The sequence below is a fragment of the Curtobacterium sp. MCPF17_001 genome (assembly GCF_003234615.1).
GTDB lineage: Bacteria > Actinomycetota > Actinomycetes > Actinomycetales > Microbacteriaceae > Curtobacterium.
In genome coordinates this window covers 1-185240 of sequence record NZ_QKSL01000006.1, presented here as the reverse complement: position 1 = coordinate 185240, position 185240 = coordinate 1, and the positions used below count along the sequence as shown (strand labels likewise).

Genomic DNA, 185240 nt, shown 5'->3' with positions numbered 1-185240 from the left:
GACCGTGACGACCTGGGTGTCGGCCGCTCCGGTGCCCTCGCCGACGCCCACCACCCCGGCACCGACAGCGCCCGCTGGCACGCCCGCCGGCACGACCCCGACCGACAGCCCGACCACCGCAGGCGTGGTCTCCGGCAACGGCCGGACCCCGACCGGAACGCTGGCCTTCACCGGAAGTGACCCGACGGTTCCGCTCGGCATCGCCGGCGTGCTGCTGGCCGCGGGCATCAGTCTGACCGTCGTCGCCCGTCGTCGTCGCGCAGCCCGCGTCTGAGCCACACCACCCGCACCACACACGGCACCGCTCGTCTCCGGGCGGGCGGTGCCGTGTGCTGTCCGCCGTGGTCGTGGGTGCCGCCCGGCGGCACGCGCCCGTGAACCGGTCCAGCGCCTCCCGGCTAGTGTCCGGGCCATGGCCGTCACCGAGATCTGGCTCGTCCGTCACGGCGAGTCCACCGCGAACGTCGCAGCAGCCGAGGCCGAGGCCGCGGGCGCCGACGTCATCGAGGTCGACCACCGGGACGCCGACGTCCCGCTGAGCCCCCTCGGCGAGGAGCAGTCCCGGGCGCTCGGTGCCGAACTCGCCGATCGCGGGGTCGACGACGTGCCCGTCGTGCTCTGGGTCTCGCCCTACCGTCGAGCGCAGCAGACGATCGGCATCGCGCTCGAGGCCGGCGGCCTCACCGAACCCCCGCGCCGCGTCGACGAACGGCTGCGTGACCGGGAACTCGGCGTCCTCGACCGGCTGACCCGCACCGGGTCCGCGAACCTGCACCCCGACGAGGAGCAGCGTCGCCAGTGGCTCGGCAAGTACTACCACCGGCCGGCCGGTGGCGAGTCCTGGGTCGACGTGATGCTCCGACTGCGCACGCTCTTCGCCGACGTCGACCGCATCGAGCACGCCGAGCGTCTCGTGATCGCCGCCCACGACGCCGTCGTCATGCTCGCCATCGCCGTCGGCCTGGACCTCGACGAACCCGAACTGATGGCCTTCGCGGAGGACCACACCGTCGCGAACGCCTCGCTCACCCGACTCCGCCGCGACGCACTCGGTGCCCCGTGGACGCTCGAGGAGTTCTCCGGCACCGGACACCTCGACGAGGACCCGGACGCGGCCGTCACCGAACACGAAGGCCGGAAGGACGACGCCCGTGTCTGAGCCCATCCCCGTCACCCCGAACCTGCTCCGTGAGTGGTCCCTGCCGGAGGTCGGCGGCAGCAAGTACGGCCGCGGCCAGGTGCTCGTCGTCGGTGGCGCCGCGAAGACCCCCGGCGCGGCGATGCTGTCCGCGACCGCAGCCCTCCGTGTCGGCGGTGGACGCCTGACGCTCGCCGTCGCGGGCAGCGTCGCACCACACGTCGCCGTCGCCCTGCCCGAGTCGGGCGTGCAGCCCCTCGCCGAGGACGAGGGCGGCCACGTGGCCGTCGGCGCGATCCAGAGCCTGACGGACGACCTGGCAGCCGCCGACGCGGTGCTCGTCGGCCCGGGGCTCGACGAACCCGAGGGGAGCCGCGACCTCGTCGCCGGACTCGCCGCGGCCGTCGGCGACGAGACGGTCGTCGTGCTCGACGCCTTCGCGCTCGGGGTCGCCGCAGACCTGGTGGACGAACTCGCCCCGCTGCGCGGCCGACTCGTGATGACGCCGAACTCCGGCGAGGCCGAACGACTGCTCGGCCGGGACTGCTCCGACGACCACACCGACGCGGCGGAGATCGCCGAGCGCTTCGGGGCGGTCGTCTCCCTCGGCGGGATCATCGCCGCCCCGGACGGTCGGGCCTGGGCGAAGGGCACCGGCGCCGGGGGTCTGGGGACCAGTGGCAGCGGGGACGTCCTCTCCGGTGCGATCACCGGTCTGCTCGCTCGCGGCGCCGACGTCGCGCAGGCCACGGTCTGGGCGACGCAGGTGCACGCCGCCGCGGGGGACCGACTGGCGGTGCAGGTCGGACCGATGGGCTACCTGGCGAGCGAACTGCTCGGCGAGATCCCACGCGTCCTGGTCGAGTTCGGCGCCTGAGGCGGCGTCCACCGCGTTGGCAGGTGGCGACGATGCTGGTACCGTTCCAAGCAGGAGATCGGTGCAGGCCGCTTCCGGATCACGACCGGAATCCCCACAGAAACGCGGAGACCCAGGTGCAAGTCCTGGCACGTAGCTCAACGAGTAGAGCCCCGTTTTGCCTTCAGCCGTCGCGGCGACGAGCGAGTTCGGACTCGACCTCGGCGCGGGCGAGCCTGAGCGGCCCGTAGTGATGACGGGCGAACCCATGGCACTTCCGTAGCACCGTGGCAGCATGCCCCGCTTGCGGGTGCTCGGTCAGGGCGTCCTCGACCGCCTCACGGATCCAATGGTCTCGTGGAAGCCCGAGCTGCAGCAGACCGTTGCACGCTCGATCGATCGCCTTGGTGACGGCGAGCGCCAGCAGCATCTCCCCGTGGCCCAGTCGGAGTACGTCGCCCTTCGCCAGCCGTGTGGGATCGCTCCCCGAGGCCTTCGTCCAGGCCAGCACCGCGGCCGGGGAGAGGGCGGACACGGCGTCCACGAGACCCTGGTCCACCCGACCGCCGTCGTGGATGACCGCGTTCCGCATCCTGCGCAGGACCGCCAACTGTTCGAGAGGGAGGCCGTCGATGCGCGACCCGCACGCCTGCTGCAGTGCCTCGTGCTGCCCGGCCGACGGCGTCTCTCGAGCGCGTCGGCGTGAGACGAGCCCGGCGTCTGCAGCCATGCCCAGACAGGTCTTCAGGGAGTCCTCGTGGAGCGCAAGGACGTAGGCGATGCTCATCGCGCCGAGGTGGACGTCGGCCTCGGCGAGGATGTCGCTCGCTGCCTCGGCCGTGAGGTTGAAGCGGCGGATGTGCGGCACGTTCGGGTACACCTCGGGCAGGAGCCGGTCAGAACCGCGGTTCAGCTGGAGGAGGTGGTTCGAGAGCTGTGCGCCTGCGAGGAGCCCCATGAGGGCGTTGCTGGCTTCGACTCGGAGGGCTTCGTAGCGGCGGTAGGCGCGGAAACGGACCACCCCGAGCGGTACTGGCATGTGGTACATCATGCCAGTCGACCCAGTCACCCGCGGAGCGACTCCACGGCCTTCGCGACCCGCCGCGCGCGGGTCTCCGGCGCCTTCGCCTGCGTCACCGGGTCGACGAGCGCCCGCTGCCGTGACGCCGACAGCGTGTCGAACGCGGCGCGGACCCCGGCGGCTGTGAGCGCCTGGTCCAGGTCGTCCGCCACGTCCACGGTCCGCGGCAGGGTGTCCACCTCGAGCGACACCGCCACGGTCTGCCCAGCGACGATGCCCGAGGCCGTCCGGTGCTCCGCGGACAGCGGGACGAGGGCCTGTCCGCCCATCACGCCGACCGTCGAGCGGTAGGTGTAGCCACCGTCGATGGTGACCACGACGGCCGGGCGCCCGCCGGAGCCCAGCGCCTCGATCACCTCGGGCGGGACGGGCAGGCCGGTGGCGTTGACCCGCGCCTGCAGGACGGTCGTCGTGAACTCCATGCGGGCCTCCCGGCTGCTCGATCACCGGCGGACCGAGATCACGCAGAACCGTACAGGCGCACGCGCTGTTCTGCCACCGTTCACCGTTCGAGCACGGACCGGAAACCGGCCGCGTCCACGATCGTCCCGACCGGCGCTCCCAGCCGGACCGGCCCGACGGGTCGGACCCGAACACGGAAGGCTTCCCCGTGCAGTACAAGCGCACCCTCACCGGCCTGGCATTCGCCGCAGCGGCCGTCGTCACCCTCGCCGGTTGCTCGGCCACGAGCTCCGCCTCGACGAGCAGCGGCGACGCGAGCTGGAAGACCGCCACGAGCGCCGAGGGCGCCGGCGGCATGGACGCCCTGGTGAAGGCCGCGAAGGCGGAGGGGCAGCTCAACGTCATCGCGCTGCCGCCGAGCTGGGCGAACTACGGCAAGATCATCGACGGCTTCACGGAGAAGTACGGCATCAAGATCAACTCCGCGAACCCGAACGGGTCGAGCGCTGACGAGGTCGCCGCCGTGAAGTCGCAAAAGGGCCAGTCGACGGCTCCGGACGTCCTCGACCTCGGCAACGCGGTCCTGCAGCAGAACCTCGGCCTGCTGACGGACTACAAGGTCGCGAACTGGAGCGACATCCCCACGGACCTCAAGGACAAGGACGGCGCCTGGACCCGTGACTACACGGGCCTGATGTCGATCGGGTACGACTCGTCGAAGATCGAGGACGCCCCGAAGGACCTGAGCGACCTGCTCGGCGCCGAGTACAAGGGCAAGGTCTCGATCGCCGGCGACCCCACCCAGGCGAACCAGGCCGCCAGCGCGGTGTACCTCGCGGCGCTCGAGAACGGCGGATCGGCCGACGACATCACGAAGGGCGTCGACTTCTTCGGCAAGCTCAAGCAGGCCGGCAACTTCCAGAACGTGTTGCCGTCGCAGGCCACGGTCGCCTCGGGTGAGACCCCCGTCGTCGTCCAGTGGTCCTACAACAACCTGGCCTGGGGCCCGGCAGCCGGCGCGAGCGGCAACGAGCACTGGAAGACCGTCGTCCCCGAGGGGCAGGCGCTCAGCTCGTACTACTCGCAGGCGATCAACAAGGACGCCCCGCACCCCGCGGCCGCCCGCCTGTGGCAGGAGTACATCGCCAGCCCCGACGCCCAGAACCTGTACCTGCAGGCCGGAGCGTTCCCGTCCACCCTCGCCGCGCTCCAGGAGTCGGGCAAGGTCGACGAGGACGCGCTGCAGGCCGCCGGTGGCGCACCGAAGAACTCGGTCGAGCTGACCGACGCGCAGGTGACCGCGGCCGCGAAGGTCCTGGCGGCCGAGTGGTCGTCCACGATGGGCTCCTGAGCAGCATGACCACCGCATCGGCCCCCGGCACCGCGGGGGTGCCCGCCGCCGGGGTCCCGGCCGCGACGCTCGTCACGAGCGAGCAGGCGACCGCGACCCGCGCGGGCACGCAGGCCGATGCCGCCGCCCGCCGCGGCGCCGGACCCCGTGTCCGGCGCCGCGGCGGCGTCGCGTGGCTCGGCCTCACCCCGTTCGCGGCGTACGTGCTGCTCTTCCTCGCCGTGCCGGCGCTGATCGCCGTCGGTTCCGGGTTCTTCGACGCGTCGGGCCACCCGACGCTCGCGAACCTGGCCGCGCTCGGCGACCCCAGCGTGCTGCGGGCCTTCGGTGGCTCGTTCGGGCTGTCCGCGGCCTCGGCCGTGATCGGGGCGGTGGTCGGGGCGCTCGTGTGCTGGGCGCTCGCCGCGCTCCGGCCGGACGGCATCGTCCGGTCGATGATCGACTCCGCCGCCAGCGTGCTGGCCCAGTTCGGCGGTGTGATGCTCGCCTTCGCGTTCATCGCGACGATCGGCACGCAGGGACTGGTTACGGCGTGGCTGGTGTCCACCTTCCACTGGGACCTCAACGCCGACGGCGCCTTCCTCTACACGGTGCCCGGCCTGGTGATCCCCTACGTGTACTTCCAGGTACCGCTCATGGTCCTCACCTTCATGCCCGCACTCGAGGGCGTCAAGACGCAGTGGGGCGAGGCCGCGGCGACGCTCGGAGCATCGCGCGCCACCTACTGGCGTCGCGTGGCGCTGCCCGTGCTCGCGCCGGCGTTCTGGGGATCGCTGCTGCTGCTGTTCGCGAACGGGTTCTCGTCGTTCGCGACGGCGGCTGCGCTCATCTCGCAGGGCGGCATCGTCCCGCTGACGATCCGCGCGCAGCTCACCAGCGAGACGATCATCGGCCTGCAGAACGTCGCGGGGGTCCTGGCCCTCGGCATGGTCGTCGTGATGGCGGTCGTGATGACGGCGTACTCGCTGCTGCAGCGTCGCGCCGCCCGGTGGCAGCGGTGAGCGCGGGAGCGCCGGCCCGTCCGGCAGGCCCGGCCCGTCCGGCAGGCCCGGCCCGTCCGGCACGTCCGGCACGTTCCGCTCGGACGGGAGGCCCGTCCCGCGTCCCACAGTTCGGTGCAGCCCCGTCACGGGGCACCGCCGCGATCGTCCTGGTCGTCGTCGGACTCATCTTCGCGGTGCCGCTGGTCGCGCTGCTGCAGTTCACGTTCCGGCAGGGCACCGACGGCAGCCTGACCACGGCGCACTACACGGCCCTCGCCGACCCGGCGAACGCGGGCACCTACCAGCCGGTGTTCGACGGCCTCGGCGCCTCGCTCCTGATCGCGGTCATCGCGGTCGCGATCGTCCTGCTCGTGCTGCTGCCCGCGCAGGTCATCACCGCCCTGCACCACCCGCGGCTCCGACGCATCCTCGAGTTCGTCTGCCTGGTGCCGATCACCGTGCCGGTCGTCGTGCTCGTCGTCGGGTTCGTGCCCGTCTACCAGGTCGTCGCCCAGGTGTTCGGGTCCGGCGCCTGGACGCTGTCCTTCGCCATCGGCATCATCGCGCTGCCGTTCGCCTTCCGTCCGATCTCCGCCGCGATCACGTCGATGGACCTGATCACCCTGACCGAGGCCGCCCGCTCCCTCGGGGCGTCGTGGTGGACGGTGACGTGGCGGGTGCTCCTGCCGAACCTGCGGCGGGGGATCCTCGCCGCGTGCTTCCTCACGATCACGGTCGTCCTGGGCGAGTACACCCTGGCGTCGTTCCTCTCCCGCACCACCTTCCAGACGGCACTGCTCCTCGTGCAGGGGACCGACCCGTACGTCGCGGCGATCTTCTCGCTCGGCGCGCTGGTGTTCGGCTTCCTGCTGCTCGTCGCCATCGGCCGGATCGGTCGGCGCCGCACGCGTGTCCGTCGTCCCCACCGCAAGGACCCCGCATGACCACCACTGCACCCGCCGCCCTCGCGTCCCTGTCGGGCACCGGCGCCGTCGTCGAACTCGAGGCGGTCGAGAAGCGCTACGGCGCCCACCGGGCACTCGCCGGGTTGTCGCTGCGCGTCGAGCCGGGGGAGTTCGTGTCGCTCCTCGGCCCCTCCGGCTGCGGCAAGACGACCGCGTTGCGCGCGCTCGCCGGGCTCGAGGCGATCGACGCCGGTGCCATCCGCATCGACGGCGAGGACGTGGCGAACACCCCCGCGAACAAGCGCGACATGGGGATGGTCTTCCAGCAGTACTCGCTGTTCCCGCACATGACCGTGCGGCAGAACGTGGCGTTCGGCCTCGAGATGCGCAGGGTGCCGTCGTCCGAGCGGAAGTCCCGGGTCGTCGACGCGCTCGACATGGTGCACCTCGCCGACTTCGCCGATCGGTTCCCGCACCAGCTCTCCGGTGGGCAGCAGCAGCGCGTGGCACTCGCCCGCGCGCTCGTCACCCGCCCCCGCGTGCTGCTCCTCGACGAGCCGCTGTCCGCCCTCGACGCCAAGGTGCGGGTGTCCCTCCGCGAGGAAATCCGCCGTATCCAGTCCGACCTCGGCATCACCACGGTCTTCGTCACGCACGACCAAGAGGAGGCGCTCGCCGTGTCCGACCGGATCGCGGTGATGAACGCGGGCGACATCGAGCAGATCGGGACGCCCGAGGAGCTCTACCGCTCCCCGTCGTCGGCGTTCACGGCGGACTTCGTCGGGCAGTCGAACCGACTCGGCGGTGACCTGCGCGGCGGCGACGTGTTCGTCTACGGTTTCCGGGTCCCCGCACTCGACCTCACCGTGGCGGACGGTCCCGTGCTCGCCTACGTCCGACCGGAGGACATCGCGTTCGCTCCCGAGGGCGTCACCGGCACCGTCGTCTCCTCGAGCTTCCTCGGCTCGATCCGGCGCACCACGGTCCGGCTCGACGACGACACCATCGTCACGGTCCAGCACGAGGTCGGCGACCGACGCGCGTCCGGTGACCCCGTGGCGGTCCGGCTGCTCGGCGCTCCGGTGGCGGTGGCACCCGTCTCCTGATCGCAGCCGTCTCCTGACTGCAGGGGACGCGGCGCGGGTGGGGCGTGCCTCCCGTCCGGTCAGCGCTCGAAGCGCGCCGCGACCTCGTCCGCCAGGACCGCGTCGACCCGTCGGCGCATGTTCTCGGGCATGTCCGGGAGGCTCGTGACCGGTGCCCAGAACGCCTCGGTGTTCTCGCCGTCGGCCGGGTACGGGTCCCCCGACACCCAGCGGCAGGCGAAGACGAGGTCCATGTACTGCGCCCGGTCGCCGTTCGGGTAGGTCATCGGTTCGAGCGTCTGCACCCACGCGAGGCGCTCGGCGACGGCGACGACGTCGGCCTCCTCGAGGACCTCGCGCTCGGCGGCCACGGCGGGTTCCTCACCGGGATCCACGATGCCGGTGACCGGGGTGAGCGCGCCGTTGTCGGCGCGGCGGACGACGAGGAGTTCGCGGTCGTCGCCGTCGCCGCGGGTGACGACCGCGGTGACGCCGGTGAGCCAGAGCAGCTCGGTGCCGACCTTCTCGCGCAGGGACAGGACGAAGTCGGGGGTGGGCATGCCGCCACGCTACCGGGGTCGCCCGGAGCGTCCGACCCCTGTCGCGCACTGGTCATGACCAGTAGGCTGACGGCGTGGAGATCATCATCCTGCCCACTCCGGCGGAGGTCGGTCGCGTCGCCGCGGCCAAGATCGCGTCGGTCGTCACGGAGAAGCCGTCCGCGGTCGTCGGACTCGCCACGGGGTCGAGCCCCGAGGGCATCTACGCCGACCTGCGTCGTCGTGTCGAGGCCGGCGAGCTGTCGTTCGCGCAGGCCCGCGGGTTCGCGCTCGACGAGTACGTCGGCATCCCGCTCGAACACCCGGAGTCGTACGCCAGCGTCATCGCCCGCGACGTCGTCGGGCCACTCGGCTTCGACCCGACCCGGGTCCGGGTGCCGGACGGCCGTGCCGGGGACCTGGCGTTCGCCGCGAAGGAGTACGACGCCGCGATCCGGGCCGCCGGTGGGGTCGACGTGCAGATCCTCGGCATCGGCGCGAACGGGCACATCGGGTTCAACGAGCCGACGTCCTCGTTCGCGTCCCGGACCCGCATCAAGACCCTCGCGCCGTCCACACGCGAGGCGAACGCCCGGTTCTTCGACTCGCCCGACCAGGTGCCGACGCACTGCATGACGCAGGGGCTCGGCACGATCCTCGAGGCCCGCGAGCTCGTCCTCGTCGCGCAGGGTGCGGCGAAGGCGGATGCGGTCGCCGCCGCGGTCGAGGGGCCGCTGAGCTCCTTCGTCCCGGGCTCCGCGCTGCAGCTGCACGAGCACGCCACGGTCGTCGTCGACGAAGAGGCCGCCGCGGGCCTCCGTCTCGCCGACTACTACCGCTACACGTACGCGAACAAGCCGTCCTGGCAGCGCTTCGAGTAGCCCCCCCCCCCCGCAAAACGCAACGTCGGCGGTTCCTCGCAGCGGTGTTCCGTTGCGTGCAGCCGCCGACGTTGCGTTCCGCGGGGGTCAGACGGCGGCAGCCAGGCGGGACAGCCCCTCGCGCAGGCTCTCCTCGGAGCAGCCGAAGTTCAGCCGGGCGTGCCCGATGCCCTGCCGTCCGAAGTCGCGACCGTTCGACAGCGCCACCTTCGCCTCGTCCACCAGCCGGAGGGCCGGGTCGTCGCCCCACGGCAGCGCCCGGAGGTCGAGCCACGCCAGGTACGACGCCTGCGGCTGTCGGTAGCCGGCACCGGGCAGCGCTGTCCCGAGCTCCTCGGCCAGGATCCGCCGGTTCGCCTGCAGTTCCGCCAGCAGTGACGCCAGCCAGGGACCGCCCTCGGAGAACGCGGCGACGCTCGCGGTGTAGCCGAGGATCCCGGTGCGCTCGACGACCTCGGTCGGCATCCCGTCGAACCACGTCCGGGCCCGGTCGGAGCCCCCGATCATGAGCGCGCACTTGGTGCCGGCCAGGTTCCACGCCTTGCTCGCACTGGTCAGGGCGACGCCGACGGCCGCGGCCTCGAGGCAGGAGTCGAGGAACGGCGTGAAGGTCGCATCGGCGTGGACGAGCGGCGCGTGGATCTCGTCGGAGACCACCACCGCGTCCCACTCCGTGGCGAGCCGTGCCAGTGCGGCGAGGGACTCGCGGTCGTGCACGAGCCCGAGGGGGTTGTGCGGGTTGCAGAGCAGCACCGTGCGGGCACCCTCGGCGAACGCCTGCCGCACCCCGTCCAGGTCCATCCGCCAGCCCGCCGTGGTGCTGTAGGGGTCAGCGGTGCCCGACGGTGCCAGGAGCGGGACCTCGGTCACCGAGCCGCCGGCCTCGGTGACGTACTCCCAGAACGGCGCGTAGACCGGGGGCATCACGACGACCTGGTCGCCCGGCTCGATGACCCGCCGCAGGGTCTCGACCGCGGCGACCGACACGTCCGTGGTCGTCCGGACGAGGTCCGGGTCGACCTGCCAGTCCCACCGGTCGGCCGCGAAGTCCGCGAACGCCTCCGGGAGCGCGCGGCCGTGCCCCACGTAGCCGGTGTCGCCGTCGGTGACGGCTCGGACCAGGGCGTCCCGCACCGGTTCGGCGAGGGCGCAGTCCATCTCGGCGACGAACATCGGCAGCACCTCCGGCGGGTAGGCCGTGTACTTCTCGCTCGTGCGGGTTCGGGAGGCATCGAACACGGAGACCATGACGCTCATGCTGGTCATCCTCGCAGGGGACGCAGCCCGGTGAGCAGGATCTCGACGTACCGGTCCGGATCCGCGACGGTGACCCCGCCCGCGGTGGCTGCCTCCCGCATCCCGCAGACCAGGCGGCGGACGTCGTCCGGTCCGACGTCGCCGCGGACGACACCGGCGGCGGCACCTCGTTCGAGCAGTTCCCCGACAGCGGCGACGAGGTCCCCGGCCAGCGCCATCGTGTCCGCGCACGAGAACCGCCCGCTCGTCAGCAGGTCCCCGAGCGCTGCGTCGTCGACCAGTCCCCGGAAGGCCTCGGTCACGACCCCGCGGACGGCCGCGTCGACGTCCGGGAGCACGACCGCGTCGCGCACCCGGTCGAGCATCGCCTCGAAGGCGTCGATCGCGAGCGCCTCCAGCAGGTGCTGCTGGGTGGGGAAGTGCCGGTAGGCGGTGCCCACGCCGACACCGGCCTCCCGCGCGACCGCGTTGAGCTGCGTGGACTCGCCCCGCTCGAGGTGCTCCCGCGCGACTGAGAGCAGGGCCGCGCGGTTGCGCAAGGCGTCCGCGCGCAGGGAGTCCGGACGAGCGAGGTCGGTCATGTGGACAGTGTATCCGCTTGTGCTACCGTTCCGGATAGATCATCCGTTTTGACCGAGCAAGCGACCGACCAGGAGCCCCCCCCATGCAGTCCTTCGACTGGGAACCCGACCAGATGCCGGACCAACACGGCAGGACCGTCGTCGTCACCGGCGCGACCGGTGGCCTCGGCCTCGCCGTCGCCACCCGGCTCGCCGCCGCAGGAGCGCGCGTCGTCGCCGGGGTCCGCGACCTCGACAAGGCGGCCCGCGTCCTGCCCTCCGGCCTGGAGGCCCGGCTCGTCGACACCGCGTCCGTCGCGTCCGTCACGGCGTTCGCCCGGCACCTCGCCGAGGACGGCATCGTCGTCGATGCCCTGGTCAACAACGCGGGGGTCTCCGCGCCCGCCTTCGCGCTCGGCGTAGACGGGGTCGAGCGGACCTGGGCCACGAACGTCGTGGGACCGGCGGCGCTCGCCGACGCGATGTTGCCCGTGCTCGGCGGTCCGTCGCCGCGCGTGGTCCTGGTCGGCTCGAACTTCTCGCAGCGGACCTCCCGCGTGCCGGACCTCGATGCCGTGGGGGATGCGGCCGCCTACCGCCAGCTCCCGGTGTACGTCGCCTCGAAGACCGCGGCGGCCGCCCTCGCGGTGGACCTCGGGGAGCGGCTGCGGGCATCGGGCTCCCCGGTCCGGTCGGTGATCGCGCACCCGGGCGTCGCCGCCACGGGCATGAACGGCCAGACGGAGACCCTCCGCGCGCGGCTCGGGGGAGCGGTGGCACGGCTGTTCGCCCGCACGCCCGACGACGGCGCGCGCTCGATCCTCTGGGCCGCGACGGCTCCCGACGTCGAGGAGGGCTCCTTCGTCGGCCCCGGCCTCAGCCGTTCCGACCGCCGACTGCACGTCGTCCCGGTCCGTGGCGCCGCCGCCGACCCGGCCTTCCGGTCACGCGTGCGCACATCGGTCGAACAGGCCGTCGACCGCACCCGCGCCTGACAGCGGATCGACGTGAGCGCGGAGCGGACCCTGCCTGGACGTGAACACCGGGCGACCGCTCGGTGACCCGGCGCACGTCCCTCGTCCGAGGGGGCTAGCGTCGCGGACGTGACCAGTCCTCGCGTGCACCGTCGCCCGCTCCTCCGTCCGTTCCCGCTCGCCGCGGCCGCCACGATCGCCGCGCTGCTCGGCACGGGGGTGGTCGCCTCCCCGGCTACGGCGGCCCCCGCGACCAGCCCGGCGGGGGCGACCACGGCCTCCCGGCCGGTCACCGACCCCGCAGCATCGGTCGACCCGTTCATCGGGACCAGCCACGACGGCAACACCTGGCCGGGCGCGACCGCCCCGTTCGGGATGCTGCAGTGGAGCCCGACCGGAACGAAGGGCGACCAGACCTCGACCCCGGTCGCGAACGGCTACTCCTACGACGTCAACCGCCTGCGCGGCTTCAGCCTGACGCACCTCAACGGCGCCGGCTGTGCACCCGGCGCCGCCGGCGACGTGCCGATCATGCCGATCACCACGGCGGTCACGACCTCGCCCTCGGCGGACTCGACCGACGCCGTCTACGCCGCGGGCTACTCCCACGACCAGGAGTCCGCGAGCCCCGGCCGCTACGGCGTCCAGCTCGACAACGGCGTCCGCACCGACCTCGCGGTCACCACGCGTGCCGGCATCGGCGAGTTCGCCTTCCCCGCCGGCAAGGACGCGAACCTGCTGTTCCGCACCTCGAACTCGATCAACGGCAGCGAAGCCGCCGACACCCGCGTCGACGCCCGGACCCGCACGGTGAGCGGCAGCGTCCTGACCGGCGGCTTCTGCAGCCGTCGCGGCAACGGCGGCGGCGCGACCAACCCGGACCGTCGCAGCTACTACCGCCTCTACTTCACCGCCACCTTCGACCGCGACTTCACGAGCACCGGCACCTGGAAGGACGGCACCGTCCAGCCGGGAGGCACGCGCGCCTCCGGCGGGGAGGGCTACCTGACCGGGGCCGACCGTGCCGGACGCGGCTCCGGTGCATGGGTCGGGTTCGACGCGCGTCGCGGTGCCACCGTGCACGCGAAGATCGGCATCTCGTACGTCAGCGCCGCGGGTGCGGTCGCGAACCGCGATGCCGAGGTGCAGCGGCACGCGACGGTCGCCAGTGTGGCGGCGGGGACACGGGCCTCCTGGAACCGCGAACTGTCCCGCATCCGGGTCGGCGGCGGCACGGCTGACCGGACCACGCAGCTGTACACGTCGGTGTACCACGCGCTCATGCAGCCGAACACGCTGAACGACCGCGACGGTCGGTACCTCGGGCCGGACATGCGCGTGCACCGCATCGACCGTGGGCACGCGGCGGTCTACGGCACGTACTCCGGGTGGGACCAGTACCGGGCGCAGATCCAGCTGCTCGCCCTGCTCCGACCGGACGTCGCCGGGGACATGGCCCAGTCGATGCTGCGGTTCGCCCAGCAGAACGGCGGCATCTGGGACCGGTGGCTGCACCTCGGTGCCCCGACCCACGTGATGACCGGTGACCCCTCGGCCGCGACGCTCGCCACCTGGTACGCGATGGGCGTCCGGAACTTCGACGTCCAAGCCGCGTACCAGTCGCTCAAACGGCAGGCGACGGTGGAGAACGCGGACGCCGAGAGCGACATCGGCTGCCCGGGGCAGTGCCTCGCGCAACGACCGGCACTCGACGAGTACCTGCAGCGGCAGTACGCCGCGAACGACGACTGCTCGTGCTGGGGCGGGGCCGCCGAGACGCTCGAGGACTCGATCTCGGACAGCGCACTCGGCTCCTGGGCGGGATCCATGGGGCTGCGCTCCGACGCCCGGATGTTCGCAGAACGCGGGACGTACTGGAAGAACACGTTCAACGCGGCCGTCGGGTACCAGGCGGCACGCCAGGCCGACGGGACGTGGACGCCCGGGTGGTCACCGTCCACCGGGACCGGCTTCGCGCAGGGGACCAGCGCGCAGTACACGTGGCTCGTGCCGCAGGACGTCAGCGGGCTGTCCGCTGCGCTCGGTGGCGACGCTGCCGCGGTGGCCCGACTCGACGCGTTCTTCCACGACGCCGCGGGGAACTTCGCGGTGACCGGCGGCGACGCGACGAAGTTCGACCCGACGAACGAGCCCGACATCCACACACCGTGGATGTACAACGCGCTCGGACAGCCGTGGAAGACGCAGGAGACCGTGCGCCGTGTCGTCGACGACGCCTACAGCACCGGGCCCGGCGGGCTGCCGGGGAACGACGACCTCGGGACGATGAGCGCCTGGTACGTCTTCGCCTCGATCGGACTCTTCCCGCAGACGCCGGGCCGTGCCGAGATGCTCATCGGCAGCCCGACGTTCAGCACGGTCGACATCCGGCGGTCGAGCGGCCAGCGGATCGTCATCCGGTCCTCGGGCACCGAGCAGTACGTGCAGGGCGCACGGCTCGACGGTCGGACCCTGACGAAGTCGTGGGTGCCGTCGTCCTTCGTGAACCGGGGTGGCAGGCTGTCGCTCCGGGTCGGGAGCACTCCGGACACGGAGTGGGCGACCGCGCCGCGGGACCGGCCGCAGGACCGGTAGGCGCCTCCGGGAGTCGAGGCGCGTCGTTCCTCCGCCCGCCACTAGTGTTCGTGGCATGCAGCGTCGTCGTCCCATCGCCCTCGTCGGCATGATCCTGCTCGCCTGCGGGCTCGTGATGGTCGTGGTCGGCGGGTTCAGCAACGCGGCCGGTCCGGCGGGCGACGCGGACATCGGTGCGGGCGCGCTGATGCTGGGCGGGACGGTCGTCGGCGCGGTCGGACTCGTCGTGTGGGCAGTGCAGGGTGTCCTCGCGCAGCGCCGCGGGACCCGCGACCAGGGCCGCTAGCACGGAGCCCCCGGTGGCGACTGGTCGCTCGTCGTCGCCCTCGCGGACCGGCCGGTCCGGAGCCCCGTCGAGCTACGGGACGACCACGAGCTTCCCGACCGTGTGACCGCCCTCCGCTGCCCGGTGCGCGGCAGCAGCCTCGTCCAGTGCGTACCGGCGCTCGATCTGCAGTGTGGACCCGGGGAGCGCCGCGGCTCCCGGCTCGACGCCTCGCTGGCAGCTGCGCCCGCGCACCTGGCCGCCGGGCACTGACGTCCGGGCGGACGGGCGGACGGGCGGATGGGCGGACGGTCGGATGTCGGACTATCGGACGGTGGGCCGGTCGACTCAGGCGTCCATTGCGGGCGACGAGGGCATGTCGGCGAGCAACTCGCGGACGCGCGGGACGACCGTGCTGCCGTACAGCTCGACGGACCGCAGGCGCGACCGCATCGACTGGGCACCCGAGGTGTAGATCATGTCGAAGCGCCCGACGCCCATCGTGTGCACGCTGCGTGCGATCCGCTGGGCGACGGTCTCGGCGGACCCGACGTACATCGACCCGGACTCGACCTCGCGGTCGAACTCGGCGCGGGTCACCGGCGGCCAGCCACGGAGCGCGCCGATGCGGTCCCGCACCACCTTGTAGTGCGGGAACCACGCTTCCCGGGCCTCGTCGTCGGTGTCCGCGACGAATCCGGGGGAGTGCATCCCGACCGGGTGCCGCGGTGTCCCGAACTGCTCGGTCGCGCGGCGGTAGAGGTCGAGGAACGGCGCGAAGCGCTCGGGCTGGCCGCCGATGATCGCGAGCATGAGCGGGAAGCCGTACCGCGCGGTCCGCACGACCGACTCCGGGGATCCGCCCACGCCGACCCAGGTCGTCAGGCCGTGCTCGGTCTTCGGGAACACGTCGGCGTCGACGAGCGGCGCTCGGGTCGTCCCGGACCAGGTGACGGGCGTCTCCCGCAGCAGTCGCGCGAACAGCTCGATCTTCTCCTCGAACAGCACGTCGTAGTCGGCCATGTCGTAGCCGAAGAGCGGGAACGACTCGGTGAAGGAGCCGCGCCCGAGGATCACCTCGGCCCGCCCGTTCGACAGGGCGTCGACGGTCGCGAACCGCTGGAACACCCGTACGGGGTCATCCGAGCTGAGGACCGTGACGCCGGAGCTGAGGCGGATGCGCTCCGTCGCCGTGGCCAGCCCCGCGAGCACCGTCTCCGGCGACGAGACCGAGTACTCCGGGCGGTGGTGCTCGCCCACGGTGAAGACGTCGACGCCGAGTTCGTCGGCCAGGACGGCTTCGTCGACGAGTTGCCGGATCGAACGGGCGTGACTGACCTGCACGCCGGTGTCGTCAGAGGGGACGTCACCGAACGTGTCGAGGCCGAAGATGATGTCGGGCATGGTCCCTCACGTGATTGACACATCAACCAAATGGTTGACGCGTCAATCATGTGACGGTACCGTCGCGTTGTCAACAGGAGGACGCACATGGGTGAACCGCAGGAGCAACGTGCCGGCAAGCGGTCGATGCGTGCGTCCGAGCTGGCGGTCTGGCGGGACTACGTCGAGACCTCCGAGCGCGTCAAGCGCACCCTGGCGGCCGCGTTCCAGGAGACCTCCGGGATCTCGCCCGGCGACTACTCGGTGATGCTGGCGCTGAGCGAGGCTCCCGACCGGACCCTGCGGTCGTCGGACCTCGCCGTGGTCGTGGGCTGGGAGCGGAGTCGGCTCTCGCACCACCTCCGGCGCATGGAGGCACGGCAGCTCGTGCTCCGGGGCGCGGTCGGTGGCGACGCTCGCGGTGCGGCCATCACGCTCAGCCCGACCGGGGCGGGGGTGTTCCGCAGTTCCTCCGCCGCGCACCTCCGTGTCGTCCGCGACGTCTTCATCGACGCGTTCACCGCCGAGCAACTCGAGGACATGCGGGTGCTCACGGCGGCCCTGCACCGCCACCTCGACGCCGGGCGACCGGCACCCGAAGGCTGACGGGCCGCGTCCGTCGTCAGCGCAGCTCCCGCCCGCCACCCCACACGCGCTCGACCTCGAGCGACGGCGACAGCGCGACGAGGTCCGCAGCGAACCCGGGCGCGAGACGCCCGAACCGGTCGCCGAGCCCGAGGGCCCCCGCCGGGATGCTCGTCAGCGCGGCGACGGCCTCCGGCAGTGACTGCCCTGCGAGCCGCACGGCGTTCCGGAGCGCGACGTCCTGCGTCAGGGTCGAGCCGGCGATCGTGTCCGTCCCGGTGACGTGCGCGACGCCGTCCGTGACGGTGACGTCGAGCGAGCCGAGTCGGTAGGGGCCATCGGCAGCCCCCGCGGCACCCATCGCGTCGGTGATGAGCGCGATCCGACCGGGAGCAGCGCGGAACAGCGTGCGCGCTGCGGCCGGGTGCACGTGCACACCGTCGAGGATGAGTTCGAGGGTGACCCGGTCGTCCTCCACCGCGGCGCCGATCGGCCCCGGACGGCGGTGGTGCAGCCCCGGCATCGCGTTGAACGCGTGCGTCAGGACGGTCGCACCGGCGTCGAACGCGGCACGCGCCTGCTCGTACGTCCCGACCGTGTGCCCGACGGCGACGGTGACCCCGGCGGCGACGAACCGACGGACGGCGTCGAGCGCGCCGGGCAGCTCGGGCGCGATCGTGATCTGGCGGAGGACGCCGTCGCCCGCTGCGAGCAACGCGTCGACGGCCCCGGGCGTCGGCGCGACGAGGTGGTCCTCGTTGTGTGCCCCCTTGTTGTGCGGGGAGAGGAACGGCCCCTCGAGATGCGCTCCGAGCACGAGGGGATCGGTCGCCGTCACCGTGCGGATCCGGTCGAGCGACCGGGCGAGTTCCGGCACCGGGTTCGCGACCAGGCTCACCACCGAGCGGGTGGTGCCGTGTGTGTGGTGCGCTGCCAGGGCTGCGCTGAAGTCGTCGTCCTCGTACGCCTGGGTCGCGCCGCCGTGTCCGTGCAGGTCGAGGAAGCCGGGCACCAGGGTCGCGTCGCCGAGGTCCTCGACCTCGTCGGCGTCCGGTGCGACTCCCGTCCCGGCCTGGAGGATCGTGTCCCCTCCGACGAGCACCCATCCGTCCGTCACGGGGCCGGCCACGTCGACCAGGTGGGCGGCGCGGACCAGCGTGCGGCGGGCCTCCCGTCCGGCGGTGCTCACGCGGTCTCCCGCCGGGCCGCGACGATCCCGCTCACGGCGGCCACGACGACGAAGACGAGTCCGACGGCCGGGTGGCCCAGCGAGATCCAGGTCGCTCCGGCCGCGACGACGAGGGCGACCTCGACGATGGTCTTGCCGACGACGTCGGTCTCGATCGGCGAGTTCGGTGAGCGGAAGAAGAACCACACCAGGGCGGCGAACAGCGGGGCGCCGACGATGAAGAACAGTGCGGGGAACGGGTACGGCCAGGTCAGGTACCCCCAGTACGCCAGAGACAGCAGACCGAAGGCGCAGACCAGGAAGCGGAGGGCACTCCAGACGTCGAACCGTCGCCCTGCTGCGGCAGGCGTCGCCGGTACGTGGTCGTCGCCGGGGTCGATCGGGCTGCGGGGTGCGTCGTGCATCGCCGGGCCTACTTGAAGATGATCGTGCGGGCGCCGTCGAGGAGCACGCGGTCCTCGGCGATCCAGCGCACGGCCTGGGTCAGGGTGCGGGACTCCTCGTCCTGCCCGATCGAGACGAGTTCGGCCGGTTCCTTCGTGTGGTCGACCCGGACGACGTTCTGCTCGATGATCGGGCCCTCGTCCAGGTCGCTCGTGACGAAGTGCGCGGTGGCGCCGATGAGCTTCACACCACGGGCGTGCGCCTGCCGGTACGGGTTCGCACCCTTGAATCCGGGCAGGAACGAATGGTGGATGTTCACGGCACGACCGGCGAGGGCCGCGCACAGCTCGGGGGAGAGGATCTGCATGTAGCGGGCGAGGACGACGAGCTCGATGTCGTGCTCCTCGACCGCTTCGAGGATGCGGCGCTCCATCGCGGCCTTCGAGTCGGCGTCGGTGACGGGACGGTGCTCGAACGGCACCGAGTAGAACGACGCCAGTCCGGCCAGGTCCGGGTGGTTCGCCAGCACGAGCGGCACGTCGATCGGCAGCTGCCCGCCGCGCTGCCGGTAGAGCAGGTCGTTGAGGCAGTGTCCGGCCTTCGACACCAGGACCAGCGTGCGCATCGGCCGGCCGACGACGTCGAGCTGGACGCGCATGCGGTACCGCTCGACGACGGGTGCCAGGGCCTCCTGGAAGGTCTGGCGGTCGACGGGGGCCATCACCTGCAGGCGCATGAAGAACGTGTTCGTGTCCGCGCTCGAGAACTGCTGCGACTCGGTGATGTTGCCCTCGGCCGCGACCACGGCTCCGGAGACGGCGTGCACGATGCCCGGCCGGTCGTCGCAGACCAGCGTGAGGGTCCAGTGCGTGGGGTTCGCGGAGCTCGGGTCGGTCACCGGTTCAGGGTACCGGGGCGTCGACCGGGTCGCCGGCGTCGCCGAGCAGGGGCCGCAGCGTCGTGACCAGTGCGGCGCTGTCCTCCGGGGAGTCGCCGAACCACCGGTTGCTCGCGTGCACGACCGGGTACGCCCGGCCCAGCAGCTCGCGGCCCGCCGGTGTCAGTCGGATGCGGGAGAGTCGGCCGCGGCCCCGTTCGGCACCCCGGTCGAGCAGCCCGCGTCCGCCGAGCCCCGTCACGAGCGGCGTCATGCTCTGCGGGCGGACGCCCACGGCACGGGCGAGGTCGGCCTGGCTGAGGCCGTCGGCCGCGGCGAGCTGGACGAGGACACCGAACTCGACCGGGGTGAGGTCGAGCGGGTCGAGCTCGGTGGCCAGGCGTCGGGCGAGTTCGCGCGCCGCCCGGATCACCGTCCATGCAGCGATGGCGTCGACGTCGTCTCGCGTCGCTGAGAACTCCCGAGGCACGGACCGATCGTACGGCGTACCGTTCAGTATCAGAAGGCTGATACTCACTCCGAACGTCAGCCTCGCCCACCAGGAGGAACCATGAGCGACACCATCGCGGTCACCGGTGCGACCGGCGACGTCGGCGGCAAGACCATCGAGATGCTGCACGCGGCCGGAGCGGACGTCCGCGCCGTCGTCCGACGCACCGAGCAGGTCAGGGCCTTCCGCGACCGAGGGATCGACGCCCGCCTCGCCGACATGGACGACGGCGAAGCCCTCACCGCCGCACTCGAGGGCGTCGACCAGCTCTTCCTCGTCACCGCTGCCACCGAACGCCAGGCGGAGCACGGCATCACCGCCGTCCATGCAGCCCGAGCCGCCGGGGTCCGCGCGATCGTCCAGCTCTCCGGCGGCGACGCGGCCGAACACTCGCCGATGCCCTGGGCCAGTGCCATCTGGCGGATCGACCGTGCCGTCCGGGCGAGCGGACTGGAACGGACGATCCTGCACCCGTCGGGCTTCATGACGAACCTGGAGTCCTCCGGGCCGGCGATCCGACGCGGGCTGTTCCCGCAGACCATGGGCGACGGCGTCATCGGCTGGATCGACACGCTCGACATCGCCCGCGTCGCCAGCACCGTGCTGCAGGCCGGCGTCCACCACGGCGACGAACCCGTCCTGACCGGGCCGGAGCTGCTCGACGGTCGCGGCGTCGCCCGTGAGCTCGCCACCGGACTCGGCCGGCCAGTGCGCTACCTGCACCTGCCCAGCCGCGTCTTCGGCGGCATGCTGCGCCTGACCGGCATGCCCGGGTGGCAGGCCGAGGGACTCCGGCAGCAGTTCGGCGTGGTCGCGCGGCGGGGCCTCGACGGGGTCGACGTGCTCACGGACGAGGTCGAGCGCATCGCCGGGGACCCGGCGACGCCGCTCTCCGACTGGGCGCGGGCACACCGGCGGGAGCTGCTGGGGCACTGACACGTGGTGCGAGTCCGGAAGGCATCGGGCGGGAGGCCCGTGTCGGCCGTGTGGCGCGCCTCCCGTCCGGCAGACGCACCGGCGAGCGGCCCGTCAGCGCGACGAGATCGTGACCACCAGGTGCTCCTGCACGTACCCGAGCCAGTCGTAGACGTCCCGCAGTCCGACGCTGCCGTCGTCCCCGTCCAGCCCGTTGTCGGCCGTCGCGCGGTCCACGATGCCCAGGCGGTCCGCGATCGTCAGGCGCAGGTCGGTGAGGGACCGGAGCCACGCCTGCTCGTCGGCCCGGGTGAACGCGCCGTCGCGAGCACCCGTCAGCCACTCGTGGACCACGGCGGCGTTCGCGGACTTGGCGGTGCGCAGGTCCTCCTGCGTGTAGCGGCGGAACTCGGCGCTGGCCTCGTCGTCCTCCGGGTACGCGTCCGGGAACATCCGGACGGCCACCGGGTCCGTCGCCAGGTCGTGGTCGATGACCTGGCGCAGCTGCTCGACCAGCGAGGTGAGGACGGCGCGCTCGCCGGAGGCCAGGCCGAGGTGCACGCCGTCGGCGCGGCGGACGAAGGGGATCACGCGGCGGGGGCCCGGTCGACGGTCGCCTGCAGGCCGTAGCCGTGCATGGCCTCCACGTGGCGCTCCATCTCCTCGCGGTGCCCGGTCGCGACGATCGCCCGACCGTCGGAGTCGACCTGGTGCATCAGGCGCTCGGCCTTCGCCCGGGGGAAGCCGAAGTAGGACTCGAAGACGTAGGTGACGTACGACATCAGGTTGACCGGGTCGTCCCACACCACCGTCGTCCACGGGACGTCGGCGCGCACCGAGGTCCGCTCGTCGACGTCCGGACTCAGCATGGTCATGGAGTCAAGGGTGACACGAACCGGTGGCCTCGGTACGATCGGGGGGTCGCGACTGGCGTTGGATGGGTCACCATCGGGGAGCGACACCTGACACGGTGCGCGGCCGTACGCCTGGGCCGCAACCAATCGTCCACCCCGTCGCGCGTCTGCTCGGCGGTGTCGCGCTCCGGCGCGCCAGACAACGAGGAGTCCCGTGTCCATCACCGACCTGTCGCCCGCCGCGACCCAGTCGTCCTTCAACGCCCCCCTCTCCGAGGTCGACCCGGAGATCGCCGCCGTCCTGCAGCAGGAGCTCGGCCGTCAGCGCGACTTCCTCGAGATGATCGCGTCCGAGAACTTCGTGCCCCGCGCGATCCTGGAGTCCCAGGGCTCCGTCCTCACGAACAAGTACGCCGAGGGCTACCCGGGCAAGCGCTACTACGGCGGCTGCGAGTACGTCGACGTCGCCGAGCAGCTCGCGATCGACCGTGCGAAGGCCCTCTTCGGCGCCGCGTACGCCAACGTCCAGCCGCACTCCGGCGCCACGGCCAACGCCGCGGTCCTGCACGCGATCGCGTCGGCCGGTGACACCATCCTCGGCCTCGAGCTCGCGCACGGCGGGCACCTGACGCACGGCATGAAGCTCAACTTCTCCGGCCGGATCTACAACGCCGTCTCGTACGGCGTCGACCCCGAGACCTTCGAGGTCGACTACGACGACATCCGCGCGAAGGCCATCGAGCACCAGCCGAAGGTCCTCATCGCCGGCTGGTCTGCCTACCCCCGTCAGCTCGACTTCGCGAAGTTCCGCGAGATCGCGGACGAGGTGGGCGCGAAGCTCTGGGTCGACATGGCGCACTTCGCCGGTCTCGTCGCCGCGGGACTGCACCCGTCGCCCGTCCCGCACGCCCACGTCGTGTCGTCGACCGTGCACAAGACCCTCGCCGGACCCCGCTCGGGCATCATCCTGTCCAACGACGAGACGCTGTTCAAGAAGCTGAACTCCGCCGTGTTCCCGGGGCAGCAGGGTGGCCCGCTGATGCACGTCATCGCGGCGAAGGCCACCGCGTTCCTGCTCGCCGGCACCCCCGAGTTCAAGGACCGCCAGGAGCGCACCATCCGCGGCGCCCAGGCCCTCGCGGCGCGCCTGACCCAGCCGGACGCCAAGGCCGCCGGCATCGACGTCCTCACCGGTGGCACCGACGTGCACCTGGTGCTGGTCGACCTGCGCGAGTCCGAGGTCGACGGCAAGCAGGCCGAGGACCTCCTGCACGACGTCGGCATCACCGTGAACCGCAACTCCGTGCCGTTCGACCCGCGTCCGCCGATGGTCACCTCGGGTGTCCGCATCGGGACGTCGGCACTCGCCACCCGCGGGTTCGGCGACGCCGAGTTCACCGAGGTCGCGGACATCATCGCGCTGACGCTGATGCCGGACCCCGACGTGGCAGCACTCTCGGCCCGGGTGAAGACCCTGACCGACGCGTTCCCGCTCTACGCGTGAGCGGCGCCGTGGCTCCCCTGCCCACTGCTCGGTGGGCGGGGGAGGACTCGGCCGTGCGCATCGACGGCACCGCCCTCGCTGCCCGCACGCTCGAGGAACTCCGTGTCCGTGTCGACCGTCTGCACGAGCGGGGCATCCACCCTGGCCTCGGCACGATCCTCGTCGGCGAGAACGCCGGCTCGCTGTCCTACGTCGCCGGCAAGCACCGTGACTCGGCGCAGATCGGCATCGAGTCGATCCGCCTGGACCTGCCCACGACCGCTTCGGCCGCTGACATCCGTGCCGCGATCCTGCAGATGAACGACGACCCCCGAGTCACCGCGTTCATCGTGCAGCTCCCGCTGCCGGAGGGCATCGACCCGACGCCGATGCTCGAGCTGATGGACCCCTCGAAGGACGCCGACGGCCTGCACCCGACGAACCTCGGGGAGCTCGTGCTCGCCGTCCCCGGTGGAGCCGGCACGATCGACGCGCCCCTGCCGTGCACCCCGCGCGGCATCGTCGAGATGCTCCGTGCCTACGACATCCCGATCCGCGGGAAGCACGTGACGATCATCGGCCAGGGGCTCACCGTCGGCCGGCCGCTCGGGCTGCTCCTGACCCGTCTCGAGGCCACTGCCACGCTGACGCACTCCCTGACGGCGGACGTCGCGGCCGAGTGCCGCCGCGCGGACATCGTCATCGCGGCCGCCGGGGTCGCCGGACTCGTCAAGCCGGACTGGGTGCAGCCCGGCGCGGCCGTGATCGACGTCGGCATCACGCGGGTCGTCAACGAGGAGACCGGCAAGGCGCGCCTGTGCGGTGACGTGGACCCTGCCGTCGCGGCGGTCGCCGGGTTCATGTCGCCGGTCCCCGGCGGCGTCGGCCCGATGACGCGCGCGATGCTCATGAAGAACGTGGTCGAGGCGGCCGAGCGCCGCCTGCGCTAGCCGCGGCCGCGGTCCGGAACGCGAAAGCGACAGATGTGCGCGGAAGACGCGCGCACATCCGTCGCTTTCGCGTCTCCGACGGCGCGCGCGGCACCGCGTGGCCCCGCGCGGCCCGGCCCGGCGTGAGCGCGCGGTGGCCCCGCCCGCGAGGCGCGGTGGCGGCCTGGTACGCGAAAGCGACAGATGCGCGCCGTTCAAGCGCGCACATCTGTCGCTTTCGCGTCGGGGACGGCGCGGCCGGGAGGCGCGGTGCCGCCCCGACACGCGCCTCCCGGCCGGAGGAAGCCGCGTGGGCTACGCGTCGCGGCGCGCGCCCTGCGCCGCGTGCACCGTGAACACGTTCGGCTCGCGGTACCCGGCCGAGGCGAAGGCGGCGGTGACGGCCGCGGCGATGCGTTCACGAGCCTCCCGGTCGACGAGCGCGATGGCCGCACCACCGAAGCCGCCGCCGGTCATGCGTGCGCCGACCGCGCCGTTCGCCACGGCGGTCTCGACCGCGAGGTCGAGTTCCGGCACCGAGATCTCGAAGTCGTCGCGCATCGACGCGTGCGATGCGACCAGCAGCGAACCGATCGCCCGGGGTCCCTGCTCACGCAGGGTGCGGACGGTGTCGAGGACGCGCTGGTCCTCGGTCACGATGTGGCGCACCCGGCGGAAGGTCTCGTCGTCGAGGAGCTCCTGCGCGCGCGGCAGGTCCTCGACCGCGACGTCGCGCAGGGCCGGGACACCGAGCACCTGCGCGCCCTTCTCGCACGAGTCGCGACGGGCCTTGTAACCGCCGGTGGCGTGAGCGTGCTCGACGCGGGTGTCGATGACGAGGACCTCGAGACCGTTCGCCTCGAGCGCCAGGTCCACCACGGCGGTGTCGAGCGTGCGGCAGTCGAGGAACACGACGGCGTCCTGCTCGCCGAGGAGCGAGGCGGACTGGTCCATGATCCCCGTCGGAGCGCCGACCGCGTGGTTCTCGGAGTACTGGCCGACGCGGGCCAGGGTCTTGCGGTCGAGGCCGAGCTCCCACAGGTCGTTGAACGCGAGGGCCACGCCGCACTCGATCGCCGCACTCGACGACAGACCCGCACCGACCGGCACGTCCGAGTCGATGAAGACGTCGAACCCGGTCCGACTGTCGAGCGAGGCGCCGGCCTGCTCCCGGAGCGCCCAGGCGATGCCGAAGACGTAGGCCGACCAGCCGTCCATGCGGGACGGGTCGAGGTCGTCGAGGGAGAGCGTCACGGCACCGCCGGACTCGTCGAACGACGACGCGACGCGGATGACCCGGTCCTCACGGGGAGCGATGTCAGCCGTGGTCCGCCGGTCGATCGCGAAGGGCAGCACGTACCCGTCGTTGTAGTCGGTGTGCTCGCCGATCAGGTTGACGCGGCCGGGCGCGGAGTACCGCACCGTCGGCTCGTACCCGAACACCTGTTGGAACGTCATGCTCGTTCGATCCCTCCTCGGATGAACTCGGCCGCCTTCTCGGGGACCAGGTCCCCGATCCAGGCGCCCATCGCGGCTTCGCTGCCGGCCAGGAACTTCAACTTGTCCGCCGATCGACGCGGCGACGTGATCTGCAGCATCAGCCGGACGGTGTCGCGTCCGGTGTGCACCGGCGCCTGGTGCCAGGCGGCGATGTACGGGGTCGGGTCGCCGTAGAGGGCGTCGAGACCGCGGGTCAGGCGCAGGTGCATGTGCGCGAGCTCGTCCTTCTCGGCGTCGGTGAGGCCCGCGAAGTCCGGCACGTGACGGTGCGGCAGCATGTGGATCTCGATGGGCCAGCGTGCGGCGAACGGCACGAAGGCGGTGAAGTGCTCACCGGCGAGGACGACCCGCTCGGAACCGCGCTCGTTGGCCAGGTGCTGCTCGAACAGGTCCGGCCCGAAGCGCTCGATCGACGACAGCAGTCGCTGCGTGCGCGGGGTGACGTACGGGTAGGCGTAGATCTGTCCGTGCGGGTGGTGCAGGGTGACGCCGATCGCCTCGCCGCGGTTCTCGAACGGGAACACCTGCTGGATGCCGGGCATCGCGGACAGCGCGGCGGTCCGGTCGGCCCACGCCTCGACCACGGTGCGGGCACGCGACTCGGAGATGGACGCGAACGAGCCGCTGGTCTCCGGGGAGAAGCAGACCACCTCGCAGCGCCCGACCGACCGGAGCTGCCGGTTCAGCCCGACGTCCGACAGCGACTCGAGCGACGACGGTGCATCGTCGCCCGCGAGGTCCGGGCCGAACGACGGCGAGCGGTTCTCGAACACGGCGACGTCGTACCGGCTCGGGATCTCGGACGGGTTCGCAGCGGTCTGCGGCGCGAGCGGGTCCTGGTCGGCGGGCGGCAGGAACACACGGTTCTGCCGAGCGCTCGCGATCGACACCCACTCACCGGTCAGGACGTCCTGCCGCATCCGGGCCGTCACCGGCCGAGGGTCCAGGACGCGCTCGTCGATGCTGCGCTCCGCGGGCAGCGTCGAGTCGGCGTCGTCGAAGTAGAAGAGGTCGCGGCCGTCCGCGAGCGTCGTCGCACGTTTCGTGATCACCGCTGCACTCTACCCTCGCGCGAAGGGTTGCGAAAGCAAGTGGAAGCAGACGAAACTCGTGTTGTGACGTCTGAGGAGCCTCCCGTCCTGCCGGCGCTGCTGCGCAAGGACCGCATCGTCGCGCTCCTGGACGGCGCCCCGGGCATGGTGCGGACCGCGGCCCTGGCGGCGGCGGTCGGGACGAGCGAGGTGACGGTCCGCCAGGACCTGGCCGCCCTCGACCGGGAGGCCCGGATCCGTCGGGTGCACGGCGGTGCCGTCCGCCTCGGGGCCGGGTCGCGCGAACGACCGCTCGAGGAGACGGCCGTCGAGAACAGCACCGCGAAGGCCGCGATCGGCCGGGCGGCGGCAGACCTGGTGCGCTCCGGGCAGTGCATCGTCCTCGACGTCGGCACCACACCCGCAGCGGTCGCCGAGGCCCTGGTCGCCCGCGAGGACCTGGTCGACGTCACCGTCGTCACGAACTCACTCACCACCGCACTCGCGCTCGAACGTGCGATCCCGCGCTTCACCGTCGTGGTCACCGGCGGGACGCTCCGACCGTTGCAGCACTCGCTCGTCGCGCCGTTCAACGCGACCGTGCTGCCGATGTTGTCCGCCGACCTCGTGTTCCTCGGCGGGACCGGTCTGGACGTCGCCCACGGGCTGACCAACGTCAACCTGCCCGAGACCGAGGCGAAGCGGGTCCTCGCGGCGGCGGGCAGGCGTACGGTCGTGGTCGCGGACGGGTCGAAGTTCGGCCGGGCCGACATCGGCGTGGTGAGCACGCTGCAGGACGTCGACGTCGTCGTCACCGCGGGCGTCAGCGCGGAGGCGGTCTCCCCGATCCGGGCGGCCGGTGTCCACGTGGTCGTCGCGGATGCACCAGCGGGCAGGACCCGCACATCGGAGAGGAAGCAGAGACCATGAGCACAGCGGCCCCCACCGGCGGTCAGTACCACCTGCGGCACGCCGGCCCGGACGGTGTCGTCGAGGCCGTCGTCACCGAGGTCGCCGCCGGCCTCCGTGAACTCCGCGTCGCGGGCTTCGACCTGACCGAGCCGTTCCCCGCGAGCGACGCTCCGGCCGGCGCCAACGGCATCGTCCTCGCGCCGTGGCCGAACCGGGTCGCCGGTGGTGCCTGGCAGCTCGACGGGAAGACGCAGCAGCTCGACATCTCGGAGCCGAAGTACGGCAACGCCTCGCACGGGCTGCTCCGGTTCGCGCCGTACCGGGTGGTGGACCAGACCGAGTCGTCGATCGAGCAGCAGGCCACGATCCACCCCCAGCACGGATGGCCGTTCACCCTGGAGACACGGGTGCACCACGAACTCGTCGAGGACGGCATCCGGATCACCCACACGGTGACGAACCGCTCGGGTCGTCCGGCGCCGTTCGCCATCGGGTCCCACCCGTACCTGCGCGCCGGCGACACCCCGGCCGAGGACCTGGTCATCCGGCTCGACGCCGCGACGGCCTTCACCGTCGACGAGCGCAAGATCCCGAACGGCACCCGGCCGGTCGAGGGCACGGACGTGGACCTGCGGCAGGGGCGTCGCGCCGGCGACTCGGACCTGGACACGGCGTACACCGACGTGACGCCCGACGCCGAGGGCATCCGTCGCACGACGCTGCACGGCCCCGAGGGCGACGGCGTCGAGCTGTGGCAGGACGCGTCGTTCCCATACGTGCAGGTCTTCACGTCCCGCGAGTTCCCTCGCGGTGACGGCAAAGGACTGGCGGTCGCCGTCGAACCGATGACCGCGCCCGCCGACGCGCTCAACTCCGGTGAAGGGCTGCGATGGCTGGACGCCGACGAGTCCTGGACGGGCTCGTGGGGGATCCGCCGCGTCTGGTCCTGACGTCCGTCGCTGCGGCAGCCGGTCCGGCGGCCGGTCCGGTCAGGCCCGCCGCATCCGCAGGGCCTCGACCGCCAGCGATTCGCTGGGGTAGCGGCCGATCTCCTGCGCCCACGCCGGGTCGTCGCCGCGCAGCGCGAGGAAGTCCTTGCGCTGGCGGACGACGTACCCGAGGACGGCCGTGGCGGTCGCGACCTCGGTGAAGTCCTTGCGGATGTGGCGGACGCTGACCTTGGCTCCGCGGCGGAGCGCGTCGAGCAGGAGGTCGTCGCTCATGGTCGTCCCGGTGGCCGCGGCGAGCTCCACGAGGCGGCGCGCGTCACCGGTGGAGCTGGTCTGCGTGGCGTCGATGGGCTCGATCACGATGTACCCCGTTCGGTGTGGTTCGTTCGGTGCTGGCGTCCCGCGGTGAGCGGAACCAAGAACGACCATATCGATGAGAATCCAACAGTCGGCTGAGCGGTGCACTGATGTGGACAGAGCGCCGGCCATGGATCGTCTGGGGACGACTTGTACCCCGAGGGGTCAGCTGGCGCGACCCAGGTCCCACACCGGCGGCACGTACTCGCGGGACCACCCCTCGCGCAGACGCGTCACCGCGCGGTCGAACGACTCGAGCAGGTCCATCTCCGGGCGGACCATCGACTGCAGCTGCAGGCCCTCGTACGTGGCCAGGAGCTGCTCCGCGCCACGGGACGGCTCCATCGTGTGCGGCTCTCGACCGGCGGCGATGTCCTGCACGAGGCTCTGCTGCACGAACCCGTGGAACCGGCGCCAGCGGGCGTGCAGCATCGGCGCGAGCGGGTGCTTCGGGGCGGCGGCGATGTTCAGCATCGAGGTGAGGAAGCGCATCAACGACGGGTCCTCGATGTTGGCGGTGACGATCGCGCGGAGGAACCGGATCGTCCCCAGATCGGCGGCGATCGACGTCAGCGGGGTCGTCCGGCGGTCGTTCCACCGGTCGATGGCCGCCAGGAGCAGGCCGTCCCAGCTGGGGAACGACGCCTCGAGGGTCGCGATGGTGGCGTCCGCCTCGTCGGCGACGCGGGCGGGGGTGACTTCGTGCAGGGGCAGTTCGTGGAGCACCCGGATCATCGCGTCGACGATCTGCGTACGGGTGAAGACGTCGTCGTGCGGTGCGGAGTCCATGTCGGGGCTGGGCATGTCAGCACCACATCACATCGGCAGCGCGACGGGGTACCCCCACAACGAGCATGCTGTCCGGTGTGCGAAACGGGTGCACCCCCGCCCACTCCGGGCTGACGAGAGAGTGGGCCCCGTGGGGCTCGAACCCACGACCCTCGGATTAAAAGTCCGGTGCTCTACCAACTGAGCTAGAGGCCCTCGCACACAAGGGTATCGGGCGAGCAGCGCCTACACTGTCGCGGTGCCTCGCGAACACCACCGTCCCGTCCAGTTCACCGATGCCGAGTTCGCCGCCATCAAGGGCGGTGAGGACCCGGCCCTGGTGAACCGCGTCGCGCACGACACCGCGAACGCGCTGCTGCATCGGGTGCGTGAGGACCCGGACCCGGCCGTCGTCGAGCGCCTGGTCACCTACACGGACGTGCACGGTATCGACGCGATCGCGGAACTCTGGGCACGCGTGGGGCCGCACACCCTGCCGGGGGCCCTCTGGCGCATCTACCTGGTCCGCACGGTGATCCGGCAGAACCCGGAGGAGATCGCGTACCTCTTCGAGCGGGGGACGCAGCTCATCGGCACGATCGACCAGGCGGTCGCGGGTGCCGAGGAACCGACGGGCCCGGCGGAGATCCTGACGCTGTCGGACCGGATCCTGCACGGGCTGTACACGGGCGACTTCGCGGTGGCGCTCGAGCGCGGTGCGGCCTTCGCGCGGTTGACCGCGGCGGGGGCGACCTCGGTGGCGGACGACTCGGACGTCTCGGCGGAGGAGCGCGCCTCGGCGCTGACGACCCGCGCCTTCCGACTCGCGGAACTCGCCGAGGACCTGTCGGCCGCAGCAGCGCTCTGGCGCCGCGAGAGTCTCGACTGACGCCGACGGGCTGACGCCGACGGGCTGACGCCGACGGGCTGACGCCGACGGGCTGACACCGACGGACCGACGCCGACGGACTGACACGGGCGGCTGACACCGGCAGGCTGACACCAGCGTCACCGTGCCGCTCGCAGTCGACGGCGGTGACCGGACCGTCGGACCGCTGACGCGCCTCCCGGCCGTGGCCCGCAGCGCCGTCCGCATCCGGACATGGAAAGACCGGGCCGCAGAAGCGCCTCTCGGCGCGAGGCCGCTCGGAGCGGCGAATATTGGAGCCCGGGGCTTGCTGCGGCCCGGCACGTCCAAGTGTACGAGACGTCTGCCGCGTCGTACCCAGGTGTTCACTCTCGGTGGACAGATCCGGCACCGGGCGCGCCGCCGCCCGGGGACGACGCCGAACGGGAGGCGCGTCCCGGCTCCGCCCGTCGGCCCGCCCGGGCAGGAGCGATCGTCATGGATTTCCGCCCTGACCCAATCCGACCGGGCGACGGTGCCGAACCATCAGCGTGACCGTCGCAAGACGTCTCACACGAGGTCCCCGGACGACCCGGGCCCGCTCGCGGGTCAATTCCCTGTGGGTCGTCCGGGGCCTCGCCACACGTACCCACGCCACCCGCGCAGCGATCGCTGCCGGGACCCGATCCGAACGGGACTCCAGCTGATGACCACCGCGACCGCAGTCGCCGAGCGCTCTGTCCAGAGCGCGCGGTGGACGCCGCACACCCGGGAAGGAGGAAAACCTGCAATGCTCACTCTCGTGGAAGGCGACATGGATGGTTGGACTCCCGCCGCCCCGGAACCGGTGTCGGCGGACGACCTGCTCAGTCGGGTCGCGACTGGTGACCAGGCTGCCTTCGCCGACCTCTACGACGAGCTGTCCGGCCGGGTCCTCGGGCTCGTGACGCGGCTCCTCCGTGACCGCGCCCAGTCCGAAGAGGTCACGCAGGAGGTCTTCCTCGAGGTCTGGCAGCAGGCCACCCGCTTCGACCAGGCCCGCGGCAGCGCCGCGAGCTGGGTCCTCACCATGGCGCACCGCCGAGCGGTCGACCGGGTGCGGGCATCGCAGTCGTCCCGCGACCGCGACACGAAGATCGGCATCCGCGACTTCGAGACGGACTTCGACTCCGTCTCCGAGTCCGTCGAGATCCGGCTCGAACACGAACGCGTCAGCCGGGCACTGTCCCGACTCACCGAGTTCCAGCGTCAGGCCGTGCAGCTCGCCTACTACGGCGGCTTCTCGCACAGCGAGATGGCCGACAAGCTCGGGGTGCCGATCGGCACCGTCAAGACCCGTCTCCGCGACGGGATGATCCGACTCCGCGACGAGATGGGGGTGACGTCATGACCGACCGTCACGACGACCCCGAGCTGATGACCGGCTCGCACGCGCTGAACGCGCTGACCGACGACGAGCGCGCCGCGGTCGAGCGGGCGCTGTCCGACTCCCCGGAGCTGCAGCGCGAGTCCGACTCCCTCCGTGAGACCGCACTGGCCCTCGCCTTCGCCGTGTCGCCCGTCGAACCCTCCGCGTCCCTCAAGACCTCGCTGATGGCGAAGATCCAGGCGACCCCGCAGCTGCCCGCCCTGGACGACGCCGGTGTCACACCGGAGCCCGTCCGGGAGGCCCGCCCCGCGTCCGCCCCGCTCGTCACGCCGGCAGCGTCGGTCACCGACCTGCAGTCCGCTCCCGGCCGTGCCGCGTCGACCGCCCGGGCCCGGTGGTTCCAGCGTCCGGCCGCGATGCTCAGCGTCGCCGCAGCGGGTGCCGTGGTGCTCCTCAGCGTCGGCTTCGGGGTCGGCGGCTCGCTGCTCCAGGACGACGGCGGAGCGCCGGCGACCACGCAGGCCGCCTCCGGCCTCGACCAGATCTACGCGGCCCCGGACTTCCAGCGGAGCACCGCGAAGGTCAAGGGCGGCGGCACGGCCACGGTCGTGTGGTCCGGCCAGCTGCAGCGGTCCGCGGTCATCCTCGACGGGGTCGACGCGGCACCGAAGGACAAGACGTACGAGCTCTGGTACATCGGGTCGCAGGAGTCCGGCGGCACGATCACCGCGGCCGGCCTGATGGACGACGTCGACGGTGGTGTCCGTTCGGCGGTCCTCCGCGGCACGATGGGCGCCGGTGACACGATCGGCATCACGGTCGAGCCGACTGGTGGCTCGGACCAGCCGACCTCCGACCCGGTCGTCGCCGTCCCCACGTCCGAGGCGTGACCAGCCCCTGACGGTTCAGGACGACGCCCCCCGTGACCACGTCGGTCACGGGGGGCGTCGTCGTGTGCGGCGTTCGTCCGGCACACCGAGACGCCTCCGTCTGTCTCTGGCACCGCCGACCTCACGGGACGCCCCGTGCTCCGGCGGCGTCTCGTGGAGCACGGGGCGTCGCGGACAAACGGGGGCGTGTCGACGGCAGACAGAGCGTGTCGACGGCAGACAGAGCCTGTCGACGGTACGACGGAGGCCCGGTGCCGTCCGTGGCGGACGTGCACCGGGCCTCCAGTCCGGATCGGCGGAGCCGTCAGGCGACCGCGCGAGCGCCGATCACCCGAAGCGACCCGAGACGTAGTCCTCGGTCGACTTGACCGACGGGTTCGAGAAGATCGTGGCGGTGTCGTCGTACTCGATGAGGTGACCCGGCTGACCGGTGCCGGCGATGTTGAAGAACGCCGTCTTGTCGCTGACCCGCGAGGCCTGCTGCATGTTGTGGGTCACGATGACGATCGTGAACTCCTTCTTCAGGTCCTCGATCAGGTCCTCGATGGCCAGGGTCGAGATCGGGTCGAGCGCGGAGCACGGCTCGTCCATCAGCAGCACATCGGGCTGCACCGCGATGGCGCGGGCGATGCACAGACGCTGCTGCTGACCGCCGGACAGACCCATGCCGGGCTTCTCGAGGCGGTCCTTGACCTCGTTCCAGAGGTTCGCGCCCTGCAGCGAACGCTCGACGATGTCATCGGCCTCCGACCGTGAGATGCGCTTGTTGTTGAGCTTCACGCCGGCCAACACGTTGTCCTTGATGGACATCGTCGGGAACGGGTTCGGGCGCTGGAAGACCATGCCGACCTGGCGGCGGACGATGACCGGGTCGACGCCGGGAGCGTACAGGTCGTCGCCGTCGATCTTGACGGAACCTTCGACGTACGCGCCGGGGATGACCTCGTGCATGCGGTTCAGTGTGCGGAGGAACGTCGACTTGCCGCAGCCGGACGGGCCGATGAAGGCGGTGACGGTGCGGGGCTCGATCGTCATGTCGACGCCCTCGACGGCCTTGAACTTCGAGTAGTAGACGTTGAGGCCGTCGACCTCGATGCGCTTGGACACGTGGATCCTTCTGGGTTGGGTGGTCGTCGGGTTGCTGGTCGTCCGCGCGCTGGCGGGGGAGGCACTGCCTCTCCCTGGCGGGGGAGGCAGTGCCTCTCCCTAGCGGGGGAGCTTGGGCGCGAACAGGCGGGTGATGAAGCGGGCCAGCAGGTTGAGCAGCATCACGATGAGGATGAGGAGCAGTGCCGCGGTCCAGGCCCGGTCGACGAACGGCACCGGGTTGGCGCCCTGCTGCGAGTACTGCGTGTACGCGAACACCGGCAGCGTCATCATCGGGTCCTTGAACAGGTCGTAGTTCATGCTCGACGTGAACCCGGCGGTGACGAGCAGCGGCGCGGTCTCACCGATCACTCGGGCGATCGAGAGCATGACGCCCGTCGTGATGCCCGCGAGGCTGGTCGGCAGGACGACCTTCATGATCGTCAGCCACTTCGGCACACCCAGGGCGTACGAGGCCTCGCGGAGCTCCATCGGCACGATCTTCAGGACCTCTTCGGTGGAACGCACGACGATCGGGATCATCAGCACCGCGAGGGCGACCGAACCGACCAGGCCGAAGCGGGCACCCGGGCCGAGGAACAGCGCGAACAGCGAGTAGGCGAACAGACCGGCGACGATCGAGGGGATGCCCGTCATCACGTCGACGAAGAAGGTGATGCCGCGGGCCAGCACGCCCTTGCCGTACTCCACCAGGTAGATCGAGGTGAGCAGACCGATCGGGACGCTGATCAGCGCCGCGAACAGGGTGATCTCGAGCGTGCCGATCAGCGCGTGCACCGCGCCACCGCCCTCGGAGATGACCCCGCGCATCGAGTACGAGAAGAACTGCGCATCGAAGCGCGCGAGCCCGTCCGCCAGGACCGTCCAGAGGAGCGACACCAGCGGCAGGACCGCGATCACGAAGGCGGTGATGACCAGCGAGGTGATCAGGCGGTCGACGGCCTTGCGGCCACCCTCCACGATGCGGGAGACCACGACGATGAGGACGTCGAACAGGACCGTGCCGAGGAAGACCGCGGCGACGACGTTGAAGTCCTTGGTGGCGCCGCCGGCGTTGAGCAGGGCGAAGACCAGGCCGAGGGCGACCCAGCTGCCGACGAGCAGCAACCACGGGACGGACTTGTGGAGCTTGCCGTTGGCGAAGACGTTGCCGGCGGTGGCGGGCTGACGGAGTGCGAGGGACATCGGGGTGCGACCTTTCCCGTCAGGAGACTCGCTTGCGGACGATGTACCGCGCGAGCATGTTGATGACCAGGGTGATGACGAAGAGGATCAGGCCTGACGCGACGAGCGCGTTCAGGGCCGTCCCGGAGGCCTCGGCGAACTGCAGGGCGATGTTCGCTGCGATCGTCGACGGGTTCAGCGGGGTGAGGAGCTGGAAGGTGATGTTCGTCGACACCGAGAGCACCAGGGCGATCGCCATCGTCTCGCCGAGCGCCCGACCGAGGCCGAGCATGATCGCGGACACGATGCCCGACTTGGCGAACGGCAGGACCGACATCCGGATCATCTCCCAACGCGTCGCACCCAGGGCCAGGGCCGCTTCCTCGTTCAGCGTCGGCGCCTGCAGGAAGATCTCACGCATCACGGCGGTCATGATCGGGATGGCCATCACCGCGAGGACGATCGACGCGGTGAGGATCGTGCGCCCGGTCCCGGACAGCGGGCCGGAGAAGAGTGGAATCCATCCGAAGTGGTCGTTGAGGAACGCGTAGAACGGCTTCACCAGGCGGGCCAGGACCACGATGCCCCAGAGGCCGTAGACGACCGACGGCACCGCGGCGAGCAGGTCGATGACGTAGCCGAGGACCGGAGCCAGCCGGCGCGGTGCGTAGTGCGAGATGAAGAGCGCGATGCCGATCGCCAACGGCACCGCCATGATCAGCGCGAGGAAGGCCGACCACACCGTTCCGAAGACGAGCGGGCCGACGTAGGTCCAGAAGTTCGCGGCGCTGTTCGGCAGGGTGCCGGCTTCGGCGTTGAAGGCCGGGATGCTCTGCCAGACGAGGAACGCGGCCACGAGGACGAGGACGAAGAGGATCAGGCTGCCGGCTGTGACGGAGGCGGCGGAGAACACCCGGTCGCCGATGCGGACGACGGCCTTCGGCTTGGACGGGGTGGCGATGTCCTGGTCTCGGACCGGTGCGGTCGTCATGGGGCTCCTGTCGGAGGATCGCGCCGGGTGAGCGCGAGGGGTTCGGGGGAGAGGTGGAGCGTCAGGGTCGTGACGGGCGCGGGACGCAGCAGGCGTCGGCAGCTCGCGTCACGACGGGCGAGAGCCCGGACGCCGGTCGAGTGGGTGGGACCGGCGTCCGGGCGCTGAGCGGACTTACTTGATGGACTCGACCGCCGCGGCGGCCTTCTCGCCCAGGTCGGACGACAGGGCGGCCGACTTGGCCTCCGTCGCTGCGGCCTTCTGCGCGTCGGCCGAGACGACGTACCCGAGGTACGCCTTCACGAGGTCGGCCTTGTCGCTGTCCTTGTACTCCTGGCAGGCGATGGCGTAGGAGACGAGCACCAGCGGCCACGCGTTCTCCGCGGTGTCCTTGCGGTCGATCTCGATGGCGAGGTCGTTGTCCTCGCGGCCCGAGGCGACGTCGGAGTCGGCGACGACCTTCGCAGCACCCTCGGCCGAGATCTCGGTGGCCTTGTCGCCGACCATGAGCTTGGCCTTGTCGAGGTCACCGGCGCCGGAGTCGTCGATGTAGGTGATGGCGTTCGAGGCGCCCTGCATGGCCGAGGCCACACCGGAGGTCTTCGCCGCCGCGTCACCGACCTGGAACGGGAAGGTCTGGCTCGGCTCCTTGCCCCAGGCGTCGCCCGCGTTCTCCGACAGGTACTCGGAGAAGTTCTCGGTCGTGCCGGAGTCGTCGGAGCGGTGCACGACGGTGATGTTCGCGTCCGGCAGCTTCACGCCGTCGTTGAGCGACGCGATCTCGGAGTCGTTCCACTTCGTGATCTTGCCGGAGAAGATGCCCGCGATGGACTTCGCGTCGAGCGTCAGGTCCGAGACGCCGTCGATCTTGTAGGCGATCGCGATCGGGGAGATGTAGACCGGGATGTCGATGGCCTTCGAGTCCGCGGCGCACGCGGCGAACGTGCCGCCGAGCTCCTCCTCGGACAGGGCGGCGTCGGAGCCGGCGAAGTCCGCGGCACCCGAGATGAAGTTCTTGCGGCCCGCGCCCGAACCGTCGGGCGAGTAGTTCACGGTGACGCCGGAAGCCTGACCCTGGAAGCCGGCGGCCCAGGTCGCTTCGGCGGTCTGCTGTGCGGAGGAGCCGGAACCGGTGAGCGTGCCGGAGAGGCTCGAGTAGTCGACACCCGAGGAGGCGGCGGGCGACGACGAGTTGCCGCCGTTGCCAGCATCCTCGTTCGCCGCGCAGGAGGAGAGCACGACGGCGCCGGCGATCGCGATTGCCGCGACCGAGCCGATTCGCTTGATGTTCACAGGGGTCCCTTCGGGAATGTAAGTGCAGTGGGACCGCTGTGTGGTCCCCGGGCCGGTGCTGACCCGGGAGTGACTGTAGGGACGAGAGGTGACCGGGATGACGCTCTCCGGTGAACGGGAGGTGAACGCGGGGTTCACCCGGTGCGGGTCGCCGGACACCGGGCAGGGTCAGGAGCAGGATCGGGGCACGCTGCCCACCGAGCGGTGCTGTCGACCGCTGGCGCTGCTGCGCTGCTTACGCTCTTGCGCTGCTGCGCTGGCTGCGCTGGCGCTGGCTCCCGCGTCGGCTCGGGTCAGGCGCTGACGGTGTTGCGGTGCGTCTCGACGGCGATGAGCTTCCGGCCGGCGATGTGCATCACGGCGAACTCACCGACCGAGAGCATGGCGGCGCGACGCAGGTCGAACTTCGCCGCGTCGTCCGCGGTGTCCGTCGCGATCCGCGCGACGATGTCGGGCAGGACCGGGCCGTGCGAGCAGAGCACCGCGGTCTTCGCCTTGTCCAGGCGCTTCCGGACGACGCCCTTGACGTCGGCAGTCCCACGCTCGTGGGCATCCTGGCTGATGTCCGGGGTGTCGGACACCCCGACCTTCGTCCGCGCCGACAGGGGTTCCACGGTCGCCAGGCACCGGGCGGCCGTGCTGCTGACGATCTTCTTCGGCCCGAACGCCGCGACCGGAGCCGCAGCCGCCTTCGCCTGCGCGCGGCCGAGGGGGAGGAGCGGACGCGTGGCGTCAGGGCCGTCCCAGTCTGACCCGGGGACCGTCTTGGCGTGCCGCAGGGCGATCAGGGCGAACGTGTCGTGCTCGTCCGCGGCGGCACGTTCGGCGAACCGGTCGAGGATCGCGACGTCACGTTCGTAGGTGAGCCGGGCGCGGGCGTCGTCGATGGACACCCACTCGACGGCGGCGACCTCGTCGTTCGGGCGGAACTGACCCGCACGCTCGGCCTCCTTGCGGGAGACCCGGGCCGACCAGTAGTGCACGACCTTGTCGCGACCGCTCGGTAGGACGTACTCCGCTCGGCCGAGGGGAGCGCCGAGGTGCACGCGGTACCCGGTCTCCTCGTCGATCTCGCGCACGGCGGCCTCGGGGATGCTCTCGCCCGGGTCCACCTTGCCCTTGGGGAAGGAGACGTCCTTGTGGTGCTCGCGGTGGATCAGGAGGACGAGCGGCTCGCCGTCCTGTTCGCGCCACACCACGGCGCCGGCCGCGATGACCGGGCCCGACTGCCCACCGCTCACCGAGTGGAACGCTTCCGTGCCGAGATGGTCCGCATGAGGACATTCTGCACGTCGTCGAGTGGGCGTCCGTCGTCGTCCGTCGAGTGGCGGCTCCACTCGCCGTCGGACTCGAGGTGCCAGGAACTGGTCGTCTCGGCCATCGCCAGGTCGAACATCTCCTGCACCTCGGTGATGTGCGCCGGGGTGGTGAGGCGGACGAGGGCCTCGACGCGACGATCGAGGTTGCGGTGCATCATGTCGGCGCTGCCGATGAACACCGCCGGGTCGCCGTCGTTGTGGAACGCGAACGCCCGCGAGTGCTCGAGGTACCGTCCGACCACACTGCGGACCCGGATCGTCTCGCTCACGCCTTCGAGGCCCGGCTTCAAGGAGCAGATCCCCCGGACCCAGATGTCGACCGGAACCCCGGCCTGGCTCGCCAGGTAGAGCGCGTCGATGATCTGCTCGTCCACCATCGAGTTGACCTTGATGCGGATGCCCGAGGGCTTCCCGGCGAGGGCGTTCTCCGCCTCGGCCTGGATGCGCTTCACCAGGCCCTTGCGCAGGTGCAGCGGAGCGACGAGGAGACGCTTGAACTTCTTCTCGATCGCGTACCCGGACAGCTCGTTGAACAGCCGCGTCAGGTCCTTGCCGACGGTGTCGTCCGCGGTGAACAACCCCATGTCCTCGTAGATGCGCGAGGTCTTCGGGTTGTAGTTGCCCGTGCCGATGTGGCTGTAGTGCTTGAGCGTCCCGCCCTCCTGCCGGATGACGAGCACCAGCTTCGAGTGCGTCTTCAGCCCGACCAGGCCGTACACGACGTGCACGCCGGCCTTCTCGAGTTTGCGCGCCCACGTGATGTTGTTCTGCTCGTCGAACCGCGCCTTGATCTCGACGAGGGCGAGCACCTGCTTGCCGGCCGCGGCGGCGTCGATCAGGGCCTCCACGATGGGGGAGTCACCCGAGGTGCGGTACAGCGTCTGCTTGATCGCCAGCACGTTCGGGTCTGCGGCGGCCTGCTCGAGGAACGCCTGCACGCTGGTGGCGAAGGACTCGTACGGGTGGTGGACCAGGACGTCCCGAGTGGCGATCGCGCGGAACAGGTCGGGCTTCGTGTTCGGCTCGCCCGGCTGGAACTGCACCGGGGTCGTCGGCACGTGGCGCGGGTAGTGCAGGTCCGGGCGCGGGAGCTTCGCCAGTTCGAACAGTCCGCCGAGGTCGAGCGGCGACGGCAGGCGGTAGACCTCTTGCTCGGTGATGTCGAGTTCGCGGACCAGCAGGTCGAGCGTCACCGCGTCCATGTCCTCGGTGATCTCGAGACGGATCGGCGGACCGAAGCGACGACGGAGGAGTTCACGCTCCAGCGCCTGGATGAGGTTCTCTGCCTCGTCCTCTTCGATCTCGACGTCTTCGTTGCGGGTGATGCGGAACACGTGGTGCTCGAGCACCTCCATCCCCGGGAACAGATCGGGGAGGTGGTTCGCGATCAGGTCCTCGAGCGGGATGAAGCGCAGCCGCCCGGAGTTGTCGTCCGGCAGCTTGATGAAGCGCGGGTAGTTCTGCGGCACCTTGAGGCGCGCGAACTCCTGACGCTGCGACTTCGGGTTCCGCACCCGGACCGCCAAGTTGAGTGACAGGCCGGAGATGTAGGGGAACGGGTGCGCCGGGTCGACCGCGAGCGGCATGAGCACCGGGAAGATCTGCTCGCTGAAGTACTCGCGCATGCGGAGGCGGTCGTCCTCGCCCAGGTCGGACCAGTGCTCGACGTGGATGCCGGCGGCGTCGAGGTCCGGCTTGAGCGACCCGATGAAGGCGTTCGCGTGCCGCTCCTGCAGCTCGTGCGCCTTCATCGCGATGTCGCGCAGGACGTCACTCGGCGCCCGACCGACGTTGGTGGGGACCGCGATGCCGGTGTCGATGCGGCGCTTCAGGCCCGCGACCCGCACCATGAAGAACTCATCGAGGTTCGAGGCGAAGATCGCGAGGAAGTTCGCCCGCTCGAGCAGCGGCTGCGTCCGGTCCTCACCGAGCTCGAGCACGCGCTGGTTGAAGCGGAGCCAGCTGAGCTCGCGGTCGAAGTACCGGTCGGAGGGCAGCGACTCGTGCTCGATCTCCACGACCTCGTCGAAGTCGTCGAGGTCGTTCGCGACGGAGTCGCCGTCGAGCTGCGGTTCGGTGTCCATGACCACATCCTGCCACCAGCACCCTGCGCCGGGGGCTGCCCGGGTGGCGCCTGTGGAGACGGGCGGTGAACGGGCGGGGAGTGGAGGACGGTGCGGGTGTCCACAGGCAGCACCGAGCGGGTGGACGAATCGGTATGTTGGTCGGGGTCACAGCCTCCAGGGGGATCCGCTGCGGAGGCTCGTCGACCATCACGACCAGCACCACTTCTCAGGGGGACGAGCCACCATGGCTGACCAGTTGCACGCCAACACCGATCCGATCGAGTTCGACGACGCGACCGCTGATGCGCTCGGCAGTGCCATGCGCAGCGCAGCCAGTGCGATCGACGGGCAGATCGGAAGCCGTCAGTCGTACGTGTCGACGGCATCGCAGGAGTTCCGCGGCCACTTCTCGGAGCTGTTCACCGAGAACGCGAGCGTCGCGAAGAGCGACGGCACGACCATCTCCGACATGATGCGCACGGTTGCCGGCTGGGTCGACCAGATGAAGACGGCTGCCGCGGAAGAACGCGAACGCCGTCGCCAGGCCCGTGAGTGGCAGGAGCAGTAGGCCGACCGCAACGGGTTCGAGAAGTGGCGGGACGACTTCTTCGGCTGGGGGAACCCTCCGGACATCGAGAACAAGCCCGCGCCTCCCCGGCCCCTCGATCATCAAACTCAGGGACTCTTTCCTGGGTGGTGTGACGCAGGGAGCGGAAGGGCCCAACCGCTGAACAGGGGAAAGAAGTAAGGGAGCAGATATGGATTCCTTCGGACAACCAGCGAAAAGTCCCCGGAATCTGTCAAGACCTGTCAAGTGGGTGATCTCTCTGCTGGTGCTGGCGCTCTTCGCGCTCGTGCTCTTCGTATTCCTGATCGGTCCCACGATGCTCGAGAAGTACGACAGTGCGCACAGAACGACGATCAGTTGCGAGATGACGGCCGCCTACGCCGGGTCGGCTTCAAGTCGATCTTTGAGGGGAGTCGGCACGTCGTCCAACCAGGTCGAGTACCGATCAACCGACTGCGGAACGCTTGTGATGAGCGGAGGGCTCACCACCGAGGCAGCCGAGGAGAAGGCAGCCGAGATCGTGCGCGGTGGGCGTTACGAAGTCAAGATCGGTGCGGGATCTGCGCGTCTTCGGGGCTTGTTCCAGGGCATCGGAGTTGCTCCGAACGTCTTTGATGTGCGGGCTGAGACTGACAGATGAGGCCTGTTCGAGAGCGGTACAGCGCGCTCGCTGCAGGGCGGGCATAGGAACAGACGCCATCCACGACGTTTTCGAGTATCGCTGGGGAGCTTGTGCGGCGCCTGACGTCGGCGCGTGTCAGCAGCCGATTCCGCTCGTATTCGTCTTTTTTGCAGCACCGGCAGCGCTGTTCCGGTCTGATCCGGCGGCGACCGTGTCTACGGCAGCTTTCCCGTGGCGTCGATCGGTGCCGCTGGCGGACTGATCTGCATCGTGAGGGTCTTCCACATCTGCCGCGCACGAACCGGCTACTTGAATGGAGTGACATCCGACAATGCTGAAAAGCCTGGGCGTCGTATCGAATGCGATCCTGTTCGATCGCTCTCGATGGGCAAGGGCTCGATCGTACCGCGGGGGCTCTTCGACTTCTTCAATCTGCTGCCCAGGGTCCACAGGACTGATGGCTGGTAGCGATGACGTGCGCCCGAACACGGCTGTCCCGGACGGGTCGAGTGTCAGCACGGAACGCGCGGCGCTTCGTGACGATCCGGACCCTGGCGCTCGCGGATCTCGTTTGTCACTCGTCACCGCGAACAGGATGAGTTGAGTCGGTGAGTCACAGCCTCGCGCACGGTGATTGGCCCCGGATGTCGGAACGCAAAGTCGCAGTGATGACCTTGGGCTGGCTGCTGTCGCTTGCCGTCATTTTCTTGATGTTCGTGATCTGCCCGCTCGCGCTGAGGGCGTACGACCATTCACACCCAAAGACGGTCACCTGTGAAGGTTCCACTGCTGAAGCGACCTCGGTCAGGGTGTCGTCGACCAACCTGTCGAGTACGAGCATCCCGCAGGTCGAAGTCACGACGAAGAGTTGCGGCGTCCTCAACATCCAACGTGGAATCACTGATGAGAACCGCGGTCGTATCGCTGCCTCACTGAAGCCAGGCGACTGGGAACTCGTCGTCGGTGCGAGATCCTTCAACTTCCGTGAGGTGCTGGGACTTCTGCGGGTACAACCGGAGATCGTGAGCTACCGAATGGATCAGTGAGTTGGGGAAGAGGACGCTCTCGAGGCCGGTGGTGGCTCCCTCGAGGTGAGGGCCCTGTTGCGGGTGTTCGGTGCCTCGCCGGAACTCCTCGGATATCGTCGTTCTTGAGTTCGCCGCATGGTCCGCGCAGGCGCGACCGGAGGGACGACATGAGCTTGCTTGACCTGATCGACACCCTGGACCAGCGCGGCGCTGAGGACGCAGCCTCCGACGAACAAATCCACGCGGTTCGGTCCGTCCTCACCCGTGCTCTGGCGCAGGAGCACGAGAGCCCCGTGTCCCGGTCGTTGGTGCGGGAGGCCGGACGGCTGGTCGCGGATTCTTGGCCCGTTCGAAGCGAACTCGGCGCGCTGGTGCTGACCTTCTCGCAATCGGCGTAGCTCGGGTCATGGTGATCACTGCACCGAGGGCCGAACGGCCCGCGAGTCATCGCCGTTGGTCTGTCGCCCGAACGGGGGACCCGGGCGCCTGTGGACAGTCGTCCCTGCGCGACGCAGCCCCGTTAGGATCGAGTTGCTTGTCGGTTCTTGAGGGGGACGGTCGTCAATGTCGTTGCGCATGCTGCATCCAGGGGTACGAACGAGGAACGGCCGCGCGCTCGCCGTGGTCGCGGTGGCAGGTGCTGCTGCGCTGATGCTCTCGGGGTGCACCTCGTCGGACCGGACGGTCGACAAGCCGTCGCGTGTGCTGCAGACGGTCGACACGAAGCTGGCGGCAGACGGGTCGATCACCGCGATCTCCGACACCGCGATCTCGGTCGGCACGGACGGGTCCTCGTCGGCGGTCACCGAGCACGACACGGCGAAGGCGGCGGCCGACCTGCCCCTCCGCGTGACGACGCAGTACACGACGGCGAAGAAGAGCGGCACTGACCTCGCGGACCTGGCGGGCTACTCCGGCCGGGTCGAGATCGACCTGACCGTCGAGAACCTGACCGTACGGTCCCGCAACCTCACGTACGACGTGGCGGGCGCCTCCCGGACGACTCCGGCTCTCGTCGGTGCGCCCTTCAGCATCGCGGCGTCCACCGTGCTGCCCGGGACGAAGCCCAGCAACATCGTCACCGACACGTCCGACGACGCCACCGCGACGGACGGTGTCGTCAGCGCCAACGGCGACGGCGACGCGGTCGTGCAGTGGGGACGACTCCTCGCGCCGCCGACGTCCGGCGCCAGCACGACCCTGCACCTCGTCGCGAACGTCGACGACTTCGCGGCGCCCTCGTTCGACATGGCTGCGCAGCCGGGCATCTCGACGGACCTCTCCTCGACCGGTGTGGTGGACGCGGCCTTCGGGTCCGACACCGACTCCGAGCTGGCGCTGCAGCGACGGACCATCGACCTCATCTCCCAGGTCAACGAGGTCCTCGCGCGCGCCGGCGGCACGATCACCGAGGTCCGTTCGAACCTCGAGACGACCTCCGCGACCCTCGGTGTCCGCACGGCCGAGCGGCTCAAGGAGAGCAGTTCGTCGCTGGCCAGCACGATGAAGTCGCTCTCGGGTCAGCTCGGCTCGCTCAAGGGCGACCTCGGGTCGACGGTGAGCGCGACGCAGTCCACGGTATTGCAGCAGTTGCAGGAGACCACCGGCAGCCTCGACGCGCTCCTCGGTGACACCTCTGCGACCGCGCGGACGCCGGCGATCGACGGCAACGGCTGCGCTGCCGAACCGCAGCAGGCTGCCGGTGGCGCCAGTGTCTACGGCAACCTGCTGCGCGTGTCCGCTCAGCTCGCCGGGTACGCGGATGCGAGCGAGGCCTGCAAGCAGCAGGTCAGTGCTCAGCTGGCGTCGTCGGTCGGGCCGAGCGACCCGACGCCGGAGAAGTGTGCTGCCGATGACGCAAAGGGCTCGTTGACGTGCGCGCTGTTCGCGTCGTCGACCACGATCACGAAGGCACTCACCGGCCTCGTCGACACTGGCGCCAAACTGGCCGCAGCTCTGCAACCAGAGCAGGCTCAGGCCGCACTCGACAGTTACGGGAAGCTTGACGCAAGCCTGGCTGACATCGATGGAGTACTTGCGCATCTCACTTCGGGGGAGTCTGGCGGAGTGGCTGATCGAGAGGCTGCGTTGGCCACGTTGCGGGACAGCATCCAGGCCGCGAAGACATCAGTAGGTCCGCTGGTCGAGGCGATCAACGAAGTCCACGGCCGTGCTGTCGGGGCGAGAGGTGTCGTCGGCGACCTCGGAGATTCGGCCGGCGACACATCTGTGCAAGGCCAAAATGCTGCCCTCGCAAGACGCCTCTGCCAGATGATCGCTCCAACCGACCCGACGGGTCTGATCCCCACGTTGCCAGGTCTCACCGAGAAGCAGGCTGACGAGCTCCGCTCTTACCTGACGAACAAGCCGTGCGTAGACAGAGGTGACGGAGCCGCTCTGGACCCACCGCTCGGTTACACCCGCCCTCTGGACGAACGACTCAACGAGCAGGCGAGTGCTTGGGACAGCGTGATCGAAAGCACGGATCTCAAGAAGTCCAACAGCGGAATCAGCGCGGTCATTGCCGGGCTGCAGGAATCGCTTCAGGCCGCGGAAGACGCTCGACAGGCGGCGATCAAGACGATCGGTGCCACGGACAGCAGCACGAGCGTCACCCTCGACCAGCTGCGCGCAGCATCGGCTGCCGCGAACAAAGCGGGCGATGACATCAAGGCGGAGCTCGACAAACTCAAGGTCGAGCAAGATGCTCTGGGTCAAGACGTCAAAGACGCCTTCAAGAAGGCCGACCAGGAGACGTCGAAGAAGATCGACGCCCTCATCGACCAGCAGGTCCGCGACGTCTCGGCGCAGGCCACCACGAGCAACGCGGCGGTCATCAAGGCGTTCGACCAGTCCGTCGCCGGCCTCCGCTCCACCTCGAAGGACGTGACGGCGGGCGCCAAGGGCACGATCGACGGCCAGAAGAGCAAGCTCGAGCGTGAGAACGCCGCCCTGGCGAGCGCCGTCGACGAGCAGACGAAGCAGAGCCTCGCTCGGATCGACGCGAGCACGACGGCGTCGACGCGTGACGTCGAGGGCGCGAGCACGCTGCTGACCGGCGACCTCAACCGCGTGATGCTCGACCTGGGAGACCGCAAGGTCAACGGCTCCGGCATCCTCGGCGCGATGGCGACGAGCGCGGCGAAGTCCGACTCCGCCGACTACCAGCTGGCCCTCGCATCGCAGAACGCTGCCGGTTACGCCAACGTCCGGGCCGAGGACGTGGCGGGGATCCTGCTGCAGCAGGAGCAGTTCCGGGCCTCGCTCGATGCCGCGACCGCCCTGCCCGCGTTCCGGATGGACGTGCCGAAGGGTGCGACCTCCACCACGCTGTACGCCTTCACCATCGGAGCGGCACGATGACGCACCAGGCCGTCGAGGACTCGCAGGACGCTCGCGGGCCGCGGCAGCCCCTCGTCATCGTTGCCCTGGCGGTCCTCGTCATCGCCGTGGTGCTGGCCGTGGTGGTCTTCGTGATCGACCGCAACACCCCGGCTGCCGAAGCCGTCCCGGCGACGGTCCCGGTGCCGATCCGGGTGGCGCACGTGCCCGACGGCACGAAGATCGGCGTCGTCGTGACGCTCGGCGACGGCGAAGGGTCCGAGTGGGACGAAGCCGCGCAGGGAGCCCTCGTGGCGGCGAAGCGTCTGACCCTCGGTGGGACCGACGTGGAACTCGTCACCCGGAACGACGGCGGCAGCGCGAGCGGAGCGAAGCGCGCCGTCGAGCAGCTCGTCGACAGCGGCGTGGCCGGCATCGTCGTCGCCTCCTCCGGAGCGCACGTCTCGGGCGCGCTCGACGCGGCATCCGACGCTGGCGTCCCCGTGGTGCTCCCGTACGCCGACGGCGGGGACGGGTCCTGGTCGACCGCACCTTCCCGGGCCTCGGTCAGCGCGGCGATGCAACGTGCGATCCGCGGCGCTGACTCCCCGCTGCTCGTGGACCTGGGCGGCGGTGCTCCGTCCGGTATCCGGTTCGCCCACGTGATGGACGCCGACGACGCGGCAAACGACGCTGCGCTCGCGACGACCGTGGCCCGGCGGACCGGTGCTGCCCCGATGACCACCGCAACGTCGGATGCGCCCGCCGACACGACGGACACCGAGGCCACGAAGCCCGACTCCGACGCGGTCGTGGTGAGCGGTCCGGCGGCACGGCAGGGGGCGTTCGTCGCGGCGCTGCAGTCCGCGGACGTCACCGTCCCGGTCGTGCTCACCCCCGATGCGACGAGCCCGGCGTTCGGCACCGCCCTCGCCGCGGCGAACGGCAGCCTGTCGGGCACCTTCGTCTCGACGGGGGTCGCGACGGACGATGCACGCGCGTTGACCTCCGACGCCCAGGGCCGTTCGATGTCCGCGTTCCTCGGCGGGGTCCGGGTCCTGTCCGATGACGCGGAAGCGCAGAACCTCACGGCCGACCAGCCGTTCAGTGCGGTCGCATGGGCGGCCGACTCACGGAGCCACGACGCGGTCGTCGCGCTCGTCCGCGCCGTCGGTGCCGCACGCAGCGACGAGCCGTCGGCAGTCGCTGACGCACTCTCGACGCTGCGCCTCGATGCGTCGGACGGCCTCGCCGGTCCGGCACTCGACTTCCGGCAGCAGCAGGCCCTCCGCGCCGACGCGACCGTGCTCGCGGCCTCTTCGCAGACGCTCGGGCTGCGTCCGGCGACGACCGAGCAGACCGCGTCGCTCGTCTGGTTCCAGGACTCGACGGCCCGCTGACCCACCGGGCCAGCGGGACCGACGCGGACGAGCAACACCCCACCACCCCACGGACGAGGAGGAGCGCGCATGCGTCTGCTGATCGAGCTCGACGACCGACGTGAAGCGGTGGAGGTCGACGGCTGGGCGAACGCCAGCTGCCTGGGTGAGCTGGTCGAGTCGGCGACGGGCCTGGCGCTGGAACCCGGCACGACCCTCGCGGTCGACGGGCACCGAACGAGCGTCGACACGCCCCTCCGTGACCTGGTCCTGCTCGAAGGCTCACGCATCGCCCGCACCCCCGAGGAGCGCCCGCAGCTGGTCGACGGGTGGACGGTCACCCTGGCTGGAGGCCTCGTCACCGGCGCGGTGGTGTCCGTCCCGCGGTCCCGGAGGCTCGTGGTCGGCCGCGCCCCGCAGGCCGACCTGGTCCTGCCCACCGAGAGCGCCTCGTGGGAGCACTGCACGCTCGAGCTCGAGGAGGACGGCGTCCGGATCCGTGATGCCGGTTCGACGAACGGCACCGTGGTGGCGGGGGAGCGCATCGACGAGGACGGCGTCCTGGTCGAGGTCGGCACGAGTGTCATCGTCGGCGGGGCGGTCCTGCTCGTCCGCCCGGACCTGCACGAGACGCCGGTGCCTGCGCCCGGGTCCCTGCCGAACCTGACCCCGGCGGCGACGGCTCCCTTCAACCGTCCGCCGCGCCCCGGACGCAACACCGCGGTCGAGCCGGTGTCCCCGCCGACGAAGCGCGACGTGCCGCCCGCCTCGAAGTTCAGCTGGATCACGGTCGCGGCTCCGCTGGTCCTGGCCGGGGCGATGGTGCTCCTGCTCGGAGACGCCCGGTTCGCGCTCTTCGCCCTCCTCAGCCCGGTGACGGCGATCGGCATGTGGTTCGAGCAGAAGCACCGGCGGGCGCGGAACCTCAAGGAAGAAGACGAGCGCTTCGCCGAGGCGGTCCGCGGCTTCAGCGGCGAGATCACTGCGGCCGCCGCCATCGAGGCAGCGCGCCGGCAGGAACTCGTGCCGGACCCGGCGAGCGTCGTGCGGCGTGCGCTCCTGCCGGCCACGACGCTCTGGCAGCGTCGGGCCGACGACGTGGACTTCCTCAGCCTGCACGCCGGCACGGGCGACGCACCGTGGCGGCCGGAACTGGACTCGCGCGCGACGCAGACGAAGCTCGAGGACGACGCCAAGGCCGCGATCGAGTCGAGCAAGCTCACCGCGGCGCCCGTCGTCGCCGACCTGAGCGACGCCGGGGTGGTCGGGATCGTGGGTGACCGTGAGGGCGCTCTCGCCCTGGCCCGTAGCCTCCTGGTCCAGGCGACCGTGCACTGCGGACCCGCCGACCTGACCGTCGGCGTCTTCTGCGACCGGGGCCGCGAGGACGACTGGTCCTGGGCCTCCTGGCTGCCGCACGCCCGCGTGGCGGGCAGCAGCACCGGTCAGCGGTGGATGTCGGCGCAGCGTGACCAGGGCGCCGCGGTGCTCCGCGGCCTGCGCGAGTCCATCGACGAGCTGCCGACGCCGGAGCTCCTCGTCCTCATCGACTCCGAGGTCCTCACCGAGGGCCGTGACGCCCCGGCCCGCAGCCTGCTGGGCCACGGCAGGAGCGCGCTCGGGCAGGTCCGTCGTCCTGGTGAGCGCCCGCGCCGGGTGAGCGGGATCATCATCGCGACGAACGAGCAGCAGCTCCCCGCGGCCTGCACCACGATCATCACGGTCAGCGCGGACGCCGCCGCGACCGTCTACCGCCCCGAGGACCGGACCCGCGTCGAGGACGTCGTGCTCGCCGGGCTGTCGCCCGAGGCCGCCGAGCTCTGCGCCCGCCACGTCGCCCACTTCGACGACCCCGAGCTCCTGGTTCCGGGAGCGTCGCTGCCAGCGCTCGTCCGGCTCCCCGACCTGCTCACCGGCGCCGACACCACCGAAGCGCTCTCCGGCGCAGCCGCGATCCGGGCCGCCTGGGAGGCCCGCACCGGCTTCTCGACGCCCATCGGCTCGTCCGAGAGCGGCGTCCTCGAGATCGACCTGGTCCGCGACGGCCCACACGGCCTGGTGGGTGGCACGACGGGTTCCGGCAAGAGCGAGTTCCTGCGGTCCTTCGTGGCCGGCCTCGCCGCCCGCAACGACCCGACGCGCCTGAACTTCCTGCTCGTCGACTTCAAGGGCGGTGCCGCCTTCGCCGCCTGTGAGCGACTGCCGCACACGATCGGCACGATCAGCAACCTCGACGAGCAGCTCGCCGACCGGGCGATCCGTGCCCTCGAAGCCGAACTCGGTCGTCGCCAGCGGGTGTTCGCCGCCGCGGGTGCGGACATCGACAACCTCGACGCGTACCTGGCGACGAAGCCGGCGGAGCCGATGCCCCGACTGCTCTTCGTGGTGGACGAGTTCGCGATGCTGGCGAAGGACTTCCCGGACGTCCTCACCTCGCTCGTGGCGATCGCCGCGGTCGGTCGCACCCTCGGCGTCCACATGCTCCTCGCGACCCAGCGACCGGCCGGCGTCGTCAGCGAGGACATCCTCGCCAACACCAACATGCGTGTCGCACTCCGTGTGCAGAGCCGTGAGGACTCGACCAACGTCATCGGCGTCCCCTCCGCAGCCGGCATCGGTCGCCAGCAGACCGGTCGCGCCTACGTGAAGCTCGGGCAGGACGACATCACGCCCGTGCAGACCGCGCTCGTCACCGGCCGCGCGCGGGACCTCCGCGCCGAGCAGCCGGTCACCGTGCGCCCGACCGACGTGTTCGGCGTGCCGGCTCCGGTGGCCTTCGCCGCTCCGGCCGCCTCCGACCTGACGGACCTCGACGTCCTCATCGACGCCATCTCGGCTGCGAACGACGAGGCCGGGTACGCCCCGCCCCGTCCGATCTGGCCGGAGGCCCTGGGCACGTCCGTCCCGCTCGACACGCTGGTCCCCGCCGACAGCCCTGCAGGCACGCCGAGCACGGTCCCGGTCGCCCTCGCCGACGACCCGGACAACCAGCGGCAGGTCACCACCGGCTGGGACCGGACCGAGGGCAACCTCATGCTCATGGGCATCCCCGGCAGTGGGACGAGCACCGCGCTGGCGTCAATCGCACTGCAGCTCGCACGGGCCACGAGCCCTGAGGACCTCGACCTCCTGGTGCTCGACATGGGCGCCGGCGACCTGGCTCCGCTCGCCGACCTGCCGCACACCAGCGCGTACGTCGGCTCCGGCGCGGGCGCGGGTGAGCTGCAGGCCCGGATGCTCCGCTACCTGCGGACCGAACTCGATCGTCGCCGGGCTGCCCCGGGCGGCCGCCGCGCGGTCGTCCTGCTCGACGGCCTCGCCGCGCTCCGTGACGAGTACCAGGACTTCGAGGGCCAGCAACTCCTCGACGCCCTCTACCGCGTGTACGCCGAGGGGCCCGCGCTCGGTATCTCGTTCGCGGTCTCGACCACCCGTGCGAAGGCCGTCCCGTCCGCCATGGACGAGGTCACCACACAGAAGTGGCTCTTCCGCCTCGCCGACCCGTACGACTACGCGACGATCGGCGTCCGCCCGAAGGACGTCCCGCCGCCGGTCCCGGGTCGCTTCATCGACTCGATCAGCAAGCTGCAATCCCACGTCGGAACCCCGGGCGGGACCCTGGCGGAGGCTGTCCGTGCGGTCGCCGAGCGCTGGCCCGGTACGGCGCCGAAGGCCAGCGCCGTCGGTCGCCTTCCCGGAGCGGTGTCGGTCGCAGACCTCGGTGTCCCCGCTCGCTTCGACACCGATCCGTGGCAGATGCCGATCGGGATCGCGGAGGACGACCTCGGAACCGCCGTCCTCGAGGTGTACGACGGCGAGCACGTCCTGGTCGCCGGCCCGGCGCGTTCCGGCAAGTCGTCGGTCCTCCTCGCCCTGGCTGAGTCGGCGCGCAACACGGAGGGCGTCCGACCGTCGGTGTGGGCGATCTGCGACCGTCGCTCACCCCTGGCGACCGGCTCGTTCGACCGCATCGCCGTCGGGGCGGACGAGGTCCCGGCGCTCCTCGCGGGCATCCGCCTCGAGCGCGGCCCGGTACTGCTGCTCATCGACGACGCCGAACGGTTCGACGACGGCGACCAGAGCATCGCGTCGCTGCTGTCGACCGAGCGTCCCGGCCTCTGCGTCGTGGCATCCGGCCGGTCCGCCGACCTCCGTTCGATGTACAGCCACTGGACGCGGGCGGTCCGGAAGTCCCGGTGCGGGGTCCTCCTGCAGCCGGACGTCGACTACGACGGCGAGCTCCTCGGCGTGACCCTGCCGCGCCGGTCGCCGGTGGCACTGACCGTCGGGCGTGGGTACGCCGCCTCTGGAGGCGCGGTCCGCCTCGTACAGACCGCCTCCGCCGCCCGCTGACCGCCGGTCCGCGGCTCGCCTGCGCCTGCCCAGGGGTGCCGGTTCGGTACGCGAAAGCGACAGATCTGCGCTGAAACTCCGCGCTGATCTGTCGCTTTCGCGGGGCGGACCGCCGGCCGGCGGCGGCTCACCCGCGCGCGCCCACGGGTGCCGGTTCAGTGTGCGAAAGCGACAGTTCTCTGCCGACAGTCCGCGCTGATCTGTCGCTTTCGCGGGGCAGACCGTCGGCCGGGAGGCGCGTGGCGGCACGGCCACGCGCCTCCCGGCCACCGGACCCGCCGCCGGACCCGCCGCCGGACCCGCCGCCGGACCCGCCGCCGGACCCGCCGCCGGACCCGCCGCCGACGTCAGTCGCGCGTGGTGATCCCGAACGGGTCGCTCTCGAGGTTCGTGAAGTTCCCCACCGTTGCCCGCACCGTGCAGGTGGGCGCCACGGAGAGCGCGGTCACGACGAGCCCGTCGGACGACACCGCCAACGCTCCCGAGCAGCCGTCAGCGAACCGGACGCCGGACTCTCCGCCGGCGACGTCGACGAGCATCTCGGACGGTCGACCGGTGCTCGGGCTGCGGTACAGCGGGTTGAGGTCGTCCGCACCGCCCGGCCACACCGGGACGAGCGTGACGGGCAAGGCGGTCTGGCTGACCGTGCGGTCCGGGGTGCGGACGTCGATGCCCTGCAACCGCTGAACGGGGTACGCGGTGCCGCTCACCGACTGGTCGGTCACGGCGGCGGTGGTCGCGGCGCCCACGCCGTCGAGCCACTCCTGCAGCGCCGAGCCACCCGACCCGGAACCGGTGGCCGCCGAAGAACCGGAGCCAGAGGACCCGGACCCGGACCCGGACCCGGACCCGGACCCGGACGAGCCGGACCGTGCCCCCGGCTCGATCGCGTCCACGGGCACCGCCGCCTGCACGGTCACGGACCCACCGGCCTCGACGTCGACGCCCGACAGGCTCCACGCACAGGCGGTGTCGACGCCGGTCAGCGACGGCTGGTTCCGCTTCGCCGTGACGCCCTCGCCACTCCAGGTGACGGCGGGGCAGTCAGCGCCCTTCGCCGCGGCCGGCAGCACCTCGAGCAGGGGCCCGGTCAGCGGCGCGGTCTGCGCGGCGTAGGTGATCGAGAGCTCGACGGTGCCGGCCGAGGCGTCGACCACGGCCTTGCGCGTGGTGGTCAACCCGGTCGGCAGCGGTCGGTCCTGCTGGTAGGCACTGGCACTCTGCGCTCCGGTCGCGCTGCCACCGGGGCGTTTCTTCCCTGCGCCGGGCAGCCAGACGACGGCCGCGATGACGAGCACGACGACCAGCACGATCCCGACGACCCCGAGCAGCAGCATCCGGTTCGTCAACCAGTCGGGTCGGGCGAAACGGCGTCGGGTGCTCTCGACCTCGGCCGGTGCGGCGGGCAGGACCGGGCGAGCCAACGGTCGGATGACGGTCTGGGAGCCGGCGGGTCCGAGGTCGGGACCCGGTTCGACCGCCCCGTCCTCGGCAGCCACGAGCGCAGGACCACCGGAACCGCCGGAGCCGGTCTCGGCGACAGCGGTCCCGGTGCTCGCAGCACCGACCCCACCACGCACGACCGTCGCGGGGCGCTCGACCTCGTCGAACGCGTCCGGGTCGTCGACCCGCTCCAGGGCCGGGGTGTCCCGCAGTGACCGGGCCAGGCGGCGGAGGGACGCGGCGGCGTCGACCGCGGACGGGCGGGCAGCGGGCTCCTTCGCCAGCAGGGACGACAGCGCGGCCCAGAGCGCGTCGGGCACGTCGAGTCGCGGTGGGGTGGAGGTCACGTGCCGGTACGCGACCGCGAAGTCCGTGCCCGGGCCGGCGAACGGCGTCCGGCCGGAGAGCAGTTCGTAGAGCATGACACCGGCGCCGTACACGTCCGCGGCGGGACCGGAGCGCCCCTGGCTGATCGACTCGGGCGCCATGTACTGCGGCGTGCCGAGGAGTCCGGTGGTCTTCCGGTCCCGCTCGGCCACGACCGAGGCGATCCCGAAGTCGGACACCCGCACGTCGCCCGTGCTGCCGGCCGTCCACTCGTGGTCGAGCAGGACGTTGTCGGGCTTGACGTCCCGGTGGCTGACGTCACGCTCGTGCGCGACGGCCAGGGCGTCGAGCGTCTCGGCGGTGATGGTCAGGGCGTCGCTCGCCGGCAGCGTCCCGACGGCGAGCAGCAGGTCACGGGCCGAGCCGCCACCGACCAGGTCCATGACGATGGCGAGCCGGTCGCCCTCGACGACGAGGTCCCGGACCCGGACGATCGAGGGGTGGTCGAGTGCCAACAGCACCGAGCGTTCGCGGACGAACCGTTCGACGACGTCCGGTTCGGCAGCGAGTTCCGCCCGCAGCAGTTTCGCCGCGAACTGCTCACCGGTCGCGGTGTGCTCGGTCCGCCAGACCTCGCCGGACGCGCCGGTGCCGAGGAGGTCGACCAGCCGGTAGGACGCGCCAAGCGGCTCCCCCTTGCCGTACTGGGAGCGCTGCGCGTGCTGCCCGTACTCCGTCACAGATCCCCCGAACCCACGAACGTCGGTGCGTCACCGACGCTCCATGTTACCGGCCGGTCGTCGGCGCCGCGTACTGGACGTCGACGGTGTGGTCGACGAACCCCTGTCGGCGGTAGAGCGCCAGCGCGGGTCCGTTGTCGCCCTCGACGTAGAGCGCGACGGCGTGCAGGTCACGGTCGACGAGTCGCGCGGCGCCGGCGCGCATGAGGACCCCGCCGAGCCCCCTGCCCTGCAGGTCCGGCCGGACCGCGACGGCGTAGTACTCGCCGACCCCGTCCTCGACCTTGAGCCAGCAGGAGCCGGCCAGCTCGCCGTCGGCGTCACGCAACAGGACCAGGTCGTCCCCGGAGAACCACGCGTCGGACTCGCGGGCGCGCAGGTCGTCGAGCGTCATCCGCCCCTGCTCGGGGTGCGACGCGAAGGCCGCGGCGTTCAGCGCCAGCCAGTCGGCCTCGTCCCGCGGGGAGCCGGCCCGGAACGCGTCGAGTCGGTAGCCGTCCGGGAGGCCCGGGTCGGCCGCCGTCGTCGGCACGGGTGCGCGCAGCTGCAGCAACGTGCGCTCCGCGGACCATCCCGATCGGGCCGCGAGGGCACGGGCGGCGGGGTGGTCACCGTGTGCCCAGGCCCGCGTCGGCGGGTCCGCCAGGGCGAGCACCTGCTCGACGAGACGGGTGCCGATGCCGCGACCCCGGGCCTCCCGGCGGACGAAGACCTCGACCTCACCGTCCCGGACGACCGCGATACCGGTGTCGTCACCGAGGACGTGGGCGCGGCCGGCGCGCAGGTCGACGAGGGTCTGGTCGGAGAGGGGGGGAGCCTCGCCGTCCGCGATCGCGGCGTCGGCGAGCTGTTCGACGATCGCGAGCACTACTGGCCCTGCGAGCGGTCGTCGTCGTCGTGCACGTTGAAGCGGTACCCGACGTTGCGGACCGTGCCGATGAGGGACTCCAGGTCCCCGAGCTTCGCGCGCAGTCGTCGGACGTGGACGTCGACCGTGCGGGTGCCGCCGAAGTAGTCGTAGCCCCAGACCTCGCTGAGCAGCTGCTCACGGGTGAACACCCGGGCCGGGTGGGTGGCGAAGAAGCGGAGGAGCTCGAACTCCTTGAAGGTGAGGTCGAGCGGCCGGCCGCGGACCTTCGCGGAGTAGCTCGCCTCGTCGATGACGACGCCGGAGGCCTGGATCTTCGACCCGGTCTGGTTCTTCGAGGCGCGTCCGGCGTTGAGGCGGATGCGGGCGTCGACCTCGGCGGGGCCCGCGGACTCGAGCACGACGTCGTCGATGCTCCACTCGGTGGTCACCGCGGTGAGGCCGCCCTCGGTCACCACGAGCACGACGGGTGTCGTCGAGCCGCTCGTCGCGAGGATCTTGCAGAGGGCCTTCGCGCTGACCAGGTCGGTCCGGGCGTCCACGAACATCAGGTCGCTCTGCGGTGCGTTGACGAGCTGTGCGGCCTCGGCGGGCACGTGCCGGATCCGGTGGCTCAGCAGGCCGAGGCTCGGCAGGACGTCGCCGGGCGCGGCCGAGGTGAGTACCAGGAGCTGTGCCACAGGACCTCCAGAGGCAGATGACGTCGTTGCGCCATCCTAGTGAGCCCGCGGAACCGACCCGGACGGACGGTGCAGCACGCGGCTGTCATGATGGGGACGTGAGTGAGACGACGGACCCCGTGGGCCCCGACCCGGTGGTCGTGCCGAGCCAGCGACGGCTGCGGCTGACGTCGGTGGTGCCGGTGTGGTTGCTCGCGGTCGCCGGAGCGGTCCTCGTCCTGACCCTGACGCAGAAGGACTCGTTCGCCTGGCTGCTGCTCGTGTTCGTCGCGGCGGTGTTCGTCAGCTTCGTCCTGCAGCTCGCGACGCAGACGAAGGACGGCCTGGTGGAGCGGATCAGCATCGCGTCGTCGGGGTCCTTCGTGGTCGTGCTCGTGACGGCGCTGATCCTGCTCGTGCGCTGAGGTCCCTGGCTTCTCGGTCCGGGCCGCGTAGACTTCCGGCATGGATTCGCTGCTTGCGCTCGAGCTCTTCTACGTGGGCCTGCTGGGCCTGGCGTCGCTCGCGATCGCCTTCATCTCGGTGACCGTCGTCGTCAAGCTCTTCAAGGGCCAGCGGTGATCGAACTCCCCGAGGGCCTCTCCGCCGAACTCGTCCCGCTGTCGTGGCTGGTCGGCGTCTGGGAAGGCACCGGCGTCGTCGAGTACCCCGTGGGTGAGGACGACGACGTCCGGACGTACGAGTTCGGGCAGCGCGTGAGCTTCAGCCACGACGGTCTGCCGTACCTCAACTACTCGTCGACGACGTGGCTGCTCGACGACGACCACACGCCGCTCGCTGCCGAGATGGGCTACTGGCGGCTCGACCGTCCGTCCGAACCGGGTGACCGCGGTCCCGCGTTGCTGCTCGGGGACGGCCCGGTGCCGTTCTCGACCACGCAGAGTGTCGAGACCCTGCGCAACCAGACGAACGGCTTCGACGTCGAAGCGGCGATCATCCACCCGACGGGCGTCAACGAGCTCTACGTCGGCCGCGTCAAGCAGGGACGCATCGACCTGGCGACCGACGCGGTGATGCGCTCCGCCAACGCCAAGGAGTACTCGGCCGCCACCCGGATGTACGGCCTGGTCGAGGGCAAGCTCTTCTGGGCGTGGGACATCGCCGCCCTCGGACGTGAACTCACCTCGCACGCCTCGGGGCAGCTCGCGAAGGTCGACTGATGGCCTCGCCGTTCGCTGTGCGTGACGGGTTCGTCGCCTCCGCTGCCGGGCCCGCGGCGCACTTCGGCAACCCGCTCGGGGAGCAGCGTCTGCTCGCCCGCGGTCGCGCGGTCGTGGAACTCGGACTCGGTGTCGTCACGGTGTCGGGTCCGGACCGCCTGTCCTGGCTGAACTCGATCACGTCCCAGCTGCTGCTCGGCCTGGCACCGGGGGTGAGCACCGAGACGCTGGTGCTCGACGCCTCCGGTCGGGTGGAGCACGCCGCGCGGGTGGTCGACGACGGCGAGACCGCCTGGCTCCTCACCGAGCCGGAGGACGCCGGGCCGCTCGCCGCCTGGCTGTCCTCGATGCGGTTCATGCTGCGGGTGGAGGTCACCGACCGTTCGGCCGAGTTCACGACGCTCGGGTGGTTCGACGGCGCCGACCCGCTGCACGGTACTTCGCCGCTGGTCACCTGGGTCGACCCGTGGTCGTCCGTCACGCCCGGTGGGTGGGGCTACGCCGACCTGGAGGCCCACCCCGGCACCGACTGGACCCTCCGCATCGCCGTGGTCATCCCCGACACCGCTGCACAGGTGGCCGCGTCGGACGTGCCCGCCGCGGGTCTCCTGGCGCTGGAGGCCCTGCGGATCGCCGCCTGGCGTCCGTCGCTGTCCGACGTGGACGAGCGGACGATCCCGCACGAACTCGACTGGCTCCGTTCCGCCGTGCACCTGTCGAAGGGCTGCTACCGCGGACAGGAGACGGTCGCGAAGGTGCACAACCTCGGACGTCCGCCGCGGCGCCTGGTGATGTTGGACCTCGACGGCTCCGACGGCGTCGTCCCCGCACCGGGCACGCCCGTGACGCTGGACGACACCGAGGTCGGGCGGCTCGTGGCGTCGGCCACGCACCACGAGCTCGGGCCGATCGGGCTGGCGGTCGTCAAGCGGTCCCTGGACCCGTCGGCCGTGCTGTCCCTGACCACCGACGACGTCGTCGTGACCGCGGCGCAGCAGGTCATCGTCCCGCCGGGTGCCGGCGCGACGGCCGACGTCCCGCGCCTGCCACGCCTCGGGGCCGTCCGCCGCGGCTGACTCCCGTGGCCGTGGCGCTCGCTGCGTCCCGCACGGCTGGTGATCGCTGCACGGCACCGGTGTTCGTCCGTCGCGTCGCGACCGTCCGCGGTGCTTCGACGAACACCGGTGTCCAGCCGTGCCTCCCGGCCGGCCGGGATGTGGACCGCCGGAGCGGGCGCGTCAGGCGGGAGCGACCGCCGACCAGGGGACGCTGAGTTCGCCGAGTCGCCAGCGGCTCGTGCCGTGCAGGACCGGCCAGCCGCGGTCGCGCATCCCGCGGACCGCTGCGATCCAGCGCTGCCGCGGGCCGTACGTGCCGAGCGGTGCCGCGACCGCCCAGGCCAGGTCGAGGTCGCGGAGGAACCCGTGCACCCGCTCGCCGGGGACGTTGCGGTGGATGAGCGCCTTCGGCAGCCGCTCCGCGACGATGCTCGGGACGTCGAGTCCGGCCAACCGCAGCGCGACGGTGAAGGTGTGCGGGGCCTCCCGGTCGAGCGTGACCCACGAGGCGACCCGACCGACCTCGTTGCAGGTGCCCTCGACGAGCTGCCCGCCGGGTTGCAGCCGGTCCTGCATGATCCGCCAGGACCCGACGACGGCGGACTCGTCGTACTGCCGCAGGACGTTGAAGGCCCGGATGACCGCGGGTCGTCGGCCGCCCGGGGTCGGGGTCTCGAAGCCGCCGAGCCGGAACGTCACCCCGTCGCGGGTGCCGGCGTTCGCGAGGGCGACCCGCGACGGCTCGATCTCGATCCCGGTGACCTCGACGTCGGGTCGGAGCCGTGCCAACCGGTCGCGGAGCTCCAGCGTCGTGGTCGGGCTCGCGCCGTAGCCGACGTCCGCGACGAGGGGGTCGTCGGTGCGCCGGAGGACCGGGAGGGCCGCGATCCACCGGTCCACCCTGCGGAGCCGGTTGTGCCCGGTCGTCCCGCGGGTGACGGCGCCGATCGGCGAGGAGTTCCCGGGCATGGGACCAGGGTACGGGTGGAGCACTGCTCGGTAGACTCGGGCGCATGACCTCCACGCTCGTCCTGCTCCGTCACGGCAACAGTGACTGGAACCAGAAGAACCTGTTCACCGGTTGGGTCGACGTCCGGCTCTCCGAGCTGGGTGAGAAGGAGGCGAAGCGGGCCGGCAGTCTCATCGCCGAGTCCGGCATCGTCCCCGACGTCCTGTACACCTCGCTGCTGACCCGGGCGATCCAGACGGCCGACATCGCCCTGCTCGAGGCCGACCTGGCCTGGCTGCCGGTCAAGCGCGACTGGCGCCTCAACGAGCGGCACTACGGCGACCTGCAGGGCAAGGACAAGGCCCAGACGCTCGAACAGTACGGCGAGCAGCAGTTCATGGAGTGGCGCCGCTCGTTCGACGTCCCGCCGCCCCCCATCGCGGACGACGCCGAGTGGTCGCAGCACGGTGACCGTCGCTACGCGGACCTCGGCGACGAGCTGCCCCGGACCGAGTCGCTGAAGCTCGTCATCGACCGGTTGCTGCCCTACTGGGAGTCGGACATCACGAAGGACCTCGGCGCGGGCAAGACCGTCCTGGTCACGGCGCACGGCAACTCGCTGCGGGCACTCGTGAAGCACCTCGACGGCATCTCGGACGACGACATCGCCGGGCTCAACATCCCCACGGGCATCCCACTCGTCTACGAGCTCGACGACGAGTTCCGTCCGACGAAGCCCGCGTACTACCTCGACCCCGAGGCCGCTGCCGCCGGTGCCGCGGCGGTCGCCGCCCAGGGCGCGAAGAAGTAGTCCGGACGTACCTGCGGGAGCGGAGACGCGCGTGGCGCGGGGTGTCGAGACGCCCCGCGCCACAGCTGTCTCGGGCGTCGGCCGTCTCGGGCGTCAGCCGTCTCGGGCGTCAGCCGAAGTGCGCGGCGATCTCCTGCACGAGGGCTCCGACGTCGTAGGGCTGCGCGGTCTGCACCCGGACGACCGGCCCCACGCCGACCGGTCCGGCTGCGGTTGCGTGCTCGTCCCAGAACGCCAGCACGTCGGCGAGGTCACCGTGCACCTCGTGGCGGATCGGCATCGTGCCCGGCTCGTAGCGGTCCCGCAGTCGGGCCTCCGCGGTCTCCCGGTCGACGTCGCACCACACCTCGACGACGCGCGGCGAACCGGCGGTGGTGAGCCCGGCCTCCAGGAAGTCCCGGTCGCGTGACGGCAGCAGGACGGCGTCGACGACGACCCCGTTCTCGACCGCTCCGGCCATGGACCACAGCGTGTCCATCGCGATCCCGCCGAGCGTGCGCGAGGGGATCGTCGGGCCGGCGATGTCGGCGAGTGGCTCCTTCACCCGGTCCTTCGACAGGAAGGGGCAGCCGAGCACCTCGGCGAGGGCGGCACCCACCGTGCTCTTGCCGGAGCCGGGCATGCCGTTGACGATGATCGCGACCTGGGCCATGCCTCGATCCTCCCACCTCCGCGAAACGCAAGGTGGGCGGCTCCCCGCAACGGAGTACCGCTGCGAGCAACCGCCCACCTTGCGTTTTGCGGACTCACCCTGGGGGCAGCCCGCCGGCCTCAGGCCGGGGACGTCGTGACGTTGGCAGCGCCGGCCCAGTCGCCGGTGGCCAGGTACTCGACCTTCTTCGCGATCGAGACCGCGTGGTCGGCGAATCGCTCGTGGTACCGGGAGGCCAGGGTGGCGTCGACCGTGTCGACCGGCCCGCCCTTCCACGCCTCGCCGAGCACGAAGTCGAAGACGCTGGCGTGCAGCTCGTCGACGGCGTCGTCCTCGTCACGGATCTCGGCGGCCAGGGCGATGTCCTCGGTCGCGAGCAGGCGCGTGAGCTTCTGCGACATCGCGACGTCATGTGCGCCCATCTGCTTGAAGGTGCCGCGCAGGCCCTTCGGGACGACCTTCTCGGGGAAGCGCTGACGTGCGAGCTGCGCGATGTGCTCGGCCATGTCGCCCATCCGCTCGAGCGACGAGCTGACCCGCAGGGCGGTGACGACGACCCGGAGGTCGCGGGCGACGGGAGCCTGGCGGGCGAGGATGTCGATGGCGACCTCGTCCAGGGCGGACGCGGCGGCGTCGATCTTCGCGTCGTCGGCGATGACCTCCTCGGCGAGGGCCACGTCCGACTCGCTGAACGCCTCGGTGGCTCGGGTGATGGCGGACTCGACGAGCCCGGCGATCTCGGTCAGACGCTCTTGGACGTCCTGGAGCTCCTGCTGGAACACTTCGCGCATGGGGGAGGGCCTCTCTCTGCGTACCGGACGAGTGTCGTCAGCCCAGGTGAACGGTCGGTGACCTGCGGCTGAACGGTTCGCGATCCGGCCTGCTCCGGGGCGTGAACGGCGTCCGAACCGCGTGTGACCACTCCTACACTGGCGGCATGGACAACGCGTGGCTCGTGCCACTGTCGATGCTCCTCGGCGGTGTGTTCGGCGCGGGCGTCGTGGTGCTGATCATCACCGCCGAGCGCACGGCACGTGCAGCCGACGTGGCGGAGCGGAGCCTGCCGGACGGGGTCGCCGCCGTGATCGCCACCATGCACAACCCGGCCGTCGTGGTGGACCCCTCGAACACCGTCGTCGCCGCGTCGCCGCAGGCGCTGGCGGTCGGTCTGGTGGTGCGTCGGAAGCTCGTGCACGACGAGCTGGCGGCCCTGGTCGACCGGGTCCGGCGCAGCGGGGAGATGGGCGCCGAGGACCTCGAACTGCCCCGCGGCGGTCGGGGTGACGTGATGGGCTACCTCAGCTTCCGCGCGGCGCAGCTCGGCAACCGGTACGTGCTCGTCACGGCGGACGACCTGACCGAGAGCCGGCGCATCGACGAGGTCAGGCGTGACTTCGTCGCCAACATCTCGCACGAGCTCAAGACCCCGATCGGTGCCATCGGCCTGCTGTCCGAGACCCTCGTCATCGCCGCCGACGACCCGGCGCACGTCCGGAAGTTCGCCGCACAGCTCGTCACCGAGTCGGAACGACTGGGTGCGCTGACGAAGGACATCATCGAGCTGTCCCGACTGCAGTCCGTCGACGCGCTCGAGGCGAGCGAGGAGACCGGGATCGACAAGGTCGTGCAGGCCGCGATCGACGGCAACGAGGTCGTCGCCCGCGCCCGGGGCATCGAGTTGATCCGTGCCAAGAAGTCGAAGCTCCGCGTGATGGGGGACCCGGGCCTGCTCCAGGTGGCGGTGTCGAACCTCATCGCGAACGCCGTGAAGTACTCCCCGGACAACACCCGCGTCGGCGTCGGCGTCCGCGGCACCAAGGGCTTCGTGGAGATCGCGATCACCGACCAGGGCGTCGGCATCCCGGAGGCCGACCTCGACCGCGTGTTCGAACGGTTCTACCGCGTCGACCCGGCCCGCTCCCGTGCCACCGGCGGCACGGGACTCGGTCTGGCGATCGTGAAGCACATCGTCAGCAACCACGGCGGCGACGTCCGCGTCTGGTCGCAGCCCGGCAAGGGTTCGACCTTCACGATCCGCATCCCCGAAGCCGACCCCGAACTGACCACAGCACTCGAAGAGCAAATGGAAGAGCAGCCATCGTGACCAAGATCCTCATCGTCGACGACGAGCCGGCACTGAGCGAGCCCCTGGAGTTCCTGCTGCAGCGGGAGGGGTACGAGACCGCCGTCGCGGCCGACGGCGTCACCGCCCTGTCGAAGTTCGACTCCGAGAACCCGGACCTCGTCCTGCTGGACCTGATGCTGCCGGGTCTGTCCGGCACCGAGGTCTGCCGGCAGATCCGCACCCGTTCGAACGTCCCGATCATCATGCTCACCGCGAAGGACTCCGAGGTGGACATCGTCGTCGGGCTGGAGCTCGGCGCCGACGACTACGTGACGAAGCCGTACTCGACGCGTGAGCTGCTCGCGCGCATCCGTGCGGTGCTCCGCCGCCGGACCGAGGATGACCCGGGGGACATGGGCATCCTGCAGGTCGGCGGGATCCGGATGGACGTCGAGCGGCACACGGTCTCGGTCGACGGGTCCGAGACGCCGATGCCGCTCAAGGAGTTCGAGCTCCTCGAGCTGCTGCTCCGCAACGCCGGTCGCGTGCTCACCCGTGGGCAGCTCATCGACCGGGTCTGGGGCTCGGACTACTTCGGCGACACGAAGACGCTGGACGTGCACATCAAGCGGATCCGCTCGAAGATCGAGCGCGTCCCGAGCACGCCGGAGGTCCTCGTCACCGTCCGCGGGCTCGGGTACCGCATCGAGGCGTAGCCGCCACCGGCGGGCAGACGGACGGGAGGCCCGGGGCCGGTTCATCGGAACCGGCCCCGGGCCTCCCGTCGGGCGCTGCTGCACCGTGCCGTCGTGCACGGCGCGCCGCGGTCAGTTCGTGCCGTTGTCGCCTTCGGAGGAGTCCGTCTGCGAGCCGCTCTGCGTGCCCGGAGCCGAGGCGCCGCCGGTCGGCTCGCTACCGCTGTTCGACGGCGAGGTCGGCGTCGACGTCGGGGTGGGGCTCGGCGCGAGCGTCTGGTACTGCTCCTGCCCGCTCGTCAGGACCGGCACCGTGGCCGAGGCGCCCTCGGCACCGTCGTAGGAGAAGTACATCTTCACGAGCGAGCCGGGCTTCACGCTGACGTCGTCGAAGTCGACCGTGTCGTGCTCGCCGTCGTCCGCGAGGACGGTCGTCGAGTTGCCGGCGACCTCGACGGTCTGGTCGTCGCCGTCCACCTCGAGCGTGACGGTGCGGTCGTCGTCGCCGGTGTTGACCAGCGTCCCGACGAACCGGGCGTCCTTCCCGCTGTCGGAGATGAGCAGGGCGTTCCGCACGTCGATCGTGCCGGTGGACACATCGACACCGTCGGTGATCTGACGGATCTCCTGGGTGCGGGACGGCGACAAGAACTCGCAGCCGCTCGCACCGAACGCGATGGTCGCAGCGACGGCGACGGACACGAGTACCCGAGCTCGCAAGAGGTTCCTCCGGAAGTTCACGATGGTGGACCGAGCGGTCCTGGCGATCATCCTACCCAGGCCCCGGTCGGGTCGGAGGTCAGGGTGGGCAGCGCCCGGGCGGGTCCCGCGCAGGCCGTCGGGGTCAGGCCCCCCTTACCCGAACGTCCCCTGTGGTAAACTGGATGCCTGGGAACGGAGCCTGATACATGCAATTCGAGGTCGGCGAGACCGTCGTCTACCCCCATCACGGGGCGGCAACCATCTCTGAAGTCAAGACTCGCGTCATCAAGGGCGAGGAAAAGGTCTACCTGAAGCTTCGGGTGACGCAGGGTGACCTGACGATCGAGGTCCCGGCGGACAACGTCGACCTGGTCGGCGTCCGCGACGTGATCGGCAAGGAAGGGCTCGACAAGGTGTTCGAGGTCCTCCGGGCACCGTTCACCGAAGAGCCCACCAACTGGTCGCGTCGCTACAAGGCGAACCTCGAGAAGCTCGCTTCGGGTGACGTCATCAAGGTGTCCGAGGTCGTCCGCGACCTGTGGCGCCGCGATCAGGACCGCGGCCTCTCCGCGGGTGAGAAGCGGATGCTGGCCAAGGCGCGCCAGATCCTCATCTCCGAGCTGGCCCTGGCCGAGAAGACCGACGAGGACAAGGCTTCGACCGTCCTCGACGAGGTCCTCGCGTCCTGACGCCCGCTTGAGCACCACCACGAACGACACGACGACCGCACCGGCGCAGAGCCAAGCTCTGGCAGCCCGTGCGGTCGTCGTCGTTGCGGCAGGGTCCGGCACCCGTCTCGGCATCGGCACCGCAAAGGCGTTCGTCCCCGTCGCCGGGGAGCGCATGCTGGTCCGCGCGTTGCGGACCGTCCTGACCCTCGGAGAGCCGACCCTCGTGGTCGTCGTCGCACCGTCCGACCGGATGGACGAGTGCCGTGCCCTCGTCGCCGACGTGGCCGGTGCGGCTGCGGCGTTCACGTCGGTCGTGCCGGGAGGCGCGGATCGCCACGCCTCGGTCCAGGCCGGGCTGGCCGTGCTGCCGGACTCCGTCGAGACCGTGCTCGTGCACGACGCCGCGCGGTGCCTCACCCCGGCGTCGCAGTTCGAGCGGGTCTTCGCCGCGGTCGCCGGCGGCTCGGCGGACGGGCCGGCGCAGGGTGGTGTCGGCGTGGTGCCGGCGCTGCCGGTCACCGACACCGTGAAGCGCGTCGCCGGCGACGTCGTCGTCGAGACCGTCGACCGTTCGGCACTGGTCGGGGTGCAGACGCCGCAGGGCTTCCCGCTCGCGGCACTCCGTCGGGCGTACGCCGTCGCGGAGCGCGCAGAGACCGACGACGCCGGGGTGTTCCAGGCAGCCGGCGGTGTCGTCCGCACCGTGCCGGGCGACGCGGACGCGTTCAAGATCACCACGCGGTGGGACCTCGGTCGGGCCGAGGCCGTCGTCGCCGAACGAGCGGCTGCCCGCACGCTCGACGGGCGGGCGGGGTCGGACGTCCCGGTCGGGTCCGACGTACGTGTCGGGTTGGGTGTCGACGTGCACGCCTTCGACCCCGCCGTGCCGTGCCGTGTGGGCATGCTCGACTTCCCCGGCGAGCCCGGCCTCTCCGGGCACAGCGACGGGGACGCCGTCGCCCATGCGGTGTGCGACGCCCTGCTCTCGGCCGGTGGCCTCGGGGACATCGGCAGCCGGTTCGGCACCGCCGACCCGGTCTTCGCCGGCGCCGCCGGGAACGTCTTCGTGCGCGGTGCCGTCGCACTCCTGCAGGGTGCCGGACTCGAGCCCGTCCGCGTCACCGTCCAGGTGATCGGCAACCGCCCGCGCATCGGTGCCCGTCGTGACGAGATGCAGGACGCCCTGGCCGCCGCGGTCGGCGCTCCCGTGGCGGTGTCCGGGACGACGACCGACGGCCTGGGCTTCACCGGGCGGGGTGAGGGGCTCTGCGCGATCGCGACGGCAGTCGTCCGGTCTGCCGGCGCCGTCGCGCCCGCGCTCTGAGACCCGTCGGCCCGTTCTCCACAGGCTCCGAGTGGCCCCGTGTCACCGCGGGTGTGGCCCTCTAGGCTTGTCGCGTGACTGTTCGCCTGTACGACTCCCGCGCCGCCGACGTCGTCGACCTCGTGCCCCTGGTCGACGGACAGGTCAGCATCTACGTCTGCGGCCCGACGGTGCAGTCGTCGCCGCACATCGGGCACCTCCGGTCCGCGCTGGTCTACGACATCTGGCGTCGCTGGCTGAGCCACCGCGGGTACCGCGTGACCCTGGTGCGGAACGTCACGGACATCGACGACAAGGTCCTCGACCTGGCCGCGGGCACCGACGAACCGTGGTGGGCGCGGGCGTACCGCGTCGAGCTCGAGTTCACCGCCGCGTACACGGCACTCGGCATCCTGCCGCCGACGTACGAGCCCCGCGCGACCGCGAGCATCCCGCAGATGCAGGACATCATCACGCGGCTGATCGAGCGCGGGCACGCCTACCCGGCCGCCGACGACAGTGGTGACGTGTACTTCGACACTGCGAGCTGGCCGGAGTACGGCGCGTTCACCCGACAGCGACGTGACGACATGGTCGACGCCACCGACGCCGATCCCCGGGGCAAGCGTGATGCCCGGGACTTCGCACTCTGGAAGGGCAGCAAGGCGGGGGAGCCCTCGACCGCGAGCTGGGACTCCCCGTGGGGTGCGGGTCGTCCCGGGTGGCACATCGAGTGCTCCGCGATGTCCCGGCGCTACCTCGGGCCCGCGTTCGACATCCACGGCGGTGGCCTCGACCTCCGCTTCCCGCACCACGAGAACGAACTGGCGCAGTCGACCGCTGCCGGGGACGCCTTCGCGTCGCACTGGTTGCACAACGGGCTCGTGACCGTCGGGGGGCAGAAGATGTCGAAGTCGCTCGGCAACTCGATCTTCGCCGCCGACTTCCTCGAGTCCGCACGTCCGGTCGTCGTCCGCTACTTCCTCGGTGCCGCGCACTACCGATCGACGATCGACCACCACGACGGGTCCCTGGCCGAGGCCGAAGCCGCACTCGACCGCATCGACGGCTTCCTGTCACGGGCCGCCACGCGCCTCGAAGGCGTCCGGCTGAGCGACGCTCCGGCCGTTCCGCAGGGGTTCGCCGACGCCATGGACGACGACCTCGCGGTACCCCAGGCGCTGGCGGTGCTGCACGAGACCGTCCGGTCCGGCAACGCCGCTCTCGACGCCGACGATGCGGAAGCGCTCGGGGTCGCGTACCATCAGGTGGCTGCGATGGTCGAGGTGCTCGGCATCGACCCGCGTGCACCGCACTGGTCGGGTGGTGCGCACGACACCTCCGCAGCACCGCTCGCCGCCCTCGTCGAACGCCTCGTACAGGAGCGCGCCGACGCCAGGGCCGCACGGGACTTCGCCACGGCCGACCGCGTCCGGGACGATCTCGCAGGCGCGGGCATCACGATCGAGGACACACCGTCCGGAACACGCTGGAGCATCGCCTGAACACGGCAGTGCCGAACAGGAGAACTGCATGAAGAACGTCTCGGGGAGCAAGAAGGGTCGTCCGGGCGCTGTCCGTGCCGGCCGCAAGGGCAACAAGCAGGTCGGCTCCGGCGGCCAGGGTGCCCAGGCGCTCGAGGGTCGCAAGCCGACCCCGAAGGCCGAGGACCGCCCGTACCACCCGGCCGGCAAGCGCAAGGCCGCCAAGGAGCGGTTCGAAGCGGCCCGCACGCGTCGCGGTGGCAGCAGTGCGTCGGCACCGCAGACCCGCACCGGCGGTCGTCCGCCGGCGCGGAAGACCGACGACAGCGAGCTCGTGACCGGACGCAACTCCGTGCTCGAGGCGCTCCGCACGAAGACGCCGTCGACGACGCTCTACGTCGCCGCCCGCATCGAGGTCGACGACCGCGTCAAGGAGATCCTGACGCTCGCCAACCACCGGGGTGTGCCGATCATGGAGATCATGCGCCCGGAGCTCGACCGCATCACCGGGCACGACAGCGTGCACCAGGGCGTCGCGCTCAAGGTGCCGGCGTACGAGTACGCCGTGTCCGAGGACCTGGTCGAGCGAGCGTTCTCCCGCGACCAGGTGCCGCTCCTCGTGGCCCTCGACGGCATCACCGACCCGCGCAACCTCGGAGCGATCATCCGCTCCACGGCGGCGTTCGGCGGGCACGGTGTCATCGTGCCGCAGCGTCGCTCGGTCGGTGTGACCGCGTCGGCGTGGAAGACCTCGGCCGGTGCCGCTGCGCGCACGCCCGTCGCGATGGCCCCGAACCTGACGCAGACGCTCAAGTCGCTGAAGTCGATGGGCCTGTTCGTGCTCGGACTCGACGGGGACGGCGACGTCGAGCTCGACGCCCTGGCACTTGCCGACCGGCCGATCGTCATCGTCGTCGGTTCCGAGGGCAAGGGCCTGTCCCGCCTGGTCACCGAGACGTGCGACGCGATCGTGTCGATCCCGATCTCCAGCGCGACGGAGTCGCTCAACGCCGGCATCGCCGCGAGCGTCACCCTGTGGGAGGTCGCGCGGCGCCGTCGCTCCGCGTAGCGCGCACCAGACGACACCCGGGAGGCCCGGTGCCGGTCCACGAGACCGGCACCGGGCCTCCCGTCCGTCTGCCCGCCGGCCGGCGCCGTCGCCCGCGAACCCGTCGCCGAAGTCGCACGTCCTGCCGCCCGGCGGGCCGGGAGGCGGCAGGTTCTGCGACCTCGGCAGCGAGCGCTCGCCATGTCTCGCGACCTCGGGCTCGCCCGGGACGGCCGCGTGCCGACGTCGCACGTTCTGTCGTCTCTCCGGTCGGCAGGCGGCACGTTCTGCGACCTCGGCGCTGCACCGGCGGCACGTCGTGCGACCGCGACTCAGACCGACGCGCGCCAGTCGTCGACGTCGTCCTCGTCGTCGTCCAGGGGCAGCGCGATCGACGACGTCGGCGGGTTGATCAGGGTGCGCTCGTCCCGGCGGTGCCGCAGCACGTCGTTGATGTACGCGGTGGTGGCCTCGGGCAGGGAGACCGAACGCTCCTCCTGCTGGGACATGAACCACCGGTGCTCGAGCAGCTCGTGGAACACCTCGGCCGGTTCGAGTCGCCCGCGCAGGTCCCGGGGGATCGCACGGACGACGGGCTCGAACACGCGCGAGACCCACTCGTGCGCGACCATCTCCTCGTCGAGCTCCTCGCGGCCGTTCCGCGCCCGGTAGGCGTCCAGGTCGTTGAGCAGTCGTCGGGCCTGGTTCTCCTCGGCGTCGAGCCCGGTCAGGCGCAGCAGTCGGCGCTGGTGGTGCCCGGCGTCGACGACCTTCGGCTGGATGCGGACCTGGGCGCCGGCCTCGGCCGTGCGGATCGACAACTCCTCGATGTCGAAGCCGAGCGCGTTCAAGCGTTCGACCCGGTCGTTGATCCGCCAGCGCTCGCCGGCGTCGAACTGCTCGGGGCCGGTGAGCTCGGTCCAGAGGGTGCGGTACTGGGCCACGATCCGGTTCGACACGTCGACCGGATCGGCGTTCTCGTCGAGCCGTCCGCCGGCCTCGAGGTCCAGCAGCTCCCCGGCGATGTTGACGCGGGCGACCTCGAGGTCGTTCTCACGCTGCCCGTTCGACAGGCCGCCCGGGTAGAGCTTGCCGGTCTCGGCGTCGACCAGGTAGGCCGCGAACGAGCCGGCGTCCCGCCGGAACAGCGTGTTCGACAGCGAGACGTCACCCCAGTAGAAGCCGATGACGTGCAGGCGGACGAGCAGGAGCGCGAGCGCGTCGACGAGCCGCGTGGCGGTGTCGGGTCGCAGCGTCTGCGAGTACAGGGCGCGGTAGGGGAGCGAGAAACGCAGGTGCCGGGTGACGAGGACGGGCTGGAGGGCCTCACCCTCACGACCGACGCGGTTCGTGATGACCGCGACCGGGTCGACGCAGGGCACGTCCATCCGCTGCAGGGTGCGGAGCATGTCGTACTCGGACCGGGCCAGTTCGGCGCTGGTCTCCTTGACCGCGACGACGTACCCGCTCAGGTGCACGAACCGCACCAGGTGCCGTGAGATGCCCTTCGGCAGCGCGACGATCGTCTCGTCCGGCCAGGCCTCGAGGGGCAGGTCCCACGGCAGGTCGAGCAGGCCGGGGTCGACGGTGGCGGCGGTGATGGTCATGGAGTCGGGCACGACGGGTCCTCAGGTGCTCGGCGGTGGGTCTGCGGGACGGGAGGCGCGGTGCGGGCCCGCACCCGCGCCTCCCGTCCCGCAGGGGGAACGGCGGGAGCCCGCCACCCGCCTGGTGCGGCGGCTGGCGGGCTCCCGGTGGTGTGGATCAGGCGCTGATGACGGCCTTGTCGTCGAGGCGCTCGCCCGACTCGGCGTCGAACACGTGCACGTGACCCTGCTTCGGGCTCACGACGATCGTGTCACCGATCGAGGGGTGGTTGCGACCGTCGACGCGCGTGACGATGTCGGTGCGCGTGCCGTTCACGTCGGCGTGGCCGTAGAGGTAGCCGTCGGCGCCGAGCTCTTCGACGACGTCGACCGTGACGGGCAGGCCCTCACCGGACTGGGACACGATGATGTCCTCGGGGCGGACACCCACCGTGACGGCACCCGAGCGGGCGTTCGACAGGGTGTCGCGGTCGATCGGGTGGTTGAGCGACCCGAAGGTGATGCCACCCTCGACCACGGAGGCCGGCAGCAGGTTCATCGCGGGCGAACCGATGAAGCCGGCGACGAACACGTTGTTCGGCTTCTCGTACAGGTCGCGCGGGGTGCCGACCTGCTGCAGGATGCCGTCCTTGAGGACCGCGATGCGGTCGCCCATGGTGAGCGCCTCGGTCTGGTCGTGCGTGACGTAGACGGTCGTGACGCCGAGACGACGCTGGAGCGACGCGATCTGGGTACGGGTCTGGACGCGGAGCTTGGCGTCGAGGTTCGACAGCGGCTCGTCCATGAGGAACACCTGCGGCTGACGGACGATCGCGCGGCCCATCGCGACGCGCTGACGCTGACCACCGGAGAGCGCCTTCGGCTTGCGGCCGAGGTACTGCTCGAGGTCGAGCAGCTTGGCTGCCTCCTGCACGCGGGTGGCGCGCTCTTCCTTGCCGATGCCGGCGATCTTGAGCGCGAAGCCCATGTTCTCGGCGACGGTCATGTGCGGGTACAGCGCGTAGTTCTGGAACACCATCGCGATGTCGCGGTCCTTCGGCGGGACGTCGGTGACGTCGCGGTCGCCGATGCGGATGGCGCCGGAGTTGACCTCTTCGAGGCCGGCGAGCATGCGCAGGGACGTGGACTTGCCACAGCCCGAGGGGCCGACGAGGACGAGGAACTCGCCGTCGGCGACGTCCAGGTCGAGGGAGTCCACCGCGGGGCGGTTGCCTCCGGGGTACAGACGGGTTGCCTTGTCATAGGTGACGGACGCCATGAGCGTTCGGTCCTCTCCACCGGCAGGTACGTGCCGGACGATCCGTAGTGAAGCGACGACCCGCGAGGGCCGGCGGATGGTCGCCGTCGACCATCGCTGCTCATACAACACGAGTTCGCGGACCGGCGCCAGTGCGCAGCTGCCGGTCACCGGGGCGTTCCCTGCTGGTTGGCTGGTTCCCATCGGCCGCCACTACAATCGGCGGGTCCGTCCGCCGACCGGGGGGAGGCCGAGCGGACACCGACCAGGAGGACAGCCGCACGATGACCAACCGCCCTGAAGGTGACGACCGCGCTCGTGACGACGATGCTCGCGGTGACCGTGCTCGCGATGACCGTGCTCGTGACGACGGCGCTCGCGAGGACCGCGCCGGTGCCGCTCGTGCCGAACGGAACGCGCGTCGTGCCGCTGCCCGCGAGCGAGCCCAGCGCACCCGAGCCCAGCAGAAGCGCCGCCAGCGTGGTGCTCGACTGGGGCTGCAGATCGGACTCGGCGTGGTGCTCGTCGCCGCCGCCACCATCGTGACGCTCGTCCTCGTGAACTCCTCGCGTCCCGCCGGCCCCGGCCCGGACACGATGGCCGACGGCGGCATCACCATCAGCACCGGTCTGAAGGCCGTCGAGCCGGGCGCCGCGTCGAGCGGGCCGTCCGCGGGGGAGACCGCTTCGGCGGACCCCGTGCGGATCACCCTGTACGTCGACTACCTCTGCCCGATCTGCGGCGCGTTCGAGTCGACGAACAGCGAGTACATCGAGGGCCTGGTCGACTCGGGGGCCGCGACGATCGACATCCACCCCGTCGCGATCCTGTCGAACCGTTCGCAGGGCACGAAGTACTCGCTCCGTGCGGCGAACGCGGCGGCCTGCGTGGCGCAGGAGTCCCCCGACTCGTTCTTCGCCGTGAACAAGGCCCTGTTCGCGAAGCAGCCGGAAGAGGGCACGCCGGGCCTGACGGACGAGCAGCTCGCCTCGGTGATCACGAGCGTCCCGGGTGTCCGGCACGGCTCCACGATCGAGTCCTGCATCGACGACCAGCGCTACGGCAAGTGGGTCGACGAGCGCACCACCGCGGTGACCGGTGGGGACATCCCCGGCTCCGACCTGACGACCTTCCCGGGGACCCCGCTGGTGCTCGTCAACGGTCAGCAGTACCAGTACACGACCGCGTCGACGAACGACGAGTTCCGCACGTTCGTGGTCGGGGCCGCCGGCAGCACCGAGTCCACCCCGACCCCGACCCCGACGCCGAGCAGCTCGTCGTCGGAGACCCCGTCCGCGTCCGCCACCTCGGACTGACCGACCGACCGACCGGCCGGCCGCTCGGCCGCCCGACCTAGAGCGACGAGCCGGGAACGCTCAGGGTGTCGCAGCTCGTCGCACCGCGCTCGTAGCCGCGCTCGAACCACCGCTGTCGCTGCGCGCTGGACCCGTGCGTGAACGAGTCGGGGTCGACCTGACCGGTCGCCTTCTCCTGGATGCTGTCGTCACCCACGGCGCTCGCGGCGGACAGGGCATCGGCGATCTGGGCGCGGGTCACCGGCTCGAAGAACGTCGAACCGTCGGCCGCCTTCGTGGTCGCCGCGTCCCCCACCCACGCCCCGGCGTAGCAGTCCGCCTGCAGCTCGACGCGGACGCTGCCGGACGAGGCGCCGGTGCCGCTCCGGTCGGTGTCGGCGAAGGTGCCCTGGAGCTGCTGCACGTGGTGGCCCCACTCGTGCGCGACGACGTACATCTGCGCGAGTGGACCGCCCGAGGACCCGTAGGTCGACTTCAGGTCGTCGTAGAACGCGGTGTCCAGGAAGATCGCCCGGTCCGGCGGGCAGTAGAACGGCCCGGTCGCCGCCGACGCGGTGCCGCACCCGGTGTCGGTCGACCCGTCGAACAGGAAGAAGTCGGGCGTCGAGTAGGACGTCCCGAGCTGTTGCGACTCGGCGCTCCAGTAGGCGTCGAGTGACTCGGCGGCGCCCTCCATCCGGCACTCGACGTCGGCGTTGGCGTCACGGCCGGTCTGGCACTCGGCGATCGGTGTGGCCTCGACGCCGCCCTGTTGGATCGGGGTGAGACCGCTCCCGCCGCCGACCAACCCGCCGATGTCGACGCCGGTGAACTGCGCGATGAGGAACACCACGATCGCGGTGACGCCGACCGCGCCGCCGCCGATGGCCGTGTTGCGCCCGCGGCGCTTGACCTTGCCGCCCTGCAGCCGGGTGTCGTCGTTGAACGTCATGCTCCGAACGTACGGACGATCGGCCGACGCCGCCCGGAACCACGACGCCGCCCGGAACCACGACGCCGCCCGGAACCACGGCGCCGCCCGGAACCGTCCGGACCCGAACCGACGGGGAGAGCCGACGGAGTAGACCGGGGCACATGCCGATCCTCGACGAGACCCACCCCCTGTTCCTCCTCGCGATGGACCAGCGGTCCTCGCTCCTCAAGCACACGTACGACGAGGACTCGGGTGAGCCCGCGGACGAGGCCGAGGCCGAACGGGTCCGCGCCGGCAAGCAGCTCGTCTACCGCGGGGTCCTCACCGCTCTCGCCGCAGGAGCCTCCCGGGAGCGCACCGGCGTGCTGGTCGACGAGCTGTACGGCGCCGACGTCGCCCGACTGGTCAAGGAAGCCGGGCTGCAGCTCGCCATGCCGATCGAACGATCCGGCCGCGAGTGGTTCGAACTGGAGTACGGCGACGACTGGGTCGCGCACGTCGACGCGTTCGACCCGGACTGGGTGAAGGTGCTGGTCCGGGACAACCCCGCGTTCGACGCCGACTCCCGTGAGCAGCAGGCTCGCGCGCTCGCCGACGTCGCGGCCACCCTGCACGACGCCGGTCGCCCGTTCCTCGTGGAACTCCTCGTGCCGGGCACCGACGAGCAGACGGCATCGGTGGACGACTACGACCGGGACCTCCGCCCGGACCTCGTCGTCCAGGTGCTCGAGTTCCTGCAGGACCACGGGGTCGAGGCGGACGTCTGGAAGCTCGAGGGCCTGGACCGTCGAGAGGACGCCGAACGCGTCGTCGCGACCGCCCGCCGCGGTGGCCGCGACAGCGTGCAGTGCATCGTCCTCGGCCGGGACGCCCCCGAGGAGCAGCTCGACGCGTGGTTGCGCACGGCTGCACCGGTCGACGGCTTCGTCGGGTTCGCGATCGGCCGGAGCAACTGGGAGGAGCCGCTCGAGGACGTGGTCCGCGAGCACCTGGACACCGAGGCGGCCGAGCAGCTCATCGCCGCCAACTACCGGCACTTCGTCGACACCTGGCTGGAGGCCCGTGGCGGCGTCGAGCACGGGGTCGACGCCGGCGCGTTCTGACGCGGGACGGGTCAGGTGCGGATCAGCGGCTCCACCGCCGCCAGGTCCGCACCGATCCCGACGTCGACGAGTTCGATCCGTCCGGCGAGCGTCGCCGCGGGGCCCCGGAGCAGCCCGGCCTTCACCCCGCCGAACGTCACGGTGACGTCCGCGTGCAGCACGTGGTCGTCCGCGATGCCGCCGGTGTCGACGTCGATCCCACTCGGCACGTCCACCGCCACCACGAACGGCGCCCGCTGTTCCCGCGCCAACTCGCGGAGGCCCGCCACGACCTCCCGTGCCGGCGACCGCAGGGGGCCGCCACCGCCGATGCCCAGGACGCCGTCGAGGACCAGGTCCGCCTCGAGCGCGGCCTCGCGGGCGATCTGCGCCAGCCGCTCACCGACCGGGGGCGTCGCCGCGTGCAGGATGTCCGCAGCACCCGCTGCGGAACCAGACGACCCGTCAGCGACCGGGTCCTCCAGGAGGTGCGCCCCGGCCTCGCGAGCCGCTGCCAGGCCCGCCTCGTGGACACGTGAGCCGACGCGCAGGACCGTGACGCGCCTCCCGGCCGCCGCCAGGCGCGCACCCGCGAACAGGGCGTCACCGCCGTTGTCGCCGCTGCCGGCGAGGACCAGCACCGACCCGGGACCGTCACCCGGACGCACCGCCGGGTCGTCGAGCAGATCGCCGACGATCGTCGCCAACCCGTCCGCGGCCCGCTGCATCAGAGGCTCGCCCGCCTCCAGGTGCGGTCGTTCCGCCGCACGGATCTGATCGCCGCCGTAGCCGTCCATGCCAGCCACTGTGCCCCCGGTACCCTGGGCAGGCCATGTCACTCGTCCCCGAAGCGCCCCGCCCCCGGGTGGTCATGTCCCCGGACGGCCTGCCGCTCGCCACCTACGACTTCGGTGACCCGGACGCGCCAGCGGTCGTCGCCGTGCACGGGTTCGCCTCCGGAGCGCTGCTCAACTGGCACGCCTCCGGGTGGACCCGCGACCTGGTCCGCGCCGGACGCCGGGTGATCGCGTTCGACCAGCGCGGCCACGGCGCCAGCGGGAAACCACACGAGCCGCACAGCTACTCGATGGACCTGCTGGTCGACGACGTCACCGCCGTCATCGACACGTACCTGCTCGACGACGTCGCGTTCCTCGGGTACTCGCTCGGCGCCCGCGTCGGCTGGCACACCGCCGAACGGATGAGCGACCGGATCTCCCGCGCCGTGCTCGGCGGGATCCCGGACGCCGACCCGATGCGGCGCGTGCGCGTCGACCAGGCCCGGGCGTTCATCACGGACAGCACGCCGGTGACGGACCGCGTCACCGACGGGTACCTGACCATGGCGGCCGGGATCGAGGGCAACGACCTCCGTGCGCTCGTCGCGATGGTCGAGGGGATGCGGGACAGCATCGAGCCGACGCCCGAGAACGCGCCGACACAGCCGCTGCTGCTCGCCGCGGGCAGTGCGGACGGCATCAAGGACAGTGCGCTGCGGCTCGCCGACACGGCGCCGCACGCGACCTTCTTCGAGATCCCGGGGCGGAACCACTTCAATGCCCCGACGTCGCGGCACTTCCGGGAGGCGGCGATCGCGTTCCTGGGGGACGGCCTGTCCGGCGGTCGCTGACGTCGGGGCGGAACCACACGGTGACATCGGTTCGGTGCCCCGACGTCGCGGCACTTCCGGGAGGCGGCGATCGCGTTCCTGGGGGACGGCCTGTCCGGCGGTCGCTGACGTCGGCGCGGAACCACACGGTGACATCGGTTCCGTGCCCCGACGTCGCGGCACTTCCGGGAGGCGGCGATCGCGTTCCCGGGGGACGGCCTGTCCGGCGGTCGCTGACGGGTACTCGTGGGCCCTCCCGCTGCGGAGGCCGCGCGGCGTAGCGTCCGCCGCATGGAACACAGACTCCTCGGCAACAGCGGGACAGTGGTGTCATCGCTGACCCTCGGCACCATGACGTTCGGCAGCGAAGCCGACGAACCCACCTCCCACGCCATCATCGACGCCTTCGTGGCCGGCGGCGGCACCTTCATCGACACCGCGGACGTGTACTCGGGCAACGAGTCCGAGCGCATCATCGGCCGCTGGCTCCAGGCACACCCCACCGAGGCGCAGCAGGTCGTCCTCGCCACCAAGGGCCGCTTCCCGCAGGGCGACGGTCCGAACGACCTCGGCCTCTCGCGCCGACACTTGCGCGTCGCGCTCGACGCCTCGTTGGAGCGGCTCGGCGTCGACCACATCGACCTCTACCAGATGCACGCGTGGGACGCCCTGACCCCGATCGAGGAGACCCTGCGCTTCCTCGACGACGCCGTCTCGGCCGGCAAGATCGGGTCCTACGGGTTCTCGAACTACCTCGGCTACCAGGTCACGAAGGCCGTCTACGAGGCGAAGGCGCACGGCTGGGCGCCCCCCGTCACCCTGCAGCCGCAGTACAACCTGCTCGTCCGCGACATCGAGCACGAGGTCGTGCCCGCGTGCCTCGACGCCGGCATCGGCCTGCTGCCGTGGTCGCCGCTCGCCGGTGGCTGGCTGTCCGGCAAGTACCAGCGTGACGAGGCCCCGACCGGCTCGACGCGTCTGGGGGAGGACCCGAAGCGCGGCATGGAGGCGTGGGAGGCCCGCAACGCCGACGAGCGTACCTGGCAGGTTCTCGACGTGGTGTCCGGAGTCGCCGAGGCGCACGGTGCCTCGCGATCCCAGGTGTCCCTCGCCTGGCTGCTCGCCCGCCCGGCCGTGACCAGCGTCATCCTCGGTGCCCGGACGGTTGAGCAGCTGCAGGACAACCTCGGTGCGGCGGACCTGGTGCTCGAGGACGCCGAGCTCCGGGCCCTCACCGACGCCAGTGCACCCCGGGTGGACGACTACCCGTACGGCACGGCCGGCGTCGCGCAGCGCGAGCGGAAGATCAGCGGCGGCCGCTGAACCGGCGCCACCGGGCACCGCGGACCGGCGGTGCTGCCCGCTGGATGATGCGGGAAACCGCTGATGTCGTCCGGCGGCGTGGACCCGGTGGTCCTGCGGATGTCAGGATCGACGCACGGCCGGCTGGTTACCGCGCCGAGCGCCGGGAACGCCCCTGATCCGTGTTCCACCCGCGCCGGAGCCCCGAGCGACCTGGTCGCTCGGGGCTCTGCTCATGCCCCGGTGCTGCTCGTGCCCGGGGGCTCCTCGCGTCCGGGCGGCTGCTAGCGTCCTGAGGTGCTCGAAACGACCCCCGTCCCGGTCGACGCCCGTCGTCGGCGCGCCCTGACGCACCCGATCCTGACGTGGGTCGTCGCCGCCGTGCTCGCTGTCGCCTCGAGCCTGTGGATGTGGCACCGGCTCGGCTGGCCGACCCGGGGGATCGCCTGGGCCGAGGACTCCGGCGTCTTCCTCAACGAACGGCTGGAGCTCGGCGCCGTGCCGTCGCTGCTCCACCCGTACAGCGGCTACCTGCACCTGGTCCCGCGGATCGTGGTGGACGCGGCCGTCGCGCTCTGGCCGATCCAGGACTACGCGATGGTCGTCACGGCGCTGTCCTGCTGCGTGATCGGCATCGTCAGCGCGACCGTGTTCGTCCTGGCGCGTGACGTCGTCCGGTCGGCACCGCTCCGGGCGCTCCTGGCGGTCGTGCCCGCGATCGCGCCGATGGGTGTCGTCGAGATCGCCGGCAACACCGCGAACCTGCACTGGTACCTGCTCTTCCTGGCGCCCTGGGTCTTCGCGTTCCGGCCGCGGTCCTGGTGGAGCAGCGCGAGCCTGGCCGTCGCCGCGCTCGCCATCACCCTGACCGAGATACAGGCGGCCCTCTTCGTGCCGCTCTTCCTGTTCGGGTTCCGGAGCCGCCGGGGTGTCCCGGTCGTGGCCGCCGCGTTCCTGGGGCTCGTCGCGCAGGCCGCCACGACCCTCCAGGCGCCGCGTCCGCGGACCCCGAGCGACGCGAGTCCGCTCGACATCGCCGCCGGGTTCCTCGCGCAACCCGTCGCCGGCTCGTGGAACGGGGACGTGCGGGAGGTCGGGGTCACGATCGTGCAACTCGGGTGGTGGGTCGTCGTCGTGCCGGCGGTCGTGGTGCTGGCGGTGCTCGTCCTCGGACTGGTGCGACGACGAGGAGCGAGCCGGTGGATGATCGTCGCGCTCGGTGCCGCGCCCGCCGTGCTCTGGGTCGCTGCCCTGCGGGTGAACGCCGTCCCGAGCATGTTCGCGGAGTGGAACGAGGCCTCGTTCCAGCGGTTCGGCCCCTACCGGTACGCCGCCGCGGCGTCGATGTTCCTGCTGGCCGCGGTCGTCGTCGCCGCGGACGTCTGCATCGGCCGCGGCCGTGTGGTGCTGCCGGTGCTCGGCTGGGTCCTCGTCGCGAGCGTCGTCGCCGCCGGGGTCCTCAACGTCGACGCCGAGACCCGACGGGCCGACGGGCCGGTCTGGTCCACCCAGGTGCAGCGACAGGGCGCGGCCGTCTGCTCAGCCGACCCGGACGGGACGGTGCGCATCGAGGCGTCGCCGCGCCCGCGCCTGTGGACGGCAGAGGTGCCCTGTGCTCGGCTCGAGCACTAGCCCGTCCCGGGCCGACCGCCCGTCCCCAGCCGACCGCCCGATCCGAGCCGCGCTCGTCGCACTGGTCGTGCTGGTGCTCGCGACGGCCACCGCCTGGTTCCGCCTGGACCCGGTGCAACGGGCGACGCTGTGGGCAGAGGACGGCCGGGACTTCGTCTCCGCGGACATGGTCGACGGGTTCGGTGCCACCCTCTTCCGACCGTTCGGCGGTTACCTGCAGGTCGTCCCGCGCCTCGTCGCCGCGATCAGCAGCACGATCGCCCGCCCGGAGCACCTCGCCCAGACGGTCACGCTGCTCTCGTGCGCGGTGGTCGGTGCCGTGAGCGCGCTGCTGTACCTGTACGGGCGCACGATGCTGCGGAGCCCGGTGGCACCGTTCCTGCTCGCGGCCGTGCCCCCGCTGATCCCGACCGCGCCACGTGAGGCACTCGGGACGATGAACAACCTGCACTCGTTCCTGCTGCTCCTGGTCCCCGTCGTCCTCCTGGTCGTGCCGCGGTCCTGGTGGACCTCGGCCGCGACCGCCGTCCTGGTCGCCGTCGTCGTGCTCAGCGAGACGCAGGCGCTGCTCTTCGCCCCGTTGCTCCTCGCCGGGATCCGCCGACGCGAGAAGTGGCCGGTCGCCGCCGCGTTCCTCCTGGCCGGCGCCGCGCAGGTCGTCACGGCGGTGCAGTACCCCCGTCCGTCGATCAGCTACGGGTCGGCGACACCCGTGACGTTCGCGGACGTCGTCGTCGGCTTCGTCACCGTCCCGCTGACCACGGTGTGGACCACCCGCCTCGGGTCGGTGGGCGACCTGATCAGCGCCTCGGGGATGACCCCGATCGTCGTGCTCACCGCCGTCTGCGTCGCGGTGGCCGTGGCGGGCATCGTCTGCGGCGGTGTGGTGCACCGGTGGCTCGTCCCCGCGACGGTCCTCGGGGCTGCGGCGCTCTGGTCGGCCGCGCTCCTGGTCACCCCGGCCGGCGCGTTCGCGTTCACCGAGGGTGTGGCGGACCACGTCGCGCACTCCGGGACGATCCGCTACGCGACGGTGAGTTCCGGGTTCCTGCTGCTCGCACTGGTGGTCACCGCCGACGCGCTGTCGGGCCCGCGCCGTGCTCGTGTGCCGGATCGGGGCCGGCGCCGAGGACGGGCCCGTCGCGGCGCGGCCGTCGTGGTCGCCCTGGCGGTCGCGGTCCCGCTCGTGGTCAACGTCCACGACACCGGCCACGCCACCCGGTCCGACGGCCCGACGATCACGTCGCAGGTGCCCGCCGCGCGTGCGACGTGTGCGAGCCGCGGCGCCGACGGGCGGGGGACCGCGCTGCTCCGACAGTCGCCGGACCGATCGCCGTGGACCGTCACGCTGACGTGCGAGTACCTGCAGCGTCGGTGACCGTGGGACGGGGGACCGCGCGTGTGGACCTGAGGGCCGGCAGCGGGACTTGAACCCGCAACCCCCGTTCACGAGTTGACCGATCACGGGTGACTTGCCACTTAGCAAGATCCCAGATTGTGAATCACTTGGAACGGTCCGATCGATGCTGCTCCCCATGGTTCTGCGGGGACGGTTTCGATGCAATTCGGTGAGTAACCGTGCCCCCGTCGGCGGGTCCTGCGACCATGGGCCCGTGACCTTTCGAAGGACGCCGACGCCGCCCCGTAGACTGCCGCACGTGAGCGCGAAGAGCACCTGGAACGACGGCTGGGAAGCTGGTCACACAGACACGCTAAAAGCCTTCGAGGCCACGGCATCCGATCCACGAGACTTGAACTACGAGCCTGCCGACCAGCGGGTGCCGGACGCGGATCCTGGCTTCGACCGTGCCGCCTGGGAAGACGGGTACATGATCGGCTCGCACTATGCGAATGAGGCAATCCCTGCATTCGCTCGCACAGCGAATCCCCACGCATAGCTGCCCGGGTGCGCGGCGTGTTCCGAGGCCGGCTGCTCACCTTCGGCAGTTCGAAGGTGAGATAGCCTCCTGAGCATGGCTACAGCGGGCGTCCTCAACCCTGTCAATTGGCTGCGTCGGCCCAGCGAGATTGAGCGCTTCATCGCTGAGCATGCCGAAAGCATGCGCGCGATCGGCGGACCGATCGTCCTCTTCGCGGGCCCCCGCACGCCCCAGACGCTCGCCTACTGGCGCGACGCCTTCTATGGACGACTGCACGTGATCACTGAAAACGACGTCCTTCCTCATGTCGACGGTGCGGAGTACCAAGGCCTCACGAACCCCGACGCGATCCTCGCGCACCTTACCTCTCTCCCACCGCTCGCGGCGATCATCGACGAGGCCGCCACGAACCTGCTTGACCGAATGAACCGGTGGCAGAAGTTCTTCCTCACGCTGAGCCGCGGGGGCTACTACGTCAGTCCGAAGGACTTCGTCGAGACCGCCTGGGAAGTGGGCATCGCTACCTTGACCGCCGATCGGAAGCCCCCGGCTGAGGCGCGCGCGCTACAGGCTGCCGCCGGCATCTCGATCGAGGCCTACGGCTACACGATCACCGGCAAGGGCAACGACCATTGGCTGAAGCTCAAGGAGGAGAGCGTGGACAGCGTCCTTCCGACGCGGATCCCCGATCTCTCGATCGAGATCCTTGAGCAGATCGACGGCGGCGTCTACGAGTCACGCCTCATGACGCACCAGCACGGTGCGCAGATGCGCATGTTCAACCCGTCAATCAAGTACAACCCGATCAGCAACCGCGTCTACCACGGCCCCGTCGTCGCCGCTTCCCACATGCTCGCCTACGCCGACAAGACGATCCTTCCCCCGTCGTTTCGTCATCCCCGCGTCAGCAATGTGCCGAACGAGAAGATGGAGAGCATTAACCACGAGTACGCCGTCATCGACGGCACCGAACGGCGCTCGTACCCCCTTGAGGGTCAGTACTACGACCTGTCGTCGTCGATCCCAGGTCACTTCGGCCACGTTATGACCGAGACCGTCCCGAAGCTCTGGGGCTGGGACGCAGCCAAGGCCGCCTACCCCGACTTGAAGGTCCTCTACCGCGTCCCAAACGAGGAGTACGAACCCCGCTACGAGCGAGACTTGTTCCACGCTTACGGCATCGCCGAGGAAGACATCCGGTGGGAGACCCGCAACGTCCGGGTCGGCATGTTCGCGTCGCCCTCACTGCTCTGGCAGAACGCGGCGTGGTACCACTTCCACCCGCGCGTGCTCGAGGTCTGGGAACGGCTGCGCGATGGGCTCGTCATCTACGACGACTCCCGTCCGAAGAACGTGTTCATTTCACGCAAGCACGTCCCCGGCAATCGCTCATGCCGGAACGTCGAGGACGTGGAGCTCACCTTCGCAGCGCACGGCTTCGAGATCGTCTACCCGGAGACGCTGCCCTTCCGGGAGCAGGTCAACGTTTTCGCCAACGCCGAGAATATTGGCGGCTTCTCCGGTTCGGGCATGTTCAACATGCTCTTCAACGACAAAATCAAGAACGTCATTCTGCTCACTCACGAGTCGTACACGGCGCGCAACGAGCAGCTTTTTGCATCCTCGACGGCTGACGAGATCCACTACTTCTGGTCACCTTCCGACGTCAAGCACCCGAAGGGCGGCTTCTCGAACAAGGCATTCCAGTCCCCGTGGGAGTTCGACTATGGCCGGAACGGTGAAGCGCTCGAGGCGCTTCTCGACGGGATCTCGCGCACCGAGAAGTAGCCGCACGCACGAATAGGGGGCCTCGCAACCAGGATCGGTGTGAGGCCCCCTATTCGAGATCAACGGGAGACGTTCGCCTCGCCGGGGGCACTCGGCTCGTGCAACTGGACGGGAGCCGGCACCGGCTTGCTGTCGACGAAGTACATCGCTTCGACAACACGCTCGGCTGCCGAGCCGTGTCCTCTGTCCGGGAACGCTTCAGCGCTCCGCTGCCGGTACGTCTCCTCCGAGATATAGCCACGATCACCCATCGTGGCGAGCTGATCGACGACGGCGTCAGCGTTGGACTCGACCGGGCCGTAGCCGTCGCGCTGGTAGTCGAAGTAGCCCCGACGGCGAAGGTGCGTGCCCTCGAAGAACGACTCCGCGTCGAACTGGAAGTAGACCATCGGGATGTCGAGGAACCCGACGTCGAACGCGAGTGACGAATAGTCCGTGACGAACGCGCTCGTCCTCGCGAGGATGTCCTGGATTGGGTGCGTGTCGAAACTCCACACCTGCACGTAGTCGGGCAGGTTGAAGTCCCCGAGATACGGCCGCATGTTTGGGTGCGGCATGAACGCCAGCTTTTGGCCGGTGCGGTTCGCCAGTTCGCGTAACCGCGGCGACGACAGCAGCGCGGTCAGCTGCTGCGCGTACTCCGTCTGCGCGAAGTTCGCGATCTTCCCGCGCTCGTTGGAGTTGCCGATGCGCTTGCTCAGCAGTGTCTCGCGCCACGTGGGCATCACCAGGATCGTGTCATGCTCGCAAGCAGGGACCGCCTGCCGCTTCTCCCACAACCGGTCGTAGCGGGGCATCGACGTGCGGAACACCTCGTGCTCCGAGAACGCGTACGGCCCGTGCCCCGCGATCGACTCGTGCTCCGCTGGCGTCGTCGTCACGAAGACGTCGATCCGCTTCCAGTTCAGCCACCGCGAGATGTCGTCCTGCGTAACGCCGTGCTGCAGGAACGTGTACTTAAACCGCGGTCGGCCGTAGCGCCGCTGGTTTACCGGCTGATTTACGTACGCGTCCGCGTGCGAGGAAGCGAGGTGGTCGGCATGACGGATTAGGAGGTTCCAGTCCCACGAGCCGTACTCGACGAGGCGGAAACCCTCCGCCTCCAACCGTGGCCAGTCCTTCGACTCCTTGCGCAGCACGAACCACGCGTTGATTTCGGGGTGGTGCTTGGCGACGTGCCGGTACAGGTGCTCGGCGTTGTCGTTCGCGTCGGTGTCCCGATCCATGAAGACCCACGCATGAGCGAAGCGTTCCTGTACTGACTTGCTCCGAAGCGTCAGCTCGAGCCGCTGGTCGTAGAGGCTCACGCGACTCAGCTTCCGAGACTGTCTCTGGCGCCAGTTCCCGAGCTGCTTCCGAACACGCTGCTGCAGCGTGTCTCCGCGAGGATCGAAGCGCTCCCGGACCTCCCGCCGCTGGCCCGCGATGCGCGGATCGATCTGCTTCGCGGTCAAGCCTTCCGGATGCCCCTGCTGCTCCCACCGGGCCACCTGCTGCGGCACACCGTCGAGCCGGATTGTGAGCCGCTTGCCACGCTTCAGCCATAGGTGACGCTGACGGATGGTCACCCGACCGTAGAAGGTGTAGTCCTGCACCGTCTCGTGCACCGGTGCGACGTCGGCACCGTCCAGCCGGATCTGCTCGTCCGGGATCTCACCCGAGAACCAGTACGAGATCTTCACCAGCTGCCGCGACTCGTCTACGTGCCGCAGAATCACGTAGTTGTGGCGAATTCGGTTCTCGGTGTACGCCCGGAGGATCGTCTCCCGAACCGAGAACGACAGGCCCATCATGTCGAAGCTGCGGATCGCATCCTCGTCGATGTGAGACCTGATCTCACGGACGAGCTCGTGGAACTCATCGAAGACGTCCGCCGGCGCCGAAGCCGTCAGCGAGTGGATCGCCTGCTGCTCTTTGAAGTACCAGAACAGGTCGTACAGGACCGTGTTCTCGAGCCACCGTGGGACGCCCCCGTGGGTTTCAGCGGTCTCGAGCAGGTCGAGGTAGCCGTAGCGGAGGACGGACACGTACTTCTCGCGCGACCGGAAGCTGCTCTCAAGCAGCGACGACCCGTCGCCGCGCACCCGGTAGAGGTACTTCGCAGACGCCATGACCGCGAGGTGCTCCGTACCTGTCAAAAGCATATATCGGGCGAGGAAGTGGCCATCCTCAAAGTTCGGACGCACACGATCGTCGAACCGCAGCCCATGCTGCTCGACGAGCTCGCGGCGTACGAACGACGAGTTCACGCTGAGCTGGATGACGGGCTCCGCGTCGAGATTCACGACGCGGGTCCCAAGGGCGAACTTGTACCGCTGAGGGTGGTTGTCGAGCACCTCACCAGACTCGAGCAGGCGCATCTGGTGAGCAGCGAGGATTTTCACCTCCCGACGGTGGCCGTGGTAGCGGATGAACTTCTCGACTTCGAAGAAGTAGCCCGGGTCCAGAACGTCGTCGGGGTCCGTGAACGTCACCCACTCGCCGGTAGCTACCGCGAGACCAGTATTCCGAGCCTCAGCTACCCACGCGTTCGGCTGCGTCAGGACGATGACGTGGTCCTCGCGACCCTTCGCCCACTCCTGCAGGATCCCCAGGCTGTCGTCGGTCGACCCGTCGTCTACGAACACGAACTGCACGTTTCGAGACCCGTAGGTCTGCTCCTCGATCGATGCGAGGAGCGGCGGAAGGTAGCGCGCGACGTTGTATGTCGCAATGACAGCGGATATCAGGAATGGGGCAGCCGTGTCGGCGCGGGAGTCGGTCACGTCGGTCCTTTCATGAGCGGCGCTCGGGCGCGCCGCCGAGACAGTCTATGAGTCCGCACAAACGACGAAAGCCCCCGAGCCGCGAAGAACGCGCCTCGGGGGCTGGGCGATCAGAAGATCGTGTCGGCGCCGTACTTCACTTCGTCGAGCGTGATGTAGGTGGGGGTGTTCGAGTTGCCGAACACCGTGACGGAGAAGTCCGAGTTGATCGAGACTTTCCGAGTGTTCCCGCCGTTGCCGGCACCGGTGAAGCCCTTTGAAGGGCCGTTGAACCGGAACTGAGGTGGCAGATCGGCGACGATCGCGTCGGTCGTCGGGAAGTTGCCCGACGCGGGTTTCACGATCCCACGGAACTCGATGGAGCCATTCACCTGCCGGATGAGAGGGATGCTGTTCGCGTCGTACGCGACGTACCCCGAGCGCAGGGGCAGCGTCCTCCACCCCGTGTCTACGGCCGCGGTGGCGAGCACGCCGTTCACGAGGAAGCAGTCGCCCACCTTCCGTCGACCGACCGTGCCGTCGTAACCGGCCGCGTCGTCTGACGACGGGATTGCGTAGAACCCGCCGACGTACATCTGAGACGAACCGCCGCCGTCAAACGTAGAGGCGTTGTAGCAGCCCCCAGCGACGGCGAGGGCCACCGTGTCATTATGGCAACCCCGGTGCCCGGACGTGCGGACAACTTTCCAAAACTGATAGGTTCCTACTCATGCCAGCAATTGCGCGCCCCGAGCCCAGTGACCTGACCAAGGAAACCGCGGCCATCATCAAGGGCCTCATGGTCCGACGAGGCGTGGAGCAGCAGGTGCTCGCAAACGCCATGGGCGTTTCTGCCTCGCAGCTCTCCCGGATGCTCGCCGGTGCCAAGCACTGGGACATCGACCAGATCTTCCGCGCCTCCGCATTCCTCGGCGCCGACGTCCGCGAGATCCTCCTCGACGCCGAGCAGACCGTCGCCGCTCGCGTGAATGTCACCGCCGCCTCGCAGGATGACGAAGCTGAGGACTTCGACGTCGACCTCGACACGGAGCACCTCGCACAGACCAACTTCGACCTCGCCGCCAAGCGGGGCCAGAAGAAGTCGGACCAGCCGCACGCGGAGTAACCGCCCGCGCGCTCTACGTGGGGGCCACGATTGAGAGAACTGATGGAGCGCGCCGCCGGTCTGGGGGTGCGCGTCGTGCTCACGCACATGCCCGACGGGCTCCTCGGCGGGTATAGCCCCCTCGAGGGGCGCGTCTACCTTGACCTCGGGCTCACTCCCTCCGAGCGTCGCTCCGTACTCGCCCGCGAGCTCGGGCACGTCTACTACGGGCACACCTGCGACCAGGGCCCGACCAGCCTGCTCGAGCGCCAGGCGGACACCTACGCGGCCACCCTGCTCGTGCATCCCGAGGACTACGCGGCGCTCGAGCGGATCAGCGCCGACGCCCACTACATCGCCGAGGAGCTCAACGTGACACCCGACGTCGTCTACGCCTTCCGCCGGCACGTCCTGCAGCGGCTAGGTGAACGCACCTACGCCGGGCGCCGTCCGTTCCTCGCCTGATGGCCCGCCCGCCGCTCGTCCTCGGCACCTGGGGAAGCATCAGCGCCACCGGCAAGGCCGGGAACTGGTCGGCGTCTGCCCGGTTCCGCGACTTCGACGGCGTCACCCGGCAGGTCCGCCGTACCGGGACGACCCGGCAGAAGGCAAAAGACGCCCTCGTCGAGCACCTCCGCGACCGCGTCCGCCTCCACGGCGCCGACCTCAGCGCCGAAGCGCGTGTATCGATCCTCGCGGACCGCTGGTACGACACCTTGCTCGGGAAGAAGGCCACCGGCACCCTCGACGTCTACCGGCGCACGATCAAGAACCACGTCCGGCCGGCGCTCGGGGAGCTCCGCATCCGCGAGGTCACTGTGCCCGTCGTCGACCGGCACCTCGTCGCCGACGAGGAGAACATCGGCAAGGCCACCGCCGCCCTCTGCCGCGTCGTGCTGATGGGGATGTTCTCGCTCGCCGTCCGCCACGGCGCCGCCGCCATGAACCCCGTCCGAGAGACCGAGAACGTTGCAACCGTACGCGGCGTCATCCACACGATCAGCCGGGAAGACGTCATCATCCTCCGCGCGCAGCTCCGCGCTTGGGATGCCAGCAAGGACCGCGGCGGCCGACAGTGGACGACAGAGCTCGCGGACGTGGTCGACATGCTGCTCGCCACCGGCGTCCGGACCGGTGAGCTCATGTCGTTGCAGTGGGGCGACATAGACCTCGCCGCCGACGTGCCGACCGTCACCATCGCCTCTACCGCCGTGCACGTCCGCGGCGAGGGGCTGCGTCGCCAGCCGAAGACGAAGACCGCGGCCGGCTTCCGCACGCTCTCACTCCCGCCCTTCGCGGTCCGCATGCTGCTGCGCCGCCACGTTGAGGCGCAGACGGAGTGGGTGTTCCCCTCGACCGTCGGGACGCTGCGGTCGCCGAACAACATGCGCACGCAGTGGCGGGCGTTCCGAGAGGCGCACGACTACCCGGACTCGCTCGTGCCGTACACCTGCCGGAAGACGGTGGCAACGATGATCCGGGACGGCCAAGACCTCGATGCTGCCGCGCAGCAGCTCGGGCACGTCGAAACCCGCTGGACGCGCGACCACTACACGGGACACGTGCACAAGGGCCCGACGTCCGTGACCTGCTCGACCGGTTGGGCGACGGATAGCGGTACGTTTCCGTGCCCGGAACGACGAAGAGGCCCCGGACTGCTCGCGCAATCCGGGGCCTCATCTGGGTTATATGGGCCGACACCGAGACTCGAACTCGGAACCCCCGTATTACAAGTACGGTGCGCTACCAATTGCGCCATGCCGGCTGACCCGCCCATCGTACCGGGCAGGACACGACGACGGCGCCCGAGCCGCAGCCCGGGCGCCGTCGCCTGTTCGCTACTCCTCCGCCGAGAAGTTGAGCGAGATCGAGTTCATGCAGTAGCGGTCGCCCGTGGGGGTCCCGAAGCCGTCCGGGAACACGTGGCCGAGGTGCCCGCCGCAGTTCGCACACCGGACCTCGGTGCGCGCCATCCCGAGGGACTTGTCCTCGATGAGCTGCACCGCCGCCGGGTCGACCGACTCGTAGAACGAGGGCCAGCCGCAGCCGGAGTCGAACTTCGTGCCGCTCTTGAACAGTTCCGCGCCACACGCCGCACACGTGTAGACCCCGGCACGCTCCTCGTCGAGGAGCTCACCCGTCCACGGGCGCTCCGTTCCGGCCTGGCGGAGCACGGCGTACTGGTCCGGCGAGAGCTCCTCGCGCCACTGGGCGTCGGACTTGTCGACGTTGTATGCCATGTGCGTACCTCCTGGTTCCGACCGGGACTCGTGTCCGCCGGTCATCGTGCGTCACATCAGTAAACTCCGGGGGATGTCCGGTCATTCCGTCCACCACGCTCGCTGGGAACACCTGACGACCGACGAACTGTACGACATCGTCCGGCTGCGGAACCGGGTGTTCGCCCTCGAACAACGGGTCACCGCCGAGGACTTCGACGGCCGCGACCGCGAGCCCGACACCGAGCACTGGTGGTCCGGTACCCCGGACGCGCCGGCCACCGGCTACCTCCGCCTGGTCCGCCCGGCAGCGGACGAGCCGCACCCCGACGCCACCGTCGCCCCGACCCGGGTGATCGGCCGGGTCGCCACCCACCCGGACCACCGCGGCCAGGGCATCGCCGGCCGGTTGGTCGCCGCAGCGCTCGCCGAACACGGGCACGAGGCGTTCGTGCTGCACGCCCAGCAGTACATCGCCGCGCTCTACGAACGCCACGGCTTCGTCCGCTTCGGCGTCCCCTACGACGAGGCCGGCATCACCCACGTCGGCATGTACCGCCCGGCGTCCTGATGGACACCCGCGAGCGCTACCGCACCTACGCGGACCGGATCGCGTCCGTCTCGCCCGCCTACGCCAGCTGGGCCGACTCCCTGGACGACGACCTCGTCGCGCTGCTGGACGCGGTCCCCGAGACACAGCGTCAGCCGGAACTGCTGTTCGCGGTCGCACGACGGTTCGGCGCCGACCCGATGGACGCCGGTTCGCTCCGCGCACTCGGCCGGGAGGCCCGCCCCGCCCTGGTCGCGGCCCTCACCACCGCCACCGTGCAGGCCAACGACCCGCGTCGGCTCGCCCCCGTCGTCCCGGTGCTCGCTGCGCTCGCCGCGGCGTCCGACCGGCCGCTCGGGCTGGTCGACGTCGGAGCCGCCGCCGGGCTCTGCTCGATCCCGGACCGGGTGACGCTGGACCACCGGCAACGCGCCCCGGAACGGACGTCGCGCCCCCTCGCGACGGAGCGCGACGCCCGTACCGGAGCGCTCGACCCACTCGTCCGGATGCACACCGCCGTGCCCGGGCCGGCGGTGCACCTCGTCGCGGACGTCACCGGGACGCCGCCGGACCCCGCCGCGACGTCGATCCGGATCGGTGCGCGCATCGCCCTCGACCCGAACCCGATCGACCCGGCGGCACCGGGAGCCCTCGAGCGACTCGTCGAGGCCGTCCCACCCGAGGCGACGGACCGGACCGCCCTGATGCGCGAGGCGTTGCGCGCGACGGTGGTCGAGCCTCCCGTCCGGGTCCGCGGTAGCGTGCCGGAGGACCTGGACCGGGCGCTCGACGCGGTGCCGGACGACTGCGAGCCGGTCGTCCTCACGACGGGGACGCTCGTCTACGTGCCCGGCGCCGGACGGCAGCGCCTGGTCGACCGGCTGCGCGAACGGGACGTGCGGTGGGTGGCGCTGGAGCGGACTGGCATCCTCGCCGAGGTCGCCGCGACGCTGCCGGAGGACGTGGACCCCGCGGACCCGGACGCGTTCGCGACGCTGTCCCTCGACGGCCGGGCGCTCGCCGTGTCCGACGCCTTCGGGACCCGGGTCCGGTGGTTCGGCCGCACGCTCCGCTGAGCGGGTTCCGCGACAGTCCAGCGCCGTGCCAGGGTCGACCTGCCGAGCGCCCCTACGATGTGCGAGACCTGCAACCCGTCCGCGATCGGAACCACAGTGACCGCCCTCCCCACCGACGAGCTCACCGAGCTCGCCAAGCACGTGCTCGCGTTCGAGCACGAGCGGGCACGGCACGACCGGACGAAGGAAGCGGAGATCCGCGTCGAGTTCGACATGTCGCCGACGCGGTACTACCAGGTGTTGAACCGGGTGATCGACTCTCCGGCGGCCCTGGCGTACGACCCGCAGCTGGTCACCCGGCTGCAGCGTCTCCGCCGGGCCCGGACGAGTGCCCGTGCTGCCCGCAGCTTCGTCGCGCCCCCGGCCGACCACGAAGGACGTGAAGAGGAACGATGACGAGATTCCCGCGAGACCGGTTCGACGACGTCACCGACGGCCCCCGGGTCGGGGCGCACCGCGGTGCTGCCCGTCGGGGTGGTGGATGGATCGTGTTCGCGTGGGCGGCCCTCGCGACGGGTGTCCTCGTGGGCGTCGGTGTGCTCGTGCTCGCACTCGCCAACGGCAGTTTCCAGTTCACCGAGGGCAGTGGCGGAGCGACGTCGGCTCCGTCGTCGTCTGCGTCGGCGTCCTCGACCCCGACCGGCGGTGCGTCGACCAGTCCGGAGCCGTCGGGCGAGGCGTCCAGCTCCGCGCCGGCTGCCGCCGCGTCCCCGTCCGACCAGGGCGCGACGACCCTCGTGGTGCTGAACGGGACCTCGACCACAGGCCTCGCCGCGAACGCCTCCACGAAGCTCACCGGCGCCGGGTGGAAGGTGACCTCCACGGGCGACGCCGGGACCACGGGGTCGACGCAGACCATCGTCTACTACCAGCAGGAGTCGCAGGCAGCGCTCGCGGAGGGCATCGCGCAGTCGCTCGGGACCTCCGCGGTGCAGCAGTCGGCGGCCTTCCCGAACGCCGACGTGTCGGTCGTCCTCGGAGCCGACTACACCGGCTGAGCGTGCTGTTCCGGGGCTCTGTGTTTCCGGCACGTTGCGGATGGTGGATCGCTCCGTGAAATACGTGTCACACCCCTTGCCGAAATCGTGACTCTCGGTCAGAGTCACGAGTGGTCATCCCGTGGTCGCGACAGGTCCTCACTTCAGAGGGGATGTCGCGCGATCGGGAGAGGCGACACGGCCTCGGACCCGACGGCACCATTTGCGATGGCGGCGTCGTTCGCACCAGCAGTACCGCAGGGAGCAAGGAACATGGCCAACGGAACCGTGAAGTGGTTCAACGCCGAGAAGGGCTTCGGCTTCATCACCGTGGATGGAGGGGGCCAGGACGTGTTCGTGCACTACTCGGCCATCGACATGAACGGCTACAAGGTCCTCGAGGAGGGCCAGGCAGTGACGTTCGACGTCGGGACCGGGTCGAAGGGCCCGCAGGCCGAGTCGGTCCGTCCCGCCTGAGTCGCAGAAGCGCTCACGAACGCGTCGTCCCTCCGGGGGCGGCGCGTTCGTCGTCTGGCGGCCGTCGTCCCGGTCGCCGCGCGGGTGGGCGTCGGGTGGGCCGACCTGTGGAAGCGGGGCGAGCCTCCCGACTGTGTTGCACTCTCGGGTGGCGAGTGCCAGAATCGGGCTTGGCACTCGGTCACACTGAGTGCCAGAACGACCCCGATGACGACGTCCGGGAGGGACGAAGAACTCACATGGCAAAGATCATTGCTTTCAACGAAGAGGCCCGACGCGGCCTCGAGCGCGGCCTCAACCAGCTGGCCGACGCCGTGAAGGTGACGCTCGGCCCGCGCGGCCGCAACGTCGTCCTCGAGAAGAAGTGGGGCGCCCCCACGATCACGAACGACGGTGTCTCCATCGCCAAGGAGATCGAGCTCGACGACCCGTACGAGAAGATCGGTGCGGAGCTCGTCAAGGAGGTCGCCAAGAAGACCGACGACGTCGCCGGTGACGGTACGACCACCGCAACGGTGCTCGCCCAGGCGCTCGTCCGCGAAGGCCTCCGCAACGTGGCCGCCGGTGCCGACCCCATCTCCCTGAAGCGCGGCATCGAGAAGGCCGTCGAGGCCGTCTCGGCCCAGCTGCTCGCCGACGCCAAGGAGATCGAGACCAAGGACCAGATCGCCGCCACCGCGTCGATCTCGGCCGCTGACCCGACCATCGGCGCGCTCATCGCCGAGGCCATCGACAAGGTCGGCAAGGAAGGTGTCGTCACCGTCGAGGAGTCGAACACCTTCGGCACCGAGCTCGAGTTGACCGAGGGCATGCGCTTCGACAAGGGCTACCTGTCGCAGTACTTCGTCACCGACCCCGAGCGTCAGGAAGCCGTCTTCGAGGACGCCTACATCCTGATCGTCAACTCGAAGATCTCGAACATCAAGGACCTCCTGCCGGTCGTCGACAAGGTGATCCAGGCGGGCAAGCAGCTCCTGATCATCGCCGAGGACGTCGACGGCGAAGCCCTCGCGACCCTCGTCGTGAACAAGATCCGCGGCATCTTCAAGTCCGTTGCCGTCAAGGCCCCGGGCTTCGGCGACCGCCGCAAGGCCATGCTGCAGGACATCGCGATCCTCACCGGCGGCCAGGTCATCTCGGAAGAGGTCGGCCTCAAGCTCGAGAACGCGACGCTCGACCTCCTCGGTCGTGCCCGCAAGGTCGTCATCACCAAGGACGAGACCACGATCGTCGAGGGTGCCGGCGACGCCGAGCAGATCGCCGGCCGCGTGCGTCAGATCCGTTCCGAGATCGAGGCGACCGACTCCGACTACGACCGCGAGAAGCTCCAGGAGCGCCTCGCGAAGCTCGCCGGTGGCGTCGCCGTCATCAAGGCGGGTGCCGCGACCGAGGTCGAGCTCAAGGAGCGCAAGCACCGCATCGAGGACGCCGTCCGCAACGCGAAGGCAGCCGTCGAAGAGGGCATCGTCGCCGGTGGTGGCGTCGCCCTCATCCAGGCCGGCAAGGTCGCGCTCGACTCGCTCACCCTCGAGGGTGACGAGGCGACCGGTGCGAACATCGTCCGCGTCGCCATCGACGCCCCGCTCAAGCAGATCGCGCTGAACGCCGGTCTCGAGCCGGGTGTCGTGGCCGCCAAGGTCCGCGAGCTCGAGTCCGGTTGGGGCCTCAACGCCGCGACCGGCGAGTACGTCGACCTGATCGCCACGGGCATCATCGACCCCGCCAAGGTCACGCGTTCGGCGCTGCAGAACGCTGCGTCGATCGCCGGTCTGTTCCTCACGACCGAGGCCGTCGTCGCCGACAAGCCGGAGAAGAACCCGGCCATGCCGGCCGGCGACCCCACGGGTGGCATGGACTTCTAGTCCGGACCTGCTCGGCAAGGGCCCTCGTACGCTTCGCGTGCGGGGGCCCTTCCGCGTGCGCGGGTGCGGGCGGCCGGCGCGGGCGGCGGCCGAGGTCGCACGAACTGCCGCCCGCCGGGGGCCGAGGCGGCACTTCGTGCGACCTCGGCGAGTAGTCCGTGGCGTGTTGTGCGGCTGGAAGGCTGCGCCGCCGGCCGGGGGGGGCGGGCCGGCGTCTACACCGTCCGATCGTCGAGGTCGCTCGAACTGCCGGCAGGCCGAGCGGCGTGCGGCACAAATCGCGACCTGGGTGCTCGGGCTGCGGCGCGTCTCGCGACCTCGGGAACCCTCGATCGCGCGGCTCGCGAGTGCGCGACTTGCAGGCTCCTGCACTGGAGGCTCGCGTCACCTCGTTCTCCACAGGGAACGGGAGTCGTCGGCTCGGTCCGCCGCCGCGTTCCCGAGACTGTCGAGATGGCGCAGCCACGACCCCTTCCGAGCCCGTTCCACGCGCAGCCCTTCCGGGTTCGCGACGCGCTGTCGTCGGGCCTCGACCCAGGACGACTTCGCCGCCGCGATCTGCAACGACCCGTCCACGGGGTCCGCGTCGGGCACGGGTACGAGGGGACGCTGGTGGACGCGCTCTCTCTCGTCCTGGGAACCGACCAGTTCTTCAGTCACACCACGGCGGCGCGCCTCTGGGGAGCACCGCTGCCCGGGCGGGAACAGGATCGGAACCACGTCTCCACGGCTGGCCGCGGTCCGCTGATGCGCCGCCCGGGCGTGACCGGCCACCGGGCCCGAGCGGACGCCCCGATGACCACGGTCCGAGGAGTCCGGTGCAGCACCCCTGAACAGGCCTGGTGGGAGTGTGCTTCCGTGCTCGGGCTCCGTGACCTGGTCGCGGTCGGTGACCACCTCGTCGGGAGGAGCGCTCTGACCACCATCGATGGGCTTGCCGCATCGATCCGTCCGGGGCACCGTCACGTCCGCGTGGCCCGAGCCGCCATCGAACTCGTCCGCGTCGGGTCGGAGTCAGCGATGGAGACGTGGTTCCGGCTCGCCTTGGTCGACGCCGGATTCCCGGAGCCGGTGCTCAACATCGACGTCGAGGACCCTTCTGGGACGTTCCTCGGTCGTGTGGACATGGCTTGGCCCGAGTACCGGATCGCCTTCGAGTACGACGGTGACCACCATCGTGACCGCGAAGTGTTCCAGCACGATCAACGGCGAGACAACGGTTTCGTCGTCAACGGATGGCTCGTCGTGCATGCCACTGCCCTCGACGCGTCTCGTCCGGCGCTGGTCTTCGAGCGACTCCGCCAGGCGTTCGCGATCCGGCGAAGCAGTCCCGCGCGCAGCTCCGCGTCGGCTCGGTGAGTCGACTTCCCTGCGACGCGGGGGCGGTCCGGCTCGCCGAGGTCCCACGACGTGCTGACCGAGACGGGCGACGGCGGCAGTTCCGGCGACCTGGACGGCGGGCGCAGGGAGAGCCTCCCGGCCGGGGAGCAGTCGCGCTCCCCGCGAGGTCGCTCGACATGCCGTCAGGCCGACGTCGGGTTGCACGAAGTGCTGCCCTGGACGGGGCGGGCGGCAGTTCAAGCGACCTCGGACCGCGTGCCGCCTCAGGTCAGGAGAGCGTGGCGGGAGCGCCCTCGCGCGGCAGCAGCGGCAGCCACACGCGGAAGGTGGCGCCGCCGCCCGGGGTGTCGAACACCTCGACGGACCCGTGGTGCGCGTGCACGATGCCCGACACGATCGCGAGCCCGAGGCCCGATCCGCCGGTGTCCCGTGCGCGGCTGGTGTCGGCTCGCCAGAAGCGCTGGAAGATCTTCTCCCGCAGCTGCGGCGGGATGCCCTCGCCGTGGTCGATCACGTCGATGTGCGCCATCTCGCGCTCGTCGTCCACGCCGATGCCGATCTCGATCGGGTCGTCGTGCTCGGTGAACCGCATGGCGTTGCCCATCAGGTTCGTCACGATCTGCCGGACCTTGTTCTCCTCCGCCAGGACGATCGGCGGCCGCTTGGGGAGCACGATCGTCGGCAGGGGCGTCGTCTCGTCGGTCGGGTTCTTCGTGTCGAGGCTCATCGCCCGGGTGCGACGAGCGCGGAGACGCGCGATCGTCTGCCGCGAGAACGCGATCGGACCGGTGGTGTTGAGCGACGGGGACGCGGGGGCGGCCGGGCTGCCGGAACCGTCGGCCGCGGCACCGAAGGAACTCATCGGCCGCACGGCCTGCGGCACGTTCTCCCCGGTCAGTGCGTCCTCGACCAGGACCTGGATCTCGCGGTCCGGGTTGGAGGCCATCGTGTCGAGCGCGGAGTCACGGGCGATGGTGACGAGGTCGACCGGTCCGAGTTCGAGCGGCTTCGACTCGTCGATGCGGGCCAGCTGCAGCAGGTCCTGCACCAGGAGGCCCATGCGCTTGGCCTCTTTCTCGATGCGGTCCATCGCCTGCGCGACGTCCTCTTCCTTGCGCAGCGCACCCATGCGGTAGAGCTCGGCGTACCCGCGGAGGGACACCAGCGGCGTCCGGAGTTCGTGTGAGGCGTCGCCGACGAACCGGCGCATCTGGTCGATCGTGCGCTCACGGTCCTCGAAGGCGTCGTCGATCCGCTCGAGCATCGCGTTGAGGGATCGGTTGAGCCGGCCGACCTCGGTGTTCGGGGTGTCCGCGTCGAGGCGCTGGTTGAAGTCACCGGCTGCGAAGCGAGCCGCGGTGTCCTCGACGTTGCGCAGTGGGTCGAACGTGGCGGTGACGAGGAGGCGCGTGAGCATCGCCCCGAGCAGGATCACCGAGATGCCGAACAGCAGGAAGATGACGGTGAACTGCCCGATGGTCTGGTCGGTGCCGGCGCTGGAGACCGCGACGAGGACGTAGCCGGTCTCGGTGGCCCCGGTGGAGAGGTTCTGCAGGTTCGCGGGGATGACCTGGGCACGCCACTCGTGGTTGTGCTGCTTGTCGTACAGGCTGAAGGGGGCCGCGGTGGAGGCCGCCGCCGAGAAGCGGACGTGTGAGACGTCCGGCTGCGACGGCGACTGCGTGTCGCAGATCTGTTCGCCGCCGCCGTCGTACGCGGCGACGTAGGAGCTCTTCTCGAGCACCATCGACAGCTTGCAGTACTGCTCGCCGTCGCTGACGTTCTGGCCTTCGAGCTGCGAGCTGGTGGTCGTCACCTGGGTGTCGAGTTGCCGCATCAGGTACGTGCTCAGCACCGTCATCGTGCCGAGCCCGGCGACGAGCAGGCCGAGCGCGACCAGGAGGACGGTGATCCCGGTGATCTTGGTGCGGAGGGAGATCGCGTCCCACCAGTGAGTCATTCGCGCGTGCATGCTTCCCCAACACTAAGCGGCGGCCGCCGGGGAGAACCCGACGACCGCCGACAGTCAGCTGTGACTCAGGAGGCCTTGGACGCCTTGAGCATGTAGCCGAAGCCACGCTTCGTCTGGATGATCGGCTCGGCCGAGTACTGGTCGAGCTTCCGACGGAGGTAGGAGATGTAGGACTCCACGATGCCCGCGTCGCCGTTGAAGTCGTACTCCCACACGTGGTCGAGGATCTGCGCCTTCGACAGCACACGGTTCGGGTTGAGCATGAGGTAGCGCAGCAGCTTGAACTCGGTGGGGGAGAGTTCGATCTGCGCCTCGCCGATGGTGACCTCGTGCGTGTCCTGGTCCATCGTGAGCTCGCCGGCGCGGATGATCGCGTCTTCCTCGTCGTTCATCGTGCGACGCAGGATCGCCTTGATGCGGGCGACGATCTCGTCGAGGGAGAACGGCTTCGTCACGTAGTCGTCGCCGCCGACCGTGAGGCCGGTGATCTTGTCCTCGGTGTCGTCCTTCGCCGTGAGGAAGAGGATCGGCGAGGTGTAGCCCGAGGAACGGAGGCGCTTGGTGACGCCGAAGCCGTTCATGTCGGGGAGCATGACGTCGAGGATGATGAGGTCCGGCTCCTCTTCGAGCACGGCGGAGATCGCCTGTGCCCCGTTCCCGACCGCCCGCACCGCGAAACCGGCGAAGCGAAGCGAGGTCGTGAGGAGATCGCGGATGTTCGGCTCGTCGTCGACGATGAGGATCTTGGGTCCGTCGGTCATGTGACCATCATCTGGCTGTTCCCTGGCCGATTCCTGGGAGCCGTTCGTGTGTCGGCTAGGCGTCGTCAGGCGACGGGCGCCGCGAGCTGGTCAGCGTCGAGGATCGTGTACGAGTACCCCTGCTCGGCGAGGAACCGCTGTCGGTTCTGCGCGAAGTCCTGGTCCACGGTGTCGCGGGTGACGAGCGTGTAGAACGACGCCGGGACGCCGTCCTTGTTCGGCCGCAGCAGCCGCCCGAGTCGCTGGGCTTCCTCCTGGCGGGACCCGAACGAGCCCGACACCTGGATCGCCACCGTCGCGTCGGGCAGGTCGACCGAGAAGTTCGCGACCTTCGAGACGACGAGCACGTCGATGCTGCCTTCGCGGAACGACTGGTAGAGCCGTTCACGTTCGTCGACCGGCGTCGCGCCGGTGATCTCGGCAGCGTCGAGCGACGCCGCGAGCTCATCGAGCTGGTCGATGTACTGCCCGATCACCAGGATCTGCTCACCGCGGTGCTTCTCGATGAGGTCGCGGACGACGGGGGTCTTCGCCGGCGAGGTGGCCGCCAGCCGGTACCGTTCGTCGTCGCTCGATGCCGCGTACTCCAGACGGTCCTCGTGCGACAGGTCGATCCGGACCTCGTAGCACTCCGCGGGGGAGATGTAGCCCTGCGCCTCGATCTCCTTCCACGGGGCGTCGTAGCGCTTCGGCCCGATCAGCGAGAACACGTCGCCTTCGCGCCCGTCCTCGCGCACGAGCGTCGCCGTCAGTCCGAGACGACGTCGGGCCTGGAGGTCCGCGGTCAGCTTGAAGACCGGCGCGGGCAGCAGGTGGACCTCGTCGTAGACCACGAGACCCCAGTCGAGCGCGTCGAGGAGCGAGAGGTGGGTGTAGACGCCCTTCCGGCGGGCCGTGAGGATCTGGTAGGTCGCGATCGTGACCGGCCGGATCTCCTTGACGCTGCCGGAGTACTCGCCGATCTCGTCCTCGGTCAGGGTCGTGCGGCGGAGGAGCTCGGTCCGCCACTGCCGTGCCGACACGGTGTTCGTGACGAGGATGAGCGTGGTCGCCTTGACGGTCGCCATCGCGCCGGCACCGACCAGCGTCTTGCCGGCACCACACGGCAGCACGACGACGCCGGAGCCCTGCTGGAAGAAGCTGTCGACCGCCTCGTGCTGGTACGGCCGCAGGTCCCACTCGGTGGTGTCCAGGTCGATCTGGTGCGGCTGCCCGGGCGTGTACCCGGCGAGGTCCTCGGCCGGCCACCCGATCTTCACGAGCTCCTGCTTCACCTGGCCGCGGGCCCACGCCTGCAGCTCGACGGCGTTCTCGGAGCGTCGTTCGCCGAGGAGGGGCTGGATCCGCTTCGACCGCACGACCTCGGCGAGGACCGCCGGGTCGGATGCGGTGAGCACGAGCGCGGGCTGCTGCTCGAGCTCCTCGGTCGGGGAGTTCGCGATCACGGGGGCGTCCTCGCGCTCTTCCCGCCGGATGACGAGCCGCCCGTAGCGCGAGACGGTGTCCTCGATGTCGACCGTCACGCTCTGCGGCACCGGGAACTTCGCGAATCGTTCGAGCGTGTCGATCATCGACGCCGCGTCGTGCCCGGCAGCGCGCGCGTTCCACAACCCGAGCCGCGTGATGCGGTAGGTGTGCACGTGTTCCGGCGCCCGTTCGAGCTCGGCGAACACCGCCAGCGCGTGTCGGGCGTCCTCTGCCTGAGGGTGCGCGACCTCGAGCAGCACGGTGCGGTCACTCTGCACGATCAGCGGTCCGTTCATGACGGATCAGCCTAGGCGGCGCAGCTGGTGCATGACCCGGTTGTCCACAGCACGACCGTCAGGCGTCGCTCTCGATGCCGACGACGAGCGACAGCGGCAGGGTCCGTTCGACATCGACCGCGGTGTCCTTGCCGCGGACCCGACCGGCCGCGACCGAGGTCGGCACGATCGAGAACGGCCGCTCCGATCCGTCCGGCATCCGCACGGTGATGCGGATCGGCGTCCGACCGCGCACCGCCATGTCGATCTGCCGTGCCATCCACTCCTGCTCCGGTTCCGCGTCGCCGCGTTCCGTCGTCAGTCGCAGGCGCTCCACGAGCGCACGTGCCGCCTGCTCCGGAGACCGGCTCGGTGCGCGTCGCCGGACGGGAGGCCCGGATCGCGTCTCCGGGCGCGCCCCCGCTGCGAGCACGGCCGGGTACCGCTGGTCCTCGAGCGCGCTGGCCACGACGTGCGGCGGGTACTTCGTGACGAGGGTGGTCAGGTCGGGCCGCTCCCACGCCAGCTGGCGGAGTTCGGCGTCCACCCCGATGAGGTCGAGCTGCTCCGGTGTGCCGTGCAGCACGGACCCGAGGTCGCCTTCGCCGCGGTCCACCACGACGCTGCCGTCACGGGTCGCGACCTGGTCGATCAGGTAGGTGAGGGGCTGGGGGACCTCGGTCGCACCGATGCGGGTGAACAGCGCCACCACGTCGTCACGGGTGCGGCCGTCGCGGAGTGCCCGGCGGATCGAGTCCTCGGAGACGCGGTACCGCGCCGCCAGGCCCGGGGCCTCGAGATCGGCGACGGCCCGGAGGTCGTCGTCGTCGGCAGGTGTGAGGGGCCCGGGTGCGATGACCGTGAGGTCCGGCTGCAGGTACACCCCGTCGACGGTGCCGGGCAGGTCGGCCGCGGCGGCGGAGCGTGCTGCCTCCGGGTCGTCGCCGAGCAGTACCCGGCCGGTGGAGGTCAGGCGGCCGTCGACCGCGAGCCCGAGGATCCGTGCCGTGCCGGCCGCGTCGAGCAGTGCGGCGTCGAGCCAGCGTGAACCGGCGGGGTAGGCCCATCGCCCCAGCGACACCAGGTCGCCGAGGTCGTCGTCGGCCAGGTCCAGGACCTCGGCGACGGCGGGGTCGAGCGCGGCACGCCAGTCGTGCACGACCGTCGCCCAGCGGTCCGGCCACGAGGACCGGAGCCAGGCGTGTCCGGCGTCCGAGACCTTCCACGACCCGTCCTCGGGATGCGCGGCCCCGACGCGGTCGAGCAGTGCGAGTCGGTCCGACACCACGGCGGCGTCAGCCCCGGTCCGCTCGCCGAGCTGTCGGGCGAGGGGGGCACCGATGCCGCCCTTCGCGAGTTCCCGCACGGAACCGGCATCGGCGGCGCGGAGGAGCTCGGCCAGCACCGTGAGGGTCTCGAAGGCGTGCTCGGCACCGGCAGCGCGGGACCGGTCGTCGTCGGCGACCGACTGGCGGCCGGAGGTGTCGGGGCGGGCGGGGGCCGAGCCTCCCGGAGCGTCCGTGACGAGTTCCGGGCGTGCGGCGAGTCGGGCGGCGACCGCGTCATCCACCGCGCCCGTCCCGTCGGCCAGGCCGAGTGCGACCGCCGGTGCGAGGTCGTCCGGCGAGCCGCCGTCGCGGAGGGCGACGAGGGCCCGGCGAGGGAGCCGCTCGATCGCGGCGTCCACCGCGTCGTCGGTGCGGAGTGCTTCGGCCAGGTCGAAGAAGTCCGCGATGTGCTGCGGACCGGACTCGCCGAGTGCGGCGGTCGGGAGGGCGCGTGCCAGAACGAGTCGTTCGAGCGCGTCGTCCGGGAGCTCGCGCAGTCGTGCGGCGAGGTCCGTCGTGGTCGTCATCGTCCTTCGCCGGCGTCCGGGGCGGACGTCAGCGCGCCTCTGCGCGGTGCTGCCGGGCCTTGCGCGTCCAGGTGATGACCAGGAGCGTGAGCATGAGCACGAACGCGATCGGCGGACCGAAGTAGACGACCCCGAGCGCGACCGGCCAGATGCCGTCGCCGGGGATCTGCTGCATCGTCAACCACCCGACGATCATGACGATGAAGCACGCCAGGATGAGGCAGACGATCCCACCGACCATGAACGCGAGCGTGCGTTCGGTACGATTGAACGTCGCCGGGGGTTCCGCAGCAGTGCGGGGGTCCCCGGTGGATCGGGTCGGCTTGGCCATCGGCCCAGGATATCCGACGCACCGCGGCCGTCCATGTAACGAGGAGTCCCAGCATGCCCACCGGCAAGGTCAAGTTCTACGACGACCAGAAGGGCTTCGGCTTCATCTCCGGAGACGACGGCGACCAGGTCTTCCTGCACGCCTCCTCCCTGCCCGACGGTGTGACCACGGTGAAGGCCGGCACCAAGCTCGAGTACGGGGTCGTGCAGGGCAAGAAGGGGACCCAGGCACTGACCGTCCGGATCCTCGAAGCCCCGCAGTCCCTCGCCAAGATGACCCGGCGCTCCGCGGACGACATGGCCGTGATCGTCGAGGACCTCGTGAAGGAACTCGACCGGATCAGCGGCGACCTGAAGCGCGGCCGCTACCCGAAGAACGGTGAGCGCATCGCCACCATCCTGCGACACGTCGCCGACCAGTTGGACGCGTGAACATGACCACCGACCTCACCGAGCTCGCCCGCGGCGCACTGCTCGAGATCACCCCCGAAGCAACCGTCGGCAGCGCCGTCGGCACCGTCGACGAGGGGGACGGCGTCGTCTCCGTCCTCTTCGCGAACCGCATGCCCGGCTACCCGGGGTGGCGCTGGACCGTCAGCATCGCCCAGGTCGACGGTGACGAGCCCACCGTCCTCGAGGTCGAGCTGATGCCCGGCGACGGGTCGCTCCTCGCGCCGGAGTGGGTGCCGTGGTCCGAGCGGCTGGCGGACTACCGCGCGGCGCAGGACGACGAGGAGTCGGACGAGGACGAAGACGATGACCAGTCGGACGAGGACGACGACTTCGACGACGAGTCGGACGAGGACGAGTCCGACGACGACGACAATGACGACGAGGACGAGGACGAGGACGAGGACGAGGACGAGGACGAGGACGACGACGAAGACGACGTCCCGCCCCCGCCCGCCCGTGGCCGTCGCCGCACCCGACGCGTCCGCCCGGTCGACCCCGACGACGACCTGGACCTCGAGCAACTCGACGTCGGCGAGGTCGACCCCGGCTTCCACCGGTCCTGACCTCCGCGCCACGCAACGTGGGCGGCATCGCGCAACGGAGTACCGCTGCGAGATGCCGCCCACGTTGCGTTTTGCGGAGGGGCTAGGCCGCGAGGGCCGCCACCACGTGGTCGATCGCCCGCGTCAGCTGCCGCACGTCGTCCGGGTCGATGGCGGTGAACGTCGCGACGCGGAGCTGGTTGCGGCCGAGCTTCCGGTACGGCTCGGTGTCGACGATGCCGTTCTGGCGGAGCGTCGCGGCCACGGCCTTGGCGTCGATCGAGTCGTCGAGGTCGATCGTCACGACGACCTGTGAGCGGTGCGCCGGGTCGGAGACGAACGGCGTCGCGTACTCGGACGCCTCGGCCCAGTCGTAGAGCGTCGCGGACGAGGTCTTCGTGCGGAGGTCGGCCCACGCGAGACCGCCGGACTGGTTCATCCACCGCACCTGGTCGTCGAGGAGCAGCAGGGTGGTGATCGCCGGGGTGTTCAGCGTCTGGTCCAACCGGCTGTTGTCCACGGCGTTCTGGAGCGACAGGAACTCCGGGATGTACCGGCCCGAGGCGGCGATCCGCTCGACCCGCTCGATCGCTGCGGGGGAGAACAGTGCGAGCCAGAGTCCGCCGTCCGAGGCGAAGTTCTTCTGTGGGGCGAAGTAGTAGACGTCGGTCTGGTCCACGTCGAACGCGGCGCCACCGGCAGCGCTCGTGGCGTCGACGACGGTCAGTGCGCCCGGGTCCCCGGCGGCGCGGATGACCGGGGCCATGACGCCCGTCGAGGTCTCGTTGTGCGGGTAGGCGTAGACGTCCACGCCCTCGACGATCTCGAGCTCGGCGCGGGAGCCACCCGGTGCCTCGACGACGTGCGGGGCCTCGAGCCAGGGGGCCGCAGCGGCCTTGGCGAACTTCGACCCGAACTCACCGAAGGACAGGTTCTCGGCCCGGCGCTCGATGAGGCCGAAGGCGGCGGCGTCCCAGAACGCGGTCGACCCACCGTTGCCGAGCACGACCTCGTAGCCGTCCGGCACCTGGAACAGGTCGGCGAGACCCTGTCGGACGGATCCGACCAGGTCCTTGACGGGCTTCTGGCGGTGCGAGGTCCCGAGGACCGTGGCGCCGCGGGTGACGAGGGTCTCGAGCTGTGCTCCGCGGATCTTCGACGGACCACATCCGAAGCGGCCGTCGGTGGGGAGGAGGTCGGCTGGGATGACGATGTCTGCCATGGACCGATCCTAGCGACGGCGGGGGTGCCGCCTGGCGTGGACCGACCGGACGGGACGGCGCCAGCGGCGGCTGCGTGTCGGGGTCGGGGCGGGCCTGGCGGCCGGCGTCCGCGCACAGCGCACGGTGTCGGTGCCGTCTGGCCGGTCCCAGCAAGTAGGGTTGGTCGGGCTGGGCCAGGACCATGAGAGGCGGACCGTGACCGATCTCGTCGACACCACGGAGATGTACCTCCGCACCATCCTCGACCTCGAAGAAGAGGGGATCGTGCCGCTGCGCGCCCGGATCTCGGAGCGCCTCGGGCACTCCGGTCCGACGGTGTCGCAGACGATCGCCCGGATGGAGCGCGACGGTCTCGTCGTCGTCTCGGGGGACCGGCACCTCGAACTCACCGACACCGGTCGTTCCCGTGCCACCCACGTGATGCGCAAGCACCGGCTGGCCGAGCGTCTGCTGGCCGACGTGATCGGTCTGGACTGGGCGTTCGTCCACGACGAGGCCTGCCGGTGGGAGCACGTGATGAGCGAGCAGGTGGAAGTGCGTCTGCTCGAGATGCTCGGCAACCCGACCGAGTCGCCCTACGGCAACCCGATCCCGGGACTGGCCGAGATCGGCGGTCCGACGGCTGCCGGCTTCCTCGACGGCGTGCGCAACATCGTCGCCGCGACCGACGACACCGACGCCGTGGCGACCGGGGTCATCCGTCGCCTGGGCGAGCCGGTGCAGTTCGAGCCGGAGCTGCTGCACCAGCTGCGGTCGGCCGGTGTGATGCCGGGGCGGACGGCGAGTGTGCAGCGTGCCGGGGCGTACGTGTCAGTCCGCGTCGAGGGCGAGGACTCGGGCATCGAGTTGCCGACCGAGGTCGCGCAGCACGTCTACATCAGCGTCGACTGACCGGCCAACGCGAACCCTAAGGGGTACGCGCCGGGGGTACAAGACCCTTTGCGGACCCACAGGCTCGCCGGCGAGCACGGCAGGGCGCGTTGGTCGGCTCTGATCAGGGGTTCTTCACCGAATCGTTACCGGATCACGGTTTCATCTCGACATGGTGACGACGCACCCGTACACTCGACGAGTCCCCGGGAGCAGCGATCGCGGGGGCCCGTGGCAGGACGTCTCGAAACCCGTCTCCTGCCTGAGTCGGAAACGATGACGAACGGATGGGGTTGCACACGCCGGGTTCGCGCCTGGCGGGTGATGACGAGGCGCCGGAGACTCCCCCTTGACCCACACCGGAACCGCCGCGGACGACTCGACGACCGCGAACCCGACGAACACCGGTGACGCCACCCCGGCTCCCCTGACCCGCAGGGCAGCACGCGAAGCAGCGGAGCGCGCGACCCGCCGCCCCCTCACCCGCTCGGCGTCCACCCCGGCCCGCACGCAGGCCACCCCCGTCCGTGCCGGCAGCGCCCTCGGTGTCGCCCGCACCGCCACGACGACGGCTGCGAAGCCGACCGCCGCCTCGCGCAAGCGCCGGTTCATGGCCCCCGTGGTCCTGGCCGTCGCCGCCGGCATGTTCGGCACCATGGCCGTCCCCGCCGCGTTCGCGAGCACACAGCCGAGCACGACCGCCGAGACCGCTCGGCAGTCGCTTGTCGCGGCCCAGTCGCAGGAGTTCGACGTGTCGGCAGCCGCCGGCGCGGCCGACACCTCGCGCGACGGTTTCGGTGCCACCTCGACCGCGACGCTCACCGCAGAGAAGGCCGCCGAGCACGCGAAGGAGGTCGAGGCCGCTCGCGCCGCGGCCGCCGCCCAGTACGCCTACGACGGCAAGACCGCGGAGGACTACCTCGCCACCGCGAAGACCGGCACCGCGAACGCCGCCCCCACGGCGACCTCGGCTGCGGCGACGGCTGCCACCCCGGTCGCCGCCGGTACCCCGTTCTCACTGCCGGCGGTCGTCGCCACGGCCAAGCAGTACATCGGGACGCCCTACGTCTTCGGCGGTGCCACCCCGGCCGGCTTCGACTGCTCCGGGTACGTCATGTACGTGTACGCCCAGTACGGCATCAACCTGGCGCACTCGGTCCCTCTGCAGGACCAGGCCGGCACGACGATCCCCGAGTCCGAGGCGCAGCCCGGCGACGTCGTCATCTTCAACAACGAAGCGCACGACGGTTTCTACATGGGCAACGGCATGATCATGGACGCCCCCAAGCCCGGTGGAGCCGTGTCGATCCGCCCGATCTGGACGAGCGACTACCACATCGTCCGCTTCGGCATCTGACGATCCGACACCGCTCCGGTGTCCGGCCTGACGCTCCGGCGTCAACCGTGTGAACACCATCAGAACCGGCCCCGCACCTCTCGTGCGGGGCCGGTTTCTGGGTTAGCCTGCACGCATCGGTTCGACTCGACCCGAACGGGAGACCACATGCCGACGTCACGCACGACCCGCACCATGGGTCGGCGCGCGCACGTCGACATACGGACGACCACAGCCCGCATGCCCCGGCAAGCGCGCGACTGACCAGAGCACTGCCCTGACGGGTGGTGCTCTTCGTGTTTTGCGGACCTCTCTGCCTCCGGGCAGAGCGGTCCGGCCGACGCCCGACCACGGGAGTCGGTGGCCGTGATCACCTGTTCGACGCCGCATGAACCGGTACCCGTACCGCCTGGAAGCCGTCCAGGCACGTCGGAAGGGAACCCATGCGCACTCTCGTCCTCAACGCCGGTTACGAGCCCCTCGCGGTGATCTCGTTCCGTCGAGCCCTGGTCCTCGTCATGAACCAGAAGGCCTCCGTCGTGGCCGCCGACACCCTGCACCCCGTCACGGGCTCAGCCGTCAGCTTCGACCGTCCGTCCGTGATCATCCTCACCCGGTACGTGCGGATCCCGCAGTCCCGGCTCATCCCGGTGTCCCGACGCGGGGTCCTCCGTCGCGACGCCAACCGGTGCGCCTACTGCGGCCGGAACGCCACCACGATCGACCACGTGCAGCCCAAGTCGCGCGGTGGCCGGGACTCGTGGGAGAACCTGGTCGCCTGCTGCCTGGCGTGCAACAACGTCAAGGGGGACCGCACCCCGCGGGAGATGGGGTGGACGCTGCGCTTCCCGCCGAAGGCGCCGCACGGGTCGGCGTGGGTGGTGCGCGGCATCGAGCGTCCGCAGCCGGACTGGGACGAGTACCTGGTGGCCGCGTAGGCGGCTGCGTCGCCGACCGTCGGACGGGAGGCCCGTGATCACCGCACCACGGGCCTCACGTCCGACGCGTCAGCCGTCGGCGGTAGCGTGCCGGCATGAGCGAGAGCGCGCGGTTCGACGACGCCACCATCGACGACCTCCGAGCCCGCCTCCGGGCGACCCGGTGGCCGGACGCGCCCGTCGGTACCGGCTGGTCCCTCGGGGTCGACGTCGACGAGCTGCGGGCGCTCGTCACCTCGTGGGCCGAGGACTTCGACTTCGCCGCGCACCGTGCGGCGATCGAGGCGCTGCCGAGCCGGCGGGCGACCGTCGGGGGCATCGACGTGCACCTGCTGCACCAGCGGGCGGACCGTGACGACGCCCTGCCGATCCTGCTGGCACACGGCTGGCCGGACTCCGGGTGGCGGTACCGGCGCGTGCTGCCTGCCCTGGTCGACGCGGGACTCCACGTCGTCGTGCCGGACATGCCCGGGTACGGGTTCTCGGCGATGCCCCCGCAGCCCCTGAGCTCGCGGGACGTCGCCGGGCTGTGGGCCGAGCTCATGACGCAGCTCGGGTACGACCGCTTCGCCGTCGCCGGCGGTGACATCGGCAGCGGTGTCGCTCGGTGGCTCGCGATCGACCACGCCGACCGTGTCATCGCGGTGCACCGGGTCGACGCCGGCATGCCGGTGTTCGCGGGCGACCCGGCGGAGCTCTCCGCCGCCGAGCGGACGTTCCTGAGCACTGCCGGCGAGTGGCGGGACGCCGAGGGCGCCTACGGGGCGATGCACCGGACGAAGCCGCAGACCGCCGCTGTGGGACTGACCGACTCGCCGGCCGGACTCGCCGCGTGGATCGTCGAGAAGCTGCGCTCGTGGAGCGACTGCGATGGCGACCTGTGGTCGGTGTACTCCCGTGACGACGTGCTCGGGCTCCTCACCGAGTACTGGGTCACCGGCACGATCGGCTCCTCGATGCGGATGTACCACGCGAACGCCGCGGTGCCGCCGAGCGAGCAGGCCCGGCGGGTGGAGGTGCCGTCGGGCTTCACGCTGTTCCCGGTCGACCTGGTGCGACCCCCGCGGGAGTGGCTGGAGCGGACGACGAACCTCGTCTGGTACTCGGAAGCGCCACGCGGCGGGCACTTCGCCCCGGTCGAGCAGCCGGGTCTGTTCGTGTCGGAGCTGCTCCGGTTCCTCGAGGCCTTCCGGGGCGCCACCCCGGGCTGACCGGCAGGGTGCGCGGCGCACGACGCCGGCCGAGACGGACGGGAGGCCCGTGGCGGGGTCGCCACGAGCCTCCCGTCCGTCAGGGGTGACGGTGTCGGTCAGGGCAGGTAGTACGTCGGGTTCGGCAGCTTCACGGACCGGTCGGCGGAGCCGCCGATGAGGTCGCTGTACTGGTCGCCGACGTTCGCGACGACGTCGTAGCCGCCACCGCTCCGCGACTCGATGTGTGCGCGGGTCTGCGACTTGTACTCGATGGTCGTGCACTTGGCGGTCGCGCAGTGCACGTACGACGGCTGCTGGGACGTCCCGGTGCCGGTCCACTTCGTGTAGTAGGTGCGGTTGCCGTCCTGCTCGGCGGCGAACTGCGGGAAGCCGACCCGGTGCAGGTTGTCGATCGTGGCGGCCTGCTGCGCCTCGTTGCGGCCGGTGAGGCCGATGACGGTGCAACCGGAGCGCTCGGCGACGGACACCAGGTCCGTCATCGACGGCGTGGCCGGGAAGCGCTCGTCCTGCACCCAGACGTCCTGTTCGGTCGGGTCGAAGACGAAGTGCATGTCCGCGACCTCCATGTCGTACGTCCACAGGGTGGTGTCGTCGGCGTCGAGCACGATCGCGGGATTGCGGTGTCGTCGGTCGGCGGCGGCGCACTGTGCCGCGATGACGGGGACCTGCCGGGCGACGAGCGACCGCATCTCGCGGATGTACGGGCTGTCGGTCTTGTCCGCGATGCCGGTCCCGGGGTCGCCGTAGTACGTGGCGATGGTCGCCTTGACCGAGTCGATGTTCGGGATGCCCTCGCCGCCCTGCGTCCGGCCGGATGAACCGTCGGCCGCCATGCGGAAGCGCGTCTGGGGGGTGAGCTTCGGCTCACGGACGCCGGGGAGGTCCGCCGAGGGCAGGTAGTACGTCGGGTTCGGCAGTTTCAGGGTCTCGTCGGCGAAGCCACCCTGCAGGTCGGACCACTGGTCGCCGACGTTGAGGGTGATGTCGTAGCCGAGGTCCTGCTCGATGTGCCTGCGGGTGAGGGCCTTGTACTCGACCGTCGTGCACTTCGCCGTGGCGCAGGTGACGTAGCTCGGCTGCTGCGAGGCACCCTTGCCGGTCCACTTCGTGAAGAACCGGTCGTCGGTGAAGCCCGAGTACCCGACCTTCGCCAGGTTGGCGAGCGTCGCGGCCTTCTGGTCGTCGTTCCGACCGGTCAGTCCGAAGACGGTGAAGCCGACCTTCTGTGCCGCGGCGACGAAGCCCACCATCGACGGCGTCGCGGGGAAGCGCTGCCCCTGGACCCAGACGTCCTGCTCGGCCGGGTCGAAGACGAAGTGCATGTCCGCGACCTCCATGTCGTAGGTCTCGAGCGTGGTGTCGTCGGCGTCGAAGACGATCGCCGGCTTCTCGCCGTGCCGGACCGCCTTGTCGTAGGTGCGCTGCAGACTCCGGGTCTGCTTCTCGATGATCGAGCGCATCTCGCGGATGTAGGGGCTGTCGACCTTGTCGGCGATGCCGGTGCCCGGGTCGCCGTAGTACGTCGCGATCGTCTTCTTGACGGAGTCGATGTTCGGGATGCCCTCGCCGCCCTCGGTCTTCCCGGAGGAGCCGTCCGGCGCCATCGTGAAGTGGGTCCGGGGGGTGAGGTGACGGTCGGCGCGGCTGGTGGCGCTGCTGCTGGCCGACGTGCTCGAGGTGCTCGACGTGCCGGTCGTCGTCGGGGTGATCGTGGTGGCGTTCGCCGCCGTACCGCTGAGCAGCGCGCCGGCGAGTGCGGCCGCGGTGACGGCGGCGACCGCGGCGGAACGGCGCGCGGTGGAGGGGAGGGGCATGCTGGTCCTTCGGTCCGGAACTGCCCCCGACCGGGGGCCACGGCTGACGCTAGCTGGGAGCGTGCCGTGCGTCCAGGGTCTGTTGCAGACGGCACCACCGAGGAGCGTTCTGCGGCTCCCGCTAGAGTGGTGGGGCTGGCCTCTGTAGCTCAATGGAAGAGCAGTTCCGTCCTAAGGAAAGGGTTGGGGGTTCGAGTCCCTCCAGGGGCACCACGGTGGTCCGCCGGGTGCTGTCGAACCGCAGGGCTTGTCGTCAGTGGTTCACGTGTCTGGTCAGCAGACTGCGCCGGGTTGTGCCTGAAGCAGGATCTGTCGCCGCGCGAATGACTTGTCTCCCTCGCACACAACCTGTCGCCGGAGCGCGTTCGGTGCTGCCTCAGTCAGCGAACGTCTCCCGGCGAGTGAGGAGCAGGGTGCCGTGCGCGCTTGCTTGTCGTCGTTGGACACGGGGTTCGGCAGGGACGTGTTCGAGCGGAACGTGCAGCGATCTGGTCCCCGCGCTGGTGTCACCCGACTGGAAGTGCCGCGCCCTTGCTCGGGTACGTGGACGGTGTTGCGTTCAGCGCCCCTTCACCGGGCATTTTCGCGGGACAGTCATACGGGAATCCCCAGGTCAAGCAGGACACGGGCAAGTTGTCGTGGTTGTCGCCGCCAGCCGTGTACCGGTGAACGACCGGCTATCGAGACGGGCAATGGCCTTCGCGTACCCTTCGAGTCGAGCGCGCACCTGCGCGCTTGACGAGAGGACACCGTGGTTGCTGCGTTCACTGGCATTGGATTCGAACCGATCCCGACGGCGATCGTCGCCGTACTGGCTGCTGTGATCGTCGTCAGCGCCATCACCAGGAGGCGCCGCCGCTGAGCGGTGCCTCACTGGCCGATCCTTCAGTGAGACGTAGCAGTTTCGAGGCCGAAGCTGGCGGCAATGAACTCGGCGGTCGTCTCTGCGGTGAGCTCGCTGGTGTCGAGCCACCAGCCGCGGTCGCCGAAGTCGCGACGCATCGACTGGTCGAGTTGGTCGTACCCGTCGAAGGTGAACCGCTCGTTCGCTTCCCTGCCCGCGTTGCGTTCCCTGCATGTTCCTATGGTCGGAGCGAGAACAACGAGCGATGAAGGATCCAAGGAGAGATGCTCGAGGAGCCGGTTGAGGTGTGCACCGTCCGGGATGACGCAGTCGATGACGGTGACGAAGCCAGCGTCGGTGAAGTTCTGGGCAAGTGCAGCGAGGTTGCGGTAGCTGAGCTCGACCTGGCGGGCGGCTTCGACAGCGGGCTGACCAAGTGGCCATACGGCTCCGGCGATGATCATCGCGTTTAGGTCGTCGGCTGCGATCCGCGCGGCGCGTGGCAGTTTCGCTGCGAGGAGGCGACTCACGGTGGATTTGCCGGCGCCAGGCATTCCGGTCAGGATCACTGTCTCCACGGAGCAATCTGACCACATCTGTAGTCACCGGCTCTCGGGCGGTCTTCCAGCCGTCAGCGTGATTCCCTCGACCCAGAAGTCGCGGGTGTCCGGTAGCCGATCGGCTATCGACACACCCCAGCGCACCTTGCCGTCTCTAAGATCGCAGCGTGGAGTACTACCAAGCTGACCAAGGCACTCTGGCGCAACTGTCGCTTCACGACGCGATGGCCAGGTCATCGGTGGCCCGTAAGCGGCATGGGGCGCCGCTCGACGTACGAGCGGCCTTTCCTGGCGTTCCGGAGCACGAATTCGAGATGGTGCAGCAGCGGCTCCACGAACTCGAGTCCGACGCGACTCGATGGGCTTGGTCACTTCGCGAAGCGGGCGGCCTGACCGAGACTCAGGTGCGTGACGCGCATCGCGGCCTCTATCCCGAGTTCTCGGACGTCGCGGTTGGCGACCTGATCGGCTTTGCCATGGACATACAACGCTGATCGCTGGTCTGCTTTGGCACCGTCAAGCGTCGCCCGGTAGACGATCCCCTGCCGGGCTTCTGGATGACGGCAGCGTGATCGTTGCCGCTGCATGTCGGGGGCTTCAGATTTAGGGTCGGGACGTGGGTAACGAGCGGATGGTGTTCTGGGACTTCGACGGCACGCTGGCAGTGCGGGAGGGAAGCTGGCCGACCATTCTCCGCGAGGCTGTGCTGGCCGCCGATCCAACTCAAACGCTGGACGTCGACAAGCTCGCGATTGAACTACGTGGAGGGTTCCCACAGTGGGGACCGCAAGGCATGGGCGCGTATTCCCGCGCGTCCGACTGGTGGGCTGCAGCATCCCCGGTTCTTGTGGACGCATGCCTCAGCGTCGGCGTCGACCCGGCGCTCACGCGCCACGCGATGGCCGAGCTTCCGTCGCTCTACTACCGGCCGACCGCGTGGCAAATCTTGCCGGGTGCGCGGGAAGCGCTCCAGACGGTGTCGCGCGCCGGCTTATCCAACGTGGTGCTGAGCAACCACGCGCCGGAGCTGCCCGGCCTGGTAGATGCGCTGGGCTTTGGTCCTCTGGTGATGCGGACGATCACGAGCGCGTCACTTGGAGTCGAGAAGCCGGATTCCGTCATGTTCAAGACCGCGCTCCACCTCGTTGGCGCGGCCCGGGACAGCTGGATGATCGGGGATAACCCTGTCGCTGACATCGCCGGAGCTCGAGGCGTCGGGATGAGGGCCGTGCTCGTCCATCGTTCGGACGGGCCTGTGTCCGCGATCACGCTCGCTGACGCGGCGGCGCACGTCGTCGCCGAGGAGGCTGCGGGCGCCCGCTAAGGGATCGGGCATCGGGAGCGACCGTCGGTATAGCGTGACGCACGTGACCGAGACGAAGCAACGCAGCCTCCTCGAACGACTTGTCGGGAGGCCCCTCCCGTGGCTCGTCTGGGCATGGGCCGTCCTCGCCGCTATATGGATAGCCCTCGCCATCACCGAACCATCCGGATCTCACACCTTCATGGCGTGCACGTGGACGATCCTCGCCGCCGTCCAGCTCGGCTCCGCCTACTACGCCCGACATCAGGAGCGGATCCGCGCTCAGAATACGGACGGGGATTGAGCCCGATAGACGATCGGTGATCGGACGACTGCGCTCATCCCGGCGCCTAGGCTCTGCCCGTGGAGCAAACGGAGACACCGGTCCTGCGCAACCGCGTGACGTTGGCATGGATCCTGCCGACCCTCGCGCTTGTCCTCCTGGCCGCACAGATGCTCGCATGCGTCCTTACCTACGTCCACACCGCCCCGATTGATGCTGCGTACGACGTCAGCGCTGAGCGTGGCCGGGGCCTCCTCCACGCTCGTCCCGCCGACGTCACAGCAGCCGGATGGAGTCTCGGCCTCACGTGGATCGCCACGGTCCCCGTGGCGCTGGCAGCGACACTGCTGGCAGCATCAGCCATCGACCGGTTCGGCGCGGAGGGGAACCTTCGCGTGTACGCGCAGTCGGTGACGCTGGTCGGGCTCGTTGGGTGCATCGCCGGCGTCGTTCTCGCCGTACTTGGCGTCCTCGAGCTCCTGCGGGTCTGATGGCTGGCTGCTCCGGCACGAGCCGCCGTCGTTCGTTCCGAGACGCAGCGTTGCCCCTTTGACGATCGGCTTTCGGAACACGCGTCGGCTGTTAGGGCGTGCGTGAGAATGACACCGTGAAGGCTCAGGTGCGGTTCATCTCGACGAATGACGGTGAAGACTTCGAGGACGTTGTGCTCGAGGATCCAGACGACGTCGACATCTGGATCACCGTCATGGCCGGCCCTGTGGGCGGGCCGGGAGAAGAGTCCTTCCAACTGCGGGTTCGTAGCCCCCTCTCAATCACGAGGGAGCTGAACCAGTGGGGACCGCTTCACGAGCGCCACATTGGGTCTCACCAGTTCGATCACAGTTCATCCTCGCAACCGGCCCAGTCGAGAACCAGGACCAGGCAGCGCCTCGTCGACGACAGGGCGACAGTGCGTCACCGAACGAGAGGTTATTGTCCGTGTCCGGTAGCGGATCGGCTATCGGGCGTCGAATCCGCTCTGCAGAGGCCGCACCATCTCGAGCGTGCTGCCCTCGGTAAAGCCGAGCGCACGAGTACGTCCGGTGTTGACGAAACCGTGACGAGCGTAGAACCGCCGAGCCGGCGTGGCGTGCTCGTACACGTACAACCGCAGGCACTGTCCGCGTCCGTCCGCCCAAGATGAGACGTGGTCTAGGAGAGCATCCGCCACTCCGTGCACGCGGCCTCGGAAAGCGGGGGTGACGTAGACGCCAGTCAGAACGGGGTATTCCCCGTCCTCGTCACCGCTTTGGGCGCTCATCATCCCGATCCAGCGCTCGGGTGCCCCCTGTTCGATCGCGACGAGGCTGGTGGCGTCGCTTGCCTCGCCGCGACGGGCACGCAGTCGCCAGTCCTCCTCGGTCATCCGCCTCGTCGTTTCCAACGTGGCTCCGGACGAGATTGGGTTGTCGGTGGCATTCTCGATGCGAAGTTGCCGGACCTGGCGCCAGCCACCCTCTGTAGTTGTTCGGATGAAGAAGGAACAAGCCATGCATCCACGGTAACGATCCGCCGCGACGACAGCGGCTGTCAGTGCTGGTCTGGGTCAGTGCCCGCGAACACTGACGGGTAGTCGCTCACCCCGGCCCATCGCTGCACTGGCCAGGAAATGGCCACGGCCCGTCCGACGACATCCTGTTCCGGAACGAACCCCTTCGTGGGCAGGCTCTGGTGCGCGCGGGAGTCCGCAGACTCGTACCGGTTGTCACCCATCACCCACAGCTTCCCTGCGGGCACCGTCACGTCAAAGGGCGTCCCAGAGGCCGCTTCGCCCGGTTGCTTACGAACGTAGGGCTCGCTGAGCGGGACGCCATTGACCTCCATCTGCCCGAGTGCATTGCAGCACTGCACGTGATCGCCCGGCAGGCCGATCACACGCTTGACGAGGTGGTTTCCGCCGTCCGAGCCCAGTCCGACCAGGCTCAGGACGTCGGACATGAGCGAACGCGGCTGAACAGAGCGGCCTTCCGTCGATCCAGCAGCGTCGAGCCAGCCACCCGGATCGCTGAACACGACCACGTCGCCGCGGTGGATCGTCGCGCGCTCGTTGACGATGACGTGGTCATCGATCTGGAGCGTGTCTTTCATCGACCCGGACGGAATCCAGAACGAGCGAATGAGGAAGGTCTTCACGAGGAACGAGACCAGGAGCGCTGCGAGCACGATGATCAAGAGGTCCCGCAGGAACCGAAGCATGCTGTTGGGCTCTCGTGTCCTCGTGATTTCCCCCATGTGACGCAGCCTAGAGGCGCTGACCAATTCGGGGGAAAGGTGCTCGGCGGGTAGACGATCAGCTATTGAGACGCTGCAGCACGGCCTCCAACTACTTCACGCGCGTACCTACGCTTGATCTGCACGCTCGGAGCTCTGGTCGGCTTCGGAGTTGCCGCGGCCGCCTCGTGCCCTCGGAGAACGCTGACGGGGCGACAAAAGTGCGCGGATCTGATGACTTCCAGCTCAGAACGCTCAATTTCTTGCACTCGGTGGTCCGATGGAGCACCGTTCTTGTATGAGGACCAGCGGGCGCGTCATGCGCCGGGTCGAGTTGCCACTCGTGCTGCGGTCAGCGGCGCTCGTGCTGCTGCTCGCGTCGACCTGGATTGTTGTGGGCGTCTCGCTCACTGACGCAGACAGCGCTGTGGTTTCAGCTGGACGAACCGGCTTCACCGTGGTCGGCTTGCTGGCGTTGCGCGCGTCCGCTCGAGTCGCCGGATCCACTGCTCGCGGCACACGCATGGGTCTCGACCGGCGGGCCGAGGGGGGAACCGTCAGCTGGGTGCAGCTCTCGGTCCTCGCTGCTTCGGGCGTGACCATCTACACGATCTGTTCCACGCTGGCGATCGCATTCGCCGGCCCCGTCCTCCCGACGCTGATCATCGCGCTCACTCCCGCGGTCGTGATGGTCGCAGAGGGCATCCTCGCCCGTACCGTCCCACCAAGCGCGACGATCATCGGTACAGCCATCGCTGTCACCGGAGCACTGCTGTACGTGATGCCGCGACTGCACCGTTCTGTCGGTGGAGACGTGGCACTCGGGTTGATGTTTGCAGTGCTCGCGATGAGTGCGACGGCGTTCTACGGGGTCTACTTCGCCCGGGTGAACCGCGAGTACAGAGGGGCACTGGCTGCGCGGCTCTTTCCGATCTTCGCACTCGGGGCTGCGCCCCTGGTGCTGTGGGCCGGCTACTCCGTCATTCGCGGGGCCACGATGACCTGGTCAACCGTCGGGCTGCTCGCCTTGCTCGGCACCGTGGTCTACGTGCCGGTGTATCTGCTCCAGCACCGCATCCTCCTGACCGCCGGTGCTTCGTACGCCGCGACACTCGGCCTCGGCGTGCCGCCCGTGGTCGGCATCGCATCGGGGGTCATGAACCTCGCCCCCATGCCGGCACCGGCGCAGGCTGCTGCCATCGCCTTCACGATCGCGGGAATGTATCTCGTCATCCGTGGAAGGCGCCGACCTGCCCGGTGAGGGATGGTCTAGCGGTTCGCGAACTGCCCTCGGAACTCCCCCGCCGAGCGGCTGGACCTCGAGAAGTCAGTCCAACGCGCTTCGTACTCTCGATCGTGACGTCTGCCGAGGTCCGCGAACGCCAGTTGGCGAGATTCCCCATCGATCCGTGTACTCCGCGCCCCACCGGAAAGTCACGCTCTCGAACTTGTGAACCCGCTTCCACACTTGCGCGATCTTCTCGTCAGTCAGAGATGGGAAGACGTCCTCAAGGCTCGCGTCTGCGCGCCCTACGCGGATCATGAACGCTGCGTCGAGCACGGTCAACTCCCGCAGTTGCTCCAGGTTCACCTCTGCACCGTACCGTGCGTGGGCACGGTGTCCGACGGTCGATGCGCTACTGCGACGGCTTCCAGACGAGCCACTTGCGATCGATCTCTGCGGTCAGATCGACGTCGAACCGGCGAGCGATCAACAGCACTTGCGCGAGAACGTCAGCCAGCTCGGACCGGAAGTCCTGTTCGAGGTCGGCACCCGAGCGCCCCTTGTCTCGCGCTTGCCCAGCACGCGCGAGGTACGCCTGCGTCAGCTCGCCCACCTCTTCATTGAGTTTGAGCACGAACCAGTCGTCAGTGCGCTGGATGTTGTGGCGCTGCGCGTAGAACACGGAAACCGCCTCGACGTCGTCGCTCAGGTCGTTGATCTGCACGTCGGCAGTGTCCCATCGACCGCCGTCAGCGCCCGGACCACAGCACGACACTGAAAACGACGGCTCGGAGCGAAGCAGCTCACAGCCGCGCACATTCCACGCCAGCGGCGTCCCGTTCGAGGATCCCCTACCGAGATGCCACGCACCACGCTGTCGACATCGCTGTCGTCGACCGGCCGCATTAGACCTAGGGTTTCGGTCGGGAGGGAAGATGCGGTGGTGGACTCGGCTGCATGCAGCCGTCGGAGGCAGCGAGGGCGTGATCGTGCTGTCGGTGTGGGTGGTGCCGTGGGCGCTGGTACTGACAGCCTGGGTCTTCCTGCATTGGGGGCCGGTTTGGCATCGGTCTGCGTTCGACCAGGGCTCGCCTCTGCGGCCGACGGAGTGGGCGAAGGAAGGCACTGATGCATTGTTCGTGCCGGCGCTGGTCGGGGTCGTTGGGTTTGTGTTCCTCCGGGTTGCCCCCGGCCGTCGGATCCCGCTCTGGTACTTCACATTGGCGCTGCTCTCCGGAGGGGTCGGATGGTCCCTCATGTATTTCGCCCTCGGGCTTGAGCATTTGGATTGCACGAATTCCTGCGTACCTGTCGTACCGTCTTATGCAGCGATCGACGTGTTCAACCGCGTGACCGCATGGTTGTGCCTGCTACCCGCGACGCTTGGGCTGATCTCCGCCTTCGGAGTTCGTGTACTCGCGCTCGTCAGGCGCTGTTCCGGTCGGTAGCAGGGCGTCCGCCGGACCACCGTCCGGTCACGGATCGGCTACCGGACACCTCTTCGCTCTCTGTCTTGGGCGACCCACCCGCTGCCAGGTCATCCAGAAGGATGACGCGGCGCAACCTCGAATCGGGGTAGACAGATCGACGCTCGTCTCAGCGACGTACGAGGGCCGCAAGTACCGTGATCAGCTCGTATGCCACTGGGCGAATGCGGGTCACATGAAGGTGCCGTGGAACCTTGACGCGTGGCGGCCCGACGTGGGCTACACGAGGACCGTAGCGGCGGGCTGCAACCCTAACCCCTAGAGGAGGCTCTCATGAAGAAGAACGCCACCATCGCGCTTGTGCTGCTTGCCGTCGCGATTCCGGTCCTGGTCGGCTGCGCGATTCAGGCAAGCGCGCTGTTCGACCTGGTTGATCGCACAGGGGCTGACGGAAGCGTGATGACGTTCACGTTCATCCTCGCGATTGCCGCGTTTGTTGCCCTTGCAACAGGCATCAGCTTTGGCCTCACCGCACTCGTGCAGCGAGCCGAGCGTCGACACGTCGTCTCAGCGCACTAACCAAGCACGACAGCAGAACGGTCCCACGTCACGTACGTGGGGCCGTTCTGCTGTACCGGTAAACGATCGGCTATTGAGACACGTGTCGGTGTGGTCTTCGGATGGGGAGCATGCTTGCTGCCAAGCTCAACGAGGGCAGTCTGGTTACCGTCCGTGAGCGTCAGGAGTGAAATGCCGCAGCCGAAGATTGCTCGTGAGGCCGTGTCCTTCTTCGTCAGCGGCCCGGAAGCGGTGTGGGTATGGGAACCCGGACGAGGCTTGATCAAGCTCACCGCGCCGTTCCGAGAGAACCCCCGCGACCTTCGACTCTCGGCCGACGGCACGACGTTACGGTACGGCTACGGCGGATCCGCGTTACTCCCGGATCGACGATTTTCCTTGGACCTACTGTCTGGGGTCGAGACCGAGGAACCAGCGTGGCCGAGCAACACGCGGATCTTCTACGGCAACCCCGCCGACGAGTGCCGCGTCGAGTGGGCCGACTGGGTAAACCACCACCCAACCCAGTCGATCTACCGGCTTCGCAACGACGCCGGGGACCAGATGTGGTCACAGCTTCCGGCGCCCACGCTGGAGGACGGGTGGCTTGAACTTCCGTCGCGATTCACGCTGGGGATCAATGTCGAGGGTGACGCGTTGCAGTTCTCACCCGACGGGCGCCGACTCGTGATCAACTGCAAGTGGTGGGGTCATCCGGTGGGTGCGATCCAAGTGTTCGATCGGACAGCCGGGCTCATCGAGCAGCGGTACGGGTTCGTCACCGAGGGCTCCGGAGTGTGGAGCCCGAACGGTCGGAAGCTCCTCGGACGAACCATGGCCATCGGCCGGTCGTTGGAGGAGCGCGTGGAGGTCTTCGACCTCGATCGGCGAGATACGACGCCCATCCCGATCGACTCTGACGACTACCAACGGGCTGACGTCCCGTGCGTTGGGTGGCTCGACGACGATCACGTCTTGCTCTACACGAGGCACCAACGCACCATCACCTTCCATGCGTTCCACATCGATACCGGAGAACGCACGGAGGTCAACACGTTCCGCCTACCGATGCCCGCCGGCTCGATGAACGATCTCCACATCGCACCCAGAGTCGTGGCCGACCGGCCCGATGCCCTCCTCTGACTCCGACGCGGCGCAACGACCGGTAGGGGATCGGCTACTGGGACGCCGCCACGGATGCCAACTGGTTCGATGGATGAGTGACAACGCCTGACGCGGAGCGCGGCCGTCGGGGAACCGTCCTGGCCCTCACGGTATCGACTGTCGTTCTGTGGCTCATCGCGCTCGCGTTAGGCACGGTCGCGTTGGTACTCCTTCTCGGGGTTGAAGCCCCCGTAAGTCGAACCGGCTTCATCGTCGCCGCCTGGTTCCTGACGCCCGCGATTCCGGCGATAGGTGCGACCGTTGGGCTTGTGGCCGGTCGGCGGTCTTCGCGAGGGCGTAGCGCTCGACCGGTGTCGCCTCCGTCTGGGACCGACACACCTTCATAGTCCGGTAGCCGATCGATCACCGGGCGCTGCGAGAGAACAGATGCGAGGGTCGCTACTCAGCGGCCGGGCGCGCAACACGCCTCGCTGCCGCGACCGGCGCAGGTAGCGTCCCGGTATGGAACTGGAGAAGCTGTGGCCGTTGTTCGGACTCGAACTGCGAACCCCGCGGCTGGTGTTGCGTCCGGTGCGGGACCAGGACCTCCCTGCCCTGGCACAGGCTGCTCTTGATGGCATCCACAACTCGGACCGCATGCCGTTTGGCTTCCCATGGACCGATGCGTCTCCGGAGGAGCTGCCGCGGAACCTCGCGATGTACCAGTGGAACCTCCGCCAGGTCTCCCCGCAGAACTGGACGATCCAATTCGCCGTCATCCTTGACGACGAGGTGATCGGGGCGCAGGACCTCGCCGCGTTCAACTTCGCGGACCGCCGGACTGTGAACTCCGGTTCCTGGCTGACACGACGCGCCCAAGGCAACGGCGTCGGCACCGAGATGCGCGCCGCCCTGCTGCTGTTCGCCTTCGACACGCTGGGGGCCGAGTGGGCAGAGTCAAGTGCTGCGGCCTGGAACACCCCGTCACTGGCCGTCTCCTACAAGCTCGGCTACGAGCCGAACGGGGTCACGCGGGTATCGCCCCGGCCCGGGCAACCGGTCGACGAACAGCGCGTGCGACTCTCCCGCGGTGCCTTCAAGCGTCCGACGTGGAACCTGCAGACCATCGGCGATCAACCCGTTCTCGCACAGCTCGGCATCACTGCGCCGTAGGACGACCGCGCCGCGGAGCGGCGGTCGGAGCGAGCTCGCTGGCGGAGCCATGACCGTCCGGTAGCCGATCCTCTACCGGGCCGAGTTACGCGGGCTGGCCGGCGTTCGTTGAGCCACCGGCTATCGGGACACCGTGCTTAGCTAGCGGTCGTGGCAGAGAGACCTCGCGGTACTGCACTCGTCGACACAGCGATCGCGGACGTCCCCGGCATCATCCGGTCCGCAGTAGCCCGCATCCCGCGGGCCTCGATCACCGCTCTCGATGACTCCTCAGCCGTGCTGACTCAACGATCCGGGGTTCTCATGCCGCGTGCTGAGGCCCTCACCCTCGCGTTCCATCGAGGTGAAGACGGTCGAACGACGATTGCGATCGTGCACGCTCGGCGCGGAGGCCTCGCTGCACCCGACTCCGTGCCGTCCCAATTCGAGGGAGCGCTTCTAGCGTCCATCCGAGCAGCAGCAGAGGACGGCGCACGGTAGGCGTTCGCTCTACCATCGGCTTACGAGACGTCCTCTTGCTTGGGGACTGCTGCAGGTTCGGTTGACTCCTGACGGGTAGGGGGCGTTGGCTCCGCCTTTTCACGACGGGCGGTTCCATGACGGAATGCGTTGGCCGTTCGGGTCTGCCCGCGGAGCTTCCCAGCGACATCAGCGGGACCTTGTCTGCTACTGCGCGGCGAGCTCTGGTGCCAGCGGGACCTGTTTCTGGCCCGGCCGCGGCTCCCGACGATGGCCATGCCGAGGTGGATCGTGGAGCTGGCGACGGGAGCCGCCCCCTCGCAGCGGTGTTCGACGCCACCCGCAACGAGCAATGCGGCGGGCCTGGCAAACGCCGTGGCTGCACGGCTCGTCAACAACTCACAGTTGTGATTGCTCCTTTTTCCTCACCTGAACTGCTTGAGCCGGCTGATCAGCGCTGACAAGTTCGCTCAGAAGCTGACATGAAGGCTGACCGCTCGACCGGTTCCGTCATGTGCACCGACAATTGCAGGTGCGGTCGTCAGTGGTCGTGGTGCAGTGGCCATGCCGGGAACGGGTCGCCGTACCGCCTCCAGCTCGTCGGGCCGGCGAGGAGTTCGTCGTTCGTGAGCAGGCACGCGTGCAGGGCGGCGATGATCTCGTCGCGGTCGAGGTGCTCGCCGAAGAAGACCATCTCCTGGCCGATGGGCGCATCCGGATCCCAACTCGCGATGCCCGTGGGGTCGAGGGACACCGTGTCGCCGGCGCTGCGCCAGGAGCCGTGGTGGTCGGGGCGGGTGGCGAGCTGGACCAACCCGCGCGACCGGGCGATACGGCCGACCTGGTCGGGGACGAGTCGATGCCGGACCGAGTCGAACAGGCGGTCCGGGTGGAACGGTCGGGGGTCCCGGAACACGAGGACGTCGACCCCGTTCCAGGACGCTGCCGGGAGGTCGGGCTCGGCGAGGGCTCGAGTCCACCCCATCCGCCGGCCGATGCGGCGGGCGCAACCCCGGCCTCCAGGCCATCCTGTCGGCTGCCGCGCCGTCGCGACGGACGTGACCACTGCGGCGTCCGGGTTGAGGCGCTGCACCAGGCCGACGGTGCTGCGGAGCTGCCCCGGGGACACGTCCGCTGCGTCGGCGAGCACGACGACCGTGGCGAACTCGAGTTGTGATGCCAGGGACTCGGCGGTGACGAAGTCGACGGCGGGGGCCGGCGCCGCCGACAGCAACCAGCGGTGGACGTCCCGGACCCGCGCCACGGTCACCAGATCGTGCAGTTCTGCCGGCGGGCCCTCGTTGCGTCGGCCCTCGAGTTCGGTCTCGAGCACGAAGCCCACTTCCATCACGTCCGCCTCCGCATCGAGCTCGATGACGGTTCGGCCGGTGGCGCCGGCATGAGCGGCTGCGAGTACATGCTCCGCGAGGACGAGGGCGAACTCCGCGCTGTCCTCGGTCTCGTCCGTGATGTCGCTGGTCGGGGCGTCCTCGGCCGGCACTCCCGCGGTCATCCGGGAAACCCGGGAGCGTTCCGTCGAGTCCAGTCCGCTGACGAGGGCGACCCGGAGGGCCGGGGCTGGTGGGCGGGCGGTGTCTCGGGCTTCCGTGGAACGGTCCATGCCGACTACTCTAGTGAGAACCATTATCAAAAGGAGTCGTCATGAAGGTCCGGAACTCACTCAAGTCCCTGAAGAAGCTGCCCGGTGCGCAGGTCGTCCGCCGCCGCGGTCGCACCTTCGTCATCAACAAGCTGAACCCGCGTGGCAAGGGGCGCCAGGGCTGAGACCGGCCGTCGCGCTCGGGGCGATTTGGCGGACCGATCCCTCTCCCTCTAGCGTCACGATCATGAAAACCATTATCACTACAACGGTGGTCGTCGCGGCGCTCGCCCTCACCGGGTGTGCGAACTCCTCCGCGTCCGGTCGGTCGTCCACGACCCCGTCGGCCGGTTCCACACTGACGAGCTGCGGCATGCAGCTGACCGTCCCCGCGCCTCCCGAACGGGCGGTGACCCTGGAGCAGGGCGCGACCGAGGTCATGCTGGCGCTCGGACTGCAGGACCGGATGGTGGGGACCAGCTACCTCACCGACGCCGTGGCCCCGGAGTGGCGATCGGCCTACGACGACGTGCCGGTGCTCGCCGAGCAGTACCCGAGCACCGAGCAGCTCCGCGAGGCGAACCCCGACTTCGTCTACTCGATGCGCGCCTCTGCGTTCGCGTCCGACGCTGCCGGGAGTCGTCAGGAACTCATCGACCTCGGCGTGCCGGCCTACCTGTCCGCGAACGACTGCGAGGACCCGGTGCTCGTCCCCGACGAGGTCGGCTTCGACGCGATCCTCGACGAGGTCACCGACGTCGCTCGGGTCTTCGACGTCGAGCAGCGGGGCCGCGACGTCGTCGCCGAGCAGCGGGACACCCTCGAGCGGCTCACCGCAGCAGCCTCGGACACCGGGGCACCGTCCGTCGTCTGGCTCTACTCCTCGGTCAACGGGGCGCCGGTGGTGGCCGGTGCGAACGGGCTCGCCGACACCATGGGCCGTGTGGCGGGCGCGACCAACGCCTTCGACGACCTGGATGCGCAGTGGAGCGAGACCAGCTGGGACGAGATCGCGCAGCGCGACCCGGACGTCATCGTCGTCGCCGACCTGTCCCGCGGCCTGCCCGGCGACAGCGCCGACGACAAGATCGACCAGCTCCGGTCCGACGCCGTCACGAAGGACCTCAGCGCCGTCCGCGACGACCACCTGATCGCCGTCCCGGCGACGGAACTCGACCCCTCGGTGCGGAGCATCGACGCCCTGGAGACCGTCTCCACCGCCCTGACCGAGTACTCGGAGGACCGACGATGACCACGACCACCACGACCACCCCTGCCGAGACCGAGCGGGCGCTCGGCCTCCTCGCGGCCTGGGACGCCCAGCAGGCTGCCTACATCACCAACCGTGAGCAACGCTTCGCGATCATGCTCGACGTCGTCGACCACGTCGTGCCGCAGGGTGGCATCGTCCTCGACCTGGCGAGTGGACCCGGCTCGATCAGCCAGCGGGTCGTCGCCCGGCGGCCGGACATCACCTGCATCGCGCTCGACCACGACCCGGTGCTCCTGGAACTCGGGCGGACGGCGCTCGCCGGGCAGCCGGTGCGTTTCGTCGACGCCGACCTCTGGGACCGCGACTGGACGGCGGGCCTGGACGGCGCGATCCCCGACGCTGTCCTCAGCTCCACTGCCCTGCACTGGTTGCCGTCGGACGTCCTCAGCCGCGTCTACAACGACCTCGGGTCCATCGTGCCGCCCGGTGGTGTGGTGCTCAACGCCGACCACCTCCGTCACCTCGACGGCCGCACACTGTTCGCCGAGCTCAGCGCACTCGACGATGAGCGCACCCAGCAGGCCGACCGGGCGTCGGGCGCGCTCGACTGGGACCAGTGGTTCGCGGAGGTCACCGCGGTCGAGCGGTACGGCCGGCTCGCCGCCGAGCGGGAGCGCCGGTTCGAGCACCGACCGCCGAACCCCGAACTCAGCCTGGGCTTCCACGTCGCGGCACTCGAGGTCGCCGGCTTCACCGAGGTCGGTCCGATCTGGCAGTACCTCGACGACTTCGTCGTGCTCGCCCGACGGTGAGCGCGACCGCGCTCCGCGGTGCCGTCGTCGTGCCGGTGCTCATGGCCGCGCTCGTCGTGGTCGTCGTCGCGGGCGTGACGCTGGCCGGCGGCTCGATCACGTGGGTGGACACGGTGCGGTCGATCGGCACCCACCTCGGTCTGCCGGTCACCCCGCTGCCCCGGCTCGCGGACTCCGTGGTGTGGCAACTGCGACTGCCGAGGGTCCTGCTCGCCGCCTCGGCCGGTGCGGGACTCGCGGTGTGCGGTTGCGTGTTGCAGGCCGTGACCCGCAACGTGCTCGCGGAGCCCTACCTGCTCGGGATCTCGTCCGGTGCGTCGACGGGGGCGGTCCTCGTCCTGGTGCTCGGTCTCGGCGCGGGATCCGTCACCCTGGCCGGCGGCGCGCTGGTCGGTGGGCTCGTCTCGTTCGCGCTGGTGTTCGCGTTGATGGGACGGGACACCGCGAGCACCAGCCGGGTCGTGTTGACCGGCGTCGTCGTCGGGCAGTTGTTCGCCGCCGTGACCTCCCTCGTCGTCACGGCCTGGGGCGACGCGGACGCGACGCGGGGCATCACGTACTGGCTGCTCGGGTCCCTCGCGGCCGCGCGGTGGTCCGCGGTGGTGGTCTGCGCCCTGGTGGTCGTGGTCGCGACCGCCGTGTTCGTCGCCGTCGCACCGGCGCTGGACGCGTTCGTCTTCGGGCACGACGCCGCCCTGGCCCTCGGCATCGACGTCCGGCTCCTGCGGGTCGTCGTGCTCGTCGGCGCAGCGGCGACGACCGCCGCGGTCGTCGCTGCCGTCGGGGCGATCGGCTTCGTCGGACTCGTGGTCCCGCACGCCGCCCGCATGCTCGTCGGACCCGGCCACCGCCTCCTGCTGCCGGTGTCCGCCCTCGCCGGCGGAGTGTTCCTCGTCGTCGCGGACCTGGCCGGGCGACTCGCATTCGCACCGCACCAGATCCCGGTCGGCGTCGTCACGGCGCTCATCGGCGTGCCGACGTTCCTGGTGGTCCTCCGCCGAGGGCAGCGCGCATGACCGCGGCAGGGTCCGAGCCCGGCGAGCGCGCGGCGGGGTCCGAACCCGGTCTGCTCTCGGCGCGACGAGTGGGACGCTCCGTCCACGGCGTGCGACTCCTGGCGGAGGTCGACCTGGTCGCGCCACGCGGGTGGATCACCGGGATCGTGGGTCCGAACGGGTCGGGCAAGTCGACGCTCGCCCGGTGCCTGGCCGGGATCACGCCTCCGGACAGCGGGGCCGTCCTGCTCGACGAGGCGGACCTGCACGCGTTGCCGCGTCGATCGGTGGCCCGCCGTCTCGCCTTCGTCGAACAGCAGGGGCACACCGAGATCGACCACCGGGTCCTCGACGTGGTGCGCCTCGGTCGGTTGCCGTACCGCTCACGGCTCGGCGGTCCCGACGAGGGTTCCGACCGGATCTGCCAGGAGGCACTGGTGGCGGTGGGCATGGCGGGAACCGAGCAACGCCGCTGGAACGGGCTGTCGGGCGGCGAACGACAGCGGGTCCAGATCGCTCGTGCATTCGCGCAGGAACCCGAGGTGCTCGTCCTCGACGAACCCCTCAACCACCTGGACGTACACCACCAGTTCGAGCTCCTGGACCTGCTCCGGGACGGGTCCCGCACCGTCGTGGTCGTCCTCCACGACCTGGACATGGCGGCTCGCTACTGCGGCCACGTGGTGGTGCTGTCGGAGGGTTGTGTCGCGGCGGCAGGGGCACCGCGGACCGTGCTCACACCGGACCTGTTGGAGCGGGTGTTCCGGGTGCGCGGCCGAACGCGCGAGACCCCGGAGGGCCTCCGGGTCGATCTCCTCGGCACCGCGTCCGGAGGGGCGCGTTGACCGTGCTCCGCCGGGTCCGCCGGTCCTCGGGCTGTCCGCTGTCCCGGTCGTGCTCGGTGTGCCGTGCCGTCGAGCAGTCGCACGCCTCGGCTGCGGAAGCGCCGACGGGTGCGGTCGGACCGTCATCGGTGCACACTTGCCGCACCGAACGAGGAGGCCCCGTGTTCCGACCCACCAGCGCCTACAGCGGCTTCAGCGTCGACGACGTCGATGCCGCCGTGGCCTTCTACGCCGGAGTGCTCGGCGTGGACGTCCGCGTCCTCGTCCCCGGCCAGATGATGCAGCTCCTGTTGCCGGGCTCGGACGTCCCGGTGCTGCTGTACGGCAAGCCCGACCACACCCCGGCGACCTTCACCGTGCTCAACTTCGTGGTGGACGACATCGACACGGCGCTCGACGACCTCGCGGCGCTCGGGGTCCGGCCGACCGACGGCGGACAGTGGGCGGACGACCGCCAGGTCCTCCGCGGGCGTTCCCGCGACATGGGGCCGGACATCGCCTGGTTCACGGACCCGGCCGGCAACGTCTTCTCCGTGCAGCACTGATCGCACGGGGCGAGACCCGGGCAGCCGGGTCGAGCCGAGCGAGACCAGGGCAGTCAGGTCAGGGCCGCCCGACCGGCGGCCACCCCGGGTCGACCGGCCGCCCGGCGTCGCCCGACTCGTTCGTCGGGGCGACCGCCAGCACGACGAGCACGACCGCGATGACCCCGAGCCCGACCCAGCCGACCGCCGTCAGCCGTTCGCCGACCACCAGGACGGCGAGCACCGCAGCCACGGCCGGTTCGGTGAGCGTGACCGTCGTCGCCGTGCTCGCGGAGACCGTCGTCAGGCCGTAGCCGAACAGCAGGTAGCCGAGGAACATCGGCACGAGGGCCATGTACACCCCGACGGCGAGGTCCTGCGGAGTCGCCAGCAGCGGCGCCCCGGTGACGGCGAGGACCGGCATGAGGAGCAGCCCGCCACCGCCGAACACCGCGCCCATCGCCGCTGCCCGCGGGACGCCCTCGTCCATCAGGCGGTGTGCGACCCAGGAGTACACGGCGTACGCGGCACCGGCCACGAGCCCGAGCAGGACCCCGAGGACCGTCGCCCCGGCCGGGCGCGCGGCGTCGTCGAGTCCGGAGAGGCAGAGCAGCACGCTGCCCAGGACGCCGAGCAGGGCGGCGAGGACCCACCACCGGCTGAGCGGGCGTCGGTCGACGACGCGTTCCAGCACCCCGGAGGCCAGGGGCGCGGACGCGAGCGACACGACCGACCCGACAGCCACCCCGGCCGTGTGCATCGAGCTGTAGAACGCGAGCGGGTAGACGGCGACCGCGAGGGCACCGACGACGACGAGGCCGCGGCGGTGCCGGAGCTGCGTGCGCGCACCACGCAGCGCCCGGGCGCCGACCACGGCCTGCAGCAGACCACCGACACCGAGTGCCGCGGCCCCGATCGCCAGCGGGCCGATGTCCGGGGCGAAGGTCGCCGCGGTCCCGGTGGTGCCCCAGAGCAGCGACGTGACCGTGATCGCGAGCAGGCCGGTGCGGCGTCCGAACGTCACAGTCGCACCTCCGTCGTCACGGTCACCGTAGTGGTCCGGATGCCGTTCACGAGCAGGTGCCGAGAACCCGTGCGGATCACGGTGGTGCAGGCGGATACTGGGTGAGTGCGAGAACTCCAAGCCGCCATCGCCGCGGACCTCAACGTCCAGCCGACCATCGACCCCGAGCAGGAGGTCACCCGGCGCGTGGGCTTCCTGCGCGACTACCTGCTGACCACCGGCGCGAAGGGCTACGTCCTCGCCGTCAGTGGCGGGCAGGACTCCACCCTGGCCGGACGTCTGACGCAGCTCGCCATCGAGTCGCTCCGGGCCGAGGGACACGCCGCCGAGTTCACCACCGTCCGGATGCCGTACCGAGTCCAGGCCGACGAGGACGACGCCCAGCTCGCGCTGCAGTTCATCGCCGCCGACCCGGGCATCGTCGTCAACATCGAGCACGGCGTCGACGGCGTCGTCCAGGACACCGCGGACGCCGGCGTCGCCCTGAGCGACTTCGTCAAGGGCAACGTGAAGGCGCGGATGCGGATGGTCGCGCAGTACGCCGTCGCCGGGCAGCGCGGCTACCTGGTCGTCGGCACCGACCACGCCGCCGAGGCCGTCACCGGCTTCTTCACGAAGTACGGCGACGGTGGCGTCGACCTCACCCCGCTGACCGGGCTGACGAAGAGCCAGGGTCGACAGCTGCTCGAGCACCTCGGCGCACCGGCCCGCCTGTACGAGAAGGCCCCGACCGCCGACCTGCTCGACGACCTGCCGGGCCAGACGGACGAGGCGAACCTCGGTCTCACCTACGCCGAGCTCGACGCCTACCTGCAGGGCCACGACGTCCCCGTCGAGGTCGCCGAGGCGATCGAGGCCCGTTACCGCGGTACGGAGCACAAGCGTCAGGTGCCGGCGACCCCGTTCGACGAGTGGTGGCACGCGACGACGTGACCGTCAGGTGACGGACGGGAGGCTCCCCACCGATCCGGTGGGGAGCCTCCCGTCCGTCTCGCCGTCTGGCCGTCTGGCCGGTCAGGCGGGCTCGTGTCCTTCACCGTCGAGATCCGGGTGTCCGGCGTCCTGGCGGCCGGCGTCCTCGTGTCCGGCGTCCTGGCGCTCGGCGAGGCGTTCCTGCCAGAGGATGCTGCGCGCCGCGCCCTCGAGGACGTGCTCGACCGGGTGCCCGGTCTGTGCCGCGAGCGCGCCGCTGAGGCCCGCGGTGAGGGTGCCTCCGGCCTGCGCCAGTCGTTCGACGACCTCTTCCTGGCGCGGGGTGAGCGGCACGTCGACCAGTTCGTCGACGGCATCGCGGATGTTCGCCTCGCTCGCTTCCAGTGCGGTCTCGTCGCCGGACTGCAGGGCCGCGGCCTCGCCGACCACGACGAGACCGAGTCGAGCTGCGTCCTGCTCCGGGCGACGGGTGTCGTTCTCGTCAGTCATGGACTGGACCGTACGCGCCACGCCTGCGCGCGTTCCGGACATCGGGCGGAGCGGGTCGGTACTGACGCCGCCGCGAGCGGTGATCGGGCGGCCGGTCGCTGCCGAGGCGAACGCGTCCGTTGACCCCCGTTGCACCGTCGGCCGGTGCCTCCAGGGTGGCCGGGGCATCCCGGCTGGCCGCTGTCTCCGGGCCGGCTGCCGTCGAGGCGCCGGTAGTCCGTGTCGACGACGGAAGTCTGGCACACGACGAACGGGAGGCCCGGTACCAGCTGGTACCGGGCCTCCCATCGTGTGGTCAGCGCGTCAGCGCCGGCACGTGCCGCTGGTCAGCGGCGGTTGCCGCGACCCGCGACGCGCGTGTAGATGAGCACGACGATGATCGCGCCGATGATCGACCCGATGAGGCCGGACGGCTGGAAGAAGCCGTCCGCGAGGTCATGGCGGAAGATCAGGAAGCCGAGCAAACCGCCGACGAACGAACCGACGATGCCGAGGATGATGGTCATCAGGATCGACATGTGCTGCCGACCCGGGATGACCAGCCGTGCGATGGCGCCGGCGATGAGGCCGACGACGATGAGGCCGATGATGGTGCCGAGTACACCCATGTTGTTCTCCTTGTTCTGCGGCCGGTCCGAGGCTGCGACAGTTCGCCGAGCTCAGGGCCGGACACCGATTCAACACGCGTTCGACTCAGTGACCTCCCAGGGAAGCCGTCGGCCTGGTCAGAGTGCGCCGGATGCCTCGAGTTCGCCCTGCAACTCCGCGTCCGACGGCTCGACGAAGTGCTTGCCGTTCGGCAGGACGACGACGGGGATGTTCTTGCGCCCGCTGATCGCCTCGGCGCGGTCGGCCGCCGACAGGTCCGCCTCGACGTCGACGTACTCGTAGTCCACGCCCAGTCGGTCGAGCAGCGCCTTGGAACGGCGGCAGTCGCGGCACCAGTCCGCGCCGAACATGGTCACCTTGTCGAACGTCTCGTCAGTCATGTCGGTCACTACGTCCACCGCGCCTTCCGTATTCCCGGTGACCGCCTCCGTGGACGCGGGAGCACGATGGGGCGCATGACGCTCGAGACCGATGTGCACGTCGGCGCACACCCGCACCACCGGCACGGCTGGTGGTGGAAGACCCTGCTCGGCGGGTTCCTGCTCTGGGTGGTGACGATCATCGTCACCATCGCCACCCAGAACACGAACCTGGTGCCGACGATCATCCTGATCGGCAGCTTCCTGGTGCCGTTCACGGTGGTGCTGTTCGTCATCGAACGGGTCACCGGCACGGTCAGCACCATGCAGCTCATCACGGCGTTCTTCGTCGGCGGGGTCCTCGGGGTGCTCGGGGCGTCGCTGCTGGAGTCCGACCTGCGACCGGGTGCCGGGCTGTACCTGCTCGTCGGCTTCGTCGAGGAACTGGTCAAGGGCGTGCTGCTCGTCGTCGTCGGGTGGCGGGTCCGCCCGAAGACCGCTCGGCAGGGGGCGCTCCTCGGCGCGACCGTCGGAGCCGGGTTCTCGGCGTTCGAGTCCGCCGGCTACGCGTTCAACGCCGCGATCACCACCCGCGGCATCGACCTGTCGTCCCTGCTGCAGACCGAGGTCGCCCGCGCCGTACTGTCCCCGGTCGGCCACGTCCTCTGGACCGCGATCCTCGGGGCCGTCCTGTTCGGGGTGGCACACGGGCGGCGGGAGTTCCGATGGGCGTGGTCGGTGCTCGTCGCGTACGTGGTCGTGTCGTTGCTGCACGGGCTGTGGGACTCGAACTCGACGATCTCGACCCTGCTGGCGTTCGTGTTCACCGGGACGCCGTTCTCGGCGGCGCAGAACGGGTACGTACCGTCCTCGCTCGCCGGCGTCGTGACGACGCTGTACATCGCCGGGCTCGCCGTCGTGTCCGTCATCGGCGTCGGCGTGCTCGTCGGCGTGCTGCTGCACTACCGGCGGCAGGCGCGGCGCCTCGACGCCCGGCAGCACGCGGAGCTCGGCGCCTGGGCCGGGTCGCCGCCGCCACACCCGCTCCGCTGAGGGTGCCCGCAGCGCTCTACGATGGGCGCATGCCGCGTGCCGACCCGACAGCCCGCGCCGACCCGGCCGTGCTGGCCTGGGCCTCCGCTGCCGTCAGGCACACCGCCCGGGTGACGAACATGCTCCTCGCGGCCCGGCGCTTCCGCATCGTCGGCGGTGACCCGCGGGACGCGGCCGTCCTGCACGACCTGCTGACGGGGCTCGGTGCCCGTCCTGCCGACGACGCGACGGGCGTGGACCAGCTCTGGTGCCTCGGCACCCCGGAAGAGTCGGTCGCGGCCGTCGAGCAGGCCACCGCTGACCGGCCGCGCGGCTCGACGCTGCTCGTCATCGACGCTGGTCGCCACGTACCCGCCGTCGACGAGGACGCCTTCGGCCCGACCGCGCTCGCCCGACCCGGCGTGCTCGGCGTGCCGACGACCTCGGACGACGTGTTCCTCGTCTCCACCGGCAGGGACCCCGAGGACGACGACCCCGCCGCCGAGGCCCGCATCCGCTGGGCCCGCCGCTCCATGCCCGTCTCGCGTGCGGTCGCGGACGACCTCCGGCAGGGCGGCCTGCTCCGCGGCACCCGCATCGGTGTCAGCCTGTTCCTCGAGCCGAAGACCGCGGTGCTCGCCCTGCTCCTGCAGGACGCCGGCGCGGAGGTCGTCGCCTACGCCCACGCGGACGAGACCGACGACGCCGTCGCGGACGTCCTCCGCCGCACGGGCATCCCGGTGCACGCGAGCAGCACGGCGTCCGTGTCGGAACAGCGGGATCTGGCGCTCGCGATGCTCGACACCCGCCCGCACGTGCTCGTCGACGACGGGTCGCACGTCATCCGGCTGGTGCACCAGGAACGACCGGACCTGCTGCCGACGATGCTCGGGGCCGCCGAGGAGACCACGAGCGGCCTCCGCCCGCTGCGCCTCATGGCGTCGCGCGGCCAGCTCGGGATCCCGGTCGTCGCCGTGAACGACGCCCGCACCAAGACGTTCTTCGACAACCGGTACGGCACCGGGCAGTCGACGGTGTTCGCCGCGCTCGACCTGCTCGACGACCTCGACACGACGGTGCGGCCGGCCGTGCCGGTGGGGAGAGGCTCAGCCGTCGTCGCCGGGTACGGTCACGTCGGCGAGGGGGTCGCCCTGGTGCTCCGCGCACTCGGGTTCCGGGTCACCGTCGCGGACCCCGACCCGGTCCGGGCGTTGCAGGCCCTGTTCGCCGGGTACGCCGTGGCCCCGCTCACCGAGGCCGTGCGCGACGCCGACCTGGTGATGAGCGCCTCCGGGGTGCCGGACACGATCAGCCTCGCCGTGTTGCGAGCGTGCGCTCCCGGAACGGTCGTCGCGGTCGCCGGCGGGGTGGACCAGGAGGTCGCGCTCGACGACGCCGTCGCCGCGGGAGCCGTGCGGACGCAGATCGCGCGGAAGGTCGAGCGGGTCAGCGTGCCGGACGGCCCGCACGTGCTGCTGCTCGACGGCGGAGGCTGCATCAACATCACCGCTGCCGAGGGCAACCCGATCGAGATCATGGACCTGTCCTTCGCGGCGCAGCTCGGTGCCGTGCGGATGCTCGTCGAACGCGGGGACGAACTCGAGCGGGCCGTCGTGCCGATCGACCCCGAGATGGACGCGGTGACCGCCTGCGCGGCGCTCGCCGCGTTCGGGACGGTGGTCGAGCCTCCCGGCAGCCCGGTCGGCACGACCTGGCCCGCCGCGCAGCCCGTGGACCGTGCGCCGGACGTCCGGACCCGACGATTCGGGGACCCGGCGTGACCGACCAGCGGGTGGGCCCGACGGTCGTTGCCGACTCGACGACGATTGTGCACTCGACGACGACCGTGCACTCGGCGCGGATCGTCGTGCCGATGACCGCACCGCCGATCGCCGACGGGGCGGTGGCCGTGCGCGACGGCCGGATCCTGCACGTCGGCGAACGCTCCTGGGTGGTGGACCAGCTCGACGGCACCCCGTTCACCGAGCGGCGGTGGCGTGGGGCCCTGCTGCCCGGACTCGTCAACGCGCATTCGCACCTGCAGTACACCGGCATGGCCAGTGTCGGGCGAGGCCAGTACGACGGGTTCGAGGACTGGGCGTCCGCGTTCAACACCGTCTACGCCGAGCCGCACGACTGGCGGGCCGAAGCCGCGGCCGGTGCCGTGCAGTCCATCGCCGCCGGTGTGACGAGCATCGCCGACGTCGTCACCGACCTCGAAGCGGCGAGCGCCCTCCAGGACGCCGGCCTCGGCGGCATCGCCTACTGGGAGGTGATGGACTGGGAGAACGCGGCCTGGCAGCAGCACGGCCGCGACCAGGTGCTCGGCGAACTCGCACGCATGCCGACCACCCCCGGCGCCGGGCTGTCCCCGCACGCGCCCTACTCGCTCGACGTGGCGCCGCTCCTGGAACTGCCCGACATCGTCCGGCAGCGGGGACTCCGCCTGCACCTGCACCTCGGTGAAGCAGCGTTCGAGGGGGAGCGCACCGCCGTCGAGCCGGTCCCCGGGTTCGAAGGCGTCGTCGGCGTCGGCCACGGCGCGGACTGGCACCTGGCGAACGTGCCGTCCTTCCGGGCGATGCGGGCACTCGGGTTCGGGGCGAGTGCGACCTCGTTCGTCGACCGGCTCGGCGTGCTCGGCCCCGACTGCCACATCGCGCACGGCGTCTACATGACCGCGGTCGACCGGGCGCTGCTCCGGGCCCGCGGCACCGCGGTCGCGCTCTGCCCACGGTCGAACGCCGTCATCGGGCTCGATCCGCCGCCCGTCGCGGACTACCTGCGGGAGGGCAGCCCGATCGCCGTCGGCACCGACTCCCTGTCGTCGTCGCCATCCCTCGACCCGATGGCCGACGTCACCGCCCTGCACCGCATCGCCCGCGCCCAGGGGTACTCCGGGCGGGACCTGCACGAGCGACTGCTCGCGGCGGCGACGCTCGGCGGGGCGCACGCGATGGGTCTGGCGGTGGGACCGGACCGGATCGGCCACCTGGCCGTCGGTGCCCGTGCCGACCTGGCCGTGTTCGACGTCGACTCGCGCACGGTGCCCGACGCGCTCGCCGAACTCGTCGAGGACGGGGCCGGTCGCGCCGCCGCCACCGTCATCCGCGGGGTCGTCCGGACAGCCGACTCTGCCCGGGTCGCCCCGGGCCCCTCCACCACCCCCAGCAAGGAGTCCCGATGACCGACACCGCACCCCGCCCCGGCATGGTCGCCCGCCGCACCGTCTCGGGGGAGCTCATCGAGTGGCTCGACGTCCCGCAGCGGGCGCGAGCGCTCGGCATGGAGCCGCACCCCGAGGGCGGCTGGTACGTCCGGACGTGGACCTCGCCCGCGACCGTGCAGACCGCGGCGGGGGAGCGACCCGCGGCGACGCTCATCCACTTCCTCCTGCCCCCGGGCGAGGCCTCTGCCTGGCACCGGGTCACGAGCGACGAGATCTGGATGTGGCACGGGCCGGACTCGGTCGAGCTCGAACTCGGCGGGTCGAGGGACCAGCCGGAGCCGGGCGCACGGCTCACCCTCGGGCCGGATGCCGGGCGCGACCGGGTGAACGACGCACAGGCGTTCGTCCGCGGCGGTGTCTGGCAGCGGACGATCCCGCACGAGGGCGAGGTGCTCCTCAGCTGCCTGGTGTCACCCGGGTTCTCGTTCGACGACTTCACCCTCGCCGGCTGATACATCACCATTGTGATCTGGAATGTGGGGTTTTAAGGTGATGGCGTCGGCTGAACGCGCGGCCGACCCAACAACGAAGGGACCACATCGTGTCGAGAACCCGGGCGGCAAGCGCCGTCCTCGCAACAGGAGCACTCGTCGTCGCAGGACTCGCCGTCGCTTCGCCGGCGTCCGCGACCACGGCTGGGGCCGGAGCTGCGCCGACCACCGCGCAGCCGACGACGCAGGCCACCGACCTCACATCCATCACGCCGCAGCAACTTGATGAAGCGCTCGCAGAAGCGACTGCGCTCGGGTACGTCGCTGGCAGGAGGACCGATGCTTCGGGCACTCGTACGACGACCATCGACCTCGGTCACGATGTACGGTTCGACGTGGTGCAGGAGCCAGCCGGAGCGCGACTCGGAGCAGGCTCTGACAAGTACGGTGCCTATGTCTCGTTCAACGCCACGGACCAGGCAGCCATCATCAACGGTGCCGGGTGGGCGCTGGGAGCCGGTCTCTGCGCGGTCAGCGCAGGAACCTTCTGTGTCGTGGCCGGAGCGATCCTCGCTGCTGCCACTTTCGCGGTGAGCACGAACGGGATCCGTTGTGGATCGAAGTCGCTCCGGGTCTACCCGTTCAACGGCTCTCGGTCCCCTCGCTGTGCGTGACCGCGGGAACCTGCTCCTGAGCCTCCGAGTCGCTGTCCCCGTCAGCGCCGCGTTGGTCGCGTTCAGTGTCGTGACCATGACCAGTCCGCCGACCGGTAGGCATTGGGCGAGTGGTCTGGTGGGGGCCGTGGCGCTGTTCCTCGCCATCGTGTACACCGGCGCGTCGATCGACGATCGGCGACATCGGTGAGGCGATCCTGTCCGGCTCGGAAGTGACGCGGGACCCGAGTGTGACAAACGGCTGGTATCCCAAAGCCCGTACACTCGGGTCCTGCCCTGTTCCCCTGACGAAGGCCAGACCGTGACCCGACCCCTCCGCCTGACCATCGCCCTCGCCACGGCCCTCGTCGCCGCGACCGCCCTCGCCGGCTGCTCGTCCGGCGGCGGTGACAACGCTGCCGGCACCGTCACCGACGGCAAGCTCACGATCGCCACCGGCCAGCCCGCGTACTCGCCCTGGGTCGAGGACGACGAGCCGCAGTCCGGCAAGGGCTTCGAGGCCGCCCTGGCGTACGCCGTCGCGAAGGAGATGGGCTACAGCAAGGGCGACGTGGTCTGGAAGCGCAGCACCTTCGACAGCGCCATCGCGCCGGGTGCGAAGGACTGGGACCTCAACCTGCAGCAGTTCTCGATCGACGCAAAGCGCAAGAAGGCCGTCGACATGTCCTCCGCGTACTACACGACCACGCAGGCGGTCGTGACGAAGAAGTCGTCCGCCGCCGCCGGGGACACCACCGTCGCCGCCCTGAAGAAGGACACCATCGGCGTGGCCGCCGGGTCGACGAGCATCCAGAGCGTCAAGGACGTCCTCGGCGTGACGCCGCAGGTCTTCAACTCCAACGACGACGCCGTCCTGGCGCTCAAGTCCGGTCAGATCGACGCCATCGTCACCGACCTGCCGACGGCCTTCTACATCTCGGCCTCGCAGGTCGACGGTGGCACCGTGTCGGCGCAGTTCCCCGCCGACGGCGAGGGCGACCAGTTCGGCATCGTGCTGCCGAAGGGCTCGAAGCTCACCAGCAAGGTCGACGAGGCGCTCGACTCGCTCGACGACGCCGGCACGCTGCAGGACCTGCAGACCAAGTGGCTGTCCTCCGAGACGAACACCCCGGTCCTGAAGTGACGCGGGCATGACGTCCCCCGCGGGCGCCGGCACGCCGCTGGTCTCGCCGGCGCCGAGCCAGGTCGAGCGCGAACGGCAGCTCTACCGTCGGCAGCGTGGTCGCCGATCGGTCACCGTCTCCGTCGTCTCGACGCTGGTCGTCGTCGCGCTGGTCTGGTTCGGCGTCGTCAACACCCCCGGGTGGGCGGCGGTGCAGCAGTCCTTCTTCGACCCGCAGGTGGCGTGGGAGACCCTGCCGGACGTCCTGCTCGGGCTCTGGCTGAACGTCCGGATCCTGTTCTTCGCGAGCATCGGCGTCGCCGTCCTCGGCACCCTGCTCGCGGTCGTCCGTGGTCTGCGGAACCCGGTGTTCTTCCCGCTGCGGATGCTCGCCACCGGCTACACGGACCTGTTCCGCGGACTGCCGCTCATCATCGTGCTCTACCTGGTCGGCTTCGGCCTGCCCGGGCTCGGGGTCTTCCCGCGCCTGGCGCCGGAGTTCTGGGGCACGATCGCGATCGTGCTGACCTACTCGTCGTACGTCGCCGAGGTGCTCCGTGCCGGCATGGAGGCGGTGCACCCGTCCCAGCGCCTGGCCGCCCGGTCGCTCGGCCTGTCCCACGCCCAGACGCTGCGGTTGGTCGTGCTGCCGCAGGCGATCCGCAAGGTCACGCCCGCGCTGATGAACGACTTCGTATCGATGCAGAAGGACGTCGGGCTCGTCTCGATCCTCGGTGCCGTGGACGCGGTCCGCAGCGCGCAGATCGCCCAGGCGGAGCAGACGAACTTCACGCCCTACCTGGTCGCCGGCCTGCTCTTCGTCCTCATCAGCCTGCCGCTCATCCGGGTCACCGACGCGATCGCCCGGAAGCAGCAGCAGCGCGAACAGATCGGAGGCGCGGTGTGACCGACGAGACCGCTCCCGTCCTCGAACTGCGGGGCCTCCGCAAGTCCTTCGGCGACCAGGAGGTCCTGCGCGGCATCGACCTGGCCGTGCACCGCCACGAGGTCATCTGCGTCATCGGGGCATCAGGCTCGGGCAAGTCGACGCTGCTGAAGACCGTGAACCTGCTTGAGGGGATCGACGACGGCCAGGTGCTGCTGCAGGGCGAGGACGTCTCCGACCCCCGCGTCGACGTGGACGCCACACGTGCCCGGATCGGCGTCGTCTTCCAGCAGTTCAACCTGTTCCCGCACATGAGCGTCCTCGACAACGTGACCCTGGCCTCGCGGAAGGTGCACCGGGCCTCCCGTCCGGAGGCCGAGGCGAACGCGCGCCGCCTGCTCGACCGGATCGGACTCGGTGACTTCGCCGGTGCGTTCCCCGACCGGTTGTCCGGCGGCCAGCAGCAGCGCGTGGCGATCGTCCGCGCCATCGCGTCGGACCCGGAGCTGCTCCTGCTCGACGAGGTCACGAGTGCGCTCGACCCGCAGCTCGTGGGCGAGGTGCTCGACCTCGTCACCGAACTCAAACAGCAGGGCTCGACGATCCTCATGACGACGCACGAGATGCACTTCGCCCGGGACGTCGCCGACCGGATCGTGTTCCTGCACCGTGGCGAGGTCGTCGAGCAGGGCGCTCCCGCGGCGGTCCTCGACGACCCGCAGCACCCGGCGCTCCGCACGTTCCTGGCGCGGGTCCGGGCGTAGCGGGGCAACCTCGCCGACCTCCCCGGAACCGCCGCCGCCCCGCTACAGCGCGAGCAGCAGCTTGCCGATGACGTCGCCGGACGCCAGCCGGCGGTGCGCCTCCGCCGCGTCGGCGATCGGCAGCACCGCGTCGACGACCGGTCGCACCCGACCGTCCGCCACGAACGGCCACACGTCCCGACGGACGGCGGCGACGATCGCCGCCTTCTCGGCAGCGGGACGTGCCCGGAGCGTCGTGCCGCTGACGGTCGCGCGCTTCCGCATCAGCTGCCCGATCGGCAGCGTCGCGTCTGCTCCGGCACCCGCGGCGATGATCGCCAGGTGGCCGTTCGGCGCGAGGACCTCGAGGTTCCGGTGCAGGTAGGACGGGCCGACGACATCGAGGACGACGTCCACGCCGACACCGTCCGTGAAGGCCAGCGCCCGTTCGACGAAGTCCTCCTCCCGGTGGTCGATCACCAGGTCCGCGCCGAGCTCCCGGGAGGCCCGGACCTTCCGCTCACCGCCGGAGGTCGCGATCACGCGGGCGCCGAGGGCCTTCGCCCAGAGCACCGCGTGCGAGCCCATGCCGCCGGTCCCGCCGTGCACCAGCAGGGTCTGGCCGGGTCGGAGTCCGGCGAGCATCCCGATGTTCGAGTACACGGTGCACGCGGCCTCCGGGAGCGCGGCGGCCGACACCAGGTCCAGGTCGTCCGGCACCGGCAGCAGCTGTGCCTCCGGGACGACGGCGAGCGAGGCGTACCCACCACCGCTGAGGAGTGCGCAGACCCGGTCGCCGACCGCCCAGTCGGTGACGCCCACGCCGAGGGCGCGGACGGTGCCGGACACCTCGAGCCCGAGCACGTCCGACGCTCCGGGCGGCGGCGGGTAGTTCCCCTGTCGCTGCTGCAGGTCGGCGTTGTTGACGCCGGCGGCGGCGACCTCGACGAGGACCTCGCCGTCACCGGGGACCGGGTCGGGCAGTTCGCCGAGGGTCAGGACGTCGACGTCGCCGGGCTGGGTGATGGTGATCGCACGCATCCCTCGACCGTACGCGCCCGCCCGTCCGGCTCCCGTCGCGCGACCGGCCGCCCGGAGGGAGCCGTCGGTACTGTCGGTCGCGAACGTGTCCGATCAGGGACACGTCGCGAACCCAGGGGGACCCCATGTCCACGAAGCACCTCACCGTCCTCGCGACCGCCGCACTCGCCGCGGTCCTGCTCACCGGCTGTTCCGGTGGCGGCAGCACGACGGGGACGGGTTCGGCGTCGCAGGGGGCGACGAGCGGTGCGAACTCGGGCGGGTCGTCGAGCGCCCCGACGAAGGCCGCCGATGCCTCGGGTGGTCAGTCGAAGGCGGACGCGTGCCAGGCCTTCGAGAGCAAGGTCCGGTCCGCCGCCGAGGGGCTGCAGTCCCAGGCCGCGAAGCTGCAGTCCGACCCGGCGGCCGCGGTCGCGAAGCTCAAGGAGCTCGACTCGAGCATCGACGACGGTGTCGACGCGGTGACGAACACCGAGGTGAAGGGCAAGGCCGAGGCGTTCCAGAGCGCCTACGGCGACATGGTCACCCGCCTCGAGGCGATCACGAAGGACCCGAAGTCCGCCGACCTGTCGGCGTTCCAGGACTCCGCGACCGCGGTCCAGACCGCCGGTACCGACTTCGACTCGACCTGCGCGTCCTGAGTCGCGACGCACGTCGGTGACGCACCACGGGCCTCCAGGCCGAGCAGCCTGGAGGCCCGTGGTGCGTCCCGTGGACCGGCCGACTACGCCGCCTGGTCCGGTCGCGACGCGTCGAGACGGGCGACGTCCTCCGGCCGCAGCTTGACGGTGGCCGCCGTGACGGAGTCGAGGATCGACTGCGGACGCGACGCTCCCGGGATCGGGACGACGACGTCGCTCTTCGCGAGCTCCCACGCCAGGGCGATCACCTGCGGGGTGACGTCGCGCTCGCGGGCGAGGACGGCGAACTCCTCCGCCGTCGTGCCGAGGTCCGCCGCGCCGCCGATGCCGCCGAGGGGGCTCCACGGCAGGAACGCGATGCCGAGCTCGTCGCAGAGCTCGAGTTCCGGCTCGCTCGAGCGGAACACGGGGGAGAGCCGGTTCTGGACCGAGGCGAGTCGACCGCCGAGGACCTCGTTCGCCTCCCGGATCTGGTCGACGGTGGCGTTCGAGATGCCCGCCATGCGGATGACGCCCTCGTCGAGCAACTCGGCGAGCGCCCCGACCGAGTCCGCGTACGGCACGGCGGGGTCCGGGCGGTGGAACTGGTAGAGGCCGATCGCGTCGACGCCGAGGCGCTTCGCGGAGGCCTTCGCCGCCTCCTTGAGGTACGCCGGGTCGCCGTTCTGGGCCCAGGCACCTGCCTCGGGGCGGAGGTGCCCGCCCTTGGTCGCGATGAGGACCGCGGAGGTGTCGCCCGAGTACTCCCGGACGGCCTTCGCGATGAGCTCCTCGTTGTGCCCGACCTCGTCGTGGGCGGCCAGGTGGTAGGCGTCCGCGGTGTCGATGAGGGTGACGCCGGCCTCGAGTGCGGCGTGGATGGTGGCGATGGAGCGCCGTTCGTCCGGCCGCCCCTCGATGGACATCGGCATGCCGCCGAGTCCGATGGCGCTGACGGACGTGTCTCCGATGACTCGTTGCTTCATCCGCCCAGCATGCGCCTGCGGGCGGATCCGGCGTCCAGCGGGCTCACCGCTCGAGGTCAGGAGGTCCGCAGTTCAGCCGTCCCGACGCCCCCGTCGCGGCCGGAGTCCTGCTGGTCGAGGGCCTGTGCGAACAGCACCGTGCCCCAGGTGACGACGGCGACGGTGAGGACGAACCCGATGCCGGCGATCCACCAGGACGTGCGGCGACGGATCCAGGCCCGGACCGCGAACACCAGGGTGACCACGCCGACGACGAAGGCCCCGCCGACGGCCAGGACGGCACCGCCGATGAACCCGCCGGGCGCGCAGGAGACCCCGGACGAGCCGCAGGACGTCGCCGCGGACGCAACCGCGATGACGCCGGCGACGGCCGCGACCACGGTGAGGACCGCACCGGCGGCCAGCAGGAGGACGGTCGACACGCGGTCGGCGATCCTGCCCGGCGGGAACAGCGACGTGGCACCCTGCTCCCACGCCACACGCTCTGCCTCAGAGTGCCGCTGCGGTCCGGTTCCGGGGACGTTCGACCAGGTCATGTGTCCGTCCTACCGGGGCTCCACCCCGAACGCCTGGGCGAGGCGCTGGATCTTCTGCGCGCGACCCAGGCGCGGCAGGTCGGATCCGTCACGGATGACCCGCCCACGGGCCTCGAAGTCGTCGAGGAAGTCCTGCGCCCACGCGACGTCGGTCGGCGTCGGTGAGATGACCTCGTTGATGACGGGCAGCTGCTCGGTGTCCAGGCAGAGCTTGCCGGTCAGGCCGAGCGACACCGCGACCTGCGACTGCTCGCGGAGGATCGGGTGCGAGGAACCGACCGTCGGGCCGTCGATCGGACCGGGCAGTTCACCGACGCGGGAGGCCACGACCAGACGCGAGCGGGGGTACGCCATCGCCAGGGTGTCCGCGCTCGTGCCGGTGTCGCGGCGGTAGTCGCCGCTGCCGAACGCCAGGCGGAACGCACCCTGCGCCTTGGCGATGCTCGTCGCCTCCTCGATCCCGACGGCGGACTCGACCAGGGCGATCACCGGCGTGTGGCCGCCGAGGCGGTGCCAGGTGTCGGTGACCTGGGCAGGGCTCTCGGTCTTCGCGAGCATCACACCCTGCAGGCCCGGCAGGCCGCGGAGCGCCTCGAGGTCGTCCTCCCAGAAGTCGGTCGTGACGTCGTTCACGCGCACCCAGGCCTCGCCGGAGCCCGCCAGCCACGCGGCGACCGTGGCGCGGGCAGCCGGTTTCGCCGCAGGGTCGACGGCATCCTCGATGTCCAGGATCACCTGGTCGGCGCGGGAGCGGGTGGCACCGTCGAACCGGTCCTCGGCGGTGCCGGCGACGAGCAGCCACGAGCGCGAGATCTCGGCGGGGACCGATCGACGCCGGGAGACGGCAGGGGTGGACGGAGCGGGTCGGTCGTCGGTGGCCATGCACCGTTGGTACCACACGCTGGCGTCCGGGCTCGGTGCGGCTGACGGTGCGACCGGGCGAAAACCCGGAACCGCGGGCTCATTGCCGGAGTGCCACTGCGCTTCCGCCTACAGTGGGCGTGTGTGGCGAGTGGACAGGACGACCGGCGATGAGGACGACGTGACGAACGACGACGCCTCGGTCGACGGCGGAGCGGCGGAGGGCACGGACCTGCCCGACGAGCGGTCCGCACTGCGCCCCGAACTCCAGGTCACCAGCCCGCACGCGATCAGCCTCGGTGACCCGCGCCTGACCGCGGGCAACGCTGCCGAGCCCGCGTGGGACGCCTGGCGCGAGCAGCTCGCCGGGGTCGGTGGCACCAGCCCGCTCGTGCACTTCGCCGACCACCCGCGCGGGCGCATCGAGCTCTCGACGACCCATCCCGGCGGTCTGGCGCAGTTCATCACCGGCAAGACGACCCTGTTGTCGAGCCTGATCCGCGACGAGGTGGCACTCCGAGCCGCTCGCGTCGCCGCCGGGCACGTCGAGGCGAAGGGCACCGAACTCGCCACGGTCCGGGGGATCGACGCGGTGAAGCTCGGCATCGGCATCGCCGACTGGCAGCACGGCGACGAGCACTTCCGGGGACCCGTGTTGCTCCGCCCGCTGGCGATCCGCCGCCACGGCCGGGACTTCGAGGTCCGCCTGCTCGGTGAACCCGTGCTGAACCCCGGGCTGTCCGACGCGCTCCGCGAGCAGTTCGGTGTGACCCTCGACGCACAGTCCTTCGTCGCCCTCGCGCAGCAGGACGGCTCGTTCACCCCGAACCCGGTGATCGACCGCCTCCGCGGCCTCACCGCACACATCCCCGGTTTCACCGTGCACGCCCGGCTCGTCGTGTCGACGTTCGCCGAGGTCGCCACCGGACTCGTCGAGGACACCGACGACCTCGCTCACCCCGTGCTCGACGCCCTCGCCGGCAACCCCAGCGCCAAGTGGCAGGTCGAGCAGTCGTACCACCCGGTCGAGCAGACGCCGTCGGACGAGCGCTCACCGGAGACCGACACCCTGCTGCTCGACGCGGACGACGAGCAGGAGAACGTGATCGCACAGATCACGGCCGGCAACTCCATCGTCGTGAAGACGCTGCCCGGGACCGGTGGCACGCAGACGATCGTGAACGCCCTCGGTGGCCTGGTCGCCGCGAACAAGCGCGTGCTGGTGGTCAGCCCCCGTCGCGCCACGCTCCGCGGCATCGCCGCCCGCTTCGGCGAGGTGCACCTGCCGGGCGTCGCCGTCACGCCGGGCACCCTGCGCCGTGACGTCGTCCGGGCCATCGCCCGCAACGAAAAGTCGAGCCGTCCGAACCTCCGCGAGGTCGACGACGCCCTGGTCCGGCTCCGCAAGGTCCTCACCGACTACCGCGGCGCCCTCACCCGCACCGACCCGGACTTCGGCGTCAGCGTGCTCGACTGCCTGGTCGAGCTGTCGCGGCTGTCCCTGCTGCCCGTCGCCCCCTCCACCACGGCCCGGCTCTCGAAGCAGTCCGTCGTGTCGATGGTGTCCGGCCGTGCCCGCGTCGCCGAGACCATGGTGAGCGCCGCCAACCTGGGCGAGTTCCGCTACGGGCCGGACGACTCGCCCTGGTACGGCGCGAAGTTCAGCTCGAGCGACGGTGCCCAGCGCGCCCACGCGACGGCGCGGGAGCTCGACGGCGGATCACTGCCGGCCCTCCTGCAGCGTGCGCACGACCTGGTCGCCTCGACGCACATGCGGCAGTTCACGACGATCAACGAGCTCGGCATCTACCTGCGCCTGCTCACCGAGATCCGCGACACCCTCGACCGCTTCCTGCCGATCGTCTTCGACCGGTCGGTGTCCGAGCTCGTCGCCGCCACCGCACCCCGGGGCGAGGGCGCGCCGATGTCCAGCACCAACCGACGCCGCCTGAAGAAGCTCGCGCGGGAGTACGTCCGTCCGGGTGTGCACGTGTCCGACCTGCACGAGGCGCTCACCCGCGTCCAGCAGCAGCGCGTCCTCTGGCAGCGCTACGTCGCCGCCGGTGTCAACCCCGAGGTCCCCACCGGCATCGCGGACGTCCAGGTGCTGTTCTCGAACGTGGTGGAGGACCTCGCGCGCCTCGACGAGCCGCTCGGCCGCGCCAGCCGTGACCAGCAGCTCGCGAACCTGCCGATCGAGCGGCTCGTGCCGACGATCGCCGAGCTGGCCGCCGAGTCCGACGTCCTGCACAACCTGCAGGAGCGCACCGAGCTCATGCAGACGCTCCGCGACCTGCAGCTCGAGCCGCTCCTCACCGACCTGGCGAACCGGCACGTCCCCGACGTGCAGGTGCCCGCCGAGCTCGAGCTCGCCTGGTGGCAGTCCGCGCTCGAGACCATGCTCGAGTCCGACCGTGCGCTCCTCGGCGCGAACACCGACATGCTCGACCGGGTCGAGGCCGACTTCCGACTCGTCGACGACGCGCATGCGGCCGGGGTCTCCCAGGGCCTGGCGTGGCAGCTCGCCGAGAACTGGAAGGTCGGGCTCGTCGACTGGCCGGAGGAGTCCGCGGCGCTGAAGAGCCAGCTCCGGGACGGCGCGATCACCTCCCGTCTGCTCCACGATTCGGCACCGCACCTGTCCCGCGCCATCGCCCCGGTCTGGCTGGCCTCGCCGTACGAGGTCGCCCAGATCGCGGACACCATGCCGTTCGACACGGTGATCCTCGTCGACGCCGGCGCCGTCACCATCGCCGAGACCGTCGGCGCCGTCCGCCGGGCCCGCCAGACGGTCGTGTTCGGCGACCCGGTCACCCAGACGCCGTCGCCGTTCCGCATCGCCGTCGACCCGGAGCACCGCGCCCTGCAGGTCGACGAGGAGACCCTCGACGCCCTGCACGCCGACTCCGCCCTGGCGAAGCTGTCCACGCTGCTGCCGACCCTGTCGCTCACCCGCTCGTACCGGGCCGGCGGCGAGGACCTGGCCGAACTGGTGAACCGTCGTTTCTACGGCGGCCGGATCGAGTCGCTGCCGTGGGCCGGGTCGTTCCTCGGTCACGGGTCGATCGCGCTCGACTACGTCAGCGAGGGCAAGGCCGTGCCGGACCCCGAGTCCGGCGCCGTCGAGAGCGTCGACGCCGAGGTGGACCGTGTCGTCCGCCACGTCATCGAACACGCCCGTACCCGACCGACCGAGTCGCTCATGGTCATCACGGCCTCGGCGAAGCACGCGGTCCGGGTCGAGCAGGCCGTCCTCGCCGCAGCACAGGGTCACAAGGACCTCACCGAGTTCGTCATCGGTGACCGTCCCGAGCCGTTCATCGTCGCCACGCTCGAGCAGTCCGTGGCGCAGAGTCGCGACCGCGTCGTGTTCTCGATCGGCTACGGGCGCACCCCGCACGGCCGCGTCCTCCGCGACTTCGGTCCGCTCGGCAAGCCCGGCGGGGAGCGCCTGCTCGCCGTCGCGATGACCCGCGCCCGTCGCTCGATGGTCATCGTCACCTGCTTCCAGCCGTCCGACATCGAAGCGGAGCGGATGGGCCACGGCACCGTCGCCCTCGCCGAGATCCTGGCCGAGGTCCGCGCCCGCACCACCGCCGAGTACGTGCCGGACGACTCCGACCCGCTGCTCGTCGACCTGGCCCGTCGGCTCGAGATGCGCGGCATCCCGGTCGCGCTCGGGCACCGCGGCAAGCTCGGCCTGGTCGCCGCGCACGGCGGCGTCTGCGTGACGATCGAGACGGACGCGTCCCTGGTGAAGGGGTCGCTCCGCGAGTCGCTGCGCCTCCGCCCCGAGGTGCTCCGCCGACTCGGATGGCACTACGTCCGCGTGCACGCGTTCCAGCTGTTCTCCGACCCGGACCGGGTCGCGAACACGGTCGCGCAGGTGCTCGGCGTCGACCGCGGCGCCACGCAGGAGATCTCGATCCCCCCGGTGCCCGCACGCCGATGACCGATCGGCGATCGCGGCCCGCACGTCGGGCCGCCCGGCCCGCTGGTCCGGTCACGCCGACCACGGAACAGCTGACCGGCGCGTGGACGCCCGAGGCGACCAGCCCGCGGACGGGAGGCACGCAGCCGACCGCAGCCGAGCCTCCCGTCCCGCAGGTGGCGGCCGACACCGCATCGGCACCGTCCCGTGGTCTCGTCCGGTCCGGCCGTCGCGTCACCACGACGCCCGTCCCGGGCAGTGATCCGACGCCGTCACCCGAGCCCCCGCGGCACGGGACGGGGGAGAACGACGACCGTCTCCTCCGCGACCGACCGCCGCACTGGGGCTGACCGGTACGCTGAGGGTCAGCGAACCCCGAACGGAAGCGTGTGATGACGGAGCCCTCCCGGCGGACCCGGCCCGACTGGCAGACGTGGCCGAACCTCATCACGATGGTGCGGTTCGTCCTCATCCCGGTCTACGTGGCGCTCGTCGTCGCCGGCCACCCCGGATGGGCGCTGACCTCGCTCGTCGTCCTCGGCGTCAGCGACTGGGCGGACGGGTTCCTGGCACGCCGGCTGCACCAGGAGTCGGCGCTCGGCAAGGCCCTCGACCCGATCGCCGACCGGCTGGCGATCGTCGCGATCGTGCTCTCGCTCGTGCTCGTCGGGCTGCTGCCGTGGATCGTCGTCGCGATCGTGGTGGCCGTCGACCTGGCGCTCCTCGCCCTGTCGAGCGCGTGGTTCCGCGGCAACCCGGACCTGCGCGTGACGTGGACCGGCAAGATCCGGTCGGCACTGTTGTTCGTCGGGTTGCCGGTGCTGCTGTTCTCGTCGACCTCGGTCGCGGTGGACCACCTCTGGATCCGGAACGTGGCGCTCGTGTTCGTCTGGCTCGGGACGATCGGCCACGTCCTGGCGGGGCTGCAGTACGCGGCCGAGATGTCCCGGAAGCACCGGACCCAGCGCGCTCCGGCGTAGGCGCGTCCCGGCCGCCCGGCGCGCCCGGCGGCGGGGGCGGCTGAGCCCTACAGCTTCGTCGAGCCGGCGATCCCGGGACCCGCGGGCGCGGTCGACGGTGCGACGTGGGCGCCGCCGCCGGCCGGGACCGCTGCATCGTCGCCACCCTGACGGCGGAGCAGGTCGCGGATCTCGAGCAGCACCTCGACGTCGGTCGGCGGGACGTCCTGCGGCGTCTGCTCCTCGTTGTTCTTCACCCGGTCGAAGGCCACCTTCTTGAGGTGGTTCACCGGGACCACGAGTGCGAAGTACACGACGGCGGCGACGATGACGAAGTTCAGGACCGCACCGATGATCGCGCCGAACAGGATCGGTGCGCTGCCGCCGGAGACGGTCGGGATCTCCCAGACCAACGCCTTGTCGAGGCTCGACGCGTTGAACACGGCACCGATGAGCGGGTTGATGAGCGAGTTCACGATCGTCGTGACGATGGCGGTGAACGCAGCACCGATGACGACCGCGACCGCGAGGTCGATGACGTTGCCGCGGAGCAGGAACTCCCTGAAGCCCTTCACGTGAGCCCCCTTCTGTCGTGGACGGCCACCGTGCAGCGGCCCGCTCCAACCTATCCAGGAGGCGCGGAGGTGGTCAGGATCCCGAGGCCGACGATCCCGAGCTCGAGGCGCTCGGCGTGCTCGGCTTGCTCGCGGACGACCCGGAGCCCGACGACCCGGACGCAGAGGACCCGGAGCCCGACGACCCGGAGCCGGACGACCCTGAGCCGGACGACCCTGAGCCGGACGAGCTCGATCCGGACCCGCCCTCGCCCTTCGGCGCCGGCCGCGAGTCCGTCCGGTAGAAGCCGCCCCCGTTGAAGGTCACGCCGACCGGCGAGAAGACCTTGCGCAGGACCCCGCCGCAGACCGGGCACTCGGTCAGGGTGTCGTCGGAGAAGGACTGCTTGATGTCGAACGCGTTGCCGCACTCGGTGCAGCGGTACGAGTAGGTGGGCACGTCAGCTCCGGAACGTGATGATGCGTGACGGCGTGATGATGCCGTCCACGGGTTCGTCGTGGGCTTCGCGCGGGACCTCGTCGAGGTACTCCGCATCGAACACCACAGCATAGACGGGCGGGCGCTTCGCCATGGACCCGAGGGTCTTGTCGTAGTAGCCGCGACCCCATCCCATGCGGACCCCGTCGTGGCCGACCGCCGCCGCGGGGGTGAGGATCGCGTCGACGTCGTTGATCGCCAGGGGGGAGAGCACCTCGCCGACGACCTCGGGCATGCCGAACAGCCCTTCGCGCTCGGAGGAGCCGTCGCCGACCGCCCAGTCGAGCAGCCCGTCCTCGCGGGTGACCGGGAGCAGCACGCGGAGGCCCCGGTCGAACGCCCAGTTGAGGAAGGGGCGCACGTCGGGTTCGTCGGGCGCCGAGAGGTACACGGCGACCGAGGTGATCTGGCGCTCCTCGACGAACCGCTGCAACGTCGCCGTCAGGGACAGCGCGTCGGCGTCGCGTTCGGTCGAGGTCCGGCTGCGCCGCCGCTGCCGGAGGTCGGCTCGCAGGGCACGCTTCTCGTTCCCGAGATCGGCGGTCATGGCGACGAGTGTAGCGATCGCGGGCGATGCGGCTTCCCGCCGATCTCGCTGTCCCCCTATCCGTTGACATGCCCTGGAAATGGGGATCGGATACGGTCGCTGCATGGGCTTCCAGATTTCGAAGGCCGTGATCCCCGCCGCAGGGCTGGGCACGCGCTTCCTCCCCGCGACCAAGGCGATGCCGAAGGAGATGCTCCCCGTCGTCGACAAGCCGGCCATCCAGTACGTCGTGGAAGAGGCCGTCGATGCGGGTCTCACCGACGTCCTGATGATCACCGGGCGCAACAAGAACGCGCTCGAGAACCACTTCGACCACGTGTCGGAGCTCGAGGAGACCCTCCGCAAGAAGGGCGACCACGAGAAGCTGCAGAAGGTCAACCAGTCGACCGACCTCGCGGACATGCACTACGTCCGCCAGGGCGACCCGCTCGGCCTCGGCCACGCGGTGCTCCGCGCGAAGATGCACGTCGGCCGCGAACCGTTCGCCGTGCTCCTCGGCGACGACATCATCGACGCCCGTGACCCGCTCCTCAAGCGCATGATCGAGGTCCAGGGCGAGAAGAACGCGACGATCGTGGCGCTCCTCGAGGTCCCGGAGTCGCAGACCCACCTCTACGGCATCGCGACCGTCGAGGAGACCGACACCGACGACGTCGTGAAGATCACCGGCCTGGTCGAGAAGCCGGCGCAGGGTGAAGCCCCCTCGAACCTGGCCATCATCGGCCGCTACGTGATCCGCCCCGAGGTCTTCGACGTCCTCGAGAAGCAGGAGCCGGGCAAGGGCGGCGAGATCCAGCTCACGGACGCGCTCATGAAGATGGCGAGCGCCGAGGAATGGACAGGTGGCGTGTACGGTGTCGTGTTCCGTGGACGCCGCTACGACACCGGTGACAAACTCGACTACATCAAGGCGATCGTGCAGCTCGCCTCGGACCGTGAGGACCTCGGGCCGGACCTCAAGTCCTGGCTCAAGGAGTTCAACGCGGGCGAATGAGTCGACCCATCCCGTACGGGGCCGGTGCACCCGGACCCGTACGGGACACCCGTCCCGACCAGATCGGGACCCCGGAGGAACCAGAAGCGATGACGACGATCCCGACCCTCACCCACGGGCGGGTCACCATCCGCCCCCTCCGGGTCCGTGACTCCCGCGACCTCGACCTCGCGCTCGCCGGCAACCGCTCCTGGCTCCGCACCTGGGAGGCTACGAACCCCTCCGGCATGGCGTCCTCCGACGTCCGGGGGAGCATCCGGGCACTGCAGGCGAACGCCCGGGCCGGGTTGGGCCTCCCGTTCGCCATGGAGTTGGACGGTCGCTTCGTCGGCCAGCTCAACGTGTCCGGGATCACGTACGGCTCGCTCGCGAGCGCGTCGATCGGGTACTGGGTCGTGCAGGACGCGGCCGGTCACAACGTGACCCCGACCGCGGTCGCCCTCGCGACCGACCACTGCTTCCGCGTCGTCGGCATCCACCGTCTCGAGATCTGCATCCGGCCGGAGAACGCCCCGAGCCTCCGGGTCGTCGAGAAGCTCGGCTTCCGTTACGAGGGCCTGCGCCGCCGGTACATCCACATCAACGGCGACTGGCGTGACCACTTCTGTTTCGGGCTGGTCGCCGAAGAGGTCCGCGACGGCGTCCTGGACCGCTGGGTCCGTGGGCAGGTCCCGCTCGGCGCGGGCCGTGTGCCGGACGAGGCCTGGGACGAAGCGGCCGTGCCGCTGCCCGTCTCCCCGCGCGGCTGACCGGGCCTGCGGCCGACGGTCCGCGTCGCGCCGATGCCGGGCGGGAGGCCCGTCCCCCGTTCGACGGATCCGTCGCGACTCGCTCGACACGCTCCCGGCAATGGGCGTCCCGGCGGTGCGCTCCCCCTACCGTTGCCCCATGGGATTCGGGACCTGGGGCGGCGGCGTCGTGCTGCTCGTGGCGGCAGTGCTCTGGGTCGTGTACCTGATGCCCGCGTGGGCTGCGCGACGTCAGTACCTGGCGACCGAGCGGAACGCGATCCGCCTGCAGCAGACCCTCCGCATCCTGGCGCAGACCGCCGAACTGCCCGACGAGGTCCGCGTGGAGATGAACGCGAAGTCCCTCGCCGAGGCGCAGCGCGTCGCCCGGTCGGAAGAGGCCAAGCGCGCCGCCATCGTCCGCGCCCACGAAGCCGCACGGCAGCGGGAGATCACCCGTCGTCTGGCCGCGCAGGCGCCCGTGCTCGAGCAGGTGTCGTCCGTGCCCGCACTCACCGCGATGCGGATGCGTCGCTCGCGCCTCGGCGCCACGACCCTCGGCGCGCTCGGACTCCTCACGGCGATCGTCGTCCTCGTCGCCGCACCCGGCGCCTGGATCCTCGCCGTCGCCGGACTCGTCGCGGTCGGTGGCTCCGCCGCGGTGCTCGCGCAGCTGCACCAGGTCGCCACCGCTCGTCGACGTCGGGCCGCAGCCGGCGCGCCGGAGCAGCGCCGGGCCTCCCGTCCGGCCACCACCTGGACGGACCCCGCGCCGCCGCTGTCGGCCGAGCAGCCCGAGGCCGCGCCGGCCGAGCGCACCTGGACGCCCGGGGCGGTCCCCAAGCCGCTGTACGTGCAGGCGCCCACGGCGCCCGAGCCGTCGCCGGAGTCGTCGGCCGTGCTCGCCGCGCGGCTGCGGGAGCGTGTCGCGCAGGCGAAGGCCGAGGCGGACGCCGAGGCGGCCGCGATCCGGGCGGCCGGGTCCGACCCGTCGCTGGCGCGGGTGTCGCGGATGCGTGCGGACGTCGAGGACGCCGCGGCGGCACTGTCCTCGCACGACCAGGGGCGGCTCGCGGAGCGGCTCGGGCTCCGCGCGGCGCCCGCGTCGGTGGCTCGGTCCGGGTCGTCGTCGTCGTCCTCGTCGTCGCCCGCGGAATCGTCCGGGTCGGACTCGTCCGCTCCTCGTGACGTCCCGGCTGCACCCCCCGGCCCGCCCAGCCGCTGGGCCGGCATGGGTGTCCTCGGCGACGACGCGTACGGACAGACCGACCTCGATGCGATCCTGCGTCGGCGTCGCGCGGTCTGACCGGTAGCGGCACGCCCGACCGCTGCGACTCGATTTCGGGTTCGCTGCACCGCGGTGCTATCGTGGTCGAGCACTTGGGGCTATGGCGCAGTTGGTAGCGCGTCTCGTTCGCAATGAGAAGGTCAGGGGTTCGAATCCCCTTAGCTCCACCAGGTAGCAGCACACAGGCTCGGAACCGTTCGGTTCCGGGCCTGACGTGTTCCCGCCGTCGCATCCGGCTCTCCACAGGTCTCGTCCTGGGGCTGTCGGCGCGCCACACCCGGCCCCTAGACTCCTGCTGCGCCCGGCCCGGGCGGACACCAGGGGAGTGCCATGCACCGTTTCACACGAGCGCTCGCGACCATCGCGGCAGCAGTCGTCGTCTCGACGGGGTTCGTCGTCGGCCCGGTCGCGTCAGCCTCCGCCGCGGTCCCCGCCGCCGGGACGACGGGCGCGACGACCGCACCGGCGACGACGGCACCGGCGACGACGGCACCGGCGACGACGGCACCGGGCTTCGGGCGCTACACGCCGCTCGCGGCACCGACCGTCTGGCGGGGCACCGTGCGGACGACGCCGACGACGGTCACACTCCCCGGGATCCCGGCGACGGCGACCGCCGCGACGCTCGTCGTGCAGGTCGCCGCCCCCACGGCAGCCGGCGTCGTCTCGGTCGTGCCGGTCGGCAGCGCCGACCGTCCGCCCCTGCAGGACTACGTGCGCGGCCGCGCGGTCGCCGGCACGACCACCGTGGCGGTCTCCGGCGGCCGGGTCCAGGTGGTGCTCTCGGCAGGGACGGCGACGGTCTCGCTCGTCGTCGCCGGGTCGTACGGCAGCAGCGGGTCCACCTACGCACCGGTGACCGCCGCGTCGCTCTTCTCCGGGACCGTCGCGGCGACCAGACCCACCACCGTCCGCGTCACCGGTCGGGCCGGCGTGCCGGTCGGGGCGACCGCCGCGGTCCTCGACGTCCGGGTCAGCAGCCCGGCGGGGGCCGGCAGCGTGAGCGTCACCGCGCAGGGCGTGTCGAACCGGGCCGCCGTCACCCAGGCGTTCTCGTCGAAGGGCCTGTCGATCGCGAACACCGCGACGGTGCGACTGCCCGCGAGCGGCGCGGTCGACGTCCGCACCTCGGGCGTCGCCTCGGGTGTCACGGTCACCGTCGTCGGCTACTGGTCGGCGAAGGCCTCCGGTCTGGTGTTCGTGCCCGCCGACGGCGGACGGGTCGCCTCGACCACCGTCAGTTCGACGGTGCAGCGGGTGCGTGTCGCCGGCGCCGGCGGCATCCCGACGACCGCACGAGCCGCCGTGTTGACCGCCCGGACGAAGGGGCTCAGCGCCAGCGGCTGGTTCCACGTCGGCGCAGCCGGTGCCGCCGTGGCCACGACCCAGGTGGTCGCGAAGTCGCAGTCGCTCGCCGCGACCGTGACCGTACCGATCGCCCCGACCGGCACCGTGCAGACGCGGGCCAAGGCCGGCCGCGGGGCACTCAACCTGGACGCGGTCGGCTACTTCGTCGACGGGTCCTCCGGCGTCGGCACCGGCGCGGACGTGTCGTACCCGCAGTGCGGCTCGGCGTTGCCGACCGATCAGGCGTTCGGTGTCGTGGGGGTGAACGCCGCCCTGGCGAACACCACGAACCCGTGCTTCAGCAGCCAGCTCGCCTGGGCAGGTCTCTCGGCCGGTGGGACCGCCCAGCCGAAGGCCCAGCTCTACGTGCTCTTCGCGAACCCCGCCGCCGCGGCCGCCTCGACCTGGCCGACGTCGAACGTGTTCAAGGGGTACGCGCCGAAGAACCCGTACGGTTCGTGCTCGACCCGCGCCGGCGGGAAGCCGCAGAACAGCCCGGCGTGCTCCTTCCTCTACGGGTACGCCCTCGGCGGTGACGACACGACGAAGCGCGGTGTCGCGAACCCGGGCTCCCACCGCTGGTGGATCGACGTCGAGACGCAGTTCTCCCACCAGACCGACACCGCCCTGAACCGGACCGTGCTCGAGGGCATGATCGCCGGGCTGCAGAGCGGCGGCGCGAAGTCCATCGGGTTCTACTCGACGGCAAGCCAGTGGGCGACCGTCGCCGGCGTCGTCCCGAAGACCAGCACGGCGTACGGCCGCAGCAGTTGGATCGCCGTCGGCCCGGGCACGCTCGCCGCGGCGCAGAAGGCGTGCTCCGCGCCCGGGCTCGCCGGTGGCAAGACCGCGATGACCCAGTACGTCACCACGTTCGGGAAGACGACGATCGACCGTGACGTCTCCTGCACCTGAGTCGGCCTGACCGGGGCGGGCTGCTCGCGGGTGGTCCGTCCTTGCGGCGGCCGGGGCGCACTGGCACCATGAGCCCCGGACGAAGGAGCCCATCGTGACCTCACGACTCAACCCGTACCTCGGATTCCGCGACGACGCCCGGCAGGCGCTGGAGTTCTACCGATCGGTGTTCGGCGGCGATCTGCGCATCGGGACCTTCGCCGAGATGGGAGCCGTCCAGGACCCCGCCGATGCGGACAAGATCATGCACGGGCAGCTCGAGACCACCCGGGGCTACGTGCTCATGGCGTCGGACACCCCGTCGTCGATGAGCCGGTCGGACACGAACAACATCTCGATGTCACTCTCCGGCGACGGTGCGGACGCCGACGACCTCCGCGGGTACTTCGCGGCGCTCTCCGACGCCGGCACGGTCCTCGAGCCGCTGACCCAGGCACCGTGGGGTGACGAGTTCGGCATCGTCACGGACCGGTTCGGGATCACGTGGCTCGTGAACATCACCGTGGCGCCACCGACGCCGCACCCGGCGACGCCGCACCAGGCGACGCCCGAGCAGCCCGAGGCCTGAACGGCCTGGCACCTGATCGCCCTGGCTCCTGATCTGCCGCGAGCCTGACCAGCCGCGGCCGGACCGGTCCGAGTCCGCCGAGTCGGTGGTCGATCTCACGACTGCGTCGCCTAGCCTGGGACGCGTCATGACTGCCCCGATCACGCGCCGTACCCTCCTGTCCCTCGCCGGCATCACCGGGGTCGGCTTCGTCGCCGCTGCCTGCTCGTCCGACGGCCCGGGTGCCGGGTCCTCGACGACCCGCGCTACGGGGGCCGCCGGCTCCGGTGACGCCTCGAGGCCGGCGGAGGGCTCCGGCGCGAAGCCGACGGCCACGTCCGTGGAGCCCGCCGAGGTCCCGCTCGCCGGCGGTGTGACCGTGACGGTCTCCGGCACGGGGCTCGCCGCAGTGGCGGGGGTCACGGTCGGCGGTGTCGCTGCCCGCGACGTGTCGGCCACCGCGACGACGGTCACCTTCACCGCCCCGCACCAGGCGATGTACACGGCCGGATCGGCGGACGTGGCACTGTTCACGACGGCGGTACAGCCGGTCCCCTCGGTGAACCAGACGTCCGACGGCAACGGCAGCGCGGCCAACGACGGGCAGGTCGGCGCGACGCAGGACTCGGCCACCGCGACGCCGACCCCGACGGCGGCTGCCGTGCCCGACACGAGCTCCGCGGTCGTCACCACCACGGTGGCCTACGCCGCGAAGACCGACGTCGACCGGCAGCTGCAGTACGCCATGCGGCACTGGTCGGACTACAACACGGCCGAGTACGGCACGATGAACCCGATCGGTGGGGACTGCGCGAACTACGTGAACCAGACGCTCCAGGCCCGCGGGTGGCAGCAGCGCAGCGACTGGTACAACCGAGCCGGCGGTGCACAGCACTCGGCCACCTGGACCTACTGCCCGGCGATGGACCCGTGGCTCGACCAGAACGCCTCGGCGTTCGGCCTGACCCGGCGGACGTCCGACGAGCGCCAGCACGTGAAGGTCGGCGACATCGTCATGTTCGACTGGAACGCGAACGGGTCGCCGGACCACACGACCATCGTGTCCGAGGTGTTCACCGAGCCCGACGGCACCATCCGCATCAAGTCGGCGAGCCACAACCAGGACGGACCGTACCGGGACCTCGACGAGATGATCACGGTGCAGCACCCGGGTGGGACCGCCTGGTTCCACACGTTCGACGCCTAGCGGCGGCCGGCGGGAGGCCCGCACCCCTCAGGGGAATCCGAGGAACCAGAGCAGCACGACCGCGACGGCCTGCAGGCACACGCCCGTCACGAGCCACCCCACCGCCCGGCGTCGAGTCGCCAGGAACACGTCCGACCCGAGCAGCGGTGCGGCGGGCATGAGCAGCCGGGGCAGGCTCTGCTGCGGCAGGAACACCGCGACGAGGTAGGCGACGTAGGCGACCACGAAGCCGAGCACCTCCGGACCGAGCGCCCGGACCTCACGTCGCCCGAGGAACCACGCCGTGGCCGCGAGGACGACCACGACGAGGACGAGTCCCGCCGGCCCGAGCCACCGTCCGGCCATCAGGAACCACGGGGTCAGCGGCGTGAAGTCGACCCGGCCGACGAACCCGACCCACCAGGACAGCTCCGTGTCGAGGTACGCCCCGGGCCGCCCGGTGACCGCCGACGCGACGACGGGCCAGGCGAGCCCGGCCGCGGCCACCACCAGACCGGCGACGACGACCGCCACCCGTTCGCGCCACGGGAACGTCTGCTGGACGCCGGCCGGTGCTCCGGCAGCGCGACGGGCAGCGATCCACCGGACGACGAGGTGCACGGCGAGCGCCACCGCCAGGGCCAGCACGCCCGGCCGGGTGAACGCGGCGACCACCCCGAGCACCGCCACCAGCCAGTACCGCCGCCGGACGAGCGCGAGCAGCGCCCCGAACAGCAGCAGCAGGAACATGCTCTCGGCGTAGGCGACCTGCAGCAGGTACCCGGTGGCCCCGAACGCGAAGAGCGCCGTCGCCCACCGGGCACGGCGTTCATCGGCGACGGCGAGCACGAGGCGGAACAGCACCACGCACGCGCCCGCACCGCAGGCCGACGCGACCAGGACACCGGCCACCCAGAACGAGGCCCCGGTCGCGCTCATCACCGCGCGGACGACCCCGGGGAAGAGCGGCAGGAACGCCCACGGGTTCGGTACGACGTGGCCGGACCCGTCCGTCGGCAGGACGTGCGGGTACCCGTGGTCGGCGATGGTCCGGTAGAAGGACGCGTCCCACGAGCCGGAGAACGTGGCGAACGACGGATCGCGCCGGTACGAGGCGAAGTGCCACCCGTTCGTGGTCGCCAGCAGGTAGACGGTCCCGAGCAGGACGGTGCTGACCACCCGGGAGGCCAGCCACAGCAGCAGGGGAGTGGTCCACCCGCTGGAGGGGGCCTCCAGGACGGCCGTCACCGCCCGGCGGAGGCGGGTCGGTCCGGAGGCCCGGGTCGTCTCCAGCAGGTCCGTCACGCGCCCGATCCTCCCAGACGCACCGGGGTCAGCTCCCGGCACGACCGCCCTGCCGCCTCCGGTGTCAGCGTTCCGGCGTTCCGAGGACAGCGCGGCGGATCCGCTCGATCGGCTCCTTCGGCGTCCGGTCCGCGTTGAGGAGCCCGTTGGTCTCCTGCATCGTGTCGGTGAGCTGCGTCCAGCAACTGCCGGCCAGGAACGAGCTCGCCCGCACGGCGTCGTACAGGGCGGTGATGCGAGCGATCCAGTCGTCCCCGTCCGCCGCCGTCGTGTACCCCCAGGCATCGTCGCGCTGCACACCGGGCTGGTGGTTCACGCCACCGAACTCGGTCAGCATCACCGGCTGCCCGCGGTCCACCGCACCGCCCACCAGGACCAGGCGGTCGGCCGGTCCGAGACCCGCGAGGAGCCGGGTCCGCGCCTCGTCGTCGGCGTAGGTGTGTGCCAGACGGTCTCCGTCGCCTTCGTAGTCGTGCACCGAGACGATGTCGGAGTCCGGGTGTTCCCAGCCGTCGTTCGAGATGACCGGCCGGGTCGCGTCGAGCGCCCGGGTGACGTCTGCCAGCGCACGGGCGTACGCCTGCTGGGCGGGGTCGGTGGCGATGTGCTGCACGCCCCAGCTCTCGTTCGCCGGGACCCAGGTCACGATCGACGGGTGCGAGGCGTCCCGCTCCACGGCGTCCATCCACTCCCGCATCAGTCGCTGCACCGCGGTGGGGGAGAACGCGTAGGCACCCGGGGCCTCGCCCCAGACCATCAGCCCGAGCCGGTCGGCCCAGTACAGGAACCGCGGGTCCTCGATCTTCTGGTGGTTCCGCGCGGCGTTGAACCCGAGCTCCTTGATGAGCTCGACCTCCCGGCGCAGGGCCTGTCGTGTCGGAGCCGTCAGGTGCGAGTCCGGCCAGTAGCCCTGGTTGAGCACGCTCCGGACGTCGATGCTGCGGTCGTTGAGCAGGAACCGACCACCGCCGACCCGGGTGGTCCGGATGCCGAAGTAGGAGCTCACGGCGTCGAGCGGGCCACCCTCCGGGGCCAGCAGGGTCACGACGGCGTCGACCAGGTGCGGTGCGTCCGGGGTCCACTGCAGCTCCTGCTCCGCCTGACCGTTCGCCTGTCGGGCGATCGGCACGACGAGTTCGCTCTCGTGGGCGGTCGCACCGACGGTGGTCTCGACGGTGGCGAGGTGCTCGTCGTGTTCGGTCCAGGTCGCTTCGACCCGGAGGCGCGTGCCGACCGGGTGCGCACCGGTCAACCGGACGGTGAGGCGCATCGTCTCGTGGTCGACGTTCGTCCAGCGGAGCGAGCGGATCGCGGTGGCCGGGACGGCCTCGAGCCAGACGGTCTGCCAGATCCCGGTCGTGCGGCGGTACCAGATGTCGTGCGCCTGCTCGTGCCAGTCCTGCTTGCCGCGGGGCTGGGTGAGGTCGTGGGGGTCGTCCTCGGCGCGGACCACGAGGGTGTGGGGCGTGGTGGTGCCGGTGCCGAGCGCCTCGGTCACGTCGAGGGTGAAGGGCGTGTGGCCGCCCTCGTGCCCGCCGATGAACTGCCCGTCGATCCAGACCCGAGCGCGGTGGTCGACCGCGCCGAAGTGCAACAGCACTCGGGGTGCCTCGGCGCCGTGCCCGGCCGCCGCCAGGTCCGCCGCCGTGATCTGCCGCGAGTACCAGACGACCGGGTGGAAGCCCGGCTCGTCGATGCCCGAGGCGACGGACTCCGGCGGGAACGGCACCGTGATGTCGCGCGCGTCCGTGAACCCGTTCCGCCAGGCGGGGTCGTCACCGGTGTTGCGGAAGGACCAGGTGCCGTCGAGGTCCGCCCACGCGGACCGCATCATCTGGGGGCGCGGGTACTCGCCGTCCTGACGACTGGCGAGCGGGAGGGCCGTGGCGGCGTCGTTGCCGAGGTGCGCGTTCATGTCCCCATGCTGGCGGAAGCGGTACAGCGTTGTACAGGGCGTGGAGCGGACCTCGTGATCTGCGCGCTGGCCGCCGTGAGCAGCAGCGCGCACCGGGCCGGAAAGCGCGCCCCCCGCACTTCCGCAGCGCCTTGCGCGAACGCGCAAGAGTGCCCCGCAGCCCCTTGTCGCCTGGTCGGCGCTCCGCCTAGCGTCCTCAGCACGACGCCGTACCGACCGCCGTGTGAGCCACCCACTCGCCGACCGTCCGCGCCCGGCCACCCACCGAGCGCCCCGGATCATCCACCCTGCCAGTCCGAAGGACCCGAACCCATGGACACCCTGGCCGCGCTCGCCGCATCCCAGACATCGACCCAGGTCGTCATCGACCAGCTCGTCGCCTTCGGCCACGAAGCCCTCAAGTACGTGCCCGTCGGCATCGCCGGTGTGATCGTGTGGGCCCTGTGGCTCTACCGCGTCGTGCTGTCGGCGCGGGCGAAGCCGATCGTGAACGGCTTCCGCACCACGACCTCCGTCGTCGTGCCGAGCTACCACGAAGACCCCGACATCCTGCTCCGTTGCCTCGAGTCCTGGCGTTCGCAGAACCCCGACGAGATCATCATCGTGCTGGACGTCGCCGACACCGAGGCCTACCAGCGCATCGTCGCCGTGGGCGACCCGACCGTGAAACCGATCCTGTTCCACCACGTCGGCAAGCGCAGCGCCCTCGGCCAGGGCATCCGGCTCGCGCGGTACGACGTCGTCGTCCTCGTCGACTCCGACACCAGCTGGGAGCCGGGACTGCTCGAGAACGTGCAGATGCCCTTCGTGGACACCACCGTCGGCGGTGTCGGGACACAGCAGAACGTCTACCAGCGGAACTCGAGCATCTGGCGGATCATCGCCGACTGGCTCGTGAACCTGCGGTACTTCAACTACGTGCCAGCGATGGGCGCTGCCGGTGCCGTGCCCTGCCTGTCGGGACGCACCGCCGCGTACCGTCGCTCGGCAGTGCTGCCCGTGCTCGACAACCTCGAGAACGAGTTCTTCCTCGGCCGTCGCTGCGTCGCCGGCGACGACGGACGGCTGACCTGGCTGGTCCTCGCCTCGGGCTTCAAGACCGTGCACCAGGAGAGCGCGAAGGCCCTCTCGATGTTCCCGGCCACCGGCAAGGCGTTCTTCAAGCAGCGCATCCGCTGGAGCCGCAACTCGTACCGGACGTACCTGACGGCCATCGCCAAGGGGTGGATCTGGCGCGTGCCCTTCGTCACGAAGATCACCGTGCTGCAGATCATCCTGACGCCCGTGACCATGGGCATCACCATGTGGTACCTGCTGTTCAGCCGACTGGAGCTCAGCGTCATCGGCGCGGGGTTCACCCTCGCCTGGCTGCTCGCCGGTCGTGCCGTCCGTGGTTTCTCGAACCTGCGCCGTCACCCGCTCGACCTCTTCGTCCTGCCGATCCTGGCCGTCGTGGTGATCGTCATCGCCCTGCCGATCAAGGTGTTCTCGTTCATCACGATGAACAAGCAGGGCTGGCTGACCCGGCACGCCGACCAGATGGGCGGTGACGGACAGACCGCGGCGACCCTCGACGGTCCCGGCGCACGCCCGGCGGCACAGACCGTACTGACCCCGACCCCCGCTCCGGCCTTCGCGGCCACTGCGGCGCCGGCGGTGGGCGCGCCGACGATGGCAGCCTCCACGGTGGCAGCCCCGGCGATGGCAGCGGCCGCCGTCGCAGCGCCGACCACGGAAGCGGCGGCCGCGTCCCTCACCCCCGAGCCTGCCGCCGCGACCACCTCGGGGACGCAGCGCGCGTCGCAGCCGGCGACGAGCCTCCAGGCCGGAGAGGTGGCAGCAGCATGAGCACCGACCCGACCCGCACCACGTCCCTCCGTCGTCGCCGCATCGCCACCGCTTCCGCGCTGGCCCTGACGCTCGCCGGCGCCGGCGCCCTGTCCCTCCCGACCGCGGCACAGGCCGCGACCGCCGGGTCGACCCCGGACGCCGGAGCGTCGACCGTCGTCACGGGCGAGGCGTACCCCGGCAGCCCGAACAAGGAGGCCAAACTGGTCGCCGCCGAGAACGAACGCATCTACAACGTGCGAGCCCTCGCCTCGGCAGCGCGGTGGAGCGGCCTCGTGACCACGAAGCCGTACCGACTCGCCACGGGCAGTTCGTACACCCTGGTGCTCGTCGCCCGCGGTTCCGCGTACACCGTCGACGACCTCAAGCAGCTCGCGCCCTCCACGTTCGTCAAACAGCCCGACGGTTCGTACCTGCTCAGCGAGAACATCGTCGTGGAGAACGGCGCCACCCTGCAGCTCGCGAGCCCGGACGGCCTGCACATCCACATGGAGAGCGACGACCGCGGCTTCGTGTCGATCGTCACGCAGGCCGGAGCCCTGCAGATCGCCGGCTCCGCCAAGGCCCCGGTCACGATCGACTCGTGGGACCCGCAGGCCGGCAAGGTCGACACCGACACCACCGACGGTCGTGCCTACGTCCGCGTCCAGGGCGGAACGGCGACGCTGAGCTACGCGTCCTTCCGCGACCTCGGCTTCTGGAGCGGCACGACCGGCGGCGTCTCGCTCACCGGCACCGACCTGTCCACGCTCGATTCGGCGTCGGGCACCCAGGCGGCGAAGACCCTCCGCACCACGAAGGACGTCTTCGGCACCACCCTGCTCCCCACCGGTGCCGTCGACGGGACCACCCCGGGTGAGAGCACCGCCGCCGGGTCCTACAGCTTCGTCTCGGCGAAGATCCAGCACACCGAGTTCGACGGCAACGCGTACGGACTGTTCCTCACGAGCGCCGACGGGGTCGTGATGTCGGACTCCACGATCGAGAACTCGCTCATCGACGGCCTCGTGCTGCACCGTTACGTGACGAACAGCACGTTGTCCTCGGTCGACTCCCACGACAACGGGGTGGACGGGATCAAGATGACCCGCGCCTCCACCGGCATCGTGCTCAGCCAGGTGACCGCCAACCGGAACGGACGCAACGGCATCACGCTGAACGGCGGGGCGCTCGCCGACGGGCCGAACGCCGTCGGCATGCCCACCGGCGACTACGGCAACAACTCCCTCACCGACAGCACCGCGTCCGACAACGGGCGGTACGGTGTCGAGGTGCTCGGAGGCGAGAACGTCAAGGTGAGCGGTTCCACCATGGACCGCAACCGGATGGGCATCGTCGTCGGTCAGGACGCCGTGAAGACCATCGTGCGCAACAACGTCATCAAGGGCTCGACCCAGAACGGCATCTCGGTGCTCGACGGCGTCCGGGCCTCCGAGGTCAGCGACAACACGATCGCGGGCGCCGACATCGGGGTCTACAGCCGAGGCTCCGACGCCGACGTGGACGGCAACGAGATCTCCGGCGCGCGGACTCACGGCGTGACGGTCGTCGGCCCGTCGAAGGGCACGACCGTGACCGACAACTCGGTGTCCGGGCGCGGACCGAGTGCGATCGACCTCGCTCGCTCGGACCAGGCCGTTCAACACGGCAACACCACGACCGGCTGGCACTCCACCAAACCGCTGCTCGTGACGCTACGCGGCATCTTCCAGCCACTCACCGTGCTCTGGCTGATCCTGCTGCTCATCGTCCTGGTCGCAGCCATCGGTGGTGTCATCCGCGGCCGTCGGGGCGAGGCCCGCGAGCACCCGTACGCCAAACTCGCTCCCCTGTCCTCCTTCACCCGGGGCGTCGTCGACCCGACCACGCTGGGCCTGCCCGCCTCGCCGATCTCGTCGCCGATGGCGGAGGCCGGACCGCACCAGGCAGGTACGGGCCACGCAGCCGCGGACCAGGACGGCAGCCGGCGCGCAGCCCACGCAGCCCCGGCCGCAGACGTCGACGCGGCGCTCGCCGCGACGGGCCGGTGACGCGGATGACGAACCTGTTCGAACGACATCGCGTCCAGATCGTGTCCGGCGCCGTCGGTCTCGTGGCCGGAGCCGTGCTCATCGGCGGGATCTGGGGCGTCAGCGCCGCGGTCCGCGACCCCGAGACGGTCGCAGCGCCCGTGCCGACCTCCTCGGCGACCGCCGACCCCGGCCGCACGCCGAGTGCCAGCCGCACCCCGAAGCTCGGCACGCTGGATGACGACGGCGGATCCGACAGCGGGAAGTCCGACGAGGGCGGCGGCGCCACCAGCGGCACGGCGAACGGCTCCGCGGGGACGGCCACCGCCGCCCCGGCCGCCGCGTGCACGTCGCCGACCATCCGCGTCAGCACCTCGGACGCACTCACGTCCGCACTCGAGGACGCCGAGGCAGGGGACGTCATCGCCCTCGCCGACGGCACCTACGACGGGACCTTCGAGGGGACGGCGAAGGGCACGGCCAGCCAACCGATCGCCCTCTGTGGCGGGAGCGGGGCGGTCCTCGACGGCGGTGACCCGTCCGACGGCTACGTCATGCACCTCGACGGTGGTGCCTACTGGACGCTTTCCGGGTTCACGGTGCAGAACGGCCAGAAGGGCGTCATGCTCGACGACACGCAGCACTCGGTCCTCCAGGGGCTCACGGTCCGGAAGACCGGGGACGAGGCGGTGCACGTCCGCGGCAACAGCAGCGACAACACGGTGCGCGGCAACCACGTCTCCGAGACCGGACTGCGGAAGCCGCAGTTCGGCGAGGGCATCTACATCGGCTCGTCCAAGAACAACTGGTGCGACGTGTCCGACTGCAAGCCGGACCGCAGCGACCGGAACGTCGTCACGGAGAACACGGTCACGGGCACCGCAGCCGAGAACGTGGACATCAAGGAGGGGACGACCGGTGGTGTGCTGTCGGACAACTCCTTCGACGGTGCGGGCATGCAGGGGCAGAACCATGCGGACTCCTGGGTCGACGTGAAGGGCAACGGCTGGAGCGTCACCGGGAACCGCGGGGTGCACTCGATCCTCGACGGGTTCCAGACGCACGAGCTCCTGGACGGCTGGGGCACGGACAACACGTTCTCCGGCAACACCGTGGACCTCGGCAACAGCGACGGTGTGGCCTTCGCCTTCCGCCCGGTGCTCGGCAACACGGTGTCGTGTGACAACGACGTGGTCGGCTCGAACGAGTTCTCGACCACGAAGTGCACGCCCTGATCAGAGACGGGCGAGCAGCTCGCGCCCGCGTCTGAGCCGACGGTCGGCCCGCTGACGGCCGACCGTCGCGAGGACCCCGGCGGTGAAGTCCGCCTCGTGCCGCAGGGCCGCAACGGCGTTCGCGGCGTCCAGTCCGTCCCCCAGGGACGCCTGGGCCCGGCGGAGCCGGCCGAGGTGTCGGTGCGTGCCGGCAAACCCACCTGCAGCGTCGATCGCGAAGCGGAGCCGCCGCGCGGCCTTCCTGGCGTCGTGCAGCACCTCGAGGTCAGCAGACCGTGTCGCCGCGTCCCGCACCCGGCGCACGCGACGACGCTCCCGGTGGAGTCGCCGCTCGACGAAGGGTCGTACGGCGTCCCCGGCGCGCGGACCCGGCGGTGCGTCGGCGATGAGCGCGTCGAGTGCGTCCAGTGCGCCGAACCACTCGGCAGAGCACAGCACCTCGTCGAACCCTGCCGTCGCGTCCCCGTGCGCCGACCGCAGGCGGCCCACGAGTCCGGCGAGCGTCACGTCGTCGACGAGTCCCTCCGGCGCACGGCCCGCGAGCCTCTGGACCGAGGCGGCCAGGACCTCGGCGTCACGGACCGTCCCGGCAGCACGTCCGACGGCGCCGAGGCTCCGTCGCACCGACTCGCTGGCGTCGCGGTCGAGCGCGCCCCGGTAGACCACCAGGACGCTCCGGATCCGTCGGAGCGCCCCTCGGAGAGCGTGGACCGCGTCGGGTTCCCGGCGTCGGACGAGCGGGTCGAGCCGGACCGCGTCGGCGCGGAGCGTGGCCAGCGCGTCGACGACGAACCGGGCGGCCGTGCCGGATGGATGACGGTGCGACGTGGACGGCCGGCGGAGCGGTGCGAGCCGCGGTACCGGAGCGCGGTCGGCAGCACCGCCGCCGCCGTCCGTGTCCGGTCCGCCCGCGTCGGTGTCCGCATCCTCGGCCGCGTCCCGGAGCGCCCGCTCCACCCCGCGGACGAGCGCGTGGCCGCTGCCGTCGTCCGCCAGCGCCCACCAGCGACCGGCCCGGAGCACAGCCTCGTCCGGCGAGCCCTCGTCGACCCGGACGTCAGCGACCTCCGCCCGTACCCGGCCGTCCCGACTGTGCAGGACCAGGAGCGACGTCGTGGTGTCGCGCAACCGGACGACGGTCAGGGGCCGACCGCGCAGGTGCACCGCCAGTTCCGGGACCGGTGCGTCCGCGCTCCGGTCGGCGAGGTGCTCCGGACCCTCGCCGCGATCGACCGTCCAGGTGCCGTCCTCGCCGCGCACGAGCTCGACCCCGGCCGCGGCGAGCACCCCGTCGGACGTGTCCCAGACGGCCTCACGCACCATCACGTCCGGGACCCGCCCGACGACGTCCGCGTAGGGCTCGAGGGCGGGGAGTCGCCGGGCGTCCGGGACCCGCCAGGTCACGCGAGGAGCCGGGAAGTCGTCGTCGTGGGGATCGTCTCGCTGGTGCATGCGAGTCAGTGTCGTCCGGACCGCCCCGGCGCCGGGGCGGTCCCCGCGAACTGTGGACAGCCTCCCGGCCGGACCGCCCCTGTGCAGGGAGGGCGACACCGTCCTCCGCGCGATCCCGCGGACCGGCGCAGCAGCGACGGGTAGCGTCCCCGACATGACCGACGCTGTGCACGCCGACCCCTTCGAGACCGCCGTCGCCGGCTGGATGGCCGACCAACGGTGGTACGCCGCCAAGGGCGGGACCCCCAGGATCCGCGTGGTCGCCGAACAGACCGACACCACCGCCGACGCGACGATCCGCACCCTCTTCGTGCTGGACGACGCCCCGACCGGCCCCGTCCTCTACCAGGTGCCGCTCACCGTGCGACCCGCAGCGGTCCCCGAGCTCGCCCACGCCCTGGTCACCGAACTCGACGGCGCTGCGGTCTACGACGCTCCGCACGACGTCGCCTACGCACGCTGGCTGCTCGGCCGGATCGAGGCCGACGGCGAACACATCGGGCCGGTCACCGACGCTCGCGTCCTCAGCGGCGAGCAGTCCAACACGTCCGTCATCTGCGGGACCGCCGAGAACGGACAGGTCATCACGAAGGTCTTCCGCGTCCTGCACGACGGTGAGAACCCCGACGTCACGACGCAGCGGGCGCTGTCGAGCGCCGGGTCGGTCCGCGTCCCGCGCACCTTCGGTGCCCTGGCGGGGGAGTGGCCGGACGAGGCGCAGGTCGGCGGGACCGCACACGGGCACCTCGCCTTCGCGCAGGAGTTCCTGCCCGGGCTGGAGGACGCGTGGCGCGTCGCCCTCACCGCAGCTCGGAACGGCGAGTCCTTCGCCAGCGCGGCCGACCGGCTCGGTGCTGCGCTCGCCGAGGTGCACACGGTCCTCGCGGGTGCGATGCCCACGGCGACGTCCGGCCCGGACCAGGTCGACGAGGCGATCGCGACGATGCGCCGCCGCCTCGACACCGCGGCTGCCGAGGTGCCGCAGGTCGCCGAGCACGCCGCCGCCGTCGGTCGCGTCTACGACCGTGCCGCCTCCGTGCCGTGGCCGACCATGCAGCGCATCCACGGAGACCTGCACCTCGGTCAGGTGCTGTCGGCCCCCGAACCCCGGGGCTGGGTCTTCCTCGACTTCGAGGGTGAGCCCCTCCGCCCGATGCCGGAACGCTCGCGGCCGGACGTCGCACTCCGCGACGTCGCCGGCATGCTCCGGTCCTTCGACTACGTCGCAGGCGCGCTGGCGCATGAGGACGAGCCGGTGGAGACAGGCGACTGGGCGCACGAAGCACGCACGGCGTTCCTCGACGGGTACGAGCGAGGCAGCGGGTCCGACCTGCGCGCACACCGGGCACTGCTCGACGCGTTCGAGCTCGACAAGGCGGTCTACGAGGTCGTCTACGAGGCACGGAACCGACCGACCTGGGTCGGCATCCCGGTCGCCGCGGTCGACCGGTTGGTGGCGCGCGCGGACGGTTGACGGCGAGCGGCTGCGTCCGCGGCGCGACCGGATGACGGACGGGAGGCCCGTGGCGACACCGCCACGGGCCTCCCGTCCGATCTGCCCGACTAGTTGACGGGGCCGGTGTACTTCTCGCCCGGGCCCTTGCCCGGTGCGTCAGGGATCGCCGAGGCCTCGCGGAAGGCCAGTTGCACCGACCGCAGCCCGTCGCGGAGCGGACGCGCGTGCTGGTCGCCGATCTCCGTGGCGGCGGCGGTGACGAGGCCGGCGAGCGAGGTGATGAGCTTCCGCGCTTCGTCCAGGTCGGTCTGCTGCTCCGGGTCGTCGGCTAGACCCACCTTGACGGCGGCAGCGCTGAGCAGGTGGACGGCCACGGTGTTGATCAGTTCGATCGCGGGGACCTCGGCGATGTCGCGTGCGGCCTCGTCGGACTCGTCGAATGCTGGGGCCGGGTTGCTCGGGGTGTCGGTCACGGTGCTCCTCTGCTAGACTCGCCGACGGCAGACACTGTCCGCGCGCCCGGAACCTTCCGGATGCGCCGGATCGTTCCGGTTCGAACCGGGACGGCCCGGATCAGGACAGCGTCACGAAAGAGGAGTTCCTCCCACCCGCGGCTGCACCAAGGCTACCGGGTCACCACCGCTCCGCCGGGGTCCACCATGTGGGCATCGGCAGGCCGGACCGCAAGGGTCGGCGTCGGGCGGCTGCCGAACGGGTCCCGATCCGTGCGTCAGATCTCCTCTCTCGTGCCGTCGTCCCGGGCAAACGCCCCGGACGGCCACCACCTGATTGAAGGAGCTCCGCATCACCGATCCCCGTACCAACGACCGAATCCGCGTCCCCGAGGTCCGACTGGTCGGACCCCAGGGCGAGCAGGTCGGCGTTGTCCCCATCGCCGTCGCACTGCGCCTCGCGCAGGAAGCCGAGCTGGATCTGGTCGAGGTCGCGCCGAACTCGAAGCCGCCCGTCGCCAAGATCATGGACTACGGCAAGTTCAAGTACGAAGCCGCTCAGAAGGCCAAGGAAGCCCGCCGCAACCAGGTCAACACCGACCTGAAAGAGGTCCGCTTCCGCCTGAAGATCGACGTGCACGACTACGAGACGAAGCGCAAGCGCGCCGAGGGGTTCCTCCTCGGTGGCGACAAGGTGAAGGCGATGATCCTCTTCCGTGGTCGCGAGCAGTCGCGTCCCGAGCAGGGTGTCCGACTCCTCCAGAAGTTCGCGGAGGAGATCGCCGAGTTCGGCGTCGTGGAGTCCCGTCCGACCCAGGACGGCCGCAACATGACGATGATCATCGCGCCCCTGAAGAACAAGTCGGACGTCAAGGGCGAGCAGAACGCCAAGCGCGCCGCCGAGAAGGCCGAGCGGAAGGCCACCGAGCACTCCGCGAAGTCGCAGCCGGCGGACCAGGCCCCGGCCGCCCCCGCCGCAGCAGCAGCACCGGCCGACTCGTCGGCCGAATAGGTCCTCCCAGACCGCTTCCGCGCTCGACGCGGCCCCCATCCACCCCACGGAAAGGCATCAACATGCCCAAGCAGAAGACCCACTCCGGGTCGAAGAAGCGCTTCAAGGTCACCGGCAGCGGCAAGATCATGAAGCAGCAGGCCGGTATGCGCCACAACCTCGAGGTCAAGTCCTCCAAGCGCAAGGCCCGCCTCAACGAGGACCAGGTCCTCTCGAAGGCCGACGCGAAGAACGTCAAGAAGCTCCTCGGCCACTGAGTCGACCCGGATCGTAAAGGAACAGATCAATGGCAAGAGTCAAGAGAGCGGTCAACGCCGCCAAGAAGCGTCGCGTCATCCTCGAGCGCGCAGAGGGCTACCGCGGCCAGCGGTCGCGCCTCTACCGCAAGGCGAAGGAGCAGGTCACCCACTCCCTCGTCTACGCGTACCGTGACCGTCACGCGAAGAAGGGCGAGTTCCGTCGCCTCTGGATCCAGCGCATCAACGCTGCGTCGCGTGCGAACGGCCTGACCTACAACCGCCTCATCCAGGGTCTGAACCTGGCCGGCGTCGAGGTCGACCGTCGCATCCTCGCGGACCTCGCGGTCAACAACGCCGAGACGTTCGCCGCGCTCGTCGAGACCGCCAAGAAGGCCCTGCCGGCCGACACCTCGGCGCCGAAGGCAGCCTGAGCCACGTCACCCGTGCACCGGAACCCCCACTCCCTGCGGAGTGGGGGTTCCGTCGTTCCCGGCGTCGGTCGACCGCGGTCCGGTCGTGCCGGGCATCCGGTCGTTCCTAGACTGGGTACGTGAGCGAACTCCTCGAGAACCCCCGTGCCGGCCGAGTGAAGGCCGTGGCCGCCCTGGCCAAGAAGGACGTCCGTGCCGAGACCGGGCTGTTCCTGCTCGAGGGCCCGCAGGCCGTGCGCGAGGCGATCGAGTACCGCCCCGAGCTCCTCCGCGAGCTGTACGTCACGCCGACCGCGGCGGCGCGCCACGGTCTGGACGACGCCCCGGTCGACACCTGGTTCGTCACCGAGCAGGTGCTCGACGCGATGGCCGACACCGTGACGCCGCAGGGCGTGGTCGCGGTGTGCCAGCAGTTCCCGACGTCGGTGAAGGACGTCTTCCCGGACGCCCGCCTGGAGGCCCGTGCCGATCCTGATGCGTCGGGCGCCCTCCCCGGACTGGTCGCGATCCTCGAAGAGGTCCGTGACCCGGGCAACGCCGGCACGATCATCCGTGCCGCGGACGCCGCGGGTGCGGACGCCGTCGTGCTCACCGGGCGCAGTGTCGACCCGTACAACCCGAAGGTGGTCCGCTCCACCACCGGGTCACTGTTCCACGTGCCGGTCTCGGTCGGCGTGACCCTGGTGGACGCCATCGAGCGCGCACGGGGGCTCGGCTACACGATCCTCGCGGCCGACGTCTCCGGTGACGACCTGCCGGACGTCCGGGCCGACGGCGTGTTGGACGGGCCCACGGTGTGGGTCTTCGGCAACGAGGCCCGCGGGCTGACGGCCGAGGACCTGGCGCTGGTCGACCGGGCGGTGAAGGTCCCGATCTACGGCCGGGCCGAGTCGATGAACCTCGCGACCGCTGCCTCGGTGTGCCTCTACGAGAGTGCGTTCGCGCAGCGGACCCGTTCCTCCACAGCCACGGACTGACTCGCCTCCGTCCACAGTGCAGCTGGGGAGGGCGACGGTATCCCAGCGGCCGGTAGGCTTGGCTCTCGTGTCAGAACCTCTCGAGATCAGCGAATCGGCGGTCGCCGGCGCCGTGGAAGCGGCCCTCGCCGCGGTCCGCGCCACGACGACCGTCGCCGAGCTGAAGCAGGCCCGTGCCGAGCACACGGGCGAGCAGTCGACGCTCGCCCGGATGAACGCGTCGATGCGCAGCGTCCCGCCGGAGCAGAAGGCGGCCGCGGGCAAGCTCGTCGGTCAGGCCCGGAGCCGGGTGAACCAGGCGATCGCGGCGCAGGAGTCGGTCCTCGCCGAATCCGAAGAGCGTGCACGTCTGGACGCCGAGCGTGTGGACGTCACCGCGCTGCCGTCGCGTCGCACGCCCGGTTCGCGGCACCCGCTGTCGGTCCTCAACGAGACCGTCGCCGACGTCTTCGTGGGGATGGGGTGGGAGGTCGCCGAGGGCCCCGAGCTCGAGCACGAGTGGTTCAACTTCGACGCCCTCAACTTCGACCAGGACCACCCGGCACGGGCCATGGCGGACACGGTGTTCGTCGAGCCCGTCGACCGGCACCTGCTGATGCGCACGCACACCTCACCGGTCCAGGTGCGGTCACTGCTGTCCCGTGACCTGCCCCTCTACGTCATCGCCCCGGGTCGCGTGTACCGCGCCGACGAACTCGACGCCACGCACCTGCCGGTCTTCACCCAGGTCGAGGGCATCGCGATCGACAAGGGCCTGACGATGGCGCACCTCCGCGGCACGCTCGAGCACTTCGCACGTCAGGTGTTCGGTGACGAAGCCCAGATCCGACTGCGTCCGAACTACTTCCCGTTCACCGAGCCGAGCGCCGAGATGGACGTCTGGCAGCCGAATGCCAAGGGCGGCGCGCGGTGGGTCGAGTGGGGTGGCTGCGGCATGGTCAACCCGAACGTCCTGCGGGCCGCCGGCATCGACCCGGACGAGTACCAGGGCTTCGCCTTCGGCATGGGCATCGAGCGGACGCTGCAGTTCCGCAACGGCTTGAACGACATGCGTGACTTCCTCGAGGGCGATCTCCGCTTCTCGCAGCAGTTCGGAACGGTGGTCTGATGCGCGTCCCACTCCGCTGGCTCGGCGAATCCGTCGACCTGCCCGACGACGTCTCACTCGAGCACGTCCACGCCGCACTGGTGTCGGTCGGGTTCGAAGAGGAAGCCGTGCACACCTTCGACCTGACCGGGCCCGTCGTGGTCGGTCGGGTGCTCGAGCGTGTCCCGGAGCCGCAGAAGAACGGCAAGACGATCAACTGGTGCCAGGTGGACGTCGGTGAAGCCGAACCGCGTGGCATCGTCTGCGGCGCCCACAACTTCGACGTCGGCGACCTCGTCGTCGTGACCCTGCCCGGCGCCGTGCTGCCCGGGCCGTTCCCGATCGCCGCCCGCAAGACCTACGGCCACGTGTCGGACGGCATGATCGCCTCGGCGCGGGAACTCGGACTCGGCGACGAGCACGACGGCATCCTCCGGTTCGCCGACCTCGGCATGGAGCCCGAGGTCGGGGCGGACGCCATCGCGCTGCTCGGCCTGGACGACGCCGCCGTCGAGATCAACGTGACGCCGGACCGCGGCTACGCCATGAGCATGCGCGGGGTCGCTCGTGAGTACGCGCACGCCACCGGGGCGACCTTCTCGGACCCGGTCGACCGCGTCCTGCCGCGCGCAGGCGAGGGCTTCGCCGTGACGATCGACGACGCCGCACCGATCCGTGGCCGCATCGGGGCCAGCACCTTCGTGACGCGGGTCGTCCGCGGCATCGACGCCACCCGCCCCACCCCGGCCTGGATGGTCGCCCGTCTGTCGCTCGCCGGCGTCCGCTCGATCTCGTTGCCCGTCGACATCACCAACTACGTGATGTTCGAGCTCGGCCAGCCGCTGCACGGGTACGACCTCGGCACCGTCCAGGGCGGGCTCGCCGTCCGCCGGGCCACCGCCGGGGAACGGCTCACCACGCTCGACGACGTGGAGCGCGAGCTGGACGCCGAGGACCTGGTCATCGCCGACGACGCCGGGGCGGTCGGTCTCGCGGGTGTCATGGGCGGTGCCCGGACGGAGATCACCGAGTCGACGACGGACGTCCTGATCGAGGCCGCCGGCTTCGACCAGGTGTCGATCGCCCGGACCGCGCGGCGCCACAAGCTGCCGAGTGAGGCATCGCGCCGGTTCGAGCGGGGCGTCGACCCGCTCGTCGCCCAGGCCGCGGCGAACCGGGCCGTCGAACTGCTCGTCGACCTCGCCGGCGGCGCACCGGACGCGCTCGGATCGACCCTCGTCGACGAGTCGCCTCGCCCCACCGTCACCATGCGTCTCGGTCGAGCCGCTGCACTGATCGGCGTGGACTACACCGACGCCGAGGTGCTCGACACCCTCCGTGCGATCGGCGCGTCGGTCGACGTCGACGGTGATCTGCTCGTCGTCACCCCGCCGAGCTGGCGCCCCGATCTGGTGGACGACGTCTCCCTGGTCGAGGAGATCGCCCGCATCGTCGGGTACGACCGCATCCCGAGCGTCCTGCCGATCGCGCCGCCGGGTCGTGGGCTCACGCGGCACCAGCAGGCCCGTCGCCGTGTCTCGGCTGCTCTGGCCGCCGCCGGTCTGACCGAGGTCGTCACGGCACCGTTCGTCTCCGCCGCCACCGCTGCCGCGTACCCGGGCATCGACCCCGCCGGCGGGCCGAGCGTCGTCCTGGCGAACGCACTCGACAGTGCGCAGGACCACCTGCGTCGGAGCGGTCTGCCCGCCCTCGTCGACGTGGCCCGGCGGAACGTGTCCCGCGGACTGGTCGACGTCGCCGTGTACGAGACGTCCCGGGTGTTCCTGCCCGAGCCCGGTGTCGAGCTCGGGACGACCGACGTCCCCGCCGGCGCCGAGCGCCCGACGCCCGAGACCCTCGCCGCCCTCGACGCGTCGCTGCCCCCGCAGCCGTTCCACGTCAGCGCGCTGCTCCTCGGCAACGCCGTGCTCAAGCAGCCCGGTGCCGCGGTCGAGACGTTCGGCATCGCCGACGCCCTCGACGTCGCCCGCACGGTGGCCTGGGCAGTCGGTGTCGAGCTGACCGTCAGGCAGACGAGCCACCCGGCGCTGCACCCCGGACGCGCGGCATCACTGCTCGTCGGTGACACGGTCGTCGGTGTGGCGGGCGAGCTGCTGCCGGAACGGACCGCGGACGCCGACCTGCCCCGGGTGGTGGCCGTCGTCGAGCTCGACCTCGACGCCCTGGTCGCCGTCGCCCCCGAACTCGTGCACGTCTCGGCGATCGTGTCCTACCCCGCAGCGACGCAGGACCTGTCCCTGGTGGTGGACGTGTCGGTGCCCGCCGGTGACGTCCTGACCGAGGTGCGCGCTGGTGCCGGAGACCTGTTGGAGTATGCTCGGCTCGTGGATGACTACCGGGGTGCCGGCGTGGACGAGGGACAGAAGTCCCTGACGTTCGCCCTGCGCTTCCGTGCCACGGACCGCACGCTGACCGCTGCCGAGGCCTCCGAGGCCCGTGACGGCGCTGTCCGACGTGCCGGCGAGCGATTCGGGGCGACCCTGCGCGACTGATCCACGACGGATCACCGCCCGGGGTCGCCGCCTCCGACTCTCTCGACGAACAGTCCGACCAAAGGTGGAACCCATGTCCGTATCCGTCGCCGTGGCGGGAGCCAGCGGCTACGCGGGTGGCGAGTTGTTGCGCATCCTCTCCGCTCACCCCCAGTTCGACGTCAGGACGGTGACGGCGTTCTCGAACGCCGGACAGCCGCTGATCGCGACGCAGCCGCACCTCCGATCGCTCGCGCACCTCACCCTGGTGGAGACGACGGCCGAGAACCTCCGCGGGCACGACGTGGTGTTCCTCGCGCTGCCGCACGGCCAGTCCGGTGCGATCACCGCCGAACTCGACGCGGACACCCTCGTGGTGGACTGCGGCGCTGACCACCGCCTGACGGACGAGAGCGCCTGGGCGGCCTTCTACGGTGGCGACTTCCACGGCGCATGGACCTACGGCCTGCCCGAACTGCTGCACGCTCCGCCCGCCCCGGGTGCCGCGGAGGAATGGCGCGACGTCGACGACATCGTCGCCCAGGGCCGGCAGCGGACCGAGTTGGCCGCGACCAAGCGGATCGCCGTCCCCGGCTGCAACGTCACCGCGGTGACGCTCGGCATCCAACCCGGTGTCCAGGCCGGGCTGGTCGAGTCCGACGACATCGTCGCCGTGCTCAGCGTCGGACCGAGCGGTGCCGGCAAGAAGCTCGAGCCGACGTACCTCGCCGCCGAGATCATGGGCTCGGCCAGCGCGTACGCGGTCGGCGGCAGCCACCGGCACGTCCCGGAGATCCAGCAGAACCTCCGGGTGGCAGGGGCCTCGGACGTGCGCATCTCGTTCACCCCCGTGCTCGTGCCGATGGCCCGTGGGATCCTCGCCACGACGACCGCGCGCCTGGCACCCGGCGTCACCGCGCACGACGTCCGCCTCGCCTGGGAGCAAGCCTACGCGGACGAACCGTTCGTCCACCTGCTGCCCGAGGGCGTCTTCCCGCGGGTGGCGGACACGATCGGTGCCAACACGGCCCTGGTCGGCATCGCGGTCGACGAAGCGGCCGGTCGGGTCGTCGCCGTCACCGCGCTCGACAACCTCGCCAAGGGGACCGGCGGCGCAGCCGTGCAGTCCGCGAACATCGCGCTCGGGTTCCCCGAGACGCTCGGCCTCAGCGTGGACGGAGTCGCCCCGTGACCGACATCACCGATGCACCGGGCGCGGACGACGCGGCCACGGGCCTCCCGTCCGCTGACGGCGCGCTGCAGGGCGTCACGGCCGCGGTGGGCTTCCGGGCCGCCGGCGTCACCGCCGGCCTGAAGACGAGCGGCAAGCCGGACGTGGCGCTCGTCGTCAACGACGGTCCGTCCGACGCCGTGGCCGCCGTCTTCACCTCGAACCGCGCCCAGGCGCACCCGGTGATCTGGTCCCGCCAGGTCGTGGGGGACGGGGTGGCGCGAGCCGTCTTCCTCAACTCGGGAGGCGCGAACTGCTTCACGGGTCCGTTCGGCTTCCAGACGACGCACCTGACCGCCGAAGCGGTCGGCGACGCCCTCGGGATCGGCGCCGGCGACGTGGTCGTGTGCTCTACCGGCCTCATCGGTGTCGGCGACCAGACCTTCCGCGACGGTGTCCTCCGCGGCGTGACGCTCGCGGCCGATGCCCTCACCGACGGCGGGGGAGCGGCTGCCGCGACGGCGATCATGACGACCGACACGAAGCCGAAGCAGTCCGTCGTGACCGTCGACGGCTGGACGATCGGGGGCATGGCCAAGGGTGCGGGCATGCTCGCGCCGGGCCTGGCGACGATGCTCGTGGTCATCACGACGGACGCCTCCCTGACCTCCGACGAACTCGACCAGGCGCTGCGGGCTGCGACCCGGGTCACCTTCGACCGTGTCGACTCGGACGGCTGCATGTCGACGAACGACACCGTCGTGCTGATGTCCTCCGGCGCGTCGGGAACGACCCCCGAGGTCGGCGACTTCCGGGAGGCCCTGACCGCCGTCTGCGCGGACCTCGCCCGGCAGCTCCAACAGGACGCCGAGGGCGCCGCGCACGACATCGCGATCGAGGTCGTCGGTGCCGTGAGCGAGGACGACGCGGTGGCGGTCGGCCGGAGCGTGGCCCGGAACAACCTGTTCAAGGCGGCCGTCTTCGGCAACGACCCCAACTGGGGTCGGGTCCTCGCCGCGATCGGCACCACCGATGCCGAGTTCGACCCGTACGCGGTCGACGTCTCGATGAACGGCATCCGGGTCTGCCATGCCGGCGCTCCGGACCAGCCGAGCGACAGCGTCGACCTCAGCCCGCGGGACACCCACGTGCTCATCGACCTGGGGGTCGGACCGCATGCGGCGACGATCCTGACGAACGACCTGACGCACGACTACGTCCACGAGAACAGCGCGTACTCCAGCTGATGAGCGATCCGGACCTCTCGAAGGAAGAAGAGCACGAGCTCGCGACCGTCAAGGCCGCGACCCTCATCGAGTCCCTGCCGTGGTTGAAGCGGTTCTCGGGCAAGATCGTCGTCGTCAAGTTCGGCGGCAACGCGATGGTGAACGACGACCTGAAGCGTGCGTTCGCCGAGGACATGGTCTACCTGCGGTACGCCGGACTGCACCCGGTCGTCGTGCACGGCGGCGGTCCGCAGATCTCGGCGGCGCTCAAGGAACAGGGCATCGAGTCCGAGTTCCGCGGCGGCTACCGCGTCACCACGACCGAAGCGATCACCGTCGTCCGCGACGTGCTGGCAGGTGAGGTGAACCGCGAGATCGTCGACCTGATCGACGAGCACGGTGCCGGCCTCGGTGTCGGCGTGTTCGGCGACGGCGGGTCGCTGTTCACGGGCGAGAAGAAGGGCGTCGTCGTGGACGGCGAGCACTTCGACCTCGGTCACGTCGGCGACATCACCCACGTCGATCCGTCCGGCGTCCTCGCGGCGATCCGGGCCGACCGCATCCCGGTGGTGTCGAGCATCGCGATCGACGACGCGCACCCGGACCAGGCGCTCAACGTGAACGCCGACGCCGCTGCGGCCGCGCTGGCGATCGCGCTCAACGCGTCGAAGCTGATGATGCTGACCGACGTCCCCGGCCTGTACCGCAACTGGCCCGACCGGGACTCGATCATCGACCTCATCGCCGTCGAGGAACTCCGGCAGCTGCTGCCGACCCTCGAGTCGGGGATGATCCCGAAGATGACCGCGTGCCTGGACGCCGTGGTCGGCGGTGTCGGCGGCGCGACCATCATCGACGGTCGTATCCCGCACTCGATCCTGCTCGAGGTCTTCACCCTGCGTGGTGCGGGCACCGAGGTGATCCCGGACCCGAGCCGACGGACCGAGAACCAGAACACGCACGCCGAGATCGGCCGCCGCGCCGCCGGCGAGCACACCACCCCGCACCACGACGAGAAGGGCACCCCACGGTGAGCACCCAGACGCAGACCGAGACCTGGAACGACCGGTTCGGGGCGTCGCTCATGCGATCCCTGACCCCGCCGAAGATCATGCTCGAGCGCGGCGAGGGCTGTCGCGTCTGGGACGTCGACGGCAACGAGTACCTCGACTTCCTCGCCGGCATCGCGGTGAACTCGCTCGGCCACGCCCACCCGGCGCTGGTCGAGGCCATCAGCGATCAGGCCGCCAAGCTGGTGCACGTGTCGAACTACTTCGCCACCCCGCCGCAGCTCGAGCTGGCCGAGCGCCTCAAGCGGATCTCCGGCGCCGGGGACGCCGGCCGCGTGTACTTCGGCAACTCCGGCGCGGAAGCGAACGAGGCCGCGTTCAAGCTCGCACGCCTGAACCGCGGGACGGACGGTCGCAAGACCCGGATCCTCGCGCTGCAGCAGGCGTTCCACGGCCGGACCATGGGAGCGCTCGCCCTCACCGGCAAGCCCGCTCTGCAGGAGGACTTCCTGCCGATGATCCCCGGAGTCGAGCACATCGAGACCTCGATCGAGGCCCTCGAACGCTCGATCGACGACTCCGTCGCGGCTCTCATCCTCGAGCCGATCAAGGGCGAGGCCGGCGTGGTCGACCTGCCCGAGGGCTTCCTGCAGGCCGCTCGGAAACTGACGGAGGAGCACGGCGCCCTGCTGATCCTCGACGAGATCCAGACCGGCATCGGCCGGACCGGGGCATGGTTCGCGTTCCAGAACACCGGCGTGATCCCGGATGCCATCACCGTCGCCAAGGGCATCGCCGGCGGGTTCCCGATCGGCGCCCTCGTGACCTTCGGTGCGGCGTCCGACCTGTTCTCGGCGGGCCAGCACGGGTCGACCTTCGGCGGCAACCCGCTCGGCACGAGGGTCGCGAACGCGGTCCTGGCCGAGATCGAGCGAGCGGGTCTCGTCGAGGGCGCCGTCATCAAGGGGGAGCGGATCCGTGCGGGCATCGGCGCGCTCGGCTCCGACCTGGTGGAAGAAGTCCGCGGGAGCGGCCTGCTCATCGGCGTCGGCCTGCGCCAGCCGGTCGCCGCGGCCGTGTCCGCCGCCGCGCTCGACCGCGGTCTCATCATCAACGCCCCGAACGAATCGAGCCTGCGCATCGCGCCGCCGCTCATCGTGTCCGACGACGAGATCGACGAGTTCCTCGCGATCCTCGCCCAGAGCATGGCGGCCGTCACGGGCGCCGACCAGGAGACCACCGCATGACCCGCCACTTCCTCCGGGACGACGACCTGACCCAGGCGGAGCAGTCCGCCATCCTCGACCTCGCCGTCGAGATGAAGCGCGACCGCTGGGGGAGCAAGCCGCTCGCCGGCCCGCAGAGCGTCGCGGTGATCTTCGACAAGTCGTCGACCCGGACCCGCGTGTCCTTCCACGTCGGCATCAGCGACCTCGGCGGCAGCCCGCTGATCATCTCGACCGCGAACAGCCAACTCGGCGGCAAGGAGACCCCGACCGACACGGCTCGCGTGCTCGAGCGCATGGTGTCCGCCATCGTGTGGCGCACCTACGGCCAGGCCGGGCTCGAGGAGATGGCAGCGAGCACCACCGTGCCCGTCGTCAATGCCCTCTCGGACGACTTCCACCCGTGCCAGCTGCTCGCCGACCTGCTGACCATCCGTGAGCACCGCGGTGCCCTCGCCGGTCAGACCATCGCCTTCGTGGGTGACGGGGCCAGCAACATGGCGCACTCGTACCTGCTCGCCTGCGCGACCGCCGGCATGCACGTCCGCGTCGGAGCTCCGGCCGAGTTCGCCCCGGCCGCACAGGTCGTCCGCGACGCCGAAGCCCGCGCCGCGGAGACCGGCGGCTCGGTGCTCGTCGTGACCGACCCGGTCGCAGCGGTCGCCGGCGCCGACGTCGTCGTCACCGACACCTGGGTGTCGATGGGCAAGGAGGACGAGAAGCAGCAGCGCCTCGAGGTCTTCCACGGCTACCGCGTCGACGACGAGCTGCTCGCACACGCCGCAGACGACGCCGTGTTCATGCACTGCCTGCCCGCCGACCGTGGCTACGAGGTCACGGCCGAGGTCATCGACGGCCCACGCAGCATCATCTGGGACGAGGCGGAGAACCGTCTGCACGCCCAGAAGGCCCTGCTCGCCTGGCTCCTCGCCGCCAACGCGACGCCCACCGGCAACTGACAACCACCCCAGCAAGGAGAACACTCATGGCAGACCGCGTCGTACTGGCCTACTCAGGAGGCCTCGACACCTCCGTCGGCATCGGCTGGCTCAAGGACGCCACCGGCAAAGAGGTCGTCGCACTGGCGGTGGACGTCGGCCAGGGCGGCGAGGACATGGACGCCATCCGGCAGCGCGCGCTCGACTGCGGTGCGGTGGAGTCCGTCGTCATCGACGCCAAGGACGAGTTCGCGGACGACTACCTCGTCCCCGCCCTCAAGGCGAACGCGCTGTACCAGAAGCGCTACCCGCTGGTGTCCGCGTTGAGCCGCCCGCTCATCGCGAAGCACCTCGCCCTCACCGCCAAGCAGCTCGGGGCCGACAGCGTCGCGCACGGCTGCACCGGCAAGGGCAATGACCAGGTCCGCTTCGAGGCCGCCGTCGCCGCCATCGCTCCGGACCTGACGAGCGTCGCCCCCGTCCGCGACCTCGCCCTGACCCGTGACAAGGCGATCGTCTACGCGCAGGAGCACAACCTGCCGATCCTGCAGAGCAAGAAGTCCCCGTACTCGATCGACCAGAACGTCTGGGGTCGTGCCGTGGAGACCGGGTTCCTCGAGGACCCGTGGAACCCGCCGATCGAGGACCTCTACGCCTACACGCAGGACCCCTCCGTCCCGCGGGACGCCGACGAGGTCACCATCACGTTCGAGCAGGGCGTGCCGGTCGCGATCGACGGCCAGCGCTTCAGCGTCCTGCGCATCGTGCAGGAGCTCAACGCCCTCGCCGGCAAGCACGGCGTCGGCCGCATCGACGTCGTCGAGGACCGTCTCGTGGGCATCAAGTCGCGCGAGGTCTACGAAGCCCCGGCAGCGATGGCGCTCATCGCCGCGCACGAGGAGCTCGAGAGCCTCACCCTCGAGCGTGACGTGAACCGCTACAAGCGCGGTGTCGAGTCGGAGTGGGCCGACCTGGTCTACGACGGCCTCTGGTTCGGTGGGCTGAAGCGCAGCCTCGACGCCTTCATCGACTCCACGCAGGAGTACGTGTCCGGCGACATCCGCCTGCAGCTGCACGGTGGTCGTGCCACGGTGACCGGTCGTCGTTCGGAGCAGAGCCTCTACGACTTCGACCTCGCCACCTACGACACCGGCGACACGTTCGACCAGTCGCTGTCCAAGGGCTTCATCGAACTGTGGTCGCTGCCGAGCAAGATCTCCGCTCGCCGCGATCTCGCGAACTAGCCGGAACACAGCGCAGCACCACCCTGTCGGACGGGCCGGAGCGAACCGCCCCGGCCCGTCCCACACCATCTGACCACCACTCACGACGCAGGACGACATGACGGACGTGCCCCGGGCCTCCCGGCCGGAAGAAGCCAGCAGCAAGACCGACGCGACGAACACGGGTGCCCTGTGGGGTGGCCGTTTCGCCGACGGTCCGAGCGCCGAGCTCGCAGCGCTGTCGAAGTCGACCCAGTTCGACTGGCAGCTGGCACCGTACGACCTCGCCGGTTCCCGGGCGCACGCCCGAGCACTGCAGACGGCCGGCTACCTGACGGCCGATGAACTGGACCGGATGCTCGCGGGGCTGGACCGTCTCGAGGCGTCGTTCCTCGACGGCTCCCTCCAGCCGGCGGACTCCGACGAGGACGTGCACGGTGCCCTGGAGCGCCTGCTCATCGCCGACGTCGGTCCGGAACTCGGCGGGAAGCTCCGCGCCGGTCGGAGCCGCAACGACCAGATCGCGACCCTCGGCCGGATGCACATGCTCGACCACGGACGCCGGATCGGTCGCCTGGTCATCGACCTCGTCGACGCGATCAGCCAGCAGGCGTCCGAGCACGAGGGCGCGATCATGCCGGGGCGGACGCACCTGCAGCACGCGCAACCCGTCCTGCTCGCGCACCACCTGCTCGCGCACGCCTGGCCGCTCGTCCGCGACCTGGAACGGCTGCGCGACTGGGCCGGCCGCGCCAGCGTGAGCCCGTACGGGGCCGGCGCGCTCGCGGGGAGCTCGCTCGGGCTCGACCCGACGGCGATCGCCCACGAGCTGGGCTTCGACCGTCCGGCTGACAACTCGATCGACGCGACCGCCGCTCGCGACGTCGTGGCGGAGTTCGCCTTCGTCCTGGCGCAGATCGGCATCGACATCTCGCGTCTCGCCGAGGAGATCATCCTCTGGAACACCAAGGAGTTCGGTTTCGTCCGGCTCCACGATGCCTTCTCGACCGGGTCGAGCATCATGCCGCAGAAGAAGAACCCGGACATCGCCGAACTGGCGCGCGGGAAGTCCGGCCGACTGATCGGCAACCTCACGGGGCTCCTCGCCACCCTCAAGGGCCTGCCGCTCGCGTACAACCGGGACCTGCAGGAGGACAAGGAGCCCGTGTTCGACTCCGTCGCCCAGCTCGAGGTCCTGCTGCCCGCGTTCACCGGCATGGTCGCGACACTGTCCTTCGACACCGCTCGGATGGCAGAGCTGGCGCCGCAGGGCTTCTCGCTCGCGACCGACGTCGCCGAGTGGCTGGTCCGTCAGGGTGTGCCGTTCCGCGACGCGCACGAGGTGTCCGGTGCGCTCGTGCGGTACTGCGAGGAGCGCGGCATCGACCTCGACGACCCGACGGACGAGGAGTACGCGTCCGTCTCACCGCACCTGACGCCGGACGTCCGTGCGGTCCTCACCATCGAGGGCAGCGTCGCCTCGCGTCGTGGCGTGGGCGGAACCGCGCCGGAGCGGGTCGCCGAGCAGCTCGCTGCCGTGACACGGTCCGTGGCCGAGATCGCCGCGGGGACGCCCTTCGCTCGATGACCGGAACGCCCGGACCAACGGTGACGGCAACGCCAACGGTGACGGCGAGGGAGTGATGACGACCACCCCGCTCCTCACCGTGCTGTCCGAGCCCGCCCCGGTCTCCGCCCCGGCCCTCCTCGGGGCCACCGTGGCGGGCAAGGGCGTCACGCTGCGCATCACCGAGGTCGAGGCCTACTTCGGTCCCACCGACCCCGGGTCGCACGGGCACCGCGGGATGACGGCCCGCAACCGACACCTCTTCGGCCCACCGGGCACCCTGTACGCGTACCGGTCCTACGGCATCCACACCTGCGTCAACGTCGTGAGCGGACCGGACGGCGTCTCGTCCGGGTCGTTGCTCCGAGGGGCAGAGGTCGTCGCGGGCGTCGAGACCGCACGCCAGCGGCGCGGTCCGTCCGTCGCGGACGTCGCCCTCGCGCGTGGACCGGGCAACCTCGGCGTCGCTCTCGGCGCCATCCTCGGCGAGGACGACGGGACGTCGCTCCTCGACGGCTCCGGCCCGTACCGCCTCGCCCTGGCACCCGGACTGGAGGCCCGACTCGCCTCATCGACGCCGGCTGCGGTCGTCGACGACCTCCTGGCCGCCGGCACGATCGCGCGTGGTCCACGCACCGGGGTCGGCGGTGTCGCTGGTGGCGCCTCGTTCCCGTGGCGTTTCTGGCTGCGGGACGAACCGACCGTCTCCGCGTACCGGCGTCACAAGGGCGCCCTGGACTGAAGGGTGTGCCTCGGCGCCGGTACGATGACGGGGTGTCCAGTGATACCGCTCCCGATGTCCTGACGCGCCAGCAGAACGACCCGACCTTCGCTTCGGTGTGGGACGAGCTCCGCTGGCGTGGTCTGGTGCACGTCTCGACCGACGAGACCGCCCTCAAAGAGGCCCTCGACGCCGGACCTGTCACGTACTACTGCGGCTTCGACCCGACGGCTCCGTCGTTGCACTGCGGCAACCTGCTGCAGCTCCTCACGATGCGCCGGCTGCAGCTGGCAGGACACAAGCCGCTCGCGCTCGTCGGCGGGTCGACCGGCCTGATCGGTGATCCGCGTCCGACGGCGGAGCGAACGCTCAACACCCGCGAGACCGTCGTGGAGTGGGTCGGTCGTCTGCAAGCCCAGGTCTCCCGCTTCCTCAGCCCCGACGGTGAGAACGGCGTCCGTCTGGTGAACAACCTGGACTGGACCGCACCGCTTTCGGCCATCGACTTCCTGCGCGACATCGGCAAGTACTTCCGCGTCAACTCGATGCTGAAGAAGGACGCCGTCGCCGCCCGGTTGAACTCCGACGCCGGCATCAGCTACACGGAGTTCAGCTACCAGATCCTGCAGGGGCTGGACTTCCGCGAGCTGTACCGGCAGTACGGGTGCACCCTGCAGACCGGCGGGTCCGACCAGTGGGGCAACCTGACCTCGGGGACGGAGCTGATCCGGCGTACCGAGGGTGTGGCCGCGCACGCGCTCGGGACGCCACTCATCACGAACTCGGACGGCACGAAGTTCGGCAAGAGCGAGGGCAACGCGATCTGGCTCGACGGCGCGATGACGTCGCCGTACGCCTTCTACCAGTTCTGGCTCAACACGGCGGACGCCGACGTGATCGCCCGCCTCCGCGAGTTCACGTTCCTGTCGCGTGCCGAGATCGAGCGGCTCGAGCAGGCGGTGGCCGACGAGCCGTTCCGCCGGGAGGCCCAGCGCACCCTGGCAGTGGAGGTCACCACCCTGGTCCACGGCGCGGACGCGACGCAGGCGACCATCGATGCGTCGGCAGCACTGTTCGGCAACGGTGACCTCGCTGCACTGGATGCCGAGACCCTCCGTTCCGCGATCGCGGAGCTCCCCGGGTCCGTCGCCATCGAGGGAACCGCGGACCTCGCTCGTGCCCTCGTCGACACGGAACTCGTCAAGTCCCTCGGTGAGGCACGGCGTGCGATCACCCAGGGCGGTGTCTACGTGAACAACGAGCGAGCTGAGGACCCGGCGGCGACGCTGGCGTCCCTCGCACTGCCGGCGGGTGTACTCGTCCTCCGACGGGGGAAGAAGACCCTGGCGGGCGTGACGGTCTCCTGATCCAGGCCCCGTCAATGTGTTGCAGTGTGCGACACGCCCGGGATGTGGGGTGGGTTGGTGGTGGGGGTGGGGGCTGCGTAAAGTAATCCCTCGTCACCCCAAAGGTGCGGCGGAGCGGCTGGAGCGAAAGCCCAGAGCACGTCGGCCCTCAAGCGGGACCATCCTCCACTGGAGATCGGATCTGGCCTTGTGCTGGTTCGCTTCGACGCTTAGGATGACTACTCCACCGGTTCTCTCCTTCGGGATGAGCCACTGGATCTGGTTGCACGGTTGTGTGGCTGGGTTCGACGACATCGGTGGGTTCGAGAACGACAGCCTCTCTGGCGTGACATCGTGTTGGTGTTGTGTGGGGAGTGCGTCTGGTCCTTGAGAACTCAACAGCGTGCACATTGTCAATGCCAATTTTATTGACCTCGTGCTCGATCGGTTTCGGCTGGTCGGGTCATGAAGCAATT

The 185240-nt window shown here is 70.6% G+C and carries 176 protein-coding genes, 4 tRNA genes, 2 pseudogenes and 1 riboswitch; of the genes and pseudogenes, 116 read left to right on the top strand and 66 right to left on the bottom strand.

Annotation, left to right across the window (positions count from 1 at the left end; all coding sequences use genetic code 11):
• The 3 genes from DEJ24_RS08155 to DEJ24_RS08145 form a co-directional block, all read left to right on the top strand.
• Window positions 1-274, top strand: a 274-nt coding sequence (locus tag DEJ24_RS08155) for an LPXTG cell wall anchor domain-containing protein (protein WP_146245962.1), incomplete at its 5' end; no start/stop codon positions are given.
• 138 nt (window positions 275-412) lie between these two features.
• Window positions 413-1159 (top strand): histidine phosphatase family protein, encoded by a 747-nt coding sequence (locus tag DEJ24_RS08150; RefSeq protein ID WP_111078191.1) that lies wholly within the window; start codon window positions 413-415, stop codon window positions 1157-1159.
• The gene (locus tag DEJ24_RS08145; protein ID WP_111078190.1) at window positions 1152-2015 is read left to right on the top strand and encodes an NAD(P)H-hydrate dehydratase; all 864 of its coding nucleotides are present in this window, start codon (window positions 1152-1154) and stop codon (window positions 2013-2015) included. The genes DEJ24_RS08150 and DEJ24_RS08145 overlap by 8 nt, the downstream gene beginning before the upstream one ends.
• A 163-nt stretch (window positions 2016-2178) precedes the next feature.
• Here DEJ24_RS08145 and DEJ24_RS08140 read toward each other — a convergent pair whose 3' ends face one another.
• Together DEJ24_RS08140 and DEJ24_RS08135 are read right to left on the bottom strand one after the other, a co-directional pair.
• Complete coding sequence (locus tag DEJ24_RS08140; RefSeq protein ID WP_146242653.1) at window positions 2179-3033, bottom strand: hypothetical protein; 855 nt, start codon at window positions 3031-3033, stop codon at window positions 2179-2181.
• Window positions 3034-3059: 26 nt separating this feature from the next.
• Window positions 3060-3497, bottom strand: coding sequence for a YdeI/OmpD-associated family protein (locus DEJ24_RS08135; protein ID WP_111078188.1), 438 nt, complete (start codon window positions 3495-3497; stop codon window positions 3060-3062).
• Between the two features lie 188 nt (window positions 3498-3685).
• Here DEJ24_RS08135 and DEJ24_RS08130 point away from each other — a divergent pair, with 188 nt between their 5' ends.
• From DEJ24_RS08130 to DEJ24_RS08115, 4 genes are read left to right on the top strand one after another with little or no spacing between them, the layout of a single operon-like run.
• Window positions 3686-4828: an ABC transporter substrate-binding protein gene (locus DEJ24_RS08130; RefSeq protein ID WP_111078187.1), complete on the top strand. Its 1143-nt coding sequence runs from the start codon at window positions 3686-3688 to the stop codon at window positions 4826-4828.
• Window positions 4829-4833: 5 nt separating this feature from the next.
• The gene (locus DEJ24_RS08125) at window positions 4834-5829 is read left to right on the top strand and encodes an ABC transporter permease subunit (RefSeq protein ID WP_111078207.1); all 996 of its coding nucleotides are present in this window, start codon (window positions 4834-4836) and stop codon (window positions 5827-5829) included.
• Window positions 5817-6755 (top strand): ABC transporter permease, encoded by a 939-nt coding sequence (locus DEJ24_RS08120; RefSeq protein WP_375334699.1) that lies wholly within the window; start codon window positions 5817-5819, stop codon window positions 6753-6755. The genes DEJ24_RS08125 and DEJ24_RS08120 overlap by 13 nt, the downstream gene beginning before the upstream one ends.
• Entirely contained in the window at window positions 6752-7822 is a 1071-nt protein-coding gene (locus DEJ24_RS08115) for an ABC transporter ATP-binding protein (RefSeq protein ID WP_111078186.1), read from the top strand. Before DEJ24_RS08120 ends, DEJ24_RS08115 begins: the two co-directional genes overlap by 4 nt.
• A gap of 59 nt (window positions 7823-7881) precedes the next feature.
• Here the strand turns inward: DEJ24_RS08115 and DEJ24_RS08110 are convergent, their stop codons facing one another.
• Window positions 7882-8361: an NUDIX domain-containing protein gene (locus DEJ24_RS08110; RefSeq protein WP_111078184.1), complete on the bottom strand. Its 480-nt coding sequence runs from the start codon at window positions 8359-8361 to the stop codon at window positions 7882-7884.
• A 74-nt stretch (window positions 8362-8435) separates the two neighbouring features.
• Here DEJ24_RS08110 and nagB point away from each other — a divergent pair, with 74 nt between their 5' ends.
• Entirely contained in the window at window positions 8436-9221 is a 786-nt protein-coding gene (gene nagB, locus DEJ24_RS08105; RefSeq protein WP_111078182.1) for a glucosamine-6-phosphate deaminase, read from the top strand.
• A gap of 87 nt (window positions 9222-9308) precedes the next feature.
• On the opposite strand, the gene DEJ24_RS08100 is transcribed toward nagB, so the two are convergent.
• Window positions 9309-10478, bottom strand: coding sequence for a MalY/PatB family protein (locus DEJ24_RS08100; protein WP_111078205.1), 1170 nt, complete (start codon window positions 10476-10478; stop codon window positions 9309-9311).
• Between the two features lie 5 nt (window positions 10479-10483).
• Entirely contained in the window at window positions 10484-11059 is a 576-nt protein-coding gene (locus DEJ24_RS08095) for a TetR/AcrR family transcriptional regulator (RefSeq protein ID WP_111078180.1), read from the bottom strand.
• A gap of 83 nt (window positions 11060-11142) precedes the next feature.
• On the opposite strand from DEJ24_RS08095, the gene DEJ24_RS08090 reads away from it, so the two are divergent.
• From DEJ24_RS08090 to DEJ24_RS08080, 3 genes are all read left to right on the top strand, one after another.
• A complete protein-coding gene (locus DEJ24_RS08090; protein WP_111078178.1) occupies window positions 11143-12033 on the top strand; it encodes an SDR family NAD(P)-dependent oxidoreductase in 891 nt (296 codons plus the stop codon).
• Between the two features lie 108 nt (window positions 12034-12141).
• Window positions 12142-14607 (top strand): GH92 family glycosyl hydrolase, encoded by a 2466-nt coding sequence (locus DEJ24_RS08085; protein WP_258374763.1) that lies wholly within the window; start codon window positions 12142-12144, stop codon window positions 14605-14607.
• 55 nt (window positions 14608-14662) lie between these two features.
• The gene (locus tag DEJ24_RS08080; protein WP_111078174.1) at window positions 14663-14893 is read left to right on the top strand and encodes a hypothetical protein; all 231 of its coding nucleotides are present in this window, start codon (window positions 14663-14665) and stop codon (window positions 14891-14893) included.
• 72 nt (window positions 14894-14965) lie between these two features.
• Here DEJ24_RS08080 and DEJ24_RS17410 read toward each other — a convergent pair whose 3' ends face one another.
• Together DEJ24_RS17410 and DEJ24_RS08070 are read right to left on the bottom strand one after the other, a co-directional pair.
• Window positions 14966-15127, bottom strand: a complete 162-nt coding sequence (locus tag DEJ24_RS17410; RefSeq protein WP_220036703.1) for a zinc-binding dehydrogenase — start codon at window positions 15125-15127, stop codon at window positions 14966-14968.
• A gap of 93 nt (window positions 15128-15220) precedes the next feature.
• A complete protein-coding gene (locus DEJ24_RS08070) occupies window positions 15221-16276 on the bottom strand; it encodes an LLM class flavin-dependent oxidoreductase (RefSeq protein WP_111078170.1) in 1056 nt (351 codons plus the stop codon).
• Between the two features lie 87 nt (window positions 16277-16363).
• Here DEJ24_RS08070 and DEJ24_RS08065 point away from each other — a divergent pair, with 87 nt between their 5' ends.
• The gene (locus DEJ24_RS08065) at window positions 16364-16861 is read left to right on the top strand and encodes a MarR family winged helix-turn-helix transcriptional regulator (RefSeq protein WP_111078167.1); all 498 of its coding nucleotides are present in this window, start codon (window positions 16364-16366) and stop codon (window positions 16859-16861) included.
• Window positions 16862-16877: 16 nt separating this feature from the next.
• Here DEJ24_RS08065 and nagA read toward each other — a convergent pair whose 3' ends face one another.
• The 4 genes from nagA to DEJ24_RS16865 are packed head-to-tail and all read right to left on the bottom strand — an operon-like array spanning window position 16878 to window position 19780.
• Window positions 16878-18029: an N-acetylglucosamine-6-phosphate deacetylase gene (nagA, locus tag DEJ24_RS08060; protein WP_258374762.1), complete on the bottom strand. Its 1152-nt coding sequence runs from the start codon at window positions 18027-18029 to the stop codon at window positions 16878-16880.
• Window positions 18026-18433 carry a YrdB family protein gene (locus DEJ24_RS08055; RefSeq protein ID WP_111078165.1) on the bottom strand — a complete coding sequence of 136 codons (408 nt, stop codon included), beginning with the start codon at window positions 18431-18433 and terminating at the stop codon, window positions 18026-18028. The genes nagA and DEJ24_RS08055 overlap by 4 nt, the downstream gene beginning before the upstream one ends.
• A gap of 8 nt (window positions 18434-18441) precedes the next feature.
• On the bottom strand, window positions 18442-19311 hold the full coding sequence (gene purU / locus DEJ24_RS08050; RefSeq protein WP_110903465.1) for a formyltetrahydrofolate deformylase: 870 nt from the start codon (window positions 19309-19311) through the stop codon (window positions 18442-18444).
• A gap of 4 nt (window positions 19312-19315) precedes the next feature.
• The gene (locus tag DEJ24_RS16865) at window positions 19316-19780 is read right to left on the bottom strand and encodes a MarR family winged helix-turn-helix transcriptional regulator (protein ID WP_181436560.1); all 465 of its coding nucleotides are present in this window, start codon (window positions 19778-19780) and stop codon (window positions 19316-19318) included.
• An 81-nt stretch (window positions 19781-19861) separates the two neighbouring features.
• Here DEJ24_RS16865 and DEJ24_RS08040 point away from each other — a divergent pair, with 81 nt between their 5' ends.
• The gene (locus tag DEJ24_RS08040) at window positions 19862-20737 is read left to right on the top strand and encodes an NmrA family NAD(P)-binding protein (RefSeq protein WP_111078163.1); all 876 of its coding nucleotides are present in this window, start codon (window positions 19862-19864) and stop codon (window positions 20735-20737) included.
• Window positions 20738-20830: 93 nt separating this feature from the next.
• On the opposite strand, the gene DEJ24_RS08035 is transcribed toward DEJ24_RS08040, so the two are convergent.
• Both DEJ24_RS08035 and clpS read right to left on the bottom strand, forming a co-directional pair.
• Complete coding sequence (locus DEJ24_RS08035) at window positions 20831-21307, bottom strand: DUF2017 family protein (RefSeq protein ID WP_111078161.1); 477 nt, start codon at window positions 21305-21307, stop codon at window positions 20831-20833.
• Window positions 21304-21591 carry an ATP-dependent Clp protease adapter ClpS gene (clpS, locus tag DEJ24_RS08030; RefSeq protein WP_110903463.1) on the bottom strand — a complete coding sequence of 96 codons (288 nt, stop codon included), beginning with the start codon at window positions 21589-21591 and terminating at the stop codon, window positions 21304-21306. The genes DEJ24_RS08035 and clpS overlap by 4 nt, the downstream gene beginning before the upstream one ends.
• Window positions 21592-21629: 38 nt before the next feature.
• A riboswitch (ZMP/ZTP riboswitch) is annotated at window positions 21630-21715 on the top strand.
• 69 nt (window positions 21716-21784) lie between these two features.
• Here clpS and glyA point away from each other — a divergent pair.
• Both glyA and DEJ24_RS08020 read left to right on the top strand, forming a co-directional pair.
• Complete coding sequence (gene glyA, locus DEJ24_RS08025; protein ID WP_375334522.1) at window positions 21785-23074, top strand: serine hydroxymethyltransferase; 1290 nt, start codon at window positions 21785-21787, stop codon at window positions 23072-23074.
• Between the two features lie 17 nt (window positions 23075-23091).
• The gene (locus DEJ24_RS08020) at window positions 23092-24003 is read left to right on the top strand and encodes a bifunctional 5,10-methylenetetrahydrofolate dehydrogenase/5,10-methenyltetrahydrofolate cyclohydrolase (protein WP_111078202.1); all 912 of its coding nucleotides are present in this window, start codon (window positions 23092-23094) and stop codon (window positions 24001-24003) included.
• A 294-nt stretch (window positions 24004-24297) separates the two neighbouring features.
• Here DEJ24_RS08020 and galK read toward each other — a convergent pair whose 3' ends face one another.
• Together galK and galT are read right to left on the bottom strand one after the other, a co-directional pair.
• The gene (gene galK / locus DEJ24_RS08015; protein WP_110903462.1) at window positions 24298-25440 is read right to left on the bottom strand and encodes a galactokinase; all 1143 of its coding nucleotides are present in this window, start codon (window positions 25438-25440) and stop codon (window positions 24298-24300) included.
• Window positions 25437-26534: a galactose-1-phosphate uridylyltransferase gene (gene galT / locus DEJ24_RS08010; RefSeq protein WP_111078159.1), complete on the bottom strand. Its 1098-nt coding sequence runs from the start codon at window positions 26532-26534 to the stop codon at window positions 25437-25439. The genes galK and galT overlap by 4 nt, the downstream gene beginning before the upstream one ends.
• A 63-nt stretch (window positions 26535-26597) precedes the next feature.
• On the opposite strand from galT, the gene DEJ24_RS08005 reads away from it, so the two are divergent.
• Complete coding sequence (locus DEJ24_RS08005) at window positions 26598-27443, top strand: DeoR/GlpR family DNA-binding transcription regulator (RefSeq protein WP_258374761.1); 846 nt, start codon at window positions 26598-26600, stop codon at window positions 27441-27443.
• Window positions 27440-28375 (top strand): aldose 1-epimerase family protein, encoded by a 936-nt coding sequence (locus DEJ24_RS08000; RefSeq protein WP_111078157.1) that lies wholly within the window; start codon window positions 27440-27442, stop codon window positions 28373-28375. Before DEJ24_RS08005 ends, DEJ24_RS08000 begins: the two co-directional genes overlap by 4 nt.
• Window positions 28376-28414: 39 nt before the next feature.
• Here DEJ24_RS08000 and DEJ24_RS07995 read toward each other — a convergent pair whose 3' ends face one another.
• The 3 genes from DEJ24_RS07995 to DEJ24_RS07985 form a co-directional block, all read right to left on the bottom strand.
• Window positions 28415-28735, bottom strand: coding sequence for a hypothetical protein (locus DEJ24_RS07995; protein ID WP_110903458.1), 321 nt, complete (start codon window positions 28733-28735; stop codon window positions 28415-28417).
• A 162-nt stretch (window positions 28736-28897) separates the two neighbouring features.
• The gene (locus DEJ24_RS07990) at window positions 28898-29536 is read right to left on the bottom strand and encodes a TetR/AcrR family transcriptional regulator (protein WP_110903457.1); all 639 of its coding nucleotides are present in this window, start codon (window positions 29534-29536) and stop codon (window positions 28898-28900) included.
• Between the two features lie 107 nt (window positions 29537-29643).
• A tRNA-Lys gene (locus DEJ24_RS07985) sits at window positions 29644-29716 on the bottom strand.
• 43 nt (window positions 29717-29759) lie between these two features.
• Here DEJ24_RS07985 and DEJ24_RS07980 point away from each other — a divergent pair.
• The 3 genes from DEJ24_RS07980 to DEJ24_RS07970 all read left to right on the top strand — a co-directional run bounded on the left by DEJ24_RS07980 (window position 29760) and on the right by DEJ24_RS07970 (window position 32606).
• A complete protein-coding gene (locus DEJ24_RS07980) occupies window positions 29760-30389 on the top strand; it encodes a DNA-directed RNA polymerase subunit beta (protein WP_110903456.1) in 630 nt (209 codons plus the stop codon).
• Window positions 30390-31137: 748 nt separating this feature from the next.
• Window positions 31138-31737 (top strand): ECF RNA polymerase sigma factor SigK, encoded by a 600-nt coding sequence (sigK, locus tag DEJ24_RS07975; protein WP_110903455.1) that lies wholly within the window; start codon window positions 31138-31140, stop codon window positions 31735-31737.
• Entirely contained in the window at window positions 31734-32606 is an 873-nt protein-coding gene (locus DEJ24_RS07970; protein ID WP_258368816.1) for an anti-sigma factor, read from the top strand. The genes sigK and DEJ24_RS07970 overlap by 4 nt, the downstream gene beginning before the upstream one ends.
• 327 nt (window positions 32607-32933) lie before the next feature.
• On the opposite strand, the gene pstB is transcribed toward DEJ24_RS07970, so the two are convergent.
• The 6 genes from pstB to DEJ24_RS07940 form a co-directional block, all read right to left on the bottom strand.
• On the bottom strand, window positions 32934-33713 hold the full coding sequence (gene pstB, locus DEJ24_RS07965) for a phosphate ABC transporter ATP-binding protein PstB (protein ID WP_111078155.1): 780 nt from the start codon (window positions 33711-33713) through the stop codon (window positions 32934-32936).
• Between the two features lie 99 nt (window positions 33714-33812).
• Window positions 33813-34898, bottom strand: coding sequence for a phosphate ABC transporter permease PstA (pstA, locus tag DEJ24_RS07960; protein ID WP_110903453.1), 1086 nt, complete (start codon window positions 34896-34898; stop codon window positions 33813-33815).
• A 19-nt stretch (window positions 34899-34917) separates the two neighbouring features.
• The gene (gene pstC / locus DEJ24_RS07955) at window positions 34918-35868 is read right to left on the bottom strand and encodes a phosphate ABC transporter permease subunit PstC (RefSeq protein WP_111078153.1); all 951 of its coding nucleotides are present in this window, start codon (window positions 35866-35868) and stop codon (window positions 34918-34920) included.
• Window positions 35869-36042: 174 nt separating this feature from the next.
• A complete protein-coding gene (locus DEJ24_RS07950; protein ID WP_111078151.1) occupies window positions 36043-37161 on the bottom strand; it encodes a phosphate ABC transporter substrate-binding protein PstS in 1119 nt (372 codons plus the stop codon).
• A gap of 293 nt (window positions 37162-37454) precedes the next feature.
• The gene (locus tag DEJ24_RS07945; protein ID WP_111078149.1) at window positions 37455-38402 is read right to left on the bottom strand and encodes an NUDIX domain-containing protein; all 948 of its coding nucleotides are present in this window, start codon (window positions 38400-38402) and stop codon (window positions 37455-37457) included.
• Entirely contained in the window at window positions 38399-40564 is a 2166-nt protein-coding gene (locus DEJ24_RS07940) for an RNA degradosome polyphosphate kinase (protein WP_111078147.1), read from the bottom strand. Before DEJ24_RS07940 ends, DEJ24_RS07945 begins: the two co-directional genes overlap by 4 nt.
• 226 nt (window positions 40565-40790) lie before the next feature.
• On the opposite strand from DEJ24_RS07940, the gene DEJ24_RS07935 reads away from it, so the two are divergent.
• The 7 genes from DEJ24_RS07935 (at window position 40791) to DEJ24_RS07905 (ending at window position 51817) form a co-directional block, all read left to right on the top strand.
• Window positions 40791-41114 (top strand): hypothetical protein, encoded by a 324-nt coding sequence (locus DEJ24_RS07935; RefSeq protein ID WP_111078145.1) that lies wholly within the window; start codon window positions 40791-40793, stop codon window positions 41112-41114.
• Window positions 41115-41304: 190 nt separating this feature from the next.
• On the top strand, window positions 41305-41754 hold the full coding sequence (locus tag DEJ24_RS07930) for a hypothetical protein (RefSeq protein WP_146244605.1): 450 nt from the start codon (window positions 41305-41307) through the stop codon (window positions 41752-41754).
• 590 nt (window positions 41755-42344) lie between these two features.
• Complete coding sequence (locus DEJ24_RS16580) at window positions 42345-42782, top strand: hypothetical protein (RefSeq protein WP_146242642.1); 438 nt, start codon at window positions 42345-42347, stop codon at window positions 42780-42782.
• 155 nt (window positions 42783-42937) lie between these two features.
• Complete coding sequence (locus DEJ24_RS07920; protein WP_146245960.1) at window positions 42938-43162, top strand: hypothetical protein; 225 nt, start codon at window positions 42938-42940, stop codon at window positions 43160-43162.
• Between the two features lie 166 nt (window positions 43163-43328).
• A complete protein-coding gene (locus tag DEJ24_RS07915) occupies window positions 43329-46127 on the top strand; it encodes a hypothetical protein (RefSeq protein ID WP_146245959.1) in 2799 nt (932 codons plus the stop codon).
• Window positions 46124-47485, top strand: coding sequence for an ABC transporter substrate-binding protein (locus DEJ24_RS07910; RefSeq protein WP_111078135.1), 1362 nt, complete (start codon window positions 46124-46126; stop codon window positions 47483-47485). The genes DEJ24_RS07915 and DEJ24_RS07910 overlap by 4 nt, the downstream gene beginning before the upstream one ends.
• 69 nt (window positions 47486-47554) lie before the next feature.
• Window positions 47555-51817: an FtsK/SpoIIIE domain-containing protein gene (locus DEJ24_RS07905; RefSeq protein WP_111078133.1), complete on the top strand. Its 4263-nt coding sequence runs from the start codon at window positions 47555-47557 to the stop codon at window positions 51815-51817.
• A 347-nt stretch (window positions 51818-52164) separates the two neighbouring features.
• On the opposite strand, the gene DEJ24_RS07895 is transcribed toward DEJ24_RS07905, so the two are convergent.
• From DEJ24_RS07895 to DEJ24_RS17225, 3 genes are read right to left on the bottom strand one after another with little or no spacing between them, the layout of a single operon-like run.
• On the bottom strand, window positions 52165-54327 hold the full coding sequence (locus tag DEJ24_RS07895) for a serine/threonine-protein kinase (RefSeq protein WP_111078132.1): 2163 nt from the start codon (window positions 54325-54327) through the stop codon (window positions 52165-52167).
• A 46-nt stretch (window positions 54328-54373) separates the two neighbouring features.
• Window positions 54374-55195 (bottom strand): mycothiol synthase, encoded by an 822-nt coding sequence (mshD, locus tag DEJ24_RS17230; protein WP_111078130.1) that lies wholly within the window; start codon window positions 55193-55195, stop codon window positions 54374-54376.
• Window positions 55195-55875, bottom strand: a complete 681-nt coding sequence (locus tag DEJ24_RS17225; RefSeq protein WP_110903438.1) for a response regulator transcription factor — start codon at window positions 55873-55875, stop codon at window positions 55195-55197. The genes mshD and DEJ24_RS17225 overlap by 1 nt, the downstream gene beginning before the upstream one ends.
• A gap of 98 nt (window positions 55876-55973) precedes the next feature.
• Here DEJ24_RS17225 and DEJ24_RS07880 point away from each other — a divergent pair, with 98 nt between their 5' ends.
• The 3 genes from DEJ24_RS07880 (at window position 55974) to DEJ24_RS07870 (ending at window position 58111) form a co-directional block, all read left to right on the top strand.
• The gene (locus DEJ24_RS07880; protein WP_111078128.1) at window positions 55974-56279 is read left to right on the top strand and encodes a hypothetical protein; all 306 of its coding nucleotides are present in this window, start codon (window positions 55974-55976) and stop codon (window positions 56277-56279) included.
• Between the two features lie 153 nt (window positions 56280-56432).
• Window positions 56433-57035, top strand: a complete 603-nt coding sequence (locus DEJ24_RS07875; protein WP_110903436.1) for an FABP family protein — start codon at window positions 56433-56435, stop codon at window positions 57033-57035.
• Entirely contained in the window at window positions 57035-58111 is a 1077-nt protein-coding gene (locus DEJ24_RS07870; RefSeq protein WP_111078126.1) for a folate-binding protein YgfZ, read from the top strand. The genes DEJ24_RS07875 and DEJ24_RS07870 overlap by 1 nt, the downstream gene beginning before the upstream one ends.
• A gap of 162 nt (window positions 58112-58273) precedes the next feature.
• Here the strand turns inward: DEJ24_RS07870 and DEJ24_RS07865 are convergent, their stop codons facing one another.
• The gene (locus DEJ24_RS07865) at window positions 58274-59062 is read right to left on the bottom strand and encodes a class I SAM-dependent methyltransferase (protein WP_111078124.1); all 789 of its coding nucleotides are present in this window, start codon (window positions 59060-59062) and stop codon (window positions 58274-58276) included.
• A gap of 44 nt (window positions 59063-59106) precedes the next feature.
• Between DEJ24_RS07865 and DEJ24_RS07860 the strand changes: the two genes are divergently transcribed.
• On the top strand, window positions 59107-59853 hold the full coding sequence (locus DEJ24_RS07860; RefSeq protein WP_111078122.1) for a phosphoglyceromutase: 747 nt from the start codon (window positions 59107-59109) through the stop codon (window positions 59851-59853).
• A gap of 109 nt (window positions 59854-59962) precedes the next feature.
• Here the strand turns inward: DEJ24_RS07860 and DEJ24_RS07855 are convergent, their stop codons facing one another.
• Window positions 59963-60505 (bottom strand): AAA family ATPase, encoded by a 543-nt coding sequence (locus tag DEJ24_RS07855; protein ID WP_111078120.1) that lies wholly within the window; start codon window positions 60503-60505, stop codon window positions 59963-59965.
• A 119-nt stretch (window positions 60506-60624) separates the two neighbouring features.
• Window positions 60625-61296 (bottom strand): phosphate signaling complex protein PhoU, encoded by a 672-nt coding sequence (phoU, locus tag DEJ24_RS07850; protein WP_110903431.1) that lies wholly within the window; start codon window positions 61294-61296, stop codon window positions 60625-60627.
• Between the two features lie 146 nt (window positions 61297-61442).
• On the opposite strand from phoU, the gene DEJ24_RS07845 reads away from it, so the two are divergent.
• Together DEJ24_RS07845 and DEJ24_RS07840 are read left to right on the top strand one after the other, a co-directional pair.
• On the top strand, window positions 61443-62609 hold the full coding sequence (locus DEJ24_RS07845; RefSeq protein ID WP_110903430.1) for a cell wall metabolism sensor histidine kinase WalK: 1167 nt from the start codon (window positions 61443-61445) through the stop codon (window positions 62607-62609).
• Window positions 62606-63286, top strand: a complete 681-nt coding sequence (locus tag DEJ24_RS07840; RefSeq protein WP_110903429.1) for a response regulator transcription factor — start codon at window positions 62606-62608, stop codon at window positions 63284-63286. Before DEJ24_RS07845 ends, DEJ24_RS07840 begins: the two co-directional genes overlap by 4 nt.
• Window positions 63287-63397: 111 nt before the next feature.
• On the opposite strand, the gene DEJ24_RS07835 is transcribed toward DEJ24_RS07840, so the two are convergent.
• Window positions 63398-63985 (bottom strand): hypothetical protein, encoded by a 588-nt coding sequence (locus tag DEJ24_RS07835; RefSeq protein WP_146245958.1) that lies wholly within the window; start codon window positions 63983-63985, stop codon window positions 63398-63400.
• A gap of 188 nt (window positions 63986-64173) precedes the next feature.
• On the opposite strand from DEJ24_RS07835, the gene DEJ24_RS07830 reads away from it, so the two are divergent.
• From DEJ24_RS07830 to rlmB, 4 genes are all read left to right on the top strand, one after another.
• Window positions 64174-64656 carry a CarD family transcriptional regulator gene (locus tag DEJ24_RS07830; RefSeq protein WP_017888066.1) on the top strand — a complete coding sequence of 161 codons (483 nt, stop codon included), beginning with the start codon at window positions 64174-64176 and terminating at the stop codon, window positions 64654-64656.
• Window positions 64657-64714: 58 nt separating this feature from the next.
• Entirely contained in the window at window positions 64715-65962 is a 1248-nt protein-coding gene (ispF, locus tag DEJ24_RS07825; RefSeq protein ID WP_111078200.1) for a 2-C-methyl-D-erythritol 2,4-cyclodiphosphate synthase, read from the top strand.
• A gap of 74 nt (window positions 65963-66036) precedes the next feature.
• The gene (gene cysS, locus DEJ24_RS07820; RefSeq protein WP_111078116.1) at window positions 66037-67446 is read left to right on the top strand and encodes a cysteine--tRNA ligase; all 1410 of its coding nucleotides are present in this window, start codon (window positions 66037-66039) and stop codon (window positions 67444-67446) included.
• 28 nt (window positions 67447-67474) lie between these two features.
• Window positions 67475-68494, top strand: a complete 1020-nt coding sequence (gene rlmB, locus DEJ24_RS07815) for a 23S rRNA (guanosine(2251)-2'-O)-methyltransferase RlmB (protein ID WP_111078114.1) — start codon at window positions 67475-67477, stop codon at window positions 68492-68494.
• A 311-nt stretch (window positions 68495-68805) separates the two neighbouring features.
• Here the strand turns inward: rlmB and DEJ24_RS07810 are convergent, their stop codons facing one another.
• A complete protein-coding gene (locus tag DEJ24_RS07810; RefSeq protein ID WP_111078112.1) occupies window positions 68806-70092 on the bottom strand; it encodes a DUF4032 domain-containing protein in 1287 nt (428 codons plus the stop codon).
• A gap of 145 nt (window positions 70093-70237) precedes the next feature.
• Complete coding sequence (locus tag DEJ24_RS07805; RefSeq protein WP_111078110.1) at window positions 70238-71338, bottom strand: ABC transporter ATP-binding protein; 1101 nt, start codon at window positions 71336-71338, stop codon at window positions 70238-70240.
• Window positions 71339-71601: 263 nt separating this feature from the next.
• Here DEJ24_RS07805 and DEJ24_RS07800 point away from each other — a divergent pair, with 263 nt between their 5' ends.
• Window positions 71602-72633, top strand: a complete 1032-nt coding sequence (locus DEJ24_RS07800; RefSeq protein WP_111078108.1) for a thioredoxin domain-containing protein — start codon at window positions 71602-71604, stop codon at window positions 72631-72633.
• 37 nt (window positions 72634-72670) lie between these two features.
• Here DEJ24_RS07800 and DEJ24_RS07795 read toward each other — a convergent pair whose 3' ends face one another.
• Window positions 72671-73564: a neutral zinc metallopeptidase gene (locus DEJ24_RS07795; RefSeq protein WP_111078106.1), complete on the bottom strand. Its 894-nt coding sequence runs from the start codon at window positions 73562-73564 to the stop codon at window positions 72671-72673.
• 143 nt (window positions 73565-73707) lie between these two features.
• Here DEJ24_RS07795 and DEJ24_RS07790 point away from each other — a divergent pair, with 143 nt between their 5' ends.
• Window positions 73708-74649: a 2-deoxy-5-keto-D-gluconate 6-phosphate aldolase domain-containing protein gene (locus DEJ24_RS07790; protein ID WP_111078104.1), complete on the top strand. Its 942-nt coding sequence runs from the start codon at window positions 73708-73710 to the stop codon at window positions 74647-74649.
• Between the two features lie 11 nt (window positions 74650-74660).
• Here the strand turns inward: DEJ24_RS07790 and DEJ24_RS07785 are convergent, their stop codons facing one another.
• Window positions 74661-75425 carry an NAD(P)H-hydrate epimerase gene (locus DEJ24_RS07785; RefSeq protein WP_111078102.1) on the bottom strand — a complete coding sequence of 255 codons (765 nt, stop codon included), beginning with the start codon at window positions 75423-75425 and terminating at the stop codon, window positions 74661-74663.
• 35 nt (window positions 75426-75460) lie between these two features.
• On the opposite strand from DEJ24_RS07785, the gene DEJ24_RS07780 reads away from it, so the two are divergent.
• The 6 genes from DEJ24_RS07780 (at window position 75461) to DEJ24_RS07760 (ending at window position 82839) form a co-directional block, all read left to right on the top strand.
• Entirely contained in the window at window positions 75461-76258 is a 798-nt protein-coding gene (locus tag DEJ24_RS07780; RefSeq protein ID WP_111078100.1) for an alpha/beta fold hydrolase, read from the top strand.
• A 270-nt stretch (window positions 76259-76528) separates the two neighbouring features.
• The gene (locus DEJ24_RS07775; RefSeq protein WP_111078098.1) at window positions 76529-77560 is read left to right on the top strand and encodes an aldo/keto reductase; all 1032 of its coding nucleotides are present in this window, start codon (window positions 76529-76531) and stop codon (window positions 77558-77560) included.
• A 276-nt stretch (window positions 77561-77836) separates the two neighbouring features.
• A complete protein-coding gene (locus tag DEJ24_RS07770; RefSeq protein ID WP_111078096.1) occupies window positions 77837-79171 on the top strand; it encodes a hypothetical protein in 1335 nt (444 codons plus the stop codon).
• Window positions 79152-80549 carry a hypothetical protein gene (locus DEJ24_RS07765; protein WP_111078094.1) on the top strand — a complete coding sequence of 466 codons (1398 nt, stop codon included), beginning with the start codon at window positions 79152-79154 and terminating at the stop codon, window positions 80547-80549. The genes DEJ24_RS07770 and DEJ24_RS07765 overlap by 20 nt, the downstream gene beginning before the upstream one ends.
• A gap of 280 nt (window positions 80550-80829) precedes the next feature.
• Window positions 80830-81069 (top strand): hypothetical protein, encoded by a 240-nt coding sequence (locus DEJ24_RS16575; RefSeq protein WP_146245957.1) that lies wholly within the window; start codon window positions 80830-80832, stop codon window positions 81067-81069.
• Between the two features lie 75 nt (window positions 81070-81144).
• The gene (locus DEJ24_RS07760; protein ID WP_111078092.1) at window positions 81145-82839 is read left to right on the top strand and encodes a DUF563 domain-containing protein; all 1695 of its coding nucleotides are present in this window, start codon (window positions 81145-81147) and stop codon (window positions 82837-82839) included.
• A 59-nt stretch (window positions 82840-82898) separates the two neighbouring features.
• Here the strand turns inward: DEJ24_RS07760 and DEJ24_RS07755 are convergent, their stop codons facing one another.
• A complete protein-coding gene (locus DEJ24_RS07755) occupies window positions 82899-85604 on the bottom strand; it encodes a CDP-glycerol glycerophosphotransferase family protein (RefSeq protein ID WP_111078090.1) in 2706 nt (901 codons plus the stop codon).
• Window positions 85605-85714: 110 nt separating this feature from the next.
• Window positions 85715-86245: a phosphodiester glycosidase family protein gene (locus DEJ24_RS07750; protein WP_111078088.1), complete on the bottom strand. Its 531-nt coding sequence runs from the start codon at window positions 86243-86245 to the stop codon at window positions 85715-85717.
• A gap of 68 nt (window positions 86246-86313) precedes the next feature.
• Here DEJ24_RS07750 and DEJ24_RS07745 point away from each other — a divergent pair, with 68 nt between their 5' ends.
• From DEJ24_RS07745 to DEJ24_RS17405, 3 genes and pseudogenes are all read left to right on the top strand, one after another.
• A complete protein-coding gene (locus tag DEJ24_RS07745; protein ID WP_146245956.1) occupies window positions 86314-86709 on the top strand; it encodes a helix-turn-helix domain-containing protein in 396 nt (131 codons plus the stop codon).
• A 42-nt stretch (window positions 86710-86751) separates the two neighbouring features.
• On the top strand, window positions 86752-87153 hold the full coding sequence (locus tag DEJ24_RS07740; RefSeq protein WP_111078084.1) for an ImmA/IrrE family metallo-endopeptidase: 402 nt from the start codon (window positions 86752-86754) through the stop codon (window positions 87151-87153).
• Window positions 87153-88187, top strand: a pseudogene (locus tag DEJ24_RS17405) (tyrosine-type recombinase/integrase); the annotation flags it as partial. The gene DEJ24_RS07740 and the pseudogene DEJ24_RS17405, both read left to right, overlap by 1 nt.
• A 193-nt stretch (window positions 88188-88380) precedes the next feature.
• On the opposite strand, the gene DEJ24_RS07730 reads toward DEJ24_RS17405, so the two are convergent.
• A tRNA-Thr gene (locus DEJ24_RS07730) sits at window positions 88381-88453 on the bottom strand.
• Between the two features lie 73 nt (window positions 88454-88526).
• Window positions 88527-88928: a peptide-methionine (R)-S-oxide reductase MsrB gene (gene msrB / locus DEJ24_RS07725; protein WP_110903414.1), complete on the bottom strand. Its 402-nt coding sequence runs from the start codon at window positions 88926-88928 to the stop codon at window positions 88527-88529.
• 73 nt (window positions 88929-89001) lie between these two features.
• Here msrB and DEJ24_RS07720 point away from each other — a divergent pair, with 73 nt between their 5' ends.
• The 7 genes from DEJ24_RS07720 (at window position 89002) to DEJ24_RS07685 (ending at window position 95208) form a co-directional block, all read left to right on the top strand.
• Entirely contained in the window at window positions 89002-89478 is a 477-nt protein-coding gene (locus tag DEJ24_RS07720; protein ID WP_181436559.1) for a GNAT family N-acetyltransferase, read from the top strand.
• Complete coding sequence (locus DEJ24_RS07715) at window positions 89478-90533, top strand: DUF2332 family protein (RefSeq protein ID WP_111078080.1); 1056 nt, start codon at window positions 89478-89480, stop codon at window positions 90531-90533. Before DEJ24_RS07720 ends, DEJ24_RS07715 begins: the two co-directional genes overlap by 1 nt.
• A 96-nt stretch (window positions 90534-90629) precedes the next feature.
• The gene (locus DEJ24_RS07710; RefSeq protein WP_258366198.1) at window positions 90630-90929 is read left to right on the top strand and encodes a DUF3263 domain-containing protein; all 300 of its coding nucleotides are present in this window, start codon (window positions 90630-90632) and stop codon (window positions 90927-90929) included.
• Window positions 90926-91531: a LytR C-terminal domain-containing protein gene (locus DEJ24_RS07705; RefSeq protein ID WP_111078078.1), complete on the top strand. Its 606-nt coding sequence runs from the start codon at window positions 90926-90928 to the stop codon at window positions 91529-91531. The genes DEJ24_RS07710 and DEJ24_RS07705 overlap by 4 nt, the downstream gene beginning before the upstream one ends.
• A gap of 252 nt (window positions 91532-91783) precedes the next feature.
• Window positions 91784-91987, top strand: coding sequence for a cold-shock protein (locus DEJ24_RS07700; RefSeq protein ID WP_056120541.1), 204 nt, complete (start codon window positions 91784-91786; stop codon window positions 91985-91987).
• A 239-nt stretch (window positions 91988-92226) separates the two neighbouring features.
• A complete protein-coding gene (gene groL / locus DEJ24_RS07695; protein WP_110903409.1) occupies window positions 92227-93849 on the top strand; it encodes a chaperonin GroEL in 1623 nt (540 codons plus the stop codon).
• 858 nt (window positions 93850-94707) lie between these two features.
• On the top strand, window positions 94708-95208 hold the full coding sequence (locus DEJ24_RS07685; protein ID WP_146245955.1) for a hypothetical protein: 501 nt from the start codon (window positions 94708-94710) through the stop codon (window positions 95206-95208).
• Between the two features lie 250 nt (window positions 95209-95458).
• Here DEJ24_RS07685 and DEJ24_RS07680 read toward each other — a convergent pair whose 3' ends face one another.
• From DEJ24_RS07680 to DEJ24_RS07660, 5 genes are all read right to left on the bottom strand, one after another.
• A complete protein-coding gene (locus DEJ24_RS07680) occupies window positions 95459-97150 on the bottom strand; it encodes a cell wall metabolism sensor histidine kinase WalK (RefSeq protein ID WP_258374759.1) in 1692 nt (563 codons plus the stop codon).
• 77 nt (window positions 97151-97227) lie between these two features.
• Window positions 97228-97923, bottom strand: a complete 696-nt coding sequence (locus tag DEJ24_RS07675; RefSeq protein WP_110905105.1) for a response regulator transcription factor — start codon at window positions 97921-97923, stop codon at window positions 97228-97230.
• Window positions 97924-97988: 65 nt separating this feature from the next.
• On the bottom strand, window positions 97989-99686 hold the full coding sequence (locus DEJ24_RS07670) for a DNA repair helicase XPB (protein WP_111078070.1): 1698 nt from the start codon (window positions 99684-99686) through the stop codon (window positions 97989-97991).
• A 58-nt stretch (window positions 99687-99744) separates the two neighbouring features.
• Window positions 99745-101520, bottom strand: a complete 1776-nt coding sequence (locus DEJ24_RS07665; protein WP_111078068.1) for a helicase-associated domain-containing protein — start codon at window positions 101518-101520, stop codon at window positions 99745-99747.
• Between the two features lie 28 nt (window positions 101521-101548).
• Complete coding sequence (locus tag DEJ24_RS07660) at window positions 101549-101851, bottom strand: multidrug ABC transporter ATPase (protein WP_111078066.1); 303 nt, start codon at window positions 101849-101851, stop codon at window positions 101549-101551.
• Window positions 101852-101904: 53 nt separating this feature from the next.
• Here DEJ24_RS07660 and DEJ24_RS07655 point away from each other — a divergent pair, with 53 nt between their 5' ends.
• Entirely contained in the window at window positions 101905-102282 is a 378-nt protein-coding gene (locus tag DEJ24_RS07655; protein ID WP_110905101.1) for a cold-shock protein, read from the top strand.
• A 2-nt stretch (window positions 102283-102284) separates the two neighbouring features.
• Complete coding sequence (locus DEJ24_RS07650; protein ID WP_111078064.1) at window positions 102285-102866, top strand: DUF3027 domain-containing protein; 582 nt, start codon at window positions 102285-102287, stop codon at window positions 102864-102866.
• A gap of 82 nt (window positions 102867-102948) precedes the next feature.
• On the opposite strand, the gene serC is transcribed toward DEJ24_RS07650, so the two are convergent.
• Complete coding sequence (serC, locus tag DEJ24_RS07645) at window positions 102949-104067, bottom strand: phosphoserine transaminase (protein WP_111078062.1); 1119 nt, start codon at window positions 104065-104067, stop codon at window positions 102949-102951.
• Between the two features lie 196 nt (window positions 104068-104263).
• Here serC and DEJ24_RS07640 point away from each other — a divergent pair, with 196 nt between their 5' ends.
• The 4 genes from DEJ24_RS07640 (at window position 104264) to DEJ24_RS07625 (ending at window position 108423) form a co-directional block, all read left to right on the top strand.
• On the top strand, window positions 104264-104959 hold the full coding sequence (locus DEJ24_RS07640; protein ID WP_110905098.1) for a metal-dependent transcriptional regulator: 696 nt from the start codon (window positions 104264-104266) through the stop codon (window positions 104957-104959).
• Between the two features lie 328 nt (window positions 104960-105287).
• Window positions 105288-106295 carry a C40 family peptidase gene (locus DEJ24_RS17310; protein ID WP_111078060.1) on the top strand — a complete coding sequence of 336 codons (1008 nt, stop codon included), beginning with the start codon at window positions 105288-105290 and terminating at the stop codon, window positions 106293-106295.
• A 422-nt stretch (window positions 106296-106717) separates the two neighbouring features.
• Window positions 106718-107212, top strand: coding sequence for an HNH endonuclease (locus tag DEJ24_RS07630; protein ID WP_110905096.1), 495 nt, complete (start codon window positions 106718-106720; stop codon window positions 107210-107212).
• A gap of 95 nt (window positions 107213-107307) precedes the next feature.
• Window positions 107308-108423, top strand: coding sequence for an epoxide hydrolase family protein (locus tag DEJ24_RS07625; protein WP_111078058.1), 1116 nt, complete (start codon window positions 107308-107310; stop codon window positions 108421-108423).
• Between the two features lie 98 nt (window positions 108424-108521).
• On the opposite strand, the gene DEJ24_RS07620 is transcribed toward DEJ24_RS07625, so the two are convergent.
• Window positions 108522-110240 (bottom strand): HAD family acid phosphatase, encoded by a 1719-nt coding sequence (locus DEJ24_RS07620; RefSeq protein ID WP_111078056.1) that lies wholly within the window; start codon window positions 110238-110240, stop codon window positions 108522-108524.
• 138 nt (window positions 110241-110378) lie between these two features.
• Here DEJ24_RS07620 and DEJ24_RS07615 point away from each other — a divergent pair.
• Window positions 110379-110453: transfer RNA gene (locus DEJ24_RS07615), tRNA-Arg, on the top strand.
• Between the two features lie 672 nt (window positions 110454-111125).
• On the opposite strand, the gene DEJ24_RS07610 is transcribed toward DEJ24_RS07615, so the two are convergent.
• Complete coding sequence (locus tag DEJ24_RS07610) at window positions 111126-111662, bottom strand: AAA family ATPase (RefSeq protein ID WP_220034052.1); 537 nt, start codon at window positions 111660-111662, stop codon at window positions 111126-111128.
• Window positions 111663-111811: 149 nt separating this feature from the next.
• On the opposite strand from DEJ24_RS07610, the gene DEJ24_RS07605 reads away from it, so the two are divergent.
• The 5 genes and pseudogenes from DEJ24_RS07605 to DEJ24_RS17400 all read left to right on the top strand — a co-directional run.
• Window positions 111812-112138 carry a hypothetical protein gene (locus DEJ24_RS07605; RefSeq protein WP_111078052.1) on the top strand — a complete coding sequence of 109 codons (327 nt, stop codon included), beginning with the start codon at window positions 111812-111814 and terminating at the stop codon, window positions 112136-112138.
• A 122-nt stretch (window positions 112139-112260) separates the two neighbouring features.
• The gene (locus DEJ24_RS07600) at window positions 112261-112968 is read left to right on the top strand and encodes an HAD family hydrolase (protein ID WP_146245954.1); all 708 of its coding nucleotides are present in this window, start codon (window positions 112261-112263) and stop codon (window positions 112966-112968) included.
• 43 nt (window positions 112969-113011) lie between these two features.
• Window positions 113012-113251: a hypothetical protein gene (locus DEJ24_RS07595; RefSeq protein ID WP_146244601.1), complete on the top strand. Its 240-nt coding sequence runs from the start codon at window positions 113012-113014 to the stop codon at window positions 113249-113251.
• 59 nt (window positions 113252-113310) lie between these two features.
• A complete protein-coding gene (locus tag DEJ24_RS07590) occupies window positions 113311-113721 on the top strand; it encodes a hypothetical protein (RefSeq protein WP_111078046.1) in 411 nt (136 codons plus the stop codon).
• A gap of 98 nt (window positions 113722-113819) precedes the next feature.
• Window positions 113820-114038 (top strand): annotated as a pseudogene (locus tag DEJ24_RS17400) (Imm8 family immunity protein); the annotation flags it as partial.
• Between the two features lie 150 nt (window positions 114039-114188).
• Here DEJ24_RS17400 and DEJ24_RS17210 read toward each other — a convergent pair.
• Both DEJ24_RS17210 and lepB read right to left on the bottom strand, forming a co-directional pair.
• Window positions 114189-114722: a GNAT family N-acetyltransferase gene (locus DEJ24_RS17210; RefSeq protein WP_111078042.1), complete on the bottom strand. Its 534-nt coding sequence runs from the start codon at window positions 114720-114722 to the stop codon at window positions 114189-114191.
• A gap of 38 nt (window positions 114723-114760) precedes the next feature.
• Complete coding sequence (lepB, locus tag DEJ24_RS07575) at window positions 114761-115462, bottom strand: signal peptidase I (RefSeq protein WP_258374687.1); 702 nt, start codon at window positions 115460-115462, stop codon at window positions 114761-114763.
• 277 nt (window positions 115463-115739) lie between these two features.
• On the opposite strand from lepB, the gene DEJ24_RS07570 reads away from it, so the two are divergent.
• The gene (locus tag DEJ24_RS07570; RefSeq protein WP_111078038.1) at window positions 115740-116702 is read left to right on the top strand and encodes a DMT family transporter; all 963 of its coding nucleotides are present in this window, start codon (window positions 115740-115742) and stop codon (window positions 116700-116702) included.
• Window positions 116703-117078: 376 nt separating this feature from the next.
• On the opposite strand, the gene DEJ24_RS07565 is transcribed toward DEJ24_RS07570, so the two are convergent.
• A complete protein-coding gene (locus tag DEJ24_RS07565; RefSeq protein WP_111078036.1) occupies window positions 117079-117390 on the bottom strand; it encodes a MazG nucleotide pyrophosphohydrolase domain-containing protein in 312 nt (103 codons plus the stop codon).
• A gap of 259 nt (window positions 117391-117649) precedes the next feature.
• Between DEJ24_RS07565 and DEJ24_RS16570 the strand changes: the two genes are divergently transcribed.
• The 5 genes from DEJ24_RS16570 (at window position 117650) to DEJ24_RS07545 (ending at window position 120928) form a co-directional block, all read left to right on the top strand.
• Window positions 117650-118114, top strand: coding sequence for a hypothetical protein (locus DEJ24_RS16570; RefSeq protein WP_111238066.1), 465 nt, complete (start codon window positions 117650-117652; stop codon window positions 118112-118114).
• Window positions 118077-118415, top strand: coding sequence for a DUF2599 domain-containing protein (locus DEJ24_RS17395; protein ID WP_111078034.1), 339 nt, complete (start codon window positions 118077-118079; stop codon window positions 118413-118415). The genes DEJ24_RS16570 and DEJ24_RS17395 overlap by 38 nt, the downstream gene beginning before the upstream one ends.
• A gap of 11 nt (window positions 118416-118426) precedes the next feature.
• The gene (locus tag DEJ24_RS07555; protein ID WP_111078032.1) at window positions 118427-118672 is read left to right on the top strand and encodes a hypothetical protein; all 246 of its coding nucleotides are present in this window, start codon (window positions 118427-118429) and stop codon (window positions 118670-118672) included.
• 171 nt (window positions 118673-118843) lie between these two features.
• Window positions 118844-119794, top strand: a complete 951-nt coding sequence (locus tag DEJ24_RS07550) for a hypothetical protein (RefSeq protein ID WP_111238067.1) — start codon at window positions 118844-118846, stop codon at window positions 119792-119794.
• Window positions 119795-120277: 483 nt separating this feature from the next.
• Window positions 120278-120928, top strand: coding sequence for a GNAT family N-acetyltransferase (locus tag DEJ24_RS07545; RefSeq protein WP_111078029.1), 651 nt, complete (start codon window positions 120278-120280; stop codon window positions 120926-120928).
• 1000 nt (window positions 120929-121928) lie between these two features.
• Here the strand turns inward: DEJ24_RS07545 and DEJ24_RS07540 are convergent.
• Window positions 121929-123008 (bottom strand): GTP-binding protein, encoded by a 1080-nt coding sequence (locus DEJ24_RS07540; protein WP_181436558.1) that lies wholly within the window; start codon window positions 123006-123008, stop codon window positions 121929-121931.
• A gap of 41 nt (window positions 123009-123049) precedes the next feature.
• On the opposite strand from DEJ24_RS07540, the gene ykgO reads away from it, so the two are divergent.
• The 6 genes from ykgO to DEJ24_RS07510 all read left to right on the top strand — a co-directional run bounded on the left by ykgO (window position 123050) and on the right by DEJ24_RS07510 (window position 127397).
• Window positions 123050-123172, top strand: coding sequence for a type B 50S ribosomal protein L36 (ykgO, locus tag DEJ24_RS07535; protein WP_110905085.1), 123 nt, complete (start codon window positions 123050-123052; stop codon window positions 123170-123172).
• Between the two features lie 62 nt (window positions 123173-123234).
• Complete coding sequence (locus DEJ24_RS07530) at window positions 123235-124239, top strand: ABC transporter substrate-binding protein (protein WP_111078025.1); 1005 nt, start codon at window positions 123235-123237, stop codon at window positions 124237-124239.
• Complete coding sequence (locus DEJ24_RS07525) at window positions 124236-125012, top strand: trans-aconitate 2-methyltransferase (protein ID WP_111078023.1); 777 nt, start codon at window positions 124236-124238, stop codon at window positions 125010-125012. Before DEJ24_RS07530 ends, DEJ24_RS07525 begins: the two co-directional genes overlap by 4 nt.
• Window positions 125009-126028 (top strand): iron ABC transporter permease, encoded by a 1020-nt coding sequence (locus tag DEJ24_RS07520; protein WP_258374758.1) that lies wholly within the window; start codon window positions 125009-125011, stop codon window positions 126026-126028. Before DEJ24_RS07525 ends, DEJ24_RS07520 begins: the two co-directional genes overlap by 4 nt.
• Window positions 126025-126852: an ABC transporter ATP-binding protein gene (locus tag DEJ24_RS07515; RefSeq protein WP_111078022.1), complete on the top strand. Its 828-nt coding sequence runs from the start codon at window positions 126025-126027 to the stop codon at window positions 126850-126852. Before DEJ24_RS07520 ends, DEJ24_RS07515 begins: the two co-directional genes overlap by 4 nt.
• Window positions 126853-127013: 161 nt before the next feature.
• Window positions 127014-127397: a VOC family protein gene (locus tag DEJ24_RS07510; RefSeq protein ID WP_111078020.1), complete on the top strand. Its 384-nt coding sequence runs from the start codon at window positions 127014-127016 to the stop codon at window positions 127395-127397.
• A 58-nt stretch (window positions 127398-127455) separates the two neighbouring features.
• On the opposite strand, the gene DEJ24_RS07505 is transcribed toward DEJ24_RS07510, so the two are convergent.
• A complete protein-coding gene (locus DEJ24_RS07505; RefSeq protein WP_111078018.1) occupies window positions 127456-128400 on the bottom strand; it encodes a DMT family transporter in 945 nt (314 codons plus the stop codon).
• Between the two features lie 105 nt (window positions 128401-128505).
• Here DEJ24_RS07505 and nadE point away from each other — a divergent pair, with 105 nt between their 5' ends.
• Entirely contained in the window at window positions 128506-129333 is an 828-nt protein-coding gene (nadE, locus tag DEJ24_RS07500; RefSeq protein ID WP_111078016.1) for an ammonia-dependent NAD(+) synthetase, read from the top strand.
• Window positions 129334-129414: 81 nt separating this feature from the next.
• Here nadE and DEJ24_RS07495 read toward each other — a convergent pair whose 3' ends face one another.
• From DEJ24_RS07495 to DEJ24_RS07485, 3 genes are all read right to left on the bottom strand, one after another.
• Window positions 129415-129822 (bottom strand): hypothetical protein, encoded by a 408-nt coding sequence (locus DEJ24_RS07495; RefSeq protein ID WP_111078014.1) that lies wholly within the window; start codon window positions 129820-129822, stop codon window positions 129415-129417.
• Between the two features lie 326 nt (window positions 129823-130148).
• Complete coding sequence (locus DEJ24_RS07490; protein ID WP_110905077.1) at window positions 130149-130430, bottom strand: GlsB/YeaQ/YmgE family stress response membrane protein; 282 nt, start codon at window positions 130428-130430, stop codon at window positions 130149-130151.
• A 117-nt stretch (window positions 130431-130547) separates the two neighbouring features.
• A complete protein-coding gene (locus DEJ24_RS07485) occupies window positions 130548-130811 on the bottom strand; it encodes a glutaredoxin domain-containing protein (protein ID WP_111045146.1) in 264 nt (87 codons plus the stop codon).
• A 75-nt stretch (window positions 130812-130886) separates the two neighbouring features.
• Here DEJ24_RS07485 and DEJ24_RS07480 point away from each other — a divergent pair, with 75 nt between their 5' ends.
• From DEJ24_RS07480 to DEJ24_RS07445, 7 genes are all read left to right on the top strand, one after another.
• Window positions 130887-131843 (top strand): PrsW family intramembrane metalloprotease, encoded by a 957-nt coding sequence (locus tag DEJ24_RS07480; RefSeq protein WP_258374757.1) that lies wholly within the window; start codon window positions 130887-130889, stop codon window positions 131841-131843.
• A 29-nt stretch (window positions 131844-131872) separates the two neighbouring features.
• Window positions 131873-133603, top strand: a complete 1731-nt coding sequence (locus DEJ24_RS07475) for an adenosylhomocysteinase (protein WP_111078011.1) — start codon at window positions 131873-131875, stop codon at window positions 133601-133603.
• Window positions 133600-135009: an amidohydrolase family protein gene (locus tag DEJ24_RS07470; RefSeq protein ID WP_375334698.1), complete on the top strand. Its 1410-nt coding sequence runs from the start codon at window positions 133600-133602 to the stop codon at window positions 135007-135009. Before DEJ24_RS07475 ends, DEJ24_RS07470 begins: the two co-directional genes overlap by 4 nt.
• Entirely contained in the window at window positions 135006-135503 is a 498-nt protein-coding gene (locus DEJ24_RS07465) for a cupin domain-containing protein (protein ID WP_258374756.1), read from the top strand. Before DEJ24_RS07470 ends, DEJ24_RS07465 begins: the two co-directional genes overlap by 4 nt.
• Window positions 135504-136457: 954 nt before the next feature.
• On the top strand, window positions 136458-137279 hold the full coding sequence (locus DEJ24_RS07455) for an ABC transporter substrate-binding protein (protein WP_111078007.1): 822 nt from the start codon (window positions 136458-136460) through the stop codon (window positions 137277-137279).
• Window positions 137280-137286: 7 nt separating this feature from the next.
• A complete protein-coding gene (locus tag DEJ24_RS07450; RefSeq protein ID WP_111078005.1) occupies window positions 137287-138165 on the top strand; it encodes an amino acid ABC transporter permease in 879 nt (292 codons plus the stop codon).
• Window positions 138162-138908 (top strand): amino acid ABC transporter ATP-binding protein, encoded by a 747-nt coding sequence (locus DEJ24_RS07445; protein WP_111078003.1) that lies wholly within the window; start codon window positions 138162-138164, stop codon window positions 138906-138908. The genes DEJ24_RS07450 and DEJ24_RS07445 overlap by 4 nt, the downstream gene beginning before the upstream one ends.
• Window positions 138909-138950: 42 nt before the next feature.
• On the opposite strand, the gene DEJ24_RS07440 is transcribed toward DEJ24_RS07445, so the two are convergent.
• The gene (locus DEJ24_RS07440; RefSeq protein ID WP_111078001.1) at window positions 138951-139928 is read right to left on the bottom strand and encodes an NAD(P)H-quinone oxidoreductase; all 978 of its coding nucleotides are present in this window, start codon (window positions 139926-139928) and stop codon (window positions 138951-138953) included.
• 125 nt (window positions 139929-140053) lie between these two features.
• Between DEJ24_RS07440 and DEJ24_RS07435 the strand changes: the two genes are divergently transcribed.
• Window positions 140054-140569, top strand: a complete 516-nt coding sequence (locus tag DEJ24_RS07435) for a hypothetical protein (protein WP_111077999.1) — start codon at window positions 140054-140056, stop codon at window positions 140567-140569.
• 83 nt (window positions 140570-140652) lie between these two features.
• Here DEJ24_RS07435 and DEJ24_RS07430 read toward each other — a convergent pair whose 3' ends face one another.
• From DEJ24_RS07430 to DEJ24_RS07420, 3 genes are read right to left on the bottom strand one after another with little or no spacing between them, the layout of a single operon-like run.
• Complete coding sequence (locus tag DEJ24_RS07430; protein ID WP_111077997.1) at window positions 140653-141534, bottom strand: aldo/keto reductase; 882 nt, start codon at window positions 141532-141534, stop codon at window positions 140653-140655.
• 56 nt (window positions 141535-141590) lie between these two features.
• Complete coding sequence (locus DEJ24_RS07425; RefSeq protein ID WP_111077995.1) at window positions 141591-142070, bottom strand: DUF6264 family protein; 480 nt, start codon at window positions 142068-142070, stop codon at window positions 141591-141593.
• A gap of 9 nt (window positions 142071-142079) precedes the next feature.
• Window positions 142080-142952, bottom strand: a complete 873-nt coding sequence (locus DEJ24_RS07420; protein WP_111077993.1) for a CoA ester lyase — start codon at window positions 142950-142952, stop codon at window positions 142080-142082.
• A 160-nt stretch (window positions 142953-143112) separates the two neighbouring features.
• Here DEJ24_RS07420 and DEJ24_RS07415 point away from each other — a divergent pair, with 160 nt between their 5' ends.
• On the top strand, window positions 143113-146883 hold the full coding sequence (locus tag DEJ24_RS07415; protein WP_111077991.1) for an ATP-binding protein: 3771 nt from the start codon (window positions 143113-143115) through the stop codon (window positions 146881-146883).
• A 371-nt stretch (window positions 146884-147254) separates the two neighbouring features.
• Window positions 147255-147842, top strand: coding sequence for a CDP-alcohol phosphatidyltransferase family protein (locus tag DEJ24_RS07405; protein WP_111077987.1), 588 nt, complete (start codon window positions 147255-147257; stop codon window positions 147840-147842).
• 47 nt (window positions 147843-147889) lie between these two features.
• Here DEJ24_RS07405 and mscL read toward each other — a convergent pair whose 3' ends face one another.
• The 3 genes from mscL to DEJ24_RS07390 all read right to left on the bottom strand — a co-directional run bounded on the left by mscL (window position 147890) and on the right by DEJ24_RS07390 (window position 149421).
• Window positions 147890-148396 (bottom strand): large conductance mechanosensitive channel protein MscL, encoded by a 507-nt coding sequence (mscL, locus tag DEJ24_RS07400; protein ID WP_111077986.1) that lies wholly within the window; start codon window positions 148394-148396, stop codon window positions 147890-147892.
• A 73-nt stretch (window positions 148397-148469) separates the two neighbouring features.
• The gene (locus tag DEJ24_RS07395) at window positions 148470-148835 is read right to left on the bottom strand and encodes an FmdB family zinc ribbon protein (RefSeq protein WP_111077984.1); all 366 of its coding nucleotides are present in this window, start codon (window positions 148833-148835) and stop codon (window positions 148470-148472) included.
• A 1-nt stretch (window position 148836) separates the two neighbouring features.
• Entirely contained in the window at window positions 148837-149421 is a 585-nt protein-coding gene (locus DEJ24_RS07390) for a 5-formyltetrahydrofolate cyclo-ligase (protein WP_111077982.1), read from the bottom strand.
• 103 nt (window positions 149422-149524) lie between these two features.
• Here DEJ24_RS07390 and galU point away from each other — a divergent pair, with 103 nt between their 5' ends.
• From galU to DEJ24_RS07355, 7 genes are all read left to right on the top strand, one after another.
• A complete protein-coding gene (galU, locus tag DEJ24_RS07385; RefSeq protein ID WP_111077980.1) occupies window positions 149525-150415 on the top strand; it encodes a UTP--glucose-1-phosphate uridylyltransferase GalU in 891 nt (296 codons plus the stop codon).
• An 89-nt stretch (window positions 150416-150504) separates the two neighbouring features.
• Window positions 150505-151164 (top strand): GNAT family N-acetyltransferase, encoded by a 660-nt coding sequence (locus DEJ24_RS07380; RefSeq protein WP_111078196.1) that lies wholly within the window; start codon window positions 150505-150507, stop codon window positions 151162-151164.
• 139 nt (window positions 151165-151303) lie between these two features.
• On the top strand, window positions 151304-152449 hold the full coding sequence (locus DEJ24_RS07375; RefSeq protein WP_111077978.1) for a hypothetical protein: 1146 nt from the start codon (window positions 151304-151306) through the stop codon (window positions 152447-152449).
• Window positions 152450-152525: 76 nt separating this feature from the next.
• Window positions 152526-152601, top strand: a tRNA-Ala gene (locus DEJ24_RS07370).
• 160 nt (window positions 152602-152761) lie between these two features.
• Complete coding sequence (locus tag DEJ24_RS07365) at window positions 152762-154693, top strand: hypothetical protein (RefSeq protein ID WP_111077976.1); 1932 nt, start codon at window positions 152762-152764, stop codon at window positions 154691-154693.
• A 94-nt stretch (window positions 154694-154787) separates the two neighbouring features.
• Window positions 154788-155261: a VOC family protein gene (locus tag DEJ24_RS07360; RefSeq protein WP_111077974.1), complete on the top strand. Its 474-nt coding sequence runs from the start codon at window positions 154788-154790 to the stop codon at window positions 155259-155261.
• Window positions 155262-155388: 127 nt separating this feature from the next.
• A complete protein-coding gene (locus DEJ24_RS07355) occupies window positions 155389-156447 on the top strand; it encodes an amidase domain-containing protein (protein WP_111077972.1) in 1059 nt (352 codons plus the stop codon).
• Between the two features lie 27 nt (window positions 156448-156474).
• Here DEJ24_RS07355 and DEJ24_RS07350 read toward each other — a convergent pair whose 3' ends face one another.
• Both DEJ24_RS07350 and DEJ24_RS07345 read right to left on the bottom strand, forming a co-directional pair.
• Window positions 156475-157731, bottom strand: a complete 1257-nt coding sequence (locus tag DEJ24_RS07350; RefSeq protein ID WP_258374755.1) for a hypothetical protein — start codon at window positions 157729-157731, stop codon at window positions 156475-156477.
• 64 nt (window positions 157732-157795) lie between these two features.
• Window positions 157796-159646, bottom strand: coding sequence for a glycoside hydrolase family 2 protein (locus DEJ24_RS07345; protein WP_111077970.1), 1851 nt, complete (start codon window positions 159644-159646; stop codon window positions 157796-157798).
• 312 nt (window positions 159647-159958) lie between these two features.
• Between DEJ24_RS07345 and DEJ24_RS07340 the strand changes: the two genes are divergently transcribed.
• From DEJ24_RS07340 to DEJ24_RS07330, 3 genes are read left to right on the top strand one after another with little or no spacing between them, the layout of a single operon-like run.
• On the top strand, window positions 159959-161494 hold the full coding sequence (locus DEJ24_RS07340) for a glycosyltransferase (protein ID WP_111077968.1): 1536 nt from the start codon (window positions 159959-159961) through the stop codon (window positions 161492-161494).
• The gene (locus DEJ24_RS07335; protein WP_111077966.1) at window positions 161491-163524 is read left to right on the top strand and encodes a right-handed parallel beta-helix repeat-containing protein; all 2034 of its coding nucleotides are present in this window, start codon (window positions 161491-161493) and stop codon (window positions 163522-163524) included. The genes DEJ24_RS07340 and DEJ24_RS07335 overlap by 4 nt, the downstream gene beginning before the upstream one ends.
• Window positions 163525-163529: 5 nt before the next feature.
• A complete protein-coding gene (locus DEJ24_RS07330; RefSeq protein WP_111077964.1) occupies window positions 163530-164738 on the top strand; it encodes a right-handed parallel beta-helix repeat-containing protein in 1209 nt (402 codons plus the stop codon).
• Here DEJ24_RS07330 and DEJ24_RS07325 read toward each other — a convergent pair whose 3' ends face one another.
• Window positions 164739-166190: a CHAD domain-containing protein gene (locus DEJ24_RS07325; RefSeq protein WP_181432970.1), complete on the bottom strand. Its 1452-nt coding sequence runs from the start codon at window positions 166188-166190 to the stop codon at window positions 164739-164741.
• Window positions 166191-166344: 154 nt separating this feature from the next.
• Between DEJ24_RS07325 and DEJ24_RS07320 the strand changes: the two genes are divergently transcribed.
• Window positions 166345-167664 carry a phosphotransferase gene (locus tag DEJ24_RS07320; protein ID WP_111077960.1) on the top strand — a complete coding sequence of 440 codons (1320 nt, stop codon included), beginning with the start codon at window positions 166345-166347 and terminating at the stop codon, window positions 167662-167664.
• A gap of 89 nt (window positions 167665-167753) precedes the next feature.
• Here DEJ24_RS07320 and DEJ24_RS07315 read toward each other — a convergent pair whose 3' ends face one another.
• Window positions 167754-168119, bottom strand: coding sequence for a DUF1844 domain-containing protein (locus DEJ24_RS07315; protein WP_111077958.1), 366 nt, complete (start codon window positions 168117-168119; stop codon window positions 167754-167756).
• Between the two features lie 316 nt (window positions 168120-168435).
• Between DEJ24_RS07315 and infC the strand changes: the two genes are divergently transcribed.
• The 15 genes from infC (at window position 168436) to tyrS (ending at window position 184785) form a co-directional block, all read left to right on the top strand.
• Window positions 168436-169110, top strand: coding sequence for a translation initiation factor IF-3 (gene infC / locus DEJ24_RS07310; RefSeq protein WP_110904973.1), 675 nt, complete (start codon window positions 168436-168438; stop codon window positions 169108-169110).
• A 62-nt stretch (window positions 169111-169172) separates the two neighbouring features.
• Window positions 169173-169367, top strand: a complete 195-nt coding sequence (gene rpmI, locus DEJ24_RS07305; protein ID WP_110904974.1) for a 50S ribosomal protein L35 — start codon at window positions 169173-169175, stop codon at window positions 169365-169367.
• Window positions 169368-169396: 29 nt separating this feature from the next.
• Window positions 169397-169780, top strand: a complete 384-nt coding sequence (gene rplT, locus DEJ24_RS07300) for a 50S ribosomal protein L20 (protein ID WP_110824044.1) — start codon at window positions 169397-169399, stop codon at window positions 169778-169780.
• 119 nt (window positions 169781-169899) lie between these two features.
• Entirely contained in the window at window positions 169900-170757 is an 858-nt protein-coding gene (locus DEJ24_RS07295; protein WP_111077956.1) for an RNA methyltransferase, read from the top strand.
• A gap of 67 nt (window positions 170758-170824) precedes the next feature.
• Entirely contained in the window at window positions 170825-171865 is a 1041-nt protein-coding gene (pheS, locus tag DEJ24_RS07290; protein ID WP_111077954.1) for a phenylalanine--tRNA ligase subunit alpha, read from the top strand.
• Window positions 171865-174357: a phenylalanine--tRNA ligase subunit beta gene (pheT, locus tag DEJ24_RS07285; protein ID WP_111077953.1), complete on the top strand. Its 2493-nt coding sequence runs from the start codon at window positions 171865-171867 to the stop codon at window positions 174355-174357. The genes pheS and pheT overlap by 1 nt, the downstream gene beginning before the upstream one ends.
• A 73-nt stretch (window positions 174358-174430) precedes the next feature.
• Entirely contained in the window at window positions 174431-175528 is a 1098-nt protein-coding gene (locus DEJ24_RS07280; RefSeq protein WP_111077952.1) for an N-acetyl-gamma-glutamyl-phosphate reductase, read from the top strand.
• A gap of 65 nt (window positions 175529-175593) precedes the next feature.
• A complete protein-coding gene (gene argJ / locus DEJ24_RS07275; RefSeq protein WP_111078194.1) occupies window positions 175594-176754 on the top strand; it encodes a bifunctional glutamate N-acetyltransferase/amino-acid acetyltransferase ArgJ in 1161 nt (386 codons plus the stop codon).
• Window positions 176754-177767 (top strand): acetylglutamate kinase, encoded by a 1014-nt coding sequence (gene argB / locus DEJ24_RS07270; RefSeq protein WP_111077951.1) that lies wholly within the window; start codon window positions 176754-176756, stop codon window positions 177765-177767. The genes argJ and argB overlap by 1 nt, the downstream gene beginning before the upstream one ends.
• A complete protein-coding gene (locus DEJ24_RS07265) occupies window positions 177764-178990 on the top strand; it encodes an acetylornithine transaminase (RefSeq protein WP_111077950.1) in 1227 nt (408 codons plus the stop codon). The genes argB and DEJ24_RS07265 overlap by 4 nt, the downstream gene beginning before the upstream one ends.
• A complete protein-coding gene (argF, locus tag DEJ24_RS07260; RefSeq protein ID WP_111077949.1) occupies window positions 178987-179928 on the top strand; it encodes an ornithine carbamoyltransferase in 942 nt (313 codons plus the stop codon). The genes DEJ24_RS07265 and argF overlap by 4 nt, the downstream gene beginning before the upstream one ends.
• 26 nt (window positions 179929-179954) lie before the next feature.
• Window positions 179955-181151: an argininosuccinate synthase gene (locus DEJ24_RS07255; RefSeq protein WP_110904982.1), complete on the top strand. Its 1197-nt coding sequence runs from the start codon at window positions 179955-179957 to the stop codon at window positions 181149-181151.
• Between the two features lie 97 nt (window positions 181152-181248).
• A complete protein-coding gene (argH, locus tag DEJ24_RS07250) occupies window positions 181249-182718 on the top strand; it encodes an argininosuccinate lyase (RefSeq protein WP_258374693.1) in 1470 nt (489 codons plus the stop codon).
• A 55-nt stretch (window positions 182719-182773) separates the two neighbouring features.
• Window positions 182774-183439 carry a DNA-3-methyladenine glycosylase gene (locus DEJ24_RS07245; protein ID WP_111077948.1) on the top strand — a complete coding sequence of 222 codons (666 nt, stop codon included), beginning with the start codon at window positions 182774-182776 and terminating at the stop codon, window positions 183437-183439.
• A 32-nt stretch (window positions 183440-183471) separates the two neighbouring features.
• A complete protein-coding gene (gene tyrS, locus DEJ24_RS07240) occupies window positions 183472-184785 on the top strand; it encodes a tyrosine--tRNA ligase (protein WP_111077947.1) in 1314 nt (437 codons plus the stop codon).
• Window positions 184786-185240: the final 455 nt, after the last annotated feature.

Bases quoted from the DNA above. Each gene is read 5' to 3' on its own strand.
- DEJ24_RS08150 (WP_111078191.1), top strand. From the start codon at position 413: ATGGCCGTCACCGAGATCTGGCTCGTCCGTCACGGCGAGTCCACCGCG.
- DEJ24_RS08140 (WP_146242653.1), bottom strand. From the start codon at position 3,033: ATGCCAGTACCGCTCGGGGTGGTCCGTTTCCGCGCCTACCGCCGCTAC.
- DEJ24_RS08135 (WP_111078188.1), bottom strand. From the start codon at position 3,497: ATGGAGTTCACGACGACCGTCCTGCAGGCGCGGGTCAACGCCACCGGC.
- DEJ24_RS08125 (WP_111078207.1), top strand. From the start codon at position 4,834: ATGACCACCGCATCGGCCCCCGGCACCGCGGGGGTGCCCGCCGCCGGG.
- DEJ24_RS08115 (WP_111078186.1), top strand. From the start codon at position 6,752: ATGACCACCACTGCACCCGCCGCCCTCGCGTCCCTGTCGGGCACCGGC.
- DEJ24_RS08110 (WP_111078184.1), bottom strand. From the start codon at position 8,361: ATGCCCACCCCCGACTTCGTCCTGTCCCTGCGCGAGAAGGTCGGCACC.
- DEJ24_RS08100 (WP_111078205.1), bottom strand. From the start codon at position 10,478: ATGAGCGTCATGGTCTCCGTGTTCGATGCCTCCCGAACCCGCACGAGC.
- DEJ24_RS08095 (WP_111078180.1), bottom strand. From the start codon at position 11,059: ATGACCGACCTCGCTCGTCCGGACTCCCTGCGCGCGGACGCCTTGCGC.
- DEJ24_RS08090 (WP_111078178.1), top strand. From the start codon at position 11,143: ATGCAGTCCTTCGACTGGGAACCCGACCAGATGCCGGACCAACACGGC.
- DEJ24_RS08080 (WP_111078174.1), top strand. From the start codon at position 14,663: ATGCAGCGTCGTCGTCCCATCGCCCTCGTCGGCATGATCCTGCTCGCC.
- DEJ24_RS08070 (WP_111078170.1), bottom strand. From the start codon at position 16,276: ATGCCCGACATCATCTTCGGCCTCGACACGTTCGGTGACGTCCCCTCT.
- DEJ24_RS08065 (WP_111078167.1), top strand. From the start codon at position 16,364: ATGGGTGAACCGCAGGAGCAACGTGCCGGCAAGCGGTCGATGCGTGCG.
- DEJ24_RS08055 (WP_111078165.1), bottom strand. From the start codon at position 18,433: ATGCACGACGCACCCCGCAGCCCGATCGACCCCGGCGACGACCACGTA.
- DEJ24_RS08040 (WP_111078163.1), top strand. From the start codon at position 19,862: ATGAGCGACACCATCGCGGTCACCGGTGCGACCGGCGACGTCGGCGGC.
- clpS (WP_110903463.1), bottom strand. From the start codon at position 21,591: ATGACCATGCTGAGTCCGGACGTCGACGAGCGGACCTCGGTGCGCGCC.
- galK (WP_110903462.1), bottom strand. From the start codon at position 25,440: ATGACGTTCCAACAGGTGTTCGGGTACGAGCCGACGGTGCGGTACTCC.
- DEJ24_RS08000 (WP_111078157.1), top strand. From the start codon at position 27,440: ATGAGCACAGCGGCCCCCACCGGCGGTCAGTACCACCTGCGGCACGCC.
- DEJ24_RS07990 (WP_110903457.1), bottom strand. From the start codon at position 29,536: ATGCCCAGCCCCGACATGGACTCCGCACCGCACGACGACGTCTTCACC.
- sigK (WP_110903455.1), top strand. From the start codon at position 31,138: ATGCTCACTCTCGTGGAAGGCGACATGGATGGTTGGACTCCCGCCGCC.
- DEJ24_RS07970 (WP_258368816.1), top strand. From the start codon at position 31,734: ATGACCGACCGTCACGACGACCCCGAGCTGATGACCGGCTCGCACGCG.
- pstA (WP_110903453.1), bottom strand. From the start codon at position 34,898: ATGTCCCTCGCACTCCGTCAGCCCGCCACCGCCGGCAACGTCTTCGCC.
- pstC (WP_111078153.1), bottom strand. From the start codon at position 35,868: ATGACGACCGCACCGGTCCGAGACCAGGACATCGCCACCCCGTCCAAG.
- DEJ24_RS07940 (WP_111078147.1), bottom strand. From the start codon at position 40,564: ATGGACACCGAACCGCAGCTCGACGGCGACTCCGTCGCGAACGACCTC.
- DEJ24_RS07935 (WP_111078145.1), top strand. From the start codon at position 40,791: ATGGCTGACCAGTTGCACGCCAACACCGATCCGATCGAGTTCGACGAC.
- DEJ24_RS07930 (WP_146244605.1), top strand. From the start codon at position 41,305: ATGGATTCCTTCGGACAACCAGCGAAAAGTCCCCGGAATCTGTCAAGA.
- DEJ24_RS07915 (WP_146245959.1), top strand. From the start codon at position 43,329: ATGTCGTTGCGCATGCTGCATCCAGGGGTACGAACGAGGAACGGCCGC.
- DEJ24_RS07910 (WP_111078135.1), top strand. From the start codon at position 46,124: ATGACGCACCAGGCCGTCGAGGACTCGCAGGACGCTCGCGGGCCGCGG.
- DEJ24_RS07905 (WP_111078133.1), top strand. From the start codon at position 47,555: ATGCGTCTGCTGATCGAGCTCGACGACCGACGTGAAGCGGTGGAGGTC.
- DEJ24_RS07870 (WP_111078126.1), top strand. From the start codon at position 57,035: ATGGCCTCGCCGTTCGCTGTGCGTGACGGGTTCGTCGCCTCCGCTGCC.
- DEJ24_RS07865 (WP_111078124.1), bottom strand. From the start codon at position 59,062: ATGCCCGGGAACTCCTCGCCGATCGGCGCCGTCACCCGCGGGACGACC.
- DEJ24_RS07860 (WP_111078122.1), top strand. From the start codon at position 59,107: ATGACCTCCACGCTCGTCCTGCTCCGTCACGGCAACAGTGACTGGAAC.
- DEJ24_RS07855 (WP_111078120.1), bottom strand. From the start codon at position 60,505: ATGGCCCAGGTCGCGATCATCGTCAACGGCATGCCCGGCTCCGGCAAG.
- phoU (WP_110903431.1), bottom strand. From the start codon at position 61,296: ATGCGCGAAGTGTTCCAGCAGGAGCTCCAGGACGTCCAAGAGCGTCTG.
- DEJ24_RS07845 (WP_110903430.1), top strand. From the start codon at position 61,443: ATGGACAACGCGTGGCTCGTGCCACTGTCGATGCTCCTCGGCGGTGTG.
- DEJ24_RS07830 (WP_017888066.1), top strand. From the start codon at position 64,174: ATGCAATTCGAGGTCGGCGAGACCGTCGTCTACCCCCATCACGGGGCG.
- rlmB (WP_111078114.1), top strand. From the start codon at position 67,475: ATGAAGAACGTCTCGGGGAGCAAGAAGGGTCGTCCGGGCGCTGTCCGT.
- DEJ24_RS07805 (WP_111078110.1), bottom strand. From the start codon at position 71,338: ATGGCGTCCGTCACCTATGACAAGGCAACCCGTCTGTACCCCGGAGGC.
- DEJ24_RS07800 (WP_111078108.1), top strand. From the start codon at position 71,602: ATGACCAACCGCCCTGAAGGTGACGACCGCGCTCGTGACGACGATGCT.
- DEJ24_RS07795 (WP_111078106.1), bottom strand. From the start codon at position 73,564: ATGACGTTCAACGACGACACCCGGCTGCAGGGCGGCAAGGTCAAGCGC.
- DEJ24_RS07790 (WP_111078104.1), top strand. From the start codon at position 73,708: ATGCCGATCCTCGACGAGACCCACCCCCTGTTCCTCCTCGCGATGGAC.
- DEJ24_RS07785 (WP_111078102.1), bottom strand. From the start codon at position 75,425: ATGGACGGCTACGGCGGCGATCAGATCCGTGCGGCGGAACGACCGCAC.
- DEJ24_RS07780 (WP_111078100.1), top strand. From the start codon at position 75,461: ATGTCACTCGTCCCCGAAGCGCCCCGCCCCCGGGTGGTCATGTCCCCG.
- DEJ24_RS07775 (WP_111078098.1), top strand. From the start codon at position 76,529: ATGGAACACAGACTCCTCGGCAACAGCGGGACAGTGGTGTCATCGCTG.
- DEJ24_RS07760 (WP_111078092.1), top strand. From the start codon at position 81,145: ATGGCTACAGCGGGCGTCCTCAACCCTGTCAATTGGCTGCGTCGGCCC.
- DEJ24_RS07745 (WP_146245956.1), top strand. From the start codon at position 86,314: ATGCCAGCAATTGCGCGCCCCGAGCCCAGTGACCTGACCAAGGAAACC.
- DEJ24_RS07740 (WP_111078084.1), top strand. From the start codon at position 86,752: ATGGAGCGCGCCGCCGGTCTGGGGGTGCGCGTCGTGCTCACGCACATG.
- msrB (WP_110903414.1), bottom strand. From the start codon at position 88,928: ATGGCATACAACGTCGACAAGTCCGACGCCCAGTGGCGCGAGGAGCTC.
- DEJ24_RS07720 (WP_181436559.1), top strand. From the start codon at position 89,002: ATGTCCGGTCATTCCGTCCACCACGCTCGCTGGGAACACCTGACGACC.
- DEJ24_RS07715 (WP_111078080.1), top strand. From the start codon at position 89,478: ATGGACACCCGCGAGCGCTACCGCACCTACGCGGACCGGATCGCGTCC.
- DEJ24_RS07705 (WP_111078078.1), top strand. From the start codon at position 90,926: ATGACGAGATTCCCGCGAGACCGGTTCGACGACGTCACCGACGGCCCC.
- DEJ24_RS07700 (WP_056120541.1), top strand. From the start codon at position 91,784: ATGGCCAACGGAACCGTGAAGTGGTTCAACGCCGAGAAGGGCTTCGGC.
- groL (WP_110903409.1), top strand. From the start codon at position 92,227: ATGGCAAAGATCATTGCTTTCAACGAAGAGGCCCGACGCGGCCTCGAG.
- DEJ24_RS07680 (WP_258374759.1), bottom strand. From the start codon at position 97,150: ATGACTCACTGGTGGGACGCGATCTCCCTCCGCACCAAGATCACCGGG.
- DEJ24_RS07675 (WP_110905105.1), bottom strand. From the start codon at position 97,923: ATGACCGACGGACCCAAGATCCTCATCGTCGACGACGAGCCGAACATC.
- DEJ24_RS07670 (WP_111078070.1), bottom strand. From the start codon at position 99,686: ATGAACGGACCGCTGATCGTGCAGAGTGACCGCACCGTGCTGCTCGAG.
- DEJ24_RS07665 (WP_111078068.1), bottom strand. From the start codon at position 101,520: ATGACGACCACGACGGACCTCGCCGCACGACTGCGCGAGCTCCCGGAC.
- DEJ24_RS07660 (WP_111078066.1), bottom strand. From the start codon at position 101,851: ATGGCCAAGCCGACCCGATCCACCGGGGACCCCCGCACTGCTGCGGAA.
- DEJ24_RS07655 (WP_110905101.1), top strand. From the start codon at position 101,905: ATGCCCACCGGCAAGGTCAAGTTCTACGACGACCAGAAGGGCTTCGGC.
- DEJ24_RS07650 (WP_111078064.1), top strand. From the start codon at position 102,285: ATGACCACCGACCTCACCGAGCTCGCCCGCGGCGCACTGCTCGAGATC.
- serC (WP_111078062.1), bottom strand. From the start codon at position 104,067: ATGGCAGACATCGTCATCCCAGCCGACCTCCTCCCCACCGACGGCCGC.
- DEJ24_RS07630 (WP_110905096.1), top strand. From the start codon at position 106,718: ATGCGCACTCTCGTCCTCAACGCCGGTTACGAGCCCCTCGCGGTGATC.
- DEJ24_RS07625 (WP_111078058.1), top strand. From the start codon at position 107,308: ATGAGCGAGAGCGCGCGGTTCGACGACGCCACCATCGACGACCTCCGA.
- DEJ24_RS07620 (WP_111078056.1), bottom strand. From the start codon at position 110,240: ATGCCCCTCCCCTCCACCGCGCGCCGTTCCGCCGCGGTCGCCGCCGTC.
- DEJ24_RS17210 (WP_111078042.1), bottom strand. From the start codon at position 114,722: ATGGCTTGTTCCTTCTTCATCCGAACAACTACAGAGGGTGGCTGGCGC.
- lepB (WP_258374687.1), bottom strand. From the start codon at position 115,462: ATGGGGGAAATCACGAGGACACGAGAGCCCAACAGCATGCTTCGGTTC.
- DEJ24_RS07570 (WP_111078038.1), top strand. From the start codon at position 115,740: ATGAGGACCAGCGGGCGCGTCATGCGCCGGGTCGAGTTGCCACTCGTG.
- DEJ24_RS07555 (WP_111078032.1), top strand. From the start codon at position 118,427: ATGAAGAAGAACGCCACCATCGCGCTTGTGCTGCTTGCCGTCGCGATT.
- DEJ24_RS07550 (WP_111238067.1), top strand. From the start codon at position 118,844: ATGCCGCAGCCGAAGATTGCTCGTGAGGCCGTGTCCTTCTTCGTCAGC.
- DEJ24_RS07545 (WP_111078029.1), top strand. From the start codon at position 120,278: ATGGAACTGGAGAAGCTGTGGCCGTTGTTCGGACTCGAACTGCGAACC.
- DEJ24_RS07540 (WP_181436558.1), bottom strand. From the start codon at position 123,008: ATGGACCGTTCCACGGAAGCCCGAGACACCGCCCGCCCACCAGCCCCG.
- ykgO (WP_110905085.1), top strand. From the start codon at position 123,050: ATGAAGGTCCGGAACTCACTCAAGTCCCTGAAGAAGCTGCCCGGTGCG.
- DEJ24_RS07530 (WP_111078025.1), top strand. From the start codon at position 123,235: ATGAAAACCATTATCACTACAACGGTGGTCGTCGCGGCGCTCGCCCTC.
- DEJ24_RS07525 (WP_111078023.1), top strand. From the start codon at position 124,236: ATGACCACGACCACCACGACCACCCCTGCCGAGACCGAGCGGGCGCTC.
- DEJ24_RS07515 (WP_111078022.1), top strand. From the start codon at position 126,025: ATGACCGCGGCAGGGTCCGAGCCCGGCGAGCGCGCGGCGGGGTCCGAA.
- DEJ24_RS07495 (WP_111078014.1), bottom strand. From the start codon at position 129,822: ATGACTGACGAGAACGACACCCGTCGCCCGGAGCAGGACGCAGCTCGA.
- DEJ24_RS07490 (WP_110905077.1), bottom strand. From the start codon at position 130,430: ATGGGTGTACTCGGCACCATCATCGGCCTCATCGTCGTCGGCCTCATC.
- DEJ24_RS07485 (WP_111045146.1), bottom strand. From the start codon at position 130,811: ATGACTGACGAGACGTTCGACAAGGTGACCATGTTCGGCGCGGACTGG.
- DEJ24_RS07480 (WP_258374757.1), top strand. From the start codon at position 130,887: ATGACGCTCGAGACCGATGTGCACGTCGGCGCACACCCGCACCACCGG.
- DEJ24_RS07475 (WP_111078011.1), top strand. From the start codon at position 131,873: ATGCCGCGTGCCGACCCGACAGCCCGCGCCGACCCGGCCGTGCTGGCC.
- DEJ24_RS07465 (WP_258374756.1), top strand. From the start codon at position 135,006: ATGACCGACACCGCACCCCGCCCCGGCATGGTCGCCCGCCGCACCGTC.
- DEJ24_RS07450 (WP_111078005.1), top strand. From the start codon at position 137,287: ATGACGTCCCCCGCGGGCGCCGGCACGCCGCTGGTCTCGCCGGCGCCG.
- DEJ24_RS07440 (WP_111078001.1), bottom strand. From the start codon at position 139,928: ATGCGTGCGATCACCATCACCCAGCCCGGCGACGTCGACGTCCTGACC.
- DEJ24_RS07435 (WP_111077999.1), top strand. From the start codon at position 140,054: ATGTCCACGAAGCACCTCACCGTCCTCGCGACCGCCGCACTCGCCGCG.
- DEJ24_RS07430 (WP_111077997.1), bottom strand. From the start codon at position 141,534: ATGAAGCAACGAGTCATCGGAGACACGTCCGTCAGCGCCATCGGACTC.
- DEJ24_RS07425 (WP_111077995.1), bottom strand. From the start codon at position 142,070: ATGACCTGGTCGAACGTCCCCGGAACCGGACCGCAGCGGCACTCTGAG.
- DEJ24_RS07420 (WP_111077993.1), bottom strand. From the start codon at position 142,952: ATGGCCACCGACGACCGACCCGCTCCGTCCACCCCTGCCGTCTCCCGG.
- DEJ24_RS07405 (WP_111077987.1), top strand. From the start codon at position 147,255: ATGACGGAGCCCTCCCGGCGGACCCGGCCCGACTGGCAGACGTGGCCG.
- DEJ24_RS07390 (WP_111077982.1), bottom strand. From the start codon at position 149,421: ATGACCGCCGATCTCGGGAACGAGAAGCGTGCCCTGCGAGCCGACCTC.
- galU (WP_111077980.1), top strand. From the start codon at position 149,525: ATGGGCTTCCAGATTTCGAAGGCCGTGATCCCCGCCGCAGGGCTGGGC.
- DEJ24_RS07380 (WP_111078196.1), top strand. From the start codon at position 150,505: ATGACGACGATCCCGACCCTCACCCACGGGCGGGTCACCATCCGCCCC.
- DEJ24_RS07375 (WP_111077978.1), top strand. From the start codon at position 151,304: ATGGGATTCGGGACCTGGGGCGGCGGCGTCGTGCTGCTCGTGGCGGCA.
- DEJ24_RS07365 (WP_111077976.1), top strand. From the start codon at position 152,762: ATGCACCGTTTCACACGAGCGCTCGCGACCATCGCGGCAGCAGTCGTC.
- DEJ24_RS07355 (WP_111077972.1), top strand. From the start codon at position 155,389: ATGACTGCCCCGATCACGCGCCGTACCCTCCTGTCCCTCGCCGGCATC.
- DEJ24_RS07345 (WP_111077970.1), bottom strand. From the start codon at position 159,646: ATGAACGCGCACCTCGGCAACGACGCCGCCACGGCCCTCCCGCTCGCC.
- DEJ24_RS07340 (WP_111077968.1), top strand. From the start codon at position 159,959: ATGGACACCCTGGCCGCGCTCGCCGCATCCCAGACATCGACCCAGGTC.
- DEJ24_RS07335 (WP_111077966.1), top strand. From the start codon at position 161,491: ATGAGCACCGACCCGACCCGCACCACGTCCCTCCGTCGTCGCCGCATC.
- DEJ24_RS07330 (WP_111077964.1), top strand. From the start codon at position 163,530: ATGACGAACCTGTTCGAACGACATCGCGTCCAGATCGTGTCCGGCGCC.
- DEJ24_RS07325 (WP_181432970.1), bottom strand. From the start codon at position 166,190: ATGCACCAGCGAGACGATCCCCACGACGACGACTTCCCGGCTCCTCGC.
- DEJ24_RS07320 (WP_111077960.1), top strand. From the start codon at position 166,345: ATGACCGACGCTGTGCACGCCGACCCCTTCGAGACCGCCGTCGCCGGC.
- rpmI (WP_110904974.1), top strand. From the start codon at position 169,173: ATGCCCAAGCAGAAGACCCACTCCGGGTCGAAGAAGCGCTTCAAGGTC.
- rplT (WP_110824044.1), top strand. From the start codon at position 169,397: ATGGCAAGAGTCAAGAGAGCGGTCAACGCCGCCAAGAAGCGTCGCGTC.
- pheT (WP_111077953.1), top strand. From the start codon at position 171,865: ATGCGCGTCCCACTCCGCTGGCTCGGCGAATCCGTCGACCTGCCCGAC.
- DEJ24_RS07280 (WP_111077952.1), top strand. From the start codon at position 174,431: ATGTCCGTATCCGTCGCCGTGGCGGGAGCCAGCGGCTACGCGGGTGGC.
- argB (WP_111077951.1), top strand. From the start codon at position 176,754: ATGAGCGATCCGGACCTCTCGAAGGAAGAAGAGCACGAGCTCGCGACC.
- argF (WP_111077949.1), top strand. From the start codon at position 178,987: ATGACCCGCCACTTCCTCCGGGACGACGACCTGACCCAGGCGGAGCAG.
- DEJ24_RS07255 (WP_110904982.1), top strand. From the start codon at position 179,955: ATGGCAGACCGCGTCGTACTGGCCTACTCAGGAGGCCTCGACACCTCC.
- argH (WP_258374693.1), top strand. From the start codon at position 181,249: ATGACGGACGTGCCCCGGGCCTCCCGGCCGGAAGAAGCCAGCAGCAAG.
- DEJ24_RS07245 (WP_111077948.1), top strand. From the start codon at position 182,774: ATGACGACCACCCCGCTCCTCACCGTGCTGTCCGAGCCCGCCCCGGTC.